Origin of the sequence: Streptomyces sp. SAI-135 (assembly GCF_029893805.1) — a bacterium.
Taxonomy (GTDB): domain Bacteria; phylum Actinomycetota; class Actinomycetes; order Streptomycetales; family Streptomycetaceae; genus Streptomyces.
The window spans coordinates 1,090,999-1,320,848 of the sequence record NZ_JARXYP010000002.1 but is presented as its reverse complement, the minus strand read 5'-3'; the positions used below and the strand labels follow the sequence as shown (position 1 = coordinate 1,320,848).

The following is a 229,850-nucleotide window of genomic DNA, read 5'->3' as shown; positions in this document are numbered from 1 at the left end:
CCAAGAACAAGGAACTCGTCCTCGTCAGGAACACCGCCTGGAAGCAGTCGACCGACCCGATCCGGCAGCAGAACGTCAACGAGATCGACGTACGGCTCGGCCAGGACCAGTCGGCCATCGACCAGCAGATCAAGTCCGATGCCGGCACCGCGCAGACCTCGATCATGCAGTGGCCGATCGCGGGTTCCGACCTGACGACGATCTCCGGTGACCCGTCGCTGAGGTCGCGCCTCTACAAGATCCCGGCTCCGGGTATCAACTACCTGGCCATCAACACCACGCGGGTCAAGGACCTGAAGGTCCGCCAGGCCATCGAGTACGCGATCGACAAGACCACCGTCCGCGGCGCGTTCGGCGGTTCGGCGTACGGCGACTACGCGAGCACCATGCTCAGCCCGGGCATCGGCGGCTACCAGAAGTTCAACCTCTACAGCAGCAACCCCGCGGGAGACGCCACCAAGGCCAAGGCGCTGATGAAGCAGGCGGGCGACCCCAAGCTCACCATGTCGCTGGCGGTGGAGAACACCACGACCGAGGAGCACTTCGCGGACGCGGTGAAGACCTCGCTCGGCGCCGTCGGCATCACCGTGAACATCACCCCGATCGACGCGGCGAACTACTTCAGCACCATCGACAACGTGAAGAACCAGTACGACCTCACCTGGGTCGACTGGATAGCGGACTGGCCCAACGCCTCCACCGTGCTGCCGGTGCTGTTCGACGGACGCCAGATCGCGCAGCTCCCGCAGTCCAACCAGGACCAGTCGTACCTGAACGACCCCGCGGTCAACGCGCAGATCGACAAGATCGCCAAGATGACCGACATCAAGCAGGCCGACGCCGCCTACGGCGCCCTGGACGAGCAGATCATGAAGGACGCCGCCGTGGTCCCGCTGATGTACATGAACTTCAGCGAACTGGCGGGCTCCAAGGTCGGCGGGATCATCCCCGACCCCATCCTCGCCGAGCCCAGCCTGGTCCACGCCTACGTCAAGAGCTGACGCACCCCTCCCAGCCCCGCCGGCGGTCCCGGTCGGCGGGGCATCCCCTCTCACGTCAGGGTCCCGCACGACATGCTTCGTTACCTCATCCGGCGCCTGCTGGCAGCGGCCGCGATCCTGCTGGTGATCACCGTGATCACCTTCGTGATCTTCTTCGCGCTGCCCTCCGACCCCGCACTCCTGGCCTGCGGCAAGACCTGCTCACCGTCCCGGCTGGCCGAGATCAAGCATGCGCTCGGGCTCGACCAGAGCTTCCTCAGGCAGTTCTGGGAGTTCTTCAAGGGACTCTTCGTCGGCCGGGACTTCGGCGACCAGAGCCTGCGCGTGCACTGCGGCGCGCCCTGCCTCGGCATCTCCTTCCAGACCGACACTCCCGTCCTGAGCACGCTGCTGGACGACTTCCCGGCCGACCTGTCGCTGGGGCTGGGCGCCGCGGTGTTCTTCCTCGTCCTGGGCGTCGGCCTCGGCACGCTCGCCGCGGTCCGCCGGGGCAGGGCGGCCGACAAGGCGGCGGTGGGCCTCGCCCTGCTCGGCGTGTCCGTGCAGATCTACTTCGTCGGACTGCTGCTGCTCTATCTGTTCGTCGACAAGTGGCAGATCCTGCCCGCCTCCGGCTACACCCCGATCACCCAGGACCCGGGTGCCTGGTTCCAGGGACTGATCCTGCCGTGGGCCACCCTGGTCATCGTCTACCTCGCCCTGTACACCCGGCTCACCCGCTCCTCCATGCTGGAGGTCTTCGCCGAGGACTACATGCGCACCGCCCGGGCCAAGGGCCTGTCCAGCGGCAGAGTCGTCCTCAAGCACGGTCTGCGGGCCGCGATCACCCCGATCATCACCATCTTCGGCATGGACGTCGGCTCACTGATCGGCGGCTCCGCGGTCATCACCGAGTCGGTGTTCGGCATCAACGGCATCGGCAAGCTCGCGGTCGACTCGGTCCAGAACTCCGACCTGCCGGTCATCCTCGGCACCACGCTCTTCGCGGCCACCTTCGTGGTGCTCGCCAACGTGGTCGTCGACGTGGTCTACGGCCTCGTCGACCCCCGTGTCCGCCTCGCCTGAGCCCCTCACCGCAGCAAGGAAACCCCCGTGTCCCTCCTGACCTCACCGCAACCGGCGGACGCCGAACCCGCGGCCGCCCCCTTCCTCGACGTACGGGACCTGCGCGTGCACTTCCCGACCGAGGACGGCATCGTCAAGTCCGTCGACGGCGTGTCCTTCACGCTGGAGAAGGGCAGCACCCTCGGCATCGTCGGCGAGTCCGGCTCGGGGAAGTCGGTCACCTCGCTGGCCCTGCTCGGGCTGCACAAGGGCACCCGGGCCGAGGTCTCGGGCGAGATCCGGCTGGGCGGACGGGAGTTGGTCTCCCTGCCCGAGCACGAGATGCGTGCCCTGCGCGGCCGTACGGTCTCCATGATCTTCCAGGACCCGCTGTCCGCCCTGCACCCCTACTTCACCGTCGGCGCCCAGATCGCCGAGGCCTACCGGGTCCATCACAAGGTCTCGAGGAAGGAGGCCCGGGACCGCGCCGTGGAGATGCTGAAACGGGTCGGCATCCCGCAGCCCGAACGCCGGGTGCGGGACTATCCGCACCAGTTCTCCGGCGGTATGCGCCAGCGCGCCATGATCGCCATGGCGCTGGTGTGCGACCCCGAACTGCTCATCGCCGACGAGCCCACCACCGCCCTGGACGTCACCGTCCAGGCCCAGATCCTCGACCTGATCCGCGATCTCCAGGAGGAGTTCGGCTCGGCGGTCGTCCTCATCACCCACGACCTCGGTGTGGTGGCCGACATCGCCGACGACATCCTGGTGATGTACGGCGGCCGACGCATCGAGTACGGCACCGCGCACGACGTGCTCAAGGAGCCCCAGCACCCCTACACCTGGGGCCTGTTGGAGTCGATGCCGCAGATCACCGGGGACGTCGAACGACGGCTGAACCCGATCGCCGGATCCCCGCCCAGCCTCATCAACCCGCCCGGCGGCTGCGCCTTCCACCCCCGCTGCACCTACAAGGGATGGGTGGCGGCGGGACGTTGTGCGGTCGACCGGCCCGAGCTGGTGGCCGTCCCGGGCACGGGCCGGCACCTCGCCGCCTGCCACCTCACCCCTGGGACCAGGACAGAGATACGCGGTCGTACGGCCGCCGGGGCCGCGCAGTGAGGGCGGCGGACGAACAGGAGCATGCCGTGAGCACCACCCAGCCCGTCGCCGGGGAACCCCTCCTCGAAGTCAGCGGCCTCACCAAGCACTTCCCGATCCGGCACGGCATCGTCTTCCAACGGCAGGTCGGGGCCGTGCACGCCGTCGACGGCATCGACTTCACGGTCGGTGCCGGGCAGTCGCTCGGTCTGGTCGGCGAGTCCGGCTGCGGCAAGTCGACCACGGGCCGGCTCGTCACCCGGCTGCTGGAACCCACGGCGGGGAAGGTGGTGTTCGACGGCGAGGACATCACCCACACCCCGGAGCACCGGATGAAGGAGGCCCGCCGGAACCTCCAGATGATCTTCCAGGACCCATACTCCTCGCTGAACCCCCGGCACACGGTCGGCACCATCGTCGAGACACCGATGCGGCTCAACGGCATCAACCCGCCGCAGGGGCACAAGAAGCGCGCCCAGGAACTCCTGGAGACGGTCGGGCTCAACCCCGAGCACTACAACCGCTACCCCAACGAGTTCTCCGGCGGTCAGCGCCAGCGCATCGGCATCGCCCGCGCGCTCGCCCTGCGTCCGAAGCTGATCGTGGCCGACGAACCGGTCTCGGCGCTGGACGTCTCGATCCAGGCGCAGATCGTCAACCTGCTCCAGGACCTCCAGCGGGAGTTCGGCATCGCGTTCGTCTTCATCGCCCACGACCTCGCCGTCGTACGGCACTTCTGCGAGCGGGTCGCGGTGATGTACCTCGGCAAGATCGTCGAGGTCGCAGACCGCCAGACGCTCTACGCCCGTCCCCGGCACCCCTACACCCACGCCCTGCTCTCCGCGGTCCCCGAGGCCGACCCGGACGGCACCCGGCGTCGCGAACGCATCCGGCTCGCCGGGGACGTCCCCTCACCGGTCGACCCACCGTCCGGCTGCCGCTTCCGCACCCGCTGCTGGAAGGCCCAGGACCGCTGCGCGACGGAGGAACCACCACTGGTGCGCCTGACCGGCAACACCTCGGGCCACCTGACGGCCTGTCACTTCCCCGAGGAACCGAACGTCGAGCCCCGCGACGAGGACATCGTGCTGGACCCGGCGCTGACGGCATCGGGGGACAGCGCGTCGACTTCGGCGTGAGGGTGGGCGGCGGTTGTGGGGTGCGCGCCTAGATTCGTGAGTCGTGTGTCGACGCCCATGGGCCCATGATCGGATCTCCATGGCCCACGCACGTCGTGTTCGGGGTGAGGGATGCCAACTGGGTGTAGGAGGACAGGGTTTGGGGGCGGTCGGTGTTGAAGACGCCGGGTATGGGGCTTCCGTCCTGGGGGGAGGCGGCCACCGTGTCGCCGGTGAACAGGACCCCGTGCCTCGGGAGGTGGAGGGCGATGCTGCCGGGGGTGTGGCCGGGGACGTGGACGACCCTCGCTCCGTCGCCGAAGTCCAGGTCGTCGCCGTCGGAGAGTTCCGTGAGCCGTGGTGGTCTCGTGAACCCGCCCTGGGGCAGGTGTCGTAGGGCTTCCGCGTGCAGCGGGAGTTCCCAGTCCTCGAACACCGGGGGCGGGCCCGGTGCTTCGCCTCGGACGAAGGGGGCGTCCAGCCGGTGGGACAGCACTTCGGCGCCCGTCATGGCGGCCAACTCGCCCGCCCCGCCCACGTGGTCCTCGTGGAAGTGGGTGAGCACGATACGGCGCAGCCGTCCTGGGAGAAGGGCGGCGATCGGTGCCGCGGAACCCGGCGGACCGGCATCGATCAGGGTCGACTCGTCGCCGTCGCGCCAGAGGTAGGCCTGGCCGACCGGGAAGCGCAGGAGGTGGAGGTGGGGGAGGAGCTCGACGACGTCCATGGGACGACCGTAGAAAGGCCCCCGCCCGGGGGCGAGGGCCTTTAGCCGACAGCAGAGCCGTCGGATCAGCCCGCCGCGTAGTTGCGCAGGAACAGGGCCTCCGCCACCGACAGGCGCTCCAGCTCCTCCGGGGAGACACTCTCGTTCACCGCGTGGATCTGGGCCTCCGGCTCGCTCAGGCCGATGAGGAGGATCTCGGCGTGCGGGTAGAGCGACGCGAGGGTGTTGCACAGGGGGATGGAGCCGCCCTGGCCCGCGTACTGCATCTCCTGGCCCGGGTAGGCCACCGCCATCGCGTCGGCCATCGCCGCGTACGCCGGGCTGGTGGTGTCCGCGCGGAACGGCTGGCCCTGGCCGATCTGCTCGGTGCGTACCCGCGCGCCCCACGGCGTGTGCGACTCCAGGTGCGCCTGGAGCAGCTTGGTCGCCTCGGCCGCGTCGATGCCCGGCGGCACCCGCAGGCTGACCAGCGCGCGGGCGCTCGCCTGCACCGACGGGGTGGCGCCGACGACCGGCGGGCAGTCGATGCCGAGGACGGTGACGGCCGGGCGGGCCCAGATGCGGTCGGCGACCGTGCCGTCGCCGATCAGCTCCACGCCGTCCAGGACCTTGGCGTCCGTCCGGAACTGCTCCTCGTCGTACTGGAGACCGTCCCAGGAGGCGTCCGGGGTGAGCCCGTCGATCTGTGTCGTGCCGTCCTTCCCGCGCAGCGAGTCCAGGACGCGGATCAGCGCGGCCAGCGCGTCGGGGGCGGCGCCGCCGAACTGGCCCGAGTGGAGGTTGCCCGCGAGGGTGTCGACCTGCACGCGCAGCATGGTCATGCCGCGCAGGGTGGTGGTGACCGTGGGCAGGCCGACGCGGAAGTTGCCCGCGTCACCGATGACGACGGTGTCCGCCTCCAGGAGCGCGGGGTTGGCCTCGGCGTACCGCTCCAGGCCGCCCGTGCCCTGTTCCTCCGAGCCCTCGGCGATGAACTTGACGTGGACCGGCACCCCGCCGTTCGCCTTCAGGGCGCGCAGCGCGAGCAGGTGCATGATCACACCGCCCTTGCAGTCGGCGGCCCCGCGCCCGTACCAGCGGCCGTCGCGCTCGGTGAGCTCGAAGGGCGGGGTCGTCCACCCGGACTCGTCCAGCGGCGGCTGCACGTCGTAGTGGGCGTACAGCAGGACGGTCTTCGCACCCTCCGGGCCGGGCAGGTAGCCGTAGACCGACTGGGTGCCGTCAGGGGTGTCGAGCAGGGCCACGTCCTGGAACCCCTCGGCGGTGAGCGCGTCCGCGACCCAGCCAGCGGCGGCCTCGCTCTCGCTCTTCGGGAACTGCTCGAAGTCCGCCACCGACTTGAACGCCACCAGTTCGGTGAGCTCCGCCCGCGCCCTCGGCATCAGCGAGGCGACGGTCTCGGCGACCGGATTCGACGACATGGGCACGCTCCTTGTGGGTGCGACGTTGTACCTGTGAGTGCCGTAGATCCTCCCACAGTGGTCTGTGGGCGGGCCCGCCGTAGGATGCGGGAGACAGGTGCGGCAACGGCTTGATCGGGAGCAGCAGACCATCGTGAGCAGCGAGAACTCTTCGGCGGACGGCACTTCGGCGGACGACTCTTCGGCGGACGGCGTGCAGGACGAGGCGCAGCGGGTGTGGGACGTCGTCGTGGTGGGCGCGGGCCCCGCGGGCGCCTCGGCCGCCTACGCGGCGGCGGTCGCGGGACGGCGCGTGCTGTTGCTGGAGAAGGCCGAGCTGCCCCGGTACAAGACCTGCGGCGGCGGCATCATCGGTCCCTCGCGGGACTCGCTGCCGCCCGGCTTCGAGCTGCCGTTCCGGGACCGGGTGCACGCCGTCACCTTCTCGAACAACGGCCGCTTCACACGGACCCGGCGTTCCAAGCAGATGCTGTTCGGGCTGATCAACCGGCCCGAGTTCGACCAGCAGCTCGTCGAGCACGCCCAGAAGGCGGGCGCCGAGCTGCGCACGGGCGTCACCGTGCAGCGCGTCGAGCAGCACGGCTCGGCGGTGCCCGACCGGCGTACGGTCGCGGTGGTCCTCCAGGGCGGTGAGACGCTGCTCGCGCGGGCGGTCGTCGGGGCCGACGGCAGCGCCAGCCGGATAGGCGCGCATGTCGGGGTCAAGCTCGACCAGGTGGACCTCGGGCTGGAGGCGGAGATCCCGGTGCCGGAGACCGTCGCCGAGGACTGGAAGGGGCGGGTGCTCATCGACTGGGGCCCCATGCCCGGCAGTTACGGCTGGGTCTTCCCCAAGGGGGACACCCTGACCGTCGGGGTGATCTCGGCGCGTGGTGAAGGAGCGGCCACCAAGCGGTACTTGGAGGACTTCATCGGGCGCCTCGGTCTCGCCGGCTTCGAACCGAGCATCTCCTCGGGACACCTGACCCGCTGCCGTGCCGACGACTCGCCGCTCTCGCGCGGACGGGTGCTGGTGTGCGGTGACGCGGCCGGGCTCCTGGAGCCGTGGACCCGCGAGGGCATCTCCTTCGCGCTGCGCTCCGGGCGGCTCGCGGGGGAGTGGGCGGTCAGGATCGCGGAGGCCCACGACGCGGTGGACACCCGGCGCCAGGCGCTGAACTACGCGTTCGCCGTCAAGGCGGGCCTCGGCGTCGAGATGAGCGTCGGTAAGCGGCTGCTGACCGCTTTCGAGCGCCGGCCCGGCCTGTTCCACGCGGCGCTGACGGGTTTCCGGCCCGCGTGGAACGCGTTCAAGGACATCACGCAGGGCGCGACCTCCCTGGGCGAGCTGGTCCGCGGCCGGCCGATGGCCCAGCGGGCGCTGGCCGCGCTGGACCCGCGTCCCGCCGGGGCCGCCGAGGGCGGGGAGGTCAGTTCTTGACCGTGATGCGGAAGACGGGGTGGTCGGGTGCGATGCGGCGCAGGTCGGCGTCGGGAGAGTCGGGGCCGACCCCGTTGAAGAAGACGCCGACCTCGGCCTTCCAGCGCTTGAGGTAGGCGCGCAGGAGCGGGACCTTGTCGTCGTCGGCCACCTCGGTCGCGGTGAAGGTCTCCACCTGTTTGCCGAGGTGCAGTTCGCCGCCGCCGGCCGCGCGCATGTTGTGCGTCCACTGGACATGGCCGCGCGGCGCCACCAGGTACTGCAGGCCGTCCACCGTCAGCAGGTTCACCGGGGTGGTCCGCCACTCGCCGCTCTTGCGGCCGCGGACCGCCAGGACACGGGAACCCCAGACGCTGAGGCCACGGCGGGTGAGCCAGGCCACCATGCGGTTGAAGACGTTGACCGTGAACCAGCCGGGCTTCTGGACGTGCGTGGACATGAGCATCCCCCTTGTTTGAGAGAGCGGTGCTCTCGCTTTCGGTGAGGCCAGTCTGCACGGTTCCGCGACCCAAAGCAAGAGCAGTGCTCTCGATTGTGTGCACTGCTCTGTTCCTGTGCGAGACTGAGCCGTATGAGCACCGCACAAGGGGCCCGGGCCCGTGCCCGGATCGAAGTCACCGCCGCCATCAAGGACGAGGCGCGCAGGCAGCTCGCGGCGGAGGGCGCGTCGAAACTCTCGCTGCGGGCGGTGGCGCGTGAGCTGGGGATGGTCTCCTCGGCCCTGTACCGCTACTTCCCGAGCCGCGACGACCTGCTCACCGCCCTGATCATCGACGCGTACGACTCGCTCGGGGAGAGCGCCGAGCGGGCGCACGGGGCGGTCGAGGCGGCGGCCCCGCTGGAGCGCTGGGTCGCGGTGTGCGAGGCGGTCCGCCGCTGGTCGCTGGACCATCCGCACGAGTACGCCCTGATCTACGGCTCTCCCGTCCCGGGATACGTCGCACCGCAGACCACCGTCCCGGCCGCCGCCCGCGTCGGCCTCCTCCTGATCGGTGTCGTCCGCGACGCCCACGACGGCCCGGGGGGACTGGCGGAGCTGCCCCCGGTGCCCGAGGACCTGCGCGCCGAGGCCGGGCGCATCGCGGCCGACCTCGCCCCGGACCTGCCGTCCCCGGTGGTCGCCGCCCTGGTGGTGGCCTGGGCCCAGCTCTTCGGCCTGGTCGGCTTCGAACTCTTCGGCCAGTTCAACCGGGTGGTGGAGGACCGGGAACCGTTCTTCCGGCACGCGGTGCGGCAGCTGGGGCGGGGCGTGGGGCTCCGGTAGGAGGCGTCCGCAGAGACCGTGGCCGCGCCGGGACCCGCGGCCGCCGTCGTACTTCGCCGGGAGTAGGCGTGATCACCACGCTCGGGGGACGTCCCGCCCGGGCCGGGCCGTCTAGCGTGGCTGTCATGGACGGTGAGCAGGGCGTGCGCGGGGGAGGCCCGTCGCGGTGGCGGCGGCTCGGTCCGCCGTGGTGGCGGAGCGGCGACGGGCACGGCGCCCGGTGGCCGTGGCCGTCCACCCTGCTGCTCACGTTCTTCGTGCTCGGCGGTTCGAACTACGCGGCCCACCAGCAGGTCGGCGAGCGGGCCGCGCTCGACCCGTTCGCGCGGGCGCTGCTGGTGGTGGGCTCCGGGGTGCTGCTGTGGCGGCATCGGCGACCCGTGCCCGTCGTCTTCGCCGCGACGGCCGCCGCGATGGTCTATCTCGGTGCCGGGTATCCCTACGGGCCCGTGTTCCTGCCCGTCGCCCTGGCCTGCTTCAGTGCCGTGGTGGCCGGACACCGCAAGGCCGCCTGGACCGCGCTGGGGATGCTGTGGGCCGGGCACGTCCTGGTCGCCCACTGGCTGTACCAGTGGCTTCCGCCGGCCGAGGACCCGGCCGCCCCCTGGGGACAGGAGGGCGTGATCGCCGCCTGGGTGGTCGCGATCGTCGCCGTGGCGGAGCTGGCCCGTACCCGGCGCGAACAGTGGGCCCGGGAACGCGCCGAGCGCGCCCGGGCCGCCCGGCGCCGCGCCGACGAGGAACGGCTGAGGATCGCCCGCGAACTGCACGACGTGCTCGCGCACAGCATCTCCGTCATCAACGTCCAGGCCGGCGTCGGCCTCGCCCTCCTCGACACCGACCCCGAACAGGCCCGCACCGCGCTCACCACCATCAAGGCCGCCAGCAAGGAGGCGCTCGGCGAGGTCCGCCAGGTCCTCGACACCCTGCGCACCCCCGGTGACGCCCCGCGCGCCCCCGCGCCGGGCCTGGACCGGCTGCCCGAGCTGGTGTCCCAGGCGGCCGGCGCGGGCCTCACCGTCGAGGTGGAGGGCGCGGCGCCGGCCCTGCCGCCCGGCGCGGACCTCGCCGCCTTCCGCATCGTCCAGGAGGCGCTCACCAATGTCGTACGGCACTCGGGATCGCGGCACGCGCGCGTGCGGCTCGATCACGACGGCGGGGCCCTACGGCTCCGTGTCGACGACGACGGACCGGCGACCGGCGCCGACGCGGGCGGCAGCGGCAACGGTCTGGCCGGAATGCGGGAGCGGGCCGCCGCGCTCGGTGGCACGATCGAGGCGGGCCCGCGTCCCGAGGGAGGGTTCCGGGTGCTCGCCGTACTGCCGCTTCAGGTGCCGGCCAAGGAGGACGAACGGTGATCCGCGTACTGCTCGCCGACGACCAGTCACTCGTGCGGGCCGGTTTCCGGGCCCTGCTCGACGCGCAGCCGGACATCGAGGTGGCGGGGGAGGCCTCCGACGGCGAGGAGGCGGTGCGCAAGGTGCGCGAACTGCGGCCGGACATCGTCCTGATGGACATCCGCATGCCGCTGCTCGACGGTCTCGCCGCGACCCGGCGCATCACCGGGGACACCGGCCTCAAGGACGTGAGGGTGGTCATGCTCACCACCTTCGAGCTCGACGAGTACGTCTTCGAGGCGATCCGCTCCGGTGCCTCCGGCTTCCTGGTCAAGGACACCGAACCGGCGGAACTCCTGCGTGCCGTGCGGGCGGTGGTCGAGGGCGACGCGCTCCTCTCGCCCGGGGTGACCCGCCGGTCTCATCGCCGAGTTCGCGGCCCGCTCCAAGGAACCCGCGGCCGAGGGCGCACTCGCGGGACTCACCGAGCGGGAGCGGGAGGTGATGGCCCTGGTCGGCATCGGCCTGTCCAACGAGGAGATCGCCCGGCGCCTGGTCGTCAGCCCGCTCACCGCCAAGACCCACGTCAGCCGCACGATGGTCAAGCTGGGCGCCCGCGACCGCGCCCAACTGGTGGTGCTCGCCTACGAGTCCGGATTGGTGCGGCCCGGCTGGCTGGGCTGAGGGCTCTGGTGCCGGAAGCGCACCAGCACGCTGATCACCCGGGCGGCGAAGACCACGGGTGCGATCGTGAGTCCGGCCCGCAGCAGCAACTTCTCGACGGTGCCGGGCAGTTCGAACAGCAGCGCAGGACCGGCCACCGCACCGAACAGCACCGCCGCCGCGAACAGCGCGCTGCACAGCGCGTATCCGATCTCGACGGTGATGGCGTCACGCTCCGCCTGGCTCCGGCGTCCCCCGTACGTCTCCATCCACCGAGTCTCACAGCCGTGTGCCCGGCGGAGCAAGAAGGCTCCGCCGGGCACACGGTGTCGGAGGCGTCCCCCTAGTCGCGTACGGTGACGCGCTCCGCCTCCCGGGTGGTGGACTTGGCGACCACGACGGACGGCAGCGGCCGACGTGCGGTACGTGCTCCCGTGAGGGTGATCAGCAGCCCGGCCGCGGCGATCGCGGTGACCACGATCAGTCCGGGGCGGTAGCTGTCGAGGACGGCCTGCGGGGTGGCGTTCTCGGGGGCGCCCGCGGTCACCACCGCGGTCACGACGGCCAGGAAGATCGCGCCGCCGACCTGCACCGAGGTGTTCAGAAGCCCGGAGACCATGCCCTGCTCGTGGTCCTCGACGCCGTTGGTGGCCTGGATGTTGAGCGAGGGGAAGACCAGCGCGCAGGCGGCGCCGATGAGCAGCATCGAGGGCAGGATCGCGGCCGCGTACACGGGGTCGAGGTCGATCCCCAGGAACAGCGCGTACCCGACGACCATCAGTGCGAAGCCCGCCGGGATCAGCCGGTGGGTCCCGAAGCGGTCCACGATCGAGCCGACCTTGGTCGAGGACACCGCCACCAGCGCGCCCGCGGGCAGGAAGGCGAGCGCGGTGTGCAGCGCCGACCAGCCGAGCAGCGACTGCATGTACAGGGTCACGAGGAACTGGAAGCCGACGTAGGAGCCGAAGAACGCCATGGCGCCCAGCTGGGCACGGATCTGGGTGCCGGAGCGCAGCACGCCGAGCCGGATCAGCGGGCCCGGCGAGCGCCGCTCGACCAGGACGAAGACGCTCAGCAGCACGGCCACGGCGAGGAAGGACAACAGCGTGCGGGCCGAGGCCCAGCCGGACTCGGGGGCCTGGACGACGGTGAAGACGAGCAGCAGCATCGAGGCGGTGCCGAGGACGGCGCCGGGGACGTCGTAGCCGTTGTGGTCCTTCTCGCGGGCGCTGCGCGGCAGCAGCTTCAGGCCGGCGATCAGGGCGGCCAGCGCGATGGGCGCGGGCAGCAGCATGGTCAGGCGCCAACTGGCCTCGGTGAGCAGGCCGGACAGCACCAGACCCATGGAGAAGCCGGTGGCGGCGCAGGTGGTGTAGATGGAGAGCGCGCGGTTGCGCAGCGGGCCCTCCGGGAACGTCGTGGTGATGATGGACAGGCCCGCGGGCGCGGTGAAGGCGGCGCTGAGGCCCTTGATGAAGCGGCTGGCGATCAGCAGCGGGCCCGAGTCGACGAGGCCGCCGAGGAGCGAGGCGACCGCGAAGACGCCGAGGGCCACCAGGAAGACCTGGCGTCGGCCCAGCAGGTCGGCGGCACGGCCGCCCAGGAGCAGGAGACCGCCGTAGCCGAGGATGTAGCCGCTGACGATCCATTGCAGCGTCGAGGTGGAAAGGCCCAGGTCGGCGCCGATGGACGGGAGCGCGACGCCGACCATCGACACGTCCAGGGCGTCCAGGAACATCGCGGCGCACAGCACCAGCAGGGTGCCCCAGAGCCTGGGTGTCCAGCGGACCGCCGAGGACGGGTCCGCGGAAGTGGTGAGCGGAGAGGTCATGGGGAAGACACTACATGCGCATGCATTGAATGCAAACGCATTTAATTCCGATGCAATAATCGGGTTTCTCTGCTACGGTGCCGCGCATGGTGGCGATGAAGCCCGAGCAAGCGCTGGCGGAGCAGTGGCGGGACATCCTGGCGCTGCACGCGCGCACACAGTGCGAACTGGACCGCGCTCTTCAGCAACACGGCCTGTGCGGCAGCGACTTCGAGGTGCTCGACGTCCTGGCCGACGGCGGCTGCGCCTACCGCGTGCAGGAGATCTCCGAGCGGGTTCATCTGAGCCAGAGCGCGCTGTCGCGGCTGATCGCCCGGCTGGAGAGGGACGGCCTCCTCGAGCGCGGGATGTGCGCGGAGGACCGGCGGGGCGTACGGGTGTCGCTCACGGCCAAGGGGCGCGCGCTGCACCGTGCCGCCCTCCCGGTGCAACGCGCGGTCCTCACACGGATGTTGGAGTCCTCCTCCTAGCCCACCGCGGACTTCTCGCGCCACAGGGCGGCGACCGAGGGGTCCCCGGTCACCCGCGGGAGCGGCAGCCGGTTCCACAGCGCCAGGTACAGCCGGGCCGCGGGCCCTGACACCTCGCAGTCGGCGTCCCCCGCCTCGCCGCGCTCGGTCGAGGGCGGCTCCTGGGACAGTCGTACGGTCCACACGGCGCCGTCCGTGTCGCTCGCCCGCACCCGCAGCACCCGGGGCTCGGCGCTGCGGACCCGGCTCTTCGCGCGGGCGTGGAAGCCGCGCAGCAACTCGTCGATGCCGTCGGCGGCGAAGTCCCGGCCGATCTCGGTGGGGGTGCCGCCGCGCGCCGACTCCGCGTCGAAGCGGTGCACGGTCGTCTCGTGCGCCTGCCGCCGGGCCCAGAAGGCGAGCGGAGTGGGGGCCGGGAGGAAGTGCCAGCACCTGACGTCGGGGGCGGCGGAGTCCAGCGTGTCGACCAGGAGGCGGTGGCCGGTGCGGAACCAGGCGAGCAACTCCTCGCCGTCCAGGGCGGGTTCGTCACCGATGGGGCGGGCGCTGGTCAGCTCTCCGGCCACGAACGCCGTCGCCCAGCGATGCACCGCGCCCGTGTGCCGCACCAGGTCCCGCACCTGCCATTGCGGACAGGTCGGTACCTTGGCGTCGGTGCCCGCCTGTTCGGCGGCCGCCGCGAGCAACTGGCCCTCGCTTTCCAGGATTCGGATGAATTCGGCTGTCTCCATGGGAGGAGTGTGCCTGACGTCGGCCGGGGAGCGAGCCTGCGGGTTTGGGGCTCCGCGTGAGTGGCTGTGCCGGGGTGCGGGCTGCGCCCGGTCTCCTGTCGGCCTCTGGCCCTGACTGGATCCCGGCCCGGCTGCTGAGCCTGCTTGCTCGGCTACCGGGTGCGTGTCGGTTGTGGGTCGGGTCCGGGGTCCGGCGGGCCGTGGGCTGTGGGTTCGGTCGGGGGTCCGGCGGGCTGTGGGCTGCGCGCTCGGATGGGGGTCGGGTCCTGGGTCCGGCTCGGGTACGGGGCTGCGTGCCCGGCTGTGGGTTTGGGCTGTGTTCTGGTTCGGTTTGCGGGGCTGTGCCTGGCTGCTGAGCCTGCTCGGGTGTCGAGTGCGTGGTGGCTGTGGGTCGGGTCCGGGGTCCGGCTGGGATATGGGGCTGCCTGCCCGGCTGCTGAGCCTGCTCGGGTGCCGGGTCCGTGTTGGCTGTCGGTTCGATGCGGAGCCCGGTTCGGGTAGGAGGCCGCGTGCCCGGCTGTCGGCTCGGTCTGGACCCACGCTCGGGTGCGGGCTGTGCGCCCGGGCCTTCGGGTCGGTCCGGGGTCCGGCTGGGCCGTGGGCTGCCTGCTCGGCTGCTGGGGCCGTGTTGGCTGTCGGTCCGATGTGGAGCCCGGTTCGGGTAGGAGGCCGCGTGCCCGGCTGTCGGCTTGGTCTGGATCCAGGCTCGGGTGCGGGCTGTGTGCCCGGCCGTCGGGTCGGTCTGGAAGTCGGCTTTGGTGTCGGGGGCGCTCGGCCGCCGGCCTCGTCGGCCTACCAGTCGCGGGCGGACTGCAGCAGGTGGTCGCGGACCAGTGCCACGTGCGGGTTGCCGGAGGTCCCGGGGCGCTGGACCAGAAAGCCGGTGTTGATGGGCGGGTCGTCGGGGTCGTGCAGCAGGACCAGGGCCCCCGACGCCAGCTCGTCGGCGCACAGGTAGCGGGGGAGCACGGTGAATCCGGCTCCCCCTGCCACCGCGGCCTTGACCCCGTTCAGGTCGGGCATGGTGAGGGCGGGCTGCCGCACCAGGCGCCGGCCGAAGACGTGCCGCCAGTAGCGGCGCACGATGGGCAGGTCCTCGGCGTAGGCGATGAGCGGGACGCCGTGCAGGGCGGCCGCGAGGTGTTCCGGCGCGCCGAGCCGCAGGGCCCAGGCGGGGGAGGCGACGAGCACGAACTCCTCGTCGTTGAGCGGCACGGCCGTCAGCGTGCGGCCGCGCGGCCGGAACGTGGCGATCACCAGGTCGTGGCGGCCGGCGCGCAGATCGTCCAGGAGCGGTTCGGTCAGACCGGGCGTGACACGCAGCCGTACACCCCGGTCCACCAGGGATGCGAGGCCGGGCAGGACGCACCGGGACAGCAACTCGGCCGGGCCCCCGAGGTGCACCGGCTCGGCCGGGCCGTCCTCTGTGCTCCCGGAAGGCCCGGCCACCGCGGCGAGCGAGTCCAGCGGCTGCACGATCCGGGCGGCGAGCTCGTCCGCGTACGGCACCGGGGTCACCCCCCGCGCCCGGCGCTCGAACAGCTCGCGGCACACCTGCCGTTCCAGGGAACGTACCTGGGTGGTGACCGTCGGCTGGGACAGGCCCAGCAGACGGGCGGCCGCGGTGAAGGAGCCGGTGCGGTACACGGTCAGGAACGTCCGCAGCAGGTTCAGGTCCAGCGGGCCGCCGACGGCGTGCCCCGGATCCTCGGAGCCATTGGTGAACCTATCCCTCATATGCGTGAGCCTATTGGATATCTATGGCAGGGCGGAGCTACGGTTTCCCCATGTCGAAGATCCTCTTTGTGATGACCGGTGCCGACCACTGGACCCTGGCCGACGGCACCCAGCACCCGACCGGCTTCTGGGCCGAGGAGGCCGTCGCCCCGTACGAGGCCTTCAAGGCCGCGGGACACGAGATCGTCGTGGCCACGCCGGGCGGTGTCGTGCCGACCGTGGACAAGGGCAGCCTCGCGGCCGAGGTCAACGGCGGCCAGGAGAACGCCGACCGCATCGCCGCGGTGCTCGCCTCGGCGCCCGAACTGCAGGCCCCGGTACGGTTGGACGAGGTCGACCTCGACGACTACGTGGCCGTCTTCTACCCCGGTGGCCACGGGCCGATGGAGGACCTCGCGGTCGACGCGGACTCGGGCCGGCTGCTCACCCGCGCCCTGGAGAGCGGAAAGCCCCTCGGCGTCGTCTGCCACGCCCCGGCCGCGCTGCTCGCCGCCACCGGGGCCGACGGCTCCAACGCGTTCGCCGGGCGCCGGGTGGCGGCTTTCACCAACGCCGAGGAGACCCAGGCGGGCCTCGCCGACAAGGCCAAGTGGCTGCTCCAGGACCGGCTCACCGAGGCCGGTGTCCAGGTCGAGCCGTCCGAGCCGTGGGCGCCGCATGTGATCGTCGACGGCAACCTGGTGACCGGGCAGAACCCGGCGTCCTCCGCGCCGCTCGCCGCCGAGCTGCTGAAGAAGCTGGGCTGAGCGAGGGCCGGCGTCGCGCGAGGCGGCGGCAGATCGGGCCGCCGCAGCGGGGGAGCCCGGCCGCCAGAGGCCGGGCCGAGTCTCTGAGACTGCTCAAGTCGCTTGGCGGACACGGCAGATGGCCGTCACGATGATCCGCATGTCGGTAATCGCGGGACTGAACAAGAAACACAACTTCGTGCTGCTCGTGCGGGACGCGGACGTCGTCGCAAGCGCCCTGCGCCAGGCGCTCGCCGAGGCCCCGCCCGAGGAACGGCCCGGGCTGGAACGGGCCGTGGCACTCGTCGAGTCCACCGGCGCCGCCACCGAGGCCGGGCTGCGCGCCCGCTGGGTCCGTTCCCGGCTGGCCGCCGTCGGCTTCACGGGTGACATCACCTCGGTCGCGGCGGTGCGGGCGCTGCGCAAGGCGGAACCGAAGCTCAGCCTGTTGGCGGCCGTGGAGTTGCAGAAGGACGCGGTGGCTCATCCGGAGTGATCCGGAATGATCCGACTGTTCCGTGGTGATCCGGATGAGCCGCGCGTGCGGGCGGGTACGGGCGCGGATGCGGATGCAGATGCGCGGACGGTGTCGGGGCGTGGGCGTGGGCGCGGATGCGCATACGCGGACGGTGTCGAGGCGTGGTCAGCCCGCCGCCGCGCGCCGGGTCAGCGCCGCGATGACCGCGGCGGTGCCGGCGAGCACCGCGACGCTGGTGAGCGCGGCGGGCAGCGAGAACCAGTCGGCCATGAAGCCGATGGCGGGCGGGCCGAGCAGCATGCCGCCGTAGCCGAGGGTGGAGGCGACGGCGACTCCGTCGGGCCCGGCCAGCCTGCCCGCGCGCTCGACGGCGACGGGGAACAGGTTGGCGAGACCGAGCCCCGTGATCATGAAGCCGAGCAGAGCCGCCCAGACGGACGGAGCGAGGGCTCCGAGCAGCATGCCGAGCGCGGCGGTGGTGCCGCCGCCCACGAGCGTGCGGGTCTGGCCGAGACGTTCGAGCAGCTTGGTGCCGCTCAGCCGGCCGATCGTCATGGCGAGCGCGAAGCACGAGTAACCGACCGCCGCGACGCCCGGTGTGGCGTCCAGGTCGTGCTCCAGATGCAGGGCGCTCCAGTCGGCCAGCGCACCCTCGCCGTAGGCCGTGCACAGGGCGATCAGGCCGAAGGTGACGACGAGGCCGCGGGTGCGGGTGGGGGTTTTCGAAGGTCGGCGTGCGGCATCGTGCGGCGGTGTGTCCCGCACGGGTGTCGGCGGCTGGATGCGCAGCAGGGTCCGGCCCGCGACGGCGGTGACGAGCAGACCGACCAGAGTGAGGCCGAACAGGTGCCGCGTGGGCGACAGACCTCCGGCCACCAGCCCGCCGATCCCGGCACCGAGCATGCCGCCCAGACTGAAAGCCGCGTGGAAACTGGGCATGATGGGCCGCCGCAGCGCGCCCACCAGATCGACCGCGGCACTGTTGAAGGCGACGTTGATGCTGCCGTACGCGGCCCCGAAGACCAGCAGCACGGCGCCGAGCGCCGGAGCGGAGTGGGTGAGCGGCGGCAGGGCGACGCTGAGGGAGAGCAGGACGGCGCAGACGACGGTGACCCGGTGGGTGCCGTAACGGCGGCACAGCCGTCCCGTGAGCATCATCGTGATCACCGCGCCGGCCGAGACACCGAGCAGGGCGAGACCGAGGGCGCTGGCGGAGGCGCCGGTCTGTTCCTTGATCGCGGGGATGCGGACGACCCACCCGGCGAAGACGAAGCCGTCGAGGGCGAAGAAGACGGTGAGGGCGATACGGAGGCGGGTGAGGGAGTTGTCCGGCAGGGCGATGCCTGTACGCAGTTTGTTTATCAGCGGCACAAAATCAGCGTAGGCGCGTGCTCGATTGTCGGCAAGAGTGTTCGGGTGAGCGAAGAAGGGGCCGGGTCCGGACCCTTGGGGTGCCGTCATCGGATCTGCACGCGTCTGCATGCCAACTTCACCTCATTACCGGTGGGTCGGGCGCGGTGGCGTTGGATGCTGGACGGCACGGCGGTGGAAGGAGCGCTCCAAGTGGTTCTCGGCGCACGCGACGGCATGGCGGGGACAGGGACGCACGTGGGGGCGAGCGGTGCCGTCGAGGTCGTGCGGCTCGGTGGAATGTGGCGGGTGACCAGACCCTGGCACCCGGGGTTGCGGCCGTACTTACGCAGCTACGTCGGCTACTGGGAGGCGGTGGCCACGCCGTACGAGGTCCGGCTGGTGCCGACCGGGCGTGCCACCCTGTTGATCAGTCTCGCGGAGCCCTTCTCGCAGGTGCGGCGGCTGGGTGTGCGGGACGGGGGAAGTGGGAGCATCGGGTCGCTGGTGGTGGGGATGGAGGACCGGCCCGCGATCTGTACGCATCCCGGTGGTCAGGAGGCGATCCGGGTGGAGTTCACACCCCTGGGCGCGTACCGGCTCTTCGGCGTGCCGATGGGTGAGCTGACGAACCTGGCCGTCGAGATACGGGACATTCTGGGTCCCGGGGCCGGGGTGCTGGTGGACCGGATGGCGGCCACGCCCGACTGGGCCGCCAGGTTCGACCTGCTGGACGCGGCGCTGCTGGCCCGGCTCGAGTACGGCCCGCAGCCCACACCCGAGGTGGAACATGCCTGGCAACTGCTCTCCGGGAGTGCGGGCGTGATCCCCATTGCCCGTATCGCCGCCGAAGTGGGCTGGAGTCAGGGGTACTTGATCCGGCGGTTCACTCAGCAGATCGGGCTCACGCCCAAGGCGTCCGCCCGGGTTCTGCGCTTCCGCCATGCCGTGGCGCTGCTCGGTCGCGGGGCGGGGACTCTGACCGAGATCTCCACGGCCTGCGGCTTCTACGACCAGGCGCACCTCAACCGCGAGTTCCGAGCCATCGCCGGAACCACGCCCGGTCAGATGGTGGCCGCGCGCCGGGTGGAGGGTGCCGTGTCCCTCTCCGTGAGTGCAAATTCTTCCAAGACCGCGACGGTTCCCGGCCGATAGCGTCTCCGCGGGTACCGCAGACGGCCGGTCGGATGGCGCGGGGGACCGTCCGACCGGCTTGCCGTGCACCGGGGCCCCTGCCTCACGCGGCCTGTTGCGGAGTCACAGGGCGTCCGGGCCGAGTCGCCCTGAAGGCAGGGCTGGTCCACGGCGGGTTCGGCCGTGTCGTCCTGGACGACGGTCGACGGCCGGGCTGGGCTCGTCTGAGCTCGGCTGTCTGCTTCGCCGTCGTAGAGGCGCCCGGCGAGCAGCTCCTGCCCCAGCCGCCCCGGCGTGCGCGGGCACCCCGCGGCCCACCAGGTGGACGACGCCCGCTGCAGAAGGTGGACGGTCTCGCCGGGCGCGTCCGCAACCCCGTCGGGCCATGACGTACCGCGCGGACGCGCAGGTCCCCGTCGCATGGCCCGTGGCGGTGAGCAGGCTGTTCGCGCAGACCCATTGACCGGCACTGATCCAGACATCTAACCTCCGTCCTCATATGTAGACGATGTTTTTGTATGAGGATCCTGTTCAGCGGAATGACTCCCCACGGGTGGCCCGGTGAACTCTCCTCATCGCCCTGCCGGTTCAAGGGAGAACTGACACATGCCGCTCGTCGTGGTCGGGATCAGCGTTCTCGTCCTGCTCTTTCTGATGACGAAGCTGAAACTGAACGGCTTCGCCGCCCTCCTGCTGGTCGCCGTGGGAGTCGCCCTCGTGAGAGGCATCGGCCTCGAGGACATCCCGGACGTCCTTTCCGAGGGGATCGGGGACCAGATCGGCGACACGATGCTCACCATCGGGCTCGGCGCCATGGTCGGCCGCGTGATGGGGGACTCCGGCGCCGCCCAGCGGATCGCCGGCCGACTCCTCGACGTGTGCGGCCCGCGCTGGGTGCAGGTCGCCATGGTGCTGTCCGCGATGCTCATCGGCGTGACGATGTTCTACGAGGTCGCCTTCGTCATCATCGTGCCGGTCGCCTTCACCCTCGTCCGCGTCACCCGGGCCAACCTGCTCTGGGTCGGGCTGCCGATGTCGATCGCGCTGTCCACCATGCACAGCTTCCTGCCGCCCCACCCGGGCCCCACGGCCGTCGCGGCCACCTTCCACGCCTCCGTCGGACTCACCCTGTTCTACGGCCTGTTCGTCGCCGTCCCGGTCGGCGCGTTCATCGCGTTGCTGTGGCCGCGCCTGCCGTTCGTCCGGCGGATGAACCCCGAGATCCCCAAGGGACTGGTCAGCGAGCGGGTCTTCGAGGAGGAGGAGATGCCCGGCATGGGCTGGTCGCTGGCGGTGGCCCTGCTGCCCGTCGTGCTGATCGCCGGTGCCGCGGTGACCGATCTGGTCACCTCGGGGGACAGCGGCGCACTGCACTTCGTCGCGTTCATCGGCTCAGCGCCCATCGCCCTGCTGCTCACCCTGCTCGTCGCCGTGTGGGTGTTCGGACCGCGGATGGGGCGCAGCCTCGCGGAGGTCAGCACCTCGTGCAGGGAGGCGGCCCAGGCGATGGCGATGATCCTGCTGGTCATCGGGGCGGGCGGCGCCTTCAAGAACGTCCTCGTCGAGGGCGGGATATCCGACTACATCAAGGACGCGACCGACGGCTGGTCCATCTCCCCGATCATCCTGGCCTGGCTGATCGCGGCCATTCTCCGGATCGCCCTCGGCTCGGCGACCGTCGCCGTCGTCACCGCCTCCGGGGTGGCGCTGCCGCTGCTTGCGGGCGGCGGGGTCCACGCCGAGGTCATGGTGCTCGCCGTCTCCTGCGGGTCGATCGCCTTCTCGCACGTCAACGACCCCGGATTCTGGATGTTCAAGGAGTACTTCAACCTGTCCGTCATCGACGCGATCAAGGCACGCACCACCTACACGACGGTCCTCGCGATCCTGGGCCTGGGCGGCGTACTGGTCCTGGAACAGGTGCTGGACGCCCTCAAGGTCTGACCTCCCCCCCGACCCATCGGAAGGACACCGCCCGCAATGAGCCAGCCCGTCGTCACGAAGTTCTCCGTCCACCCGGTGGCCGGCCGGGACTCCATGCTCCTCAACCTCTCCGGCGCCCACGCCCCTTACTTCACCCGGAACGTCGTCGTACTGGAGGACTCCGAGGGACGCACCGGCCTCGGTGAGGTGCCGGGCGGTGACCGCATCACCCAGACCCTGCGTGAGGCCGAGGCCCTCGTCGTCGGCGCCCGCGTGGGCGACTACAAGCGCGTCCTGCACACGATCCACGACACCTTCGCCGACCGCGACTCGGGTGGCCGGGGTGCTCAGACCTTCGATCTGCGGACGACCGTGCACGCGGTCACCGCCGTCGAGTCGGCGCTTCTCGACCTGCTCGGCCAGCACCTCGACGTCCCGGTCGCCGCCCTGCTCGGCGACGGCCAACAGCGCGCTGCCGTAAGGGTCCTGGGCTATCTCTTCTACGTCGGCGACCCGGACCGCACCGACCTCGACTACGTCCGCGAGCCCGACGCGGACGTCGAGTGGTACCGCCTCCGGCGCGAGGAGGCGCTGACCCCCGAGGCGATCGTCCGCCAGGCCGAGGCCACCTACGACCACTACGGCTTCCGCGACTTCAAGCTCAAGGGCGGTGTCCTGCCCGGCAGCGAGGAGGTGAAGGCCGTACGCGCGCTCAAGGAGCGGTTCCCCGAGGCGCGTATCACCCTCGATCCGAACGGCGCCTGGTCCCTGCGCGAGGCGGTCGAACTGTGCCGTCCGCTCGTCGGCACGCTCGCCTACGCCGAGGATCCCTGCGGTGCGGAGGGGGGTTACTCCGGGCGGGAGATCCTCGCCGAGTTCCGCCGGGCCACCGGGCTGCCCACCGCGACCAACATGATCGCCACGGACTGGCGGCAGTTGACCCACGCCCTCGCCCTGCAGTCGGTGTCGATCCCGCTCGCCGACCCGCACTTCTGGACCATGCAGGGCTCGGTCCGGGTCGCCCAGTTGTGCCACGCCATGGGCCTGACCTGGGGCTGCCACTCCAACAACCACTTCGACATCTCGTTGGCGATGATGACGCACTGCGGTGCCGCCGCCCCGGGCGAGTACAACGCCCTCGACACCCACTGGATCTGGCAGGAGGGAAGGGAGCGGCTCACCGTCGAACCGCCACGCATCACCGGCGGCGAGGTCGCCGTCCCGGACGCGCCCGGCCTCGGGGTCCGCCTGGACAGGGACCGGCTCCTCGCGGCACAGGAGCTGCACGAGAAGGTCGCCTCGTCGGGGCGGGACGACGCGGTCGGGATGCGGTACCTCGTCAAGGACTGGGTCTTCGACGCGAAACGCCCCTGTCTCGTGCGCTGATCCGGCGGCGCCGGAGGGCGTCAGCCGGCGCCCAGGTCGTTGACATGGGCAAGACACCTCATTAGCATCCGGGAACACTCCGGAAAGCGCTTTCCAGTTCATGCCTCGACTTTCCCCCCACGGGATCCACCCCCACCTGAGGACCCCCACATGAACCCACGAAAGGCCGCGCTCACCGCCGCGCTCGCCGCCGCCCTCCTGACGGGCCCCGGCACAGCCCAGGCCGCCCCGGCCGCCGCGCCCCCGCCCCACGGACAGGTCGCGGCGGCCACCATCACCTGGACCCTGGAGCGGGCGGGCAACCCCACCGCGGACCAGCAGTCGGCGTACACCCGGATCACCTCGGCCATGAACGCCGCGGTGGCCCGCTACAACAACCTCAGCGACCTGGGGAAGTCCATCACCGTCCGCTACGACACGAGTGTGCCCACCGCCGACGGCAACATCAACGGGACCATCCGCTTCGGCAGCGACCGCGCCTACATGACCGAGCGGACCGCTCTGCACGAGATCGCCCACACGATCGGCGTGGGCACGAGTCGGGGCTGGTCCTCGCTCGGCGGCAGCGGCACCTGGACGGGCGCTCAGGCGACCGCCCTCGTACGGCAGTACGACGGTTCCTCGGCCAAGTTGTCCACCGGCGGCGGCCACTTCTGGCCGTACGGCCTCAACTACGAGAACGAGTTCTCCAGTACGGCGGCCGACCGCCACGTGCGGATCGTCGAGGCCATGGTGCGTGACGGCCTGTGAGCTGAGGAGTTGATGTCCGGGGGCGGAAAACCGCTCCCGGACACGGCCTCCGGGCGCAGGGAGCGCCCCTGAGGGGAAGGGCCCCTGTCGTCCGGCACCTCACCCGCGCGCACTGGAGGCTCCCTTGGACGTCCACGGCACATCCGGCACTTCCCGGCCCGGTCCCCTCTCCCGCCGCAGATTCCTCCAGGCCGCCGGTGTCACCGCCACCGCCGTCGCGGCCACCGGCGCACCCGCCGCGGCCGCACCCTCGCGTACGGCCACCCTCACCCTGACCGCCGCCACCGGCGGTTCCGCGACGCTCTCCCCGGCCGGCGACCGGCTGATCGCCGAGGTGCAGAACGTCCTCTGGTCGATCCCGCGCACCGGCGGCCGGGCCGTCGCGCTCACCCCGCCCGGCCTCGAACCCGCCCGCCCGCAGTTCTCGCCCGACGGCAACCGCCTCGTCGTGTGCGCCTACCGCGGCGGCGGCTTCCACCTGTGGACACTGCGGCCCGACGGCGGTGAGGTACGGCAGCTCACCGACGGTCCCTGGGACGACCGCGGGCCCGCCTGGTCGCCGGACGGCACCCGGATCGCGTTCGCCTCCGAGCGCGGCGGCGACACCGTGACCGGCAGCCCGTACCGCGTCTGGGTCGTCGACGTGCGCTCCGGAGCGCTGACCCGGCTCACCGGACACCCCGGACAGCAGGGCCCGGCACAGGGCGGTGCCTGGGAGGACTTCGACCCCACCTGGTCGGCGGACGGTGAACGCGTCCTGTTCGTGCGCGCGGCCGTCACCGCCACGGGCACCCTGCGCGCCGACACGGTGGCCTCCGTCGCCGCCGACGGCTCGGGACCGGTCACCGTCGAGCACACCGACGACTCCGGCGCCCAGCTCATGACTCCGGCCGTCTCACCGCGCGGCCGCCTCGCGTATCTGCGCACCACGCCCGCGCCCACCGCCTCCTGCACCCTCGTCGTGGACGGCACGCCGGTCACCGTCGACGGCGACGTCCTGCCCGCCCCGCCGCGCTGGACCGCGGGCGAGCGGCTCCTGCTCGCGGTGGACGGCCACTTCCGCCTCCTGGACCCGGCAGCGCCCGCGGCGGGGGAGGAGATCCCGTTCACGGCCGCGATGCCGGTACGGCGGCCCCGCTACCCCGGCAAGGCGTACGACTTCGAGGGCACCGGAATCCGGCGGGTGCGCTCCCTGCACCTGCCCGCGCTCTCGCCCGACGGCCGCAGTGTCGCCTTCGCCGCACTCAACTCCCTGTGGACGGCCGGGACGTCGGGCGGACGCGGTCCCCGGAAGATCCTCCACGTGCCGCCGACGCGCTATGTGTCGGGGCCGGCCTGGACACCCGACGGCACCGGTCTGCTCTACGCGGACGACCGCGACGGGCTGTTCGCCGTACGGCGCCGCGACCTCCACTCCGGAGAGGAGACCGTCCTCGCTTCCGGCGGCCGGGTCTTCCCCGCTCTCTCGCCCGACGGGACCAGGCTGGCCTGCCTGGACATGTCCGGCAACCTCGTCGTGCGCGACCTGTCCGACGGCGGCGAACGCACCCTCGTCGCCCCGCTCGGCGCGGGCGGTCTGCCCGGCCGTCCCAGCTGGTCCCCCGACGGGCGCCACCTCGCCCTGTGCGATCGCAACCGGCTCAACCAGCGCTTCCGGGAGGGCTACAACCTCATCCGGGTCGTCGACACCGCCACCGGCACCGCCACCCTGCACGCCCTCGCCCCGCACACCTCGCTGTCCGACCGGTACGACTCGGGCCCCGTCTGGTCGCCGGACGGCCGCTGGATGGCCGTCATCGCCGAGTCCGCGCTGTGGCTGCTGCCGGTCCGCCCGGACGGAACCCCCGACGGGGAACCACGGCGCCTCACCACCGAGCCCGCCGACCACCCCTCCTGGTCCGCCGACGCCCGCACCCTGCTGTACCTCTCCGCGGGCACCCTGCGCCTGTTCGACGTGCGCGGCGGCAGGGCCCGTACCGTCAAGGTGCCGTTGGACTACCGGCGGCCCCGCCCCGCCGACACCCTGGTGCACGCCGGCCGGTTCTGGGACGGCACCGGACCGGACGTCCGCGAGGACGTCGACCTCCTGATCCGTGACGGACGGATCGCGGAGGTCTCCCCGCACCGCGCCGGACGGCCGTCGGTTCACCGGGTCGACGCGAGCGAGCGCACCGTCCTGCCGGGACTGTGGGACGCGCACACCCACCCCTGGCAGAGCACCTACGGCGGACGGCAGACCGCGCTGCAACTCGCCTACGGCATCACCACCGCCGTCTCCCTGGGCGGCTTCGCCTACGAGCAGGCCCGCATCCGCGAGGCGGTCGCCGCGGGGGCCCTCGCCGGACCGCGGCTGCTGGCCACCGGCGAGCTGCTCGACGGGGCCCGTGTCGCCTACAGCATGGGCCGCGCCCACCGCACCCCCGAGGGACTGCGGCGCTCGCTGGCCCGCGGGGCGGCGCTGGACTGGGACTTCGTGAAGACGTACGTCCGCGCCCCGGGCTGGGTGATGAAGGAGGCCGCCGACTTCGCGCACGAGAGGCTCGGGGTGCGCAGCGGCAGCCACCTCTGCACACCGGGCGTACAGCTCGGGCAGGACCTGACGACCCATCTGCAGGCCACCCAGCGACTGGAGTTCGGGCACGCGACCTCCGCGACGGGCCGCGCCTACCAGGACGTTCAGGAGATCTACACCGAGGCGGGCTTCCACCTGATCGCCACCCCGTTCACCGCGCTCGCCCTGCTGGGCGCCGACCCCGCGCTCGCCGAGGACCGCCGGGTGACCACACTGATGCCGCCGTGGGACACGGCCCTGGTCCGCCAGCAGGCGGGGCAGTCACCCACCGCCGCACAACTCAACACACTTGAGCGGGAGTTGAACGTCTACCGGCAGATCCTGGCAAACGGCGGTCTGGTCGCGCTCGGCACCGACCAGCCGCTCGTGCCGGTCGGACTGCATCTGCACCTCGCCCTGCGGGCACTGCACCGCGGCGGACTCCCCCCGGCCGAGACCCTGCGTACCGCCACCCTGCTGCCCGCCCGCGTGTTCGGCGCGGACACGGACCTCGGCACTTTGGAGGAGGGCAAGCTCGCCGATCTCACGGTCGTGGACGGTGATCCCTTCACCGACTTCGACACCCTGATCCGCACGGTGGCGGTGCTGCGCGGAGGTGTGCTCTTCGAGCAGGCGGACCTCGTGGCCGCCTTCGAATCCGCGCGGCCCACCGGGTCCTCCTCGGGATCGGCCTCCGACGAGCGGTGGCTCCGGGTGAGCCGGGAGCTGCGGCGTGAGGGGTGCTGCGATCCGGGCAGCGTGCAGTGAGGGATGCGCGCGGTATGCGTCGTTTCCGGAGCCACGACACCTCCCGTACGTGCCGAGCCCGCCGGTCTCCCCGCTGTGTGCGTCGGGGCGCACGTTGTGTGAGCGGCGCGTCGCACACAGCCCCGTGCTGAGCGCCGACTGTCCGGGGAGCTTCGGAGGTGGGACTCTGGGACGGGAGAGGTATCCGCCGAGGGGACTCGGGAGGGCCCGATGGGACGTGACGTGCCGGCCCTGGTGTTCACGCGGGAGGACCGCCGGCGATACCGGGACAAGATGCACACCTGCCTCGACGTCCTCGCGCAGATGCTGCGCGAGTCCGGGTTCGAGAGCGAGCGGCCGCAGGTGGGGATCGAGATCGAGCTCAACCTGGTCGGCGCGGACGGGCTCCCGGCGATGCGCAACACCGAGGTGCTCCAGGCGATCGCCGACGCCGCCTGGTCGAGCGAGCTCGGCCGTTTCAACCTGGAGATCAACATCCCGCCCCGCCGCCTGTTGTCCGGGGGGCCGGGCTCCTGGGAGCAGGAGATCCGCGACGCCCTCAACCACGCGGAGGAACGTGCCTCCGCGGTCGGCGCGCATCTGATCATGGTGGGCATCCTGCCGACGCTGCGGGAGACGGACGTCGGCGAGAGCGCCCTGTCCGGCGATCCGCGCTACCGACTCCTCAACGAACAGATCTTCGCGGCACGCGGCGAAGACCTGCGCATCAAGGTCGACGGCGTGGAACGGCTCGCGATGTACGCCGACGCCATCACTCCCGAGGCCGCCTGCACCAGCACGCAGTTCCATCTCCAGGTCGCGCCGCGGGAGTTCGCGGACTACTGGAACGCGGCACAGGCCGTCGCGGGCGTGCAGATCGCCCTCGCGGCCAACTCGCCCTTCCTCTTCGGCAAGGAGCTGTGGCGCGAGACCCGCATCCCCCTCTTCGAGCAGGCCACCGACACCCGGCCCCAGGAGATCAAGGCACAAGGGGTACGGCCCCGGGTGTGGTTCGGGGAGCGGTGGATCACCAGCGTCTTCGACCTGTTCGAGGAGAACGTGCGCTACTTCCCCGCCCTCCTGCCGATCTGCGACGACGAGGACCCGCAACAGGCCCTGGACTGCGGCGGTGTCCCGGAACTCGGCGAACTGACCCTGCACAACGGCACGATCTACCGCTGGAACCGGCCGATCTACGCCGTCACCGACAGCGGCCCGCATCTGCGCATCGAGAACCGGGTGCTGCCCGCCGGTCCCACGGTGGCCGACATCATCGCCAACGGCGCCTTCTACTACGGCCTGACCCGCGCCCTCGTCGACGAGGACCGGCCGGTGTGGACGCGGATGTCCTTCTCGGTCGCCGAGGAGAACCTGCACACCGCCGCCCGTGACGGCATCGACGCCCGCCTGTACTGGCCCGGCGTGGGCGAAGTGCCGGTCACGGAACTGGTGTTGCGGCGACTGCTGCCCCTCGCCCACCGGGGTCTTGAGCTGGCCGGCATGGACGCGGAATGGCGGGAGCCCCTGCTCGGCGTCATCGAGCAGCGGTGTGTCACCGCACGCAACGGCGCCCTGTGGCAGGCCGAGACCGTCCACCACCTGGAGAAGGCGGGTGCCGGCGACCGCCAGGAGGTGCTGCGGCGGATGACGATGACGTACATGGACTACATGCACCTCAACGCACCCGCGCACACCTGGCCCGTGGACTGATCAGCGCCACTCCTCCGCGGACGTCAACGGCACCGGAACCGGCCTCGCGACCGACGTGGACAGCTCGATCCGCCGCCCCTCGGCAGCGGAACGCAACAGGGCGGTCATCGTCTCCAGTACGTGCAGGGCGAGTTCACCGCTCGCGCGCGGTGCTCGCTCTCCGTCGGCGGCGACGAAGTCGAGCAGCCCGACGCCCCGGCCGGCGCCGACGTATCCGGCCGAGGGCGGGAGCGTGCGCCACTGGTCGCCACCGAGCTCCAGCAGCCGTACCTCGCCGTCGAAGATGTTGGGGTCCGGGACCGAGAGGGTGCCGCTCTCGCCGTGGACCTCGATCGGTGCGGCCGTGGTGGCGACACCGTCGAAGCTCGTCGTGAGCGTCGTCAGCGCCCCGCCCTCGTGTTCGAGGACCCCGGAGACATGGCTGTCCACCTCGACCGGGATCCGTTCGCCCGCGCGCGGGCCGGAACCGATGACCCGCTCGGGGCGGAGCCGGCTGGACGCCCCGATCACGGCACGCACCGGGCCCAGCAGATGCACCAGGGAGGTCAGGTAGTACGGCCCCATGTCCAGGAGGGGGCCGCCACCGGGCCGGTAGTAGAAGTCCGGCTGGGGATGCCACCGTTCGTGGCCCGGGGTGACCATGACGGCCGAGGCGAACAGCGGGCGGCCCACGGCCCCGGCGTCCACCGCCGCCCGTGCCGTCTGCACGCCGGTGCCGAGGACCGTGTCCGGCGCGCATCCCACCCCGACCCCCGCCTTCGCCGCGGCCTCCAGGACGGTGCGGGCGTCGGTGAGTTCGGCCGCCAGCGGCTTCTCGCCGTAGACGTGCTTGCCGTGGCCGATGGCACCGTGGGCGATCTCGGCGTGCGCCGCGGGAATGGTGAGATTCAGTACCGTGTCGACGTCCGGGCTGCTCAGCAGGTCCTCGACGGACAGCGCCCGGACGCCCGGCAGTTCGGCGGCGACGGCGGCCGACCGGGACGCGTCCAGGTCGGCGACGGCCGTGACGCGCACGGCGGAGCGGCCCACGAGCGTGTCCAGGTAGGCGCGGGAGATGACGCCGAGTCCTACGACACCGATGCGGTGCGCGTCGCCCACAGCATGCCCCTCTCTATGACGGTACGGACGGCGGGGTGTTCCAGGACGTCGAGGCTGTGCCCGGGGGTCGTCACCACGACTCGTCCGGCGCCCCACCGGCGGGTCCAGACCGCCGGCGAGGTGACCGGCCGGTGCCAGGGCTGCCACGGCCGGGCGGGGTGGGTGGTGGTGGCGAGGACGTCGATCAGGTCGTCGTGGAGCACCCAGTACTGCTCGGTGTGCAGTGCGAAGTCCTCGATGCCCGCGGTCACGGGGTGTTCGCGGCCGAGGTCGGTGAGGTTGACCGTGTGCGGCAGGAAGTTGTCCTCCTCGCCGCCCCGCCGCTCGCACGGCTCCTTGCCGGGATGGGTGGCGAACTGGCCGCCCACCAGGTGCAGATAGTCGGCGCAGGCACGGAACGAGTCGGCGATCCCGCCGTGCCAGCCGGTGAGGCCGGTACCGGCCACCACGGCCGCGCTCAGTCCCGCCACCTGCTCGGCGGTGATCTCGGACATCGTCACGCACTGCACGACGAGATCGGTGGCGGCCATCTCGGCGGTGTCGGCGTACACGGCGGTCGACTCCTCGACGCGGATGTCGTAGCCGTGGCTCTCCAGGAAGGGCAGGAACAACTCGGTGGCCTTGACCGGCTGGTGTCCCTCCCAGCCGCCTCGGACCACCAGTGCTCTCTTTTGTGTCATCTCGTTCCTTCATGGGACGGGACAGGGCCTCTGGGGAGTTCCCCCGGACCGGCCCGGGGAAATCCACATTCCGGTGGCCGGGATTGCGACAACCTCGTCATTGGTGTGGACCTGCCAACCAGCACTGGCTAGGCTCTGCCGAGCCACACCACTGAGAGCGCTCTCACAGAACTCTGCTGTTCCACCCCCACCTTGCTGGAACGACGAAGGGCAATCTCCATGAGACGCACCGCAATCATGCGCGCGGGCCTGGCCGTGCTGCTCCTGCTCGGGCTCGGCGCGACCGCCGGCACGGCCCCGGCCGCCGCCGACGAGAAGCAGCCCGCCTCGGCCGGACTCCTCACGGCGATGCAGCGGGACTTCCACCTCACCGAAGCCGAAGCCGTGGCCAGGCTCGCCGCCGAGCAGCGGGCCACGGCCCTGGAGCCCAAGGTGCGCAGGACCGCCGGTACTTCGTACGGCGGCTCCTGGTTCGACGCGGCCAAGGGCACGCTGACCGTCGCCGTCACCCCCGGCGCCTCCGCCACCGCCCTGCGCGAGATACGGGCGACCGGCGCCACGGTCCGCACCGTCGCCCACAGCGCCCGTGAACTCTCCGCCACCCAGGCCCGGCTCGACAAGCTCGCCGCACCGGCCGCCGTCAGCAGCTGGCACGTGGACCACAAGGCCAGTGCGGTAGTGGTGAACGTCGTCAGCGGCCGACAGCGTGACAACGATGTCCGCGCGTTCGTCGCCCGCGCCCGGCAAGCAGGGCCCGTGACCGTGCGGGAGGTGGCCGCCGCGCCGACCACCTTCGCCGCCGGAACGGTCGGCGGCGACCCGTACTACACCGGCAACGTCCGCTGTTCCATCGGCTTCTCGGTGTACGGCGGCTTCGTCACCGCCGGCCACTGCGACCAGCACACCGGCAGCGTCTACGGCTGGGACCGCAGCTACGTCGGCAACTTCCAGGGCTCCTCCTTCCCGGACAACGACTACGCCTGGGTCAACGTCGGCAGCGGCTGGTGGACCGTCCCGGTCGTGCTCGGCTGGGGCACTGTCTCCGACCAGCTCGTGCGCGGCTCGAACGTGGCGCCCGTCGGCTCCTCCATCTGCCGCTCGGGCTCGACGACCCACTGGCACTGCGGCACGGTCCTCGCCATGAACGAGACCGTCAACTACAGCCAGGGCGCGGTGCACCAGATGACCAAGACCAGCGTCTGCGCCGAACCCGGCGACTCCGGCGGCTCGTTCATCAGCGGCGACCAGGCCCAGGGCGTCACCTCGGGCGGCTGGGGCAACTGCTCCAGCGGCGGCGAGACCTGGTTCCAGCCGGTCAACGAGATCCTCAACCGGTACGGGCTGACGCTGCACACGGCCTGAGCGACAAGGGCGCGGGCCCGGCTTCGGTCGCCGGGCCCGCGCTCGGGTCCTTCAAGGGGGCAGCGCGCTCACTGCCTGACGGTGAAGTACTGCCAGGCTCCCCAGGTGCTGAGGTTGGTGTTGTCACGGCTGCTGTGGACGTACTGCGCGGCCACTCGGTACCTGTTGTTGACGGAGTTGGTCAGGGACATCTGCTGACGGCCGGTGCTGCTGGACGTCAGGGCCGAGCAGGGACTGGTGCTCTGGGTGTGCCAGGCACCGCTGTAGTACCGCTGCACCCGGTAGAGGACGCACTGTCCGGCTTTGTTGGGGGAGACGGTGACGTCGAGGCGCTCCTTCACGGTGCGGTGGTACACCCGGTAGAGCGTGCTCCCGTAGTACGTGTTCGTGTAGTAGCCGGACAGCTTCTCCGAGACCTGTGCGTAGGTGTGCACACTGCGGGCGGCCGTCTTCGGGGCGTACCGGTAGTCGCCGGCGAACACCGCGCTGAACGTGGTGTTGCGGGTGAGCTTGTAGGTGCCCGTCAGATTGCCGTGGGAATCCACCGTCCCGGACTTCACCAGGACCTTCGTGCCGCTGTACGGCTGCGCGTAGATCTTCACCGTACGGCTGTTGTAGGTCGTACCGAGGTGGGCGGTGATCTTCGCGGACTGGCCGTACTTGTACGTCGAGTGGTCGGCGGTGACGGTCAGGGATGTCGCCGTACGGGACACCTGGACGGTGGCGGAACTGCTGCCGGCCTTGTGCGAGACGTCGCCGGCGTAGGCCACCTTGTAGGTGTTGGCGCCGCCGATCTGCGGAGTGTCCTTGAACGTGAACGACCCGTTCGTGGCGACCTTCGCGTCGGCCAGTGCGACGCCGGAGGCGTGGCCGAGGTCGGTCTTCGTCACCTTCACGACCTGACCGGCGGTGAAGGGCGCGCCGGAGACCTGGCCCGTCACGGTCAGAGCGGCGGCGCGGGCGGAGGTGGCCGGCGCGGACACGGTGACCGTGGTGGGCAGTTTGGCGGCCTGGACGGAAGCGGTGGCGCTCGCCGCCTCGTGGGTCTCGTCGCCCTCGTACCGCGCCGCGTAGGTGTACGTGCCCTCCGCCGGCGGAGTGTCGCCGAACGTGAAGGAGCCGTCCGCCGCGGTCTTCACCTCGGGCAGGGCCGTGCCGTTGCGCGTGATGCGGACGACCTGCCCCGCGCCCAGTGCCTTGGTCGAGTCCAGCGTGCCGTCGACGGACAGGGCCCGGCCCGGAACAGCCGTGCCCGGGGCGGTGACCTGGAGCGAGGTCGCGGCCTTGGGGTCCGGGGCCGGCGGCGGCGCCTCGCTGACCACCAGACCGCTCACCGACTGTGCGTCCGCGGTCTCCCCGGTGGCGCCGGAGAAGGCGACCAGCGCGGTTGACGTCAGCGTCGACGTCGCGTCCACGACCTGCGTGCCGTCGATCCAGACGTACACATGACCGGCGTCGACCCGGATGTCCACCTGGTGGGTGCCCTGGCGCAGGGCGGTGCCGAGTCTGGTCACGGGCTGGTAGTCGATCGTCGACGAGTCGGCCGAACTGCGGCCGACTCCCACGAAGTTCTGTGCCTGGAGTGTGTTGTTGAAGCCGGTGCCGAGCGCGATCACCGTGCCCGGCCGCCCCGCGATGCCGAGGCCGTCATGGTTGCCGCCCAGCGCCGAGGCGGAGTTCTGGGCGGGGTCCAGAAGGGAGAACGCCATGCCGGTCCCACCGCTGCCGGGGCCGAACTTCGTGGTGAAGGTGGCCCGCAGACCGTCGGTGCGCAGCGGCTTGGTGTACACCGCCGAGCCCGCCTGGTAGCCGGTGGCCGGCGTCAGCTGCACACTGCCGTCGTCGCCCGGCGCCGCCGAGCCGTTGGCCTGCCACAGCCCGTCCTTGACCGAGGTGGTCGTGACGCTCCCGGTGCCGGTGCCCTTGATCGGCACGTACATGGCGCCCTGGCCGTTGCCGTTCTCGTCGGTGCCGGTGCCGGTGACCTCGTAGAAGGCGCTCAGGTCCGCGGCCGAACGCGGCGTGAACGTCACGCTCTGCACGGCGGTCTGCTCCGGGCCGATGATCAGGCCCTCGGACAGCTGCACCGGGCTGTTGAAGTCGCCGGTCGGCGCCTTGGCCTTGGTCACCGTGACCGGGATGTTCCCGGTGTTGGTGATGCTGAACGAGAGCGACTTCGAGCTGCCGATCGCAACCTTGCCGAAGTCGAGTGAGCTCGTCGAGAACTCCAGGTGTCCCTGTCCCGTGATGGCCGTCCCGTTGACCGGGACGCTCAGGGTGTGGGTGTCACCGCCACCACTGCTGGCGATCACGAGTGCGCCGCTGTCGGCCTGGTCGCCGGTCGGTGTGTAGGTGACCGAGACCACGAAGGAACCACCGGCCGGTACGACCGTTCCCGCGTTCGGCAGTCCCGAGGCGCTGAACGCGCCGGTGGGCGAACCCACCGAGTCGATGGTCTCCGGTTCGGTGCCGGTGTTGGTGATCTGGAGGTTCAGCGTCGAGGTGCTGCCGGTCGGCACCTCGCCGAAGTCCACGGCGGCGGGCGCCGCCCCGAGGCCGGGCCGGGTGCCGACGCCGTGGAGGGCGAAGACCAGCTTCTGGCCGTCCGAGAGGTTCGCGGTCAGGGTGCCGCTGATGCCGCCGGTGGTCGTGGGGGCGAAGGTGATCGGCACGTCCAGGGTGGCGTCCGTCGCCAGCGCCCTGGGCTGCTCGGGCGTGGGTACGGCGGACGGGTCGACGGAGAAGGCGCCGGAGGCCTTGAGGCCGGTGACGCTGACGTCCTCGGTGGCCGTCAGCTTCATGGCGGCCGAGTCGCTGCCGCCCACGGCGACCTGGCCGAAGTCGAGGGAGGCCGCGGTCAGTGCGGTCCTGGCGGGGCTGCCGAAGCCGTAGAGGACACCGTCACGGGTGCCGACGTACACCTTGCCGTGGGCGGCGGTCGGCGTGCTGAACTTGGTCGCCGTGCCGATCGGGGCCGACCAGAGCAACGGGAGATGGCCGTTGCCGTCGGGCGTGGGGCCGTAGGCGCGCAGGGCGCCGTCGGCTCCGGAGGCGTTGCTCGCGGAGGTCATCCACACCAGGGCACTGGACTCGTCCGTGCCGTCGGAGGTGACCAGCGGGGAGCCGCTGGTGTAGCCGAAGGTGTCCTGGCTCTGGCCGGTGAGGGTGAGCGCGGGCGTACCGCCGTTGCGGACGCCGTACTTGAGGGCGCGCAGCGGGCCCTGGTTGCCGACGACGTAGACGTAGCCGCCCTCGCCGCCCCAGAACGCGGGGTGTCCCCACATCCCCTGGTAGGGGCCGGACACGCTCACCGCGGCGTCACCGCCCTGGGGGCCCTGGCCCATGCCGCCGAGGTTGTCGCGGTCGAGCAGGAACACCCGGCCGTCCTTGCCCTGCTGGACCAGCAGATGGGGGTGTTCGGCGGTGCCGAAGCCGTCCGGCAGCGCCATCGGGGCGCCCGAGGAGATGTCCTGGTCGTTGAGGTCCAGGGTGGAGGCGTCGCTCGGGCTGAAGAAGTCGGCCGTGCTGAGGCTGTTGTCCGCGTTCACCTGGAGGCGTACGACGGACTCGGCGAGGGTTCCCTGCACGGTCTTGCCGGGCCCGGGGGCCGGGCTGATGCCGTTGCCGGTGCTGAAGAAGATCCGGCCGGGCCCGTCCGAGACCAGGCCGCCGCCCGACTGCCAGATGCCTGAGCCGCCCGTGCCGGTACCGGTCACCGCGGCCCACATCGAGGTGATGCTGTGCGCGGTGGTGCTCACGCCGACCACATAGCCGCGGTAGGGCCAGGCGTCGCAGTGGCCGCCGAAGCCCGCGTAGACGACACCGTCCATCAACAGCAGGCCGGGGCGCTGCTGTTCGTAGTAGGCGTCGAACTCGTTGCTCGGGTCGTTGACCGGGCTTCCGGCGATGGTGACCGGCCACCCCGGGCGCTCGGCTCCCGAGCTCGGGTCCACCGCGTGCATCAGCCACTTGGGGTGGCGGTGCGTGGAGGTGCCGTCGTCGACCTTGGTGGTGAAGTACAGGGAGTTGCTCTCGGGGTCGAACACGGGAGTCGCGGTCGCGCCCACGTTGGGCACGAGGTCACCGCAGCCGATCGCCGAAGCCGGCCATGAGGGGCCGTAGTTCTTGCTCCACTCGATGTCACCGGTGGTGCGGTCGAGACCGTACACGGTGTTGCTCTCGGTGACCGCGATCACCTGGTCGCCCAGGACCAGCGGCTGGGCGTATATCTGCCCGTCGAGCTTGGTGGCGAAGAGCCGGCCGAAGGCGGACGACTGGACGACAGCCGGGGACAGTCCCGCCTCGCTCTGGTCCCAGTTGGTGCGCAGGTTGTCGACGCCCTGGGTGGTCTGGTCGGCCTGGGCCGTGAGCAGACCGATCGTCGTGCCGATGAGTGCGGCACCGGCCACGGCCGCGACGGCGAAAAGGCGTCTGCGTCGCCGCACGCCATGGCGGCCACGGCGTGCGCGCACGGAAAACCCGGACAAACCGGGACCTCCTCCAGTATTCGCTCCTGGAGTGGTCACAGGTGCGGGGTAAACGTAAAGACTGAGCGGTTTTTCCTATCACTGCTCGGCCACGTTCTGCACGTCTCGGACACAATTCGTGCCAAGATCGTCATCTTGTGCCGCTCGGACCCCTTGGGGCGCGCTCCGGATCAGGAGACGTCGGCCACCGAGAAGACGCCCGGGCCGCTGACCCCGTACAGGACGTTTCCGACCAGCAGCGGTGGTGTCGAACTCGGGGACAGTTCCTCGAAGGAGCGGCCGGCCGTGTCGAAGGACGGGGCGGTCCGGCCGATCTCCTTGCCGGTCGCCGGGTCGAGGGCCAGGACGCTGGTGTCCGGCATGGTGACGTACAAGCGGCCCTCGTGGTAGGCCGGTTCGCTGAAGACGCGCAGGTCACGGGAGCTGGACCACAGAGGCTTGCCGCGCTTCACGTCGAGGGCGAGCAGGGTCTCGTTGCCATAGTCGAAGATGTACATGGTGTCGCCCTGCACCAGCGGCGGCGCCTCGGGCTCCACGCTCCAGGGGAAGTCGATCCGGCGGGTCCTGCCGCTGCCGAGGTCCTGGACGAAGAAGGCCGCGGAGACGCCCGAGTCGTCCTCCCAGCGCGCGTAGTACGCCGTGCCGTCATGGACCGTCGCCAGCCACAGATCGCCCTTCGGCGCGTCGACGCTGCCCAGCGTCCGGCCGGTCCGTGCGTCGAGCCGGGCGATGCCGCCCTCGCCGCCGCGCAGATCCGCGTACAGCGTGCCCTTGGGGCCCTCGTAGAAAGGGCTCGGGGAGGTCGAGGTGAGCTCGCGCCGCCACAACTCCTTGCCCGTGCGCGGCTCGTAGGCCGCGTAGCGCGCCGTCTCGGAGAGCCCGAGCTCGTCCAGGCGGACGAGGAGCACGCCGCCCAGACACTCGAACTCGCCGAGCGGCCCCTTCAGTCGCCACCGCCGCTCGCCCGTCTTCCCGTCGTAGGCGTCGATGCCCTGCGAGCGGTCCGCGCTGTACACGAACACCACACCGTCATGGACGACCGGCTCGCGCGTCGTGAAGCTGCTGACCTCCTTGCGGCTCATGGATTTCGTCCACTCGACGTTGCCGGTCGCCGGGTCCAGCCGCATCAGGGCGGTCCCTCCGGAGGCGCAGAAGACGCCCAGTGCGTCCGGCGTGCACGACGTTCCGATGCCCGTCTGCGCGTCCATGCCGTCCGACCCCAGCGCGTTGTGCCAGGGGCGCCAGCCTGCCGGTGCCGTCCCGCCGGGGGCCGTCGTCCGCGGGGCGAGGGCGTCGAACCCGTCGACCGTGCTCGCCGGTTCGCCCCCGACCACGGCGGCCGCGGCCGCCCCTGCACCGCCGAGGAGGGCCACGACGGCGACGGCGGCCCACAGTCTTCTGCCGCGGCGCCCGCGCCGGGCCGGTGCGGCGGGGTCGCCGAGCGGCGAGGTCACCACGTCCGTCACCGGCATCCGCGGTGCCGCGGACACCTCCTGGGCCGGTTCCCCCTCGGGCAGTTCCTCCGGGAGCCCCGCCAGCAGCTGGAGGACCTCGCTCGCCGTCGGCCGGTCCGCGGGCTCCTTCGCCAGGCAGCGCGCGACCAACGGGCGCAGCCGTGCGGGCAGTTCACCGAGCCGCGGCTCCCCGTGCACGGTGTTGTACGCGGCCAGATAGGCGTTCTCCGCCTCGAAGGGGCTGTGCCCCGTGGCCGCGTACACGAGCACCGCACCCAGCGAGAACACGTCCACCGCGGAGCCAACCTCGTGCGGGCGGCTGAACTGCTCCGGTGCCATGAAGGGCGGCGAGCCCATCACCATGCCGGTCTGGGTACGGACGTCGCTGTCGGCCGCGCGCGAGATGCCGAAGTCGATCACGCGTACGGCGCCGTCGTCGCCCTCGCTGTCCAGGAGCAGCACATTGCTCGGCTTGAGGTCCCGGTGCACCACCTCCGCGCGGTGGATCTCCCGCAGTGCCTCGGCGAGTTCGGTGCCCAGCCGCCGCAGCGCGGGCCAGTCCAGCGGTCCCGACTCGTCGACCAGCTCCGCGAGGGTACGTCCCGGGACGAACGCGGTGGCCATCCAGGGCCGTGCCGCCTCCGGGTCCGCGTCCACGACCGGTGCCGTGAACGCGCCGCTGACCCGGCGCGCCGCGGCGATCTCCTGCCGGAACCTGGCCCGGAACTCGGGGTTGTCGGCGTACCGGGTGTGCACGACCTTCACCGCGACGGCCCGTCCCGAGGCCGATCGGCCGAGATAGACGACCCCCATGCCGCCGGTCCCGATCCGCGATTCGATCCGGTAGCCGCCGACGGACTCCGGATCGTTCTCGCGCAGGGTCACCGTGTCTCCTTCACCGCTTCTGGCCAGGACGGCTGCGGTCCGGACGCTTCTGACAGGGACCCCTCACTCTAGAGGGGCGCCGGCCCGCGCGGGACGCCGATCCCGGCCTCGCCGGCCGGCCGGACGCTGCGGCATCACGGTTCTCCACGGGAACGCAAGGGGTCGATCCCGGCACGTGGCCCTATTCTGAGGAGGCATGAAGGGGGCTCGGGGCGGGAGTGCGTTCGGTGAAGTACCGGAATCCGAGGGGTCGTTCGGTCCGCTCGTCGTCGCCGGACAGCCGATGTACCTGAGGGCCGCGCATGTCGAGCTCCCCGCCGAGAACCCCGATCCGACCGTGCTGCCCACGATCACGCTGCTGGGGCGCGGCTGGGCCCCTGCCGCCGATCCCGGGGAACTGCCGCTGCCTCCCGGGCAGTTGCTCGCGGGCCAGTACCGGCTGATCCGGCCGCTCGGGTACGGCGGTATGGGCGAGGTGTACCTCGCGCTCGACACCAAGGTCGACAACCGCGAGGTCGCCATCAAGGTGCTGCACCCGGATCAGGCGGCGGTCGCGGCGGGCGCGCTGGCACGGGAGCGGCGGGCCCTCGTCGACCTCGGCCACGACGACATCATCCGCGTCTTCAACTACGGGCATCACCCGGAGGTGGGTGACTTTCTCGTGCTGCAGTACGTGGACGGGCTCACGCTGGAGGAGGTGCGGGCGCGGGCGAAGCTGAACCCGGGGGAGTTCGGCGACCAGCGCTTCCACGAGTTCGTGCTCGCCTACGGCGTGCGGATCCTGTCCGCCCTCGCGTATCTGCACGCCGACCGGCCGGGCAAGGTCTACGGTGACCTGAAGCCGGACAACGTCATGCACGACGGCACCACGACGAAGATCATCGACGTGGGGAGCGTGCGTCCGGCCGGGGCGCCGGGGATGACCACGACCGGTTTCAGCGCCCCCACGGTCGGCCCGCACGGTGAGTCCGGGCAACAGGACGACCTCTTCAGCCTGGGCGAGACACTGCGCCGCCTGAGCGGCCTCGGCACGTCCGCGGCGGACCTGGGGCGGTTGGGGGACCTCGGGACGCTGGGGGTGACCGAGGGGGAGGGGCCCGGGGGGCCGGCCGAGGTGGAGCCCGGAACGGCGTCGGCTGCCGGGGGCGCCCTGTCCGCCGCCGAACGGGCACGGATCGTCGAGGCGACCCAGGCCGCTGGGGAGACGCCGGCCGTCCGAGAGGTCCCGGCCGGGGAGGGGGAGCGGGGCCGGGGGACGGGCGGTGAGGAGCTGCGGAGGGTCGGTGAGACGGCGGGTGCTGCCCGAGGATCGGGTGGCGAGGAGGCGCGGGGCGTCGCTGAGAACCCGGCTGGGAGCGAGGCGCCAGGGGGGCGAGAGGGCGTCGAGTGTCTAGGTGGCACGGGCGCCGAAGGGGCCCAGGGGGGCACGCAGGGTGCGGTCGACGAGGACGCGTCGAGCCCGGTCCAGGGGGCCGGGGCCGGGGGGAGACGGGGTGTCGTTGAAAGGCTGGGCGGCATCCATGGGCCGGGTGAGGAGACGCCGGGTGCCGCCCAGGATCCGGCCTCCGGAAAGCCGTTGGACGCCGCCGGGGGAGCGGCCGCCGGAGCGACGCCGAAGGCCATGCCGGATGCCACCCCCGCTCCCGCCGCCGGCGCAGCCCGGCGCCGCGGCGAGCCGGGACGTCCGGGCCCGGGTGGCACGCCACCCCCCACACCGCCGCACTCCCGTCACGATCCGCGCCCCCGGAACCCCGGCCCCGCACCGACGGCCGACGCCGAGGACACCCGACCCCGCCGCCACGGACCGGACGTCACCTGGGAAGCGGTCACCAAGGAACCGCCCGCCAGGGAACCGGCCACGAGGCAACCAGCCGCCAGGGAACCGGCGATGAGGCAACCAGCCGACAAGGAACCGCCCGCCAAAGAACCATGGCTGCCCGGTGACGCCACCGCCCCCGTCCCCCGAGGTCTCGGCCTGCTCTCCCTCGCCCGGGTCCTGCACCGCGCCACGCTCAGCGAGCCAGAAGGGCGGTTCGCCGACGCGCGGGAGATGGACCAGCAGTTGCGGGGCGTGTTCCGGGAGTTGCGGTCACTGCGTACCGGTGCCGAGACCTTCGAGCCCTCGCCGCTCTTCCTCCAGTCGCCCTACGCCCTCGACGGCGCCCTGGGCTCCGCCCCACCCCTCACCCACTGGGCCGCCCCCGACGCGCCCTCCCCGTTCGCCCCGCCCGCGCCCGTCGAGGTCGCCCAGCGCCTGCCCGTACCGCGCCCCGACCCCCACGACGAGCACCACGCCGAGCTGAGCAGACTCGCCGACGCGGCCCCCGAGGCCCTGCTCCAGCACATCGGTGACTGGCGGGCCTCCACCGAGGTCCATCTCCTGCGCTGCCGGCTGCGGTTGCGGAACCCGGCCGACGGACCCGAGGCCGCAGCACGGGAACTGCGGGCGGCCGAGGAACGCATCGGCCCCCGACGCGCCCCGTACGACTGGCGGTTGGACTGGCACCACGGTCTCCTCGCCCTCGCCCGCGACCAAGTCGACGGGGCCTGGCGGCACTTCGACCGGGTGTACGCGGCGATCCCGGGCGAGTACGCGCCCAAGCTGGCCCTCGGACACTGCGCGGAACGCCTGGGGCGCCGGCACGAGGCGCTGACCTTCTACGAGGCGGTCCGGCTGCGCAACCCGTCCCTGGGCAGCGCGGCCTTCGGTGCCGCACGGGCCCGGCTCGCGCTGGACGGTGAGAGGGCGCGCGAGGAGGCCGTAGGCGAACTGGACGCCGTACCGCAGCACTCGCGGCACCGGACCGCCGCGCGCACCGCTGCCGTGCGGATCGGCATCGAGTACGTGCGCAGGGCCGGGCGGGACGACGAGGTACCGCAGCGGCTCCACGAGGTGCTGAGGCGCCTCGCCCTGCTCTTCCACGCACACGGCCTGACCGACGAGGAGGCCAGGGTCCGGATGACCGTCGAGGTCTGGGAGGCCGTCCAGGGCGCTCTCGCCCGTGGCGCCCTCGACGCGGACGGACTCGCGGCCCTGTCCGCCGGTGCGGACCCCCGGCTCGGCCTCCCGTCCGACGAACACGGCCTGCGGGAGGACCTGTCGCGCCGCTGTGTCACCCTCGCCCACCAGGCCGCCCGCTCGGCCGCGCCCGAGGACGCCGCCGTGGCCGAGATCCTCCTGGACCGCGCCTACGAGGTCCGCCCGCTCGCCTACCGACACCACAGGGACAGCCCATGGCTCGGCAAGAGAGTCGCCGACTGGCTCCGGACGGTCGCTCACGCGCCGTCGCACAGGACACCCTCCGGCTCACGCGGGCAGTCGCCGCCGTAACCGCCGAACTCGTCCGCCGGGTCCACCGCTACGCCTGGCCCGCCGCCGCGGGCCACCGCAACCGCGCCTACCTGCGGGACCGGCTCGTCGCCCTGCCGCTGCTCACCGTGGTGGCCTTCGGCGCGCTGGGCTGGGCCTACGCGGACGTGCGCGGCGACTCCGCGTACATCCGGGAACGCGCCGCGCCCGCGCTGGTCGACCTCGCGGACGCCCGGGCCTCGCTGCTCATCGCGCAGGGCGAGGCCGAGCGGAACCTCGCCGAGGGCCGGGCGGCCGAACTCAGCGGACTCAGCGAGCGCTACCGGACCCGGATCGCCCGCGCCACCCAGAGCCTGAACCAGGTGACCCGCAGCGGAGCCCTCTCCGTCGCCGAGGAACAGAAGCTACGGGTCGTCTCCGCGCTGGTCGTCGACTACACCGGCTGGATCGGCCGGGCCCAGGGCCATGCCACCGACCCGGTCCTGCGCGACGCCGAACTGACGTACGCGCGCAGCATGCTGTGCTCGCAGGCCGTGGCGGCGACCGGCAAGAACCCCTATCCGGCCTGTCCCGCCGCGACCGGCTCCGCCGCTACCTCGATCGTCGACCGGGTGACCGGACTGGAGGGGCGGCTGCGCGCACGCCTGGCCGAGCGGGCCGCGTGGGGCCCGGACACGATCGCCGCGGCGGTGATCGCCGCGCTCGCCTTCACCCTGCTCGCGCTCGGGCTGTGGCGGACGGGGGCCTTCCTGCGCCGCCGCTTCCGGATCCGGCTGAGCATCCCCCTCGCGGCCGCCGCGCTGCCGTTGCTCGCCGTACCGTTCCTGACGGCCGACGCCCTGCTCGCCCTGGACGCCCAGCACGAGACCCTCCCCGTCGCCGACGCGCTGGCCGAGCGGACCTCGCCCGGGACGGAGACGGCCGCCGAGGAGAAGCCCTTCGCCGGACCCGAGCCGCGGGCCATCGAGACGCTGCGGGCCCGGATCGACGAGGGCCTGGCGGACGGCCGGCTCGCCTTCCTCGACGGCATCGCCCCGTTCGTGTTTCCCACCGGCCTGCTCGGCGCGGCCGTGATCGCCGGCACGCTGCACACCTACCGCCGCGAGTACCTCGTCGTCGCCCGACCGGGAGCCGTCGCATGAGCCGAGCCCTGCGCGTCCTGCTCGTGGCGTGTCTGCTGGCCCTCGTCCCCGGCTGCGGGACGGACACCCGCGACCCGCTGGTCGTCCTCGGCCCCTGGACCGGCGAGGAGGGCAAGGCCTTCGAAGCCGCCCTCGACAAACTGGACGACGGGACCGGACGGACGTACACCTACGAGGGCACCCGTTCGCTGCGGGAGACGCTCGTCTCACAGCTGGAGGCCGACGACCCGCCGGACGTGGCGGTCCTCAACAGCATCGGCGAACTCACCGAGTACGCCCGCCGGGACCGGCTGAAACCGCTCGACACGGAGACCGCCCAGCGTGCCTACCCGCCCTGGGTGCCGGTACTGATCGTGGACAACAAGGCGCGCCCGTACTGGGTGCCGCTGAAGGCCGACCTCAAGAGCCTGGTGTGGAGCAAGCGGGGCGCGCCCGACGGCAGGCCCACCTGGTGCGTGGGGCTCGCCTCCCAGGCCACCTCCGGCTGGCCCGGCACCGACTGGATCGAGGACCTCGTGCTCCACCAGGCGGGTCCGGCCCTCTACGACGAGTGGGCCCGGGGCCTCCTCGACTGGCGCGACCCGGCCGTCGAACGCGCCTGGACCACCTGGGCGAAGCTGCTCGGCAAGCGCTCCCCGGAGTCGGTCGAACGGTCCCTGACCACGTCGTTCGAGGGCGTGCCGGGAAGCGACGGACAGCCGCGCGGCCTGCTCGGCTCACCCGGATTCGCCTGCACGCACGAACACCAGAGCGCCTTCATCCGATACGTCTACGCGGGCGACGACGTGACGGTGGAACCGTCGGCCCGCTACCTGGACGGACCGGCCGCATACCGGGACGCCTTCGAGGTCGCCGGCGACATGGCCGCCGTCTTCAGCGACGACCCGGACGCCCAGCAACTCGTGGAACGGCTGTCGAGTCCGGCCGGGCGGGAGCTGTGGTGGGCGGAGGCGGATCCCGCGGTACGGCCGCTGTTCCCGGCCACGGCCGGGCTGTCGCCGCCCGCCTCCGCGACGCCGGTCGAGAAGAAGATCGACTCCCTGCTCACCTCCGGCGCCCGCATCCTCTGCTTCGACGCCTCCGACGTGATGCCGCCCGAACTCCGGGACGCCTTCCACCGCGCGGTCCTGGAGTTCTTCCGCGATCCCACCCAGCGGCAACTGGACTCGCTGCTACAGCAGTTGGAGACCGTCCGTGTCCAGGTGAACCGGGATTCCGGCACCGACCCCACGTTCCGGCCACCGCAGGACATCTGCGAGTGAGCCTGCCGCCCCGACCTCGTCCGCGCCGTGGCGGAGTGCGTGGCCGAGGTCGGGCCTGACATGGTGGTGTCATGTGCTGGAGTGCGACAGCGGATCTCGTGGCGGGCGCGGCGATCACCTCCGTCGGGGCGGCCTGTGTGATCCGGACCCGCCGCGCCAGGGACCTGCCCCTCGCCGCGCTGCCCCTGCTGCTCGGGGTGCACCAACTGGTCGAGGCCTGGATCTGGCACACGGGGGGCGGGACCGGCCCCGCCACCGTCACCTGGGCCGTCATCGCCCTTCCGGTGCTCGCCCTGTGGGTACCGGCGGGCGTGTGGTGTGTCGCCCCGCGCCGGGCCGGACGCCGGGTGACGGCGCTCGTGGCGGTGGGCGCGCTGACCGCCGCCCTCCTCGCGCACGGTCTCGCCACCCGGCCCGTCCGGGCCGAGATCCGCGGTCACACCATGGCCTACGTCATCGGACTGCCCCGGGCGGAACTGCTCGTCGCGGGCTATCTGATCGCCACGGTCGGCGCGCTGCTGCTCTCCGGCGACCGACGGCTCATCGCACTCGGCGTCCTGACCGGCGCGGGCGCCCTGGTGTGCTGGGCGCTGTGGCGGCTGGAGTTCGTGTCGACCTGGTGCGCTCTGGCGGCGGTCTGCTCGGTGGTCCTGTACGGGTGGGTGAGCCGGCGCCCCGCCCCGAAGTTGGCCCTGCCGGCGGACATCCACCGTACGTAGGCGTGCCGTTGCCGCCCGGTCCCGGAGCGCACCTCCCGACTCCGGCCTCCTCTCAACTCCGAAGCTCCTCAGGGACGTTCGGGCGGTCGCCCCGTGCTCTCCCGGACCACCAGCTCCGGCGCGGACACCGGGTGGGGAGTGATCGGCGCGGCTCCCTCCAGCACTCCGTGCAGCAGCGCGAACGCGGCCCGGCCGAGCCCCGCGAAGTCCAGCCGCACGGTCGTCAGGGACGGTGTGAGAAACGCCGAGTGCGGGGCGTCGTCGAACCCGGCCACGCTGACCTCGCCCGGCACCGCGCGGCCCGCCTCGTGCAGGGCGCGCAGCACGCCCAGCGCGAGGTCGTCGTTGCCGCACAGGATCGCCGTCACCGACGGGTCCCCGGCGAGCTCACGGCCCACCGCATGGCCGCCGGTGGGCCTCCAACCGCCCTGCAAGGGACGCGGCTCCGGCGCACCTGCCTCCGCCAGGGCCTGCCGCCAGCCGTCGGTGCGGGCTCCGGTGCGGCGGGTGGCGGAGGGGATGGCGACGTAGTGCACGGTCTCGTGGCCCAGGGACAGCAGGTGCCGGGTCATCCGGTAGGCGGCCTCGCGGTCGTCGGTCCACACCCACGGCCGGTCACCGGAGGGCGTGCTCGCCGGGGTCTCGACCACGCCGACCACCGGCACCCCGTCCGGAACCGCCTCCAGCGCCCGGACCCCGGCCGGGTCGTAGGCGATCACGATGAGTCCACCGCTCACGTCGGCGGCCCGTCGCACCTCCGCGGCGACGGCGCCCTCGTCGGCCGATTCGAGGACGCCCACCCCCACCGAGTGCGCGGTGGCCCGGGCCGCCTCCTCGACGCCCTGGAGGATCGAGGCATATCCGTAGGGGACGGTGTGGGCGGTGAGCACGGTCACGGCTCTGTGGCGTCCGCTGGCCAGGGCGAGTGCGGTGGCGTTGCGCCGGAAGCCCAGTTCGTCGATGGCGGCGAGGACCCGCTCGCGCGTCGACTGCCGCACGCTCGGGTGCGCGTTGATCACCCGGGAGACGGTCTGGTACGAGACCCCGGCGGCCGCCGCGACATCCCGGATGCTGGCCGGACCGCGGGTGTGACCGGTCACATGCATGCGGGGATTGTGTCCGGCGCCCGAACAGGGCGTCAAGCCGCGCGGAACGGGCCCGTCGTCACCGCGCCGTGCGACGGGCCCGCGGCGGCGCGACCGGGTCAGCGGGGCCGGTACGCCTTCGGCAGCGGCATGCCGCGCTCGGCCATGATCTGCCGTACCCGGTCCGGATAGTCGGTGATGACGCCGTCGACGCCCATGTCCATGAGCGCCTCCACGGTGGCCGGGTCGTCACAGGTCCACGGGATGACCTTCAGGCTCCGGGCATGGGCCTCGGCCACCATGGTCCGGTCGGCGTAGAAGCGGAAGCCGGGGTCGCCGACCTTGCCGCTCTGCGGGAAGCCGTAGTTGGGGGAGAGGGCCTTGACGCCGGGGATCGTGGCGGCCGCCCTGACGAAGTCGCCGCCGTAGTCGTCGGCGTCGATCCCGCCGAGCCACGGCGACGCGCCGGGTTTGCCGACCTGGAGGAAGTCGTGGTTGGTGAGCGCGACGAGCGGCCACTTCGGTGCCAGCCGGTGCATCGCCCTGAGCGCGCCCCAGTCGAAGGACTGGATGGTGACCTGGTCCTCGATGCCCGAGCGGTGGATCTCCTCGTGGACGCGCCGCACGAACAGCTCACGCGGCGCGGTCTGTTCGGGCGCGCCGGCCTCGACCTTGGTCTCGATGTTGAGCTTGACCCGCTTGGCGCGGTAGCTCTTGACCAGGTTCAGCACGTCCTTCAGCTCGACCATCCGGAAGCCCTTGACCACCTCCTGCTCGGGAAACCCGGGCAGTTGCTGCCAACCGCAGTCCAGGGTCCTGAGCTGAGCCAGTGTCAGATCCTTGATGTACTTGCCGACATACGGGTACAGCGGGTCGCCGGCCGTCACCGGGCCGGTGTCCCGGCACTTGACCGCGCTGATCTGCCGGTCGTGGTTGACGACGACCTTCAGGTCCTTGGTGACATGGGTGTCCAGCTCCAGCGTGGACACCCCGAGCCGCATCGCCTTCCCGAAGCCCTCCAGGGACTCCTCGGTGGTCATGCCGATGCCGCCGCGGTGCGCCTGGAGGTCGAAGTGCGGCCCCCGCGCGATCGGTCGGTGGCCGTCGTACGCCGTCGCGGCCGGGGCGGCCGACAGGGCGAGCAGCGGCGCCAGCGCCAGGCCGGCCAGGACATGTCGTGCGGACATCGACACCTCACTCGTGTGGAGTCGGGACGCCCACAGACGCTAGTGAGGTCGCGGACCGGTTCAACCCCCCCGGACGTGATCCCGCCGTGAATGTCCGGGGAACGCCGTCCCCTTGCCGTCAGGGCGTGGGGATGCCCGCGGGACGGGCCGGGCGGCCGAGGCGGACCGGGACGCCGGGGGAGTACAGGACGCTGACCGGGGCGTCGGCGGGAGCCGGCAGGCCGGCGGCGGTGACGAGGTCCTGCTCGCAGGTGAGCAGCTCGGCGCGGTACAGGGGCCAGCGCGGATGGTCGTTGGGCAGATAGGCCAGCGGCTCGGGGCCGCCGAAGAAGGCGTTGTGCATGCCCCAGCGGGCGGTCAGGAAGTGCTCCAGGCCGGTCGGCTCCCCGATGCGTTCACCGGTCCGTACCGTGATGAGGCTGCGGGCGCCGCGCGGGCCGGGCCAGCGGCGCGAGCTGGTGTAGGTGACGGTGTCCCCGGCTCTGCGGACGCTCATCCGGGACCACAGGTACGGCAGCCGGAAGCCGACGCGTCCCATCACCACGGGGATCAGCCGGGAGGCGTCCATCGAGCGGAACACCACACCGCGCCGCCCGTGCCCGTCCACCGAGTACAGGCGCACGTTGGTCTCCGGGAAGGTCCCGAGATACGGCACTCCCGGCAGCCCCAGCCAGCCGACTCGGTGCATCCGGAACGCGACGAGTCCGACGTAGGTGAGCCCGTCGTGGGTGTCGGGGACCGTGCCGCGCGGCAACAGCCCCGCCACGACCGCCGGTTCGACGGCCCAGTGGACGAAGGTGAGGTCCAGCCACTGCTGGGTGAGGAGCGGGATCCGTATGAGGGAGGGGGCGTCCGGGGTGACGGGAGGGAGGTTCGGCACGGGGTCCAGGGTGACAGAGACCGGCCACGTCCGGCGCGGTGGTGGTGCGGGACGAAGAACGGCGTCCGCCGGGCCGTACGACCCGGCGGACGCCGTCCTCCTCATGGCGGTGTCAGTTGCGGCGACCGGCCGGATCCTGCACCGGCGTCTCGCGGCCTCCTCCGGAGACCGGCGCCTGGGCGGCGGGCGCCTGCTTCGCCCGGTCCGCGTGCCCCGGCCACCAGGCCGCGTGGCCGATCAGGGCGGTGAGGCTGGGAGTGAAGAACATCGCCATGACGAACGCGGCGACGGCGATGCCGAAGGAGACCGCGAAGCCCATCTCCGTCAGCAGGGCGTTGCCGGCCAGCATCATCGTGGCGAAGGTCGCCGCCAGGATGAAGCCCGCCGCGGCGACCGTGGGACCGGCGTGCCGCAGCGCCATCCCGGCCGCCTCCCGGGGTTCGCGGCCCTCACGGGCCTCCTCCCGCAGCCGGGCGATCATGAGGATGTTGTAGTCGGTGCCGATCGCGACCACGAACAGATACATGATCACCGGGAGCATGAACATCAGCCCCGAGTGCCCCTGCCCGTCCTGGAAGATCCAGACGGTGGCGCCGAGCGTGGCGCCGAAGCCGAGGCCCACCGACGCCATCAGGTACAGGGGGGCCACCACACTGCGCAGCAGCAGGCCCAGGATGAGCATGATCAGCGCGGCGGCGACGGGGAAGACCGTCCGGTAGTCGTGGTTGACCGCCGTGTCGATGTCCTTGTAGATCGACGACATTCCGCCGACCAGGGCCTCGGTGCCGTCCGGTGCGTCGGCGTGCGCGACCTCGCGGACCCGGCCCACCGACTCGATGGCCTTGTCCGTCGACGCCTCGTACTTGAGGGTGACCGTGAAGTCGACCGTGGTGCCGTCCTTGCTCGACTGCGACAGACGGGCGTTCGCCACGCCGTCCACGGCTCCGAGCTTCTTCGCGTACGCGTCGAGGACCGTCGTGTCGATCGGCTTGTCGTCCGTGCTGGACAGGTAGACGTCGGTCGGTGCGGCCGCGCCCGCCGAGTACGCCTTCTGCATCTCGTCCTGGACGACCATCGACTCCTTGGTCTTGGGCATGGAGCCGGCCGCCAGGTCGAAGGTCGCGTTGTAGCCGAGCGTCCCGAGCGACAGCACGACCAGGACGAGCCCGGAGAGCGCGGCGGTGAGCGCCGGACGGTTGCGCACCCCGCGGCCCAGGGCGGCGAACCGGGCGTTCTCCGGCTCGCGTTGCCAGGACTTCGACGGCCAGAAGACCTTCGGGCCGATGAGGGAGACGACGGCCGGGATCAGCGTCAGGCCCGCGATCAGGGTGACGGTGACCGCGATCGCGAGCGCCGGACCCATCTGCTTGAGGAAGCCCAGCGTCGACAGGACCAGCGCGAGGAAGGCGATGATGACCGCTCCGGCGGCGGAGGCGATGGCCTCGCCGACCCGGTCCACCGCGTTGATCATGGCCTGCTTCGGTTCGTCGCCGAGGCGCAGGCGTTCGCGGTAGCGGAACATCAGGAACAGGAAGTAGTCCGTGCCCACGCCGAAGAGCACGACGATCAGGATCGACGAGATCGAGCTGTTGGCCTGGAGGTCGAACAGCTTGGTGGCGTACGCGATCAGACCGTTGGCGATCGCCGACACCAGCCCGATCGTGATCAGGGGCAGGAAGGCGAGGATCGGCGCCCGGAAGATGATCAGCAGGGTCACCAGGATGATGACGAAGGTGCCGATGCCGATCAGTGCCTCGCCGCGCTTGGACGAGTCCTGTTGGTCGAGGGCCTGGGCGGCGGAACCACCCAGCTTGACCTCGAGGTCCGTGCCCTTGGCGAGTTGCTTGACGTCGTCGCGCAACACCTTGGCCGCATCGGCCTGTACGGGCTGGCCGGCGTTCTTGCTGTCCATCTGGACCAGGGTCAGGGCGTATCTGCCGTCCGAGGACGGCTGGCCGGGGACGACCTTCTGCACCTGGTCGATCTTCTTCTTGCCCAGCTCGGAGGTGATCCGGGCGACGTCCTTCTGGTCGGCGGCGGTCAGCTTGCCGCCGTCGGTGCGCTGGTAGAGCGCGATCGCGGACGGGGTGAAGGCGCTGGGGAACGCCTTCTCCTGGACCTCCGCCGCTTTGATGGACTCGTAACTCTTGGGGAGAAAGCTGCTCTCGTCGCTGTTCGAGGGCAGACTCGGAGCGGTGGCCACGATCGCCACAGCGGCGATCAACCACGCAACGATCGTCCAGACGGGATGTCTGACGACAGCGTTGCCAATACGTCGGAACATGCGGAAGGTCCTCCTGGGAAGGAAGATCACCGCAGCCCGGGGAGCGGTCCCTGGCATCGGCGACCCCCGGCCGGTCTTCCAGGGTCCCCCGTGAGACCGGCCGGACAGTTGTCTTGGGCTCACATCGTAGTGATCACCGGTGAAGATCGCTTGACCGGGAGTCAGTCCGTCCCGGCCCGGCCCGGAACCCGGCCGGGGTCAGGACGACGTCGCGAGGGCCTGCTCGGCGTCGTACCCGTAGATCCAGCCGTTGCCCACCAGCGGGTCGGAGCCGGCGAGGGCCGCGTCACGGGCCCGCTGCCCGGGGCCGTCGGGCAGGTGGTTGACGTCCCGGCGGGCGTGACTGAGGTGCTGGAGCCGGGCGGTGCGGGCGAGGCGCGCGGACTCGTAGCGTTCCAGGGCGGGCCGGGGGTCGTCGGGGGAGTCGGCCAGACAGCGGGCCAGTACGGCGGCGTCCTCCACGGCCTGGGCCGCGCCCTGTGCGAAGAACGGGAACATCGGATGGGCGGCGTCGCCGAGCAGGGTGATCCCGCCCCGGCTCCAGCGCCGTAGCGGCGCCCGGTCCAGCAGGGCCCAGCGGCCCGGGGTGCCCCCGGCCGCGATCAGGGCCCGTACCCGCGGGTCCCAGTCGGCGAACTCGGCCGCGAACTCCTCGGGGGCGGCCGTCGCGCTCCAGGACTCGCGGGTGCCGTCACCCGCCGGGGCGATGGCGACGACGTTGACGGCTTCGCCGGCGGCGATCGGATAGTGCACGAAGTGCCGTCCGGGCCCCAGCCAGACGGTGTGGACGGGGTGCCGGGCGAACTCCGGTGCCGCCGCGGCGGGCACCAGCGTGCGGAAGGCGCAGAGCCCGGAGTGCTCCGGCGGCGCGGGCTCGGTGACCGCGCCGCGGACGACCGAGTGCATCCCGTCGGCGCCGATCACGACATCGGCCTCCACCCGGCTGCCGTCGGCGAAGCGGAGCACCAGACCGTCCCCGGCCGTCTCGTCCACCGACGTGCACCGGGCGCCCAGGCGAATCCACGCGTCCGGCACGGCGGACCTGAGGGTGTCGTGCAGATCGGCCCGGTGCAGCACATAGGTCCGCTCACCGTAGAGCCGCTCGCAGACGCCGGTGAGCCGCTCCACCGAGAGCACCGAACCGTCCGCCCAGCGCCGGAACTCCCAGGCCCGTTCCAGTGCCACGGCCCGGCGCAGGAACGGCTCCATCACGCTCAGGCGACGCAGTAGCCGTACGAGATTGGGGGCCGCCACCAGACCGGCGCCGACCTCGGCGAGCACGGCCGCCTGCTCGTGGACCGTGGCCGTCAGTCCCGCCCGCCGCAGGAACCCGGCGACGGCCAGACCGCCGATGCCACCGCCGACGACAGCGATCCGCGGACCGTGCGGGAGGGCGGGCATCCGTCCACATTAGGCGGTGCCCGGCGCGTCCGCAGCGGGTGCCGGCGGCCCGCCGTCCGAGTGTTCTGCTGTGCTTCTCCTCACCCGACCCCATATATTTACTAGGACGTCCTACTATTTTCTCAGTTCGCGTTCTTCGACGTGCCCCGGGAAGGCTCCGCCATGAGCGATCTGCATCGCCCCGTCCACCCCGTCCGCCTGGTCACCGCCTCGGCGCTGTTCGACGGGCACGACGCCTCGATCAACATCATGCGGCGGATCTTCCAGTCGCAGGGTGCCGAGGTCATCCACCTCGGCCACAACCGATCGGTGCGCGAGGTCGTGGACGCGGCGCTCGAAGAGGACGCGCACGGGGTGGCGGTCTCGTCCTACCAGGGCGGACACGTGGAGTACTTCGAGTACCTGGTGGCCTCGCTCCGCAAGCAGGGCGCGGAGCACATCCGGGTCGTCGGCGGCGGTGGCGGGGTGATCGTGCCGGAGGAGATCGCCCGGCTCCGCGAGAGCGGGGTGACGATCTTCTCCCCGGAGGACGGCCAGCGGCTGGGCCTCGCCGGCATGGTGAACTCGGTCGTCAAGGACTGCGACTTCGACCTCTGGGACGGCAGGCCGGCCGACCTCTCCGGGGTCCTGACCGGTGACCGGTTCGCGATCGCCCGTGCCCTCACCGGTGCCGAACTCGGCAAGCTGCCCGAGGAGTTCCGGCGTGAGCTGCGGGCCACGGCGGCCGCGCGCCGGGTGCCGGTGCTCGGTATCACCGGTACCGGCGGCTCCGGGAAGTCGTCCCTGACCGACGAGCTGGTGCGCCGGTTCCGGGTCGACCAGCGGGACGCCCTGCGCATCGCCGTGATCGCGGTCGACCCGACCCGTCGGCGCGGTGGCGGAGCGCTGCTCGGCGACCGGATCCGGATGAACTCCCTCGACGGGGACCGGGTGTTCTTCCGCAGCCTCGCCACCCGCGGCAGCCGCGAGCTGCCCGAGCACCTCTCCGACGTGATCGACGTCGTGAAGGCCGCCGGGTTCGACCTGGTGGTCGTGGAGACGCCGGGCATCGGCCAGGGCGACGCGGCGATCGTGCCGTTCGTCGACACCTCGCTGTACGTGATGACACCCGAGTTCGGCGCGGCCTCGCAGCTGGAGAAGATCGACATGCTCGACTTCGCCGACGTCGTGGCGATCAACAAGTTCGAGCGGCGCGGCGCCAAGGACGCCCTGCGGGACGTGGGCCGCCAACTGGTGCGCAACCGCGAGGCGTTCGGGCAGCGGCCTGAGGACATGCCGGTCTACGGCACCTCCGCGGCCACCTTCAACGACGACGGCGTCACCGCGCTCTACCAGCACCTGAAGGGCGCTCTGGTGGAGAAGGGGCTGCCGCTGTCCGAGGGGGCGCTGGAGCAGGTGGACGTACGCCACTCCTCCGGAATCCGCCAGGTGGTCCCCGCCGACCGGGTGCGCTACCTCGCCGAGATCACCGACGCCGTCCGCGGCTACCACGCCGAGACCCGTCAACTGGCCGAGCAGGCGCGGCGAGTGCAGCGGCTGGAGCTCGTCGAGGGCGAGCTCGCGGACGCCGGCCTGGACTCCGAGGACGTGCGGTCCCTGCTGGCCGAGGCGCGCCGGCAGCTGCCGTACGAGATCACCGAACAGATCACGAACTGGCCCGCGGTGATCGCCTCGTACTCCGGCGACGAGCAGGTCGTGAAGGTCCGCGACCGCGAGATCCGCACCAAGCTGACCCGTGAGTCCCTGTCGGGCAACAAGATCCCCCGGGTCGCGCTGCCCCGCTTCACCGACCACGGCGAACTGGTGCGGTTCTGGCGCGGCGAGAACCTGCCCGGCCACTTTCCCTTCACCGCCGGGGTGTTCCCCTTCAAGCGTGACGGCGAGGACCCGGCCCGCATGTTCGCCGGCGAGGGCGACCCCTTCCGCACCAACCGCCGCTTCAAGCTCCTCTCCGAGGGCCAGCCGGCGACCCGCCTGTCCACCGCGTTCGACTCCGTCACCCTGTACGGCCGCGACCCCGACGAGCGCCCCGACATCTACGGCAAGGTCGGCACCTCGGGTGTCTCGGTGGCCACCCTGGAGGACATGAAGGCGCTCTACGACGGCTTCGACCTGGTGGCGCCCACGACCTCCGTCTCCATGACGATCAACGGCCCGGCACCTACGGTCCTGGCGTTCTTCCTGAACACCGCGATCGACCAGCAGACCGAGCGGTTCCGCGCCGAGGAGGGCCGTGACCCCTCGCCCGAGGAGGCGGCCGGGCTGCGCGCCCACGCGCTGGCGAACGTCCGCGGCACCGTGCAGGCCGACATCCTCAAGGAGGACCAGGGGCAGAACACCTGCCTGTTCTCCACCGAGTTCTCGCTGCGGATGATGGCCGACATCCAGGAGTGGTTCATCCAGCAGAAGGTCCGCAACTTCTACTCGGTGTCGATCTCCGGCTACCACATCGCCGAGGCCGGCGCGAACCCCATCAGCCAGCTCGCCTTCACCCTCGCCAACGGCTTCACCTACGTCGAGGCGTACCTCGCCCGCGGCATGCACGTCGACGACTTCGCCCCCAACCTGTCCTTCTTCTTCTCCAACGGCATGGACCCCGAGTACTCGGTGCTGGGCCGGGTCGCCCGCCGTATCTGGGCCGTGGCGATGAAGGAGAAGTACGGCGCCGGGGAGCGCAGCCAGAAGCTGAAGTACCACGTCCAGACCTCCGGACGCTCCCTGCACGCGCAGGAGATGGACTTCAACGACATCCGCACCACGCTCCAGGCGCTCATCGCCATCTACGACAACTGCAACAGCCTGCACACCAACGCCTACGACGAGGCCGTCACCACCCCCACCGAGGAGTCCGTACGCCGGGCCCTGGCCATCCAGCTGATCATCAACCGGGAGTGGGGCCTGGCGATGAACGAGAACCCGCTCCAGGGGTCGTTCGTCATCGACGAACTCACCGACCTGGTCGAGGAGGCCGTGCTCCGGGAGTTCGAGCGGATCAGCGAACGCGGCGGTGTGCTCGGGGCGATGGAGACGGGCTACCAGCGCGGTCGCATCCAGGACGAGTCGATGCTCTACGAACAGCGCAAGCACGACGGCACCCTGCCGCTGATCGGCGTCAACACCTTCCGCAACCCGCACGCAGACACGGCCGAGCCCGCCGCCGTCGAACTCGCCCGCGCCACCGAGGAGGAGAAGCAGTCCCAGCTGGAGCGTGTGCGGGACTTCCACGCCCGCCACCACGAGGAGGCGCGGGCCGCCCTGGACGCCCTCAAGGACGCGGCCGTACGCGGCGACAACGTCTTCGCCGTCCTCATGGACGCCACCCGGGTCTGCTCCCTCCAGCAGATCACCGAGGCGTTCTTCGAGGTGGGCGGCCAGTACCGCCGCAACGTCTGAGGCCGGGGCCGTACTCGGTCCTTCCCGCGGCGAGGACGACCGCTCGCAGCTGTTCCCCGGTGCGGTCGAGCGGCTCGCCCTCGCCGGCCTCGGTCCGGTGCCGAGGCCGGGGACATGCGGACTACCGCAGGCCGAGCACCTCCTGTTCGCTTCCCGGCCGTGCCCCGTGACGCCGGAGCCCGGGAACGAACAGGAGGAGGACGAGCCCCGCTACGACGGTCAGCACACCGCCGCCCGTCACGGTCCAGGACACCCCGAGGGCGGCACCCACCGTGCCGTGCAGGAGATCCCCCAGCCGTGGTCCTCCGACGGCCACCACCGTGTCGATCCCCTGGAGGCGGCCGCGCATCCCGTCGGGAACGGCCGTCTGCAGCACCGTCTTGCGGAAGACCCCCAACGCGAGCAGCGCACCCCCGGCCGGCAGCAACCACGCCACCGCGGTGAGCAGCGAGCCGGCCGAGCCGAACCCCGCCACCGTCAGCCCCCACACCACGACCGACACCGCCACCGCGACACCGTGGCGGCGAACACGCGTGAAGGTCCCGGAGAGCAACCCCGCCAGCACGCCACCGGCCGAGACGGCGGCGTACAGCACCCCGATGTCCGACGGACGGAAGGCCGCCGCCGCCAGTTGCGGGAAGAGTGCCGTGGGCAGACCCAGGGACAGGGCTGCGAAGTCGGCGAGATAGACGGTCAGCAGCACCTGAGACCGCGTCACGAACGGTACGCCCGCCGCGATCTGCCGCGGTACCGAGTCCTGTCGCCGCCCGCCGCCGTCGAGCGGGGGGAGAGCCGGTAGCCGCCACACCGCCCACACCGTCGCGCAGACGGCAACGGCGTCCGCCAGATACAGCGTTCGGCTCCCCACCACGGGCAGCAGGGCACCGGCCAGCAACGGACCGGCGATCCCGGCCGACAGGAGGACCACCGACTGCAACGCGTTGGCGGCGGGCAGCAGTTCGGGCCGCACCAGACGCGGTGTCACGGCCCGGCTCACCGTGGAGTTGGCGCCGAACAGGGCCTGCTGGAGGCCCACCAGGACGAGCAGCACCCCGACCGACCGCAGATCCGCCCACGCCTGCGCGCACAGCAGCAAGGACGTCACCCCGATCCCGACCGTGGTCGCCAGCAGCACCTGCCGCCGGTCCCGTACGTCCGCGAGGGCCCCGCCCCACAACGCCGCCGCGGCCATCGGGGCGAGGCCCACCAGAGCGGCCAGCCCCACCCAGGCCGACGAGCCGGAGACCTCGTAGATCTGCAACGGCACCGCGACCGCGGTCAGTTGAGATCCGAGAGCGGTCACGATCCCGGCCCCCCACAACCGCCGGAACCCGACCACCCGCAACGGCCCGACCTCGACCAGCACCCGCTTCCCTCGCCTCATGGAGCGATGCTGCGGGCTGCCCTTGGGGCAAGGTCAACGGACGTGAGCGAGGACCTGGTCGGTGCGGCGTCGTCGAGAACCAGCGCCTGGAGCCACGGTGGACGCGGTTCCTCGACGACATCCACGCCCGCCGGACATGTGGACCCACCTCACCCCCGCGGCGCCGCCGTGCTCCCCCTCACCACCAGCCGTGTCGGGACGAGATCCGTGCCGGGGCGTCCGGCCTCGCCCGCGCGGATCTGCTGGAGCACCTTCTGGACGCAGCGGTGACCCACCTCCGCGAAGTCCTGGTGGACGGTGGTGAGCGGCGGGACGAAGTACGCCGCGTCGGGGATGTCGTCGAAGCCGACCACGCTGACGTCGTGCGGCACGGACAGGCCCCGCTCGTGGAACGCGCGCAGCAGTCCCAGCGCCATCTGGTCGTTGGCGGCGAACACGGCCGTGCAGTCCGGTGATTCGGCGAGCTCGAGCCCGGCCGCGTAACCGGACTCGGCCGACCAGTCCCCGTGCAGCGCGGGCGGCACCGGCCGGCCGGCCTCGCCGAGCACCGCGCGCCAGGCCTGCGTCCGCCGCTGCCCCGCGAAGGACGCCTGCGGACCGGTCACGTGCCACACGGTCCGGTGGCCCAGGTCGAGCAGATGCCGTACGGCCTGCCGGGCGCCGTCGGCCTGATCGGTGTCGACCACGCTGTAGCGGTCGCCGGCGTCGGAGTCCACCACGACGACATGCACGCCGGGCGGCAGCTGCACCGTCCCGGTGTCGAGGAGATGGATCTCCATGATGACGATGACCGCGTCGACGGCCAGCTCGCCCATCCGGGTGAAGGCGCCCAGGACGTTGTCCTGCGTCGGCACGTCGATGGGGATCAGTGTGATCGCGTACCCCTCCGCCGCCGCGTGCGTGGCGATCGCCTCCACCGTCCGGCTGTTGCCCGTGGAGGACAGGCTGAACAGGATCACGCCGATGGTGTTGAACTGCCCGTACCGCAGGGCGCGCGCGGCACTGTTGGGCCGGTAGCCCAGTTCCCGCATCGCCGCCAGGACCTGTTCGCGCGTCGAACTGATCACCCCGGGGTGGCCGTTGGAGACCCGCGAGACGGTCTGCGAGGAGACGCCCGCGCGCTTGGCGACGTCGGCCATGGACACACGCTGCTTGCGTCTGCCTCCGGGGACACCGGATCCTCCCCGCTCCACCACTGCTGCCTCCTGCGTCCGCCCACGAACGTGTTGCTGTCGCACCGGATGTTACGTGTGGGAAACCTTGACGGTCGCCGAGGCGGATGCCACGATTCCGGCGCCGTCATGTTTACGTAAACATGCTGTCGTTCCGAAAGGGTTTGGTCGATGCGCAAGACCCCCGTCAGCACCCGTCGCGCCCCGAGACTGCGTGCCTCCCTCGTCGCCGTCGCGATCGCCGCGATCAGCGGCGCCACCCTCACCGGCAGCCCCGCCTCCGCCGCCGCGCCGACCACCGACACGACCCAGTTCAAGGGCGTCAACTGGGCGGACCCGCGCGACAACTTCGCCGACGACGAGCTCCAGCTGTCGGGCCTGTCGACCACCGACACCTACGCCCAGACGTACACCAAGGCGAGCCGCGTCATCTCGGCGTTCCGCGCCAACCTCGGCGCCAACACCGTCCGGCTGCCGATCAACCCGTACACCGTCAACGGCTCCTACTGGAAGTCGTACAAAGGCGTCATCGACGCCGCGACGGCCCACGGCTTCAAGGTCATCGTGTCCTACTGGGAGGGCACCGGTGACCGCAGGGACGGCTACATCGACGACGAGGCCACCTTCTGGCCGATGTGGAACACCGTCGTGAAGGCCTACAAGAACAACTCCCGGGTCTACTTCGAGCCGATGAACGAGCCGCACGGCTACACCGACACCGAGTGGGCCGACATCGCCGCGAAGTGGCTGGACACCTACAAGTCCGTGCCGCGCAACCGCGTCTTCGTCAGCGGCGCCGGCTACAACGACCACGTCACCACGGTGTGCGCCGACCCGCGCCTGAAGGGCACCTACCTGTCCCTGCACCACTACGGCTTCTGGAAGTCGTACGCCACCTACGACGAGTGGGTGGCCGACCTGAAGGTCCGCATCGGCGACTGCGCGAACCGGACCGTGGCGGACGAGTTCGGAGCGCCGATGACGACCGGTCTGAACTACAACGTGAAGACCCCGGACGACAACTACATCAACTTCATCCAGGCCGTCACCGACACCTTCCGCGAGCTGAAGATGGGCTCGGTGTACTGGCCGGGCCTGCGCACCGACGACATCTACTCGGTGCAGAAGCTCGTCGGCCCGGCGTCCCGCCCGTGGCTGGAGACCACCAACCAGACCGGCGCCGACCGCCTCGCCTGGGCCTGGGGACGCGGCAAGCCCGTCCAGGGCTGACCCCTCCCGTCCCGGCCGCGGCGCCCCACGGTGCCGCGGCCGGCCGGTGTCACCGGCCACCGTTCACCGGCCGTTCTCGGGGAGACGCAGGTCACATCCAGACCTGTCACATTCCGGCGGGCCCGACGGTCATAGGGGTGTAGCCAACGACAACGGCCGAAGGAGCACACCATGGAAGCCCGACTCAACGTCTTCACCAGCCCGCTGGCCGGCAAGCTGCTGAAGCACTTCGCCTCCGCGGGCAAGGTGGTCACGGACTCGGGACTGCCGATGACCACCCAGGAACTGGTGAAGATCCGCGCGAGCCAGATCAACGGCTGCGGCTTCTGCCTCGACATGCACACCAAGGAGGCCGCCGCCGCGGGCGAGACCGCGCAGCGCCTCCACATGGTCGCCGCCTGGCGTGAGGCCAAGGTCTTCACCGAGGCCGAGCGGGCCGCACTCGAACTGGCGGAGCAGGGCACCCGCCTCGCGGACGGGACCGGCGTCCCGGACGAGGTCTGGGAGAACGCGGCCAAGCACTACGACGAGGAGCAGCTCCTCGCCCTGGTCTCCCTGATCGCCGTCATCAACGCCTTCAACCGGCTGAACGTCATGACCCAGCAGCCGGCCGGCGACTACGTGGTCGGTCAGTTCGGCTGATCCCGGCGGACCGGCCGGCCGGACCGGGGGCTGCAGACCCCGGACCCGACCTCGGTCACACGGCCGGAGTGCGTCGGCCTCTGCCGTGCGGGCCGGTCACACCTGCCGGTGTTCGATCCCCAGCAGACTCGCCGCGGCCTGGAAGTCGGCGCCGTGGTGACCCACCGCCAGCGACCAGTGGTGCCCGACCCCCGTCGCGCTCCACGCGTCCACCCACTCGCCGGGATCCCGGCCGAAGTCGACCCTGCTGGTGGTGTTGCCGATCTCCAGCAGCGGACCCGGCACGACGGTGCCCTCCGACGTGATGAACGACAGGCTGCCGTCGGCGTCCTGGCCCAGTCCCAGCAGGGTCACCGGGCCGTGGCGCACGTCGAACTCCACGCTGACCCCCCAGCCGCGCTTGCCGTGATAGACACCGAGACCGCGCAGCAGCGGATCGCGGGCGCTGAGCGCCAGATGCGCGGGACCGTCATGGCCCATCTCCACCACGCCGTCCTCGAAGTTCAGCGCCTGGATCTCCGTGAAGGAGCCCCCAGCACCGACACTCTGCGAGGCCAACTGGGCGAGACTGGTGCGCAGTTCGAACTCACCGGCCGCGGGCACCCCCCGGGCGGTCAGCAGCGAGGCACCCAGGATCATGCCGGCGCCGAGCCGCTCGTGCTGCTCGCCGTCGAGCCCGCGGTGGTAGTAGGCGAGGGTGTCGAGGCCGAAGTCCTCCACCAGCCGGTCGAGAGCCACCGACACGGTCGCGCCCCAGGCGAAGTCCTCGTCGACCACGCTCTCGTCGACGGTGAAGATCCGCCGGGCGAGCTCCACCCGCTCCCGGGTCTCCGCCGGTGTCACCTTCTCCACCCGGTGCCGCAGATCGTCGAACTCCAGCACCTCGACGTGCGAACCGAACGTCGCCGACAGCAGCGTCGGATCGGTCTGCACGTCGAGCATCCCGGGATACACGTGCCCCATGAGCCCGTGCCGGGCGTGCCGGAGCGCGGCCCGGACGTGCGCCGCGCGCACCCACCGCTCGATGCGCCGCCACGCCGACTCCTGCCGCAGCCATCCCGACACCGACCGGAAGGGGATGCCGGCCCGGCGGAACACGTTGCCGACCTCCGGCACCGAGCACTGCGAGCAGTACGCCAGCCAGTCGCCCGTGTCGAAGGAGCCGTGGTCCATCCGCTCGGACGGCTGGAGGTCGACGACCAGCACCGGGGTGTTCGTGCGCTGTGCGATCGGCAGCACCATCGACGAGGTCAGATAGGTCGTCAGGAACAGCACGATCAGATCGCAGTCCACCCGCCGCAGCCGCTCGGCGGCCGCCGCGCCCTCCTGGGCGTCGGAGACGAACCCGGCGTCGGTCACCTCCGCGTCCAAGTGCCCCAGCCGCTCGGCGACGTACGCCGCCGACTCCTTCAACTGCGGCAGCAGACCGGGGAACTGCGGCCAGTACGTGCCGAGGCCGCCGGAGACCAGCCCGATCCGCGGCCGGCGCCGGGCCACGGGCGGGAGCAACTCGCCCAGCACGGCCTCCTGTTCACGGGCGGACGTCGTGATGGTTTCGGTCGTCGCCATGGTCGGCGCTCCTTCGGGGGTCGGATCAGGTCTGCGCGACCTTGAGGTCCGCCGGAGCGGTGGCGGCCGGGGACGCGCGGGGGACGAGGACACGCACGATGTAGACGCCCGCGAGCGCCGACAGCGCCATGCAGCCGGTGATCACCCAGAGCAACAGGCTGGGGCTCCGGTCGAGGAGAGCGGGTGTGACGAACGCGACGCCCGCGAAGACCCCGCGCGAGACGGCGTAGGTGATCCCCTGCGTGGTGCCCCGGGTGTCCGCGGGCAGCGTCAGCTGCGACCACACCTTGTAGTTGGCCTCGCCCGCGAAGGGATAGCACAGCTGGTAGAGGACGTAGAAGACGAGGAAGCCCACGATGGAGCCCACGGTGAGCGAGGCGATGGCGAAGGCCGCGATCTGCAGGACCGTGGTGAGGTAGAACATCCGGTCGCGCCGCGGGCCGTCGGCGATCCGGACGAAGGCGAAGGTCAGCAGCAGGCCGATCGGGAGACAGGCGAGGTTGATGCCGGTCGCCACGCTCTGCGAGGCACCGCTGACGGTGACCAGCAGATACGTCGTGAACTGGCCCATGGTGTTGGCGCCCAGGCCCCAGGTGACGTAGAAGGCGAAGGTCGCGAGCATGGGCACCAGGGCCGCACGGGTCCAGACGTTCCTGAGCGCGACGCCCTGTTCGGCGGCAGGCTCCTGGACCGCCACCCGGTCCTGCTCCGGGTCGGGACCGGTGGCCAGCTCCAGCCGGGAGCGCAGCTGCCAGGTGACCAGAGCGGCGACCGCCAGATGCCCGGTGATGAGCCGGGCCCCGATCATGCCCGTGTCGGACAGGGCGAAGCCGACGAAGACCACCACGATGATGCCCATCATCCACATGACCTGCGTGAACGCGATGAGCCGTCCTCGGGCACGGTCGGGTGCCGCGTCCGAGACCACGGCCAGGGACGTCGGCAGGTCGGCGCCGGCCGCGAGACCGGCGAGCAGGACACCCACCAGAAGAGTGATGTCGTCGGGGGCGAGCGTGATGATGATCGCCCCGACGGCGTAACAGAGGATGTCGAGGTTGTAGAGACGACGGCGGCCGAACACGTCGGCGAGCCGTCCGCCGACCAGGGAGCCGACGGCGATGCAGATGGTGACGATCGCGCTGATCGCACCGGCCATCCAGACGCCCATGTCGTAGGCGTCGCGGTAGATGGCCAGGTTGACGCCGATGCTGACGATGAGGGCGGCATCGAGGTAGGACGCCATGCCGGAGAGGGTCGCGACCTTCCACAGGCGCTTCTCGACGGGCGGTTCCGGCTGGTTCGGGGCAGGCGAGGTTCGGGCCATGATGCGGCTCCGTCTGGGGAGAGGGGGTCCGAGCGGAGGGGGACGTCGCTGTTCTCGGCCGATGTCCAGCGACTATAGGAGGGTAAAAACGTTCCAACAAGACGTCATGCGGCCATCCGGGGAAACGGCCTGACGGCCCCGCAGCTCTGGTGGGTGCCCCGGGAGTGTCCTACGGTGAGGCAGACGTAAAACGTTTTTGATCCGTGAGAGCGTCCGGGCCGTACTCGGAAGGACCCATCCGTGATCTCTCCAGCTCTGCGACAGCTGTTCGACAACCCGCCCCGGGACTTCGGCCCCACCCCGCTGTGGTGGTGGTCCGGCGCGAAGGTCACCCGTGACCGTCTGGCCTGGCAGCTGCGCCGGTTCGCCGACGGCGGCGTCCACAACCTCGTGGTGATCAACCTGGCCCCGGCCGGCCCGACCTTCGGTGCCCGGACCGACGACCCGGTGTGGTTCGGCGAGGAGTGGTGGGCCCGCTTCCGGGACGCCTGCGAGATCGCCGGGGACCTCGGCACGCGCCTGTGGTTCTACGACCAGATCGGCTTCTCCGGCGCCAACGTCCAGGGCGGCATCACCCGCCGGCACCCCGAGGCGGCGGGCCGCGCCCTGCGCTCGCGCCCGGCACGGGTCACGGCCGGCACGGTCACCCTGCGGGGCACGGAGACACTGCTGGGCGCGTACGACCGCACCGGCGCCCGCCTGCCGGTCACCGGCCCGGCGCACATCGAGGCCCCCGACGGCACCGAGGTGCGCCTGGTCCTCGCCGTCCCCACGGCCTTCGACTATCTGAACCCGGAGGCCGTCGGTCTCCTGTTCGACGCCATCCATCACGAGTACGACCGCCGCGTACCGGAACACCTGGGCAACGTCATCGCCGGCAGCTTCCAGGACGAACTGCCCGCCACCAACTCCTGGACCGACCGCTTCCCCGAGGAGTTCCGGACCCGGCGCGGCTACGACCTCCTCGAACACCTCCCCGCCCTCTTCACCGGCGACGACTGCGAGCGCGCCCGGAAGATCCGCGCCGACTACTACGCCGTCCGCGCCGAACTCACCGAAGAGGCCCTCTTCCGCCCCCTCGCCGCCTGGCACGAGGAGCGCGGCCTGCTCCTGGGCTGCGACCAGAGCCACCCCGCCCGCTCCGGCTTCCCGACCCAGTCGACACAGCTCTACACGGACTACTTCCGCACGCACCGCTGGTACAGCGCCGCGGGCAGCGACCACCACGGCGACGCCAAGGTGCACTCCTCGATGGCGCACCTCTACGGTCACGAACGGGTCTGGATCGAGTCGTTCCACTCCTCCGGCTGGGGCGGCACCCTGGAGGAGACCTACGACTGGCTGCTGCCGTTCCTGCGCAGCGGAGCCAACCTCTACAACCCGCACGCCAGTTACTTCGGCACCGCGGGTGGCTGGTTCGAGTGGGCGCCGCCGTCCACCGACTGGCGCCAGCCCTACTGGCGGCAGTACCCCGCCTTCTCCCGGGCCGTCGCGCGCCTGTGCTCGATCCTGTCCTGGGGCACCTACAGCGCCGACGTGGCGGTCCTGTACCCCAGCGCCACCATGCAGGCACTGCTTCCCCTGGACGCTCCCGTCCAGCACTTCGGCGACGGCCGCCTCGGCGCGGCCCACGCGGACGTCGACCAGACCCAGCGCGACTACCTGGAACTGTGCGGCAGCAACAACTGGCTCAGGCCCGCGGTCGGCGCCCTCGACCGCCGACGGGTCTCCTTCGACGTCATCGACGACGCCTCGGTCCAGGGCGCCAAGGCCGGCGACGGGGCCCTGCGTGTCAGGGACCTCGCGTACACCGCGGTCCTGCTGCCCTCGGCGAGCGTCCTGGAGCACGAGACGGCCCGCCGGCTGACCGAACTGCTCGACGCCGGAGGACGGGTGGTGGTCGTCGGGCGTCCGCCGGCCCGGGCGGCCGGGCTCGCCGGTGACGACTCCGTCGTGGCCGCGCTGCTGGACCATCCCCGCCTGGAGCGGGCCGCCGACGCCGAGGCCGGTGCGGCGGCGGTGGCCGACGCCGCCGGGTACGCGACGGGGGAGGTGCCGCTGCTCGTCAGGCGAAACGGCGACGAGGCGGTCGCGCTGGTCACCGGCGCCTTCCCCGACGCGCGGACGCATCCGCCCGAGGGCCGCCACGAGATCGACCCCGCCCGTTACGCCCGTACCTCCTCCGTCACCGTGCGGGCCGCGGTCGCCGAGGCCGAGATCTGGGACCCGGCGACCGGCGCCCGCCGCCCGGCACGCGTCAGCGTCACCGACGGCGTCTCGACCATCGAGGTGCCGTTGGAGGGCGCCCCCGCCGCCCTCGTCGTATGGCGCGAGGGCCCGGCGGCGGACGCCGTCCCCCCGGCGCCCACGCGGTCGACGGAGACGGTCGACCTGTCGGCCGGCTGGGAGGGCCGGCTCGCCCCCACCCTGGACAACACCTGGGGCGACCTGGCCCTGCCCGCCGGATCATCCCTTACCGAACCGCAGATCTGGACCATGGGCTGGACGGAGACCGAAGAGTCCTGGGAGCCGGTCCGGGCCACCTACGGCAACCGCGTCCGCGTCCTGCCGCCGGTCCCGTCCGCTCAGGCGCCGGCGCCTCTGGACCCTGCGGCCGTCGCGCAAGTCCTGGCCGGGGAACGGGATCTGGCTCCCGCGGACTGGAGCGTCTCGCTGTACTCGACGAGCCGTGGCATCCCGGACCCGGACGGTGTGCTCGGCAACAAGGGCCTGGTGCCGGAGGAGTTCGTGCGGGTCCCGGTACCCGTGAGCGGAAGTCTCGCCCGGGTCAGGGCCGTCGTGGAGACCGACCACCGCGGGCCCGCCGACCTGCACGTCGGCGCGGCGGCGGTCAAACGCGTGTGGTGGAACGGCAGTCGCCTGGACACCGGCGGCGGCTATCTGGCGTCGGCCCCGGTGGAGGTCGAACGGGCCCGCAACGTGCTGGAGTACGAGCTGTCCGACGCACGGGACCGGCCGCAGATCATCTCCGGCGCCGCCGGGACCCCGTTGGGCAGCTACTTCTGCCTGTCCCGCCCGGACGGCTTCACCCGGCGACCGCTGTTCATGCGCCTGCCCGACGGCGTACGACCGGACGGCCGCGTGACCTATCGCGGCCGGATCGGCGCCCCGGACCCGGGAGCGACGGCGGTCCTCGTCGTGGGCGCCGCGGTCGGGGTGACCGTACGGCTCGACGGAGCCGTCGTCGCACGGCAGGAGAAGGCCGAGTACTACGAGTCGGACTGGGGCGCGGTGCCGATGTTCTTCCGGCACGAACTGGCCCTGGACGGCGGCGACCACGTCCTCGACCTGGTGGCCGACAGCGTCGACGCCCGGGACGGCGTCTACGTCGACCTCGTGGCGGGCACCACCGCCCTGGTCAGCGGGGCCGGTTGGGAGGCCCGGACCGGGGACTGGCACGGGTCGACCGTCGAACACGAGGGCCGCTGGGGGGAGTTGCAGCACTGCGCCGCAGCGGTACGTCCGCACCCGCTGCCCGAGGCCGAGTGGCTGGCCGGCGTCCCGATGCTCGGTTCCCCCGTCCTGCCCCTGCGGTCCACCGACGGTCTCCGGGAGGCCGGACAGCGCTTCCGGTTCACCGTGCCGGCGGGAACCGTCTCGCTCGACCTGCCGCTGGCGCTCCCGGCGCGGGTGAGGTTCGACGGCGGTCCCGAACGCCACCTGCAAGGAGCCGAATTGCAGCTGGACGAACCACTCGGCAAGGCGACCGAGTGTGAGGTCGTCACCGCTCCCACGGCCGTTCTGCGCGGCGGTTCCGCCTGGCGGGGACCGGTGCGGGTGCGCACGGTGCCGGCGCCGCTGCCGCTGGGGGAGTGGGGGGAGCTGGGACTCGCCGGCTGGAGCGGGGGTGTGACCTACGCGCGGACACTGGAGGTGCCGGCCGGGCCGGACCCGGTGCTGGATCTCGGGCGGGTGCGCGGCAGCGTCGAGGTGTGCGTCGACGGCGAACCGGTCGGCGAGGCGTTCTGCGCGCCGTACCGCTTCGAACTGCGCGGGAGCGCCGGGCGTACCGTCCGCCTCGAAGTGACCGTCCACAACACCCTGGCCCCGTACCTCGCCGAGGCAACACCGACGGCCTGGGCCTTCCCCTCCCAGCTCCCGTCGGGGCTGCTGGGGCCGGTGCGGCTAGAACGGCGTGTCTGAGGACGTCCGGGTGGAGTCCCGCAGGACCAGCCCCGGCGCGAACACCCTTGCCTCGTGGGCGTGTTCCGCGCGGGCCTCCACCTCGTCCAGAAGCATCTCGACGGCCGCCCGGCCGAGCTCCTCGACCGGCTGGCGGACCGTCGTCAGGGTCGTGCCCACGAAGCTCGCGATGTCCAGGTCGCCGTAGCCGACCACCTGTACGTCCTCCGGGACCTTCACACCGCGCTCGCCGAGCGCCCGGCACAGGCCCGCCGCGAGGAAGTCGTTGGTGCAGAACACCCCGTCGGGCAACTCGTCGAGACCGTGGGCGATCGCGCTGCCGTACGCCACCGTCATCTCCTCGGCGACGACCTGGCCGAGGCGGGCCTCCCGCCGGGTGCGCACGGCCTGGCGGGCGCCCTGGTAGCGGTCGGCGCACTGACGGATGGCGCGCTCGCCGTTCACCACCAGGATGTCGCGCGCCCCGCGGTCGAGGAGGTGCTGCACGGCGATGCGGCCGCCGGCGATGTCGTCCACGGAGACCGAACAGCCCTCCTGGGCGGGCATCGCGCGGTCCGCCAGCACCAGCGGGATACCGCGCTCGCGCAGTCGTGACAGCCGGGTCGGGTCCGCGCCGAGCGGGACCACCACCGCGCCGACCGCGCGCTGTTCGATGAGCATGGTGAAGTAGCCCTGCTCCCGCTCCGGCGCGTCCCCGCTGTCGCACAGGACGAGGGAGTAGCCGTGCTCGTACGCCGCGTCAGCCGCACCGCGCGCGATGCGTGAGTAGAACGAGTTGGCCACGTCCGGCAGCACCAGGCCGATCGACGACGAGTGCCCGGTGCGCAGACCGGCGGCTCCCGGATGGGGGACGTAGTCGAGTGCGGCGACCGCGTCACGGACCCGCGCGGCGGTGCGCGCGTTGACCCGCTCGGGCCGGTTCAGGACGTTGGACACCGTGGAGACCGAGACCCCGGCGGCGGCCGCGACGTCCTGGATACGGGCGGGGCGAACCGGAATGATGTCCACCCCCTCGCTGTCGCAGCCGTTCGACCAGGAAGGACGCCGTCCTCGGACGCTCCTCCAGATGGGCGACGCAAGTCTACCCCGGCCACGGGTAAAACGTTTTCGGCGCCGGACATCGCGGAGTGCTGAGGGTGGTTCCTGGGCGCCGATGCGGTCTTCGGCCGGGCCGCATCGAAAAACCGGCGAACCTGCACACCGTTCACCGCTCGGCCACGCGGAAACTGAACCGTAGTCATGGTCGCGCCGACGCACGGCATTTTGGTGGCGGAGTGTCCGTCTTGGGAACCTCACGGCGATGAAGGCGCGGGAACCGCTTCAGCAAATCCTGTGAAGAAACAGGTGGATCGGGTGACCGTCCTGCGATGCCGGTGAAGCCGGGAACGGCCACCGGCCGTGGGGCACGTCCGGCTGACTGGCCGTGTCCATGCCCGGCGTGGTTCCATCCGGTGTCCCCCCTCCTTGAGGATTGCTCATGCGAAAGGAACCGCGCGCCATGAACGTCACCCCCCACATCGAGGCCGTCCAGCTCGACGACGCCGACCTGGACAACGTCTCCGGTGGCGTCGCCGCCGCGACCGCTGCCGGTCTCCACCTCCAGGTGGCGCACCTCGAGGTCTGCGCCGACGCTGGTGCCTTCGTCGCCGCCGAGGGTGTCGCGCTCGGCGTCGACGCGCACGTCGGCGTGAACTGACCGCACACCGCAACGGGCCCCGGATCACGCGATCCGGGGCCCGTCGTGCTTTTCGGGACACCCTGCGCACGGTGACGCCGACGGGGTACGCGATGCCATGCTGGCTGCCTCGGAGCGTTTCAGGAGGCCCTCATGCACGAGCAGCCGTCCCTTCTCGCCGCGCTGGTGTCCGCCCTGCGGACCGGTTCGATCGAAGTCGTCGATCTCACCTCGCCTCTGTCCTCGTCCACCCCCGTGATCCAACTGCCGCCCCAGTTCGGTCAGACGGCGGTCTTCGAGCTGGAGGAGATCAGCCGGTACGACGACCGCGGACCGGCCTGGTACTGGAACAACTTCCGCAGCGGAGAGCACACGGGCACCCACTTCGACGCCCCCAACCACTGGGTGACCGGGAAGGACCTCGCCGACGTGGCGTCCGTCCCGGCGCGGCGGCTGATCGCCCCCGCCGCCGTACTGGACTTCACCGCCGAGGCGGCCGAGGACCCCGACTTCCTCGTGGAGGTGGACCACATCAAGACCTGGGAGGAGCACAACGGACCCCTGCCGGAAGGGGGTTGGCTCTTCCTGCGCACCGGCTGGGACGCCCGCTCGCACTCCCAGGAGACCTTCCTGAACGCCGACGGGAACGGCCCCCACACGCCCGGGCTGTCCCCCGAGTGCGCGCGCTGGGTGGCCGAGGAGTCGCCCGTGACGGGCCTCGGTGTGGAGACGGTCGGCACGGACGCCGGGCGCGCGCACTCCTTCGACCCCGCCTTCCCGTGCCACTCCCATCTGATGGGCAGCGACAAGTACGGCCTGACCCAGTTGCAGAACCTCGCCGCGCTGCCCGCCACCGGCAGCGTCGTCGTCGCGGGACCGCTGCCCATCGTCGGGGGCTCCGGCTCGCCCGCGCGCGTGCTGGCCCTGGTGGAGCGGTCATGAAGGTCGCCGAGGCGGTCGGACGGGCCCTGCACACGGCCGGGATCGAGCAGGTCTTCGGGGTCGTCGGATCCGGGAACTTCCATCTGACCAACGCCCTGATCGCGGCAGGCGCCCGCTTCGTCGCGGCACGCCACGAGGGCGGTGCGGCGACGATGGCCGACGCGTACGCGCGCGTGAGCGGCACGGTGCCCGCCGTCAGCCTCCACCAGGGGCCCGGACTGACCAACGCGATGACGGGGATCGCCGAGGCGGCCAAGAGCCGCACACCACTCGTGGTGCTGGCGGCCGAGGTCACCCGGCCGACCTCGAACTTCTACGTCGACCAGGACGCACTGGCGGCGGCGGTGGGCGCGGTGCCGCTGCGGATCTCCTCGGCCGGGGGCGCCGTGGAGCAGGCGTGCGCGGCAGTGCGGCGCGCTCTGCACGAGCGGTGCACGGTGCTTCTCAACCTGCCTCTGGAAGTACAGGCGTCGGAGGTCCCCGACGGAGCCCTCGCCCAGGCGTCACCCGTGCCGCCGCGACCGGCGGTCGAACCGGCCGCATTCGAGGTGGCGGCCCTGACACGGGTGGTGGAACGGGCCCGGCGCCCGGTCTTCGTGGCCGGCCGCGGCGCGCGCTCACCCGCCGCCCGGGACGCCCTGGAAGCCCTCGCCGGGCGCTGCGGCGCACTGCTGGCGACCTCGGCCGTCGCGCGCGGCCTGTTCCACGGCAACCCCTGGTCGCTCGACGTGTCCGGAGGCTTCGCCGCCCCGCTCGCGGCCGAACTCATCGGCGGTGCCGACCTGATCGTCGGCTGGGGCTGCGCCCTGAACATGTGGACCATGCGTCACGGCGCCCTGATCGGCGCCGGCACGACCGTGGTGCAGGTCGACGACGACCCCTCGGCCCTCGGCGCGCACCGGGAGTTGCATCTGGGGGTCACCGGAGACGTCGCACTCACCGCGCGACACGTCCTGGCGGCCGTCGGCGGCGAACGGCAGGGCCTGCGGACCCCCGACATCCGCGAGGCCCTCGCCACCCGGCTGCGCTGGCGTGACCTGCCGTACGAGGACACGGGCACCCGCGACCGGATCGACCCCCGTACCCTCACCGTCGCGCTGGACGACATCCTGCCCGCGGACCGGGTCGTCGGCGTGGACTCCGGGAACTTCATGGGCCACCCGAGCGTGTTCCTGTCTGTGCCCGACCAGGACGGCTTCTGCTTCACCCAGGCCTACCAGTCGATCGGCCTCGGCCTCGCCACCGCGATCGGCGCGGCCCTGGCCCGTCCGGACCGGCTGCCGGTGGCCGCGCTCGGCGACGGGGGCGCGCTGATGGGCGCCGCCGACCTGGACACCGTACGGCGGCTCGGGCTGCCCATGGTCGTCGTGGTGTACAACGACGACGGCTACGGCGCGGAGGTGCACCACTTCGGCCCCGGCGGACACCCGCTCGACACGGTCGTGTTCCCGCCGACCGACATCGCGGCCGTGGCCCGCGGCTACGGCTTCGAGGCGGTGACCGTGCGCACGCGGGCGGATCTCAAGGCTGTCGAGGACTGGGTCGCCGGTCCGCGCTCCGCCCCGCTGCTGATCGACGCCCAGGTGGTGCGGGACCGTGGCGCGTGGTGGCTGGAGGAGGCGTTCCGGGGCCACTAGGGTCGTCACGGGAGTTACGTCGTCCGCCCGGTGGCGGGAGGAAAAGCAGAAGCGGGGCGCCCCTGGGGTGTGCCAGCCTGGCCGGCCGGACCACCCAGGGGAGCACCGATGACCGCAGGACCTCGCCTCACCCCGCTGCTCGACCAGTTCGACTGGTCCTGCGAGCGACTGGCCGGCCGGCTCGCCGGACCGGTCATGGACAGCGGCGACGGCTCACGGACCCCGGTCGGGGCGCTGACCGACGAGGAGTACCTCTGGGAGCCGGTGCCGGGCTGCTGGTCGGTCCGGCGGCGCACCGACGGACCCGGGGCGCGGGCGGCCTTCCTGAGCGGGACCGGCGACTGGGGGCGGGACGCCGCACCCCACCCGCATCCCGTTCCGCCGCCGTTCACGACCCTCGCGTGGCGCCTGAGCCATCTCAGCGAGATGCTCCTCCTGCGGGCCGACCACACGACCGGCACCCACAGCCTCACCCGCGACGACTACCGCGTCAGCGGCACCGCCGCGGACGCGATCGCCGCCTTCGACGCGGCGGCCGACGCCTGGCGCACGACGCTGCGCGCCACCGACGACAGCGATCTCGACACCGTGGGCCGCTGCACCTACCCGCACGGGAGCGACCCCGAGGAGCCCTTCCTGGACATCGTGTGGTGGGTCAACCAGGAAGTCCTGCACCACGGCGCCGAGATCGCCCTGCTGCGCGACCTGTACCGGGAACGCCGGCACTGATCTTCCGGCGGGATCAGACCGCGGGCGCAGGATAGGTCGGGTACTCCACCCCGGTCACGTGCTGCACGACCCGGACCACCTGGCAGGAGTAGCCGAACTCGTTGTCGTACCAGAGGTAGAGGATGGCGTTGTCCCCGTCGACCTTGGTGGCGCCGGCGTCGACGATCGAGGAGTGGCGCGAGCCGATGAAGTCGCTGGAGACCGCGTCGGGGGCCGTGGTGAAGTCGATCTGGCGCTTGAGCGGGGAGGTGAGCGAGACGTCCCGCAGGTGGTCGAGGACCTCCTCGCGGGTGGTCTCACGGCCGAGGCGCAGGCTGAGGATCGCGATGGAGACGTCCGGCACCGGCACCCGGATCGAGCTGCCGGTGATCGGTGCCTTGAGCTCGGGCAGCGCCTTGGCCACGGCGGAGGCGGCGCCCGTCTCCGTGATCACCATGTTCAGCGGCGCGGAGCGGCCCCGGCGGTCGGCCTTGTGGTAGTTGTCCAGCAGGTTCTGGTCGTTGGTGAACGAGTGGACCGTCTCCACGTGGCCGCGCAGCACGCCGTACTCGTCGGCCATCGCCTTCAGCGGCGGCACGATCGCGTTGGTGGTGCAGGACGCGCAGGACAGGATCTGTTCGTCCGGCTTGATCGTGTCGTGGTTGACGCCGTGCACGATGTTCGGGACGTCGCCCTTGCCCGGCGCGGTCAGCACGACCTTGTCGATGCCGGGGCGCAGGTGCTGGGAGAGGCCCTCACGGTCACGCCACTTGCCGGTGTTGTCGATGAGGATGGCGTTCTTGATGCCGTACGCCGTGTAGTCGACCTCGGAAGGGTCGTTCGCGTAGATCACCTTGACGGTGTTGCCGTTGGCGATGATCGCGCTCTCGGCCTCGTCGACGGTGATCGTGCCCTGGAACTGGCCGTGGATGGAGTCCCGGCGCAGCAGCGAGGCCCGCTTCACGAGGTCCTCGGAGGCCCGTCCGCCGCCGCCGCGGACCACGATCGCGCGCAGCCGCAGACCGTTTCCGGAACCGGCCTTCTCGATCAGCAGCCGGGCCACCAGGCGCCCGATGCGGCCGAAGCCGTAGAGGACGACGTCCCGCGGCTCACGGCGGTCGATCTTGTTGCCGCCCGTCGCTCCGGCCACGGCCTCGGCGGTGAACTCGGCCACCGACAGGCCGCGGTCGTCGGCCTGGTAGATCTCGGCCAGCCGGCCGATGTCGATCTGCGAGGGACCGAGGTCCAGCGCGGTGAGGGCCTGGACGAAGGGCAGCGTGTCGGTGACGGAGAGCTCCTCACCGGCGATCTGCCGGGCGAACCGATGGGTCTTGAGGATGCTGACCACCGACTTGTTCACCAGGGAACGGCTGTGCAGCAGAACCGTTACATCACGCTCCCGGTGCAGCCTCCCGATCATCGGGATCATCGATTCCGCGATCTCCTCGCGGTTCTTCCAGTCGGTGAACGAGTCGTCCTTGACAGTCACAGAATTCTCTTTCGAGCTAGGCAGCGCTCATATGCTAACCCCCTGATGTTTTGATCGATCGTCGGGGTGGCGGAGCTCACTGACCCAGGAGCCGGGGCGGTGTGGTGTCCGGAACCGGCCGCAGCAGCGCGGGGTGCGCGTCGGCCACCCGCTCCCTGGTGAACGCGGTCATGATCCGGCGGGCCAGCAGGGGATCGGCCGGGAGCGTGTGCGCGGCGAACCAGCGGGCGGGCGCCGGGTCGGGACAGGGCTCGACGAACTCAGCGCCCGCGTAGTCGTCCAGCGGCGGGTCGTAGATGTAGCCGCAGACCACGTCGTGCCGCACCAGCCGCTGCACGAGCGCGTCGCGGTCGTGCACCAGAAGCGGCACCCGGAACAGGGGGAGGGGGCCGTCGTGCGCCGTGCGGTCGCGCAGCGCCGGCGAGGCCCACGGCGTGCCCGCCAGCAGGGCGACCCCGGCCCTGCGCCGGGCCAGGTTCTCGTCGAGCCGGGCCATCCGCAAGCCCAACTGGCCGCGCACCAGCGTGCCGTGCCGGGAGCGGTAGCCGTGCAGGTCGACGCGGACCCACCGCTCGTAGGCGGTCAGGCTCGGGGCCTCGCGGGCGGATGCGGCGAGCCGCGGCGCGTGCAGGGCCATCCGGAACGCGTCGCGCTCCATCAGCCCGAGGCGCTCCATGGTCCGCCACACCGGGCGCACCAGATGGAGCGACCGGACGGCGGACCGGGCCAGCGGACGCAGGGTCGTGGCGAGGTCCTCGCGCAGTCGGCCGGGGATCAGGAGATCGTCCCGCAGCAGCTCCAACTCCCGGCGCGTGCGCACGTCCTCGACGGCGAGGAAGCCGCCCGCCATGCCCGCCACGTGCTTGGACAGGCTGAACGCCGCCGCCTTGCCGAAGGTGCCGACCGGCTGCCCGTCCACATGGCTGCCGATCGCGTGCGCCGCGTCCTCGAACAACGGGATCCCCAACTGCGCGCAGCGGCGCCGCAGTTCGAGGACCCGGTCGGGTACGCCGTACAGGTTGGTGGTGAGGACCGCGTCCACGTCGCGCCAGGTCGACTCCGGCACGGCGGCCGGGTCGATGTTGCCGTCCCAGACGGACACGGGCGCCAGTACGGGGCGCAGCCCGGCCGCGAGGACCACGAACAGGATCACGTCGTCGTTCACCGGCGACATCAGCACCTTCGCGCCCGGCCGGCACCAGCGTCGCAGCGCCAGGTACAGGGCCAGCCGGGCCGAGGGCGTGTAGACGCACGGGCGTCCCAGTCGCCGGGTCATCGTCGCGGCCAGCCGCGAGCCGTACGGCATCGGCACCCCTTGTGTCGACGGGCCGGGGAACGGCCGTGGAAGAGGACGTGAGCAGGCCCCCTGCGGGGCCGGGGGCGGGCGGGCGCGCGTCAGCTCGCCAGCGGTCCCGCGCCGGCGGAGTCCGAACGCTGCCCCGAGGTGCGCAAGGTGCCCACGGTCTTCAGGAGACGGTCGGCGGGCTCGCGCAGGGCGGGGTGGGCGTTGACCGTGTTGCGCAGCCCCCGCACCGGCCGGCGCCACAGACGGTGGGCGGTCGCGACCGGATGGGGACGGGTGGCGAACCCTTCCGCCACGCGCAGCTCACGGGTCTTGAGCCAGTCCTTCCACTCCTTGTCGCCGCGCCCCATGTCCATCAGCCTCGCCCCGCGCCGGCCCGCGGCCTCGGCCATCCGCAGATGCATGATCAAGCCGGGGGAGTAGTAGCGCAGTTCGGGGTCGTACGCGGTGAACCAGGGGGCGAACACCGTGCGCGAGATCGGCCCGAAGTGGGCGGCCACCGGGCGGTCACCGGCGTAGACGACCGAGAGGACCCCGGTGAAGTGCTCCTCGCGGACCTGGAAGAGGTCCGACACGAGGTTCACGATCCACGGTCGCGCGAACCGGTCCATCCGGCCGGTCCTGCGGTACTGGGCCGACTTCCACCGCATCAGCGTGCGCAGCGCCCGGGGATCGCGCTCGTCGAACACGAACCGCACCTCGCCCAGGTCACGCGTGAGCCGGCGCTCCTTCTTGAGGGTCGTCCTGGCGAGCCCCGGGTACGCTCCCCGCAGCCACTCCGGGTAACTGTCGCTGCCGACCTTCAGATCGATCACCGGGGAGGCGAACGTCCCCGTGACGTAGGGGGCGAAGGGCTTCTGTTCCTCGACGAGGTGGTCGAACTCGAACACCGAGAGCCGGCACGCCTTCAGCAGCGCCCGGGTGTCCCAGGTGACCCCGGGTCGGTGCACGAGGCCCTGGCAGTCCGACAGTCCGAGCCCGATGGCCCGGCCGACGCCGAGGGAGCCGCGTTCGTACGGGAGGAAGCCCACGGCCTCGCCGCGCTGGTGCAGGACCGCCACCCGGGCGCCGCCGCGGTGCCTGGCGACGCCGGCCGCGAACTCCGGTGCCAGGAACGGGTTGGCGTAGTCGGGCGACTCGTCCATCGCCCGGTGCCAGGCCTCGCGGAGCGAGCTGTCGAGTTCTCCGGGTCTGTGGATCGTTATGTCCGTGTCACTGCTCATGGATCGCATGGGCGATCGTTCCCCCCAATTCCCCCCACGACGCGGCGTCCGCGTCCCGCCGATCGAAATGCCGGCAAGGATCAAACGTCGCCAAACAGTACGCATGCTGTCAAGGGTGCCTGCCGTAACGGAAGAGCGCGGATCGGACGCCGCCGGTTCCCACCCTCCGCTCACGGCAGCGGCCGTCGCTTCTCGGCCGCGCCCCGGCGTCCGTCCGGGCCCTGGAGCCCGGCTTGCGGTCGATCGCCGCTGAGTCGTCGATTGCCGCCTGCGGTGTGGGCGAGGGCTGCCACTTTCGGCCGTGCCACGGCGTCCGCGCGGGTCTTGATGCCGGGCTTGCGGTCGGTCTGCCGTTGAGTCGTCGATTGCCGCCCGTGGTGTCGGAGGCGGCGGTTGCTTTTGGCCGGGCCATGCCGTCCATGCGGGTCTTCATGCGCCGGCTTGTCGTCGGTGTGCCGCGCCGTCGTCGATTCCCGGCGCCGGTCACGGCAGCAGCCGACGTTCCTTGGCCGCGGCCACCGCGCCGGCTCGGGTCTGGACGCCCAACTTGGCGTAGATGCGGCCCAGGTGGGTCTTGACCGTCGCCTCGCTGATGAACAGGGCGCGGGCGATCTCCCGGTTGCCGAGGCCGCGGGCGAGTTGCGCGAGGATGTCGTGCTCGCGGGCGGACAGGGCGGGGCGGGGGCTGCGCAGCCGGGTCAGCAGACGGTCGGCCACCGGCGCGGACAGCGTGCTGCGGCCCGAGGCCGCGTCACGGATGGCCGAGAACAGCTCCTCCGGCTGTTCCGCCTTGAGGAGGTAACCGGTGGCGCCCGCCTCGACGGCACGGGTGATGTCGGCGTCGGTGTCGAACATGGTGAGCACCAGCACCCGGGGACCCCGCTCGCCCCGGGCGGTGAGTTGCCGGGTGGCGGTCACCCCGTCCATGCCGGCGTCGAGCTGAAGATCCATCAGGACGACGTCCGGGTGCAGGTGGGCCGCCATGGCGAGGGCCTCCTCCCCGGTCGCCGCCTCCCCGACCACGTCGATGCCGTCCGCGCTGGAGAGCAGGGCGCGCAGCCCCGCGCGCACCACGGCGTGGTCGTCGCAGAGCAGCAGCCGGACGGGGGCGGCGGGGGGCGAGGTACTCACAGGGCGGGCTCCTTGACGACGAGCGGAACGGCGGCCGACACCACGGTGCCCTCTCCCGGCGTGGACTCCACGGTGAGCGTGCCGCCGGCCTGACGGGCCCGGATCCGCATGGCGGGAAGCCCGTGCCCGCGCGTCGACGAGCGGGACTCCGACAGTTCACGCTGCTCGAACCCCCGCCCGTTGTCCGCGACGTCCAGCGACACCTGGTCGTCCAGCCACGTCAGCGTGAGCGCGGCCCGGGTCGCCGCCGCGTGCTCCCGTACGTTGGCCAGCGCGCCCTGGGCGATGCGCAGCAACGCCGCCGCGACCCGCTCGGGAAGCGGGCCCTGCTCACCGTCGAGCCGGAACTCCACCGTCAGCCCCGGACCGCTCTTGCGCCGGGCGAGCTCGTCGAGGGCCTGCGTGAGGGAACGCTCCGCGAGGTCGGCCGGCGCCAGGTCGTGCACGAAGCGGCGGGCCTCGGAGAGGCTGCGCGAGGTGATCTCCGCGGCCGCCCGCACGTGCTCGAGCGCCGCGTCCCGATCGGCCCCCCACACCCGCTCGGCCGCCTGGAGCAGCATCCGCTGGCTGGACAGCTCCTGCGCCAGCGTGTCGTGGATCTCCGCGGACAGCCGCTGCCGCTCGGCCAGGACACCGGCCCGCCGCTCGGTGGCGGCGAGTTCGTGCCGGGTGCGGACCAAGTCCTCGATCAGCCCCCGCTGCCGGGTGCCCTGCCGTTGCAGATGCACCAGTACGGCGGTGGCGACCGCGGCGACGGCCGGCGGGGCCAGGACCATGTTGGGGTTGAGCGGCCCGTCGGCCACCCGTATCTCCGAGAGCACGACCAGCGCGGTGAGCACCGCCGCCGCCGGCACCGCGATCCTCGGCGGCAGCGCGTGCAGTCCGGCGAACAGCAGGGGCATCACGCACCAGGTGGCGCTCGGCGCGAGCACGAGCAGCACGCCCCAGACGGCGGTGACCGAGGCCAGCCACCCCAGATGACGCCGGGTGGGCGGCAGTCCAGGCCGGGGCGGCGGGGCGAGCAGAAGTCCGAGGACGTACAGCAGGAGGAAGAAGGCGAACAGCGTCACCACCCAGCCGGTGCGCGCCCCGCCCTGGTCGCGGCTCAGGAAGCGGGCGAACGACGAGCCCAGCAGCACGAGGAACGCGCCGTGCACGATCGCGCCCAGCCAGCGCTCGTCCGGATCGGTGTGGTTCATGCTCCGTGTCTAACGTGCCGGACACGGGACCGCATCAACCGATCGGCTGACATGGCGGTCGCCCGAGCCTCCCCGGCGGGCGAGCCGGTCGACCGAGCCGGACCCCCGGCCGCCGCACCGAGGCTTGGCGGAAGAGCGAAGACCCGCGAAAGGCTCCCGATGCCCGCCAAGAACCTCACCGCCAACCGTGCCGCCCTCGGCCACCGTGTCGGCTACGCCCTGCGCCACCCCGACCGCGTGCCCCGCCACCTGGCCCGGGCCGCCCGCGACCTGTGGCTGCGCCGCCGGTACCCGGACCACATCTCCTACTACCGTGCCGTGATGCGCTCCGACACCCGGACCAGCCCGGATCTGGCCGTCGGCAGCCGCAACCGGGAGCGCTGGCTGGCGCTCGGCGCCCTGCAGTTCGACTACCTGCTCGGCCACGGTCTGCGCCCCGAGCACCGCATGCTGGAGATCGGCTGCGGCAACCTGCGCGGGGGCTGGCGCTTCATCCGTCATCTGGAGCCGGGTCACTACCACGGCATCGACATCTCGCCCGACATCCTCCTCGCCGCCCAGGACACGATCGTCGAGATGTCCCTCCAGAAGCGGCTGCCGCACCTGACCCCGGTCCGCGACCTGACCCTGCGCTTCCTGCCGGACGCCCACTTCGACGTCGTCCACGCGCACAGCGTCTTCTCGCACTCGCCACTGCCGGTGATCGAGGAGTGCCTGGCCCACGTCGGCCGGGTCCTCGCTCCGGGCGGCTGGTTCGACTTCACCTTCGACCGCACCGAGGGCGAGGAGCACCATGTGCTCCGGGAGGACTTCTACTACCGCGTCGAGACGCTCGTGACCCTCGCCGAGCAGCACGGGCTGCGCGCCCGGTTCATGGCGGACTGGGAGGAACTCCCGCACGGCCAGTCCAAGATCCGCGTGACGCACGGGGGTGAAAGGTGAGGCCGGTGAAAATTGCCTGTCGCCGCGGCCCGTGAGGGCACAGACTCGTGGCATGGCTGACATGGGGGAGTTCCGGGACGCGGTCACGGCGTGGGCGGCCGGCGGCACCGGCGAGAGGGCACGCGAACTGGCCGCGAAGCTGTCCGTGCGGACCGTCGTCCTGCTCGAAGGGCCGAGCGACGTGGCGGCGGTCGACGCGCTGGCCGCGAGCCGGGGCCGCGACCTGGCCGCCGAGGGGCTCTGCGTCCTGGCGATGGGCGGGGCGATGAGCGTGGGCCGCTTCGCGAGCCTGCTGGGCCCCTCGGGCCTGGGCCTGCGTCTGACCGGACTGTGCGACGAGCGGGAACGGCCCTTCTACGCACGGGGCTGGGAACGGGCGGGTGCGGCGCCGGACGGGTACTTCGTCTGCGCGGCGGACCTGGAGGACGAGCTCATCCGCGCCCTGGGGGCGCCCCGGGTGCGGGAACTCGTGCGCGAGGAGGGCGAGCTGCGGCAGTTGCAGACCTTCCTGTCCCAGCCCGCCCAGCGCGACCGCACCGCTGAGCAGCAGTTGCGCCGCTTCTTCGGCACGAAGTCGGGTCGCAAGATCCACTACGGGCGCGTCCTGGTCGAGGCACTGGACCCCGACCGGGTGCCCGGCCCGCTGGAGGACTTGTTCGCAGCCCTCTGACCGGGGGCGACGCGTGGGTCGGGCAGGTGAACCGACGGTGTGCGTGCCGTGTTCACCGATATCACTGCCCGGGGTCTTGTTAGGACAATCGCGGGGGATCTAGGGTCGACCCCGGGGAGCAAGCGCTTTCCCCGCATGTCAGCGTCCCCTTGCCGGACGTCCGAGGAGGACCGTATGCCCCGTCCAGCCCGCCGCCGCGTCGCCGTGGTCGGCACCGGCGCCATCGTCAGCGGCAGCCATCTGTCCGCGCTCAGGGCCCACGCCGAGCGCACGGAACTGGTCGCCGCCGTCGACGTGGACCAGGGCAGACTCGACGCCTTCCGCGAGCTCGCGGGCGACGAGGTCGCCGGGTACACCTCGGTCGGGACGATGCTGGACGCCGCACGGCCCGATCTGGTCCTCATCGGCACCCCGCCCTCGCTGCACCGGGAGCAGACGGTGGCCGCCCTCAAGGCGGGCGCCTGGGTGCTGTGCGAGAAACCGCTGACCCTGTCGCTCGCCGAGTACGACGAGATCGCCGCGGCCGAGGAGGCGTCCGGCGCCTACGCCGCCGTGGTCTTCCAGCACCGCTACGGCTCCGGAGCCGTCCACGCGCGCCAGCTCATCACCAGCGGCGAGCTGGGCGCCCCCCGGGTCGCGCACTGCCAGACCACCTGGCACCGGGACGCCGCCTACTACGCCGTTCCGTGGCGCGGCACCTGGGCGAGCGAGGGCGGCGGCCCGACCATGGGCCACGGCATCCACCAGTACGACCTCCTGCTGCACCTGCTCGGCCCCTGGGCCGAGATCCGCGCCATGGCCGCCCGGCTGGTCCACGACACCGAGAGCGAGGACGTCTCCACGGCCCTGGTCCGGTTCGAGAACGGCGCGCTCGCGACCGTCGTCAACAGCGTGCTGTCGCCCGACGAGGTGAGCCGCATCCGCATCGACTGCGCCGACGCGACCGTCGAACTCACTCATCTGTACGGGCACCGCAACGAGGACTGGACGTACACCCCCGCCCCCCACGTGGCCGCCGACCGCGTAGACGCCTGGCGCACGCCCGCCGCCGACGTGCCCAGCTCGCACACGGCCCAGCTCGGCGCGCTCCTCGATGCGTACGACAACGGTGTCAGGCCCCCCGGCAGCGGCGCCGACGCGCGGGCCACCCTCGAGTTCGCCGCCGCGCTCTACAAGTCCGCCTTCACGGGGCAGCCCGTCACCGCGGGCGAGATCGCGCCGGGCGACCCCTTCTACCAGGCCATGCACGGCGACCACCCCCACTGGGCCCCCAAGGAGCGCGCATGAGCATCCGCGTCAGCCACGTCCACGGCGAGCACATCGCCGTCGAGGCGGCGAACGGCACGGAGATCCTCCGCTACGTCTACCGCCCCGACCCCGAGGCCTTCGAGGCCCAGAAGCCCTACGCCCACCCGGTGCGCACCCTCGGCGGCCGCACGGTGACCGGCTACCGGCCCAACGACCACCGCTGGCACAAGGGCCTGCAGATGACGGCCAGCCATCTGTCGGGGCAGAACTTCTGGGGCGGCAACTGCTATGTCCACGGCCAGGGTTACCTCCCCCTGCCGGACCGGGTCGGTTCGATGCGGCACGACGGCTTCCCCGCGTTCACGGTCTCCGAGGGCCGGCTGGACGTCACCGAGGCGCTGACCTGGGTGGAGAACGGCGGCGAGGAGTGGGCGCGCGAGGAGCGCGGCCTGGCCGTCCACTCGGTCGACGAGACGGCCGGCTCCTGGGCGCTCGACTGGTCGATCCGGCTCACCAACCTGCGTGCCGAACCGCTCGCCTTCGGTTCCCCCACCACCGCGGGCCGTGACATGGCCGGGTACACCGGACTCCAGTGGCGCGGCCCCCGCGACTTCACCGGCGGCGCGGTCTTCGCCCCGGACACCGACGGCGACGCGGACAAGCTGATGGGCAGCCAGAGCCCCTGGCTCGCCTTCACCAGCGAGCACGACGACGTGGACGCCCACTCCACGCTCGTCTTCGCGCACGCCCCCGAGAACCTCGATCCGGGGACCGCGATCCACGAGTCGCACTGGTTCGTGCGCTCCCGGCCCTTCCCGACGGTGGCGTTCTCGTGGGCGTTCTTCGAGGAGTTCGAGCTGCCGCCGGGGGAGTCCTTCGCGTACCGGTACCGGCTGCTCGTCGCCGACGGCGCCTGGGACGAGGAACGCGTCGCCGCGCGCCTGGAAGGCCTGCCCTGGTGAAGCCCGGCCTCCCCCACCCGCTGCCGGGTGCCGTGGGCCTGTCCCACCTGAGCGCCTACGACTGGGAGGCCGCCGACGGCGTCTGCGGCGGCAGCCCGCACCTGCACCTGGTGTGCACCGAGGCGTACGTCGTCACCGGCGGCCGGGGCGCCGTGCAGACGCTGAGCCCCGACGGCTACCGCGAGATCCCTCTGGAGCCCGGCGCGATCGCCTGGTTCACACCGGGAACCGTGCACCGCATGGTCCAGGGCGGCGATCTGCGCATCACCGTGCTGATGCAGAACAGCGGTCTGCCCGAGGCCGGGGACGCGGTCTTCACCTTCCCGCCCGAGGTGCTCGCCGACCCCGCACGGTACGCCGCCGCGGCCCGGCTCCCGCCGGGAACCGGGCCGGAGACGGCGGCCGCCGCCCGGCGCCGCAGGGACCTCGCCGTCGAGGGCTACCTCGTGCTGCGCGAGGCCCTGGCCGACGGCGACAACGGCCCGTACCTGGAGTTCCAGCGGGCCGCCGCCGGGCTGGTGCGGGACAAGGTGCCCCACTGGCGCGAGCTGTGGCGGGCCGGCGCCCTGGCCACCGCCGAGCGCACCGGCGCCCAGCTCGACGCGCTGGCGTCCGGAGAGCCGTCGTATCTCGGTGCCGCCACCGCCCACGAGGCCGTGCCGACACGGCTCGGCGGCTTCGGGATGTGCGGCAGACGCGACGAGTACGACCTGCCGGGCACGACACTGCCGTACGGCGGCCGGTGACACCGGTACGCACCTCGGAGATCGAGTCACGGCACGAGCGCATGACGTCCCGCGAGGCGGCCGAGACCTGTGTCACCGAGGTGGAGGCCGCCGCGTCCCTGCCCTTCGGGTCAGTGGGCCGCCTTGAACGACCGCAGCCGCAGCGAGTTGCCGACCACGAACACCGATGAGAACGCCATCGCCGCCCCGGCCAGCATCGGGTTGAGCAGTCCGGCGGCCGCGAGGGGCAGGGCGGCCACGTTGTAGGCGAAAGCCCAGAAGAGGTTGGACCGGATCGTGCCCAGGGTGCGGCGGGCGAGGCGGATGGCGTCCGCCGCGGCCCGCAGGTCGCCCCGGACGAGGGTCAGGTCGCCGGCCTCGATCGCGGCGTCCGTGCCCGTGCCCATCGCGAGTCCCAGGTCGGCCTGGGCCAGCGCGGCCGCGTCGTTGACGCCGTCACCGACCATCGCCACCGAACGGCCCTCGGCCTGAAGGCGCTTGACGACGTCGACCTTGTCCTGCGGCAGCACCTCGGCGATCACCTGCTCGGAGGCGATACCGACCTCCCGGGCGACGGACTCGGCCACGGCCCGGTTGTCGCCGGTCAGCAGGACGGGGGTGAGCCCGAGCCCCCGCAGCCGGGTGATCGCCTCGTGGCTGGTGTCCTTGACCGCGTCGGCGACCTCGAGCACGGCCCGTGCCTCGCCGTCCCAGGCGACCGTGATGACGGTACGGCCGGACGACTCGGCCGTGGCGCTTGTGAGCCGCAGTTCCTCCGGCAGCTCGATCGCCCAGTCGGCGAGCAGTCGCCCGCGTCCGACGAGGACGGCGTGTCCGTCGACGATGCCCTGGACGCCGAGCCCCGGAACGTTCGCGAAGTCCTCGGGGGCGGGCAGTGAACCCAGCTTCTCCAGCGCCGCGTCGGCGACCGCGCGGGCCACCGGGTGCTCCGAGGCGTGCTCCAGGGCGCCCGCCAGCCGCAGGACCTCGGCCTCGTCGGTGCCGGGGGCGGTGTGCACGGCGAGCAGGGTCATCCGGCCGGTGGTGACGGTGCCGGTCTTGTCCAGGACCACGGTGTCGACCTTGCGTGTGGACTCCAGGACCTCAGGGCCCTTGATCAGGATGCCGAGTTGAGCTCCGCGCCCGGTCCCGACCAGCAGCGCGGTCGGCGTGGCCAGACCCAGGGCGCACGGGCACGCGATGATCAGCACGGCGACGGCGGCGGTGAACGCGGCGGCCGTACCGGCGCCGTTGCCGAGCCAGAAGCTCAGGGTGCCGAGCGCGAGCGCGATCACCACCGGCACGAAGACCCCGGAGATCCGGTCCGCGAGCCGCTGCGCGGCCGCCTTGCCGTTCTGGGCGTCCTCGACCAGCTTGGCCATCCTGGCGAGCTGGGTGTCCGCGCCGACCCGGGTCGCCTCGACGACGAGCCGTCCGCCCGCGTTGAGGGTGGCGCCGGTGACGGAGTCGCCGGGGGTGACCTCCACCGGCACGGACTCACCGGTGAGCATGGAGGCGTCCACCGCGGAGGAGCCCTCGACGACGGTCCCGTCGGTGGCGATCTTCTCGCCGGGGCGCACGAGGAAGCGGTCGCCCACCTTCAAGTCGGCCACGGGCACGGTCTGTTCACGACCGCCCGCGTGCAGCACTGTCACGTCCTTCGCGCCCAGCTCCAGCAGCGCCTTGAGGGCCGCGCCCGCCTTGCGCTTGGAGCGGGCCTCGAAGTACCGCCCGGCCAGGATGAAGGCGGTGACCCCGGCCGCGGCCTCCAGGTACAGGTTCCCGGTGCCGTCACCGCGGGCGATCGTCAGCTCGAAGGGGTGCGTCATGCCCGGAGTGCCGGCGGTCCCGAGGAACAGGGCCCACAGCGACCAGCCGAAGGCGGCCGTCGTACCGACCGAGATCAGCGTGTCCATGGTCGCCGCGCCATGCCGGGCATTGGTGAACGCCGCCTTGTGGAAGGGCCATCCGGCATACGTCACCACGGGCGCCGCCAGCGTCAGCGACAGCCACTGCCAGTACTCGAACTGAAGCGCCGGGATCATCGCCATCGCGACGACGGGCACCGCCAGCACGACGGCGGTCACCAGGCGTTCGCGCAGGGGCCGCAGTTCGTCGGGCCCCTCGTCGTCCGGGGCGGCCGACTCCGGTGGGGCCGGCTCCTGGGCCGTGTACCCGGTCTTCTCGACGGTCGCTATCAGGTCCTGGACCGAGACGTCCGCGGTGTGGGTGACCCGGGCCTTCTCGGTGGCGTAGTTGACGGTGGCGGTGACCCCGTCCATCCGGTTGAGCTTCTTCTCGATGCGCGCCGCGCACGAGGCGCAGGTCATGCCGCCGATGGCGAGTTCGGTCTCGGCCGCCGCGGTGGTGGTCATCGCTGCTCCTCATGGATACGGGGTGGGAGTATGCTGCGTTGCGACTCATGTATACCCCGGGCGGGTATCCAGGGCAAGCGTGGAACCGGGTTGACTTCATACCCCCTGGGGGTATGGTGAGGTGCATCGGAAAGCCCGTCGACCTCCAGGAGCCGGTCATGAACGCTGGACTGAAGATCACCGCATTCGCCGCCGCGCTGGCCGCGACGTTCGGCACCGCCTGGGGCGTGGGCCAGGGCATCGGTCCCGTCGTCGACGAGGAGCCGCCCGCCCGGCACGACGCACACGCGGGCGACAGCGACTCGGCGCGGCCGGACACCTCAGAAAACCCGGCGCACGCGGAGCACTCCGGGCAACCGGGGCAGGAGTCGCCCCCGGCCGGAGGCCTGCAGATCTCCGAGAACGGCTACACGCTCGATCTGCGGACCCCTCGCCTCACGGCCGGACGCACCACCGACCTCCGCTTCGCCATACGGGGCGACGACGGTCGCGCGGTCACGGCGTTCCGCCGGGAGCACGACAAGGAACTCCACCTCATCGTCGCCTCGCGCGACCTGAACACCTACCGGCATCTGCACCCCACCCGGGCCGCCGACGGAACCTGGAGCATCCCCGTCTCCCTGCCCCGCGCGGGCGGCTACCGGGTCTTCGCCGACTTCACCCCCGAGAAGAAGGGCGCCGAGAACCTCACCCTCGGCGCGGACCTCGCCGTGTCCGGAACCTACGCGCCGCGAGACCTTCCGGCGCCGGACACCACCGCCGTCACCGACGGCTACGAGGTGAAGCTCGGCGGAGCGCTGCGCCCCGGCGCCGCCCGCGAACTGAAGCTCACGGTGTCCCGGGGCGGCAGGCCCGTCACCGACCTCCAGCCCTACCTCGGCGCCTACGGCCACCTGGTCGCCCTGCGCTCCGGCGACCTCGCCTACCTCCACGTCCACCCGAACGGCGAGCCCGGTGACGGCACCACCGCCGCCGGCCCGGACGTCTCCTTCACGGCCACGGCACCCAGCAGCGGCACCTACCGGCTGTTCCTGGACTTCAAGCACCAGGGCAAGGTGCACACCGCCGCGTTCACGGTCCGGACGGGAGGAGCGCCCACCGCACCCGTCCCCGACACCACCGACGGCCACGGCCACGGCCACTGATCGCAGCCGATGCGGATCCTCGTGACGCGCCGACGGGCACGGCCGCCGGCCTCAGCCGATGCGGGTCCCCTCGCCGGCGACCCGGATCCGGGGGTCGCCCGGCCGGAGGGTCACCGTGAGCCTGCCGGGGCGGCCCAGGTCCTCGCCCTGGTGGAGGGTGAGGACGGCGTCCTCGGGGACGAGACCGAGTTCGCGGGCGTAGGCCCCGAATGCCGCCGCGGCGGCACCGGTCGCCGGGTCCTCGACGACACCGCCCACGGGGAACGGGTCACGGACGTGGAAGACGGTGGCCGACTCCCGCCACAGCAACTGGACCGTGGTCAGGTCCAGCCGGTGCATCAGCGCTTCGAGGCGCGCGAAGTCGTACGCCAGCTCCGCGAGGCGTGTGCGGGTCGCCGCCGCCAGGACGAGGTGGCGGGCACCGGCGAACGCGATCCGGGGCGGGAACGCCGGGTCGAGATCGCCGGCCGGCCAGTCGAGCGCGGCCAGCGCCTCCGCGAGGTCGGCGCCGGAGACCTCCTCCAGGTGCGGTTCGACGCTGGTGAGCGTGGCCAGGACCGTCCCGTCCTCCTCGGCCACCGACACCGGCACGGTCCCGGCGGGTGTGGCGAACACCAGCTCGCCCGGCCCGATCCGCTCGGCCAGCGCGAGGGCGGTCGCCACGGTGGCGTGCCCGCAGAACGGCACCTCGGCCTTGGGGCTGAAGTAGCGGATGCGGAACGTCCGTCCCTTGGGTCCCTCCAGCCCCTCCGGCGGCGCGGTCAGGAACGCCGACTCCGAGTACCCCAGCTCGGCGGCGATGGCCAGCATCTCGTCGTCGGTGAGGGTGGAGGCGTCCAGTACGACACCGGCGGGGTTGCCGCCCTCGGGGCTGCTGGAGAAGGCGGTGTATCGCAGGACCTCGGGCCGCGGCGCGTTCGTCGTCATGGTGACGGCAACGTGGGACCAGGTGGCGGCTATTCCGGGACCTCAGCCGAGGGCCCGGTCCAGGTTGAACGCCGCGCTGATCAGGGCGAGATGGGTGAACGCCTGCGGGAAGTTGCCCTGCTGCTCACCGGTGTTGCTGATCTCCTCGGCGTACAGTCCCAGGTGGTTGGCGTAGGTGAGCATCTTCTCGAAGGCCAGGCGCGCCTCGTCGATCCGCCCGGCGTGCACCATGGCCTCCACGTACCAGAACGAGCAGATCGAGAAGGTGCCCTCGTCACCGCGCAGCCCGTCGGGGCTGGCCGCCGGGTCGTAGCGGTAGACGAGGGAGTCCGACACCAGCTCCTCGGTCAGCGCGTCCAGCGTGGACAGCCACTTCGGGTCGGTCGGCGCGATGAACTTGGTCAGCGGCATCATGAGCACGGCCGCGTCGAGCACATCGCCGTCCTCGTGCTGGACGAACGCCTGCCGGGTGTCGGACCAGCCGCGGTCCATGATCCGCCGGTAGATCGTGTCGCGGCTCTCCCGCCAGCGGTTCAGGTCGGCCGGCAGTCCGCGCCGGTTGGCCATGCGGATCGCCCGCTCGATCGCCACCCAGCACATCAGCCGTGAGTACAGGAAGTTCTTGCGGCCGCCGCGGGTCTCCCAGATCCCCTCGTCGGGCTGGTCCCAGTGCTCGCACACCCACTCCACCAGCGTGCACACGTCGTCCCACTGGCCGCTGGAGATCGGCTTGGCCCACTTGTCGTAGAGGTAGATCGAGTCGATCAGGGCCCCGTAGATGTCCAGTTGGAGCTGGTCGGCCGCCGCGTTGCCGACCCGCACCGGCGCGGAGCCCTGATGCCCCTCCAGATGGCCGAGTTCACGTTCCGTCAGGTCGGTGCGGCCGTCGATGCCGTACATGATCTGGAGCGGGCCCGAGGGGCCGTGGCCCTCCGGAGCGACGTGCCGGATGAGGAAGTCCATGAACTGCTCGGCCTCGCTGGTGAAGCCGAGCCGCAGCAAGGCGTACACGCAGAAGGCGGCGTCGCGCACCCACACGTACCGGTAGTCCCAGTTGCGCTCGCCGCCGAGCTGTTCGGGCAGGCTCGTGGTCGGCGCGGCCACGATGGCGCCGGTGGGCGCGTAGGTGAGCAGCTTGAGGGTGAGGGCGGAGCGGTGCACCATCTCCCGCCAGCGGCCCCGGTACTTGGAGGCGGACAGCCAGTGCCGCCAGTAGGCGACCGTGCTGTTGAACTGTTCTTCGGCCTCGGTGCGCGCGCACCGGCGCGGAGTCACCTCGCCGCCCACCTGGTCCAGCGCGAACACCGCCGACTCGCCCTCGGAGAGCTTGAAGTCGGCGCGGGCGTCCGGGCCCTGGGTCTCCAGGGGCACGGTCGCCGTCAGACCGAGCGACAGCTTCGGTGACTCGAAGACCGCCACGTCCCCGACCATGCGCACGGTGTGCGGCTGCGCGCCGTAGTCGAAGCGCGGCGCCACCCGGGTGCGGAAGGGGATCGAACCCCGGACACACACCACCCGCCGGATCAGCCGGTGCCGCTCGGTCTCGACCGTGTCGCCGTCGACCGGCATGAAGTCCTGGACCTCGCCCACCCCGTCCTCGGTGTAGAATCGGGTGATCAGGACGTTGGTGTCGGGGAAGTAGAACTGCTTGGTCCGCGCCGGCACGGCCGCCGCCAGCTCGAAGCTGCCACCGCGCTCCGCGTCGAGGATCGACGCGAAGACACTCGGCGCGTCGAAGGACGGGCAGCAGTACCAGTCGATCGTGCCGTCGGTCCCGACCAGCGCCACACTGCGCAGGTCCCCGATCAGACCGTGCTCGGCGATCGGCAGGTAGCCCGTCCGATCCGTGGGTGATCCGCTGTGGTCCCTGGCTGATCCGTTCATCGCGGCCTCCTGCGGATCAGCCTAGGCAGGTTCGGCCACGGACGTCAGGGGAACGGCCCTCACACCGTGAGGACCCGCAGCCCCGCCTCCTCGAACCTCCGGACCGTCTCCGGGGCCGCCGCCGAGTCCGTGACCAGCGTGCCGACCTTCCCGGCGGCGCAGATCCGGGCGAACGCCCGCTGCCCCAGCTTGCTGGAGTCGGCGGCCACGACGACCCGCTCGGCCCGCTCGCACAGCAGCCGGTTGATCGCCGCCTCCGCCTCGTCGTGGGCGGCGGCTCCGTGGGTGACGTCGAAGGCGACGACCCCGAGCACCGCCACATCGAGGGTGATCTGGCTCAGCACGCCGTCCGCGAGCGGCCCGACCAGCTCGTACGACTGCGGGCGCGCGACCCCGCCGGTCAGCACGATCTTGAACTGAGGGCGGACGGCCAGCTCATTGGCGATGTTGAGCGCGTTGGTGACGATCGTCAGCGCGGGGGAGCCGCTGGAGAGGTCCCCGCGCACGGCGAGGGCCCTGGCCGCCTCGGTGGTGGTCGTGCCGCCGGTCAGCCCCACGGCCTCGCCGGGCGCGATCAGCTCCGCGACCGCCTTCGCGATGCGCTGTTTCTCGGAGGCGTGGCGGGCCGTCTTGTACCGCAGCGGCAGCTCGTACGACACCCCGTGCACGACCGCCCCGCCCCGGGTGCGCACCAGCATCTGCTGCTCGGCCAGCTGGTCGAAGTCACGGCGGATCGTCGCGGCCGAGACCTCCAGATCGGCGGCCGCCTCCTCGACGTCCAGCCGGCCCCGCTCGACGAGCAGCTCCAGCAGCGCCTTCCACCGGGCGTCCCGTGACATCCGCACCCTCCGTCCCTCGCCCTCCCGGCGACCCTAGCGCACGCTCCTTGCGCACGAATGCTTGATAGTGCTCGAAAGATGGCTATATCTTGCAAGAACAAGCATGGAGAGGGAGGGGTGCGGCATGACCCATGTCGAGGACGAGCTGACCAGCCAGCCCGAGTGCTGGAGCCGGGCGGCGGCGGAGGCGGCACACCACTCCGGCGCGCTTCCCGCACCGGGGGAGCGGGTCGCGATCGTCGGGTGCGGCACCTCGTACTTCATGGCACAGGCGGTGGCCGCACTGCGGGAGGGCGCGGGCCAGGGCGAGACGGACGCCTTCGCCGCCTCGGAGTTCCCGCACGGCCGCTCCTACGACCGGATCGTCGCCCTCACCCGGTCCGGCACGACGACCGAAGTCCTCGACCTGCTCGGGCAGGTGAAGGGGCGCACGCGCACCACGGCCCTCACCGCCGACCCCGCCACCCCGGTGACGGACGCCGCCGACGAGGTCGTCGTCCTCGACTTCGCCGACGAACGCTCCGTCGTGCAGACCAGGTTCGCGACCACCGCCCTCACCCTGCTCCGCGCCCACCTGGGCCTGCACACCGAGGAAGTCGTCGAGGACGCCCGCACCGCGCTCGCGACACCCCTGCCCGAAGGGCTCGTCGGGTGCACGCAGTTCACCTTCCTCGGCCGGGGCTGGACGGTGGGCCTGGCCAACGAGGCCGGGCTGAAGATGCGCGAGGCCTCTCTCGCCTGGACCGAGGCCTACCCGGCGATGGAGTACCGGCACGGCCCCATCAGCGTCACCACCCGCGGCACCGCCACCTGGATGCTCGGCGAGGCCCCCGAGGGGCTGGCCGCACAGGTGCGGGAGACCGGCGGACAGTGGGTCCCCGGCACCCTCGACCCGCTCGCCGAACTGGTCCGCGTGCAGCGCCTCGCGGTCGCCGTCGCCGCCGCCCGGGGCCTCGACCCGGACCGGCCCCGCCACCTCACCCGCTCGGTGATCCTCGCCCGCCCCTAGGAGACGTCGTGCCCCTGGTCACCACCGGCGAACTCGTCACCCGTGCCGCCGCCGCCCGCTCCGCCGTCGCCGCCTTCAACATCATCACCCTGGAGCACGTCGAGGCCGTCATCGCCGCCGCCGAGTCCCTGGACGAGCCCGTCGTCCTCCAAGTCAGCGAGAACGCCGTCAAGTTCCGCCACGGCCGCCTCCTCCCCCTCGCCCGCGCCGCTGTCACCGCGGCCGAACGAGCCGCCGTACCGGTCGCGTTGCACCTCGACCACGTCCAGAGCGACGACCTGCTCCGCCGGGCGGCCGACGCCGGCTTCGGCTCGGTGATGTATGACGCAGCCCAGCTGCCCTACGCCGAGAACCTCGCCGCGACCCGGGCCGCGGCGGACTGGGCGCACTCCCAAGGGCTGTGGATCGAGGCGGAGTTGGGTGAGGTGGGCGGCAAGAACGGCGCACCCCCGCTGGACGCCCACGCCCCCGGCGCCCGCACCGACCCGGCCGAGGCCCGTGCCTTCGTCGCCGACTCCGGTGTGGACGCCCTCGCCGTGGCCATCGGCAGCGCCCACGCCATGACCGAGCGCACCGCGACCCTCGACCACGACCTCCTCAAGCGGCTCTCCGCCACCCTGGACGTCCCCCTCGTCCTGCACGGCTCCTCCGGAGTCCGCGACGAGGAACTCACCGCGGCCGTCGCGGGCGGTATCGCCAAGGTCAACGTCGGCACCGCACTGAACCTCGCCATGACCGGCGCGATCCGGGAGTTCCTGGCGGCCCACCCCGACGCGGTGGACTCGCGCACCTACCTGAGTGCGGGGCGGGACGCCATGACCGAGGCCGCCCGACGGATCATCCGGCTGCTCGGGCGGTGAGGACGGGCTGGTAGAACCCGACGGCCGCCGGCTCGTGCCAGCGCACGTCGGTGAAACCGGCGGCGGCCACGAACTCCGTCAGCCGCGCACGCGTCAGAGCCCACGAGGTCGTCCGGCGGACGCGGACGGCCCAGTCGTCCCCGGAGCCGGGCCGGAGCTGGAAGTACTCCTGGTCGTAGCGCTCGCCGTCCTCGTGCCAGTGCCACAGCTGGAAGGTGATCACCCGGCCGTCGGAGCCCTCCGACACCTGCGGGGGCGCGGCCCCGGGCCGGGTCCGGCGGATCTCGTCGTAGTCCCTGAGCGTGAGCAGCAGCAGGCCCCCGTCCCGCAGGACGTGCCGCATGCCCGTGAGCGCGGCCGCCACGTCCGCGGCGGTCAGCAGATGAGCCAGGGAGTTGTCGGCGCAGACGACCACGTCGAACACGGACGACACGAACGGCAGTCGCCGCATGTCCGCGGCGGCCGTCGGCAGCCGGGCACCGCGGGCCGCCGCCTCCGCCGCGGCGCGGGTGGCCGCGACGGGACTGAGATCGCTGCCGACGACCCGGTGTCCGGCCAGCGCCAGCCCGATCGCCTGGGTCCCGATCCCGCACGCACAGTCCAGCACCCGGAGGGGGCCCGGCCCCAGGAACGCACCCAGCACCGCCGCCTGACGGGCCATGCTCGCGTCCCAGTCCCCGAAGATCCGGTGGTAGTCCGGAGCCAGCGAGTCGTAGAAGTCCCGCACCGAGGAAGCAGAGGAAGCCGAGGAGGCCGAGGAATCAGTCACCCGGCCTTTTTACCGCCTTGAGCACCACGAACTTGGGGTCGCTCGCGACCAGTTGACTGTTCCCGAACAGCTTGCGCAGCTTCACGTGGTACCCGAGGTGCCGGTTCCCGATCACCCACAGCTCGCCGCCGGGCCGCAGCGTCCTGCGCGCGTCGCCGAACATCCGCCAGGCCGTCGCGTCGGTCGTGGCCTGGTGGGAGTGGAACGGCGGGTTGTTGAGGACGAGGTCGACGCTGTCGGCCGGGACCCCCGACAGACCGTCACCGACCCGGAACTCCGCGTGCCCCGGCACCCCGTTCGCCTTGAACGTCCCCTCCGCCGAGGCAACGGCCTGGAAGGACTCGTCCACGAACAGCACCTCGGCCCCGGGGTTGGCCAGAGCCACCGCGGTGCCGACGATTCCGTTGCCGCAGCCCAGGTCCACGACCCGCTGGGCGCCGCGGCTGTTCGGCAGGTGCTGGAGGAAGAACCGGGTGCCGATGTCGAGCCGGTCCGCACAGAAGACGCCCGCGTGGTTGACGACGGGCCGCCCTGAGACGGCACCGATGCCGTCCGGGAGCGTGTAGCCGTACGGCCACGGGTTCGCGGGCCGTTCGAGCGAGGGTTCCGGAGTGCAGAAGACGAGCCGGGCCTTCTTCTCGGCGAGCGAGGTACGGGTCGGCCCGAGGATCCGCTCGAACAACTGGAGCGTGGAGGTGTGGATCTCCTTCACCATGCCGGTGCCGACGACCACCGTGCCCGCGTGCACCGCGGGCGCCAGCCGCGAGAGCTGGTCCTCCAGCAGGGCCAGGCTCTTCGGCACGCGCACCAGCAGGACGTCGACCCGGCCGGGCGGCGGGTCCTGGGTGGTCAGCAGCCGCACGGCACCGGGCTCGACGCCGGCGCGTGCGAGGTTGGCGCGGGTCGCCTCCTGGCTGAGGAAGGAGTCCGTGATCTGCACCGGCCGGTGCGCCGCCAGCGCGGTGACCAGGGCGCCCCAGCGGTCCCCGACCACCACGACCGTGCCGGACAGCGCCACTGCCTCGTCCGCGAGATGCCTCAGCAGATACTCGTCGGAGGCGTCCCAGGCGCGCAGCCGGTCGCGCGGGTCCTCGGGGAAACGGGTGAGGGCGAGCTCGCCCCAGGGCGTCGTCATTCGGTCGTCCATCGTGCGTCCAGGCTAGCGGAGCCGCAGCTCAGACCCCTCGGGCAGGATGGAACCCATGGAAGCCGAGCTGTTCCCACGCGCCCGTACGGAGGTCGTACCGGGCGCGGTGCACGTGCCGGACTGGCTGGCCCCGGCACGGCAGCGCGAGCTGCTGGCGGCCTGCCGTGAGTGGGCGCGCCCGCCCGCCGGACTGCGCACGGTCCGCACCCCGGGCGGCGGCACGATGACCGCACGGCAGGTCTGCCTGGGCTGGCACTGGTACCCGTACGCCTACGCCCGCACGGTCGTCGACGGCGACGGGGCGCCCGTGAAGCCCTTCCCGCCCTGGCTCGGCGAGCTGGGCCGGGAAGCCGTGCGGGACGCCCTGGACACCGACGCCTCCGGGTACGACATCGCGCTGATCAACTTCTACGACGGCGACGCCCGCATGGGCATGCACCGCGACAGCGACGAGAAGTCGGACGCGCCCGTGGTCTCCCTGAGTCTCGGTGACACCTGTGTCTTCCGCTTCGGCAACCCCGAGACCCGGACCAGGCCGTACACGGACGTCGAGCTGCGCAGCGGCGACCTGTTCGTGTTCGGTGGCCCGTCACGGCTCGCGTACCACGGTGTGCCCCGGGTGTATCCGGGCACCGCGCCGCCCGAGTTGGGGCTGACCGGACGGCTGAACATCACGCTGCGGATCAGCGGCCTCTAGACCGGAACGGCGAACGGATCATGGGAGACTCGCCCTCATGAGCGGCAAGGCGGACCCCCGGCCGGCGGGGGAAGGGACCACCTCGAGGGCGCGGCTTGACCGGGGGCGCGGTGCGCTCGGGCCCGCGCTGGAGCTCGTGCACACCGGGCGGGCGCCCACCCGGGCCGTGCTCACCGCGGAACTCGGGGTGACGCGGGCGACGGCCGGCGCGGTCGCCGCGGAACTGGAGGCGCTCGGGCTGATCCGCGTCGACGCCCGGCCCACCGCGGCCGCCGGTTCGCAGGGCAGGCCCTCGCACCGGCTCGCGGTCGCCGAGGACGGTCCCGTCGTGCTGGCCGCGCAGGTGCACGCCGACGGCTTCCGGGCCGCCCTGGTCGGCCTGGGCGGCCGTATCGTCGCCACCGCCCCCGGCAGCGAGACCATCGACGCCGACCCGGCGAAGGTCCTCGGCTCCGTCGTGGAGGCGGGCGCCGACCTGCTGCGCACCACCGGCAGGCGCTGCGTGGGCGCCGGACTCGCCGTGCCGTCCGCGGTCGCCGAACCCGAGGGCCTCGCCCTCAACCCCCTGCACCTGGCCTGGCCGGCGGGCGCCCCCGTCCGCCGTATCTTCGACGAGTGCGTGCGCGCCGCCGGCATCACCGGACCGGCCTTCGCGGGCAACGACGTCAACCTCGCCGCGCTCGCCGAGCACCGGCACGGCGCGGGCCGCGGCGCCCGTGACCTGCTGTGCGTGGCGACCGGCCACCGGGGTGTGGGCGGGGCGCTGGTGCTCGACGGGCGTCTGCACACGGGCAGTTCGGGCCTGGCCCTGGAGGTCGGCCACCTCACCGTGAACCCCGAGGGCCGCCCCTGCCACTGCGGCAGCCGCGGCTGCCTGGACGTCGAGGCCGACCCGCTGGCCCTGCTCACGGCGGCGGGCCTCGACCCCGGTCCCGAACAGTCCCTGCTCCGGCAGGCCGACGACCTGGTCCGCGACCACTACGACGACCCCGCCGTCCGCACGGCGGCCCAGTCGCTGATCGACCGCCTGGGCCTGGGGCTCGCCGGTCTGGTCAACATCCTCAACCCGGACCGGATCATCCTCGGCGGCCTCCACCGCACCCTGCTGGACGCCGACCCCGGGCGCCTGCGGGCCGTCGTCGCCGACCGCAGTCTGTGGGGACAGAGCGGCGGGGTCCCCATCCTGGCCTGCACCCTGGACCACAACAGCCTCGTCGGAGCGGCCGAACTGGCCTGGCAGCCGGTGCTCGACGACCCCCTGGGGGCACTGACCCGCGGCTGAGCGGAGGGGCTGGGGCGGCCGCTCCTGCGAGCCGCCGAGTACGCTCGTGACATGCGGATCTCCGTCTCCTCGGACATGGACGAACCCGTCGCGCGCACCCTCCTCGACGAGTTGCGCGCGCGGGGCCACGACGTCGTCGCGTACGGCGCCCTGAGCCCCGGAGCCGACCCGCAGTGGGCCGTCTGCTCCGAGGCAGCGGCCCGTGAGGTCGCCGAGGGGAGAGCCGACCAGGCCGTCGTGTGCTGCTGGACCGGCACCGGAGCCTCCATCGCCGCGAACAAGGTGCCGGGCGTACGGGCCGCGCTGTGCACGGACGCCTGCACCGCGGACGGCGCCCGCCGCTGGAACGACGCGAACGTCCTGGCGCTCAGCCTCCGCCTCACCTCCGCGCCGCTCCTCAAGGAGATCCTCGACGCCTGGTTCGCCGCCGAGGCGAGCACGGACGCGGAGGACCGGGAGAACGTGGCCCGGGTGGACCGTCTGGACGCCGGCCGGGCCTAGCGGGACCGGCGCGCTCAGACCACGAGCGGGCCGGCCACCTTCAGTTCTCCGTGCTCGATCAGCCACCGCACCGACTCCAGTACGGCGTCCTCCGGTTCGTGGCGCGGGGCGTAGCCGAGGAGGTTCCTCGCCTTCTCGATGGACAGGTACTGGCTGCGGTGCAGGTGCTCCCAGCTCGTCCCGGCGTGCTCCGGGGACGTGGTGCCGCGGAACTCCTCCCAGGTCACCGGTTCCAGTGACGCTGTCCGGCCGAACCAGCCGGCCGCGACACGGGCGTACCCGCGCACGTTCAGCGCGGTCGGCGCCACGACGGTGAAGTCCTCTCCGGCCGCCGCGTCCCGGCGCTCCACCGCCCGCTCGAAGGCCTGCGCCACGTCGTCCGCGTGCACGTGGTGCATCAACTCGACACCGCTGCCGGGGATCTTCAGCGGCTGCCCCGCCGAGAGCGCGTACCAGACGGCGGGGTCGAAGCTGCCGAGCGGCCCGACCGGATGCCAGCCGGGGCCGACGATGTGCCCGGGGTGCAGCGACGTGGTCACCAGGCCCCCGGCGGCGGTCTCCGCCTTCAGCATCCGGGCGATCCGGTCCTTCTGGATGCCGTACTCCCCGACCGGCGGGGTGCCGGTGTCCTCGGAGACGGGCAGCCTGTCGGCGGGACCGTGGCGCCACACGCTGCCGCAGTGCAGCAGGTGCCCGGCCTCACCGCGCAGCCGCTCCACGAGCGCCGTGGCCGAGTCCAGGGTGAAGCACACCAGGTCGACGACGACGTCCGGCTCCAGCCCGGCCACACGGTCGCCGAAGGTCCCCTCGCCGTCCTCCTCCTGCCGGTCGGCGACCACCCGGCGCACCTGTCGCCATTCGGGAGCCTCGGTGTAGGGGGTGCGCGTGCCCCGGCTGATGTTGATCACTTCATGACCGGCGCGGACCAGCCGGGGGACCAGGAAGGTGCCGATGTGCCCGCTACCGCCGATGACGACGACTCGCATGTTCTCCCCATCAGTGTCAGGTCGGTCGGGCCAGTCTGGTCAGGCTCCCGGCGGCGCCGTCAAGCTCCACAGCGCCGCGACCAGCGGCCGGCGAAGGTCGGCCCGGCGTACGCACAGACCGATCGGGAACCGCTCCGGCCGCGGATCGGCGGGCACCTCCGCCAGCCGTGCGCGGACCGCGCTGTGCTCCAGTACGAGGCGGGGGACCACGCCCGTGCCGCAGCCGAGCGCGACCAGGGTCAGCAGACCCTCGTGGCCGTCGGGCTCGCAGACCACGTCGGGGACCGCGCCCCGGGCCCGGAACCAGCGGTCGGCCGCCTCACGGACGAGCCCGCGGTGGGGGAGGACGAACGGCCCGTCCAGGCCGGGGTCCGGACGGTCCCGCGCGGTGACGAGGACCAGCTCGGTCACCGCGACCGTCCGGCTCACCAGCCCCTCGGGCAGCCTGGCCGGGATCCCCGCGACGGCCACGTCCACCTCGCCCTCGTCGAGCCGGGCCGTCGCGGCCGCCGCGTCGCCGGTGCGCAGGTCGAGGCGTACCTGGGGGTGGGCCGCGCGGAAGGGCGCCAGCAGGTCGGGCAGCAGGACCTGACAGGCTGTCACCGTCGCGAACACCGCGAGGCGGCCGGTCAGTTCGGCCGGGTCGGGGTGCTCCTCACGGTAGGCCCGCCACAACTCCAGTGCCTGGACGGCGTACTCGCGGAAGCGGTGGCCCTCGGCGGTGAGCGACACCCCGCGCGGGCCGCGGTCGAAGAGCCGGTGCCCGAGGCCCGCTTCCAGCCGCTGCACGGTTCTGGTCAGCGTGGCCGGACTGACATGGCAGTCGAGGCTCGTCCGGCCGAAGTTCAGCGTCTGCGCGAGGTGCAGGAAGAGCCGCAGCTCCCGGTGATCCTCCATGTGACCTCGGCTTTTCAGTTCACGCAACAGTGCGCTGCGGAAGTTGCGCTTGTCGCAATGCCCGGCCGGAGCCTACAACTCCACCATGACCTCCACCATGTACGCCTCCGATGTCTTCGCCCTCGAGACCATGGACGTCCCGGGCGGCTCCGAGACCGTCCTGCGCGGCGGCCGGCACCTCTTCCCCCTGCTGCCCAGGGCCTTCGCCGGGGTCCGCCGCATCGGTGTGCTCGGCTGGGGCCCCCAGGGCCGCGCCCAGGCCCTCAACCTGCGCGACTCCCTCGCGGGCACGGACATCCGGGTGGCCGTGGGCCTGCGCCCCGGCTCCGGCTCGGCCGCCGACGCCCGCGCCCACGGCTTCACCGAGGAGGACGGCACACTCGGCGACTGGCTCGCGGTCGCCGCCGACAGCGACCTGGTCGTGCTGCTGATCGCGGACGCGGCCCCCTCGCCGCCCACCACCCGGAGATCTTCGCGGTGTTGAGGCCCGGCGCCGCGATCGGACTCTCGCACGGCTTCCTGCTCGGCCATCTCCGGGAGACCGGCGGCGAGTTCCCCGCCGGCCACCCCGTCGTCGCCGTGTGCCCCAAGGGCATGGGCGACTCCGTGCGCCGCCTCTACCAGCAGGGTGCCGACATCAACGGCGCCGGGATCAACAGCAGTTTCGCCGTGCACGCCGACCCCGACGGCCGCGCGGTCGACCTCGCGCTCGGCTGGTCGGTGGCGCTCGGATCGCCGTACACCTTCCGCACCACCCTGGAGAGCGAGTACCTCTCGGACATCGTCGGCGAGCGGGCCGTCCTGCTCGGGGCCGTCCACGGCATCGTGGAGACGCTGTACACGCGCTACCGGCTGGCCGGGGACGACGAGGTCACGGCGTACGAGAGGTCCTGCGAGAACGTCACCGGGCCGATCGCCCGCACCATCTCCCACTCCGGCCTGCGAGCGGTCCGCGACTCCCTCCCGCCGTCCGGTCAGGAGGTCTTCGACCGGGCGTACACGGCGACCTACGGGCCCGCGCGCGAGATCGTCGCGGAGATCTACGACGAGGTCGCCGACGGCACCGAGCTGCGCAGCGTGATCCTGGCCGAACGGCGGCTCGGGGCACGGGCGATGAGCGAGATCGGCGGCTCCCCGATGTGGGGTGCCGGTGCCGAGGTGCGGGCCAGGCGGGGTGCACGCGAACTGCCCGTCGAGCCGTTCACCGCGGGCGTCTTCGTCGCCACCATGCTCGCCCAGATCGACGAGTTCGCCGAGCGCGGCCACCCCTGGTCCGAGATCGTCAACGAGTCCGTCATCGAGGCCGTCGACTCGCTCCTGCCCTACATGCACGCGCGCGACGTCGCCCACATGGTCGACAACTGCTCCCGCACGGCCCGTCTCGGGGCCCGCCGCTGGGGTCCGCGCTTCCAGGCCGCCTACGAGCAGATCGCCTACCCGGCCGCCGAACTCCCCGCGGACGAACTCCTGGTGACCGCGTTCGTGAACCACCCCGCCCACGAGGCCCTGGCCGCGGCGGCGAAACTGCGGCCCTCGGTGGACATCTCGGTGGCGTAGGGCCGTTGTCCGTGGCGGCGACTAGCCTGTGGGCCGGCAACCACGCACTGGACGGCGACGCCCACCGGGTCCTCGGACAGGACGGCACCGGTGGCCTCGCCGCCCTGTGGTGCGTGCGGCCGGGACGGCCGCGCGCCGAACAGCCCGTGGTGTTCCTGGGCTCGGAGGGCGAGCGCGGAGTCGTCGCGGCGAACCTGTCCGACTTCCTGTGGGTCCTTGCCGACGGCCCGGGACCGATGGAGGTCGTGGAGCACGAGCGGTACGACGGCCGCCCGGACCCGGCGCTCACCGCGCTCGCCGAACGCCACGCGACCACCCCGCGCCGCGCCACCCGCGCCATCGTCACCGCCGCCCGGTCCGGGTTCCCGGCCTTCTCCGAGGACATCGACGCCCTCTGCCGCTGAGCGGCGGCGTCAGGGCCGCGTCCACTCCACGGCCAGGGCCCGGCCGGGGTTCTCGACGAAGATCTGCCGCACCAGGTCCTCACCCAGCTCGGCCGCGAGCCGCGGCCGCACCCGGCGCAGCAGATACGGCATCCCGGGGCCCCCGTCGACCGACCGGGCGGCCGCGGTCGTGGTGTCGCCGCCGAGGAGCAGACGGTCCCCGTGACCCGCCTCGGCGAGCGCCCGTACGGCGTCCGGCATGCGCCAGTCCGTGGCGTGGTTGGCGCGCGACGGCCCGTCGAAGGCGAGGTAGCAGCCCGACGCCGCGGCCTGGCGGTGCACGACCGGATCGGGGGAGCGGTTGAGGTGGCCGAGGATCACCCGCCGCGCCGGCACCCCCAACTCCCCGCACAACAGGTCCAGTACGTCCAGCGCGCCGGTCCCCAGCTCCAGGTGGACGGCGATCGGTGCCCCCGTCGCACGATGGGCCTCGGCCGCCGCGGCCATGGTCCAGCGGGCGTGCGCGTCCAGGGCGTGGAAACCGCCCGCCACCTTGATCAGCCCCGCGCGGACCCCCGACGCCCCGATGCCCTCGGTCAGTTCGGCGACGAACACGTCGGCCAGCCTGCCGCGCAGCCCGGCGAGCGTGGCGTCGTCGTAGTGGACGGCCTGGTGCAGCCCGGTCGCGGCGACGACCCGCACCCCGGTCTCCCGCGCCAGCGCGGGCAGTTCGGCGGCCCGCCGACCCAGTCCGTACGGCGTCCACTGCACCACGGTGCCGCCGCCCAGTGCGGCGAACGCCGTCAGCTCGGCGCGCGCCGCGCAGACGCTCCGCAGTTCCTGCCCGGGCAGGAGGGGACTGCCGAAGAAGAGATGGTCGTGAGCGTCGCACACACCGAGCCGCCCGGCCGGGACGTCACCGGTGACCGTACGCACGGCGGCCGCCCTCACCACTGCCGGCCCCGCGCCGGCCGCCCACGCCCCGGCGCCGACACGTGCAGCACCTCGAAGAGCTCGCCGTCCGCCTCGGGCGGCTCATGGGTCCAGAGCGAGAAGTGGACCAGTTCCCAGCGGGCGGGGTCCACGACGGCCGCCGCGCACACCGCTCCGTCCTCCCCGGCCAGCCGCTCCGCCCCACCCACGGCTTCCGCCGCCACGTCGGCCAACTCCGCGCCGTCGGCCACCGGTCGACTCCGCCGCACGGCCCACCGGGCTGGAGAACCGGCGGCGCCTCCCTCCTCGTACGCCAGTCCTGTCCACTGGCGCACCGACGGGCGCCCGAAGTCGTCGCTGAGCCCCTGGAAGGCGCCTCCCCAGAGGAAGGAGTTCATGCCCTCCACCGTGTTCCAGAGGTAGAACGGCGCGTACCGGTTCACGGGTGAACCGTTCACCCCGCGCTCGCGCATCAGGTACGTCTTGAAGCCGAGCCCCTCCCAGTCGTCCAGCAGATGCCCGATCCGGGCCACGCGCGCGCGGATGACGCGCATGTCGTAGTCGGCGGGCAGGGTGAGTTCGTACTGCATGGCGTGCATCGGGCGTCTCCTCAGGAGGGGTAGTCCTCGGGGGCGACATGCGCGTCCCAGTCGGCCGTCGTGCCGTCCTCAGCGGCCTCGACGACCGCGAGATGGGTCATGAAGGTGTGCGGCCCGGCTCCGTGCCAGTGCCACTCGCCCGGTTCGATCCACACCGTGTCGCCCGCCCGGATCGGCTCGGGGGGCGCGCCCCTGCGCTGCACCAGTCCCTCGCCCTCGGTGACGTGGAGGACCTGGCCGTGCGGGTGGCGGTGCCATGCGGTGTGCGCGCCGGGAGCGAAGTGGACGGTGAACATCCGCAGCCGGGACGGGGCTGGAGGCGCGGCCATCTCGTCCAGCCACACCGTCCCGGTGAAGTTCTCCGCCGCTCCCTGCCGGGTCCCGGGACGCTGTCGGGTGATCTGCACGTGTGTCTACTCCCTCAAGACGACAGATGTCCTACGACGACAGGGGGGTGAGCAGGGAGAGCAGGCCCCGCACGCCGGTGTCGAACGCGGCGGGCGAGCCGGAGGCGCGGGCGAGGACATAGCCGCCCTGAACCGTCGCGAGCACGGTCGCCGCGATCTCCTCGCCGTCCAGCGAGGAGGCGAACTGGCCCTGATCCTTGCCCTCTTCGACGATCCCGGCGATGCGTTCACGGATCCAGTCGATCGTCTCGTCGACCGGCGCCCGCAGTTCGTCGCTGGCGATGACGTCCGGATCCATCGTGAGCCGGCCGATCGGGCAGCCCCGCAGCACGTCACGCTCGCGCCGCAGATACGCCTCGATGCGCTCGTACGGCGTGCCGGGCCCGGTGAGCACGGCCTCCGCGCTCGCGCGCAGTTCCTCGGCGGTCCTGCGGATCGCGGCCAGGGCGAGGTCGGGCTTGCCCTTGAAGTGGTGGTACATGCTGCCCTGTCCGGCGCCCGCGCGCTCCAGGATGGCCTTGGGGCTGGTCCCCACGTAGCCGCGCTCCCACAGCAGCTCACGGGTGGACTCGATCAGTCGGTCCGAGGTGCTCATGCCCTCACTGTACATACTAGTAGTTACAGAAGTCGAGACCTCCTGGGAGCAGGCCGGACAGGCCCGCGTACTCCCCGGGAGGTACACACAGTGCCGCTGGCCGTACGACGACCCGGCCCCCTCCCCGGAGCCAGTCTCGAAGCATCACCGAAGGACAGCTTCGGCACTCCAGGGAGATGAACCGACATGCAGACTCTCGCGAACTGGGACGGCGGCCCGGGCCCGTGGATCCTCTTCTTCCCGCTGATCTGGGCCGCCGTCGTGCTCGGCGTGGTCACCGTCCTGCGCCGCACCGCGCGGCGCGGCCACCGCGGCCCCTGGCGGGCACCGGCCGGAGCCGGCCCCTCCGGAGACTCGCCGATCGCCATGCTCGGCCGCCGCTTCGCCGCCGGCGAGATCGACGAGGACGAGTACTGGCGCCGACTGTCCGTCCTGGACGAGCAGTTCGGCCGTACGGCGGACAAGGGCGGCGCGGCATGAGCGCCCCGACCGCCTCGACGAGCACTCCGCCGGCCGCCCGGGTGGTCGACGCCGTGAAGGTCTACGGCAGCGGCGACACCGGTGTGCGGGCCCTGGACGGGGTGAGCGTCGACTTCCCGGCCGGCCGCTTCACCGCGATCATGGGCCCCTCCGGCTCCGGCAAGTCCACGCTCATGCACTGCGCGGCCGGCCTCGACACGCTCACCGAGGGCACCGCGTGCATCGGCGACACCGAGCTCGGCTCCCTCGACGACCGCCGTCTGACCCTGCTGCGCCGCGACCGCGTCGGCTTCGTGTTCCAGGCGTTCAACCTGGTGCCGACCCTGACCGTCGAGGAGAACATCCGGCTGCCGCTGGACCTCGCGGGCGGCGGGGGCGACCCCGAGTGGATCGACGCGCTGATCGACGTCGTCGGCCTGCGCGACCGGCTGCACCACCGGCCGGCCGAACTCTCCGGCGGGCAGCAGCAACGCGTCGCCGTGGCCCGGGCGTTCGCCGGGCGGCCCGATGTCGTCTTCGCCGACGAGCCCACCGGGAACCTCGACTCGCGCTCCGGCGGGGAGGTGCTCGGCCTCCTCGGCAGGACCGTGCGCCGCACGGCCCGCACGGTCGTCATGGTCACCCACGACCCGGTCGCCGCCGCCCACGCGGACGAGGTCGTCTTCCTCGCCGACGGGCGCCTGGTGGACCGTATGGAGGCCCCGACCGCGGACCGGGTCCTGGACCGCATGAAGGCCTTCGAGGTGCCCTCGCGAACGGAGCCGGCCTCACCCACGAAGTCGCCTTCGCGGACCGAGGTGCCCTCATGAACGCCTCCCTGCGGCTGAGCGCGAACTCCCTGCGCGCCCACAAACGGCGCTTCGCCGGTACCTTCCTCGCCGTGTTCCTCGGGGTCGCCTTCCTCGCCGGCACCCTCGTCATGGGCGACACCCTCCGCGCCGCCTTCGACACCATGTTCGGCAACGCGACCAGCGGCACCGACGCCGTGGTCCGCAGTGCCGAGGCCATCACCACGCCGGGGGAGAGCGCGGGAGTGCGCGAGCCGGTCCCCACCGACCTGGTCAGGACCGTCGAACAGGTCCCCGGCGTCGCGGCCGCCGCCCCCGACATCCAGGGCGCCGGCCAGCTCGTCGGCGCGAACGGCGAGCCCATCGGCGGCCAGGGGCCGCCCACCCTCGCGGGCAACTGGATCGAGGACACGAAGCTCAACCCGTACCGACTCGCCGAGGGCCGCGCGCCGGAGAGGTCCGGCGAGGTCGTGGTCAACCGCGGCACCGCCGAGAAGGGCGGCCTGAGGATCGGCGACAGGACGATCCTGCGGACGCCGGACCCCGTCGAGGTGACCATCGTCGGGCTCGCGACCTTCGGCGGCGAGGACGGCATGGCCCAGGTGACCTTCACCGGCATGACCCGGGCCGACGCCGAGAAGTACCTCACGGCACGGCCGGGCGAGGCGTCGGGCATCCAGGTGCGCGCGGGCCCCGGTGTCAGCCAGCGGGAACTCGTCGACCGGCTGACTCACGTACTGCCCAGGGGCGTTGAGGCGATCACCGGTCAGGAGTCGGCCGAGGAGAACACCGACATGATCTCCAGCCGGTTCCTGACCGTCTTCACGGCCTTCCTGCTGGTGTTCTCGGGCGTGGCCCTTCTGGTCGCCACCTTCTCCATCCACAACACCTTCGCGATCGTCGTCGCCCAACGCACCCGTGAGAACGCCCTGTTGCGGGCCCTCGGTGCCTCCCGACGCCAGATCACCGCGTCGACCCTGGCGGAGGCGGTCGTCGTGGCGGTCACCGCGTCCGCCGCGGGTCTCGCCGGCGGCATCGGGATCGCCGCCGGTCTGCAGACTCTGTTCCCGGCGATCGGATTCCCCTTCCCCGAGGGCGACTTGGTGGTCAGCGCGCTGTCGATGCTGCTGCCGCTCGCGGTCGGCGTCGTGGTCTGCCTGGGCTCCGCCCTGCTGCCCGCCGTACGCGCCGGACGCACCGCTCCGCTGGCCGCGCTGCGCGAGACGGCCGTCGACCAGTCCGGCGCCTCCCGCTTCCGTGCGGTCACCGGGGCCGGACTGGCCGCGCTCGCCGTGGCCGTCACCCTCACCGGCGTCCTGGTGTCACCGTCCCTCTGGCTCGCCGGAACCGGCGCGGTCCTGGCCCTTGTCGCCTTCGTGGTCCTCGGCCCGGTCGCCTCCACGACAGCCGTACGCGCACTCGGCAGCCCCCTCGACCGGCTCCGCGGTGTCACCGGCGCCCTGGCCCGGCGCAACGCCCTGCGCAGCCCGAGGCGGACGGCCGCCACCGCGAGCGCGCTCATGATCGGCGTGGCCGTGGTCTCGCTGTTCACGGTGTTCGGGGCGTCCTTGAAGGCCACCATGGACCAGACCGTGTCCCGGTCCTTCGCGGGCGACGTCGCCGTCAGCACCCCGTCGTTCGGCGCGGGCGGCAGCGGACTGAGCCCCCGGCTCGCCGGAGCGCTCGGATCGCTTCCCGAGGTGGACACCGCCGTTGGCCTCGGCCGCGGTGTCGCCGAAGTCGACGGCCGGGGGAGGGCGTTGACCGTCACGGACCCGCTCGCCCTGGAGCGCACCTTCGACCTCGGGACCGTGCGCGGCTCCCTGCGCGACCTCGGCACCGACGGCATCGCCCTCACCCGGACGGAGGCGGAGAAGCAGGGCCTCACGACCGGGGACAGGACCCGGCTCACCTTCACCGACGGCGAGCAGGACACCTTCACCGTCCGCGCGGTCTACGGCCGGTCCGAGCTGGCGGGAGACTACGTCATCACCCGCGCGGCCTGGGCCCCGCACCGCACGCAGGACTCCGACACGCTCGTCGCGGTCTCCTTCAAGGACGGTGTCGGCAGCGACACGGGCAAGGCGGCGGTGGAGAAGGTGGCGGCCCGGTACGGCCACCCCGAGGTGCAGACCCGCGACGAGTACGCGCAGTCCTCGGCCGGCGGGATCGACATGATGCTGACGCTGGTCTACGCGCTGCTCGCCCTCGCGGTCCTCATCGCACTGCTGGGCATCGCCAACACCCTGACCCTGGCGATCCACGAGCGCACCCGTGAACTGGGCCTGCTGAGGGCCGTGGGCCAGACCCGGTCCCAGCTGCGCGCCATGGTCCGCTGGGAGTCGGTCCTGGTCGCCGCCTTCGGCACGGTCGGCGGGCTCGCCCTGGGCGCCTTCCTCGGCTGGGTCCTGGTCAGGGCCTCGGACGGCACGAGCGACAGCACCTTCGCCTTCGCGGTACCGCCGCTGCACCTCGCGGTGGTCGCCCTGGTGGGCCTCGGTGCGGGGGCCCTCGCGGGCCTGCGCCCGGCCCGACGCGCAGCACGTCTCGACGTGCTGCGGGCGATCGCGACGGAGTAGCGGGCCGGTCGCCGGGCCGGCGCGTCCGCGGGGACGGAGGGCCGCGCCGGTGCCGGGACGACGTGCCGGTGCGGGTACGGGGACCCGGGCACCGTCGTCGTCCCGGCACCGGCTGGAGGCGCCTAGCGGACCGACGGGCGAACAGGGAGGCCGTCACCGCCCGGTCAGCCGGGAACGGCGGACCGGGCGGGAGCGTGTTCGGACCTGCGGCCCTCGACCCGCACCTCGGCGAACCGGAGCGCGGTCTTGTCGAGGACGGTGCGCCGCTGGGGCCGCGCGGCGGAGGGCGTCGGCAGGGTGAACCACACGCTCTTGCCCGACTCGCCGTCCGGCCGCACGCCCCAGCTCTCGCTGACCGCGGCGACCATCGCGAGCCCGCGCCCGCACGTGGCGAGCGGCTCGGTGTCCTTGATGTCGGCCACGACCGGCAGACGCGGGTCGTGGTCGTGCACCGAGACCATGAGCCGGTCGAGCAGCAGCTCGATCTTCACGGTGCACGTCTTGTCGGGCTGGGCATGGCGGTGGACGTTCGTCAGCAACTCCGTCACACCGAGCACGGCCCGGTCTATGAGGGGGTCCATATGCCAGTAGCGCAACTGCGCAGAAAGGATTCTGCGGACCTGGCCGATCCGCGACGGCAGAGCCTGAAGCTCCACCGTGCAATGCCTGCTTGGGTGACTGATCACGGCTGCGACTCCCCGACGTGAGGTCCGGAAGAACACGGAGTTCGGATCGATCCAGCAGGTGCCCGTGTGAGGTGGCCGCCTGCTGTCGTGCCCGGCGGGCTGGTGTGCAGCGTGATCGCCGGTAAACCCAGAGTGATGTGAGACCAGCGTGGCGCAGGAGGTGCGTTGCCGCAACTCGCGGTGACCTAGTCGCTACGTCCCGCAGCCCTGCGCACGGCCTCGATGAACCGCCGTGCCGGGGGCGGCCCCGGCTCGCCCGGAGCGGGGTCGCGCTCGCCCAGCGTCAGCAGATACCGGTTGCCGTTGAGGTCGGCGAGAGCCCGGTCGTCCGCGGCGAACCAGGGCTTGGAGGCGCGCACCGCCTGCACCGGTGCGCTGTCGATCTCACTGCCGTAACTGGTGAGCAGTTCCAGTCTGCCGTCGTTGATGCGGACCTGACCGGCCCGGGTGAGCGATCGCAGCCTCTTCCCGATTCGCACGCCCGTAGCCGTGAACTCCGGCTCCGCCATGCCGTCCCGCCCCCTTGTGCGCGTCGGTGTGCCGGCCCGTGCTCCCGCGTGGGTCCAGGCCCGGCGTCTTTCGTGATCCAGTGTGCGCGCCCCCGTCCGGGACATCCGTCCCGTCCGGTGCAGTCTGCCCGCCACGAGCGTCGAGCACCAGTACGCATGACATCTCGCCGGGAGCGCCCGAAGCACTCGTTCGAATGCGCCCCCGCCGCCGCGCCCCGGTGCGACCCCAGGGTGCCTTTGAGGCTCTCAAAGGTGTGTTTATGCAGGTGAGAAGGGTGCGGAAGGTGTCTATGATCGAGACATCGGCCGCGCGACGCGCCGTCGGCGCGCAGTGTTAGGAGCCCCGCCGTGAGCACCCCTCAGCAGACCCGACCCGGCGACACCCTCGACATCGACCACAGCGACACCGCCTACCGCGGCTGGCTGAAAGAAGCCGTCCGCAAGGTCCAGGCGGATGCCAACCGCTCGGCCGACACGCACCTCCTGCGCTTCCCGCTCCCGGAGCAGTGGGGCATCGACCTGTACCTCAAGGACGAGTCGACCCACCCCACCGGCAGCCTCAAGCACCGCCTCGCCCGCTCCCTGTTCCTCTACGGCCTGTGCAATGGCTGGATCCGGCCGGGCCGCCCGGTGATCGAGGCGTCCAGCGGCTCCACCGCCGTGTCCGAGGCGTACTTCGCGAAGCTGATCGGCGTGCCCTTCATCGCGGTCATGCCCCGCACGACGAGTGCGGAGAAGATCCGCCTCATCGAGTTCCACGGCGGCCGGTGCCACTTCGTGGACGACCCGCGCACCATGTACGAGGAGTCCGCCCGCCTCGCGGTGGAGACGGGCGGCCACTACATGGACCAGTTCACCTACGCGGAACGGGCCACGGACTGGCGCGGCAACAACAACATCGCCGAATCCATCTTCCGGCAACTGGAGTTGGAGCGTTTCCCGGAGCCCGCGTGGATCGTCGCCACGGCCGGCACCGGCGGCACCTCGGCGACCATTGCCCGGTACGTCCACTACATGCAGCACGACACCCGCATCTGTGTGGCCGATCCGGAGAATTCCTGTTTCTTCGAGGGCTGGAGCACCGGCGATCCGGACGTCACGTGCGACTGCGGCTCGCGGATCGAGGGCATCGGCCGGCCGCGCATGGAGCCGAGCTTCGTGCCCGGGGCGATCGACCGCATGATGAAGGTCCCGGACGCGGCCAGCGTCGCCGCCGTGCGCGCGCTGGAGCGGGCCATCGGGCGACGTGCGGGCGGCTCGACCGGCACCGGGCTGTGGAGCGCGCTGAAGATCATCGCCGAGATGGTGGCCGAGGGGCGGCGCGGGAGTGTCGTCACCCTCCTCTGCGATCCCGGCGACCGGTACCTGGACAAGTACTACTCGGACGCGTGGCTGGCCGAGCAGGGCCTGGACATCGAGCCGTACACGGCGGCGATCGCCGCCCTGCTGGAGACGGGTGTCTGGCCCGGCCGGATCGGCACCGGCACCCCTTAGGCGAGGTGCACAGCGCTCTCGACGGCCTCACGGCCCGTCACGGGGATGCGGAACGCCGTCCCAGCGCCCTCCTCCGGGCCGATCACGCCCCCTGCGCCCGCGAGTCCGCGCCGGAACGCCCGGGGCCCCCGGGGCAGGGACGGGCAACTTGCAGGCGTCGCTCCAGCGCTGACGTGGGATGCCCGGGAGGCAGGGCGAGCGTCCCGCGGGCGTGGCTTCGGCGCCGACGTGGGACAGCCGGGAGGCAGGGCGAGCGTCCCGCTGGCGTTGCTTCGGCTCCGACGTGGGATAGCCGGGGGCAGGGGCGCGCCTCGTGCTGGCGTTGCTTCGGCTCCGACGTGGGATAGCCGGGGGCAGGGGCGCGCGTCCCGCAGGCGTTGCTCCGGCGTCAACGCATGATGGCCGGAAGGCAGAAGCGGGCAGCCCGCAAGCGTCGCTCCGGCGTCGGCGCAGGACGACCGGCCTGCCGACCAGACGGCCGGACGGGCCGCACGATTTCGACGGGGACCTTTCACGGGCCCGCCCGTCAGCAGCCGAGGACCCCGGCTACACCCTCCGCGTCGCCAGCCGTCGGTCCAGGGTGCGGACCGCGTCCCGGAAGGCCCGCCCCAGTCCGGCCCGCCCGACCTTCGCGACCAGTCGGAACGCGGCCGTGCCGTCCACCGCGAACGTCCAGCGCACCTGGGTGCCCGCCCCGGCGGGGGTGAGCCGCCACTCCTCGGCGATGGCGCGGGCACCGGGCGCGTTGGCCACGTCGACCCGGTAGGCGTACACCTCCGGCTCCTCGGCCGCGATGATCGTCTCCTGGAAACGGCCGCCGCCCTTGAGGTGGATCTCCCGGGTCGAGCCGTCCCCGGTCGAGCGGGCCAGCGTCACCGCGGCGAACCATTCCTCCCAGCCCGGCACGTCCTCCGCGAGCGCCCGGTAGACCGCCTCGGGCGGAGCCGACATCTCCTGCACGAACACCATCCGTACGGGCGCGGTCTCGATGAAGTCGAGCCCCACCTCGCGCAGTTGGTGAGCCATGGACAACCCCCAAGTGTGAACGGGAGGGTCACCCTAGCTGGCGCTCCGTCAGATGTCTGTACCGTCAACGGACTCGCCCGCCACGACCAGCCGCCGCAGATGCTCGGAGACCTCCGCGCGCGCCGACGCCGGCAGCCCCGCGTCGGTCACCAGCGTGTCGACCTGATCCAGCGAGGCGAACGAACTCAGGCCCACGGTGCCCCACTTGGTGTGGTCGGCGACCACCACGACCCGCCGCGCCGACTGCACGAGCCGCCGGTTGGTCTCGGCCTCCGCGAGGTTCGGCGTCGACAGGCCGGCCTCGACCGATATCCCGTGCACACCGAGGAAGAGGACGTCGAAGTGCAGCGCCCCGATCGCCTGGTCGGCCACCGGCCCCACCAGCGAGTCGGAAGGCGTACGCACACCACCGGTCAGCACGACCGTCGCCGCGCCCTGACGGGGACCCGTGGTGCGCTGGGCCGCGTGGAAGACGTCGGCCACCCGCACCGAGTTGGTCACGACGGTCAGGTCCGGCACGTCGAGCAGGTGGTGGGCCAGTGCGTACGTCGTCGTACCGCCCGACAGGGCGATCGCGGTGCCCGGGGCGACCAGCTCGGCCGCGGACCGCGCGATGTCCTCCTTGGCGGTCAGCTCCAGACCCGACTTCGCCTCGAAGCCAGGCTCGTGGGTGCTCGCCTCCACCACCGGGACGGCGCCGCCGTGCACCTTCTCCAGCACGCCCTGGCGGGCCAGCGCGTCGAGATCACGCCGTACCGTCATGTCCGACACGCCGAGCTTGCGGGTCAGCTCGTTGACGCGCACCCCGCCTCGGCGCCGGACCTCGTCCAGGATCAGGGCGCGCCGCTGCTCCGCGAGGAGGTTCTGATTCTCACTCACGTACGCTCCGGTCCTTTCGCCTGGGGCTGTCCGACACGCCCTGCGCACCCACTCCCACAAGCACATTTTGCCCGTCCCTGGTGCGAGGGACGTCCCATACTCGCACGCGCCCCCACCGGGAGCGCCACTGACCGCCCCGTCGCGCTCGTGCCACCGGGGCGACAGCCGGGCCCGCGCCCACGACCGGATCGGGGAGATTCCGTGACGAGTGGTGTGCGCGACGCGCCGAGAGGAGATCCTGGTGCCCGCACGGACAGATGCCGACGGCGCGTCACGGGGGAAGTGCGAGAACAGTGGAACGAGTCACGACCACGGGAGCGGACGGCTCGACCGCCCGGCCCGACGAATCCGGAACCGCCCTGGAACTCCTGGTCCACGGAGTGGGCGGCACCACGCCGGAGAAGATGCTCGACGATCCGCGCACGGTGCGGATCACCGGCGACGACATCGCGGCCGTCTTCCGGCGCGCCGACGACGTCGACGCCGAGAAGAGACCACGCGACGCCCGCACCGGACCGGTGCCCGAGGCGTACGTCTGGTGCAACCTCACTTCAGGCAACGGCACCCGCGCCCTGTGGCTGCTGTTGCTGCCGTTCATGGTGGTCAACCTCGCCCACTGGATGCGTCCCACGGCACGCGGCCGCAAACGGACCGTGCGTCTCTACGGCCTGCTGGTACGGCTCGCCGGCCTGACCCTGACCGTCCTGCTGGTCGCCGCCGCCTGCGAGGTCGCCCTGGACCTCGCGGCCTGGCAGTGCGCGGGCACGCGCGCGTGCGCCGAGTCGCACACCTGGCTCGGCTTCCTGTCGCCCGACGTGTCGGACGGCGGCTGGTGGAGCAGGCCGGGCCGCCGCCTCGCCCTCGCCGCCCTGGTCCCGGCCGCGCTGACCGGCCTGCTCTGGTACCTGTCCCACCGCACCTGGAGCGCCTACGAGTCCCAGCAGCCCATGTCCCGCCCCGGCGAGCCCGAGGAGGACCCCGGCCGCACCGCGCTCGGCCGGCCCGGCTTCTGGTACGGCCGCCGACTGGTCGCCCGCCTTCGGGCCGCGCACACCGCCGCGGGCCTGCTGACGATCGCCGCCGCGGTCAGCTCCATGGCGGCCCGCCACGACCGCGCCCCGGGCGGCCCCGCCCTCCTCGACACGCTCGGCCGGCTCCTGCAGGCCGGTCTCGTCGCCTCCGCGGTCGCCGTCGTCTGGGTGGTGTGCCGCCGCGGCCGCAGCGAGAGGTACCTCGACCGGCAGCTCGACGAGCATCTGGTACGGCGCCTCCCGCTCGCCGCGCTGCTCCTGCTCGCCCTCGCCGCGGTGTACGCCGGGTGGGAGCGGCCGGGGTGGCAGTCGCACGGCCGGCTGTCCGGGGACGCCACCTTCGGCGGCATCGCCTTCGTGCAGGGCCTCCTGGTCGTCGCCCTGGCCCTGGTCGCCCACCTGCTGTACCGCACGCATCCCGACCCGCGCGCCGCGATGCGCGGCCTGGCCGGACCCGCCGTCGCGACGCTGGCCTGCGCCCTGGGCGGCGTGATGTCCGGCGGCGTCTCGCAGCGCGTGGCGGACTGGCTGGACGGCACCGGTGCCACCATCCCCGGCCCGCCGGTCCTGCTGACCTGGCAGGCATCCGTGATCCCGCTGGTCCTCCTCGTGGTGCTGGGCCACTGCGCCTGGCTCGGCCGCCGCACCTGGCGCTCCGGCCGGGCCCAACTGGGCACCGTCGAGAGCGAGTACCCCGGGGAGCCCAAGGACGCGGCACGCACCCGCCGCATCGCCCGCACCCGCGCGATGGCGGCGCTCACGGACCGGGGACCCCGCCTGCTCGGCGTGACGTCGGCCAGCACCCTGCTCCTCGGCGCCGGCGCCCTCGTCGGCGCCCTCACCTCCCACAAGACCCCGGCCAGGGCCGCCGAGGGGGCGTACGCCTTCGTGCAGAGCGCCGCCGACACCGCGCAGGCCCTCGGCTCCTGGCTGATCGGCCTCGGCTTCCTGCTGTTCGTCACCTGGGGCCGCCGCGCCTACAAGGACCCCTCGGCACGCCGGACCATCGGCATCCTCTGGGACGTGGGCACCTTCTGGCCGCGCGCCGCCCACCCCTTCGCCCCGCCCTGCTACGCCGAGCGCGCGGTACCGGACCTGACCTGGCGGATCGCGACCTGGGTCCGCGCCACGCGCGGACGCCTGGTCATCTCCGGACACTCCCAGGGCAGCGTGCTGGCGGCCGCCGCGGCCTGGCAGCTGGAGCCCTCGGTCCGCGGGAGGGTCGCCCTGCTCACCTACGGCTCCCCGCTGGAGCGCCTGTACGGCCGCTGGTTCCCGGCCCACTTCGGCCCGGCCGCGCTCACCGCCCTGCACCACGACGTGGACTGCTGGCGCAACCTCCACCGGCTCACCGACCCGATCGGCGGCCCGGTCCGGCTGCCCGGCGACTGCGGACCGGAGGTGGACCGGGAGCCCCTCAAGGATCCGCTCGCCTACGGCCGCACCGAGCAGCACCCGCTGCCCGCGCCGATCCTCGGCCACTCCGACTACCAGGCCGACCCGGTCTTCGCCGAGGAGCGGGCGAGACTGCTGGGCCGGCTCCAGCCGGACGTCCCCGGGCCGCGCTCTCAGGACGACCCGGGCAGATCCTCGGCGTAGAGCAGGGTCAGATCGTCCGTGGTCGGGTCGTCCACCTGGGCGACCCGGCTCGCGTGCCGCTCCACCATCGCCTCGAAGGTCTGGCGTGCGGTACGGCCGTTGCCGAAGGCGGGGCCCTTGGGCAGCGCGGTGAAATACCTCAGCAGGGCCTCCGCGGCGCCCGGCGCCAGCCTGTACTCGTGCTCCTCGGCCTGCTGCTCCACGATGCTGAGCAGTTCCTCGGGGTTGTAGTCGCTGAAGGTGATGGTCCGTGAGAAACGGGACGCCACACCCGGGTTGACCGACAGGAACCGCTCCATCTCGGCGGTGTAGCCCGCGACGATCACCACGACCGCGTCCCGGTGGTCCTCCATCAGCTTCACCAGCGTGTCGATGGCCTCCTTGCCGAAGTCCCGGCCCGAGTCCTCCGGCGACAGCGCGTACGCCTCGTCGATGAACAGCACTCCGCCGCGCGCCCTGTCGAAGGCCTCCTGGGTGCGGATCGCCGTGGAACCGATGTGCTCACCGACCAGGTCGACACGGGACACCTCGACCAGATGCCCCTTCTCCAGGACACCGAGGGAGGCGAGGATCTCGCCGTAGAGCCGGGCGACCGTGGTCTTGCCGGTGCCCGGGGAGCCGGTGAAGACCAGGTGGCGCTTGACGGACGCGGCCTTCAGACCCGCCTGCTGGCGGCGCCGGCCCACCTCGATCATGTCGGTGAGCGCCCGCACCTCCCGCTTGACGCTGTCCAGACCCACCAGGGCGTCGAGTTCGCCCAGGACGTCCTTGGACGTGCGCGCGGGCTGCTCCGGCACGACGTGGGCGGCCGGCGGTTCCTGCTCGGCGGCACGCTGCCCGGGGATCGAACCCAGCAGACCGGGGGAGCGGACCTCGGTCTGAACGGCCGTCTCCCGCGCCGCGGGCGGGGTGACGCCGCCGCTCTCGTCGCTCGTGCAGTCCTCGACGACGGGACCGGCTCCGGCGGCCGCGTCCGGGGCGTCCGCGAACTCGTAGCCCCCACGCGCGCAACGCTCCGTGCGGCACTTCCTGAGGGTCGTACGGCAGCCGTCTATCACATGGAAGCCGTACCCGCCGCTGCCCGTCACCCGGCAGTTCAGGAAGCTGCCGCGGCCGCCCGCCGACACGTAGAAGCCCGCTTCCGCGGGGGAGTCGACCGTGCAGCGCTCGATCGTGGGGTCGGCGCCCTTGGTGACGATCACACCGGTCTGGGTGCCGTCCACCGTGCAGCTGTTGAGGGTGCCGCCGCTGCCGTGGTCGCGGAACCAGGCGCCGGTCGCCGCGTCCCGGATCCGGCAGTCGTCGAGCTGCGCGGTGGCCCCGTCGCTCACCGAGACGGCGGTGTTGCGCACCTGCGAGATGTCGCTGTCGACGACGTCCGCGCGCGAGCCCCGGTCCAGGACGAACAGGGCGTCCGGCACGTCGTGCACCCGGCAGGAGTCCAGTACGGCGGTGGCGCCGTCACTGACCCACACGGCCGGGTAGTCGCCCGTGCTGTCGAAGATCTCGCACTGGTTGGCGTCCACGCGGGTGCCCGGATCCCACACCGACAGGCCGTTGCGCCCGAACTGACGGACCGTCGTGCGGGTCAGGGTGAGCACGGACCGGGAGCGCAGGTCGACCGCGTTCTCCGGGATGTCGTGGATCCGGCAGTCGGCCAGGGTCAGCACCGCGTCGGTGTCGAGCGTGACGCCGTCGGCGGTGGTGCGGTGCACATCGCAGTCGGTGAGGTGCGCGGTGGCCCGGCCGGTGATCTGGACGCCGCTGCCGCGGACCTCGTAGACCTCGCAACCCACGGCCTCCAGCGCGGAGTTCTCGCCGGTGGCCGCCAGTCCCGCGCCCGCGGTGTGGTGGATGCGGCAGCGCTCCAGGCGAGGGTGGGCGCCGCCGCGCACCGCGACGCCGGACTGGCCGGCCGCCACGATCTCGCACTCCTCGAACACCCCGCCCGCACCGTCCAGTACGGCGATGCCGATGCCGGCCGGGTTGTCGACGGTGCAGCGCCGCACGGTCGGGCGGGCGCCGCCGCGGACCTCTATGCCGGCCGCGGAACGGGTGACGACCCGGATGTCGGCGAGCTCGGGCGTGCCCTCCTCGACGAGCAGGGCGGGTGCCGCCGCGTCCTGGCCCTCCACATGGAGGTCCTGCACCACGGCGGAGGCACGCACGGTCAGCGGCACGCCGTCCACGGGCGCGATCCGCACGGAGCCGGGCGAACCCTCGGGCCCGCGCAGGGTCACCGACCGCTGCACGACGAGGTTCTCCCGGTAGGTGCCGGGCGCGATGGTGAGGACGTCCCCGTCCGCCGCGGCCTCCAGGGCTGCGGCGAGCGACGCGTACTCACCCGTGCGGCGCCGCCACCGCGATGTGCCGGTGTGCGTCACCTGGACCGTGCCCTGTGCCATGGCGTTGCCGTGCCCCCACCTCGTAGTACGCGGGTTTGTGCTGCCGAGGAACCTCGGCCGGTCCACCGTAGCGTGCGCGCGGGTGGTGGGTTGACCAGAGCCGTGAGGCCGTCAGCTGCCGGTGCCGGTCCGGCCCCAGTCCGGGCCCGCGCGGTCCCAGGCCTGGTCCCAACGGGTGTACCGGCCACGGACCATGCGCCAGACGGCGAGCCGCCTGCCGCCCTCGATGAGACCCCCGGTCAGCAGGGCCGCCCCGATGCCCGCGAGAACGGCATGGGTGGTGGCGGTCGCGGAGTCCAGCGGCCGGGCCGCCGTGCGGCCGTGCAGGTCCGTCCAGAGCGTGAACCGGTCGCCGCGGTGCGGGGTTTCGAGAGCGGCCATGACCGTGCCGTGACGTGAAGTGCCGTCCGGTGCGGTCCAGTCGGCCACCACCCGGGTGCGCAGATCCCGCCCGGAGGCGGCCTCGGGGTCGGCGTCCAGCGGCGAACGGTCCAGCGGGCGGATCACGGTCGCCGTCACCAGCCGGCGGGTCTCGTGCTGCTCACGGACCGACTGCTGCAACGCGCCCTGGGCCGCGTGCCCGGTGGCCGCGCCGACGACCGGTCCGACGACCAGGATCAGCAGCAGGGCCACAAGGCCGAGCCAGGCCTCGGCCAGGTCGGTCGCGCGGCGCAGCGGGTTGCGCCGCCAACGCCACAGTCCACTGATCGCTCGCACCGTCCGCACCCCCTTCCCGCTCCGTGATAACCCCCGACGGAGTCGTTCACGTGCGGGACCGGCCGAAGAGAGAGCGAAATCACCTGCGGCCGGGTCCTCTCATGAACTCCTCATGAAAGCCCCAACGTGCGTGCCCCCGCGTGGTGTTCCCGCGGCCCTGGACGGGACGGATCTTTGGCGGAGCTCTGTCCGTCGGCCGCCGTGCCGGTCTCCGGCCCTGCGTCCACGGCCTATTCGAGGACCGTCACCGGGTCGCCGACCCGGATCGTGCCGGGGGAGCGGGGCACCAGGTTCTGTCCGAAGACGAGCTTGCTGCCGAAGCGGCGGTGCCGGCCCAGGCTGTGCAGGGGCTCCTTGCCGCGCACGGCCCGGTCCTGGTCGGTGGTGGTCACCACGCACCGCCCGCACATCTTGGCGACCCGGAAGGTGACGTCCCCGATGGCGATGAGCGACCAGTCGTCCTCGGCCCAGGCCTCCGCGCCGCCCACGACGACGTTGGGCCGGAAGCGGTTCATGGGCAGAGGGCCCTCGGAGGCGTGATCGCCCTCGGCGATCAGGGAGTTGAGGGCGTCGAGGGAGGCCGCTGAGGTGAGCAGCAGCGGGTATCCGTCGGCGAAGGTGACGGTCTCGCCCGGCAGCGCGTACTCGGGTTCGACCGGGCGGCGGGTGGCGGGGTCGTCCATGTGGACCAGGCGGGTCGGAGCGCCGAGGTACTCGCTGCACCACGCGTGCGCGGCCGCGTCGGCGGGCACCCCCTCCACCTTGTCCCCGAAGAGGTCCAGCGTGACGGTCTCGCCCGGCTCGGGGACCGCCACGGTCAGCGGGTCCGTGCCGGGCGCGGACAGCACGACGCCGCCGGGCATGAGCTCGGCGGCGGCGAGCGCGAGGCGTGGCTGCTGTCGCTGGGTGACGACCTTTCCCCCGTCGTCGACCAGCGCCCAGCGCCGGTCACCGGTCAGCCCCCAGGGCTCCACATCGGCCTCCCGGAGCGGCACAGCCCGGAACGCCTTGACCGGATGGACATGGATCGACAGCAGTTGCGTATTCCCCATGGGGCCATCGTGCCAGGTGGCACCGACAGCCCGGGAGGAATCAGTACCCGCGGTACTGCTGGTTGTTGTACGGGTCCTGGTAGGGGGCCGCCGGAGCGGGCCGGGGAGCCGCGGGGCGCATCGCCTCGTAGCCCGTGCCCATGCCCATGCCGGGGCCGACCGGTCGCTGCTGCTGCGGACCTGGGTACCCGCGGGGCGCGGCGGCCTGCTGCGGGATGTAGGCGCCGGGGGCCTGCTGCAGCGGGGAGGGCTGCTGCGCCTGCGGGTAGCCGTAGGAGGAGTGGGAGGGGCCCGCGGGGAGAGCGGGCAGTGCGGACGGGAGCGCCGGCAGATGGCTGGCCGGGACGTCGTACGCGGCCGGGACCCGGATCGGGGCGATCTGCGGGGTGCCCCGCTCGGCCACGAGTGAGTCGTAGATCGGAGTGTCCGGGAAGGAGGCGGAGTAGTAGCCGCCGCCATAAGTGGAGCGGGGGGAGGTCATGGCACATAAGTTAAGCCCACGATGTGCTGGTTGGGGAGACCGATAAGAGGGTTGTTTTCCGTGTCGGCAGTGGTGTGGGATCCCCAATGCGAGCGAACTCGGCAAAAAAGGACGCCAATCCAGGTCCCATCCTTGTAAAGGCCGAGTTCCAAGGGGGTTACCGGGGGTTGGCCGGCGATCTTCCTGTACGCGGGATGGGAGTTCGCTGTCCCGGAGGAATAGGTTGAGCGGGTAGAACTCGAAGGGCCGCCGGGGCGCGTCCTGGCCTGCCGACACCCGATGGGGGCGGACATGTCAATGTCGAAAGGTGCGAACGCTCCGGTGCCCACGACGGCACTGCGCGTCGAATTGGGCTGGCGCACCGGCCCCGGAGTCCCCGACGCGGACGCGTCGGCCCTGCTCCTCGTCGGCGGAAAGGTCCGTTCGGACGCCGACTTCGTCTTCTACAACCAGCCGCAGCATGCCTCCGGGGCCGTCCGCCACGAGGGCAAACGCACCGACGCGGGCCGGGTGACCGACACCCTGCTCGTCGATCTCGCACGCGTGGAGCCGTCCGTGGAGACCGTCGTCCTCGCCGCTTCCGCGGACGGCGGGACCTTCGCGCGTATCCCGGATCTTTACATCGAGGTGCGGGATGCGGCGCGGGGAACGGTGGCAGCGCGGTTCGACAGTGCGGGAGCGACCGTAGAAACCGCTTTCGTACTCGGGGAGTTCTATCGGCGTCAGGGCGCGTGGAAATTCCGTGCCGTCGGTCAGGGCTACGACAGCGGACTGGAAGGGCTGGCAACGGACTTCGGTATCACCGTCGACGAACCCCAGCCGGCGGCACCTGTCGCGCCCCCGCCCACCCCCGCTGCGCAACCGGTCCGTCTTTCCAAGGTCACGTTGACCAAGTCGGCTCCGTCCGTCTCCCTCGCCAAACAGGGCGGCACCTCGGGCGCGATGCGCGTGAACCTCAACTGGCAGGTGCGCAAACAGTTCTCGGGCTGGGGCAGCAAACGCGGCCGCGCGGTGGCCATGCACGCCGACCTCGACCTCGACCTGTGCGCCCTGTACGAACTCACCGACGGCCGCAAGGGAGTCGTCCAGGCGCTGGGCAACGCCTATGGAGCCCTGCACCAGCCGCCGTACATCCACCTCGACGGCGACGACCGCACCGGTGCCGTCGCGAACGGCGAGAACCTCACCGTCAACCTCGACCACAAGCGGGACTTCCGGCGCATCCTCGTCTTCGTCACCATCTACGAGGGCGCGCGCTCCTTCGCCGACCTGCACGCCACGGTCACCCTCCAGCCGCAGCACGGCGCCCCGATCGACTTCTCCCTCGACGAGTGCACGGTGCCCTCCACGGTGTGCGCGCTGGCCCTGATCACCAGTACCGGCGACGACCTGGTCGTCCAGCGCGAGGCCCGCTACCTGGTGCCCGAGCGCGGGGTGAGTCCGCAGCGGACGGTGGACCAGGTCTACGGCTGGGGCATGAACTGGACACCGGGGCGCAAGTGAGACCTCAGTGCTCCTCGCCGACGACGGCGTCCGGGCGCGTGTAGGTGCGGCCCTTCCAGGCCGCGCCGCGCCCTCGGTAGTGCTGCACCGCCGAGTCGACCGTCATGAGGAGGTAGAGGAACGCGGTGAACGGCAGCAGGGGAGCGAGCCACAGCGGCTGCCGGTAGTAGCGGAGCATCGGGACGTACGTGCCCGTCATGACCAGCCACGCGAGAGCACCGGGCACCACGGTCGCCGCACTCCCCGCCGCCGCTCCCGTGACGACGGCGACCGGTGGCACCAGGTAGACCAGCGCGAGTCCGAGGACGGTTCCGAACAGCACCAGGGGGTTGTGGCGGAGCTGGGCGTAGGCGCTGCGCGACACCATGCGCCACAGGTCGTGCAGCCGGGGGTAGGGGCGCACACTGTCCACCCGTTCCGCCAGGCCCAGCCAGATGTGGCCGCCGCCGCCCTTGACGGCCCGCGCGAGGGCCACGTCGTCGATGACGGCGTGCCGGATGGCGTCCGGGATCCGCGCCCGCTCGGCGGTCTCGGCGCGCAGCAGCACACAGCCGCCCGCCGCGGCCGCCGTGCGCGCACCCCTGCTGCCGATCCGGCGGAACGGATAGAGCTGCGCGAAGAAGTAGACGAACGCCGGCACCACGAGCCGCTCCCACAGGCTCTCCACGCGCAGCCGCGCCATCTGCGAGACGAGGTCGAAGCCCCCGGCGTGCGCGGCGGCCACCAGCCGCCGCAGGCTGTCCGGCTCGTGGGCGATGTCGGCGTCCGTCAGCAGCAGGTACTCGGGCCCACGCGCGCGTGCCAGGCCGACGCCATGGCGTACGGCCCACAGCTTGCCCGTCCAGCCCGCGGGCGGTTCCCCCGGTGAGGACACGGTCAGGGGCAGTCCGCCGTACCGGCCCGCCAGGTCGCGTGCGAGGGCTCCGGTGCCGTCCGTGCTGCCGTCGTCGACGAGGAAGACCTCCGCCCGCCCCGGATACTCCTGGGCCAGCAGGGAGGGAAGGCTCGCGGGCAGCACCCCGGCCTCGTCGCGGGCCGGCACCACCACGGCCACGAAGGGCCAGGTCGCCGGATCCCGCTGCGGCGGGAGTCTCACGTCCGTGCGCCAGAAGAAGCCCTGGCAGAGCAGCAGCCACAGCCAGGCGGCGAGGGATACGGCGGCAGTCCACGCGATGGCGCTCACGCGCGCAGTCTGCCCCACGGAACCGGCCCCCAGGGGCTCATCGTCTATCGTGGCCGGGTGAAGATCGCGCTCTTGGACTCCGGAATCGGTCTGCTGGCGGCCACCGCCGCGGTACGGCGACTGCGCCCCGACGCCGATCTCGTGCTCTCCCTCGACCCCGACGGCATGCCGTGGGGTCCCCGGACCCCGGACGACATCGTCGGGCGCGCCCTCACCCTCGCCGAGGCCGCCGCCGCGCACGGCCCCGAGGCCCTGATCATCGGCTGCAACACCGCCACCGTGCACGCCCTGACCGCCCTGCGCGCCCGTCTCGAACCCGAGCTGCCGGTCATCGGCACGGTGCCCGCGATCAAGCCCGCCGCGGCGGCCGGCGGCCCCTTCGCCATCTGGGCGACCCCCGCCACCACCGGCAGCCCGTACCAGCGCGGTCTCCTCGCGGAGTTCGCCGACGGGGTGCCGGCCACCGAGGTGCCGTGCCACGGCCTGGCCGAGGCGGTGGAGCATGCCGACGAGGCGGCCATCGACGCCGCTGTCGCCGCGGCCGCCGCCCTGACCCCCGCGGACGTGACGACCGTCGTGCTGGGCTGCACCCACTACGAACTCGTCGCCGAGCGCATCCGCGCCGCCGTGCAGCGCCCCGGTCGTGCCCCGCTCGTCCTGCACGGCTCCGCCGGTGCGGTCGCGGCTCAGGCGTTGCGCCGGATCGGTGAGCGGCCCGCGCCGGACGCCGCGGCCACCGGCACGCTGACGGTGCTGCTGAGCGGGCGTGAGGGTGCGGGGCTGCCCGTGCCGGCCATGTCCTACGCGGAGGGCAGGCTCCTCAGGGCGGCCACGCCGGCCCGCTGACCCGCGCGGGCGGCCGAAAGTCACGCGCGGAGCAGTCACTCTGCGCGACGAGGTACCCGCACGGCGAAACCTGAGTAACCTCGTAGGCATGAGGGACCACCCCCACGAGCAGACCCTGCACCACACCGATGTCTGGACCGGCCGCGCCTCCAACCGGATCCAGTGGCTGCTGGCGCTCGCGGGCGCCGCGATCGTGGCACTCGGCATCGAGCTCGCCGTCGACTCGGCGTGGACCTCCGGCGTCGCCCCGCTGGTCATGGCCGTGGTCGGCTGCATCGCGGCCGGGCTGCTGGTCCTCTTCCTCACGCTCGCCTTCGTGCATGTCGCCCTCAAGGTCGACATGGACTCCCTGGAGGTGCGCTGCGGCCACATCGGTGTGCCGCGCCGCCGGATCCCGCTGGCCCATGTCGCAGGAGCGGAGTTCGTCCCGCACGTCACCCCCCGGCAGTGGGGCGGCTGGGGCTACCGCTGGCGGCCCGAGAAGGGCACCGCCGTCGTCGTACGCCGTGGTGAGGGCGTGGTCCTGCAGCTGTGGGACGGCCACACGTTCACGGTCACCGTGGACGACGCGGAGGCCGCCGTACGCATCATCCGCGACCGGCTGCGGCCCGGGGCATCGGGCCCGCGACGCTGAGACCGGGGCGGTCGCTCACCTGTGGAGCGCCTCGTCGGCCAGGGGGTGGGCCGTCGTCAGGCCCGCCAGGAACCCGACGCCCACCGACACCATCGTGAAGCTCAGCGCGTTGCCGACCGCGGCGATCGCCGCCAGCGCCGTCAGGGCCGCGCCCGCGGTGAGGACGACCGGCGTGGGGCGGGGGGAGCGCCACAGCGCGTACAGCAGCCAGCAGAAGGCCGCCGCCAGCAGCAGCACCCCGGTCACGCCCTGCTCGGCGGCCATCTGAAGCGGTGCCGAGTGCGGTTTGCCGTCGGGCGGCAGGGACTGGGCCGCCGTCGTGCTGAGCTCCCCGAAGCGGCCCGGACCCACGCCGAGGGCGGTGTCCTGGCGGGCCAGGTGGAGGGCGTCGTGCCACAGACCGATCCGGTGCGGGGTGAGCCGGCCGCGCAGCGACTCGGCGAGCCCGTCCGGTACCGCGTCCCCGGCCACCGCCCAGGTCAGGCCGGTCACCGTGGTCGCGGCGAGGGCGAGACCGGCGATGCCGGGACCGCGGTGGCGCATCCGGCCCGCGGCGAGCGAGCACAACAGCACCGCGGTACAGGTGACCAGACCGGACACCGAGCCCAGTGCGGCCGATGCCACCGCGATGCCGACGGCCAGCAGCCGCAGCAGGACGCGCGCGACAGGAGAGCCGGTGGTCCAGGCGGCGCAGCACGCGGCACCCGTGGCGAGCGTCAGCAGAGCGGCGGTGGCGCCCGCGTGCCCGAGCGGACCGACGATCTCCGGTCCGGGCGCGAGACGGGGGAGCCCCATCGTCAGGCCCAGTCCGGCCAGTGCGGCGGCGCACGGGGCGGCGACCGGCACCAGCGCCCCCGAGATGCGGCCGGCGGCGTACCCCGCGGCGACGGCCAGCAGGGCGAGCAGCACGCCCTCCGGGCGTCCGCCGTGTGCGGCCGCGGTGATCAGCGACCAGGCGGCACAGGCGCCGAGCACCAGGACGCCCACCACGTCGGAAACGTTTCGTCTGTCGCCGTCCGCGTCGGCACCGGCCACAGATGTCACTCCCGTGGAACCCACCCCGCCCCCCGCAACCCCGGTCCCCCGACCTGTGGCCCCTGCCGCCCGGACGCTGTCGGCCCGTACGACGAGGACTCCGGCACACCGTAACCGCTGATGGGCGATTTGTGGACGAGTTGCGCGGGATCCACGCGGCGGGGAGGCGTGAGCGGCGCCCGGGTCACCTGGCGGACCGCGCTGTGGACGCCGAGGTCAACCGCCGTACACTCCCGGAGTGACCGTCACCGCAACTTCCGTGGACGAGTCGGACCGGCTGGAACCGCAGTCCGCGCCCGCCTCCCGCTGGGCCCTCCGGCTCCGCCGACTCGTCCCGGCCGCCGCAGCGGCGCTCTCCGGAGTGCTGCTCTACGTCAGTTTCCCGCCCCGCACCCTGTGGTGGCTGGCCCTGCCCGCCTTCGCCGTCCTCGGCTGGGTGCTGCGCGGCCGTGGCTGGAAGGCGGCGCTCGGTCTCGGCTATCTCTTCGGCCTCGGCTTCCTGCTGCCGCTGCTGGTGTGGACCGGCGTCGAGGTCGGTCCCGGGCCCTGGCTCGCCCTGGTGGCGATCGAGGCGATCTTCGTCGCGCTGGTCGGCGTGGGCATCGCCGCCGTCTCGAAGCTGCCCGGCTCGCCGGTGTGGGCGGCCGCCGTGTGGATCGCGGGAGAAGCGGCACGCGCGCGTGCGCCGTTCAACGGCTTCCCCTGGGGCAAGATCGCGTTCGGTCAGGCCGACGGGGTCTTCCTGCCGCTCGCCGCGGTGGGCGGGACGCCCGTGCTGGGCTTCGCCGTCGTCCTGTGCGGCTTCGGCCTGTACGAGACCGTGCGGCTGCTCGTGGAGCGGCGCGGGACCGGGGCCGTACGGCGTCCGGCCGCGGCCGTGGCCCTCTTGAGCGTGGCCGTGCCCGTGGTCGGGGCGCTCGCCGCCCGGACGCTGGTGAGCGACAGGGCCGAGGACGGCACCGTGACCGTCGCCGCCATCCAGGGCAACGTGCCGCGCGCGGGGCTGGACTTCAACGCCCAGCGGCGGGCGGTGCTCGAGTACCACGCGCGCGAGACCGAGCGGCTGGCCGCCGAGGTGAAGGCCGGCACGATCGCCAAGCCCGACATCGTGCTGTGGCCGGAGAACTCCTCCGACGTCGACCCCTTCACGGACGCGGAGGCGGCCGTGGCCATCGAGCGGGCGGCCAAGGCCATCGACGCCCCGATCTCCGTCGGCGGCGTCGTCGAGCGGGACGGCAAGCTCTACAACGAGCAGATCCTGTGGGACCCGGTCAAGGGCCCCACCGACACCTACGACAAGCGGCAGATCCAGCCGTTCGGTGAGTACCTCCCGCTGCGGGGGCTCGTCGGCGCGATCAACAAGAACTGGACCTCCATGGTCCGCCAGGACTTCAGCCGGGGCACCGAGCCGGGAGTCTTCCGGATGGCCAATGCCGAGGTCGGCCTGGTCACCTGCTACGAGGCCGCGTTCGACTGGGCCGTGCGCTCCGAGGTCACCGACGGCGCGCAGCTCATCTCGGTGCCGAGCAACAACGCGACCTTCGACCGCAGCGAGATGACCTACCAGCAGCTCGCCATGTCCCGGGTGCGTGCCGTGGAGCACAGCCGGACCGTGACCGTGCCGGTGACCAGCGGCGTCAGCGCGATCATCATGCCGGACGGCAGGATCACCCAGAGGACGGGCATGTTCGTGGCCGACTCGCTGGTGCAGAAGGTGCCGCTGAGGTCGACGCAGACCCCGGCGACCCGCCTCGGCACCCTGCCCGAGACGGCCCTGGTGCTGGTCGCGGCGGGCGGGCTCGGCTGGGCGATCGGTGCGGGCGTACGCAGGCGTCGCGCCGACCGGGAAGATCGCTTGAGCCGTGAAGGCGGCCGTTAGGGTCGGTGCATGGCTACTCCTGACTTCATCCGCACCCTGCGGCGTTCCATCGGCCACGACCTCCTCTGGCTGCCCGGCGTCAGCGCCGTCGTCCTGGACGACGAGGGCAGGGTGCTGCTCAACCGCCGCTCGGACAACGGCAAGTGGTCGCTGCTCGGCGGCATCCCGGAACCGGGGGAGCAGCCCGCGGCCTGCGCCGTGCGCGAGGTCGAGGAGGAGACGGGCGTGCGCTGCGTCGTCGAGCGGGTCGTCGTGGTCCAGGCGCTGCGCCCCGTGACGTACGAGAACGGCGACACCTGCCAGTACATGGACATCTCGTTCCGCTGCCGGGCCGTCGGCGGCGAGGCCCGGGTGAACGACGACGAGTCCCTCGAGGTGGGATGGTTCGCGGTGGACGCGCTGCCGGAGCTGAACGAGTTCGGGATGCAGCGGATCAAGCAGGCGCTGATGGACGCACCCACATGGTTTGACCCTACGACTTCCGAATGAAGTATGGGGTGTGACCATATGGGGCTGGGGTCGGGCGCTGCCTAGGGTCGGAGCATGACCGGCAGCAGCGCCCTCCCGGGCCCCCACGCCCCCACACTCGACCTCGGCGGTCGCACCGCCCTCGTCACCGGCGCCGCCGGCGGCATCGGCCGCGCCTGCGCGCTGCGGCTGGCTGCCGCCGGGGCCAAGGTGAGAGCGGTCGACCGGGACGCCGCCGGTCTGGAGGCGCTCACCGAGCGCGCCGCGGGACTGGCGGGCACCGTCGAGCCGCGCGTCCTCGACCTCACCGACCTGGACGCCGCGGAGCACGCCGCCGCGGGCACCGACGTCCTCGTCAACAACGCCGGCATCCAACTGGTGCGCCCCATCGAGGAGTTCCCGCCCGAGGTGTTCCACACGGTGCTCACCGTGATGCTGGAGGCACCGTTCCGCCTGATCCGCGGAGCCCTGCCGCACATGTACGGCCAGGGGTGGGGGCGGATCGTCAACGTGTCCTCGGTGCACGGGCTGCGCGCCTCGCCCTACAAGGCCGCCTATGTGGCCGCCAAACACGGTCTGGAGGGCTTGTCCAAGACGGCCGCCCTCGAAGGCGCCCCCCACGGCGTGACCTCGAACTGTGTGAACCCCGCCTATGTGCGCACCCCACTGGTCGAGCGGCAGATCACCGACCAGTCCCGGGCGCACGGCATCCCCGAGGAGCGGGTGGTGTCCGAGGTGCTGCTCCAGGACAGCGCGCTCAAGCGGCTCATCGAGCCGGAGGAGGTCGCCGAGGCCGTGGCCTATCTGTGCGGCCCGCACACCGCCTTCGTCACCGGCACGTCACTCGTCCTCGACGGCGGCTGGACCGCGCACTGACCGGCACCGGACCGGAGTTTTCCACAGGCCTGACGGGGTGAGCGTGCGATGAGCAATCCTGTGGGCATGTCCAGCGATCACACGCAGTCCGTCGAGCGCCCCACCGGCAGTGCCGAGGCCCCCTTCCTCGAACTGCTGGCCAGGGGCGCTTCCGCCGACGCCTACGAGCAGCCGGTGCTGATCGCCCGCGCCGAGGGAAGGCCCGCCGAGCGGATTGCCGCGCTGGAGGCGGCCAAGGCGGTCGCCCTGCGCGTGCGCTCCGAGCTGGAAGGCCGGCGCAGGCGGGAGGCCGAGCTGTCCGCCCTCTTCGAGACCGCCCACGACCTGGCCGGGCTCCGGGACCTGGACGCGGTGCTGCGGGCCATCGTGCAGCGCGCCCGCTCCCTGCTCGGCACGGACGTGGCCTACCTCAGCCTGAACGACCCGGTGCGCGGCGACACCTACATGCGGGTCACCGAGGGCTCGGTCGCCGCCCGCTTCCAGCAGCTGAGGCTCGGGATGGGCGAGGGGCTCGGCGGACTCGTCGCCCAGACCGCCCGCCCCTACGTCACCGACGACTACTTCAAGGACGACCGCTTCCAGCACACCCTCACCATCGACTCCGGCGTACGGGACGAGGGCCTGGTCGCCATCCTCGGCGTGCCGCTGACCCTGGGCGACCACGTCATCGGCGTGCTGTTCGCGGCGGACCGGCGGGCCCGGGTCTTCGAGCGGGAGCAGATCGCGCTGCTCGGATCCTTCGCCGCACTGGCCGCGGCCGCCATCGACACCGCGAACCTCCTCACCGAGACCCGCTCGGCCCTGACCGAGCTGGAGCGGGCCAACGAGATCATCCGGGACCGCAGCGGTGTCATCGAGCGCGCCTCCGACGTCCATGACCGGCTGGCCGAACTCGTGCTGCGCGGCGGTGGGGTGCACGACGTGGCGGCCGCGGTCTCCGAGGTCCTCGACGGCACGGTCGAGTTCGCCGAGAGGGCGCCCACCGAGGCCCTGGAGGCATCCCGGGCCGAAGGCCACGCCGTGCGGCACGGCGACGACTGGATCGCCGCCGTCGCCGCCGGTGGCGAGCTCCTGGGAGCGCTCGTCCTGCGCGGCCACCCGGGGCTCGACCCCGTCGACCAGCGCACCCTGGAGCGCGCCGCGATGGTCACCTCACTGCTCCTGCTGGCCAGACGGTCGGCCTCCGAGGCGGAGCAGCGGGTGCGCGGCGAACTCCTGGACGACCTGCTCGACGCCCGTGACCGCGACCCCCGGCTGCTGCGCGAGCGGGCCGCCCGGCTGGACGCCGACCTCGACGCCACCCACGTCGTGCTGGCCGCCCGTCTCGACGGACCCGCGGCCGACGCCGACCAGGAGGCGGCCGCCCGCAGACGGCTGTGGTCCGCGGCCTCCCACCTCGCCGCCACGCGGCACGGCCTGGCCGCCGCCCGCGACGGCGGTACGGTCCTGCTGCTGCCCCTGGCGGCCGGGGACACGGCCACCGACCTGGCCCGCCGCACCGCGGGGCACCTCGGCACGGCCGTCCACGAGGCGGTGACCGTCGGTGCCTCGGCCCCGGTCCGCGACCTCGCCGTGCACCTGGACGCCGTGGCCGCCGCCTACCGGGAGAGCCGCCGGTGCCTCGACGCGCTGCGCCTCCTGGGCCGCTCGGGGGACGGAGCCGCGGCCGAGGACTTCGGGTTCCTGGGACTGCTCCTGGCCGGGGACCGGGACATCGCGGGCTTCGTGGAGCGCACCATCGGCCAGGTGGTCGCCTACGACGACCGCCGGGGCACCGATCTGCTGCACACCCTCGACGCCTACTTCGCCTGCGGGATGAGCCCGGCCCGCACCAAGGACGAACTGCACGTCCATGTGAACACCGTGGCCCAGCGCCTGGAGCGGGTGGGCCGCCTGCTGGGCGAGGACTGGCAGAGCCCGGCCCGCGCCTTGGAGATCCAACTCGCGCTGCGGCTGCACCGGTTGTCCGCGCAGACACGCCCCTGACACGCCCCCGTCCCCCGTACGCAGGGGCGTACGGGGGACGGGCGGGCGCGCGGCGACCCTTAGACGGTCCGGGCGTCCGCCGCGGGGGACGCGGCAGCCGGCGCCGGCTCGGCATCCGGTTCGATGTCGGCGAGGTCCCGGTGCCGGGTCTCCTTGGCGACCCCGACGGCGATCACCGTCAGCACCGCGGCGGCGATGACGTAGAGGGCGATCGGCGTGGAGCTGCCGTAGTCGGAGAGCAGTGCGGTGGCGATGAGCGGGGCCGGGGCGCCGGCCGCGACGGAGGCGAACTGGGCGCCGATGGAGGCACCGGAGTACCGCATCCGGGTCGCGAACATCTCGGAGAAGAAGGCCGCCTGGGGCGCGTACATGGCGCCGTGCATGACGAGGCCGACGGTCACCGCGAGGATCAGGTTGCCGAAGCCGCCGGTGTCGACGAGCCGGAAGAACGGGAACATCCACAGTCCGACGCCGACCGCGCCGAGCAGGTACACCGGGCGCCGGCCGACGCGGTCCGACAGGGCGCCCCAGGCGGGGATCACCGCGAAGTGCACGGCGGATGCGATCAGCACCGAGTTGAGGGCGGTCTGCTTGGAGACCCCGGCCGACGTGGTGGCGTAGACGAGGATGAACGCGGTGATGACGTAGTAGCTGATGTTCTCCGCCATGCGTGCGCCCATCGCGACCAGTACGTCGCGCCAGTGGTGGCGCAGCACGGAGACCAGCGGCAGCTTCTCGGCCGCGCCGTCCCGTGCCGCCTTGCGGGCCTCCGCCTGCGCCAACGCCTGCTGGAACACGGGGGATTCGTCGACGGACAGCCGGATCCACAGCCCGACGACCACCAGGACGCCGGAGAGCAGGAAGGGGATCCGCCAGCCCCAGCTGCCGAAGGCGGCGTCCGACAGCACGGCGGTCAGCAGGGACAGCACACCGGTGGCGAGGAGCTGCCCGGCCGGTGCGCCGGTCTGCGGCCACGAGGCCCAGAAGCCGCGCCGCCGCGCGTCCCCGTGCTCGGACACGAGCAGTACGGCTCCGCCCCACTCCCCGCCGAGCGCGAAGCCCTGGACCAGGCGCAGCACCGTCAGCAGCACGGGAGCGGCCGTGCCGACGGTCGCGTGCGTCGGCAGCAGACCGATCGCGAACGTCGCCCCGCCCATCAGCAGCAGGCTCAGGACCAGCAGCTTCTTACGCCCGAGCCGGTCACCGTAGTGCCCGAACACCAGGGCGCCGAGCGGACGGGCGGCGAATCCGACGGCGTACGTCAGGAAGGACAGCAGCGTGCCGACGAGCGGGTCGGAGTCGGGGAAGAACAGCTTGTTGAAGACCAGGGCGGCCGCGGAGCCGTAGAGGAAGAAGTCGTACCACTCGATGGTGGTGCCGATGAGCGAGGCGGCGACGATGCGCTTGAGGTTGTTCGGGGCCGGCGGAGCGGGGGCGGGCGACGACATCGGCACCACTTCCTGGGGTGTGACGGGGACGTTCGGGTATCGCCACACCGTAGGAATCCGCACGTCAGGCGCACATGTGTCGGGCCAACATAGTTAGAGGGTTGGCTATGCGTGCGGGCACCATGACGGCTCGTGCATCGGCGCTGGCCGGGCTTCGTCGCCGCACTCAGTGCACCGGGCTGATGTCGGGGGCGCCGAGCCGTACCGCGTCGGCGGTCCGGTCGTCCGGCTGCTGCTGGGCCTCGCGTTCGGCGGCCACCCGCTTCAGGTAGTGGTCGACCTCACGGTCCCGGTGCGCCCGGTCCCATCCCAGGTGCGGCGCCATCAGGTCCACGACGGTCCGCGCCGCGTCCACACCGCGGTCCCAGGACTCGATGGAGATCCGCGTACGTCGGGCGAGCACGTCCTCCAGGTGGCGGGCACCCTCATGGGTCACCGCGTACACGGCCTCGACGCGCAGGTAGTCGTCGGAGCTCGGCAACGGCTCGCCGAGCGAGGGGTCGGCTGCGACCATGGCGAGCAGTTCGTGCACCAGGGAGCCGTAGCGGTTCAACAGGTGCTCGATGCGGGCGACATGGAGCCCGGAGCTCTCGGCGAGGTTGTGACGGGAGTTCCAGAGGGCCGGGTAGCCGTCGGCGCCGAGCAGGGGAACGCGTTGCGTGACGCAGTCGGGCACCTTCTCGTCCAGGCCGCGGACCGCCTCGTCGACCGCGTCCTTGGCCATCACCCGATAGGTCGTGTACTTGCCGCCGGCCACCACGACGAGACCGGGCACCGGGTGTGCGACCAGGTGCTCCCGTGACAGCTTGCTGGTTTCCGCGGCCTCGCCCGACAGGAGGGGACGCAGACCGGCGTAGACGCCTTCGACGTCCTCCGGGACCAGAGGCGTGGCCAGGACGCTGTTGACGTGCTCCAGCAGGTAGGTGACGTCCTTGGAGCTGAGGGCGGGATGGGCCTTGTCGAGTGTCCAGTCGGTGTCGGTGGTCCCGATGATCCAGTGCCGCCCCCAGGGGATCACGAACAGCACGCTCTTCTCGGTGCGGAGGATGAGCCCGGTGCGGGAGTTGATACGGTCACGGGGGACCAGCAGGTGTACGCCCTTGGAGGCGCGGACGTGGAACTGGCCGCGCGTACCGGCGAGGGCCTGGGTGTCGTCGGTCCACACGCCGGTCGCGTTGATGACCTGCTTGGCCCGCACCTCTGTCTCGTCGCCGGTCTCCAGGTCCGTGACGGCGGCTCCCACCACCCGCTCGCCCTGCCGCAGGAAGCGGCTCACCCGGGTGCGGTTCGCGGCCAGCGCTCCGTAGGCGACGGCCGTGCGGGCGAGGAACAGAGTGTGCCGGGCGTCGTCGACCTGGGCGTCCCAGTACTGGATCGCGCCGACCAGGGAGTCGGAGCGCAGCGCGGGCGCCTCACGCAGGGCCCGGCGTTTGAGCAGGTGGCGGTGGTGGGGCAGACCGCTGGAGGTACCGGAGGCCGCGGCCATGGTGTCGTACAGCAGCACGCCGGCGCCGACGTAAGGACGCTCCCGGATCCGGTGTTGCAGCGGGTAGAGGAACGGGACCGGACGCACCAGATGAGGGGCCAGGACCCGAAGCAGGAGTCCGCGCTCCTTCAGGGCCTCGGCGACGAGACGGAAGTCCAGCATCTCCAGGTAGCGCAGGCCGCCGTGGATGAGCTTGCTGGAGCGGCTGGACGTGCCCGACGCCCAGTCCCGGGCTTCGACGAGGCCGACTCGCAGGCCACGGGTGGCCGCGTCGAGAGCCGCGCCGGCACCGACCACCCCGCCCCCGACGACGAGGACGTCGAGCTCGCCCTCCCCCAGCCGGACGAGGGCCTCCCTGCGTGCGCCGGGCGAGAGAGCCACCGGGTTCGCCATGGTCTCCTCCTCGTGCAGCGGGTGCGGCCGCGCACACGGCTCGGGCGGGACCGCTCGGTCGCCCCCGGCCGGAACCGGGGGCTGCGGCTCCTATTCGACCTTGGCCCAGTCGAGCGTGCGCTCCACCGCCTTCTTCCAGCCCGCGTATCCTTCCGCGCGCTGTTCCTCGGACCACTGGGGCTCCCAGCGCTTGGACTCCTGCCAGTGGGTGCGCAGTTCGTCCGTGTCCTGCCAGAAACCGGTGGCCAGACCGGCGGCGTAGGCGGCGCCGAGCGCGGTGGTCTCGGCGACGACGGGGCGGCTGACCGGGACGCCGAGGACGTCGGCCTGGATCTGCATGCACAGGTCGTTGGCCGTCACGCCGCCGTCGACCTTGAGCACGTCGAGGTGGACGCCGGAGTCCTGCTCCATGGCTTCCACCACGTCGCGGCTCTGGTAGCAGATGGCCTCCAGGGCGGCCCGCGCCAGGTGGCCGTTGTCGTTGTACCGGGCGAGGCCGACGATCGCGCCGCGGGCGTCGGAACGCCAGTACGGGGCGAACAGGCCGGAGAAGGCGGGGACGAAGTAGATCCCGCCATTGTCCTCGACGGTGAGCGCCAGGCGTTCGCTCTCCGCGGCATCGTTGATGATCTTCAGCTGGTCGCGCAGCCATTGCACCGCGGACCCCGTGACGGCGATGGAACCTTCGAGTGCGTAGATCGCCGGGCTGTCGCCGAACTGGTACGCCACGGTGGTCAGCAGGCCGTGCTGGGACCGCACCAGTTCCGTGCCGGTGTTGAGCACCAGGAAGTTGCCGGTGCCGTAGGTGTTCTTGGCTTCGCCGGGCGCGTAGCAGACCTGCCCGACGGTGGCCGCCTGCTGGTCGCCGAGCACACCGGTGACGGGGATGGCCGCCCGCAGCGGCCGGGACGTACGCGTCTGTCCGAACGCCTCCCGGTGGGAGGACGGGTTGATGGTCGGCAGCATCGCCCGGGGCACGCCGAAGAAGCCCAGCAACTCGTCGTCCCAGTCGAGGGTCTCCAGGTCCATCAGCATGGTGCGGCTGGCGTTGGTCACGTCAGTGGCGTGGACGCCGCCGTCGGGGCCGCCGGTGAGGTTCCACAGCACCCAGGCGTCGGTGTTGCCGAAGAGGGCATGGCCCTGCTCGGCCGCCTCGCGGACTCCGTCGACGTTCTCCAGGATCCACTGGATCTTGCCACCGGAGAAGTACGTGGCCGGCGGCAGCCCTGCCTTGCGGCGGATGACGTCACCCTGGCCGGAGCGGTCCAGCGCCGCCGCGATGGAATCGGTACGGGTGTCCTGCCAGACGATGGCGTTGTAGTAGGGGCGGCCGTTGCGCGGGTCCCAGACGACGGTCGTCTCCCGTTGGTTGGTGATGCCGATGGCCGCCAGGTCCTCCGGGGAGAGGTTTCCGTGCCGCAGCGCGTTCTGGATCACCGAGTTGGTGCGCTCCCAGATCTCCACCGGGTCGTGTTCGACCCATCCCGAGCGCGGAAGGATCTGTGAGTGCTCCAGCTGGTGCCTCGCCACCTCGTTGCCGGAATGGTCGAAGATCATGAAACGGGTGCTGGTGGTTCCTTGGTCCACCGCGCCGACGAAGTCCGCCATGGGGTGCCGCCTCTCCTTGGGCTCTCCCGGGGCGGCCGGAACACGGCAGCCCCGGGAGCCGGTCAGTTCTCGTCCGGGGCCGGGACCCGGCCGGGGGGCTCCGGCTCGGCGGTCGGCAGGAACCGGCCGATGAAGACCTTGTACAGGCCCGCTCCCAGCAGACCTCCGATCACCGGACCGACGATCGGCACCCAGAAGTAGAGGTGCCCGTACTGATCTCGCCACGCTCCGCCGTACCCGGTGAAGAAGCTGGCCAGCCGGGGACCGAAGTCGCGTGCCGGGTTGATCGCGTAACCGGCGTTGGTGCCCCAGGCCATACCGATGGCCACGACGATCAGACCGACGATGAACGGCGCCAGGTTGGCTCCGGGGGGCGTGTTGAGCAGGTCCGTGACCGCCAGGATCAGCAGCAGCAGGATCGCGGTGCCGATGATCTGGTCGCGGAATGCGCCCCAGTCGCTGACCGGCAGGTTCGGGTTGCCGTTGGCGGGCAGCGTGGAGAAGACGCCCTGCGTCTTGATCGTGTGGGTGGGATCCGCCTTCGCCAGCGCCTCGGTGTAGTTCCACCGGACGATCAGGGCTGCCACGAAGGCGCCGGCTGTCTGGGCCAGCGCGTAGGGAGCCACTTTGCTCCACGGGAAGCCCTTGAACGCCGCCAGCGCGAGGGTCACCGCGGGATTGAGGTGCGCACCGCTCAGCCTCGCCGCGACGTACACACCGAGGGTGACGCCGAGGCCCCAGGCCCAGGCGATGCTGTCGTGGTTTCCCAGGCCGCCCGGCGGTGTCGTGAGGGCCCCGCCGGCGACCACCTGAGCCACCACGCCACAACCGAAGAGGATGAGGATCATCGTGCCGGCGAACTCCGCAGAAAGCTCGCCGAGCAGTCCTGATCTCTTGAGTCGCTCAGCCATGGGTGCCCGCTTCCCGCCGACCCCAGGGTCGGCCGTCGACTGCCCCGAGTCATCCAGAAACGATTGTAGGACCGGCCGGAGTCATGCGCGTGCGGGGCGATATCGCCCGCTGCCAGGACGGGGACGCACCCGTGCGGACGGACGGCCGCGCTCCGCCGGGAGCTGTCCTTGATCGTCACAGCCGGCCGGCGCGTGGGCGGTAGGTACCCGGTGCAATCCGGTCGGGTCCACCATGGCTGCCGGTGGTCGGCCGCCCCGGACACGTGGCGTCTCCTGTCCGTCGGCACCACCGCTCTGCTGTGGGCCAAGAAGCTCGCCGGTCCTGCGGCGGGGGCGACAGGATCCTCCCATGCAGCCGGTCTTCGTTCTCGTGCACAGTCCGTCCGTGGGCCCTTCGACCTGGTACCCCGCCGCCGAGCGCCTGGAGGCGGCGGGGCATCGGGTGCGGGTGCCGTCCCTCCTGCACATCGGCGCCGGCGCGCCGCCCTTCTGGCCTCGCGTCGTGGACGCCGTGCGCGACGACCTGCGCCGGGTCCCGGCCGGCAGTCCTCTCGTACTGGTCGCCCATAGCAACGCGGGCCTGTTCGTCCCGGTGATCCGCTCGGGTCTCGACCGCCCGGTGACCGCCTCGGTCTTCGTCGATGCCGCACTGCCGGCCCGGTCGGGACCGACCCCGGTCGCCCCGCCCGAGTTGCTGGACTTCCTGCGCCCGATGGCCGTGGACGGCAGACTGCCGCGCTGGACCGACTGGTGGGACGAGGCGGACGTCGCCCCCATGTTCACCGATCCGCGGACGCGGCGGACGGTGGTGGAGGAGCAGCCCACCCTGCCCCTGTCCTACTACGAGCAGCACATCCCGGTGCCCGACGGCTGGGACGACCACCCCTGCGGCTACCTGCTGTTCGGCCCTCCGTACGACGACCTCGCCGACGAGGCCCGCCGACGCGGCTGGCGCGTGGCCCACTTGCCCGGTGCGCATCTCCACCAGACCGTCGATCCCGCCGGGACGGTCCGGCACCTTGTCGAACTCGCCGCCCTCTGAACGCGAAGTCGGCGCTGTGCACCAGCAGTTGGAAGAAGGCTAAGGTCACCACGACCGCCCCTTCGGTGCCCTGCCGTCCAGGGCCGCGGCGGTCCCGTACGTCAGGTCGGAGATGAAGGGGCGTTACCTCGTGTCGAGTTGGGATCGCAGACTGACGGTCGCCGGGGTGCAGGACCGTGGTCTGCGCGCGGACTACACGACCGCCGCCCGGGTCTTCGCCCGGAGAATCCTGGCCCACTACGCCGCCGTACGCCTGCTGGTGGCCCCGGAACTGCACCCGCACGTGGTGGCCGCCTACGCCTTCCTCGCCCGTACCGACGACCTCGCCGACCAGGGGCCGCTGCACGAGCGCCTGCCCCGCTGGGCGGCCTGGGCCGAACAGGTCGGCGCCGGGCTGGAGTCGGGGCATGCCGCCGATCCGGTCCTGCGGGCCTTCCTCCACACCGTGGCCGCACGTCGGTTGCCCCACCACTGGGTGCACACCTACCTCAAGGCCACCACCGAGGAACTGCACTTCACCGGCCACGCCACCGAAGCCGACTTCCAGCGCTACGTCGACGGCCTCGCGCTGCCGGCCCTGATGCTGATCGAGGACCTGCAGTACGAGGGAGGCGGTGACGCGGTCTTCCGGTCCCGTTGCCGGTCGTTCGCCGAAGGGCTGCAACGTCTGGACTTCCTGACCGACCTCACCGACGACCTGGCCGAAGGACGCCTGTATCTGCCGCAGGAGGACCTGGACCGCTTCGGCGTCAGCCGCGCCGACCTCGAACAGGGCCAGGACACGGCAGGAGTCGCGGAGTTGGTCGCCCTGACCTGCCGCAGGACGAGAAAGTCGCTCACCGACTCGCGAGCTCTCGTGGACTGCACCGCTCCCGGCTTCCGGCCCTTGCAGCGTGCCCTGCTGGACCTGGCGGAGCATCAGTTGTCCCGCGTCGAGAGGTCCGGTACCTCCGTCACGCGGCGGGCGGTGGGGTACGGCGTCCGCGTACCGCTCGCCGTTCTGTTGCGCGAGAGGCGTCGGCTCGGTGGCGCACCTTCGCCTTGCTGAGCGCGGCCGTCCCGAGGGCGGCCACGGATCAGTTCCGCGAGTTGCCGAACAGCAGGCGGTAGCCGATGAGCAGGACCAGGGAACCGCCGATCGCCGCACCCCAGGTGTAGAGGTCGAAGAAGTGGTTCTCCACCGGGCGGTCGAGGAAGCGCGCGGAGAGCCAGCCGCCGACGAACGCTCCCGCGACCCCGATGAGGGTGGTGCCGACCAGGCCGCCCGGATCGCGGCCGGGCAGCAGGATCTTGGCGATGGCTCCGGCGAGCAGACCCAGGATGATCCAGCCGATGACGCCCACGTGACAGTCCTCCAGCACTTCGGTTGCCTGATTGCGCAATCCTAGGGACTGGCGCCAGTGCGGAACGGCGTCCACCAGGCAATGGTGACAAGTCGTCGACGTTCTTCCACATGCTTATTACATTGCGCAATCAATGAAGTGGAGGCATGCTCATCGGCCCTGTTCCGCACCCTTACACTGAGACAGCACATGTGCGTCGACAGTGACCGGGGTGGGAGGGGAGGGGATCGTGGCGACACTCGCCGGTGGCTCCGGGGACCCCTCCGTCGAGGTGCTGACCGAGGCGGCCGCCGTGTTCGGACTCCTCGCCTCCTCCGCCCGGCTGCACATCATGTGGGCGCTGTCCCAGGGGGAAAGCGACGTCACCCACCTCGCGGACCGGGTCGGCGGTGCGCTGCCCGCGGTCAGCCAGCATCTCGCGAAGCTGAAGCTGGCGGGACTCGTGCGCTCGCGCCGCGAGGGCCGTCGGCAGGTCTACTACGTCGACGACCCCGACATCGTGACCGTGGTCCGCGTGATGGTCGGCCAACTGACCGCCCGTGGCGTCCCAGCGGCCGCACACAGGACCGCCTCACGGGGCTCTTAGTCCTCCTCCTGTACGGGCTCCTCCACTCAGCCCCCCGGCGGTCACGGCCGAGCCCAGCAGTCCGGTGCCGCGTCACGTTCGACGAGGTCAGGAAGGGTCGGGGCTTCGCCGACCCCAGCCGGCAGGAACGGCCCGACGACGGCCGCTCCGCACACCGAGGACGAGCTGCCGGCCCTCGGCTACTGGGCGAAGGCGGTAAGGGCCGTGGGGGAGAACGGAGACCTCCATGAGGTTGCCGCATTCCTCCATGAGATCTCTCACCCGTGAATTGCGCCGGGATCCGTACTGGTCGGGGCCAGGGCTTTGTTAGATTGCGCAACTACGCAACCTAGGCGAAGTTCCCGCTTGGCCTGCCTGTACACCGCCGCGCACGCCCGGCCGCCCCCTCCATGGCCCGGCCTGAGGGGCCCGACCGTTTCGTGGGAGTGGGAGATGAGCGACCGGTGGGACGGCCCGGGCGGTCAGGCCACACGCAGCCGCACCGGCCGTGTGCCGGGACCGCGGGAGAGCGGGGCCGGCGCAGAACCCCGGCCCGGCGGCCGGGCCGCGGCCCGGGCGGCGGCCCGCTCGCACGGCGGCAGGCGACCGCGTCGCCGGGCCCGCCCGGTGCGGCGCGGCAGGCGGGTGCTGAAGATCGCCGGGATATGCCTGGCGCTTCTCGTCCTGGGCACGGCCGGGGCCGGCTGGTGGTTCTACCAGCACCTCAACGGCAACATCAACAGCGTCGCGCTCGACGGCAAGGGCGGTACGGAGAAGGCCGACGCCTTCGGCCGGACCCCGATCAACATCCTGGTCATGGGCTCGGACGGCCGCACCAGCAAGGCGGACTGCAAACTGGGCGGCGGCTGCTCCCAGACCGGAGTGCAGAGCGGGAACGGCAACGCGGACGTGCAGATGGTGGTGCACATCTCCGCGGACCGCTCCAACGCCACCGTCATGAGCATTCCCCGCGACACCATGGTCGACGTCCCGGCCTGCAAGGACAGCGAGAGCGGCGAGTCCACGCCCGGCTACTACGGCCAGATCAACAGCGCGCTGCGGTACGGCCCCGCCTGCCAGGTCGCCACCATCCACCAGCTCACCGGCATCCCCATCGACCACTTCGTCAAGCTCGACTTCTCCGGTGTGGTGAAGATGTCCGACGCGGTCGGCGGTGTCTCCGTGTGCGTCGACAACAACGTGTACGACACCTACTCGCACCTGAAACTGTCCAGGGGCGACCACACCCTCAAGGGTGAGGCGGCCCTGGAGTTCGTCCGCTCCCGGCACGGCTTCGGGGACGGCAGCGACCTCGGCCGTACGGTCTCCCAGCACATTTTCCTCAGCGCGATGATCCGCAAGTTCAAGAGCGCCGGCACGCTCACCGACCCCACCGCGGTCTACGCCCTCGCGAACGCCGCCACCAAGGCGCTCACCGTGGACGACGGCCTGGGTACCGTGAAGAAGCTGATCGGTCTCGCGGCCGACGTGAACAAGGTCCCCACCAAGCGGATGACGTTCACCACGATGCAGACCGCCGCCGATCCGGACGACGCCAACCGGGTGGTGGTGGGTCCGGGTGCCAAGGCCCTGTTCTCCAGCATCGCCGACGACCAGGCGCTGAGCACCGGCTCCGGCAAGAAGTCCGCGGCGGCCTCGGCGACGGCCTCGGCCAAGGCGGTGCCCGCGTCCGAGATCGCGGTCACCGTCGAGAACGGCACCCGGATCACCGGCCGTGCCTCCGACGTCGCGAACGCGCTCACCGGCCAGGGCTTCAGCTCCGACACGACCACCGCCAACGCACCGAGCCCGGCGTCGACCACCACCCTCACCTACGGGACGGGCCAGAAGGCCGAGGCCCAGACGGCCGCCAAGGCGCTCGGACTGCCCGCCTCGCACCTGGAGGCGGGTACCGGCACCGGTCTGACCCTGGTGATCGGCGGCGACTGGACGAGCGGCACCACGTTCCCCGGCGGCACGTCCTCGCCCGCGCCCGCCGACACCAAGGCCGCGGTCTCCAACGCCCACGCCCAGACCGCCGACGAGGCCAAGAAGTGCGCCCAGGTCAGCCCCTACAAGACGGTCGCGCTCAACGGGGTTCCGATGACACCGGCACAGGCGTACGCGGCGGCGGGCAGCAAGAAGGACTCCGACGAGTGAGGCGGGAACCGGGCCGATAGTTGTACAGTTGCGCAAGCTGGCAATAATGAGCACGGAGAAGGGACCTGCGGCATGCTGCGCAACGGACTGGAGCCCTGGCACCTGCTGATCGTGGCGATCATGATCATTCTCTTGTTCGGCTCCAAGAAGCTGCCCGAGGCGGCCCGCGGGCTCGGCAAGTCGATGCGCATCCTCAAGAGCGAGGCCAAGGCCATGAAGGAGGACGGCACCGGGCAGGGCACCGCCGTCCCGGCCGCGCAACGCACGACCGAGGGCGACCCGGTCGGCTGAACTCCGTACCCGGACCGGTTCGGTGGGCGGGCCGCGACCGCGTGGACCGGTGCCGGACTCCGCTGGGAGACTCGGACGTCCTCGCCGTAAGCTCCCGCCCATGAGTGAGGCAGACGAGGGCCCCGGCAGACGAGTCGTCGACGGGCGCTTCGAGTTGGAGGCCCGCCTCGGCGGGGGCGGCATGGGCACGGTCTGGCGGGCCAGGGACCTGGCGCTGCACAGGATGGTCGCGGTCAAGGAGGTCCGCCCGCCCGACCGGGACCTCGCCGAGTACGACCCGGACGGCGCGCGGGCGCTGCGCGAGCGGGTGCTGCGCGAGGCACGGGCCCTGGCCCGGATCGACCATCCGAACGTCGTCACCATCCACCACATCGTCGACGGCGGCGAGGGCACCTACCCCTGGATCGTCATGGAGCTGGTCAGCGGTGGCTCGCTCGCCGACCGGCTCGCCCAGGGCCCCATGCCACCCGCCGAGGCGGCACGGATCGGCCGGGGCGTCCTCGCCGCACTGGCCGCCGCACACGACGCCGGCATCCAGCACCGGGACGTCAAGCCCGCCAACGTGCTGCTGAGGCCCGACGGCCGCCCGGTCCTCACCGACTTCGGCATCGCCGCGATCCGCGAGACCACCAGCCTCACCGCCACCGGCTCCATCATCGGCACACCCGACTTCATGGCACCGGAACGGATCGCGGGCCACGAGGGCGGATCCGCCTCGGACCTGTGGTCGCTCGCGATGATGCTGTACGCCGCGGTGGAGGGCCACCACCCGCTGCGCCGCGGCAGCACCCTCGCCACCCTCGCCGCCGTCCTCAACGAGGAGGTACCGCCGCCGATGCGGGCCGGCGCCATCGGCGACGTACTGATGAGCGTGCTCGTACGGGATCCGGCGGCGCGGCCCTCGTCCGCCGTGCTGGACCGACGGCTGGCGGAGATCGAGGCCGGGCAGAGCGGGCCGGTGACCGCCTGGCACCAGCCCCCCTCCTACCCGCTGAACCAGCCGCCCGCCGTGACGGCTCCCTCCTACCCGGGGCAGTACGCCCCGCCCGCCGCTCCCGTCGGCGGTGCCGCCGGGTTCGGGCCGCCGCCCGTGCTCGCCGGAAACGGTCAGCCGGTGACCTCGCCCGTCCGGGCGGGCGGCGGGAATCGGTCCGGACCTGCCGCCGTGCTCGCCGTGTCGGGGGCCTCGCTCGCGGGTGCCCTGGCCCTGCTGTGGTGGCTGGTGCCCTTCGGCGGGGACTCGGGTGACAAGGGCGCCACCCCGGACCCCGGCGTCTCGTCCTCCGCCGGCTCGGTGCCGGGCCCGACCGGTTCCTCGACCGCAGCCCCGGCAGGCCGACAGTCGCAGGGGACGACCACGTCCCTGCTCACCCCCGACGGCATCCGCACCGCCATCAAGGCCCTTGAGCAGGAGACCGGCCGGGACCGGTTCGGTGACTTCAGCGTCTACGACGACTTCGTCTCGGCCGAGGTGATGGTCGACGGCAGCGACAGCAAGTACGACACCTACACGTACCGCCTGGGGCGGGGCGTGGAGAAGGGCATCATCAAGGGCACCCTGTCCGGCGGCGACCGGCCCTTCCGCCTCGACGGCTTCGCCTGGGACAAGGTGCCCGCACTCCTCGACGAGGCCCGCAAGAAGCTCAACGTCGACGACCCGGAAACCCGCTACATCCTGGTCAGGCAGCCCAACGACACCTTTGACACCCCTCTCGGCATGGCCGTGTACCTGAGCAACGAGTACAGCCAGTCCGGCTATCTGGAGGCGACCACCAAGGGCAAGGTGACCCGCGTCATGCCCGCGGAGGACTGAGGGCTGTCAGGACTCAGAGGCGGATGACGACGAGAGCGGTGTCGTCGGCATTGCCGGTGGGTGGGAGCAGCTCCGTCAGCAGGGCGTCGGCCAGCTCGTCGGGGCCGGCGTGGCGGTGACGGGTGAGCGCGTCGGTGAGACGGGCCAGACCGGTGTCGATGTCCTCGGTGCGGCGTTCGATCAGACCGTCCGTGTAGAGGACCAGCGTGGCGCCCTCCTCGAAGGGCGAGATGGCCTCCGGACGGCTGGCGTGTTCGGGGCTGGCGCCGAGCGGCGGGTCGGTGGCCCGGTCCAGGAAGGACACCGTGCCGTCGGGGTGCAGCAGGGCGGGCGGGAGATGGCCCGCGCTGCTGTAGGTGAGCGTGCGGTCGTCCCAGTCGATGAAGGCCGTCGCGGCCGTGGTCGACTCGGCGCCGTCGACGGAGCGGGCGTACAGCCCGAGGGCCTCCAGAGCCCGGGCCGGACCGTCGGCGACGCGGGCGGCCGCGCTCAGGGCGCTGCGCAGCTGGCCCATGACACAGGCCGCGGGCAGACCGTGGCCCACCACGTCACCGACCGCGACGGCGAGACGGTCGTTCGGCAGGTCGACCAGGTCGTACCAGTCACCGCACACGTTCAGGGCGCCGACGGCGGGCCGGTAGCGGACCGCCGCCTGATGGTGGCCCAGCGGCCGGGGGGCGGGCAGCAGGGCCTCCTGGAGGGCCAGGGCGACCTCACGCTCGCGGGCGTGTGCCTTGCGCAGGCGTTCGTTGACCTCCTGGAGTTCCCGGGCCCGGGTGTACAGCTCGGCCTCCAGCACGCGGGCCCGGCTGTCGCCGCCCGGTCCGCCGCGGGCCCGGATGAGCTCGGTGACCTCCTCCACCCGGTGCACTATCAGGGTCACCTTCCCGTCGGTGCCGAGGACCGGGGCGTTGACCGGGCTCCAGAAGTGCTCCTGCCAGTGGCCGGGCCGCTGGGGGTCCTCGATGTCGTAGCGGAGCACCGCCATGGTGTCGCGCTCGCCGGTGGCCACCGCGCGCAGCATCGACTCACGCGTCTCCCGCATCCCGGCCGCGGCCGAGTCATGGGGGTTCTCGGGGAAGACGTCGAAGATGTAGCGGCCCAGCAGCTGCTCGCGGGCGCGACCGGTCAGGCGTACGAAGTCGTCGTTGACGTCGACGTACACCAGCTCGGGCGTCAGCAACGCCACCATGCCGGGCAGGGCCCGGAAGACCGCCGCGTAGTCGATCTGCGGTTCCCTCATGTGCAGCCTGCCTCGACACGAGCCATCATGATGTGATTTTCCACGATAGAGGGGAACAGGCCGCCGCCTCGACAGATACCGTCATCAGGCGGTACGAACGACCTGGTTCGACCTGGTACGGATCCGTCGCGGGCCGGGTCCCGCGGCCGGTCGCCGGACTCCCGGAAGGTCCACTCGTACGCGTTACGCAGTCCTCGGTACCGGCATCGCCGGCCGGACCATCGCCGGCAAGCTCCCCTCCCTCGGCCACGACGTCGTCATCGGCACGCGCGATCCGCAGGCCAGTCTCTCGCGCGGCGAACCCGACGGCATGGGCAATCCGCCGTTCGAGCGGTGGCACGCCGACCACGACCAGGTGCGGCTGGACACCTTCGAGGCGGCCGCGGCCTTCGGCGAGACGGTCGTCAACACCACCGACGGCGAGCAGAGCCTCACCGCCCTGCACGCGGGGGGCGCGGCCAACCTGAACGGGAAGGTCTGACCCGGCCCGGGTGGCGGGGGAGCACACCGTGTTCGTCAGCGGCGACGACACCGGCGCCAAGAAGGCCGTCACCGCGCTGCTGGTCTCCTTCGGCTGGCCCGAGGCGAGCGTCCTCGACCTGGGCGACATCACCTCCGCCCGCGGCGCGGAGATGCTCCTGCCGATATGGCTGCGCCTGTACGGCGCGCTCGGCCGCGGCGACTTCAACTTCCATGTCCAGGGCGCCCGGAGCGGCGGCCAGGCCCGAGGCCGTCCGACCGTCCACCGGCACCTGCCGCGGACGCGGCCGGCCTGGAGATGATCGGCGGCACCTGCGCCGTCTTCCCCGACCACCGCTCCCCGGCCGACCTCGGCGCGGCTCTCGCCTCGATTCGATACCGGAACAGCTGGAGCAGGGCTCACCATGTTCTGCGTCAGACGGCCGTCCCGGCACGCCGCCGGTCGCGTCAGGCGGGCACGACGGGGGAGGGCAGAGGGTCGCGGTCCCCGGCGAGCCGCAGGGCCGCGAGGGCCGTGAGCCCCGACGTGACGCCGAAGGTGAGGGCGGCGGGGACGCCCGTGCCGAGCGGGGACAGCACGTGCACGGGGCCCCACACGGACGCGGTGTCGTCGATCGCCATGTGCAGGATCTGGCTCGCGAACAGTCCCAGCACGGTCGCGCAGACCGTGCCCACCGCCATCGCCGGCGCGGTGGCCCGGGTGAGCAGGCCGGGCAGCAGGCGCAGCGACCACCACACCACGGCCAGCACGAGCAGGTCGGCAACCCGGTACAGCAGCCACTGGCCGACCGAGGTGCCCGCCGGGCCGCTCCAGGCGCCCAGCAGGAGCCACAGGCGCAGCAGATCCCCCGGCTCGGACAGCAGGCCCGACCCGGTGAACGACGTCTGGATCCACGCTGCCGTCGACTGGTACGACAGGACCACCAGGGACAGCGCGACCACCGCCGTCCCGACGCTCGCGGCCAGGCGGGCGGCACGCGGCGGCACATCGCGCCGGGGCAGCGGCTCCGCGCCCTTCGCGGTGACCCGCGCCACCGCCACCGTGACCAGGGCGGTCACCAGCCCCGCCAGCACCGCTACCGGGCCGCTCGAAGCGATCACGCCCGCGAGCTGGGGCAGGATCCGGTAGCTGCCGCGCCCCCGGGACGCGATCAGCCAGGGCGCGGAGACCGTCACGGCCAGGGTCGCGGCCACCGGGGTCCAGGCCCACAGCGCGAGCAGCGTGGCCGGCGTGCGCCCCTGGGTCGGCGGGAGTCTGCGGAGCAGGAGCAGCGCGCCGGCCAGGAAGAACGCGAAGAGGGCGACGAACCTGATCTGCATCGCGGTGCCGTACAGACCGGCGTAGCGGGCGTCCGCGCCCGGGCCCGCGTCCCCGGACCCGTCGGACGACAGCACGGTCGAGTCGTACGACCAGGGCGCGAGCCACCGCCGGAGTTCGTTGACGGAGTCCACGTCGAACAGGCTTGTGCTGCCGCGCAGTTGCAGTGCCTGTGCGCTCGCCCCCGCCCACCACAGCAACAGCGTGATCAGCAGGCCGCCGACCAGGGCCGGTATCACCGCGCGCCGGTATGCCATGTGTGTCTTCCCCCGTCTCGACCCATGACCCGAGTGTTCGAACAGAGGAAGAGTAGGGCGTGATGATCGCGTGCGGCACGCGCGGGTGGGGTCAGTCCCGGGGCTCTCCGGCGCGGACGAGTCCGGTCTCGTAGGCGATGACGACGAGTTGGGCCCCGTCGCGGGCGCCGAGCTTGGCCATGGCGCGGTTGGCGTGGGTCTTGACGGTGACGGGAGTGACGAAGAGGCGTTCGGTGATCTCGTCGTTGGACAGGCCCGTGGCCACCAGGGACATCACCTCGCGTTCCCTGGGGGTGAGCGCGGACAGGCGGGCGGGGTCGGCGAGGCCGCCCGCCCCGTAGTGGGGGTGGAAGAAGGGGTAGTTGTCGCCCAGCCGGTCCGTGAACTCGTGGAAGGCGGCGGCGAAGCGGTCGTCGTCGACATGGAGTGAGGCGTGCGGCTGGTAGGGACCGAAGCCGTCGGCCCACTCCTGTATCGCCTCGGTGGCTCGGCCCAGCCAGTGCTGCAGGTCCATGGGACTTCCCTTCTACGACTCGTCGCGCCGAGGAAGCTCTCCGCGCCGGGGAGGCCGAGCATAGGACTTTGTTGACTACTCAGCAATTGACCCCTCAGAGATTGACTGATCAGTAATTGAGAGGTTGGTAGGTGAGCCCGCAGTAAACTGCTCGGGCAGGTGTGGACCGAGCCACAGGCAGGAGAGGGTGCGGACAGTGGAAGCCACCACCCGTCGGGGAGCCGAGGCAGCCCGCGCGGCGAACAGCCCCCGTGTTCACGACTTCGGTCTGCTGATCAAGGCCGCGACCCGGCTGGAGCAGCGGATCGACACCGCCCTGCGGCGGGAGTGCGGCATCGGGCACACGATGTTCGAGGTCCTCATCCGGCTCTGCCGGCAACCGGACGAGGAGGTCTCGCAGCGCGAGCTCGCCGACGACCTCACGCTGACCAGCAGCGGCATCACCCGGCTGATCGACCGCATGGAAGAGGCCGGTCTCGTGGGCCGCGTGCCCTCGCCGGAGGACCGCAGGAGCGTCCTGGTGGAGCCCACCGAGCACGGACACACCGTGTTCCTCCGAGCCGTGGCCGTCCACTCGCAGGTCGTGGAGCGCTACTTCGTCGCACCGCTGGCCCGCGACGACTACGCACGGCTCACCAGCGCCCTGGGCGAGATCCACCAGGCCCTGCGCGAGGGGTGAGGCCTCCGCGCCCCCGCGACCGACGCGCGCGACGACGAAGAGCAGAGGAAGAGAAGTTGACCACGCGGAACCACCCCGTCGACCACGAACTCGTCCAGGCCGCGGCGGACGTCGCCCGTACCCGCTGCCGAGGCGACAACCACACCATGGCAGCCGCGGCCCGGGCCCGGGACGGCCGGATCATCACCGCCGTGAACGCCTACCACTTCACCGGAGGGCCCTGCGCCGAACTGGTCGTCATCGGCACGGCGGCCGCCCAGGGCGCCTACGAGCTGGACACGATCGTCGCCGTGGGAGACCGCGACCGGGGGGTCGTCCCGCCGTGCGGTCGCTGCCGGCAGGTTCTGCTCGACTACTTCCCCGACATCGGGGTCGTCGTCGGCACGGCCACCGGCGTGCGGACCGTGCGCATCACCGACCTGCTGCCCGAGAGTTACGTCTGGGCCGATCACCAGCTCGACACCGAGTGAGGCGAGACGGCCGACGGGTTCCTCCTGACCGCGTCGGAGGCCGCCGGAGGTGACTGCCCCACGGCGCGATTGACGCCGCCGCGCCGCCCTGCCTACCGTCGGCCCCCCACACGTCCGAACAGGCAGGTCGACGATGACGGACTCCTCGGGACTCCCCGACGACAGACCCACCGACGACAGATCGACCGACGACAGATCGACCGACGACCGATCCACTGACGACCGATCCACCGGCAGCAGAGCCACCGGCAGGCAGCTCCAGGTGGAGACCCACGGCCTGGACGTCATCGGCGACGCCGAACGCAAGGGCACCCCGCGAACCCTGTTCTGGCCGTGGTTCGGCGCCAACGTGTCCGTCCTCGGCCTGAGTTACGGCTCCTTCGCGCTCGGCTTCGGGATCTCCTTCTGGCAGGCCCTGGTCGCCGGAGTGATCGGAATCGTCTTCTCGTTCCTGCTGTGCGGCTTCGTCGCGGTCGCCGGAAAGCGGGGCTCCGCGCCGACGATGGTGCTCAGCCGCGCTGCCTACGGGGTGCGCGGCAACCGCCTCCCGTCGGTCGTCTCCTGGGCGCTGACCGTCGGCTGGGAGACCGTGCTGTGCGCCCTCGCCACCCTGGCCACGGCGACCGTCTTCGGCCGGCTCGGCTGGGGCGGCGGGACGCAGACCCAGGTCGTCGCGCTGGTGGTGGTCGCGGCACTCACCGTGGTCGGCGGAGTGATGGGCTTCGACCTGATCATGCGGCTCCAGACCGTCATCACCGTGGTGACGGGCGTACTGACGGTGGTCTACGTCGCCCTGGTCGCCGACCACATCCACTGGAGCACCGTCAGCGCCCTGCCGGCGGGCTCCGCCCAGGAGTTCATCGGAGCGCTCGTCTTCATGATGACCGGCTTCGGCCTCGGCTGGGTCAACGCCGCCGCCGACTACTCCCGCTATCTGCCCCGGACCTCGTCGAGCCGCGGCGTGGTCGGCTGGACCACCTTCGGCGCCTCCGTGGCCCCGCTGCTCCTGCTGGTCTTCGGGCTGCTGCTGGCGGGATCGTCCACCACGCTCGACGAGGCCGTCGCCGCCGACCCGATCGGCGCGCTCACCACCCTCCTGCCCACGTGGTTCCTGGTGCCCTTCGCCGTCGTGGCGGTCCTCGGCCTGGTCGGCGGCGCGGTCCTCGACATCTACTCCTCGGGCCTCGCCCTGCTCTCGGCGGGTCTCAGGATCCCCCGCCCGCTGGCGGCACTCGTCGACGGCGTCCTGATGATCGCGGGCTCGGTCTACATCGTCTTCTTCGCCGACGACTTCCTCGGCCAGTTCATGGGCTTCCTCACCACGCTCGGCGTGCCCATCGCCGCCTGGTGCGGCATCATGCTGGCCGACCTGCTCCTGCGCCGCCGTGACTACGACGAGGCCGACCTGTACCGCCCGCGCGGCCGCTACGGCGACGTACCGCCCACCCCGCTCATCCTCACGGTCCTCGCCACCGCGCTGGGCTGGGGCCTGGTCACCAACTCGGCCGCGAGCTGGCTGGACTGGCAGGGCTACCTCCTCGACCCGTTCGGCCTCGGCGGCACGTCCGGCGCCTGGGCGTACGCCAACCTCGGTGTGCTGGCCGCGCTCGCGGCCGGCTTCCTCGGCACCCTGGTCCTGGGCCGCGGACGGGTCCGCGCGCAGGAGGACGCCGTATGACGACAGGACTCCTCGCCGTCATCGACATGCAGCGCGTCTTCGCCGAGCCCGACAGTCCCTGGGCCGCCCCCCGTTACACCGAGGCGGCGGCAGGCGTACGGCGACTGCTGCCGGCCTTCGCCGAACGGGTCGCCTTCACCCGCTTCGTCGCCCCCGAGGAGCCCACCGGTGCCTGGCGGGCCTACTACGCGCAGTGGCCCTTCGCACTCCAGCCGCCGGCCGCCCCGCTGTGGCGCCTCACCGACGACTTCGCCGACCGGGCACCGCACACCCTGGACACGACCACTTTCGGCAAGTGGACCCCCGAACTCGCCACCCGTGTCGGCCCCGAGGACCGCCTGGTCCTGGCCGGGGTCAGTACCGACTGCTGCGTCCTGTCCACGGCCCTGGCCGCCGCCGACGCGGGCGTCGAGACCCTGGTGGTGTCCGACGCCTGCGCCGGGGCCGACGACGACTCGCACGCCAGGGCACTGGAGGTGATGGCGCTGTACGGGCCCCTGATCCGCGTCGTCACCGTGGAGCAACTGCTCGACACCTGAAGGGACTTGGCGGTATCCGGTCGGTGACGGGCGGGGACCGGCCATGTCGCCTCGCCGGGCACGCAGCGTGGAAGGACGCCCCAGTACTCCACCCGACCGCAGGCGGGCTCCCGGAGCCCGATCGCACGCCTGCCGACGTGCACGTGCACAGGCGCCACCCGGTCGCTCATGGGCCGGGTCGGACGCCACGCCCTCGGTCTGCCCGCGGAGCACATCGGGCTGCTGCCCGCGGAGCACATCGGGCTGATTCCCTGCCGTCCCGAACGCATGCTCTCGGCACGCTCGGGTACGCGAGCAGGACCGCGCTCCGGGCGATCATGCCCGCGGGCGGGCCGCACGACCGCCGCTACCAGGGGATCTGCCATGGAGACACCCGCAAACGACCACAACGCCACACCGGCTCAGCGGGCGCTGGACGCGCTGACGCAGAACACCGAGGACGCGACGGCGCTGGACACGCTCGCGACCAGTGACGTGCTCATTCCGGTGCCCGACGACGCCGCGGACGAGGACACGACCGTGGCGCTGCCGGTGCTGGAGCAGCAGGACGGCGCTCCCGTGGTGCCCGTGTTCACCTCCGAGACGGAGATGGCCGAACTGCTTCCGTTCGTCTCCCGCTACCGTCTGGTGCCGCTGGGCGCGCTCGCCGCACAGTGGCCGGACGGCGACCTCTCGCTGTCGATCGACGCCAGCTCCACGCACCCGCTGACGCTCACCTCCGAGGGTGTGCGCACGCTGCTGGCGCGGCCGCAGGGCTGAGCCCGGGCCGGCCTCACACGGTGGGGCCCGGCCACCACGTGCGACGGAGGGGGAGCAGCCGGGCCCGCGAAGGGGCACGACCTGCTCCCGCTGTCGCACCCGGGGTCCTGCACGCGAGACCAGGGATGAGCGGCGCCGACCCTGCTCATCCCCGGCGTACCGTGCGATCGCCGTGCCCCGACCATAGGTCCGATCCGGCAGACCGTCGCTCCGGAATGCGTGGCGCATGTCCGCAAAACGCGGCGGATCGGCGGGCGCGACGGCTCACACGGCGCGCAGGGTCTGCGAGGGCGACTCCCCGTAGCGCTCCCGGTACCGCCGTGCGAACCGGCCCAGATGAACGAACCCCCACGCGTGCGCCACGTCCGTCACGGTCGTCGATCCCGGCGCCGCCGCCCGCAACTGCCGGTGGACACGCTGGAGGCGGACCTCCTGGACGTACGCCATGGGGGACATGCCGACATGCCTGCGGAAGGCCTCCTGGAGGGTGCGCAGGCTGACCTGGGCGATGGCGGCGAGCCGGTTCGCGTCGTAGGGCTCGGCGGGGAGTTCCTGCACGGCGTCCATGACCCGCTTCACCGACGCCGGGCGCATGGGCGGGGGAGGGGCGTCCAGCGCGGTGCGGAAGGTGTGGTCGGTGGCCAGCAGCATCCCCTCCAGGAGCGTCTGTTCGAGACGTCCCCGGATCATCGGATGGCCCAGCAGTCCGAGCGGGACGTCCCGCTCCAGCAGGTTCCACATCGCGAGACGCATCCAGCTCAGGCCCGGCCCCCGCGAGACGTCCATGTACGGCTCGAAGCGCGGCGGGCGCCGCACGGACCGGCCCAGCAGCACCTCCAACTGCCGGAGCAGGGCCGCCTTGTCGACCTTCACGGTGAGTGCCTGGCAGTCGGCGGACCAGGTGTCGATGTGGATGCCCCGTGCCGGATCGAAGACCACCGCCCGCCGTTCGGTCGCGAACTCCACGTCCCCGCGCCCCTGCTGGACACTGAAGCAGCCGCCGAAGGGCACCGCGACGTGGTACACGCCCGGTTCGCCGAAGCTCATCCGCATCTCGGTGCCGAAGCGGATGTCGCCCACGACGAGCGCGCCGAGGTCGACCACGCTGAGCCTGGTCGCGAAGTCCGTTGCCGGGCCCGTGACGTCGAGACGCAGGTCGTAGTAGTGGGCCGCGATCGCGTCGTGCGCCTCCTCCAGCGAGCCGGTCGTGTAGCTGTGGAACTCGGCGGCCCGCTCCTCCTCCACGGCCAACGCGTGTCAGCCCCTTCCCCGTTCGGCGTCTGCTGTCCAGCATGACCCGCGGACGGCCGGAGGACGTTGCGAACAGGGTCCCGCCGTGGCGAAAGGTGTGCGAGGGCCCTGAATCGAGACCCCGGTGGAGCAAGCCCGCCTAGCCGTCGAGCATCTTGGCCAGCACCTCGCGCTGGAGCGGCAGTACTTCGGAGTGCAGGTCACGGCCCTTGCGGGTGAGGGAGACCCACACGCCCCGCCGGTCCTCCACGCACACGGACCGCTCCACCAGACCGTCCTTCTCCAGACGGCCGATCAGGCGGGACAGCGCGCTCTGACTGAGATGCACCCGGCCGACGAGGTTCTGCACCCGGCACTGGTCGCCCTCCCGGGGCGACTCGGTGGCGAGGATGTCGAGCACCTCGAAATCGCTCGCGCCCAGCCCGTGCGGGTGCAGCACGCGGTCGATCTCGCACATCGTGCGCGCGTGCACCGACAGGATGTCCCGCCACCGCTCCTCGAGGCCGGTTCCGACCGTGTTCACCGCCATACATGCACGGTAACACCGTTCCGACCAGTTGTTGCCTGCGCAACTAGTGCGCGTGCAAGGACATGGTTCAGGCCTGCGGGTCCTGGGTGATCCCCACCAGGTTGCCGTCCGCGTCCTTGACGAAGGCGATCAGCTTGCCGCCGCCGACGTCCTGGACGTCCTGGAGCGTCTCCGCGCCGGCCGCCACCAGAGCGGCGAGCGTGGCGCGGATGTCCTCGACGTGCCAGTAGGGCACCGGGCCGGTCATGCCCCTGGCGTGTCCGTTCGGGTCGAGGCCGACGTCCTGCCCCGCGTCCTTGAAACCGACGTAATACGGTTCGTCCGCATACGGCTCCACCCCCAGCAGCGCGCCGAACAGGGCCTTCGCGGCGGCCAGGTCCTTGACGGGGTAGATGATCGTCTTGAGTCCGGCAGTCATGGTTGCTCCTCCGTGTGGCGTCCCCGACGGTCCGTGTCGGTGGTTTCACGCTAGGCCGGGGGAGGGGAGGGACGCTTCTCCGATCCTGACCGGTCGCTCGGTCGCCCCAACGGCAGCGGGGTGCGGGGAGGTCATACTGTCCGGGGTGCCGAGCGGCGTGTTCCGGGCCTGACGGGCGGGTCGGCGCGGTGCCCTCGCCCGCTGCGCCCCGCCGCCTGTCGACACACTGATCAGCGCCTACGAACCGCCTTCCGGCGAGGCGGTGGTGCCTGCGACCGGCCCGGCCTGGACCCCGGCTCGGGCCGACTCGCGCCGCAGAGCGGTGTCGGCGGGGTCGCCGCCGACAGCGGCTTCGCGTGCCACCGCCTGTGGCGGAACCGTCCGCGTTCTGCTGCGGAACAAGGCGCCGGTCGGCGCGGGCGCACCGACGGTGAGCCGGGTCCGCCTGGTGCGGGCCGTCGGCCTGGCCTGCACATCCGGCCCAGCACCGCCCCCGCTGCACCAGCTCCCTCGGCGAGAACACCGCCTCGGAACCGCGCACCCTTCGCCGTCAACCGGATCACCGGGCACCGTGCCTCAGGTCGATTCCCGGCGCACCAGTTCCGTCGGCAGGATCACCGCCGCCGGGTCCTCGCCGCCCAGCTGGGCCAGCAGCAGGCGCACCATCTCGGCGCTGATGCGGTCGTAGGGCTGGCGGATCGTGGTGAGGGGCGGGGTGGCCTCCGTCGCCGCGATGGAGTCGTCGAAGCCGCCCACGGCCACGTCCTCGGGGACCCGGCGGCCTGCCCGGCGCAGCGCGGTCAGGGCGCCGAGGGCCATGAGGTCGGAGGCGACGAACACGGCGTCCAGGTCCGGGGCCTGGGCCAGCAGCCGGTCGGTGCCCGCCTCCCCGGCGGCCCGGCTGTAGTCGCCGGAGACGACGAGCCGCTCGTCGATCTCGACACCGGCCTCCGTCAGGACCTCCTTGTAGCCGGCGAGCCGGTCGACACCGCCGGGCGAGTCCAGCGGGCCGGTCACGATGCCGATCCGGCGCCGCCCCAGCGACAGCAGATGGCGCACCATGTCACGGGCGCCGTCGCGGTCGTCCGCGGCCACGTAGCTCACCTTCGAGCCGGACCTCATGGGCTTGCCGCACTGGACGACGGGCACACCCGCCTTGTGCAGTTCCTCGGCCACCGGGTCGGCGGAGTGGCTGGTCACGAGCAGGACGCCGTCGAGGTGGCCCGCGGTGATGAACCGCTTGATGCGGCGCCGCTCGTCCTCGGTCCCCGCCAGCATCAGCAGCAGCGGGATGTCGTGCGCGGCCAGTGCCTGGGTGCAGCCGCGCAGCAGCACGTTGAAGTTGGGGTCCTCGAAGAACCGCTCCTGGGGCTCCGTGAGCAGGAAGCCGACCGAGTCGGAGCGACCGGTGATCAGTGAGCGGGCGTGCCGGTTGACGACGTACCCCGTCTTGCGGATGGCGGCGTTGACCGCCTCCAGGGCGGGCGGGCTGACGTAGTGTCCGCCGTTGAGCACGCGCGAGACGGTGCCCCGCGAGACCCCGGCCTCGCGGGCCACGTCGTGGATCGTCGGCGGTTTGCGCCTGCCCCCCGCATTGTTCATGGTCAAGACTCTAAGGCCCTGGGGGGCGGGAGAGGGTGCCCGTACGGCGGGACGGCACCCCAGGGGTGCCGATGGGCTGGGATCGTGCACAGGAAAGTGTCATGTCAGACACTTGGCAACGCTCCCTGGTGTGCGGTTATCTTGGGCCGCGTACTTCTGGAACTGTGTGTGCACGTTCCCAACCTTTCGAAACGGGAGAGACCCATGCCGGAGACCACCCCCAGGGGCCTCACCAGGCTCGCCTTCGGCGGGGACTACAACCCGGAGCAGTGGCCCGAGAGCGTCTGGGACGAGGACGTCCGGCTGATGCGCGAGGCCGGGGTCACCATGGTCAGCGTCGGGATCTTCTCCTGGGCGCTCCTGGAGCCGGAACCAGGTGTGCACGACTTCGGCTGGCTGGACCGGATCCTGGCCCTGCTGCACGAGAACGGCATCCGCGTCGACCTCGGCACGCCCACGGTGGTCCCGCCCGCCTGGTTCTACCGCGCCCACCCCGACGCACTGCCGCTGACGGCCGACGGCACCCGGCTCGCGTTCGGCTCCCGCGGCGCCATCTGCCACAGCAACAGCGCCTACCGCGCGGCCGCCGCGAACATCACCACCCGGCTCGCCGAGCGCTACGCCGACCACCCGGCCCTCGCGATGTGGCACGTGCACAACGAGTACGGCGTCCCCGTCTCCGCCTGCTACTGCGACTCCTGCGCCGCCCACTTCCGCCGCTGGCTCCAGACGACGTACGGCGGGGTCGACGGCGTCAACCAGGCCTGGGGGACCGCCTTCTGGGGCCAGCACTACACGAGCCTCGCGCAGATCGACCCGCCGCGCACCGCGGCCACCGTCGGCAACCCCGGCCAGGCGCTGGACTACAAGCGGTTCGCCGACGCCACCATGCGCGAGAACTTCGTGGCCGAACGGGACATCCTGCACCGGCTCTCCCCGGGCGTCCCGGTCACCACCAACTTCATGACCGCGCTCAGCCAGTGCGATTCGGTCGACTACTGGGCCTGGGGCCGCGAGGTCGACATCGTGACCAACGACCACTACCTCATCACCGACGGCCGCCGCACCCACGTCAACCTCGCGATGGCCGCCGACCTCACCCGCTCGGTCGCGGGCGGCGCCCCCTGGATCCTGCTGGAGCACTCCACCTCCGGCGTCAACTGGCAGCCCCGCAACCCCGCCAAGGCCCCCGGCCAGATGGCCCGCAACTCCCTCGCGCACGTGGCCCGCGGCTCCGAGGGCGCCATGTTCTTCCAGTGGCGCCAGTCCCGGCGCGGCGCCGAGAAGTTCCACTCGGCGATGGTCCCGCACGCCGGCACCGACACGCGCGTGTGGCGGGAGGTCGTCGAACTGGGCGCCTGCCTCGACTCGTTGCGCACGATCCGCGGCACCCGCACCCAGGCGGACGTGGCGCTCCTGTGGGACTGGCACTCCTGGTGGGCGCAGAACCTCGACTGGCGCCCCAGTGCGGACCACGACGCGCGCGAGCGTGCCGACGCCTTCTACGAGGCCCTCTACGACCGCCACCTCACGGTCGACTTCGCGCACCCGGAAGCCGACTTGTCGGCTTATCCCCTTGTCGTCGTCCCCGCCCTGTACCTGATGACGGAGGCCGCCGGGACCAACCTCAGGGAGTACGTCGAGAACGGCGGCACCCTCGTGGTCTCGTACTTCTCCGGCATCGTCGACGAGCACGACGCCGTCCACCCGGGCCCGTACCCGGGCGCGCTCAGGGACGTCCTGGGCCTGACCGTCGAGGAGTTCTCGCCCCTGCTGGCCGAGCAGTCGGTCCGTGTCACCGGCCCTGACGGCTCCGAGCTCACCGGTGACGTGTGGACCGAGTTCGTGGTGCCGCGCGGTGCCGAGACCGTGTGGACGTACGCCGACGGACTGACCGCCGGTCACCCGGCCGTCACCCGGCACCGGCACGGCGCGGGCACCGCCTGGTACGTCTCCACACGCCTGGCCGCCCAGGGCCTCGACGCGCTGCTCGGCCGGGCCGCCGAGGACGCACGGCTCCCCGCGCGCGCCGACCTGCCCCACGATGTCGAGGTGGTCCGGCGCAACGGAGAGACCGGTTCCTACGTCTTCGTGGTCAACCACAGCGCGTCGGAGGCCAAGGTGCCCCTGGACGCGGCGGGAACCGAACTGCTGACCGGCGAACGGGCCTCCGGTCGCCTCGCCGTCCCGGCGGGTGCCGTCCGGGTCGTACGCCTCGACGGCTGAACCGACTCCCCTCCGCCCGCGAGACCACGAGCCGCGGGCGGAGGGGCCCCAACTCCTCCTGGGCTGCGCACGTTTGCCCTGCCGCCCGCCGTGTCGCCGAACAGCGCGCCGCCACCGAGGAGCACGATCTCGGACAAGCTCGGCGACTCGGGGACAGGGCGTCGTCGGCTGCGGGACAGTGGACAGACGCAGAAGGAGGGGCGGAGGGACGACATGCTGAGGACTCCGGCCAACCAGAGGCGCCTGGACATCCTGGAGTGGCTGAAGGACCCGGCCGCGCACTTCCCGCCCCAACGCCACGGCGATCCGGCCGAGGACGGAGTCACCGCCCGCGCGGTCGCGAGCAAGCTCGGTGTGTCCCGCTCGGTCGCGCAGACCCACCTCGGCCTGCTCGTGGACACCGGCCTGGTGCGCACCAGGAGGATCCGGTGGCGCACGTACTACCGTCGCGACGAGATGCGCATCGCCGAGGTGGCGCGCATGTTCGAGAAGGGCTGGTAGCGATCCGCACCGGAAGGGCAGGCACCCGATGGACCGTCCCACCGCACTCACACCCCGCCACTACGTCGCGATCGGCGGTCACGGCCCCGAGGACGTCGTCGCCGACTCCCGCGGCCGTGTTCTCACCGGCGTGGCGGACGGCCGCATCCTGCGCATCGACGGGCTGACCGAACCCCTCGCCGCCCGGGTCGAGGTGCTCGCCGACACCGGCGGCAGGCCACTCGGTCTGGAACTCCTCCCCGACGGAGCCCTGTTGGTGTGCGACGCGGAGCGCGGGCTGCTGGGCGTCGACCTCGCCGACGGCACCGTGCGGGTCATCGCCGACGAAGTGGCGGGGGAGCGGCTGCGGTTCGCCAGCAACGTGGTCGCCCTGTCCGACGGCAGCGTCTACTTCACCGTCTCCAGCCGCCGTTACCCCCTCGACCACTGGATCGGCGACATCGTCGAACACTCCGGCACCGGCCGCCTGCTGCGCCTGGCGCCCGGCGACGACACCCCCGAAGTCCTCCTGGAGGGACTCCGGTTCGCCAACGGACTGGCCGCGAGCGCCGACGAATCCTTCCTGGTCGTCGCCGAGACCGGGGCCCGCCGGCTCACCCGCTACTGGCTGGACGGACCGCGGGCCGGACGCGCCGAGCCCCACGCCGAGAACCTCCCCGGCATGCCCGACAACATCTGGCGCGGCGGACCCGACGGCCCGATCTGGATCTCCCTGGCCGGCCCCCGCATCCCCCCGCTCGACCTCCTGCACCGCGCCGCCCCGCCCGTCCGCCGAGCGGCCGCCCGTGTCGCCGTGCACGCCCCCTACCGCCCCACGGGCGGCATCGGTGTCCTCGCCGTCGACGACACCGGCGAGGTCGTCCACCACCTCGCCCGTCGCGGGTCCCGCTTCCGCATGGTCACCAGCGTCTGCGAGGCCTCCGGTCACCTGGTCCTCGGCAGTCTCTGGGAGCGCGGCATCGCGCTGTGCGAGCCGCCCGCCGCGAAGTGACCCCGGCCGCGCCCCGGCGTTACGCTGGTCCCGGTCGCGATCACCCTCGCGGCACGGCGGTGGGGCCCGCCGTACCCGAACCGCGGCGAAGGCGCCGCCAACGGTCCCTACTTGCGATGGAGCGCGCCCGTGCACCGGGCCCCGGCGAGTAGGAGAGACAGGACCATGACAGCCCCCCAGAGCGTGCGTGCCCCCGCCGGATCCGCACGTCCGTCCCCGTGGCGCGGCCAGGCACCCGTGGTCGCGGTGGTCGCGCTCGGCGGCGCCGTGGGCGCCACGGCCCGGTACGCGCTCTCCCTCCACTGGCCCACCCCGCCCGGCGGATTCCCCTGGGCGACCTTCTGGACCAACGTCGTCGGCTGCGCGGTCATCGGGGTGTTCATGGTCGTCATCACCGACGTGTGGGCCGCCCACCGCCTGGTCCGCCCCTTCTTCGGCACCGGTGTCCTGGGCGGCTTCACCACCTTCTCGACCTACGCCGTCGACATCCAGAAGCTCGTGGACCACGGACGGGCCGGCACGGGCCTGGCCTATCTCGCCGCGACCCTGCTCGCGGCCCTCACCGCGGTGTGGCTGGCGTCCACGGCGGCCCGCCGCGTCCTGAAGCGGAGACAGCCATGACGAGGCTGACCGGGAGCGCCCTGCGCCTGACCGTCTACATCGGCGAGAACGACACCTGGCACCACAAGCCCCTCTACGCCGAGATCGTGCACCGCGCCCACGCCGCGGGGCTCGCCGGGGCGAGTGTCTTCCGCGGCGTCGAGGGCTTCGGCGCCTCCTCCCTGATCCACACCTCCCGGCTGCTGTCCCTCAGCGAGGACCTGCCGGTGGCCGTCGTCATCGTCGACACGGAGTCACGCGTACGGGAGTTCCTGCCGCAGCTCGACGAGCTCGTCACCGAGGGCCTGGTGACCCTCGAGGACTGCGAGGTCATCCGGTACGTCGGCCGTGACGGGAACCAGGACATAGCGGACCCGAAGGGTAAGAAGTCGTTGTGAACTGGCTGCTGGTCGTCGCGGGTGCCGTGGTCGGCGCCCCGCTGCGCTACCTCACCGACCGCGCGGTGCAGTCCCGGCACGACTCGGTCTTCCCCTGGGGCACCTTCGCCGTCAATGTCACGGGCTGTCTGATCCTCGGCCTGCTCACCGGCGCCGCGGCCGCAGGGGCTGCCGGATCCCACCTCCAGCTCCTCCTGGGCACCGGCCTGTGCGGGGCCCTGACGACGTACTCGACCTTCTCCTACGAGACCCTCCGGCTGGCCGAGACCGGAGCACGCCTCTACGCCCTGGCCAACGTGGCCGCCAGTGTGGTCGCCGGTCTCGGGGCGGCCTTCGCGGGAGTGGCGCTGGCGCAGGCCGTGTGGACGTGAGCCTCGACGCTTGTCCAGGTGTAGTAAGACTGTGCCCTCCGCACCTGCCTTCCCCTGAGAAGAACTGGATCCCATGAGCGTCATCAGCGTCGGTCAGGCCGTCGTCCTCGGAGCCGTCGAGGGAGTGACCGAGTTCCTGCCCGTCTCCTCCACCGGCCACCTGAAGATCGTCGAGGGGCTGATGAACATCCCGGTCGACGACGACGCCGTCGTCGGGTTCTCGGCCGTCATCCAGGTGGGCGCGATCGCCGCCGTGCTCGTGTACTTCTTCAAGGACATCGTGCGGATCGTCTCCGCGTGGGGGAGGGGGCTGGTCAACAAGGAGGAGCGCTACCACCACGACTACAAGTTCGCCTGGTGGGTGATCGCCGCGACCGTCCCGATCGTCGTGGTGGGCCTCGCCGCCAAGCCGCTCATCGAGGGGCCGCTCGCCTCCCTGTGGGTGGTCGCGGGCTCCCTCATCGCGGGCAGCGGTGTGATGTGGGCGGCGGACCAGATGGGACGGCACAAGCGCGGGGAGGACGACACCTCGTTCAAGGACGCGATGCTGGTCGGCAGCTCGCAGATCCTCGCCCTGCTCTTCCCCGGCTTCTCCCGCTCCGGCGCCACCATGTCGACGGCCCTCATGCTCGACCTGGACCGCGTCGCCGCCACCCGCCTCTCCTTCTTCCTCGGCATCCCGGCCCTCACCGGTGCCGGCATCTACGAGCTCAAGGACGCCCTGGGCGCGGGCGTCGGCGCGGCCCCGCTGGCCGTCGGCACGGCCGTCTCCTTCGTCGTCGCCTACGCCTCCATCGCCTGGCTGCTGAAGTTCGTCGCCAAGCACTCCTTCAACGCCTTCGTCCTCTACCGGATCGTCGTGGGCCTGCTGCTCTTCGGCCTGCTGGCGACGGGGACGATCTCGAGCTGAACCCGTACCGCCCGGCCGCCACGGGAGTGCGAGGCGGCTCCCGCACCTCGCACTCCGTACCCCCGCCCCCTTGACAGCACCCTCCCGGCGACCGGAGTATCACTCCCGTGAACCTGTCAGACAGCCGGACAGCCAGTCAGCCGCCGAGGCGAGTCAGTGCCATGGAGGCGGTGCTGGCGCATCTGCGCGGCGCCATCGAGCGGGGGGAGTACGCCATCGGCGACAAGCTCCCCTCCGAGGCAGAGCTCTGCCGCACCCTGGAGATCAGCCGGCCCGTGCTGCGCGAGGCCCTCAGGGCCCTGCAGACCATGGGTCTGACCGTCTCCAAGACCGGCAAGGGCACCTTCGTCGTGGCCAACGCGGTGGAGGACCCCACCTTCGGCGACTACGCGGCCAGTGACCTCCTGGAGGTGCGCCGCCACGTCGAGATCCCGGTCGCCGGGTACGCGGCCCGGCGCCGCACCCCGGAGAACCTCGACCACCTGGCCCATCTCCTGGACCGGATGGAGCGCGAGACCGACACCACGGCGTGGGTCGCGATGGACACCCTCTTCCACCTCGCGGTGGCCGAGGCCGCCCAGAACCCGGTCTTCCGCCGGGTCATCGAGGAGATCCGTGACGCACTGGCGCGTCAGTCGGCCTTCCTCAACGAGCTGGGCGGCCGCAGGGAGCAGTCCAACCGCGAGCACCGCGCGATCGTCGAGGCGCTGATCGACGGTTCCGAGCACGACGCGGTGGAGGCGATGTCCCATCACCTCGACCGCGTCGAGACCACCCTCACCGACATCGTGCGTTCCCCGCGCACGGACAGTTCCACGGAAGGCGGATCAGAGGCGTGAGCGAGCAGTCCCTGCACGATGGGGTGCAGAAACGTTCCGGCCATGTCGACGCCGGAGACGAGGGCTACAGCAAGTCCCTCAAGTCCCGGCACGTCAACATGATCGCCATCGGCGGCGCGATCGGCACCGGCCTCTTCCTCGGCGCCGGCGGCCGCCTCGCCGACGCCGGCCCCTCCCTGTTCATCGCCTACGCGGTCTGCGGCGTCTTCGCCTTCCTCGTCGTGCGCGCCCTCGGCGAACTCGTCCTGTACCGCCCGTCCTCCGGGGCCTTCGTGTCGTACGCCCGCGAGTTCCTCGGCGAGAAGGGCGCCTACGTCGCCGGGTGGATGTACTTCCTGAACTGGGCCACCACCGGAATCGCCGACATCACCGCCGTCGCCCTCTACACCCACTACTGGGGCATGTTCTCCGACATCCCGCAGTGGGTGATCGCCCTGGTCGCGCTCGCCGTCGTCCTCACCGTCAACCTCATCTCGGTGAAGATGTTCGGCGAGCTGGAGTTCTGGTTCGCCATCATCAAGGTGGGCGCGCTCGTGGCGTTCATGCTGATCGGCATCTTCCTGCTGGCCACCCAGCACCCGATCGACGGCCACCACCCCGGCCCGGCCCTGATCACCGACAACGGCGGCGTCTTCCCCAACGGCCTGCTCCCGATGCTGCTGATCATCCAGGGCGTCGTCTTCGCCTACGCCTCCGTCGAACTGGTCGGCGTCGCCGCGGGCGAGACCGAGAACCCCGAGAAGATCATGCCCAGGGCGATCAACTCGATCATGTGGCGCGTCGGCCTCTTCTACGTCGGCTCGGTCCTCCTGCTGTCGATGCTGCTGCCCTGGAACAAGTACACCGGCGGCGAGAGCCCCTTCGTGACCGTCCTCTCCAACATCGGCATCCCGGCGGCCGGCGGCGTGATGAACCTCGTCGTCCTCACCGCGGCCATGTCCTCGCTCAACTCCGGCCTGTACTCCACCGGCCGCATCCTGCGCTCCATGGCCAAGTCCGGCTCGGCCCCCCGGTTCACGGGCGTGATGAGCCGCAGCCAGGTCCCCTACGGCGGCATCCTGCTCACCAGCGGCGTCTGCGTCCTCGGCGTCGGCCTCAACTACGTCGTCCCCGCCGACGCGTTCGAGATCGTGCTGAACTTCGCCGCCATCGGCATCCTCGCCACCTGGGGCATGATCATGGTCTGTCACCTGCTCTTCTGGCAGAAGACCGAGAAGGGCGACCTGACCCGCCCCGGCTACCGCCTGCCGGGATCCCCCTGGACCGAACTCGTGACGCTGGCCTTCCTCGCCTCCGTCCTGGTCCTCATGTACGCCGACGGCGGCGCGGGGCGCACCACCGTGCTGTGCCTCCCGCTGATCGTCGCGGCCCTGGTCGCCGGATGGTTCGCCGTCCGCGGCAGGGTCTCCCGTACCTCCACCGAGAACGAACCGACCGGCGCGTGAGAGCTCACGCGCACCACCAGCCCGAACCGACCGGCACGCACGCGTGACCCGCGTGGCGTTCCCGGAGAAGCAGGAAGTGATGTACAGCAGTTCCGTCGCGGCCGCACCCCTGGTCCGTGAGCCCCTCCACGCCCCCGTCGCCCACCTCATCCGCGGCGGGCTGGTCGAGGGCACCCACTACGGTTCCGTCGTCGTCCTGGACGGCGATGGGAACGTCCGCTTCCAACTCGGCGACATCGAGGCCGCGTTCTATCCGCGGTCCGCGCTCAAGCCGGTCCAGGCGGTCGCCATGGTCCGGGCCGGGCTGCCCCTCGACGGAGAGCTCCTCTCGCTCGCCGCGGCCAGCCACTCCGGCGAGGAACGCCACCTCGCCGGGGCCCGGCGGATCCTGGAGCTCGCGGGCGTGTCCGAGGACGCCCTGCGCAACGTCCCGGACCTGCCGTACGGCCCGGAGACGCGGGACGAGTGGATCCGGGACGGGCGCGGGCCGTCCCGGCTCGCGCAGAACTGCTCCGGCAAGCACGCGGCGATGCTGTACACGTGCGTGCTCAACGACTGGCCCCTGGAGGGCTATCTCGACCCCGCGCATCCGCTCCAGCAGGCGATCGCCGAGATCGTCGAGGACCTGACCGGGCAGCGGATCGCCCGGGTGACCGTCGACGGCTGCGGTGCGCCCCTGTTCTCCGTCTCGCTGCACGGCCTGGCCCGCGCCGCCGCTCGGATCACCTCGGCGGCCCCCGGGACGCCGGAGGCCCGGGTCGCCGACGCGATGCGTTCGCACCCGGAGATGGCGTCCGGGGCGGGGCGGGACGTGGCCGCGCTGATGAAGGCGGTGCCGGGACTGCTGGCCAAGGACGGTTTCGAGGGTGTCGAGGTCGCGGCCCTCCCTGACGGGCGGGCCGTCGCCGTGAAGATCTCCGACGGGGCGAACCGGGCGCGGGTGCCGGTTGCCGCGGCGGCGCTCGCGTGGGCCGGGGTCTCGCCGGATCTGCTGACCGAGTTCCAGGGCGAGGTGCTTCTGGGCGGCGGCCGTGAGGTCGGGCATGTGCGGCCGGTTCGTTCGCTGGAGCCCGCCGCCGAGGCGGCTTGCGCCTAAGAGGCTGCCCCTGCCTCTCGTCCGGCGGCCGCGGTCCGCACGTGGCTGGTCGCGCAGTTCCCCGCGCCCCCAAAAAATCTCACCCGACCCCTCTTCGGAAGAAGGACCCATGACCCCCGCCGTCAGCCGCCGCGAGCACGATCTGCTGGGTGACCGGGATGTTCCCGTCGACGCCTACTGGGGTGTGCACACCCTGCGGGCCACCGAGAACTTCCCCATCACCGGGACCCGGATCTCCGCCTACCCCCACCTGATCGACGCCCTCGCCGCCGTCAAGGAGGCCGCCGCGCTCGCCAACGAGGAGCTCGGGCTGCTGGAGTCCCGGAAGGCCGCCGCGATCGTCGAGGCCTGCCGTGAGATACGGGACGGGAAGCTGCACGACCAGTTCGTGGTCGACGTGATCCAGGGCGGGGCCGGCACCTCCACCAACATGAACGCCAACGAGGTGATCGCCAACCGGGCGCTGGAGCTGCTGGGCCACGAGAAGGGGCAGTACTCCTTCCTGCACCCCAACGAGGACGTCAACCTGGGGCAGTCGACCAATGACGTCTACCCGACCGCCGTCAAGATTGCGACGGTCTTCGCGGTGCGTGGACTGCTCAAGGCGATGGCTGTACTCCAGGACTCCTTCGCCCGCAAGGCCGTCGAGTTCCGTGATGTGCTCAAGATGGGCCGTACACAGTTGCAGGACGCGGTGCCCATGACGCTCGGGCAGGAGTTCTCGGCCTATGCCGTCATGTTGGACGAGGACCGGTCCCGTCTTGACGAGGCCGTCGAGTTGATCCATGAGATCAACCTGGGGGCCACGGCCATCGGGACAGGGCTCAACGCCCCCGCCGGCTACGCCGAGTCGGCCCGCCGCCACCTCGCCGAGATCACCGGGCTGCCGCTGGTCACCGCGGCCAACCTGGTCGAGGCCACCCAGGACTGCGGCGCGTTCGTCCAGATGTCCGGCGTACTGAAGCGGATCGCGGTCAAGCTGAGCAAGAGCTGCAACGACCTGCGGCTGCTGTCGTCCGGGCCGCGGGCCGGTCTCGGGGAGATCAACCTGCCGCCCGTCCAGGCCGGTTCGTCGATCATGCCCGGCAAGGTCAACCCCGTGATCCCCGAGGTCGTCAACCAGGTCGCCTTCGAGGTGATCGGCAACGACGTCACCATCACGATGGCCGCCGAGGCCGGGCAGCTCCAGCTCAACGCCTTCGAGCCGATCATCCTGCACTCCCTGTCGGAGTCCGTCACCCACCTGCGTGCCGCCTGCCTCACCCTCGCCGAGCGCTGCGTGGACGGCATCACCGCCAACACCGAGGCACTGCGCCGGACCGTGGAGAACTCCATCGGCCTGGTCACCGCCCTCAACCCGCACATCGGCTACACGGCCGCCACCGACATCGCCAAGGAGGCCCTCGTCACCGGCCGGGGAGTGGCCGAACTCGTCCTGGAGAAGGGTCTGTTGCCCGCCGAGAAGCTCGCCGAACTGCTGCGCCCGGAGGTCCTGGCGGGCAGCGGCTCCCCCTTGGCCTGACGCCCCACCCGTGCGGACACGCGCCAGGACCGGCCCGGAGGCACAATGGTGATCATGGCAACGACGTCGTCGCTCACCTTCCAACCGGTCCTGGAGCGCATCGCCGAGGAGATCGGGCGCACTCCGGGCCGCGGCCGCGCCGCCGACTACATCCCGGCGCTCGCCGCCTGCGACCCGCGCAGCTTCGGCATGGCCGTCGCGGAGCTGGACGGCACGGTGTACGGCGTCGGGGACTGGCGCGAGCCCTTCTCCACCCAGTCCATCACCAAGGTCTTCACCCTCGCCCTCGACCTGGCCCGCGAGGGCGACGAACTCTGGGAGCACGTGGGCCGCGAACCCTCCGGCAACCCCTTCAACTCCCTGGTCCAGCTGGAGTACGAGAACGGCATCCCGCGCAACCCGTTCATCAACGCGGGCGCCCTCGTCGTCACCGACCGCCTCCAGACCCGTTCCGGGGACGCGGCCGGTGAGCTGCTGTCGTTCCTGCGCGAGGAGAGCGGCAACCCGGCCCTGGACTTCGACGAGGAGGTGGCCGCCTCCGAGTCCGCCCACGGCGACCGCAACGCCGCCCTGGCCCACTTCATGGCTGCCTACGACAACATCGACAACGACATCCCGGTCCTGCTCGACCAGTACTTCCGCCAGTGTTCGATCAGGGCGTCCTGCGCCGACCTGGCCCTCGCCACCACCTTCCTGGCCCGCCACGGCATCCGCGCCGACGGCACCCGGCTGCTCACCCTCAGCCAGGCCAAGCAGATCAACGCGATCATGCTGACCTGCGGCACGTACGACGCGGCGGGCGACTTCGCCTACCGGGTGGGGCTGCCCGGCAAGAGCGGAGTGGGCGGCGGGATCATCGCGGTCGTGCCCGGCCGTTGCACGCTGTGCGTGTGGAGTCCCGGCCTGGACGAACGCGGCAACTCGGTGGCGGGGGTGGCGGCCCTGGACCGGTTCACGACGCTCACGGGTCTCTCCGTGTTCTGAGAGGGGCGGGCGCGTCCCGTGCCCGACCACGCACCGGTCACACCCCGGTCGCCACCGCGTCGCCTTCCAGCCATCCATGACTGACACGCTGCCGATGTGTTGGCCAACGTTCCCGTCGATCTTCGCCGCTGCCAGATCCTCGGTCTGGTCGGCACCGCCTTTCTCGCCGCCGGTGGCGAGACCGCGGGAGCCCTCCCCGTCCGCGAACTCCTCACCCCCGCCTCGCCCCAGGCGGCCCTCGGCCTGGTCGGCGCCTACTTCGGCGTCGTCCTGCTGATCGCGGCCTGGCTCCTCCTCGGCCGCCTGGTGCGCGGCCCGGGCCGGCGCCCCGGCCCGCGCGAGCTCATGGCCGTCCTCGTCGTCTGGTCGCTCCCGCTGCTCCTCGCCCCGCCCCTGTTCAGCCGGGACGTCTACAGCTACCTCGCCCAAGGCGCCATGGCGGACGCCCACATGGACGTCTACGCCCACGGCCCCGCCCTGCTCGGCGGCCCCCTCGCGGACGAGGTCGCCCCCATGTGGCGCGACACGGGAGCCCCGTACGGCCCCGTGTTCCTCGGCGTGGCCTCCGCGCTGGCCAAGGCGTCCCGCGGGGAACTCCCCGCCGGGCTGCTGGGGATGCGGCTCGTCGCCCTGCTCGGCGTGGCCCTGATGGCGGCCGTCCTGCCCCGGCTGGCCCGCCACAGCGGAGCCGACCCGGCCGCGGCCCTGTGGCTCGGCGCCCTCAACCCGCTCGTGCTGCTGCACCTGGTCGCGGGCGCCCACAACGACGCCGTCATGCTCGGTCTGCTCGGCCTCGGCCTGGTCGCCGCCCTCGGCCGGTGGCCGGTCCTGGGTGCCGTTCTGGTGACGCTCGCCGCCCTGGTGAAGGCGCCGGCCGCCCTGGGGCTCGCCGCGATCGTCGTGCTCCGCGTCCGGGCCGGCGACCGTCCGGCGAGAGCCGTCCTGACGGCCGCCGTCACGGCCACCGCCACCACGGTCGCCGCGACAGCCGTGACCGGCACCGGCTACGGCTGGATCGGCGCGCTCAACACGCCGGTGTCGTCAGGGAACTGGGCCCTCACCAGCCTCCTGGGCCGCGCCACCGGAGCCCTGCTGGAACGTCTCGGCAGCGACTTGGCCCCGCTGGCCGTCCCGGTCTGGCACGCGCTCGGCGCCGTGACCGCGCTCGCCGTCATCGGCCACATATGGCTGCGCCTGCGCCCGCGCCCCGTCTACGCCCTCGGCCTGAGCCTGGCCGCCGTCGCCGCCCTCGGCCCGGCCGTCCGCCCCTGGTACGCCCTGTGGGGACTGTTCCTCATAGCGGCCGCCGCGCCCAGCGCCTCGGTGCGGCACCGGGTGGCCGCCGTGACGGGTGTGCTCGCGCTCGCCACCCTCCCGAGCGGCGGCCCGGCCGACGCCGGGCAGGCCGTCCTCGCCCTGTCCGGAGGCGTGCTGGCCCTGGTCGTGCTGGTCCAGGCCCACCAGACGGCCCAGGCCCCGGCAGCGGGACGTACGGCATGAGGGCGCCGGTCACGGACCGCGGGCGGCTGGTGCTGGTCCTCGCCGCCGTCACCGCCGTCACCGTGTTCACGGCGACCGTGCCGCTCCTGCGCGACTGGTTCGACCTGCGCGTCTACCACGGAGCCGTGGACAACTGGATCCACCACGGCGGACGGCTCTACGACTACCGGGTGCCGGGGACGGCGTACGGCTTCACCTACCCGCCGTTCGCGGCCGTCGCCATGCTCCCGATGGCCCTGCTCGGTCTGCGCGCCGCGATCGCGGTGGGCCTGCTGCTCAACCTGGCGGCGCTGGCCGCGGTGGTGCGCCTGCTCACCGGCCGGGCCTGGCGGCGCCACGGCTGGTACGGCTGCGCCCTGGGCGCCTGCGCGCTCGCGCTGTTCGAACCGCTGCGCGACACCTTCAGCTTCGGGCAGGTCAACCTCCTGCTCCTGGCGCTCGTTCTCGCCGACGCGTGGCTGCTCACCACGGGCCGGGAGCGGTGGGCCGGTGCCGGGATCGGGCTGGCCGCCGCGGTGAAGCTCACCCCGGCCCTCTTCATCGGTCTGCTCCTGGTCGCCCGGCGATGGCGGGCGGCGGCGGTCGCCACGGTCGTGGCCCTGACGGCGACGGGGTTCGCGGCCCTCGTGGCGCCGGACGCCTCGCGTTTCTACTGGACCGACGCGATGTGGGACACGACCAGGGTGGGCCGCCTGGACTACGTCTCGAACCAGTCCCTGGAGGGCGTCCTGGCCCGGCTCGGGGAGACGGACCGCGCCCTGTGGGCGGTGGCCGTGCTGCTGACCTCGGGCGTGTGGGCCGTACGGGCCCGGCGGGCCGCGGCGGCGGGCAACTGGGCGGCCGCGTTCGCGCTGACCGGGCTGACCGCCTGCCTGGTCAGCCCGATCACCTGGGTGCACCACCTGGTGTGGCTGCTGCCGTCCTTCGCCGTGCTCCTGCGCGCGGGGCACCAGCGGATCGCGGGCGCCCTGTACGCGGTGCTGTGCACCAGCGTGGTGTGGCTGTGGTTCGACGACGCCTCGGGCATCGACGGCTTCCTCGGCGGCAACACGTACACGTGGATCACGCTCGGCCTGCTGCTGTGGCTGCCGGTGGCTCAGCCGCGCCCCGCCCGCCCGAACCGGGCCCGCAGCGCCAGCGCCATCGAGCCCGCACCGAGTCCGGCGGCGCCCAGGACGGCCCAGGTCTCCAGCCAGCCGGGTCCCGCGGGCCTTGCGGGATCCGTGGACACCGCCGCCGCGACCGGCGCGGCCTCGGGCCCGGGCTGCGGTTTCGCCCGGAGCGCGTCCAGCGAGCCCACCGGCTCCACCCGCCCAGCCGCGCCGAACCCCCAGTCGAGCAGCGCCCGCGCCTCCTCGTAGACCGCGAAGCCGCCGCCCGACTGCGGGTTCATCACGGTCACGACGAGCGTCCGGCCGCCCCGGCGGGCGGCGGCGACGAGTGTGTTGCCGGCGTGGCTCGTGTAGCCGTTCTTGATCCCGATCAGCCCGTCGTACGGCCGCACCCCGTCGGCGCCGGTCAGCAGCCGGTTGGTGTTGCGGATCCCGTACCGCCATCCGCCCCGGCCGGGGAACGTCGCCTCGGCCGTGCCGCAGTACCGCGCGAAGTCCGCGTTGCGCAGCCCCGCCCGGCCGAAGACTGCGAGGTCGTACGCCGAGGAGACCTGGCCCGGGGTGTCGTAGCCGTCGGGGGAGCGGACATGGGTGTCCCGGGCGCCCAGGGCGCGCGCCTTGGCCTGCATCCTGGCGGCCGTGGTGGTCCAGCCGCCGTTGAGCCCGGCCAGGACGTGCACGGCGTCGTTGCCGGAGTTGAGGAAGACCCCGCGCCACAGGTCGGCCACCTGGTAGGTCCGTCCCTCGGCGACCCCGACGAGGCTGCTGCCGGGGCCGATGTCCGCGAGTTCGTTCTCGCCGACCGTGTGTCTGAGGCCACCGGGCAGTACCGGCAGGACGGTCAGGGCGAACAGGGTCTTGAGCGTGCTGGCCGGCGGCAGCCGCCGGTGGGCGTCGCGCGCCGCGAGGATCTCCCCGCTGTGGGCGTCGGCCACCACCCACGACAGCGCGGACACGTCCGGGACCCGGGGTACGCCCCGGTGCGGCCTGACCTGGACACCGGGGCGGTACAGCAGGGCCGGCGACGCGGCCGCGGGCGGTGGTGCGCCGGGCGCTCCGGGGTCGGAGCCCGTCTGCGCGGCCGCTGTCGCCGGGGTGAGGACCAGCAGTCCCGTCATGCACAGTGCGCAGGTCGAGACGGCCACCCGGGAGGGAAATCCGATAGTCATACCGCAAAGTTAGGAACGGACCGGTCGCGGACCGCGCTGCCCTGGCCGTGCGGGGCGCGTGAGCACCCAGATGGGGGATGGTCCGTCAGCCGGCGGGCAGGGTCGGCTGGATACGGCGCAGGAAGGCCGCGTTGTCCGGCGTCTCCCGCATCCGCTGAAGGAGCGTCTCCAGGCTGCCCTGGCCGTCGCCGTTCTGCAGGGCCCGGCGCAGTCCTCGTACGGCGGTCAACTCCGCCGGAGTCAGCAGGAGTTCCTCGCGACGGGTGCCCGAGGGGTTGACCGCGACGGCGGGGAAGACGCGGCGGGAGGCGAGTTCGCGGTCCAGGCGCAGCTCCATGTTGCCGGTGCTCTTGAGCTCCTCGAAGAAGAAGTCGTCGGCGCGCGAGCCGGTCTCCACCAGGGCGGTGGCGAGGATGGTGAGCGAGCCGCCCTCCTCGGCGCGCCGGGCGGCGCCGAAGAACTTCTTCGGACCGATCAGCGCGGTCGCGTCGACACCGCCGCTGAGGGTGCGGCCGTTGCCGGGAGCCGCGTTGTTGTGGGCCCGGCACAGCCGGGTCAGGGAGTCGAGCAGGATCACGACGTCCTCGCCGGCCTCGACGAGCCGCTTGGCCCGCTCGATCACCAGCTCGGCGAGCGCGATGTGCTGCTTGGGCGTGCGGTCGAACGTCGAGGCGTACACGTCACCGCGCACGGAGCGCCGCATGTCGGTGACCTCCTCGGGGCGTTCGTCGAGCAGCACCACCATCAGCCGGCACTCGGGGTGGTTGCCGGCGACGGCGGCCGCGATCTGCTGGAGCAGGACCGTCTTGCCGGTCTTGGGCGGGGCCACGATCAGCCCGCGCTGCCCCTTGCCGACGGGCGCGATCAGATCGGCCACCCGGCCGGTCAGGCCGGACGCCGGGTGTTCGAGCCGGATCCGCTCACCGGGGTGCAGGGGAGTGAGGTCGTGGAAGGCGCGGCGGTTGCGGTCGGGAGCCCGGCCGTTGACGCGGGCGACCTCGGTGAGGGCGCGCTGGGTACCGCGCACCCCGTCGACGACGTCCCCCTTGCGCAGGCCGAACCTGCGGATCAGGGCGGGGGAGACCTGAAGGTCGGAGGGCGAGGGCAGCAGGCTCGCGGCGCGCAGATGCCCCTTCCCGCCCGCGTCGATGTCGAGGACGCCGGTGACGGCGCGGACCGGGGGCTGCTCCTGAACCGGAGGGGTTTCGAGAGTGATCGTCATGGTGGTCTGTCCTTTCGAGGACGGAAGGCATGGGACATGCGCAAGGAGGGGGAAGCCGCGAGAGGGAAGGCGGACAACGCCTTCGGGCGGCGGAAGACAGCACCCGCAGGACCTGCGAGGTACTGAGGAGAAGCCGGTACGACGACCGGCGGAAGGAGAGAGAACTGGCACCGGCGCCCCGAAACGGGCGTACACAAGTGCTAGCCGGACGGTACCACGGCGGCTCAGCGCGTGGCGAGGAATCCGCACAGCAACGGGATCCGCGGCTCGGGAAGCCGCCATCAGCCGGATGCCGTACGGGTCAACCGCGACCAATCCCGCTCCCCTCAACGCGGTGACGACCTCGTCTATTCCGTGCGTCCACTCGACGCTCTCCGGCCCAGCGAGCCGAGCAGCGGATGGAACTTTCTGCGTCCCGGTGTCGATTCGGCCCGGTGCCGTTCGTCGGCCCGGTGTAGGAAGCTCATGAGCACCGGGAGGAACCATGAAGTACATGCTGCTCGTCTGCGGCGACGACACCGCCGACGCCTCGGGCATGGCCCCCGTCGAACCCTGGGTCGAGGAACTGGGCGACCGTGGCGCACGGCTGCACGGGCACCGGCTCGCCCGGCCCGCCGACGCGGTCACCGTGCGGGTGCGCGGCGGCGAGGTGCTGCGTACGGACGGGCCGTTCGCGGAGACCAAGGAGTACGTCGCCGGCTTCGACATCCTGGAGTGCGGCAGCCTGGAGGAGGCGGTCGAGGCGGCCGCGAAGCACCCCGTGGCGACCATCGGCGCCATGGAGGTGCGCCCGTTCTGGGAGGACGAGGACGCCGAAGGACAGATCCGCCGCCTCGACGCGGAACTCACCGCGGCCGCGCGCACCGGGGACGTCGAGCGGGCGGTCGCCTGTTACGCCCGGGACGCGGAGGTGGTGGAGAACGGCCGGCCGCACCAGGGCGTCGAGGAGCTCCGCAAGCTCTTCGCCGAGACCGGGCCGGCCGCCCGCGAGGTCGTCAAGTTCCGTGTCCACGTCGACGAGAGCATCGCCTTCGGGCACGCCCTGGTCCGCACCGGCGGCAGGCTGCTGCGCGTCACCACCGGATACCGCAACACCGGCCCCCGCTGGCTCATCGTCCACCAGCACGGCACGCAGGCCACGTCATGAAGTACGCCCTGCTGATCTGCGCACCCGTGGACGGTGAGGAATTCAGCCCCGCCGAGATCTCCGACGACCCCCGCTTCACCTCCCGCATCGAGGAGGTCCGCAGCAGGGACCTCGTCAAGGGCGGCGCCCGGCTGCGCCCGGCCTCGGACGCCACCACCGTCCGGGTCCAGGGCGACGAGGTCCTGCTCACCGACGGCCCGTTCGTCGAGTCCAAGGAGTACATCGCCGGCGTCGACATCGTCGAGGTCGCCGACCTGGACGAGGCGATCTCGCTGGCGTCCCGGCACCCGGCGGCGCTCGGCGGCGGGTCGGTGGAGGTGAGGCCGGTGTGGGAGTGACCCCGCAGGAGGCCGTCGCCGCCGCGTTCCGCGAGGAGTGGGGCCAGGTCGTCGCCACCCTGATCCGGGTGACCGGCGACTGGGACCTCGCCGAGGAGTGCGCGCAGGACGCGTTCGCCCAGGCCCTCGACCGGTGGCGGCGCGACGGCGTCCCGCGCCGCCCCGGCGCCTGGCTCACCACGACCGCCCGCCACCGCGCCATGGACGTCCTGCGCCGGCAGGCGGTCGGCGAGCGCAAACTACGGGAGGCGGCCATGCTCACGGCACCCGGGGAGCCGTACGACGACAGCGGTGTCCAGGACGACCGGCTGCGCCTGATCTTCACCTGCTGCCATCCCGCGCTGCACATCGAGGCCCGCGTCGCGCTGACCCTGCGCACCCTCGCCGGACTGAGCACGCCTGAGATCGCCCGCGCCTTCCTCGTCCCGGAGGCGACCATGGCGCAGCGTCTGGTGCGCGCCAAGAAGAAGATCCGCAACGCCGGCATCCCCTACCGGGTACCGCCCGCCCACCTGCTGCCCGAGCGCATCACGGGCGTGCTCGGCGTGATCTACCTGCTGTTCAACGAGGGCTACGCGGCCGGCTCGGGCGCCGATCTCGTACGACGGAACCTGTGCGCGGAGGCGATCCGGCTGGCCCGGGTCCTGGCCCGGCTGATGCCCGACGAGCCCGAGGTGCTCGGCCTGCTGGCGTTGCTGCTCCTGCACGACGCCCGCCGCGAGACCCGGGTGGACGCGCACGGGGAACTGGTGACGCTGGAGGACCAGGACCGCTCGGCATGGGACCGCGCCGAGGCCGACCAGGGCGCCGCCCTGCTGGAGACCGCGCTGCGCCGGGGCCGGCCCGGGCCGTACCAGATCCAGGCCGCCATCGCCGCCTGCCACACCACCGCGCCTACCGTCGAGGACACCGACTGGGCCGACATCGCCGCTCTCTACGGCGAGTTGGCGCGGTGGGTGCCCTCCGCCGTGGTGCGCCTCAACCGCGCCGTGGCCGTCGGCATGGCCCAGGGCCCCGAGGCGGGTCTCGCTCTGGTCGCGGAACTGGAGCGGGAGGGCGAGCTGGACGGCTACCACCTGCTCCCGGCCACACGCGCCGACCTGCTGCGCCGCGGCGGCCGTGCACGGGAGGCGGCGCGGGCGTACGAGCGGGCGCTGGAGCTGGTGGAGAACGACGCGGAGCGCAGGTTCCTGCACAAGCGGCTCGCGGAGTGTCGATCCGCCCGGTAGCCGTTCGTCGGTGGGGTGAAAGCGACCCCACGACACCGGAGGTTCCGATGACCGCCCCTGTGCACACCCGCCCCGCCGGCCGGCTCCGCCGCGCCCTCGCCGCCCTGCTGGGCGAGTCCGGCACGACCACGATCCCGGACGTGTGGCTGGCCGTCCTCCGCCTCGGCGGCTGACGGGCCGCCACCTATACCCCCGGCGGCACGTGACGTCAGGAGGCGGCGGCGGTCCTCCCCTCCGCCTCCTTCGCGATCTCCTCGAACCGCGCCCCCATGGCCGCCGCGAGGGCCTGCGCGCCCGACAGCGGACGGACCATCACCATGAACCGGTCGATCAGGCCGTCGTCGTCGAGATGGATGAAGTCGCAGCCGTCCAGAGCCCGTTCACCGACCCGGGTCGAGAACACCAGGGCGTGGTCGCGGCCGTCCTCGCTGCTCATCTCGCTCACATAGCGGAAGTCCTCGAAGACCTTGACGACCGCGCCCAGGATCGCCGCCGTGATGGCCTTGCCCGCGTACGGCTTGAACACCACCGGACTGGTGAAGACCACGTCCTCCGCCAGCAACGCCTCCACGGCGCCGAGGTCACCGGCCTCGACCGCTTCTCGGAACGCTCGCATCGAGCCTCCATAGTCAATTTGTTGAGTAGGTGCGGAGTAGATTAATCACCTGCTGCTAGCGTGTCCACATGTCGCTCAAGTACGCCGTTCTGGCCGCCCTGCTGGAGGGCGAGGCCTCGGGCTACGAACTCTCCAAGGCCTTCGACGTCTCGCTGGCGAACTTCTGGCCCGCGACCCCGCAGCAGCTCTACCGCGAGCTGGAGCGGCTCGCGCAGGACGGGCTGATCGAGGCGCGCGTGGTGCGGCAGGAACGCAGGCCGAACAAGCGGCTGTTCACCCTCACCGAGACCGGGCGGCGCGAGCTGAGCGCCTTCGCCGGCGAACCGCCCCGCAGACCGGCCGCCCTCCGCGACGAGTTCCTGATCAAGATCCAGGCCATGGACGGCGTCGATCCCGGGGTCACCCGGTCGCTGGTCGAGGAGCGCCTGTCCTGGGCGCGCGGCAAACTCGCCCGCTACGAGCGCGTCCGCGAGCGCCTCCTCGACGGCCGCACCGAGGAGCGGTACCTCGCCGAGGCGGAGCGGATCGGCCCGTACCTCACGCTCCTGGGCGGAATCGCCCTGGAGGCGGAGACCGTCCGCTGGTGCGAGCGCGTGCTTGTCCTCCTGAAGCGCCGCGCTCCCCTAAGCTGACGCGGATGTTCAGCCCAGAAGGCCCCAGCCTCCGTGAACTCGCCGTCCAGGCGCTGTCGTCCGTCGAGCGCGGCTACGACCTGCTCGCCCCCAAGTTCGACCACACCCCCTTCCGTACGCCCGACTCCGTGCTGGACTCCGTCGTGTCCGCGCTGCGCCGGACGGGCCCCTTCGAGGCGGGTCTCGACCTGTGCTGCGGAACCGGCGCCGGAGCCGGGGTGCTGACCCGGGTCTGCCGGGAGAGCGTGACCGGGGTCGACTTCAGCGCCGGAATGCTCGACGTGGCCCGTGCGCGGACCCGGTCCGCGGGGCCGCGCCTCGCCTGGGTGCGGGGGGACGCGCGCGCCCTGCCGTTCGCCCCCGCCTCCTTCGACCTCGTCGTGAGCTTCGGGGCCTTCGGCCACTTCCTGCCCCGCGAGCTGCCCGGTCTGTTCGCGCAGGTCCACGAGGTGCTGCGGCCGGGCGGCTGCTTCGCCTTCCCGATCGTGGCCCCACCCCGTCCGTCGTCCCCCGCCTACTGGATGCTCCACGCTTTCGACGCCGTGATGCGGGTGCGCAACGCCCTGTGGCGCCCGCCGTTCGTCATGTACTACCGGGCCTTCGGGCTCGGAGACGTGCGACGGGAACTGGAACGGGCCGGTCTGTGCGTGGAGCTGTACGCGCTGCCCGAGTTCGGTGTGCGCCGGGACGGCAGTCCGCGGGTCCGGATGGTCGTGGCGAGACGCCCGCTCCAGCCGGCCCTCTAGTCGGTCCGGAATTCCAACTTATCCGTTTGATTTTCCAACTCTCCAGGTTATGGTGTGGCGCGTGACCACATCCACCGAGAACGAGACACGGATCGACCCCTTGTGGCGGTCCTGGGAGGGGGCGCACGGCGGCCATGTCGCCGCCGTCGCCCTGGCGGCCGTACGCTCCCGGTTCGCCGGGGGAGCCCATCCGGTCCGCACCCTGACCACCCACTTCCTGGCCCCAGCCGCCGCCGGTCCGCTGCACGTCTCGGGCACCGCGCCCGCCTCCGGGCGCCGCACCGCCGCCTGCGTCTTCTCCGGCCACCAGGACGGCGTGCCGGTCGTCGTCGGATCGGCCCTGTTCGGCTCCGGTCGCCCGGGGACGCCGTACGACGGACAGCCGGCCCCGGACGTGCCGGGCCCGGAGGACTGCGACGCCGTCCGGCTGCCCGGCCATCTGGCGCCCTTCGCCCGGCAGTTGGAGATCCGGCCCGCCTCCGCCGACCTCCCGCTGGCCGGCGGCGACCGGGCGGAGCTCCTGGCCTGGGTGCGGTTCACGGACGGACGGGCGCTCGACGCGGGGGCGGTCGTCACCCTCACCGACGTGCTCCCGCCCGCGCTCTACGCCGTCTGGCGCAGTCCGCGCCCCGTGCCCAGCGCGGAACTCACCGTCCACTTCACCGACGCCCTCGACGAGGGCACCGGTGACGGCTGGAGCCTCGTACGGATCCGGACCGATCACGCGGGCGCCGGCTGGGCCGTCGACGACAGTGCCGTCTGGGCGGCGGACGGCACTCTGCTCGCCCTGGGACGCCAGTCCCGTGTGGTGCGCGGCGAGCGTCCGTGAGGTCGCGGGCGTTGGCGGGCCGCCGCCTTTACAGGGCGCTGTACAACGCCTCGATCAGCGCCATCTTGCGCGGATCGTCGGCGATGCGCGGACCCATCCGGTTCATCACGTAGCCCAGCGCGATCCCCGCCTCCGGATCGGCCAGACCGCACGAGCCGCCGAAACCGTCGTGCCCGAAGGCCCGCGGATTGGGGCCGTACGATCCGTTCGGCCCGCTGAGCCACAGGCCGAGCCCGAGCTCCGTGTCGCTGCCGAGCCCCGCGCCCAGCACCAGGTCGCGGCACCTGCCCTGGCTCTCCCGGACCCGCTCGGCGGCCTCGGGGGACAGGACCTGGTGGCCGTCGAGGGAACCACGCCCGGCGAAGATCCCGTAGAGCGCGGCGACGGCCCGGGCGGTGCCGTGGCCGTTCGCGGCGGGGATCTCGGCGGCCCGCCACTCGGGCGTGTTCGCCTCCGCGGCGCCCGCCGCCGGGTTGGTCAGGGCGGCTATGGCCGCCGGCGTCATCTGCGCGAAGACCGCCGCCTGTTCGCTCGCCGACGGGGCGGGCGGATGCACCAGTTCGGCGGCCCGGCCGGACTCCTTCTCCGGCAGGCCGATGGTGAAGTCGATGCCGAGCGGCCCCGTCACCTCCCGCTCCAGGAAGGCGCCCGGCAGCAGCCCCGAGACCCGCCGGACGACCTCGCAGACCAGGAAGCCGTACGTGAACGCGTGGTACCCGGACACCGTGCCCGGCTCCCACCAGGGCTCCGTCGCCGCGAGCCGCCGGGTCGTCAGCTCCCAGTCGAAGAGCTCGGCGAGGGAGTGGGGTGCGCGCAGCCCGGACAGCCCGGCCCGGTGCGAGAGCAGGTGCCGTACGAGAACCCGCTCCTTGCCCGCCGCGGCGAACTCCGGCCAGTAGGCGGCCACCGGGGCGTCGAGGTCGAGCAGACCGCGGTCGGCGAGGATGTGGGCGCACAGGGCCGTCGGGCCCTTCGTCGTCGACCACACGTTGACGAGCGTGTCGCGCTCCCAGGGGCGGGTGCGGGCCGCGTCGGCCCAGCCGCCCCACAGATCCACGACCGTCTCGCCACCGACCGTGACGCTCACCGCGGCGCCCAGCTCGGCCCGGTCCCGGAAGTTCTCCTCGAACGCCGTCCGCACGGCCGCGAAGCGTGCGTCGCAGTGGCCGTGGACAGCCGGGCGGTACTCGGACATGGGCCCTCCGTCGTCGCCGGAAACCCGGACCGCGGCACCGCGACCCGGGTTCCCGTGAACATACCGACTGGTCGGGCTGGAGGGAAGATCCCCGGCGGGACTCAGGCGTACGAGCGCAGCCAGCGCAGCTTCGCGGCCTCCTGGTAGGGGCCGCCGCCCTCGTGGTCGTTGAAGTCGTAGACCTCGATCGCCTTGTCGGCGTGGCCCCAGGCGTTGAAGGCCGCGAACACCGTGGAGGGCGGGCAGGTCTGGTCCTCCAGCGCCGCAGAGAAGAGCGCCGGGGTGCGGGCCCGGCTCGCGAAGTGCACACCGTCGAAGTAGGCGAGGGTGCCGAGGACGTCCTCGAAGCGGCCGCGGTGCGTCTTGAGGTAGAGGCCGATCTCCCGGTACGGGTGACGGTCCGTCAGCGTCGCCGCGCGCGGGAAGTCGCACAGGAACGGCACGTCCGGGGCGACCGCGGCCAGATCCGGCACCAGACCGCCGACCGCGATCGAGATGCCGCCGCCCTGGCTGCCGCCGAGGACGACCGTGCGCGCCGGGTCGGTCAGCGGGTGCGAACGGGCCGCCTCCACCGCCCGCACACCGTCGGTGAACACCCGGCGGTAGTAGTAGTTCTCGGGGGCGTCGATGCCACGGGTCATGAAGCCGGGGTACGCGGGCGCGCCGGCCACCGGGTCCGCGGTGCCACCGCCGCCGCCCCAGGCGCTGCCCTGACCGCGGGTGTCCATCACGAAGTGGGCCCGGCCCGTCGACGCCCACAGCAGATGCTCGTGCGGCAGGCCGCGTCCGCCGCCGTACCCGATGAACTCCACGACCACCGGTATCGGGGCGGAGACCTCGGCGGGAATGGTGAACCAGCCCTTGACCGGGTGGCCGCCGAACCCGGCGAACGTCACGTCGTACACCTTCACCGTGGACAGGCCCGTGTCGACGAGCTCGAAGCGGGCGTCCAGGTCGTGCTCGCGGGCCTCCTGAAGGGTCTTGGACCAGAACGCGTCGAAGCCCTCGGGCTCGGTGGACTCGCTGCGGTACTCGCGCAACTCGTCGAGGGGGAGGTCGAACAGGGCCATGCAGGACCGCCTTCACGAAGGGACAGAGCCGGATGATCACACCGTACGTGCGCGGTCGGGCCAATCGCCAGGCCCAGGTGCACCACCCGGCCGGATACCGTCCCTGGTCAGGCCCGGCGGCGGCGGGTCCACTGCGGCTCGGTGAGCGCCCAGTCCCGTTCCCACTCGTCGAGCCGGTGCCGGGCAGCCACCCGGCGGACCAGGCAATGGCCGAAGAGGATCACGGCGATCGTGGCCCCGGCGCCGCAGGCGCCCATCACCAGGGTGTGCTGCCAGATCGCGGTCCCGTCCGGGGGTGCGGCCACGCTCCGGCCCCGGGAGTCGAACCACACGTAGGCCTTCTCGCCCTCGTCGGTCCCGGCCGGGACCCTGGCCGTGGCGGTCCTGGTGGCGCCCTCGGCATCGGTCCAGCGCACGGTCGCCCGGTAGGAGCGCTCCCGGCCGCCCTGAACCGTGGGCGACGAGTCCGCAACCCTGCCGACGACCTCCGCGCGGACCCGGTGGCGTTCGGCGCGCTGCTCCGCCGCCACCGCGCGGGCGTCGTCATGCGCCCATCCGCCCACCACCGCCCCGATCAGCGGGGCGCCGAGCAGCATCAGCACAGCGACGGCCAGCACCGTCCACGCCTCGACGACGTCGGACCGGCGCCTGAGCGGATTGCGCCGCCAGCGCCAGCCGCGCACCCGGGTTCCCATGTCGACCTCCGCACCACGCACCCCTGCGAGGGATCACACAGATGTAGTACCCCTCCATCCGCGTCGTTCACTTGCGGGGAGCGGGGAAGGGCACATCCGCACGGGGTGCGTGGACGCGGACCGTCAGCCGAAGCGCTCGATCCGGATGCGGTCCACCGGCTGACCGGCCGCCACCAGCAGCCGCGAGGCGTGCTCGGCGAACGCGTTGGAACCGCACACATAGGCCTCCCACCCACCCTCGGGCTGCTCGGCCAGGAGCGGCGCCACATGTGCGGCCGACAGACGTCCCACCGGCTCCCCGGCCGGGGCGCTCCGCGTGAACACGGGGGTCGTCTCGGCACCGAGCTCCCGCGCGTAGATGAGCTCCTCCGGACTGCGCACCGACACCAGCAGCCGCAGCGGCACGGACAGCCCGCGCGCCCGGTGGTGGCGCACCATCGACATCAGCGGTACGACCCCGGAACCGGCTCCGACCAGCAGCGCGGGCCGGTCGCCCGGCCAGGCGAAGAAACCGCTCAGCGGCCCGCGCACCTCGATCCGGTCACCGGGTTCGGCCACCGTGTGGAACCAGCCCGAGACCTCTCCGCCCTCGACGTGATCCAGGGTCAGCTCGATGTGCCCGGAGTCCTCCGGAGGCGACGCGATCGAGTAGTGGCGCTGGGCCGTGTAGCCGTCCTCGGCGGTCAGCCGCACCATCAGGTGCTGGCCGGGCAGATGCCCCTGCCAGCCGGGCACCGCGAAGCGGAACGTGGACGCGTGCGGGGTCTCGCGGCGGACCTCGGTGAGCGTGGCGGTCTGCCACACGGACGCGACACCGCTGCCGACGGCGACCCGTCCCGGCACCGCGAAGCGCGTGGCGACGACGGGGGAGGAGAGTGCCTCAGTCACCGGAGTACCTCTGCTCCTCCCACGGGTTGCCGCGCGCGTGGTAGCCGTTCCGCTCCCAGAAGCCCGGCTCGTCGTGGTCGAGCAGGGTCAGCCCCGCGATCCACTTGGCGCTCTTCCAGAAGTACAGGTGCGGCACCAGCAGGCGTGCCGGACCGCCGTGCTCCGCGGGCAGCGGCTTCCCGTCGTACTCCCAGGCGATCCAGGCCCGGCCGCCGGTCAGGTCCGCGAGGGGCAGGTTGGTGGTGTACCCGGTGTGGGAGCGGGCGACGGCATGGGTGGCGGAGGCTCGGGGCCGCGCCACGGCCAGGAAGGCGTCCAGCGACACACCCGAGAACCGCACCCCGAACTTCGACCAGCTCGTCACGCAGTGGATGTCGCCCTCGTAGGACGAGACGGGCAGCGCGTGCGCCTCGTCCCAGTCCCAGGTGCGCGGTTGTTCGACCAGCCCGTCCACCCGGAACGACCAGTCGTCCGGCGACAGCTCCGGTGTGACCTCGGCGGAGAGGACGGGCCAGTCGTCGCCCGCGTCGTACTGGCCCGGGGGCAGCCCGGCGTTGTGGACGCGGGGGCGTCCGGTGAAGCCTCGGGTGACGTTCATGCCTAAACCGTACGCTGTCGTCGCACGTGCTCCGCCCCAGGTCAGTGCCCCGATCGTTGCGGCCGTATGAACACCGCGCGGGTCCGGGAATAGCCGTCGCGCGCCGCTCCTTGGCGCTGGAGTGCCGGGCCGGTGTCCCGGTGACAGTGCGAGAGAGTGAGGAAGCAGATGCCCAAGGCGTACGTCTTCACGCGGTACGGCGGACCGGAGACCGAGGCGTTCGTGGACGTGGACCGGCCCAGTCCCGGACCCGGCCGGCTTCTCGTGGCCGTCCGCGCGGCGGGTGTGAACCCCGTGGACTGGAAGCAGCGCAACGGCTTCCGGCGCCCCGGTGAGCACGGGGAGCGGGTCTTCCCCGTCGTGTTCGGCAACGAGGTCTCCGGTGTCGTCGAGGAGACCGGGGACGGCGTCGAGGGGTTCGCGGTGGGGGACGAGGTCTTCGGCACCGCTCTCGAGGGCGGCTACGCCGAGTACGCCCTGGTGCCGGCCGCGATCGCCGCCCACAAGCCCGCCGAGCTGCCCCACACGGTGGCGGCCACCCTGCCCGTCGCCGCCGCGACCGCGTACGACGGTGTCCGCCAGCTCGATCTGCCCCCGGGCGCCACCCTGCTGGTCACCGGCGCGGGCGGGGGAGTGGGCGCGGCGGCCGTGCAGATCGCCCGCGTCCTGGGCCTGGAGGTCGTCGGTGTCGCGAGCGAGGCAAAGAAGGACTTCGTCGAGTCGCTCGGCGCCGTCCACGTCTCCTCCGGTCCCGGCTGGGCGGAGCGGGCCCGGGCGACGGCACCGGACGGCGTCTACGACCTCGTGGGCGGTCAGGTGCTCGCCGAGGCCGCCGGGCTGCTCACCGACCGGTCGAAGCTGATCACCGCGGGCGCCCCGGAGGAGGAGGTGCGGCAGTTGGGCGGCGCACGCGTGGCGCGGGCCCGCAACGCGGCCGTACTGGAGGCGGTCGCGCGGCTCGTGGTCGGCGGAGAACTGGACCCGCACATCACCGGGACCTTTCCCCTCGACAGGGCGGGCGACGCGCTGCGCACCGTCGAGGAGGGCCACGCCCGCGGCAAGACGGTCATCGAGGTCGCCCGATGACCGCCGCCGTGCCGCACGTCCTCGACAACCCGGCCCTCGCCTCCCTGACCGGCCCGCACGCGCACCTCGCCGAGAAGCGCGGCCGGGTCCTGCGCTACCCCGTCGACGTCTCCCCGTGGCTCGCCCTGCCCGACGAGCCCGACGCGGGCGACTGGGCCGACCTCGCCGCGCTCGCGGGTGCCGGCACGGAGGTCCCGCTGACGGCCTACGCCGGCCAGGTGCCCGAGGGCTGGGAGATCACCTTCCACATCGAGGGCGTGCAGCTCGTGGACGACGGTCTCGCCGCCGCGCCCGACCCCGAGGCGGTCCGCCTCGGCCCCGCCGACGTGCCCGAGATCCTCGACCTGATCGCCCGCACCCGTCCGGGCCCCTTCCTGCCCCGCACCATCGAGATGGGCACCTACCTGGGCATCCGCCGGGACGGCGCCCTCGTCGCGATGGCCGGGGAGCGGCTGCACCCGCCGGGCTGGACCGAGATCAGCGCGGTCTGCACCGACCCCGCCGTCCGCGGCCAGGGCCTCGCGACCCGGCTGATCCGCGCCGTCGCCCACGGCATCCGGCAGCGCGGTGAGACGCCGTTCCTGCACACCGGCGCCGGCAACACCCAGGCCATCCGGCTCTACGAGTCCCTCGGCTTCCGGCTCCGGCGCAGCACCGCCTTCCTCGCCGCACGGGTTCCCGGGCGAGGGCCGGAGGAGGTCCTTCAGGCCCCGTCGGCCGGAGCGGGCCAGGCGTTGTAGCGCACGAGGTACCCGGCGAACCGCTCCAGGTCCTCCTGCGACCACTGCGCGAGCCGCTCCGCGACGGCCGCGCGGCGGCTCACGGTGACCTGGCCCAGGATGCGCCGCCCGGCCCCGGTCAGATGCAGCACCTGGACCCGGTGGTCCTCCGGGTCCTGGCGCCGCTCGATGAGACCGGCCCGCTCCAGGGCGGCGACCTGGCGGCTCACCGTGGACTTGTCCAGGGCGTAGTGGGCGGCCAGGTCGGTGGCGCGGCAGCCGTCGCGCTCCTCCAGATGCCCGAGGAGCGTGTACGACACCAGCGAGAGCTCGGGGTGCAGGCGGCCCGCCGAGGCGCGGGCCCGTCGCGCGAAGACCGTCATCTCGCGCTGGATCGTCTCCACGGCCGCTGCCGCTTCCATCGGACCTCCCTCACCGTACTGGTTGCAGAGTACAACTCGGGGCGCGCTGGGGTAGGGTGGCCGTCCGGCCGGGGATGGTCCCGGCCGTGAGGCACCGAGGAGGTGAGACCCATCAACGCTGTGTCAGCTCGGGTGCTCTCCCCTCGAAGCGCGGATCACCGCCTGTAGCCCAGGTGACCGCGGGAGCGCCCTTCGGCTCTCGAAAGGCTCTCGGCTTCCATGCCCTCACTCTCCTCCCGCTTCACCTCTCCCGACGCCGTCGTCGCCGCCCTGCGCGCCGCGGGCTGTGTCTTCGCCGAGGACGAGGCCCGGCTGATCCTCGCCGCCGCCCGTACCCCGGAGGAGCTGGCCGGCATGGTCGACCGCCGGGTCACCGGCCACCCCCTCGAACTGGTCGTCGGCTGGGCCGAGTTCCGTGGTCTGCGCATCACCGTGACCCCCGGTGTCTTCGTGCCGCGCCGCCGCACCGAGTTCCTCGTCGACCGGGCCCTCGCCCTGGCGCCGGGCGCCGGTGTCGTGGTGGACCTGTGCTGCGGCTCGGGTGCGGTCGGCGCCGCGCTCGCCGCCGCGCTGGGCCCGGTCGAGTTGCACGCCGCCGACATCGACCCGGCCGCGGTGGACTGCGCCCGCCGCAACACCGCCGACGCGGGCGGCCGGGTCCACACCGGTGACCTCTTCGAGGCCCTCCCCGCCGATCTGCGCGGCCGTGTCGACATCCTCGCGGCCAACGTCCCCTACGTCCCCACCGAAGAGGTCGCTCTCCTGCCCACCGAGGCCCGCGACCACGAGCCCCTGGTCGCCCTCGACGGCGGCACGGACGGCCTGGACGTCCTGCGCCGGGTCGCGGCCGGGGCCCCCGACTGGCTCGCCCCCGGCGGCTGCCTCCTCGTGGAGACCAGCGAACGCCAGGCGGCCGCCGCCGTCGACGCCTTCACCCGCAGCGGTCTGACGCCCCGCCTGGCGGTCTCGGAGGAGCTGTACGCGCACGTCGTGGCCGGCATCCGGGTCTAGGCCCAGCTAGGGGCCCACGTCCCGGCGCCGGGCGGTTCGGGCCGGGTGGTGTGCAGGTGGGCCCGGAGGGCGGCGAGCGCCGGGTGCGGGTTGTCGGCGCGCCAGAGCAGGGAGTGGGGATAGACCGGTGCCGGCCCGTGCACCGGGATGCGGCGCAGGTCCTGGTCGGACGGCCAGACCAGCCGGGTGAGCTCGCCGACCAGGGTCGCCAGGGCCGGTGAGCCGGCGATGGTGTCGAGCAGCGGGTCGGTGCCGAAGTCGGGGCCGGTGACCTCGATGGTGAGGCCGAAGGCGGCGGCGAGGTCGTCGTAGTAGGTGCCCCACTCGGTACCGGAGACCAGGCCGGGCATCCAGATGCGGTGCCCGGCCAGCCGGGACGGGGTCACCGAGCGGGCTCCGGCGAGCGCGTGGCCGGGGCCGGTGAGCAGCTGGACCGGTTCGTCGTAGACCCGCAGGGACTCGATGCCGTCGGCCGGCTGTCCCGCGGGGTGCGGGACGGCACGGAAGGTGGCGTCGATCGAGCCGGAGCGGACGGCGTCCAGGGCGGTGTCCGCGTCGAAGAGGGTGACGACGTCGAGCTCGATGCCCGGGTGGGTGCGGTGGAAGGCGCGCAGCAGCTCCGCGGGGGCGAGGCGACGGCCGATCACGTCGACGCGCAGGGCCCGGCGTCCCGGCCGTACCGAGGCGGCCGCCCGTTCCGCGGCCCGGAGCAGTTCGCGGGCGTGCGGCAGGAAGGCCTGGCCGTCGATGGTCAGCCGGGCGCCGCGCGGGGTGCGGGTGAACAGTCGCGCCCCGAGGTCCTTCTCCAGGGCGGCCACCCGCTTCGACGCGGCCTGCTGGGTGACCGCCAGCCGGTCGGCGGCCTCCTGGAACAGCCCCGTGTCCGCCACGGCGACGAAGGTGCGTACGGCGTCGAGATCCATACGGGGAGCCTAGGAGGTTCCCGCACAACCCCGGGTTGTGACCGAGCGGGCCCGTGGTTGTTTGATCGGCGGTCCCGGCAGCCGGTTGGATGGCGTCGGTCGACGTGAGGTCGGCGGCGAGGGGGTTTCGGGCGTGGACGGGAGACGGTCGCTGGGGCGGCGGTTCGGGTGGCTGTGGGCGGCCTATGCCGTCAGCGCCTTCGGCACCTCGCTGTCGTTCGGCGCTTTTCCCCTGATCGCCGTCCTGGCACTGCACGCCGGCCCCGCCGCCGTGTCCGCGCTGGCGGCCGCGGGGCTCGCGGTCGGGGCGGCGGTCGCGGTTCCGCTCGGGCCGTGGGTGGAGTTCCGTCGCAAGAGGCCGGTGATGGTCGCGATGGACCTCGTCCGGTTCACCGCCCTGCTGAGCGTCCCCGCCGCCTACGCGCTCGGCGCGCTCACCTTCGCCCAGCTCCTGCTCGTGTCGGTGGTCGTCGCGGCGGCCGACATCACCTTCTCCGCCGCCTCCGGGGCCTTCCTGAAAGGTCTCCTCGACCGGGACGACCTGCTGATCGCCAACGGGCGGTTCGAGGCCACCAACTGGACCACCATCGTGATCGGACCTCCGCTCGGCGGCGCAGCCATCGGCGTCTTCGGGCCCGTGACGACCCTGCTGGCCGACGCCGTCAGCTATCTGCTGTCGGCGCTGGGAATCCGCGCGATCGGCGGCGGCGAGCCGGCGCCCGTGCCCGCCGGGGCGGCGAAGGGGTCCCTCCTGGAGGGCTGGCGGTGCATCCTGGCCAGTCCCGTCCTGCGCCCGCTGTTCTTCAACACGGTCCTCGTCAACGCCCTGATCATGGTGCCGGTCCCGCTGCTGACGGTCCTGATGCTCGGCCCGCTGGGCTTCGCCCCCTGGCAGTACGCCCTCGCCTTCTCGGTGCCCTGCCTCGGCGGCCTGCTCGGCTCCCGGATCGCGCGTCCCCTGGTCGCCCGGTTCGGGCAGCACCGCGTCCTGATCACCTCGGGCGTCCTGCGCGCCTGCTGGCCGATCGGCCTGGCGTTCGTCGGCCCCGGCACGACCGGGCTCCTGCTCGTGATGGCCGTCGAACTCGGGGTCATCACCTCCTGCGCCGTCTTCAACCCGGTGTTCGCCACCCACCGGCTGGAGACGACGCCGGCGGACCGGGTGGTCCGCACCCTCTCCGCCTGGTCGGTGACCGGCAAGCTGACCACCGCGGCCCTGACCGCCCTGTGGGGCGTCCTGGCGACCTTCACCGGCACCCGGGAGGCGATCGCGCTCGCCGGGCTCCTGCTGCTGGCCACCCCGCTCCTGCTGCCCCGGCGGCCGGCCGACGCGGCCGCCGTCGGCCAGGACGCCCTGCCCTCCTCCGCCCGATCCGCGTGACACCGACCGCACGGGCCGGGGGGCTCCTAGGGGTGCGGCTGGGGACGGGGGTGGTGGTCGAGGTGCCGCGGTCGTGAGTGGCGGGCCGGGGACGGGGAGCCCTTTCTGAGCCCGTCGGCCGCCGTCGCGAGGCCCCCCGCCTACTTGGCCGCGGGCGAGGTGCAGGAGGAGGCCGGTGCGCGCAGTCGTACCGGCGCAGCCGCCCGAGGCCCGACGGGCGGAACCCGACCGCGGCCGCCGCGATCACCGTGGGCACCTGTGACGGTGTGCCGTGCGTCCCTCAGGGCGTCGGCGTCTGCACCCGTGCGATCAGCAGTGCCACGTCGTCGGTGTTGTCCGGCTGGTGCAGGGTGCGCAGCAGCAGGTCGCAGACCTCCTCCAGCGGCCCGTCGGGGGTGTCGAGCAGGTCGAGGAGCGCGTCCAGACGCTCGTCGAGCGGATGCTGGCGGGTCTCGACGAGACCGTCCGTGTACAGCACGAGCCGGTCACCGGGTGCGAGGTCGACGGTGGTCGTGGAGAAGGCGACACCGCCCACGCCCAGCGGCGCCCCCGTGGGGAGTTCGAGCAGTTCGGGCGGGCGGCCGGGGCGCACCCGCACCGGGGGCAGATGCCCGGCGTTGGCGATCCGGCACTGCCCGAGCCGCGGGTCGTGCACGGCGTACACGCAGGTGGCGATGGAGTGGTCCAGGTCCTCGGTGATCCGGTCGAGGTGTTCGAGGAGCCGGGCCGGGTCGAGGTCGAGGGAGGCAAGCGTGTTCGTCGCGGTACGCAGCCGGCCCATCGTCGCGGCGGCGTTGATGCCGCTGCCCATCACATCGCCCACGACCAGTGCGGTCTTGCCCTCGCCCAGCGGGATCACGTCGAACCAGTCGCCGCCGACCTCGGCGGTGGCGCCCGCCGGCTGGTAGCGGGAGGCGACCTCCAGGCCGCCGGTCACGGAGGGGTGGCTGGGCAGCAGACTGCGCTGGAGGGTGAGAGCGGTGTTGCGGGCGTCCTGGTACCAGCGGGCGTTGTCGATCTGCACCGCCGCGCGCGCCGCGAGCTCCCGTGCCAGCAGCAGGTCGTCCTCGCCGAAGGGCTCCGGGTTGTGGACGCGCTTGAGGTCCAGGGCGCCGAGCACCTCGCCGCGCGCGATCAGCGGAACCGCCAGGTAGGAGTGCATCCCGGCCCTGGCCAGCAGCGCGGCCGCCTCCGGTGAGCGGGCGATGCGGACCAGGTCGTCGGGCCCGACCTGGGCCACCAGGACCGGACTCCCGGTGCGCACGCACTCGGTGACCAGGCGTTCGGGGGCGTACCGGGCGACCCGTCCGGGCGGATCGGCGGCGCCCAGGGCGTCGGGAGCCCCGGACGCCTCGACGGCCAGGGGGCGCATCACGGCGGGTTCGGTGGGCCGAAGGGTGCTCGGTCTGCCCTGGACCACCGCCTCCAGCAGGTCCACGGCCGCCACGTCGGCGAGCTCCGGCACGGCCACGTCGGCCAGCTCGCGGGCGGTGCGGTCCAGGTCGAGGGTGGTGCCGATGCGGGCGGAGGCGTCGGCGACGAGTGCGAGGCGGCGCCGGGCGGTCTCGGCCTCCACGGTCGCCAGATGCTGCTCGGTGACGTCCAGGACCGAGCCCGCCACCCCGAGGACGGTCCCCAGCGCGTCCTCCAGGCGGTACAGCGAGACCGACCAGGCGTGGTCGGAGTCGGGATCCGCGGGCGTACGGCCGACCGTGTGCTGGTCGACCAGCGGCCTGCCGGTCCGCAGCACCTCGCCCGCGGCGGCCTCGAAGGCAGCCACGTCGAGACGGGGCAGCACCTCCCCGATCTTCCGCCCGACGTGATCCGCGGCCGGTACGCCGTTCATCTGCTCCAGGGCCGGGTTCACCGAGACATAGCGCAGCTCGGTGTCCAGCACGGCCAGTCCGATCGGGGACTGGGAGACCATCCGGGTCGACAGGGCCACGTCCCGCTCCAGGCGGCGCACGGTCGACTGGTCGGCGCACAGCCCGAGCGCGTAGACGTCGCCGCGGTCGTCCAGCAGCCGCATGTTGCGGAACTCCACCAGCCTGGTGCCGCCGTCCTTGCGCCGGACGGGAAACGCGCCGGCCCAGCTCTGGCCGGTCTCCATGACGTCCGCGAAGAGCTTGACGACCAGGTCGGCGTGCTGCTCGTGGATCATCAGGTGGGCCGCGTACCGTCCCAGCGCCTCCTGGGCGCTGTAGCCGAACAGCTCCTCGGCCTGCGGGCTCCACAGCACGATGCGTCCCTCGGCGTCCAGGACCACCGAGGCCATGCCCAACTCGTCGAGCAGCCCGCTCGGCCGTACCGCCCCGCGCGGGGGCTCTGCGCCCTCGGCCGCGGGTATTCCGGCTGCACCCATTGCACGAACCGCCTTAGACCGTCCTCGCGGCACGCCGTACCCCCGTGCCGACTCCCCTTGTTCTACCGCGTTCAACCGTCTCCGTGACCACGCGGTCGTGTTCTTCCACCATCCCTCAACACGCGGGCGCGCGTCCGGTGAAGCGCGCCGGGGTGACGAAGACCGCTTGTTCATTCGATTGGCCTGTACATGGCCGGCAACAGGGCGCCAGACTGTGCGCCGACCCAGCTCACCGCCCGCACCAGGAGCCTCAGGAGTCCTCCATGCCCCTGCGCGCCAGACAGCGTTGTCACGCCGTTCTCGCCGCCCTCGTCACCCTCACCGCGACGGCCCTCCTGGCCGCCGCACCGCCGGCCTCCGCCGCGGACACCTGGACCGAGGCCGGTTCCGACCGCGCCAACCCGCTCACCGAGAGCCAGGGCCTCACCTCGGTCGAGGTCCCCGCCGGTTCCGCCAACCGGTACACCGGCATCGGCACCATCCCGATCGGCGTCTCCACCCGCGGCTGGAACCACGTGGGCGACCCCGACGCCTCCTACGACGGCCACTACATCGAGCCCTACCAGGCCGACTCCGGCACCGCGAAGATGTACCGCGTCCAGGCGCCGAACGGGGCCTGGTCCGAGTACGTCCACACCCTCGGCCCGGGCGAGGCGCTCAACAACTCCTGGGTCGCCGTCTCGCCGGACGGACAGTGGATGCTCTCCGGCGAGTGGGGCACCATGACCCGCTTCCTGGTCTTCCCGACGCCCGGCGTCAACGCGAGCACCTCGCCCTCGGCCAACCTCCCGCAGGCGGCGACCGTCACCCTCGACCACGCCGTCCGGGACGTACAGGGCTGCGACTTCCTGAGCGCCACCCGGCTGCTGTGCTCCTCCGACGACCCGGCGGGCACGCTCTTCGGCTACACCAAGCCGCTCCTCCAGATCGACCTGAGCGCCGCCCCCACCGGCTCGGCGAACGTCTCCGGGCATGTCACGGCACTGCGCCAACTGCCCCTCAGGAGCTCCTGCTCGGGCGAGTTCGAGGCGGAGGGCATCGACTACGACCGCCGTACCGGGACCCTGCGGGTGATCGTCGTCTCGCCCGGCTTCTGTGTCCTGACGGACAGCAAGACCTACCGCCTCACCAGGAGTTGAGCCCCTGACGGGCGGGTGCCGGCCCTCGCGGAAATGGGGGTCGGCACCGATGGCGGGCCCCGGGGGCCGGATGCGACGGTGGCACGAACACCCCACCGGAGAAAGGGAGATCGCGCATCCATCCCCGTGAAACACAGCACGCCCGTCCCTCCGCGCCCCCGGGCGAGGTGACCCGTGGGACACGCTGACACCCTCCTCGCGATGGGCGGCGCGTTCCTGGCCGCCGCCTTCCTCGCCCGCCTCGGCGGCCGGATCGGACTGCCGACCATTCCGCTGTTCATGCTCGCCGGCATCCTGCTCGGCCCGCACACCCCCGGCCCGGTCCTGGTCGAGGACGCGCACGACTTCGAGATGCTCTCGGCGCTCGGCCTGGTGCTGCTGCTCTTCTACCTGGGCCTGGAGTTCCACGTCGACGACCTGCGCACCGGCGGCCGGCGCCTGCTCGCGGCGGGCGGGATCTACCTCGTGGCGAACGTCGGCGCCGGTCTCGGCTTCGGGTTCGCGCTGGGCTGGGGCGGCCGTGAGGCGCTGGTGCTCGCCGGGGTCCTCGGCATCTCCTCGTCCGCGATCGTCACGAAGGTCCTCATCGACCTGGGACGGATCGGCCGTCCCGAGACCCGGCTGATCCTCGGCGTGATCGTGGTGGAGGACATCTTCCTCGCGCTCTACCTCGCCGCGCTCCAGCCGGTCGTCAGCGGCGCGCGCGGCCCGGTGGAGGTGCTCCTCCAGGCGGGCAGGGCCTTCGGTTTCCTGCTGGTGCTGGCCGCCGCCGCCCGGTACGGGACGCGCTGGATCGGCCGGCTGGTGCAGGTCCGGGACGACGAACTCCTGGTCATCAGCTTCCTCGGCGCCGCGGTGTTCGTCGCCGGGGTGTCCGAGGTGCTCGGCGTCGCCGACGCCATCGGCGCCTTCATGGTGGGGCTGATCCTGGCCGGCACACCCTCCGGCCCCCGCATCCGCCGACTGGTGCATCCACTGCGTGACGCCTTCGCCGCCATCTTCTTCTTCGCCTTCGGACTGTCCGTCGACCCGGGCGTCCTGACGTCGGTCGCCGGGCCCGTCGCCGCGGCGGTCGTCGTGACGGTGGTCATGAACGTCGTCGCCGGCGTGCTCGTCGCCCGCCTGCACGGCTACGGCACCCAGGCCGCCGCCGACATTGCCGCGACCCTCCTGGCCCGTGGTGAATTCGCCCTGGTTCTCGGGGCGATGGCGGCCGGCGCGGGCCTCGACGCACGTCTGGCGCCGTTCATCGCCGGGTATGTCCTCATCCTGGCCGTTCTCGGCCCCGTGGCCGCGGGGCGGGCCCGACTGCCGGCCCTGGCGCCGGGTGCACGTCGTGCCCGGAAGCAGGAGGACGACCCCGCACCCGCGCCCGTCTCCGCCGCGCTGGGGGCGGACGCCGAACGCTAGGGGCCGTATGAAGGAGGAGTCATGCGCCCGCCCGACGACGAACACCTGATCGATCTCGCGGCACGGCTGGAGCGTGACGACCCGCGGTTCGCCCGCGCGCTGGGCGCGGGCCGTCCCGCCCGGCCCCGCGAGTACCGGCGCGCGGGCGCCTGGGGGACCCTGGCCGTCGCCCTGACCCTCCTGGCCTCGGGCATGGCCCTGCCCGAGGGCATCCTCGTGGCCACGGGGCTGGTGCTTGCCGGAATCGCCGTCCCGCTGTTCGACCCGCACCGGGACCGGCCTCCGCGCTGACACCGTCGCCGGTAGTGCTCCGGGAAAGGTGGTGCTTTTCTGGGGGTGTGGCGCGGCTCGCGGGGAACCCGGCGGTCCGGTCATCGCCACGAGAGGAGCGACCACGATGGATCGTGAGCGAGCGCACGACGAGTCCGTCTCGCTGGAGATCAGCGGATGCAGCGCGGAGGACGCCCGGATCGTCTTCGACACGCTGAACACGTGCTTCGAGTCGGACCGGGGCGCCGACGAGGTGCCACAGCAGTTGCACGAGACCCGGCCGATGGTGTGGCTGGGGACCTTCGAAGTGACCGAGGCGCGGTCGTGCCCCCCGCCCGCGCGGTTGTCGGCCTCCGTGGAGGCCGACGCGCAGGGCGGGTACTGGGCCATCGAGAGGCTTCGCGAGACGCTGGACTCGATGTTCACGGTGCGGGACCTCGCTTCGGCGTCCGGCGACCAGGAACGGGAACTGCATGTGCGGCTGGAGAGCCGCTGACCGTCCGCACCGCAGCCGTGGCCGGGCGCGCCCTCGTCTTTTCCGGGGGCGCGCCCGGCCGACCGGTGTCCCCCGCACTTCCGCGGGCGCGCCGGGCCGACCGGTGCTCAGCCCTGCCGCACCGGCACCACCACCATCTCGGCGACGTTGACGTTCGGCGGGGCCGCCGCCGCGAAGGCGATGGCTTCCGCGATGTCCGTCGCGGTCAGGGGCGTCAGGCCGGCACGCATACGGGACAGGGACTCCCGGGTCCCGGCGTCCCGCATGTCCGCGCCCAGCTCGGTGGCCGTGACCCCGGGCTCGATGTTCTTCACCCGGACCCCGCGCGGGCCGAGCTCGGCCCGCAGATTGCGCGTGAGGTGGGCGACGGCCGCCTTGGTGGCGCAGTAGACGGACCAGTCGGGGAAGAGGAGATGGCCGCCCACCGAGCCGACGTGGACGAGGTCCGCACGGCCGCCGCCGGAGGCCGTGGCGAGCAGGCCGTCGGTGAAGGCGCGGGCGGTGTGCAGCAGAGCCCGCAGGTTGACGTCGATCATGCGGTCCCACTCGTCGGTCCCGGCCCGTTCGAAGGGGGCGCCGAGCATGACGCCGGCGTTGGCCACGACCAGGTCGACGGTGCCGAGCGTCCCGGTGACGGTGGCGGCCGCCCCCGCTACCGCCTCGGCGTCGGTCAGGTCCACGGCGACCGGCAGGATCCGTCCGTCGGCGGTACGGGCCAGCTCGTCGGCCAGGTCCTTGAGCCGGTCCTCGCGGCGGCCCAGCAGGGCGACGCTCGCTCCGCCGGCGACTAGGCGGCGTGCCGTGGCCGCGCCGATCCCGCTGGACGCGCCGGTGACGACCGCGATGCGGTGGGTGAGGTTCCAGGTGTCTGTCATGCCGTCCACGGTGGGGCCGGTGCAGGGCCCTGACCAGGCCGTACCGCCCCGAGGAGAGCGGATCGTAGGAGTACCGCGGCCACCTTGCGGACTCCCGCGGGACGGCGGCCGGACCTAGGGTCGACGGTATGGACACCGACAACCGGCTCGGCCTCTTCCTGCGTGCCCGCCGCGCCCTGGTACGGCCCGAGGACGCGGGGCTGCCGGCCGGGAGCCGGCGCCGGGTGGCGGGCCTGCGCCGCGAGGAGGTCGCGGTGCTGGCTGGGGTCAGCACCGACTACTACGTCCGCCTGGAACAGGGCCGCGAGCGCAACCCCTCGGCGCAGGTCGTCGACGCCCTGGCCCGGGTCCTCGGCCTGGAGGAGGACGCGGCCGACCATCTGCACCGCCTGGCCCGCCCCGCCGCGAGCAGGCCACGTCCGCGGCCGGAAGCGGTCGGCCCCGCCCTGCTGCGGATGATGGCGGGCTGGCACCGCACCCCGGCCGTGGTGCTCGGCCGCTGTCTGACCGTCCTCGCCCACAACGTCCTGGGCGGCGCCCTGTTCGCGGGCCACGCCCACAGCGGCGATCTGCCGCGACTGGTCTTCCTCGACCCCGACGCCCGGGACTTCTACCCGGACTGGGAGTCCGTGGCCATGAACACCGTGGCCGCGCTGCGGGCCGGTGCCGAAGCCGCCCGCGACGACCCGCGGATGATCACCACGGTCGGTGAACTCTCCCTGCGCAGCGAGGAGTTCCGCGAGCTCTGGGCCCGCCACGACATCCGCCGCAAGACCCGCGAGAGCAAACGTTTCCGGCATCCGCTGGTCGGTGAGCTGACCCTCGACTACGAGGCGCTGACCGTCAACAGTGCCCCCGGCCAGCAGCTGGTCGTCTACCAGGCCGAGCCGGGCAGCCCGTCGGAACAGGCGCTCGCCCTGCTGGGCAGCCTCGCCGCGGCCGAGGCCCCCACGGACCGGACGGCCGACACCTGAGGGCGCCACGTGGCCCGGATCACCCGGGCTCCTTTGTGCAACTAGTTGCATAAGAGTGTCGCGGTCCTCTACAACAGAGGGGCACGAGACCGCCATGGAGGGGCCCGATGAGCCGTTACCCGCATCTGCTGAACCCGCTCGACCTGGGCTTCACCACGCTGCCCAACCGCGTCCTCATGGGCTCCATGCACATCGGTCTGGAGGAGGCCGAGCGCGGCTTCGAGCGCATGGCCGCCTTCTACGCGGAGCGGGCGCGCGGGGGAGTGGGCCTGATCGTCACCGGCGGTATCGCGCCCAACGACGAGGGTCGGCCCGCCGAGGGCGGCGCCAAGCTCACCACGGAGGCGGAGGCCGAGCAGCACCGGACCGTCACCGGGGCCGTGCACCGCGAGGGCGGCCGGATCGCCCTGCAGATCCTGCACTTCGGCCGGTACGCCTACCACCGCGACCTCGTCGCCCCGAGCCCCCTCCAGGCGCCGATCAGCCCCTTCGTACCCCGCGAACTCACCGACGCCGAGGTCGAGCGGACCGTCGACGACTACGCCCGCACCGCCCGCCTCGCCCGGCAGGCCGGCTACGACGGCGTGGAGATCATGGGCTCCGAGGGCTACCTCATCAACGAGTTCATCGCCGCCCGGACCAACCACCGCACCGACCGCTGGGGCGGCTCGTACGAGAACCGCATGCGCTTCCCGGTGGAGATCGTGCGCCGGGTGCGCGAGGCCGTCGGCGAGGACTTCATCATCGTCTACCGGCTGTCCATGCTGGACCTCGTCCCGGGCGGCTCCACGCTCGACGAGGTGATCACCCTCGCCAAGGCCGTCGAGGCCGCCGGGGCCACGATCATCAACACCGGCATCGGCTGGCACGAGGCCCGCATCCCCACCATCGCGACCTCGGTGCCGCGCGGCGCCTACACCTGGGTGACGAAGCGGCTCATGGGCGAGGTGTCGGTCCCGCTCGTGACCACCAACCGCATCAACACCCCCGAACTGGCCGAGGAGTTGCTCGCCGACGGGTACGCGGACATGGTGTCGATGGCCCGCCCGATGCTCGCCGACCCGGAGTTCGTGAACAAGGCCGCCGCCGGGACACCCGAGGCGATCAACACCTGCATCGGCTGCAACCAGGCCTGCCTCGACCACACCTTCAGCGGGAAGATCACCTCCTGCCTGGTCAACCCGCGCGCCTGCCACGAGACCGAGCTGGTGCTGGCCCCGACCCGGCTGAAGAAGCGCGTCGCGGTCGTCGGAGCCGGCCCGGCCGGTCTCGCCTGCGCGGTCTCCGCCGCCGAACGCGGCCACCAGGTCACCCTCTTCGACGCCGCGAGCGAGATCGGCGGCCAGCTGAACGTCGCCCGCAAGGTCCCCGGCAAGCAGGAGTTCGACGAGACGCTCCGCTACTTCCGCAACCGGCTCGACGCCCACGGCGTCGACGTACGGCTCAACACCCCGGTGTCCGCGGGCGACTTGACGGACTACGACGAGGTCGTCGTGGCCACCGGCGTCACCCCGCGCACCCCCGACGTCCCCGGCGTCGACCACCCGAGCGTGGTCGGCTACCTCGACGTCCTGCGCGACAACGCGCCCGTCGGCGACCGGGTCGCGATCCTCGGCGCCGGCGGCATCGGCTTCGACGTCGCCGAGTTCCTCACCGACAGCGGCGACAAGGCGCACGAGAACCCCGAGACGTACTTCCGCCAGTGGGGCGTCGACATGGACTACACGGCACCCGGCGGACTCGCGGCCCCCGAACGCCCCGCCCCGCCGCGCACCGTCCACCTCCTCCAGCGCAAGACCAGCAAGGTCGGCGCCGGGCTCGGCAAGACCACCGGCTGGATCCACCGCGCCGAGCTCAAGCACCGGGGCGTCACCATGGTCCCGGGAGTGCGCTACGACCGCATCGACGACGCCGGACTGCATGTCACCGTCGGCGAGGAGAGCACGGTCCTGGAGGTCGACACCATCGTGCTGTGCACCGGGCAGGAACCGCGCCGGGACCTGTACGAGGAGCTCGTCGCCGCGGGCCGCAGCGCGCACCTGATCGGCGGTGCCGACGTGGCCGCCGAGCTGGACGCCAAGCGGGCGATCAAGCAGGGCACCGAGGTCGCGGCCGCCCTCTGAGGGCCGTCCCTAGGATGAGTCCATGTCACTCCCGCACGCGATCCTCACCGCACTGCTCGAAAGGCCGTCGGCGGGGCTGGACCTGACCCGACGGTTCGACAGGTCGATCGGCTACTTCTGGTCGGCCTCGCACCAGCAGATCTATCGCGAGCTGGGAAAACTGGAGGCCGAGGGACACATCCGGGCCATCGCGGAGGACCGGCCGACCCGCGGGCAGAAGAAGAGGTACGAGGTCCTGCCCGCGGGCCGCGCCGAACTCGAACGCTGGACGGCCGCGGCGCAGGACCCCAAGCCGCACCGGGACGCCCTGCTGCTGCGGCTGCGGGCGGCGGCCGTCGTCGGCACCGAGGGCCTCGAAGCCGACCTGCGCCGCCATCTCGACCTCCATCGGCGGCAGTTGGCCGAGTACGAGGAGATCGAGCAGCGCGACTTCCCGCCCGGCAGTGACAGCGCGCAGGCCAGGCTTCAGCACCTGGTCCTGCGCGCGGGCATCGAGCTGGAGACCTTCTGGACGCAGTGGCTCACCGAGGCGCTGGACGCCTTCGCCGAACTGCCCGGTGAACAGGCGCCGTAGCGTCAGAGGCGGTACGGGCGCGAGCGGCGGCGCAGGAACCACCCGGCGGCCACCGCGCCGACCGCCACCAGGCCGCCGCCGGCCACCAGCGTCAGGGTGCCGTAGTCCTCGGTGCCGCCGCCCAGGCCGCCCATCACACCGCGGGACGGGGAAGCCGTGGCCGTCGCCGAGATCGTGGGCGTGGCCGACCCCGAGACGATGATCGACTGGGTGCCCGCCGTGCTGTTGTTGTAGGCGCACATCACGATGACGGTGTACGTCCCGGGGCTCACGCTCGACCAGGCCGCGGACTGCAACGAGGTGGTCCCCGACAGGGCCACCTGGCGGCCCTGGCTGAAGTTCGCCTGGCTGCTGGTGAGGAGCGAGGCGGTGCCCCAGCCGCCGGTGGCGGCGGTGCGGGAGCAGGCCGTGGTGGTGACGGAGACCGTCGATCCGGAGGTGCTCACGGAGATGCCCGATGCCGCGGCGGCCGGCCCGGCGGTCAGGGCGAGCGGCAGCGCGGCGACGGCCGCGACGGTCAGGCCGGAGCGGAGAAGTAGCTGTTCAGTGCGCATGGACTGCCCTCCGGCGGCACGGTTGGCGGTACATCCGTGGCGCCGCCGAGGTGGGGGAAGTCCGTGCTGCCTCAGGGACAGCCAATGTGCCCCGGGCCCGGCCCGCACGCGGAGCTGCGCCGGACAGGTGACGGACCGCTCCGTCCGACCGCGCGGCCGTGACCGGCCGTCAGGGGTGGGCCGTGGCGCCCGTCGTCACCGACCGCTCCGCCGACAGGCCGCCCCAGGTGCCGTCGGGCAGCCGCGCCCGGATCCGCACCCGGTGCCTCTCCCCGGCCGCACGCCCCAGGTAGAAGCCGTACGTCGCCCTCCCGCTCGGCGGCGTCCCGCCGAACACGAGCGAGGTGGCCGGCCTGCCGTCGAGACGGACCTGGTACTCCGTGACGACCCCGTCCGTCCGGGGCGGTGTCCAGGACAGGTCGAGGTAGTACGCGCCGTCGGCGTCCCGCCGGGTGCTCGCGCGGAAGTCGGTCGGTGCCGTGTCCCGCCCGTCGTCGGTGCCCGCGGTGGTCAGACGGACGGTGTCCCCGGCCGGTGACAGGTTGTCCGCCGCGTCCCGGGCCCGGACGGTGAAGGAGTAGCGGGTGCCCGGCCGCAGCCCGGTGACCACGGCCGCCGTCTGCTCGCCGCCCACACTGTGGATCTTCGTGCTGCCCTGATAGATGTCGTACGACACCACGTCCCGGTCGTCCGCCGAGGCGGCCCAGCTCAGCTGGACGGCCCGGCTGCCCGCCGTCCGGCCCCGCAGCCCGCCGGGGCGGGTCGGGGCCGAGCGGTCCGCCGCCGTGGCCGCCGGAGTCGTGGCCCGCACCTCCTGGCTGGGCGGGCCGAGACGCCCCTCGGTGTCGCGGGCCCGCACGGTGAAGACGTACGAGGTGGCGGGCTTGAGCCTGACGACATCCACCATGTGCCGCGCACCCGGCACATCCTCGACCTTGGTGGTGCCGCGATATACCTCGTAGCGCTCGACTCCCGCGCCGGCGGCGTTCCACATCACATGCACGCTGGTCGCGCTGCCCGCGGCGGCGGTGACGCCCAACGGGGCGGTGGGCAGCCGCCCGCTCTCGCCGTCGTCAGGTCCGGCCCATCCGCAGGAGACGACGAGGACGAGAGCGGCACACAGGAACAGCGGTACCGGAACGCCTCGCACGTCTCTGCCCTCCCGGAACGACCCCACCGCAATGGTCCGGACCAATATGCCGCCGGGTGCCTGCGCGCGGCAAGAGGGCCGACCGTGGGCGGCGGCCCCGGAAGCGTTACGTATGCTGAGGACCTTCACGGCCGAACTCGCCACGAAAAACCCGGAGTTCGTGCCGCCGGCGCGGACCGCTGTCGTCGCTGTCCCCGCGCCGCACGGGTGGCCGGGAGGCCGGGGTTCGTCGAGGGCCCGGGCCCCCGGCCCCTGCCCCGTCCGGCCCCTCTGCGGTGGCCTCCCGGCTGAAGCGGCATCAGATTGGGCTGAGTGCCCGTCAATGCCCCCCGAGGAGAGGGTCCCTCATCGTGCGTGTCCAGTCGCTGACGCTGGCCGCGGCAAGTGCCGCTCTGCTCGCCCCGACGACATCCCCCGCCGTGGAGCCCGTCGCCGGCCTGCCGGGGCCGGTGGTGCGGCGCGAGGGGCAGGTCGCCGCCGCCGACCTGCTGGCCAGGACGCGCACGTGCGAACCCGTCTCACGCGGCCGCTACCGCAGTGACGACGGCACGGCCGCGACCATCCCGGTCTGCGGCACCAAGGAGGCCGTCTTCTGGAAGGCCGACATGGACATCGACTGCGACGGCCGGCCCGGCAGCCGCTGCAACCGGCGCACCGACCCGCTGTTCTCCGACACCACCGCCTTCCAGCAGTCCGACGGCCGTTACCTGAGTGCCGAGCGGCTGCCCTACATCGTGGTGCCGGCCCCGAGCCGGATCTGGGACTACCGAGCGCACGGGGTGCGCGGCGGCGCGGTCGCGGCCGTCGTGTTCGGGGACCGGGTGCAGTACGCCGTGGTCGGTGACGTGGGGCCCGGCAACATCATCGGCGAGGCGTCCTACGCCACCGCCAAGGCCCTCGGCATCCGGCCCGACCCGCGCGGCGGCGGCACGCCCTCCGGCGTCACCTACGTCGTCTTCAGGAACACGCAGGTGAAGCCGATCGAGGACCATGCCGCCGCCGTCGCCACGGGGGAACGTCTCGCGAGACTGTTCGTGCAGGAGAAATGATCCCGCCGTGAGCCGCCGTGAGCCGCCGTGAGCCGCCGTGAGCCGCCGTGAGCCGCCGTGAGCCGCCGGAGCGCCGACTCCGGCCGGCCGTCGTGGGCAGGGGCGGCGGTCACACCTTGCGGTAGCCGTACGCCTCCGCGGCCGCCGCCTCCACCGCCGCGAGGTCCGCCCCGGTGGCCGCCGTGACGACCGCGGCCACCGCGCCCTCGACGAAGGGGGCGTCCACCAGCCGTGTGCCCGCCGGGAGTTCGTCCCCCTCCGCCAGCAGCGCCTTGACGGTGAGCACCGCACTGCCGAGGTCCGTCAGGACGGCGACCCCGGCGCCCCGGTCCACGGCGGCGGCCGCACCGGCGATCAGCTCCGCACTCGTGCCGAGCCCGCCGCCCTCGGTGCCCCCGGCCGCGGCGACGGGCACCTCCGTGCCGCCGCCCGCGAGTCCCTTCGCCAGCTCCGCCACGGACGCGGCCACCTCCGCGCTGTGCGACACCAGCACGATCCCGACCAGCTTCCCGTCACTCACCAGCGGCCTCCGCGAGTGCGGCGATCAGCAGGGCGGCCGAGGTCGCGCCCGGGTCCTGGTGCCCGATGCTGCGCTCGCCGAGATAACTCGCCCGGCCCTTGCGGGCCTGCAACGGCGTGGTGGCCAGGGCACCTTCCTCGGCGGCCGTCCGTGCCGCGGCGAAGCCGGAGCCGAGCGCCTCGACGGCCGGCACCAGGGCGTCGACCATGGTCTTGTCGCCCGGGGCGGCCCCGCCCAGCGTCATGACCGCCTCCACCCCCGCCCGCAGCGCGTCGGTGAGCTGCTCGGCACTGACCTCGGCGGCGTCCCCGAGCGCCTTGCCGGTCCGCCGCAGCAGGGTTCCGTACAGGGGCCCCGAAGCACCGCCCACCGTCGAGATGAGCGTGCGGCCGGCCAGGACGGCGACCGCGCCGGGCGTGTCCGGGGCCTCCTTCTCCAGGGCCGTGCCGACAGCGGTGAAACCGCGCTGGAGGTTGCTGCCGTGGTCGGCGTCCCCGATGGGGGAGTCGAGGGCGGTGAGCCGTTCCGCCTCACGGTCGACAGAGGCGGCGGTCGCCGTCATCCAACGGCGGAAGAAGTCGGCGTCGAGCACTGGATCTCCTTGCATGGTCGGTACGTTGATCGCTTGCTCACACTCCCCAGCGCAGCCCCGGCGTCCGCACCGGCGCGTCCCACAGGCGCAGCAGCTCCTCGTCCACCTGGCACAGGGTGACCGAGGCACCGGCCATGTCGAGCGAGGTGACGTAGTTGCCGACCAGGGTGCGGGCCACGGCGACCCCGCGGTCGGCGAGCACCCGCTGCACCTCGGCGTTGAATCCGTACAGCTCCAGGAGCGGGGTGGCTCCCATGCCGTTGACCAGGACGAGCACGGGGTTGCGCGGGCTCATGTCGTCCAGGATCGCGTGCACCGAGAAGTCGGCGATCTCGCGCGAGGTCATCATCGCCCGGCGTTCCCGGCCGGGCTCGCCGTGGATGCCGACGCCGAGCTCCAGCTCACCGGCCGGGAGGTCGAAGGTGGGACTGCCCTTGGCGGGCGTGGTGCACGCGCTCAGCGCGACACCGAAGCTGCGGGAGCTCTCGTTGATCTGCCGGGCGACCGCCTCGACCCGCTCCAGCGGCTGCCCCTCCTCCGCCGCGGCCCCCGCGATCTTCTCCACGAACAGCGTGGCGCCGGTGCCCCGCCGGCCGGCCGTGTAGAGGCTGTCGGTCACCGCCACGTCGTCGTTGACCAGCACCTTGGCGACCTGGATGCCCTCGTCCTCGGCGAGTTCGGCCGCCATGTCGAAGTTGAGCACGTCACCCGTGTAGTTCTTCACGATGAACAGCACCCCCGCCCCGCTGTCCACGGCGGCCGCCGCCCGCACCATCTGGTCCGGCACCGGAGAGGTGAACACCTCGCCGGGACAGGCCGCGGAGAGCATGCCGGGTCCGACGAAACCGCCGTGCAGCGGCTCGTGCCCGGAGCCGCCGCCGGAGATCAGGGCGACCTTCCCCGCCACGGGGGCGTCCCGCCGTACGATCACCCGGTTCTCGACGTCCACGGTCAACTCCGGATGGGCGGCCGCCATCCCGCGCAGGGCGTCCGCGACCACGGTTTCCGGGACGTTGATCAGCATCTTCATGGCTACCTCCGGGTGGAGCGAGGGATGGGCTCGTGGTCTGCGTTCTAACAGTTTGGGACCGGTGTGGCCAGTAGGCGATCTTGGCGGTTTGCGGCGGCCGGAAGCAGGAGTGCCCCTATGGGCAGTATCGGCCTTGTGGCAGTGCAGGTCACGGGGGCGGAGGAACCCGGGCGTGCCCGGTGCCCATCGAAACGGAGCCGGCCGCAACTGCGTCGCCGTCTCCCGGCGTCCACGGCCGTGAACCCCTTGTCGTGCGCGGCTTCGCGCTCTCTTCCGCATCTCGCCCGGGTCATGGACCTCGCCCGGCACGCCGGAGCCATCGGCGGATCGACATCCAGATGCGGGTGATCCGGTTCCTGCCCGACTGCCCGACTGCCCGACTGCCCGACTGCCCGACTGCCCGTCGATCCTGCTGGTCGACGACGAGGAGCGTGAGGGAGGACCGTGCCTCCGGGACCCAGCTGTGCGGCCACTTCAGCAGCCTGTTCGGCCGGCTGAAGACCAAGTCGCTCCCCGTCGTCAAGGTCAGGGTGTGAGCACCGCGCCCGGCGTGCCGGCCGCCGCCGGATAGCCGACCGTCTGCGCCGGCGCCACCTGGCCACGGCGTCCTCGGGGGGAAGGAAGAAAGCCCTCCAGGGTTACGGGAGTTCGGCGGACCCGTCGGGTGGAGAGGGCGTCAGCCCCGCAGCGGATTGGCGCGGGCCGCGGCCAGGAGGTACCAGGCGGTGGCGCCGGTGTGCCGGTAGGGGTAGTAGCCGAACCCGAAACCGGTGTCGAGCGGGCTGCTCGCCGAGACGACCCCGGAGCGGGTCGGCAGGGCCGCGCCGCCGACGGCCTGGGCGCCGCCGAGGAGGTCCTGGGCGCGCTCGACCGAGGCGAGCAGGCGGCGGGCGCGCTTCTCGTCACCGGCGTGTCCCCGGTGGCGCAGCGCGAGTGCGAGGTGGGCGGTGCCCTCGAACCACACGCCGTTGCGGTCCGGTCTGGGCTGGCCGTCGGCGATGGGGGCGCCCTCGTTCGCCAGCAGGCTCGCGGAGCTGAAGGTGACACCCGCGTACGACTGACCGGAGGGAACCGTGCTGTTGGGGCGGTCGGCCGTGTCCAGCACGGCCAGCTCGCTCGCGGCCCAGTCGAGGGAGCGGGAGTGGGCCGGGGAGGCGAGGGCGAGATGGGTCCAGGTCTGGGTGTCCTCCGGGACCGGCGACCTGTTGATCGTCACGCCGTCGTTGGTGCCGGTGTAGAAGAAGCCCCCCGAGGGCTCCCACATCTTCTCGACGAAGGCCCTGGCACGCGCCCGACGCTCCCGCCAGACCGGGTCCCCGGTCAGCCGGGCGAGCCGCCCGAACAGGCCGACCAGGTCGGTGTTGTGCTCGGTCGAGGTGAAGGGCAGTTTCCGGTCGGCCCCGTCGACCCCGAACTTGTAACCGCCCAGCGGTTCGTCGGTCCGCGCCACCCGCTCGATCCACTCACCGACGCGCACCGCGCCGGTCAGGAACCGCCGCTCCCCGGTCCGCCCGGCGAGCGCGGCGAGCGCGATGCCGGCCCACGCCATGTCGCCCACGGCGGTGCCGGTGAAGCCGAACTGCGAGCCGACGTTGGCCGTGCCGTCCGCCCGGACGAACCCGTCCGGCTGCGGGGAGCCGTCGTAGAAGGTGTACGGCCCCACGTTGTAGGCCTGTCGCAGCCGGTCGTCGTCGTACACCGGGTCGTGCGCCTGGGCGTACAGCAGCGCGTCACCGAGGGCCACGGCCCGCGACTCGCCCGCGGGGGAGGTGAGATGGGCCAGGACCGCGAGGGCGTTGTCGTACGTGAACGCCGTGCTGAACAGTCCCGCCTGGTCCGTGTAGCTCTGGGTCAGCCGGATCGTTCCGTGGTCAGGGTAGGCGTCCATGGCGGCGGCCAGGAACGCCCGCGCGCGGCGGGGTGCGGAGGCCGCGGACGTGCCCTGGGCCGCCTGCGCGGTACCGGCGCCGGCCGCGGCGAGCACCGCGACTCCGAGGCCGGCCCCGACGAGCGTACGACGGCTGAAGGGTGGGCGGGGGCTGCCGTTCATGGGTCTCCTCGGGGTTACGGGCCGCGGGTTTGAGAGCGCTCTCAAAGGGCGGGGTCATTCTGCTGTGGTGCCGGGGGCGGGTCAACGTCTGGGAGGGGAGAAGCAGTTGGCGGCGGCTGCCGATCCGGGGGTTCGCGGACGGCGCGGGTGGTCGTCGGTCCCCGGACGCCCTCACGCCGGGCCCGGAGGGATCAGCCGGCCGTGGGCGATGAGGGACGCGGCCTGTTTGAGGCGGCGGACGCGGATGCTGACGCTGTAGGCGTCGATGCCGGGGACGGCCGCGACGCGTGTGGTGAGGTAGCGGTAGAGGTCCTCCAGATCGGCTTCTTCGTCCTGCTCAGCCTCTACTTCGGGACACCTCCTTCGCCGGTTCCGGCGTGCGGCGAGCCTGCGGGTGTGGGACGGGCCAGAGCCGTGGGTGCAGGGAGGGCGGTCGAGCACGGCGGTGGAGCCGGGCGCCCACGGTCGATCGGGTCGTCCGGTGCTTCTGGTCGGGCCGGGCTTGGTTGCCTGTCAGGAGTGCGGGCTCAGGAACTCTCCGGAGCCGGGTGGACAGACAAGGGGGAAGCCCGGCCTCGCGCAGGGCCGACGCCCGCCACACCGGCGCCCGGTGCTTCCGCAAGGGGCGCGGGCCGGTGCTTCAGCGGGGCAGGGCGACGCGCGACCGGTCGTTGGCCATGTCACCCCCTGGGTACCCGCAGGGCATGAGCACCCCCTTCCCGCCCCACGCACTGCACGACTACGCGCTGCTGGCCGACGGTGAGCGCGGGGCGCTCATCGGGCCCGACGGCGCCATCGCGTGGCTGTGTGCGCCCACCTGGCACGACGAGGCGGTCTTCGCCGGTCTGGTCGGTGGGCGGGGCGTGTACGCCGTCACTCCCGCCGGGCGGTACGTCTTCGGCGGCTACTACGAAGAGGGCACGCTCATCTGGCGCAGCCGCTGGGTCACCGACGGCGGGATCGTCGAGTGCCGTGAGGCGCTGGCCTTCCCCGGCGACCCGGACCGGCTCGTCCTGCTGCGGCAGCTGCGCGCGGTGGACGGCCCCGCCCGGGTCTCCGTCGTCCTGGACCCGCGCAGCGGCTACGGCGCGACACCGGTCGACCCGGGCTCGGTGCGCCGTGGCGACGACGGGGTGTGGGAGCTGCGCACCGGCCGGCACCGGCTGCGCTGGCAGGGAGCACCACGGGCCGTCGCGGGGGAGCGGGGTCTGACCGGGGAGATCGAGCTGGAGCCCGGCGAGCGGCACGACCTGGTCCTGGAGTGCGCCGTCTCCCCCCTCCCGGCGGAGGCACCGAAGCCCGAGCAGGCCTGGGCCGCCACCGAAGCCGCCTGGCACGAGACGGTCCCCGCGCTCGGCAATACCGTCGCCCCCCGCGACGCACGCCGGGCCTACGCCGTCCTGCGCGGCCTCACCACCCGGGGCGGCGGCATGGTCGCGGCGGCCACCACCAGCCTCCCCGAGCGCGCCGAGGAGGGCCGCAACTACGACTACCGGTACGTGTGGATCCGCGACCAGAGCTACGCCGGCCAGGCCGCCGCCGCCGTCGGCGCCCACGACCTCCTCGACAACGCCGTCGGCTTCGTCACCGCGCGCCTGCACGCGGACGGGTCCCGCCTGGCCCCGGCCTACACCGTGCACGGCGATCCCGTGCCCGCGCAGCGCGCACTCGACCTGCCCGGCTACCCGGGCGGCTTCGACCGCGTCGGCAACCAGGTCCGCGAGCAGTTCCAGCTCGACTGCTTCGGCGAGGCGCTGCTCCTGCTCGCGGCCGCCGAACGCCACGGGCGGCTGGACGAGGGCCACTGGAAGGCCGTGGAGATCGCCGTGCGGGCGGTCGCCGAGCGGTGGCGTCGACCCGACGCGGGGATCTGGGAGCTGAGCGACCGGATGTGGACCCACAGCCGGCTGATCTGCGTCGCGGGTCTGCGGGCCGTGGCCGCGGCGGCGCCCCGCCATCCGCTCGCCGAGACCTGCACCTCCCTGGCCGACACGCTCCTCGACGCCACCGAGCGGACCTGCCTCCACCCCGACGGCCACTGGCAGCGCACCCCCGACGACCCGTCCGTGGACGCCGCCCTGCTGCTGCCCGGCGTACGCGGTGCCCTGCCCGCCGCCGATCCGCGCACCCGGGCCACCCTCGCCGCGTGTCGCAGGGAACTGGCCGACGACCACTTCCTGTACCGCTTCCGCCACGACGAGCGCCCGCTGGAAGAGGCGGAGGGCGCGTTCCTGCTGTGCGGGTTCGTCATGGCGCTCGCCGAGCACCAGCAGGGCCGGACCGCCGAGGCGTACCGCTGGTTCGAACGCAACCGGGGCGGCTGCGGGGCCTCGGGGCTGTACGCCGAGGAGTTCGACATCGCCCAGCGTCAGCTGCGCGGCAACCTCCCGCAGGCCTTCGTCCACGCACTGCTGCTGGAGGCGGCCGCCCGGCTCGGTGAATGAGCGGGCGCCCGCCTCCAGCGGTTTCGCAGCTGTGTTCGAGGATTACCGGAAGGCCTGCGCGACACGGTCCGCGACACGGCCGTGGACCTCAGCCGCCTCCCGGCCCGCCGCTGCCGAACGAGCCGCTGCTGCCCTCGTTCCAACGCGGCCGTTCCTGTCCCGACCCGGTCCGGGTCGGGCTGTTGCCGTGGTTGGGCATTTCGTGCGGGGTCAGCCGGGTGTCGCCCCTGGGCACCTCGTCGGGCTCCCGGTGCTCCCTGACCTCACGGACCGGCCCGCTGTCGGGAAGCCTCGGCTGTTCCTCGGGCGTGGGCGGGCGCGACTCGCGGCGCCTGACACGGGAGCCCAGGAAGAAGGCGCCGATCAGCACCGCCACGACCACCACACCCGCGGCGATCACTCCGGCCGCGAGGCCGCCCCGGCCCGCGGCCAGGTCCATCCATTCGCTGTTCAGGGCTTGGTTCATGTCACGCGAGTACCCCCGGACCCCCGAGCGAACCGACCTGCCCCGCAGTCCCGGAAACCCCCGGGAACTCCGGGTTTGGCGGCCCCGGCCCCGGCTACCCGCCCGGTGTGACGACTTCGACTTCTCAGCAGGAGCTCTTCCGATTCCTGGAGGACCGCTTCGCGTGCGCCCAGGCGTGCACCGAGTGCGCACGGGCCTGTGCGCTGCGCGCGAGCCTGGTCGATCCGGACGGGACCGAGGAGCAGGAACTACTGCGCCGCAAGGGCATCATGTGCGCCGAGGTGTGCGACGCCACCTGCCGGGTGCTCTCCGAGGAGAACCACCTCGACGAGGCCGGTATCCGCGTGCAGCTGGAATGGTGCCGCTCGGTCTGCCTGGAGTGCGCGCAGGTCCTCGACCGGCACCCCGGCGCGGAGGCCGCGGCCAAGGCGTGCCGCGAGTGCGCCCAGGCGTGCTCGGACTTCATGGCGACCCTGGTCTGAAACACGCCCCTCAGGCGCCGGAGAGACCCCTCCTGACCGTTCCCAATTTCTGGAACACGTTCTACGGTGTGCGCCGTCAGGACCGGTCCCGGGGAGCCTGGAGGCGCCGTGCATCTCGACCACACGCCCGAGCAGCAGCGGCTGCGCACCGAACTGCGCGCCTACTTCGCCGATCTGGTCCCGGACAACGCGCACGCCCGCTTCACCGACCGGGACGCCCAGAAGCGCTTCTACCGCGACACCATCCGCCGTCTCGGCGCCGACGGCTGGCTCGGGGTGGGCTGGCCGAAGGAGTACGGCGGCCGCGGCCTGACCGCGATGGAACAGTTCATCTTCTTCGACGAGGCCGCCCAGGCCGGCGTGCCGCTGCCGCTGATGGCCCTCAACACCGTCGGGCCGACGATCATGCAGTACGGCACCGAGGAGCAGAAGTCCTGGTTCCTGCCGCGGATCCTCTCCGGTGAGATCGACTTCGCGATCGGCTACAGCGAGCCCGGCGCGGGCACCGACCTGGCCTCCCTGAAGACCCGCGCGGTACGGGACGGCGACGAGTACGTCGTCAACGGACACAAGATCTGGACCACCAACGGCGACACCGCCGACTGGGTCTGGCTCGCCGTGCGCACCGACCCCGGCGCCCCGCCGCACAAGGGCATCACCATGCTCCTGATGCCGACGACCGACCCCGGCTACTCCTGCACCGTCATCAACACCCTCGCCTCGCACGACACCACGGCCAGCTACTACGAGAACGTCCGTGTCCCCGTCTCCCACCGGGTCGGCGAGGAGAACCAGGGCTGGCGGCTGATCACCAACCAGCTCAACCACGAGCGCGTCACCCTGGCCGCCCACGGCACCATGGCGATCCGCGCCCTGCACAACGTCCAGCGCTGGGCCATGGAGACCAAGCTCGCCGACGGCCGCCGGGTGATCGACCTGCCGTGGGTGCGCCGCCGCCTCGCCCAGACCCACACCAGGCTCGACGCCCTCAAACTCCTCAACTGGCGCATGGTCAACGCCGTTCAGGACGGCACCCTGACCCCACAGGACGCCTCCGCGGTCAAGGTCTACGGCTCCGAGGCACGCCGGGACGCCTACGCGTGGCTCATGGAGATCGTCGCGGCGGCCGGCGCCCTGAAGGAGGGCTCGGCGGGTGACGTCCTGCACGGCGAACTGGAACGCGGCTACCGCTCGGCGGTGATCTTCACCTTCGGCGGCGGCAACAACGAGATCCAGCGGGAGATCATCTCGTGGATCGGTCTGGGTATGCCGCGGGTCCGGCGTTAGCCTGCGGGCATGGGTGATCCCGGACTGTTCACACCGAACTCGGTGACCTGGCAGATGCACGGCGACCCGATGATGTGGGTCGCCGGGATCCGCGCGCTCTACCTCCAGGCACTGCACCCGCGCGCGGTGCGCGGAGTCATACAGAACTCCGACTTCCGGCGCGACGCCTGGGGCCGGCTGATGCGTACCGCGAACTTCGTCGGCACCACGACCTACGGCACCACCGAGGCCGCCGAGAAGGCCGGCGCCCGGGTCCGGAAGATCCACCGCATGCTCGGCGCGACCGACCCCGACACCGGCGAACGCTACGGCGTCGACGAACCCGGACTCCTGCTGTGGGTGCACTGCGCCGAGATCGACTCCTACCTCCAGGTCGCCCGCCGCTCCGGCTTCCGCCTCACCGACGAGCAGGCCGACCGGTACATCGCCGAACACCGGGTCAGCGCCCGGCTGGTGGGCCTCGACCCCGAGGCCGTACCCGCGAACCAGGCGGAGATGAGCGCCTACTTCGAGAAGGTGCTCCCCGAACTCGCCGCCACGCCCGAGGCCCGCGAGGTGGACGACTTCCTGCTCCGCCCGCCGACGCACCCCCTGCTCGTTCCGGCGCGCGAGGTGCTGTGGAGGCGCGTGGCGCACCTGGCGTACGCCGCCCTGCCGCCGTACGCCCACGAGCTGTACGGCAGGAAGGCCCCCGAACCCGCGACCGTGACCCGTCAGTTGCGCGCCACCGGCACCCTGCTGCGCTGCGTTCCCGCACGTGTGCGCTGGCAACTCCCGCCCAAACACATCCTCCGTGCCATGGCTCGGCTCGGCCCGGGCAGCCGTCCCGCCCCGTACAAACTCGGACGATAGGTCGCCATACTGGACAGGCCAGGGGAGGCGGGGCGAGTTCGACGGGGGCGGTCGCGGACGATGGGGGACAGCAGGCTCATCCAGGGGCGGTACCGACTGCTCGATCTGATCGGGCGCGGGGGCATGGGCGAGGTGTGGCGGGCCCGCGACGAGTCGCTGGGCCGCCAGGTCGCCGTGAAGTGCCTCAAGCCGCTGGGCGGGCAGCACGACCAGACCTTCACCCGGGTCCTGCGGGAGCGGTTCCGGCGCGAGGCCCGGGTGGCCGCCGCGCTCAGCCACCGCGGGGTGACCGTCGTCCATGACTTCGGCGAGTCCGACGGCGTCCTCTACCTGGTGATGGAACTCCTGGAGGGGCGCAACCTCAGCCAGCTCCTGGACGACAACGAACAGCACCCCCTGCCCGTGTCCGACGTCGTCGACATCGCCGACCAGGTCGCCGCCGCCCTCGCCTACACCCATCAGCAGGGCATCGTGCACCGCGACCTGAAGCCGGCCAACATCGTCCGCCTCACCGACGGCACCGTGAAGATCTGCGACTTCGGCATCGCCCGGCTCGGCCACGACGTCGACTTCACCTCCCGGCTGACCGGCACCGGCATCGCGATGGGCACCCCGCACTACATGTCGCCGGAGCAGATAGGGGGTGCGGAGGTCGACCAGCGCAGCGACCTGTACTCCCTGGGGTGCGTGCTGTACGAGATCGCCACCGGGGCACCGCCGTTCGACCTGGAGGACGCGTGGGCGATCCTCGTCGGCCACCGCGACACCCCGCCCCGGCCGCCGCGCAGCCACCGCGCCGAACTCCCCGAGTACCTCGACAGGGTCATCCTCGACCTGCTGGCCAAACAGCCCGGACAACGCCCGCACGACGCACGCGAGCTGGGCCGCCGGATCACCCTGGGCCGCACCACACCGGCGTACGTGCCCACCGTGGTGACCCCGCGGCCCGACCTCCGGCCGCCGCAGCCTGACCGTCCCCGCGAGACCCGGCTGCCGTCCTGGACCCGGGGCATGACCACCGGCCACAAGGCCACCGGCGCCGGCCTGGTCACCACACCCCCGGACGCCGGGGCCGCCCTCACCGGCGAGTGGATCGCCCGCCCCGCCACCGGCCGCACGGAGGAGCCGGTGCCTGCCGGGCCGCCCGCACCCTCCGCGCAGGCCCTGACGGCCCTCGCCGGCCGGCACAACGCGGGGCTCAGCCTCGGGCGCCTGGGCCGCTGGGCCGAGGCGGGCGAGGTGCACCGCGCGGTCGCCGCCGAACGTGAGCACCTCCTCGGCCCCGACCATCCCGACACCCTCGCCAGCCACTACGAGGTCGCCTTCACGCTCAGCCGCACCGGCCGCGCCGCCGACGCCCTGCGCGAGTACAAGCACGTGGCCGCCGCCAGGACCCGCATCCTGGGTGCCGACCACCCCGACACCCTGGCCGCCCGTCAGGAGATGGCGTACGTCCTCGGTCAGCTGGGCCGCCACTTCGACGCCCACCAGGTCTACAACTCGGTGCTCGCCGCCCGCGAGCGCGAGATGGGCCCGGACCACCCGGACACCCTGCGCTGCCGCCACAACCTCGCCTTCAACCTCTCCCGGCTCGGCCGTCTGGAGGACTCCTACCGCATGGCCTGCGAGGTGGCGGCCGCGCGCGCCCGGGTGCTGGGCCCCCACCACCCCGACACCCTCGTCACCCGCTACGAGGTCGCCTACGCGCTCGGCCAGTTGGGCCGCTGGGCGGAAGCCCTGGGGACCTACCACGAGGTCGCCGAGGCCCGCGCCCAGGCCCTCGGCCCCGACCACCCCGACACCCTCGCCGCCCGCTACGAGGTCGGCATCAGCCTCGGCCGCCTGGGCCGCAGCGCGGAAGCGCTCCGGCTCTACCGCGACCTGATCGAGGACCGCACCCGCGTCCACGGCCCCGCCCACCCCGAGACCCTGCGCGCCCGCCACGGCCTCGGCGTCAACCTCGGCCGCCTCGGACGCTGGGAGGAGGCCCTCGCCGAGTCCCGGGACGTGTGCGCGATCCGAGCCCGGGTCCTGGGCCACGACCACCCCGACACCCTGGTCAGCCGCCGCGAGGTGGCCGTGGGTCTCGGCTGGCTGGGCCGCTGGACGGACGCCCTCACCGAGTACCGCACCGTGGCCGGCGCCCGCGAACGCGTCCTCGGCGCCGACCACCCCGACACCCTCGCCAGCCGCAACGACGAGGCCCACTGCCTGGAACAGCTCGGCCGGGCCGCCGAGGCGGTCGAGCTCTACCGTCAGGTCGCCGTGCTGAGGCAGCAGCGGGCCGGCGGAGCGCGGTGACCGGCGAGCGGGGCTGTGGGTCGACTGCCACCCACCTCTGGCCGACCTAGATCATCACGTGTTACGAAGAACCATGCCTGCACACGAGGGACACCACCGCCGCTACGACGCCGTCATCGTCGGCGGGGGCCACAACGGACTGGTCGCCGCCGCCTATCTGGCCCGGGCCGGGCGATCCGTGCTCGTCCTGGAGCGGCTCGGCAACACCGGGGGAGCCGCCGTGTCCACGCGGCCCTTCGCGGGGGTGGACGCCCGGCTGTCGCGCTACTCGTACCTGGTCAGCCTGCTGCCCAGGAAGATCGTCCGCGATCTCGGCCTGGACTTCCGCGTCCGGACCCGCAACGTCTCCTCGTACACCCCCGTCGAACGCGACGGCAGGCCGACCGGGCTGCTCGTCGGCGGCGGCGAGCGCCGCACCCGGGAGGCCTTCGCCCGGCTCACCGGAGGCGAACGCGAGTACCAGGCGTGGCAGCGGTTCTACGCCATGACGGGCCGCGTCGCGCAGCGGATCTTCCCCACCCTGACCGAGCCCCTGCCCACCCGGGACGAGCTGAGGCTGCGGGTGGACGACGAGGAGGCCTGGCGGGTCCTGTTCGAGGAGCCGATCGGGGTCGCCGTGGAGGACCGCTTCGCCGACGACCTGGTCCGGGGCGTGGTCCTGACCGACGCGCTCATCGGCACCTTCGCCGACGCCCACGACCCCTCCCTCAAGCAGAACCGCTGCTTCCTCTACCACGTGATCGGCGGCGGCACCGGCGCCTGGGACGTGCCCGTCGGCGGCATGGGCGCCCTCACCGACGCGCTGGCCGGCGCGGCACGGCAGGCCGGCGCGGTCCTCGCCACCGGACACGAGGTCGTCGGGATCTCCTCGGACGGCAGCTCGGCCGAGATCACGTACCGCACCGCCGAGGGCGAGGGCACCGTGGAGGCCCGGCACGTCCTGGTCAACGCCTCCCCGCAGGCCCTCGCCGAGCTCACCGGCGACCGGCCGCCCGCCCCCGCCGAGGGCGCCCAGCTCAAGGTCAACATGCTGCTCAAGCGCCTCCCGCGGCTGCGGGACGGCGAGGTCGACCCGCGCGAGGCGTTCTCCGGCACCTTCCACATCGCCGAGGGCTACCAGGAGCTGGCCACCGCCCACGCCCAGGCCGCGGCGGGCCGGCTCCCCGCGGCACCGCCCTCGGAGATCTACTGCCACTCCCTCACCGATCCGACGATCCTCGGGCCGGACCTCGTCGAGCAGGGCTACCAGACCCTCACCCTGTTCGGACTGCACACCCCGGCCCGGCTCTTCGACCGGGACAACGACACCGTGCGCGAGGAACTCCTGAAGTCGACCCTGGCCCAGCTCGACGCCCACCTCGCCGAGCCGCTGGCCGACTGCCTGGCCACCGACGCGGACGGCCGGCCGTGCATCGAGGCGAAGACCCCGCTCGACCTGGAGCGGGACCTGCGGCTGCCCGGCGGCAACATCTTCCACCGCGAACTGTCCTGGCCGTACGCCGAGGAGGGCACCGGCCGCTGGGGCGTGGAGACCCGGCACGCCAACGTGCTGCTGTGCGGGGCGGGCGCGGTGCGCGGGGGCGGGGTGAGCGGGGTGCCGGGGCACAACGCGGCGATGGCCGTCCTGGAGGACCTCGGCGGCTGACGGCCCCGCCCGCGCGCCGGGCCTCTCAGGCGCGGCTGCCGCCGTCGACCCGGAGCACCACACCGGTGACGTACGAGGCCCGGTCGCTCAGCAGCCAGGCCGCGGCCTCGGCGATCTCGGCCGGGTCGGCACCCCGGCCCAGCGGGGTCTGCGCGACGAGCTGCTCGACGATGCCCGGGGAGTTCGCCTCCCACGCGTCGATCATCTCCGTCAGCGTGGTGCCGGGGGCGACGGCGTTGACCCGGATGCCCTCCGGGCCGTATGTGGCGGCGGCCGACGCGGTCAGGCTGTTGACCGCCCGCTTGGCGGCGCCGTACACGGGCAGCCACGGGTTGGCCATCAGGCTGCCGACACTGGAGTTGTTGACGATCGCGCCGGTGCCGGAGGTGGCCCGGATCGCGGCGACCTCCGCCTTCATGGCCAGCCAGGGGCCCTTGAGGTTGACGGAGACGACATGGTCGAACTCGTCCTCGGACAGCTGGTCCACGGGACCGGGCTGCTGGATGGTCGCCCCGTTGTTGAAGGCCACGTCGAGCCTGCCGTACAGCTCGACGGCCCGGTCCACGGCGGCGCGGACGCTCGCCGGGTCGGACAGGTCGCAGTGCACGTGGTGCGCGGTGCCGCCCGCGGCGCGGATCTCCTCGGTGACCGCCTTGAGTTCGGACTCGGTGCGGGCCGCGAGCAGGACACGGGCGCCCTCGCGGGCGAACAGTCGTGCGGCCGCGGCGCCGATGCCGCGCCCGGCACCGGTGACGAAGGCGACCTTGTCGGCGAGCAGGGGTGTGATCGTGGTGTTGTCCATGCCGACGAGCCTGCGTCCGGCCGGACCCCGCATCCAGGCACCAGCGGTACCTGGCTGGGCCGTTCCGGTCCGCGCACACTGGGACCGTGGACCGACGAGAACTGGCCGACTTCCTGCGCAGCCGGCGCGCCCGCATCACCCCCTCCGACGTGGGGCTGCCCGCCGGAGCGCGCCGCCGCACCCCCGGCCTGCGCCGCGAGGAGGTGGCGCAGCTGGCGTACATCTCCACCGAGTACTACACCCGCCTCGAGCAGGCCCGCGCGCCCCGCCCCTCCCTGGAGGTCCTGGCGCAGGTGGCCCGCGCCCTGCGGTTGTCGGACGCCGAACGCGATCACCTCCACCATCTCGCCGGCACCCCGCAGGGCCCGCCGTCCGGTCCCTCGCGCGAGGTGCGCCAGAGCATCGTGGACCTGCTCCACCGGCTGCCGCGGGCCGCCGCGATCGTCATCTCGGCGACCCACGAGGTCATCGCCTGGAACGACCTGGCGGCCGCCCTCATGGAGGACTTCTCCGCCCTTCCCCGCCGCGACCGCAACCTCGTCCGGCGGGCCTTTCTGGGACCGCACCCGGAGGGCCGCCGCCTGTACGGCGTGTCGGACGTGGAGGAGTTCGCCGTCTCGGCGGTGCAGCAGCTGCGTGCCGCCTCCGCCCGCTATCCCGACGACGCCGAGCTGACCGGCCTGGTGGCCGAACTGCTCGACGGGAGCGAGGAGTTCGCGCGGCTGTGGGCCGCCCATGACGTCACGGCGGCCCCCACGCTCTGCAAGACCTTCGACCACTCCGTGGTCGGCCGGATCGTCGTCAACTGCGACGTCCTGGACATCGCGGACCGCGACCAGCGGGTCGTGATCTACACGGCCGCCCCCGGCTCCCCGTCCGAGGAGGCGCTCCGGCTGCTGTCGGTCGTCGGCACCCAGCGGCTGGACGTCCCCGGCTGAGCCGCCGAACGGGCCGGGTGCGTACCGTGTCGGCCACACCCGAATCTGACGGAGCATCAGAAAACCTCTTCCGTCGTCCGGAGGTCTGCGGCATCCTGCGGCCATGCAGACGGAGCTGAGCAAGAAACTGGGAGTCGAGCACGCCGTCTTCGGCTTCACGCCGTTCCCCGCCGTCGCCGCGGCCATCAGCCGGGCCGGCGGCTTCGGGGTGCTCGGCGCGGTCCGCTACACGGCGCCCGACGAACTCAAACGCGACCTCGACTGGATCGAGGCCCACGTCGACGGCAAGCCGTACGGCCTGGACGTCGTCATGCCCGCCAAGAAGGTCGAAGGCGTGACCGAGGCGGACGTCGAGGCGATGATCCCCGAGGGGCACCGGCAGTTCGTCAAGGACACCCTCGCCAAGTACGGGGTGCCCGAACTCGCCGAGGGCGAGGCGTCCGGGTGGCGCATCACGGGCTGGATGGAGCAGGTCGCCCGCAACCAGCTGGACGTCGCCTTCGACTACCCGATCCGGCTGCTCGCCAACGCCCTCGGTTCCCCGCCCGCCGACGTGGTGACCCGCGCGCACGAACAGAACGTCCTGGTCGCCGCCCTCGCGGGCAGCGCCCGGCACGCGGTCAAGCACCAGGAGGCCGGCATCGACATCGTGGTCGCGCAGGGCTACGAGGCCGGCGGCCACACCGGGGACATCGCCTCCATGGTCCTCACCCCGGACGTCGTCGACGCCGTGGACCCGCTGCCCGTGCTGGCCGCGGGCGGCATAGGCAGCGGACAGCAGGTGGCGGCCGCGCTCGCACTCGGCGCCCAGGGTGTGTGGCTGGGCTCCCTATGGCTGACCACCACAGAGGCGGAACTGCCCTCGCCCAGGCTGATCGAGAAGCTGCTCGCGGCCGGGTCCGGCGACACCGTCCGCTCCCGCGCGCTGACCGGCAAGCCCGCACGCCAGCTCCGTACCGAATGGACCGACGCCTGGGACTCCGCCGACGGGCCCGGCGCCCTGCCCATGCCCCTCCAGGGCCTGCTGGTCGCCGACGCGGTCTCGCGCATCCAGAAGTACGAGGTGGAACCCCTCCTCGGCACGCCCGTCGGCCAGATCGTCGGCCGGATGACCAGCGAACGCAGCGTCCAGGCCGTCTTCGACGACCTCACCCGCGGCTTCGAGGAGGCCGTCGACCGCATCAACCGCATCGCCGGAAGGAGCGGCCAGTGACGAGCACACCTCCCGCGGGCTTCTGGGCCCAGGCGGCGCAGGACCCCGCGCGCACGGTCCTGGTCGCCCCCGACGGCTCGCCCTGGACCGCGGGCCGCCTGCACGCCGACGCCAACCGGCTCGTGCACGGCCTGCGGGCGGCCGGCCTGCGACGCGGGGACGCCTTCGCCGTCGTCCTGCCCAACAGCGCGGAGTTCTTCGCCGTGCACCTCGCCGCGAGCCAGGCCGGGTTCTACCTGGTCCCGGTCAACCACCACTTCGTCGCCCCCGAGATCGCGTGGATCGTCGCCGACTCCGGCGCGAAGGTCCTCGTGGCCCACGAGAGGTTCGGGGAGACCGCGCGCCGGGCCGCCGACGAGGCCGGCCTCCCGGCGACCCGCCGGTACGCCGTCGGCGAGGTCGAGGGCTTCCGGCCCTATGCCGAACTCCTCGAAGGACAACCGGACTCGCCGCCGGCCGACCGCGAGCTCGGCTGGGTCATGAACTACACCTCGGGCACGACGGGCCGCCCGCGCGGTATCCGCCGTCCGCTGCCCGGCAAGCTGCCGGAGGAGGCGTACCTCGGCGGCTTCCTCGGGATCTTCGGCATCCGGCCCTTCGACGACAACGTCCACCTCGTCTGTTCACCGCTGTACCACACGGCCGTCCTCCAGTTCGCCGCCGCGTCCCTGCACATCGGGCACCCGCTGGTCCTGATGGACAAGTGGACGCCGGAGGAGATGCTGCGGCTCATCGACGAGCACCGGTGCACCCACACCCACATGGTCCCGACCCAGTTCCACCGTCTGCTGGCCCTGCCCGAGGAGGTCAGGGCGCGCTACGACGTCTCGTCCATGCGGCACGCCATCCACGGAGCCGCGCCCTGCCCCGAGCATGTGAAGCGGGCGATGCTCGACTGGTGGGGACCCTGTGTGGAGGAGTACTACGCGGCCAGCGAGGGCGGCGGAGCCTTCGCCACCGCCGAGGACTGGCTGAAGAAACCCGGCACGGTCGGCAAGGCCTGGCCCATCAGCGAGCTCGCGATCTTCGACGACGACGGCAACCGGCTGCCGCCCGGTGAACTCGGCACGGTCTACCTGAAGATGAACACCGGCGGCTTCGCCTACCACAAGGACGAGGCCAAGACGAGGAAGAACCGCATCGGAGACTTCTTCACCGTCGGCGACCTCGGCCTCCTCGACGAGGACGGCTACCTCTTCCTCCGCGACCGCAAGATCGACATGATCATCTCCGGCGGGGTGAACATCTACCCCGCCGAGATCGAGTCGGTGCTGCTCCAGCACCCCGCCGTCGCCGACGCCGCCGCCTTCGGCATCCCGCACGACGACTGGGGCGAGGAGGTCAAGGCCGTGGTGGAACCCGCCCCGGGCCACACACCCGGGCCGGACCTGGCCTCCGACATCCTCGCCCACTGCGCCGAACGGCTCGCGGGCTACAAGCGCCCGAAGAGCGTCGACTTCATCAGCGAGATGCCCCGCGATCCCAACGGCAAGCTGTACAAGCGACGCCTGCGGGACCCGTACTGGCAGGGCCGCTCGCGACCGGTGTGAGTCCCCCCGGCTTCAGGAGCGCACCCGCACGATCCGCAGCGCGGGGGAGGTCAGGATGTCCTTCTCGCAGAACCGGGAGGACACCCACCTCTCCGCCGAGAACAGCCGGGTCTGGTCGCTGAAGTGCGGCGAGTCCGGGTTCGAGGACTGGGAGTACGTCAGCAGGGTCCGGGCCACCGGACAGCGGCCGCCGTCCCAGCCCACCGCCTGGATGTAGCTGGACCCGGTCGTCACCTCCGTGTATCCGCCGCCCGCCGGGTCCCACACCGGCTCGACCTTGTTCCACACCCCCAGCGACTCGGTGCCGCCCGGAACGGCGATCCGCTTGCCGTTGCGCACGACGAACTGGTGCCCGCCGAGCCGGGAGTCCAGTGCGATGCCCGCCGCCCCGAGTTCGGTGACCGTGTCGGCGAGGGCCTTCGTGAAGGCGGGTGAGCCGGTGTCGAGGGTGTTCGGCGTGTTCACGGGGTCGGCCGCCGAGAACGGCACCTTCCACAGCTGGGCCACGGGCAGCTTCCGCCACAGCCGGTCGAAGAGCAGGGCGCCCCGGCTGCCGGTGTCCGCGGTGCGGTCCCAGGCCGCGAGCACCCCGCAGGCCGCACGGACGTCGACGGCCTTGCCGTCACTGCCCGTCGCCGTGCCGCCGGGCAGGGCCGCGCACGCCTTCGCCGCGTCGGCCGCCACCAGGTCGCCGGCGGGCACCCGGTTCGCGAACTGCTGCTCCTGAAGATCCCGTACGGTCAGCCTCCCTCGCGCGGCCATCGCGGACACGTCCTGGACGGCACCGCGCGTCCGCATCGAGCGCTGGGTGCCCACGGTGCCGAAGACCCGCTCGTAACCCGTCAGCGGGCGTTCGGCGTTGGCGAGCCAGGCGCTGTCGTTGGAGTTCTCCGCGTACGGGGCGTCCTTCAGAACGGGCATCCTCGCCGGACCGAAGATGCCCGGCTGGACGGCGTCCGGATCACTGCCGAGGGCGCAGTCGCCGCGCGAGCCGTCGAGGACGGCCACTCCCGAGGCGGGGTAGGTGACCTTGCCCAGGGGGGTGGAACAGCGCTGGGCAAGCTCGTCGGTGATCCGGGGGAGCACCTGGGACTGCGTGAACAGCGTGTGCCCGCGCGCGTCGGCGGCGATCGTGTTGACCCACGGCAGACCCTGCGTGCGGTTCAGGGCGCCGAGCACGTCGTCGGTGCTGCGGGCCCTGCTGAAGCCGAGAGCCGTGTCGGAGGCGCGCAGGTTGGCGGCGTTGGGGTCGCCCAGGGCGTACGCCGTCGTGGTCGTCCAGGGCAGCGGCAGCGCGGCCCCGAGGGAGGTGACGACCGGACCGTAGCGCGTCCACCACTGGGACCGCGTCACCGGTGCGCCGCCCTGGACGGCGACGGTCACCCGGCGTTCGGTCATCCGCTCCGGCCTGCCGTCCACCAGATAGACGGTCGGGTCGGCCGGGTCCAGGGTCAGCTGGTGCAGGTTGAGGGTGACGCCGGTGGCCACCGTGTGGCTCCAGGCCACCTGTGCGTTGTGGCCTATGGAGATCGTCGCCGAACCCAGCAGCGAGCCGCCCGCGATGTTCAGTTTCCCGGGGATGGTCTGCTGCGACTGCCAGAAGCGGCGGCCGCCCTGCCAGGGGTAGTGGGGGTTGCCGAGGAGGAGCCCGCGGCCGTTCGCGGTCGTGGCCCCGCTGAAGGCGACGGCGTTGGAGCCCATGTCGGCGGAGTCGGCGGCGAACAGGTCCCGGGCCGCGCGAGCGGCGTCCCGGGCGTCCGGTGCGCCGGCCGTCGGGGCGGTGGACGCGGGCGGCCGCGCGGCGGTGATGCCGTCCACGGCCCGGCCCTGGCCGCCCAGGACGGCGAGCGCGTAGTTGCGCGCGGCCACGTCCCGGACCGACACGGGACGGACCCAGTCGGCACCCCGGCACGCCGGGTCGGTGATCCGGTTCCTCGCCAGCCAGGCGTTGTAGCCCGCCGTGAAGCCCCGCATCAGCTCCTTCACGTCCTGGCTCGGGCCCCGTGGTGCGGGCGTGGCCATCAGCTTCTCCACCGTCCCGGCCTCCCGCACCCCGCGGAAGTACAGGTCGCTGGAGACGTTCTTCGTGGCCGAGGAGAGTGCCGGGTCCGAGGCCGCGTCGGCCCCGAAGTAGCGGGAACGCTCGCCGCGCACGGTCACGAACCCGTCGGCGAGGGTGCACACCTGGTCGGCGGCCTGCGCCCACCCGGTGCCGAAGCCGAGGTCAGCGTAGTTCCCCGCGAGGATGTGCGGGATGCCGTACTCGGTGTAGCGGATGGTGGCGGACAGGCCGCCGTGCGAGGGATGCTGCTGTCTGTGCTGGTCCTGCGCGGCTGCGGCCGGCAGGGCGCCGACGGCCGCGGACAGGGCGACGGCCGCGACGACGGCGCGTCTGGGGCGGGTGCGCATCGTGCCTCCCAACGACATTGAGGGAAGGAGCGGTTGAGCGTACCAACCGGTAGGTTGTCCCGTATGACGCCTGGACACGGCAGTACGGTTGACGGAGTGCTGCGGCGCAGCGCGCGACGCACCCCGGCGCGCGTCGCGGTGGAGTACGGCGAGCGCTCATGGACGTACGAGGAACTGGACGACGCCGTCTCCCGCGCGGCGCGCCTGCTCCTCGACCAGGGCCTCGACCGCGGGGACCGGGTCGGCGCCTACGGCCACAACTCGGACGCGTATCTGATCGCCTTCCTCGCCTGCGCCCGCGCGGGACTGGTGCACGTGCCGGTCAACCAGAACCTCAGCGGCGACGATCTGGCGTACGTCGTCGGCCAGTCGGGCAGCACGCTCGTCCTCGCCGACCCCGGCCTCGCGGGCCGGCTCCCGGACGGAGTGCGTACGCTGCCGCTGCGGGACTCCGACGACTCCCTGCTGGCGCGCCTGACCGCGACCGACCCGTACGACGGGCCCGAACCGCGCAGCGAGGACCTCGTCCAGCTGCTGTACACCTCGGGGACGACGGCCCTGCCGAAGGGCGCGATGATGACCCACCGCGCCCTGGTGCACGAGTACCTGAGCGCGATCACCGCCTGCGACCTGAGCGCCGGTGACCGCCCGGTGCACTCGCTGCCGCTGTACCACTCCGCGCAGATGCACGTCTTCCTGCTGCCGTACCTCGCGGTCGGCGCGACGAACGTCATCCTCGACGCCCCCGACGGCGACCGGCTCTTCGACCTGATCGAACAGGGCCGCGCGGACAGTCTGTTCGCGCCGCCCACGGTGTGGATCGGCCTGGCCGGCCGACCCGACTTCGCCACCCGCGATCTCAGCGGTCTGCGCAAGGCGTACTACGGCGCCTCGATCATGCCGGTGCCCGTCCTGGAACGGCTGCGCGAGCGGCTGCCGAAGCTGGCCTTCTACAACTGCTTCGGCCAGAGCGAGATCGGCCCGCTGGCCACCGTCCTCGCGCCCGACGAGCACAAGGGGCGGATGGACTCCTGCGGCCGGACCGTCCTGTTCGTCGACGCGCGGGTCGTGGACGAGGACGGCAAGGACGTGCCCGACGGCACGCCCGGCGAGATCGTCTACCGGTCGCCGCAGTTGTGCGAGGGCTACTGGGACAAGCCCGAGGAGACCGAGGCAGCCTTCCGGGACGGCTGGTTCCGTTCCGGTGACCTCGCGGTGCGGGACGCGCACGGCTACTTCACGATCGTCGACCGGGTGAAGGACGTCATCAACTCCGGTGGGGTGCTGGTCGCTTCACGCCAGGTCGAGGACGCCCTCTACACCCACGAGGGCGTCGCCGAGGTCGCCGTGGTCGGCCTGCCCGACGAGCGCTGGATCGAGGCGGTCACCGCGGTCGTCGTCCCGCGCGGCGAGGTCACCGAGGCCGAACTCCTGGACCACGCGCGGGAGAAGCTCGCCCACTTCAAGGCACCCAAGCGGGTGCTGTTCGTGGACGAGCTGCCGCGCAACGCCAGCGGGAAGATCCTCAAGCGGGAGCTGCGGGACCGGTTCTCGTGATCCGGCAGGGACGACCTGCGCAGGAGTCCGGCCCGAACGGTGTCCCTCGCGTCACTTCGCGAACGCCTTCATGAAGCGGTCGCGGAACTTGTCCATGCCCCACTCGGGCGCGTCGTCGGCGGGCTTGAGTCCGTCGGTCCAGTTCCAGTCGTCGACCCGGTCGAGGATCCTCGGGTCCTTGGCGACGATCGTGACCGGCACGTCCCTGCTGGTGGAGCCCTTGGTGACGGTCGGGACGGGCTGGTGGTCGCCGAGGAAGACCAGGACCGTGTTCTCGTCTCCGTAGCGCTGCATCCACTGGGTCAGGCTGTCCACGGAGTACTGGATGGCCTTGCGGTACTCGGTGCGCACCCGCTCCTGGCTCTTCCAGACCTCCGTCGGGTTCGTGCCCTCCTTCTTGATCTGCTCGAAGACCGAACCGTCACCGAGGTCGTCCCAGTCGATCGTGTGGGCGATCGGCGACCAGGGGTTGTGACTGGACGCCAGGATGATCTCCGCCATGATCGGGTCGCGGTCCTTCTTGCCGTGCTCCAGCTTCTGGAAGGCCTCCAGGCTGAACTGGTCCGGCACGGGCGTCCAGCTGAAGTAGGGGCCGTTGTAGCCGAGGTGCTTGGAGTCGTAGATGTGGTCGAGCCCGAAGTACTTGCCCTCGGGCCAGGACTTCCGCACGCCCGGCACGATCCCGACCGTGCGCCAGGCGCCGGTCTTCTGGAAGTAGCTGGTGAGGGTGGCGCGGTCGCTGGAGGTGAGGTTGAGGTACCGCTGCTGGTTCTTGACCCACAGTCCCGACAGGAACGTCGAGTGGGCCATCCAGCTGCCGGCGCCCGTCACCGGGGAGCTCAGCCAGCCGCTGCGCGACGCGAACCCGGCCGCCTTGAGCGTCGCGTCGCCCTTCTTCAGGGTCGCGTCCATCTCCGGGGCCATCGCCGGATCGTCGATCGCCACCCGGCCGTAGCTCTCGATGAAGGTGAACAGGACGTCCTTGCCGCGCAGTCCGGTCAGGAGCTGATCGGGCGGCGTGGCGGCGAAGGCGTCGACCGCGGACTGCTTCTCGAAGACCTCGGCGTCCCCCAGTCCGTTGCGGACGTTCTGGATCCGGTTGGCGAGGAACCCGGTGTAGCCCTTGGTGGCGAAGGCGGCCCCGCCGAACTGCACGCCCAGGTTGAAGCAGGTGACCCACACGGTTCCGAGGACGAGTGTGGTGACAACGGCCCGCGGACGGTGCCGGGACATGACGTTCGTCAACCGCACCACCGCGAGCGTGCACAGCACGAGGACCGCGAGGAACAGGACGATCACCCCGGCGATCGCGAGCACCTCGCCCGTGCGCCCGAACGACTCCCGGAGCCAGTCCGTCGCGTTGCCCAGCATGACCCAGTCGAAGACCAGGTCGAACGGCCGGGCCATGGTCTGGCGGAAGCCCATGTCCATCAGCTTCACGAGGGTGAGCACCCCGATGAAGACCCCGAAGAACACCGCCGCGATCCGGCGGACCTTCGGAGGCAGCACCAGCAGGACGGCCGCGAGGACGATCGCCTCGACGGGGAGCCGCAGGAACGCCTGGAACTCCATGCGGTCGAGCCGGGCGGGGGAGAGCATCACGACCAGCAGCAGGACTCCGGCCAGCACGCTCGCCCCCACGGAAACCCCGCGGGCCGTACGAGGGTATCGGCGCCGCCAGCCGAACCAGCCGAACCAGCCGGGCCGCGCCGGGTCCTGATGTGCCCCGGCCGCCTCGACGGCCTCCTGTGTCACCTCGGCACCCGTCGCACCCCCACCCTCCGCGTCCTTCTCGCCCTCAGTGGTGTCCTGCGGTGGGCTTGAGCGAGTGAAGAGCGACACCCGGTGGTCCTTCCGTGCGGTCTTGCTGTGGCGTGCGGTCCTGCCGCGACGGCACGACGAACAGGGCCCGGTGACCGAGCCTGCCACCACCAGTACGGTCGCACGGCACGTTCGGTTCAACGGCACCGGGCCGGGTTCGGACCGTCACCCGTCGGCCGCCACCGCCGCCACCTTCTGCGCCCACCGGTAGTCCGCCTTGCCGCTCGGCGACCGGCGGATGGACTCCGCGATCACCAGCTGGCGCGGCACCTTGTACCCCGCGAGCCGCGACCGGCAGTGCGACTGGAGCTCGTCCAGGGACATCCGCCCGGCCCCCTCGCGCAACTGCACGACGGCCGCCACATGGTGCCCCCACTTCACGTCCGGCACCCCGGCCACGAGTACGTCGTACACGTCCGGATGGGCCTTGAGCGCCTGCTCGACCTCCTCCGGGTACACCTTCTCGCCGCCCGTGTTGATGCACTGCGAGCCCCGCCCGAGGACGGTGACGACCCCTTCCTCGTCGACGGTGGCCATGTCACCGAGCAGCACCCACCTTTCCCCGTCCTTCTCGAAGAAGGTCTCGGCGGTTTTCCGCGGGTCGTTGTAGTAGCCGAGCGGCACATGGCCGCACTGCGCGACCCGCCCGACCTCGCCCACGGCCACCGGCTCGTGCGTGGCCGGGTCGACCACCTGGGTACGGGAGTTGACCCGGACCCGGAAGCCCCGCTCGGGGCCGGAGTCCTCCGTCGCGGTCCCGTTGAAGCCGGACTCGGAGGAGCCGAAGTTGTTGAGCAGCATGGCGTTGGGGACGAGCGCCCGGAACTGCCGGCTCACCGTGTCCGACATGATCGCGCCCGACGAGGACACGCTGAACACCGACGACATGTCGGTGCCCTTCATCGGGCCCTCCAGCGCGTCGATCAGCGGCCGCAGCATCGCGTCGCCCACCAGCGACATGGCGCTGACCTTCTCCCGCTCGACGGTCCGCAGCACCTCCTCGGGCACGAACTTGCGGTGCAGCACGACCCGTTGGCCGAAGTTGAAGCCGATGAGGGCGGTCAGGGTGGACGTGCCGTGCATCAGCGGGGGCGTGGGGAAGAAGGTGATGCCCGCCCCGCCCGCCGCGACCCGTTCGGCGAGCTCCTCGGGCCGCCGCACCGGCTCCCCGGTCGGAGCGCCTCCGCCCAACCCGGAGAAGAACAGGTCCTCCTGACGCCACATCACCCCCTTGGGCATCCCGGTGGTCCCGCCGGTGTAGATGATGAACTGGTCGTCTCCCGAACGCGCCGGGAACTCGCGCTCGGGCGACCCGGACGCCTCGGCGTCCGCGAAGTCCACCGCCGGCAGCCCGCCCGGCCCGGCCGCCCCGACCCGTATCAGGTGCCGCAGCCGCTCCGTGTGCGGAAGCGCTGCCGCCACCCGGTCCGTGAACTCGGCGTCGAAGACCAGCCCCACCAGATCCGCGTCCCGGTAGAGATAGACCAACTCCTCTTCCACATACCGGTAGTTGACGTTGACCGGGACGATCCGCGCCTTCATGCACCCCAGCAGCGTCTGCACGTACTCCACCCCGTTGTACAGGTGCAGTCCGACGTGCTCACCCGCCCGTACTCCGCTGTCGAGCAGATGGTGGCCGATCCGGTCGGCGGCGGCGTCCAGTTCCGCGTACGTCAGCCGGCGCTCCGCGCCCGTGCCGGGAATGTCGATGTACGCGAGCGCCTCACGGTCCGGCACCACGTCGACGACCGACTCGAACAGGTCGGCAAGGTTGTACTCCACCGCTCCTCCTGAACTGGTCCGGCCTGGCTCTGCGAGGGTTCGCCGGTCATCAGAGCAAAGGGCGGCGTGACTGGGAAGGGCTCGCGTCAATAAATCTGACTGTCTGTCAGAAAACTCTTGAAGTGCATCGGCGCCTCCTGCAACCTGTTCTCGTTCCGGCAGAGGGGAGACGCTCGATGAGTGGGACGGAACACCTCGGCATCCGGCGCGAGGGCGCCACACTGGTGCTCACGCTCAACAGGCCCGAGGCGAAGAACGCGCTCTCGTTGCCGATGCTGGTCGGCCTGTACGACGGCTGGGTGGAGGCGGACGCGGACGACTCGGTCCGCTCGGTCGTCCTGACCGGCGCGGGCGACTCGTTCTGCGCCGGGATGGACCTGAAGGCCCTCGCGGGCAGGGCCACCGGCGGCGAGCAGTACCGGGACCGGCTGACCGCCGACCCGGACCTGCACTGGAAGGCGATGCTGCGCCACCACCGCCCCCGCAAACCGGTCGTCGCGGCCGTCGAGGGCTACTGCGTCGCGGGCGGCACCGAGATGCTCCAGGGCACCGACATCCGGGTCGCCGGCGAGTCCGCGACCTTCGGCCTCTTCGAGGTGAAGCGCGGCCTGTTCCCGATCGGCGGCTCGACGGTCCGGCTGCAACGCCAGATCCCGCGCACCCATGCACTGGAGATGCTGCTCACGGGCCGCCCGTACACCGCGCGCGAGGCCGCCGGCATCGGTCTCGTCGGGCACGTCGTCCCGGACGGCACCGCACTCGCCAAGGCCCTGGAGATCGCCGAACTGATCAACAGCTGCGGACCGTTGGCCGTCGAGGCGGTGAAGGCCTCGGTGTACGAGACGGCCGAGATGACGGAGAGCGAGGGGCTGGCCGCCGAGTTGAAGCGGGGGTGGCCGATCTTCGACACCGCCGATGCGAAGGAGGGAACGCGTGCTTTCGCGGAGAAACGGCCGCCCCTTTACAAGCGAGCGTAGTGCTGCGCGGCTCGGGCCGGTCCATGGCCGCGGGTTCGTCGTGGCCGGTCGCGCCCACGCGGCGGAGCCGCACATCCGGCACAGCCCCGCGCCCCTGAAGGGGCGCCCCCGCACCAACCTCTGAAGGAGGCACGCGCTCATGGTTGACGTACTCAAGGCGCCCCTCGTCGTCGAGTTCCCCTTCACCCGCTCCCTCGGCCCCGTCCAGAGCGCCTTCCTCACCGGCCTGCGCGAACGCGTGGTCCTCGGCGTGCGGACCCGCGACGGCCGCACCCTGGTCCCACCGGTCGAGTACGACCCCGTCACCGCCGAGGAGATCCGCGACCTCGTCCACGTCGGCGTCACCGGCACGGTGACCACCTGGGCCTGGAACCCCGCCCCGCGCCGCGGCCAGCCCCTCGGCACACCCTTCGCCTGGGTCCTGGTCAAGCTCGACAACGCCGACACCGCCCTCCTGCACGCCCTGGACGCCCCCGGCCCCGACGCCGTGCACACCGGCATGCGGGTCCGTATCCGCTGGGCCGAGGACCGCGTCGGGGCCATCACCGACATCGCCTGCTTCGAGCCGCACGACGGGGACGAGTCGCACGTGCGCGTGCACACGGGTGAGTTCGACGACCCCGTCGGCGGCATCGTGGCCGAGGCCCGCCTCGACTACACCTACTCACCGGGCCGCGCCCAGACCGCCTACATCAAGGCCCTGGAGACCGAACGGCGGGCCGTCGGCGAGCGCTGCCCCTCCTGTCGCAAGGTCTACGTGCCACCGAGGGGCGCGTGCCCGACCTGCGGAGTCGCCACGGCGGAACAGGTGGAGGTGGGTCCCCGCGGCACCGTCACCACCTTCTGCATCGTCAACATCAAGGCGAAGAACCTCGACATCGAAGTGCCGTACGTCTACGCCCACATCGCCCTCGACGGCGCCGACCTCGCGCTGCACGGCCGGATCGGCGGCATCCCGTACGACCAGGTGCGCATGGGCCTCAGGGTCGAACCGGTCTGGACCGAGGGCGGCCGGTACCCCGACCACTACCGGCCGACCGGCGAACCCGACGCGGAGTACGACACCTACAAGGAGCTGCTGTGACCCGTGACATCGCGGTCGTCGCCTTCGCCCAGTCCGACACCCTGCGCTCCACCGAGGAACTGTCCGAGGTGGAGATGCTCATGCCGGTCCTGCACGGCGTCCTCGCGCAGACCGGCCTGAAGACCGCCGACATCGGCTTCACCTGCTCCGGGTCCTGCGACTACCTCGCCGGGCGGGCCTTCTCCTTCACCCTCGCCCTCGACGGCGTGGGCGCCTGGCCGCCCATCTCCGAGTCGCACGTCGAGACGGACGGGGCGTGGGCGCTGTACGAGGCGTGGACCAAGCTGCTGTCCGGGGACGCCGACACCGCGCTGGTGTACTCCTACGGCAAGTCCTCGCCCGGCTCCCTGCGCGACGTGCTCACCCGGCAGCTCGACCCGTACTACCTCGCCCCCCTGTGGCCCGACTCCGTCGCCCTCGCCGCCCTCCAGGCGCAGGCCCTCATCGACGCGGGCGACACCGACGAGCGCGAGCTGGCGCAGATCGGCGCCCGCAGTCGCAGCACCGACAACCCGCGGGCGCAGCTCAAGGGGCCTGTGCCGCACGGGGACTACCTCGTACGGCCGCTGCGCACCGGGGACTGCCCGCCCATCGGGGACGGGGCCGCCGCCGTGGTCCTCGCGGCGGGGGAGCGGGCCCGGGACCTGTGCGAGCGCCCCGCCTGGATCCGGGGCATCGACCACCGTATCGAGGCCCACTCCCTCGGCGTCCGCGACCTCACCGACTCGCCCTCCGCCCGGCTGGCCGCCGAGAAGGCCGGCGCCTTCGAACGGCCCGTCGACACCGCGGAGTTGCACGCGCCGTTCACCTCGCAGGAGGTCGTCCTGCGCAAGGCGCTGCGGCTCGACGACTCCACGACCGTCAACCCGTCCGGCGGTGCCCTCGCCGCCAACCCGATGATGGCCGCCGGACTCGCCCGCATCGGCGAGGCCGCCGCCCGCATCCACCGGGGCGAGTCCGACCGCGCCCTCGCCCACGCCACCTCCGGGCCCTGTCTCCAGCAGAACCTGGTCGCCGTACTCGAAGGGGATCCCCGATGAGCAAGGAGCCCGTGGCCGTCGTAGGCATCGGCCAGACCAAGCACGTCGCGGCCCGCCGGGACGTGTCGATCGCCGGGCTCGTCCGGGAGGCCGCGCAAAGGGCCCTGGAGGACGCCGAGCTGACCTGGGCCGACGTCGACGCCGTGGTGATCGGCAAGGCGCCCGACTTCTTCGAGGGCGTCATGATGCCGGAGCTGTACCTGGCCGACGCGCTCGGCGCGGTGGGCAAGCCGATGCTGCGGGTGCACACCGCGGGCAGCGTCGGCGGCTCCACCGCCCTGGTCGCCGCGAACCTGGTGGCCGCCCGGGTGCACGCCACCGTCCTGACCCTCGCCTTCGAGAAGCAGTCCGAGTCCAACGCCATGTGGGGCCTGTCCCTGCCGATCCCCTTCCAGCAGCCCCTGCTGGCCGGGGCCGGCGGCTTCTTCGCGCCGCACGTGCGCGCCTACATGCGGCGCACGGGCGCGCCCGACACGGTCGGCTCGCTCGTCGCGTACAAGGACCGCCGCAACGCGCTCAAGAACCCGTACGCGCATCTGCACGAGCACGACATCACCCTGGAGAAGGTCCAGGCCTCACCCATGCTCTGGGACCCGATCCGCTACTCCGAGACCTGCCCCTCCTCCGACGGCGCCTGCGCCATGGTGCTCACCGACCGGGCCGGAGCCGCCCGCGCACCCCGGCCCCCGGCCTGGATGCTGGGCGGAGCCATGCGCAGCGAGCCCACGCTGTTCGCCGGCAAGGACGCCGTCTCGCCGCAGGCCGGCAAGGACTGCGCGGCCGACGTGTACCGGCAGGCCGGGATCGCCGACCCGCGCCGGGACATCGACGCCGTCGAGATGTACGTGCCGTTCTCCTGGTACGAACCCATGTGGCTGGAGAACCTGGGCTTCGCCGAGGAGGGCGAGGGCTGGAAGCTCACCGAGGCCGGGGTCACCGAGCTGGACGGGGATCTGCCCGTCAACATGTCGGGCGGGGTGCTGTCCACCAATCCGATCGGCGCCTCCGGCATGATCCGGTTCGCCGAGGCCGCCCTCCAGGCACGCGGTCAGGCCGGCGAACACCAGGTGGAGGGCGCCCGCAAGGTGCTCGGACACGCCTACGGCGGCGGATCGCAGTTCTTCTCCATGTGGCTCGTGGGGTCCGAACCCCCGGACGCCTGAACCGACTCCTGAAAGGTCCCCCTCACGTGGCCTGTCGGCAGTCGGAGTCGATCGCTAGGCTGGCCGCGGACGAAGCGATCGGGAGGAGCACGGACGTGGCCGAGACCACCATCCAGCAGCAGCCGCTCATGGGCTGGGACAAGCCCGAGCTGGACCTGAGCAACGCCGACTGGCACTCGAGCAGCCGTGGTCTGGGGGATGTCCAGATCGCCTTCGTCGAGGGGTTCATCGCGATGCGCAACAGCGGCCGCCCGGAGAGCCCCTCCCTGATCTTCACCCCGGCCGAGTGGGGCGCGTTCGTGTCAGGAGCGCGGGAAGGCGAGTTCGACCTCACCTGAGCCCGGTCCGCAGGGCGCCAGTGGACCCGGCGTCCGTGGATCGTGCAGCGCTAATGGATGCAGCGGAACCTATCATTAGCCGCATGCAGGACCCGATCAGCAAGGACACCCGGCTCGCCCTGGACCTCGCGCTCACCATCCGGCACGACGGACACGGCGGGGTCGCCGACGACCTGGCCGACTCCGCCGGACTCACCGGCTGGGTCCGCGAGCACACCGACGACCTGCCGGTCACGGACGGGTTCGACGCCGACGAGGCGAGCCTCGCCGCGGTCCGTGACCTCAGGGCGGCCGTCCGGGCCCTCTTCGCGTACGCCGTGCGCCCCGGCGCGCCCAGCCCCGCCGACGCGGCACGCCTCCTGCCGGTGCCCGAGGCGGTCGAGCGCCTCAACACCGCCGCCGCGCGGATGCCGACCGTCCCCGTCCTGCACTGGGCCGACACCGCCGAACCCGCCGTACACCTGCGGCCCTCACCCGAGGGGACCGACCTCACGGCCGTACTCGCGCAGGCGGCGATCGCCTTTCTCACCGGAGCCGACCGGCAGCGGCTGCGGGCCTGCCATGCCCCGCGCTGTGTGCGCTACTTCCTGAAGGAGCATCCGCGGCAGGAGTGGTGCAAGCCGTCCTGCGGCAACCGGGCCCGGGTGGCACGGCATCACGAACGGCACAAGGCGTAAGGGGAGGTACCGCGGCGAACTGCTGCCGGGGCCGCTTCACCGGCTCACCGTCCTGTACGAACACCTCTTCAAGCGCCGAACCGGGTGCGCCGACTCGGGCTCGCACGGCACCCCGCAGGCGTACGCTG

Annotated in this window: 194 protein-coding genes and 8 pseudogenes (1 of these 202 running past the window's edge); 116 read left to right on the top strand and 86 right to left on the bottom strand. The window is 72.3% G+C overall.

All coding sequences use genetic code 11. From position 1 onward, the window contains the following. The 4 genes from M2163_RS10330 to M2163_RS10315 all read left to right on the top strand — a co-directional run. Positions 1-1,001, top strand: partial view of an ABC transporter substrate-binding protein gene (locus tag M2163_RS10330; protein ID WP_280893816.1) — the 3' portion only. Its footprint begins 667 nt before the window's first position; only the last 1,001 of its 1,668 coding nucleotides appear in the window; its start codon lies beyond the left edge, outside the window; it ends in the stop codon at positions 999-1,001. Between the two features lie 72 nt (positions 1,002-1,073). After that, the gene (locus M2163_RS10325) at positions 1,074-2,066 is read left to right on the top strand and encodes an ABC transporter permease (RefSeq protein WP_280893815.1); all 993 of its coding nucleotides are present in this window, start codon (positions 1,074-1,076) and stop codon (positions 2,064-2,066) included. A 27-nt stretch (positions 2,067-2,093) separates the two neighbouring features. Then, positions 2,094-3,170: an ABC transporter ATP-binding protein gene (locus M2163_RS10320; protein WP_280893814.1), complete on the top strand. Its 1,077-nt coding sequence runs from the start codon at positions 2,094-2,096 to the stop codon at positions 3,168-3,170. Then, entirely contained in the window at positions 3,167-4,288 is a 1,122-nt protein-coding gene (locus M2163_RS10315; RefSeq protein ID WP_280853087.1) for a dipeptide ABC transporter ATP-binding protein, read from the top strand. Before M2163_RS10320 ends, M2163_RS10315 begins: the two co-directional genes overlap by 4 nt. Positions 4,289-4,316: 28 nt before the next feature. On the opposite strand, the gene M2163_RS10310 is transcribed toward M2163_RS10315, so the two are convergent. Then, positions 4,317-4,994, bottom strand: coding sequence for an MBL fold metallo-hydrolase (locus M2163_RS10310; protein WP_280893813.1), 678 nt, complete (start codon positions 4,992-4,994; stop codon positions 4,317-4,319). Positions 4,995-5,059: 65 nt separating this feature from the next. Continuing rightward, positions 5,060-6,415, bottom strand: coding sequence for a dipeptidase (locus M2163_RS10305; RefSeq protein ID WP_280853089.1), 1,356 nt, complete (start codon positions 6,413-6,415; stop codon positions 5,060-5,062). 193 nt (positions 6,416-6,608) lie between these two features. Between M2163_RS10305 and M2163_RS10300 the strand changes: the two genes are divergently transcribed. Beyond that, on the top strand, positions 6,609-7,835 hold the full coding sequence (locus M2163_RS10300; protein WP_348540984.1) for a geranylgeranyl reductase family protein: 1,227 nt from the start codon (positions 6,609-6,611) through the stop codon (positions 7,833-7,835). Here M2163_RS10300 and M2163_RS10295 read toward each other — a convergent pair. Continuing rightward, complete coding sequence (locus M2163_RS10295) at positions 7,825-8,274, bottom strand: nitroreductase family deazaflavin-dependent oxidoreductase (protein WP_280853091.1); 450 nt, start codon at positions 8,272-8,274, stop codon at positions 7,825-7,827. The genes M2163_RS10300 and M2163_RS10295 overlap by 11 nt on opposite strands. 132 nt (positions 8,275-8,406) lie before the next feature. Here M2163_RS10295 and M2163_RS10290 point away from each other — a divergent pair, with 132 nt between their 5' ends. The 3 genes and pseudogenes from M2163_RS10290 to M2163_RS10280 all read left to right on the top strand — a co-directional run bounded on the left by M2163_RS10290 (position 8,407) and on the right by M2163_RS10280 (position 11,120). Then, positions 8,407-9,099 carry a TetR/AcrR family transcriptional regulator gene (locus tag M2163_RS10290; RefSeq protein ID WP_280853092.1) on the top strand — a complete coding sequence of 231 codons (693 nt, stop codon included), beginning with the start codon at positions 8,407-8,409 and terminating at the stop codon, positions 9,097-9,099. Between the two features lie 125 nt (positions 9,100-9,224). Continuing rightward, positions 9,225-10,457, top strand: a complete 1,233-nt coding sequence (locus tag M2163_RS10285; RefSeq protein ID WP_280893812.1) for a sensor histidine kinase — start codon at positions 9,225-9,227, stop codon at positions 10,455-10,457. Next, positions 10,454-11,120 (top strand): annotated as a pseudogene (locus M2163_RS10280) (response regulator transcription factor). Before M2163_RS10285 ends, M2163_RS10280 begins: the two are co-directional and overlap by 4 nt. Here M2163_RS10280 and M2163_RS10275 read toward each other — a convergent pair. Beyond that, positions 11,081-11,368, bottom strand: coding sequence for a DUF6332 family protein (locus tag M2163_RS10275; RefSeq protein WP_280853095.1), 288 nt, complete (start codon positions 11,366-11,368; stop codon positions 11,081-11,083). The pseudogene M2163_RS10280 and the gene M2163_RS10275 overlap by 40 nt on opposite strands. Before the next feature lie 74 nt (positions 11,369-11,442). Next, entirely contained in the window at positions 11,443-12,930 is a 1,488-nt protein-coding gene (locus M2163_RS10270) for an MFS transporter (protein ID WP_280853096.1), read from the bottom strand. An 86-nt stretch (positions 12,931-13,016) separates the two neighbouring features. Here M2163_RS10270 and M2163_RS10265 point away from each other — a divergent pair, with 86 nt between their 5' ends. Then, positions 13,017-13,400: a MarR family transcriptional regulator gene (locus tag M2163_RS10265; RefSeq protein WP_280893811.1), complete on the top strand. Its 384-nt coding sequence runs from the start codon at positions 13,017-13,019 to the stop codon at positions 13,398-13,400. Here the strand turns inward: M2163_RS10265 and M2163_RS10260 are convergent. Together M2163_RS10260 and M2163_RS10255 are read right to left on the bottom strand one after the other, a co-directional pair. Further along, positions 13,397-14,131 (bottom strand): maleylpyruvate isomerase family mycothiol-dependent enzyme, encoded by a 735-nt coding sequence (locus tag M2163_RS10260; protein ID WP_280893810.1) that lies wholly within the window; start codon positions 14,129-14,131, stop codon positions 13,397-13,399. The two genes, M2163_RS10265 and M2163_RS10260, sit on opposite strands and share 4 nt — an antisense overlap. Positions 14,132-14,923: 792 nt before the next feature. Then, positions 14,924-15,868, bottom strand: a complete 945-nt coding sequence (locus M2163_RS10255; RefSeq protein WP_280853099.1) for a LysR family transcriptional regulator — start codon at positions 15,866-15,868, stop codon at positions 14,924-14,926. Between the two features lie 50 nt (positions 15,869-15,918). Between M2163_RS10255 and M2163_RS10250 the strand changes: the two genes are divergently transcribed. Both M2163_RS10250 and M2163_RS10245 read left to right on the top strand, forming a co-directional pair. Next, the gene (locus tag M2163_RS10250) at positions 15,919-16,614 is read left to right on the top strand and encodes a type 1 glutamine amidotransferase domain-containing protein (protein ID WP_280853100.1); all 696 of its coding nucleotides are present in this window, start codon (positions 15,919-15,921) and stop codon (positions 16,612-16,614) included. A gap of 139 nt (positions 16,615-16,753) precedes the next feature. Then, entirely contained in the window at positions 16,754-17,089 is a 336-nt protein-coding gene (locus M2163_RS10245) for a hypothetical protein (protein ID WP_280853101.1), read from the top strand. A 147-nt stretch (positions 17,090-17,236) separates the two neighbouring features. Here M2163_RS10245 and M2163_RS10240 read toward each other — a convergent pair whose 3' ends face one another. Beyond that, positions 17,237-18,406 (bottom strand): MFS transporter, encoded by a 1,170-nt coding sequence (locus tag M2163_RS10240; RefSeq protein ID WP_280854271.1) that lies wholly within the window; start codon positions 18,404-18,406, stop codon positions 17,237-17,239. Positions 18,407-18,658: 252 nt separating this feature from the next. Here M2163_RS10240 and M2163_RS10235 point away from each other — a divergent pair, with 252 nt between their 5' ends. From M2163_RS10235 to M2163_RS10210, 6 genes are all read left to right on the top strand, one after another. Next, positions 18,659-19,576, top strand: a complete 918-nt coding sequence (locus M2163_RS10235; protein ID WP_348541397.1) for an AraC family transcriptional regulator — start codon at positions 18,659-18,661, stop codon at positions 19,574-19,576. Positions 19,577-20,161: 585 nt separating this feature from the next. Continuing rightward, positions 20,162-21,499 (top strand): gluconate:H+ symporter, encoded by a 1,338-nt coding sequence (locus M2163_RS10230; RefSeq protein ID WP_280853103.1) that lies wholly within the window; start codon positions 20,162-20,164, stop codon positions 21,497-21,499. A 36-nt stretch (positions 21,500-21,535) separates the two neighbouring features. Next, positions 21,536-22,864, top strand: coding sequence for an enolase C-terminal domain-like protein (locus tag M2163_RS10225; RefSeq protein ID WP_280893808.1), 1,329 nt, complete (start codon positions 21,536-21,538; stop codon positions 22,862-22,864). 150 nt (positions 22,865-23,014) lie between these two features. Then, entirely contained in the window at positions 23,015-23,614 is a 600-nt protein-coding gene (locus M2163_RS10220) for a hypothetical protein (protein ID WP_280853105.1), read from the top strand. A gap of 124 nt (positions 23,615-23,738) precedes the next feature. Next, positions 23,739-26,933, top strand: coding sequence for an amidohydrolase family protein (locus M2163_RS10215; protein WP_280893807.1), 3,195 nt, complete (start codon positions 23,739-23,741; stop codon positions 26,931-26,933). 210 nt (positions 26,934-27,143) lie between these two features. Beyond that, positions 27,144-28,622: a glutamate--cysteine ligase gene (locus M2163_RS10210; protein ID WP_280893806.1), complete on the top strand. Its 1,479-nt coding sequence runs from the start codon at positions 27,144-27,146 to the stop codon at positions 28,620-28,622. On the opposite strand, the gene M2163_RS10205 is transcribed toward M2163_RS10210, so the two are convergent. Then, positions 28,623-29,720, bottom strand: a complete 1,098-nt coding sequence (locus tag M2163_RS10205; RefSeq protein WP_280893805.1) for a Gfo/Idh/MocA family oxidoreductase — start codon at positions 29,718-29,720, stop codon at positions 28,623-28,625. Then, positions 29,690-30,400 (bottom strand): ThuA domain-containing protein, encoded by a 711-nt coding sequence (locus tag M2163_RS10200; protein WP_280853109.1) that lies wholly within the window; start codon positions 30,398-30,400, stop codon positions 29,690-29,692. Before M2163_RS10200 ends, M2163_RS10205 begins: the two co-directional genes overlap by 31 nt. A 219-nt stretch (positions 30,401-30,619) precedes the next feature. Between M2163_RS10200 and M2163_RS10195 the strand changes: the two genes are divergently transcribed. Then, positions 30,620-31,762: a S1 family peptidase gene (locus tag M2163_RS10195; RefSeq protein WP_280893804.1), complete on the top strand. Its 1,143-nt coding sequence runs from the start codon at positions 30,620-30,622 to the stop codon at positions 31,760-31,762. 68 nt (positions 31,763-31,830) lie between these two features. Here M2163_RS10195 and M2163_RS10190 read toward each other — a convergent pair whose 3' ends face one another. Together M2163_RS10190 and M2163_RS10185 are read right to left on the bottom strand one after the other, a co-directional pair. Next, complete coding sequence (locus M2163_RS10190; RefSeq protein ID WP_280893803.1) at positions 31,831-36,171, bottom strand: choice-of-anchor D domain-containing protein; 4,341 nt, start codon at positions 36,169-36,171, stop codon at positions 31,831-31,833. 248 nt (positions 36,172-36,419) lie between these two features. Beyond that, entirely contained in the window at positions 36,420-38,588 is a 2,169-nt protein-coding gene (locus tag M2163_RS10185; protein ID WP_280893802.1) for a PQQ-binding-like beta-propeller repeat protein, read from the bottom strand. A 196-nt stretch (positions 38,589-38,784) separates the two neighbouring features. On the opposite strand from M2163_RS10185, the gene M2163_RS10180 reads away from it, so the two are divergent. The 4 genes from M2163_RS10180 (at position 38,785) to M2163_RS10165 (ending at position 45,021) form a co-directional block, all read left to right on the top strand. Then, positions 38,785-41,919 (top strand): tetratricopeptide repeat protein, encoded by a 3,135-nt coding sequence (locus tag M2163_RS10180; RefSeq protein ID WP_280893801.1) that lies wholly within the window; start codon positions 38,785-38,787, stop codon positions 41,917-41,919. Next, positions 41,823-43,040, top strand: coding sequence for a hypothetical protein (locus M2163_RS10175; RefSeq protein WP_280853114.1), 1,218 nt, complete (start codon positions 41,823-41,825; stop codon positions 43,038-43,040). The genes M2163_RS10180 and M2163_RS10175 overlap by 97 nt, the downstream gene beginning before the upstream one ends. Further along, positions 43,037-44,302 (top strand): extracellular solute-binding protein, encoded by a 1,266-nt coding sequence (locus M2163_RS10170; RefSeq protein ID WP_280893800.1) that lies wholly within the window; start codon positions 43,037-43,039, stop codon positions 44,300-44,302. The genes M2163_RS10175 and M2163_RS10170 overlap by 4 nt, the downstream gene beginning before the upstream one ends. A gap of 71 nt (positions 44,303-44,373) precedes the next feature. After that, a complete protein-coding gene (locus M2163_RS10165; protein ID WP_280893799.1) occupies positions 44,374-45,021 on the top strand; it encodes a DUF6629 family protein in 648 nt (215 codons plus the stop codon). Between the two features lie 68 nt (positions 45,022-45,089). Here M2163_RS10165 and M2163_RS10160 read toward each other — a convergent pair whose 3' ends face one another. The 5 genes from M2163_RS10160 to M2163_RS10140 all read right to left on the bottom strand — a co-directional run bounded on the left by M2163_RS10160 (position 45,090) and on the right by M2163_RS10140 (position 51,858). Next, a complete protein-coding gene (locus M2163_RS10160) occupies positions 45,090-46,127 on the bottom strand; it encodes a LacI family DNA-binding transcriptional regulator (RefSeq protein WP_280893798.1) in 1,038 nt (345 codons plus the stop codon). A 98-nt stretch (positions 46,128-46,225) separates the two neighbouring features. Next, positions 46,226-47,293, bottom strand: a complete 1,068-nt coding sequence (locus tag M2163_RS10155; RefSeq protein WP_280893797.1) for a glycerophosphodiester phosphodiesterase family protein — start codon at positions 47,291-47,293, stop codon at positions 46,226-46,228. A 118-nt stretch (positions 47,294-47,411) separates the two neighbouring features. After that, positions 47,412-48,173 carry a DUF2071 domain-containing protein gene (locus M2163_RS10150; protein ID WP_280853119.1) on the bottom strand — a complete coding sequence of 254 codons (762 nt, stop codon included), beginning with the start codon at positions 48,171-48,173 and terminating at the stop codon, positions 47,412-47,414. A gap of 112 nt (positions 48,174-48,285) precedes the next feature. After that, positions 48,286-50,457 (bottom strand): MMPL family transporter, encoded by a 2,172-nt coding sequence (locus tag M2163_RS10145; protein WP_280893796.1) that lies wholly within the window; start codon positions 50,455-50,457, stop codon positions 48,286-48,288. 198 nt (positions 50,458-50,655) lie between these two features. Next, positions 50,656-51,858 (bottom strand): FAD-dependent monooxygenase, encoded by a 1,203-nt coding sequence (locus M2163_RS10140; RefSeq protein ID WP_280893795.1) that lies wholly within the window; start codon positions 51,856-51,858, stop codon positions 50,656-50,658. A 162-nt stretch (positions 51,859-52,020) separates the two neighbouring features. Between M2163_RS10140 and icmF the strand changes: the two genes are divergently transcribed. Beyond that, a complete protein-coding gene (gene icmF, locus M2163_RS10135; RefSeq protein ID WP_280893794.1) occupies positions 52,021-55,251 on the top strand; it encodes a fused isobutyryl-CoA mutase/GTPase IcmF in 3,231 nt (1,076 codons plus the stop codon). A gap of 121 nt (positions 55,252-55,372) precedes the next feature. On the opposite strand, the gene M2163_RS10130 is transcribed toward icmF, so the two are convergent. Next, on the bottom strand, positions 55,373-56,635 hold the full coding sequence (locus tag M2163_RS10130) for an MFS transporter (protein WP_280893793.1): 1,263 nt from the start codon (positions 56,633-56,635) through the stop codon (positions 55,373-55,375). Positions 56,636-56,784: 149 nt separating this feature from the next. Then, the gene (locus tag M2163_RS10125) at positions 56,785-57,831 is read right to left on the bottom strand and encodes a LacI family DNA-binding transcriptional regulator (RefSeq protein WP_280853124.1); all 1,047 of its coding nucleotides are present in this window, start codon (positions 57,829-57,831) and stop codon (positions 56,785-56,787) included. A 147-nt stretch (positions 57,832-57,978) separates the two neighbouring features. Here M2163_RS10125 and M2163_RS10120 point away from each other — a divergent pair, with 147 nt between their 5' ends. Together M2163_RS10120 and M2163_RS10115 are read left to right on the top strand one after the other, a co-directional pair. Beyond that, entirely contained in the window at positions 57,979-59,037 is a 1,059-nt protein-coding gene (locus tag M2163_RS10120; RefSeq protein WP_280893792.1) for a cellulase family glycosylhydrolase, read from the top strand. A gap of 171 nt (positions 59,038-59,208) precedes the next feature. Next, positions 59,209-59,679, top strand: coding sequence for a carboxymuconolactone decarboxylase family protein (locus tag M2163_RS10115; RefSeq protein WP_266376728.1), 471 nt, complete (start codon positions 59,209-59,211; stop codon positions 59,677-59,679). A gap of 96 nt (positions 59,680-59,775) precedes the next feature. Here the strand turns inward: M2163_RS10115 and M2163_RS10110 are convergent, their stop codons facing one another. Next, a complete protein-coding gene (locus tag M2163_RS10110) occupies positions 59,776-61,248 on the bottom strand; it encodes an L-fucose/L-arabinose isomerase family protein (protein ID WP_280893791.1) in 1,473 nt (490 codons plus the stop codon). Between the two features lie 25 nt (positions 61,249-61,273). Continuing rightward, positions 61,274-62,572 carry an MFS transporter gene (locus M2163_RS10105; protein WP_280893790.1) on the bottom strand — a complete coding sequence of 433 codons (1,299 nt, stop codon included), beginning with the start codon at positions 62,570-62,572 and terminating at the stop codon, positions 61,274-61,276. Positions 62,573-62,812: 240 nt separating this feature from the next. Here M2163_RS10105 and M2163_RS10100 point away from each other — a divergent pair, with 240 nt between their 5' ends. Continuing rightward, positions 62,813-66,736, top strand: coding sequence for a glycosyl hydrolase (locus M2163_RS10100; RefSeq protein WP_280893789.1), 3,924 nt, complete (start codon positions 62,813-62,815; stop codon positions 66,734-66,736). Here the strand turns inward: M2163_RS10100 and M2163_RS10095 are convergent. Beyond that, complete coding sequence (locus tag M2163_RS10095) at positions 66,719-67,744, bottom strand: LacI family DNA-binding transcriptional regulator (protein ID WP_280893788.1); 1,026 nt, start codon at positions 67,742-67,744, stop codon at positions 66,719-66,721. The genes M2163_RS10100 and M2163_RS10095 overlap by 18 nt on opposite strands. A 469-nt stretch (positions 67,745-68,213) precedes the next feature. Here M2163_RS10095 and M2163_RS10090 point away from each other — a divergent pair, with 469 nt between their 5' ends. The 4 genes from M2163_RS10090 (at position 68,214) to M2163_RS10075 (ending at position 71,719) form a co-directional block, all read left to right on the top strand. Then, positions 68,214-68,432 carry a hypothetical protein gene (locus M2163_RS10090; RefSeq protein ID WP_280893787.1) on the top strand — a complete coding sequence of 73 codons (219 nt, stop codon included), beginning with the start codon at positions 68,214-68,216 and terminating at the stop codon, positions 68,430-68,432. Positions 68,433-68,564: 132 nt separating this feature from the next. Continuing rightward, positions 68,565-69,353: a cyclase family protein gene (locus M2163_RS10085; RefSeq protein ID WP_280893786.1), complete on the top strand. Its 789-nt coding sequence runs from the start codon at positions 68,565-68,567 to the stop codon at positions 69,351-69,353. After that, positions 69,350-70,990: a thiamine pyrophosphate-binding protein gene (locus M2163_RS10080; RefSeq protein ID WP_280893785.1), complete on the top strand. Its 1,641-nt coding sequence runs from the start codon at positions 69,350-69,352 to the stop codon at positions 70,988-70,990. Before M2163_RS10085 ends, M2163_RS10080 begins: the two co-directional genes overlap by 4 nt. Before the next feature lie 108 nt (positions 70,991-71,098). Next, positions 71,099-71,719 (top strand): DinB family protein, encoded by a 621-nt coding sequence (locus M2163_RS10075; RefSeq protein WP_280893784.1) that lies wholly within the window; start codon positions 71,099-71,101, stop codon positions 71,717-71,719. Positions 71,720-71,732: 13 nt separating this feature from the next. On the opposite strand, the gene M2163_RS10070 is transcribed toward M2163_RS10075, so the two are convergent. The 5 genes from M2163_RS10070 to M2163_RS10050 all read right to left on the bottom strand — a co-directional run bounded on the left by M2163_RS10070 (position 71,733) and on the right by M2163_RS10050 (position 78,043). Continuing rightward, positions 71,733-73,187, bottom strand: coding sequence for a glyceraldehyde-3-phosphate dehydrogenase (locus M2163_RS10070; RefSeq protein WP_280853134.1), 1,455 nt, complete (start codon positions 73,185-73,187; stop codon positions 71,733-71,735). 76 nt (positions 73,188-73,263) lie between these two features. Continuing rightward, positions 73,264-74,493 (bottom strand): DegT/DnrJ/EryC1/StrS family aminotransferase, encoded by a 1,230-nt coding sequence (locus M2163_RS10065; RefSeq protein ID WP_280853135.1) that lies wholly within the window; start codon positions 74,491-74,493, stop codon positions 73,264-73,266. 89 nt (positions 74,494-74,582) lie between these two features. Continuing rightward, complete coding sequence (locus M2163_RS10060) at positions 74,583-75,722, bottom strand: GNAT family N-acetyltransferase (RefSeq protein ID WP_280893783.1); 1,140 nt, start codon at positions 75,720-75,722, stop codon at positions 74,583-74,585. Between the two features lie 474 nt (positions 75,723-76,196). After that, a complete protein-coding gene (locus M2163_RS10055) occupies positions 76,197-76,844 on the bottom strand; it encodes a response regulator transcription factor (protein ID WP_280853137.1) in 648 nt (215 codons plus the stop codon). Then, positions 76,841-78,043: a sensor histidine kinase gene (locus M2163_RS10050; protein ID WP_280893782.1), complete on the bottom strand. Its 1,203-nt coding sequence runs from the start codon at positions 78,041-78,043 to the stop codon at positions 76,841-76,843. Before M2163_RS10050 ends, M2163_RS10055 begins: the two co-directional genes overlap by 4 nt. Before the next feature lie 159 nt (positions 78,044-78,202). Between M2163_RS10050 and M2163_RS10045 the strand changes: the two genes are divergently transcribed. From M2163_RS10045 to M2163_RS10025, 5 genes are all read left to right on the top strand, one after another. Next, positions 78,203-78,985 carry a class I SAM-dependent methyltransferase gene (locus M2163_RS10045; RefSeq protein ID WP_280853139.1) on the top strand — a complete coding sequence of 261 codons (783 nt, stop codon included), beginning with the start codon at positions 78,203-78,205 and terminating at the stop codon, positions 78,983-78,985. A gap of 52 nt (positions 78,986-79,037) precedes the next feature. Next, positions 79,038-79,655, top strand: coding sequence for a TOPRIM nucleotidyl transferase/hydrolase domain-containing protein (locus M2163_RS10040; protein ID WP_280853140.1), 618 nt, complete (start codon positions 79,038-79,040; stop codon positions 79,653-79,655). Between the two features lie 174 nt (positions 79,656-79,829). Continuing rightward, a complete protein-coding gene (locus M2163_RS10035) occupies positions 79,830-80,942 on the top strand; it encodes a Gfo/Idh/MocA family oxidoreductase (protein WP_280893781.1) in 1,113 nt (370 codons plus the stop codon). Beyond that, the gene (locus M2163_RS10030) at positions 80,939-81,865 is read left to right on the top strand and encodes a PmoA family protein (RefSeq protein WP_280853142.1); all 927 of its coding nucleotides are present in this window, start codon (positions 80,939-80,941) and stop codon (positions 81,863-81,865) included. Before M2163_RS10035 ends, M2163_RS10030 begins: the two co-directional genes overlap by 4 nt. Then, on the top strand, positions 81,862-82,611 hold the full coding sequence (locus M2163_RS10025) for a cupin (protein WP_280853143.1): 750 nt from the start codon (positions 81,862-81,864) through the stop codon (positions 82,609-82,611). The genes M2163_RS10030 and M2163_RS10025 overlap by 4 nt, the downstream gene beginning before the upstream one ends. Before the next feature lie 110 nt (positions 82,612-82,721). Here the strand turns inward: M2163_RS10025 and M2163_RS10020 are convergent, their stop codons facing one another. Beyond that, complete coding sequence (locus tag M2163_RS10020) at positions 82,722-84,965, bottom strand: heavy metal translocating P-type ATPase (RefSeq protein ID WP_280893780.1); 2,244 nt, start codon at positions 84,963-84,965, stop codon at positions 82,722-82,724. A 158-nt stretch (positions 84,966-85,123) separates the two neighbouring features. Here M2163_RS10020 and M2163_RS10015 point away from each other — a divergent pair, with 158 nt between their 5' ends. After that, positions 85,124-86,110, top strand: a complete 987-nt coding sequence (locus tag M2163_RS10015) for a hypothetical protein (protein ID WP_280893779.1) — start codon at positions 85,124-85,126, stop codon at positions 86,108-86,110. A 51-nt stretch (positions 86,111-86,161) separates the two neighbouring features. Here M2163_RS10015 and M2163_RS10010 read toward each other — a convergent pair whose 3' ends face one another. From M2163_RS10010 to M2163_RS10000, 3 genes are read right to left on the bottom strand one after another with little or no spacing between them, the layout of a single operon-like run. Continuing rightward, on the bottom strand, positions 86,162-87,037 hold the full coding sequence (locus M2163_RS10010; RefSeq protein WP_280893778.1) for a PhzF family phenazine biosynthesis isomerase: 876 nt from the start codon (positions 87,035-87,037) through the stop codon (positions 86,162-86,164). Positions 87,038-87,079: 42 nt separating this feature from the next. Continuing rightward, the gene (locus M2163_RS10005; protein WP_280893777.1) at positions 87,080-88,921 is read right to left on the bottom strand and encodes a glycoside hydrolase family 15 protein; all 1,842 of its coding nucleotides are present in this window, start codon (positions 88,919-88,921) and stop codon (positions 87,080-87,082) included. 59 nt (positions 88,922-88,980) lie between these two features. Continuing rightward, complete coding sequence (locus tag M2163_RS10000) at positions 88,981-89,760, bottom strand: DeoR/GlpR family DNA-binding transcription regulator (protein ID WP_280893776.1); 780 nt, start codon at positions 89,758-89,760, stop codon at positions 88,981-88,983. Between the two features lie 124 nt (positions 89,761-89,884). On the opposite strand from M2163_RS10000, the gene M2163_RS09995 reads away from it, so the two are divergent. Then, on the top strand, positions 89,885-90,769 hold the full coding sequence (locus M2163_RS09995) for an SIS domain-containing protein (RefSeq protein ID WP_280893775.1): 885 nt from the start codon (positions 89,885-89,887) through the stop codon (positions 90,767-90,769). 8 nt (positions 90,770-90,777) lie between these two features. After that, positions 90,778-91,629, top strand: coding sequence for a class II fructose-bisphosphate aldolase (locus tag M2163_RS09990; RefSeq protein ID WP_280893774.1), 852 nt, complete (start codon positions 90,778-90,780; stop codon positions 91,627-91,629). Here M2163_RS09990 and M2163_RS09985 read toward each other — a convergent pair. Both M2163_RS09985 and M2163_RS09980 read right to left on the bottom strand, forming a co-directional pair. Beyond that, positions 91,607-92,398: a class I SAM-dependent methyltransferase gene (locus M2163_RS09985; RefSeq protein WP_280893773.1), complete on the bottom strand. Its 792-nt coding sequence runs from the start codon at positions 92,396-92,398 to the stop codon at positions 91,607-91,609. The genes M2163_RS09990 and M2163_RS09985 overlap by 23 nt on opposite strands. Beyond that, positions 92,391-93,533, bottom strand: a complete 1,143-nt coding sequence (locus tag M2163_RS09980) for a methyltransferase (RefSeq protein ID WP_280853152.1) — start codon at positions 93,531-93,533, stop codon at positions 92,391-92,393. Before M2163_RS09980 ends, M2163_RS09985 begins: the two co-directional genes overlap by 8 nt. A 67-nt stretch (positions 93,534-93,600) precedes the next feature. Between M2163_RS09980 and M2163_RS09975 the strand changes: the two genes are divergently transcribed. The 3 genes from M2163_RS09975 to M2163_RS09965 are packed head-to-tail and all read left to right on the top strand — an operon-like array spanning position 93,601 to position 96,025. After that, on the top strand, positions 93,601-94,242 hold the full coding sequence (locus tag M2163_RS09975) for an alpha-ketoglutarate-dependent dioxygenase AlkB (protein ID WP_280893772.1): 642 nt from the start codon (positions 93,601-93,603) through the stop codon (positions 94,240-94,242). Positions 94,243-94,279: 37 nt separating this feature from the next. Then, positions 94,280-95,524, top strand: coding sequence for an ROK family protein (locus tag M2163_RS09970; protein WP_280853154.1), 1,245 nt, complete (start codon positions 94,280-94,282; stop codon positions 95,522-95,524). A gap of 51 nt (positions 95,525-95,575) precedes the next feature. Beyond that, positions 95,576-96,025, top strand: coding sequence for an RpiB/LacA/LacB family sugar-phosphate isomerase (locus M2163_RS09965; protein WP_280893771.1), 450 nt, complete (start codon positions 95,576-95,578; stop codon positions 96,023-96,025). Between the two features lie 14 nt (positions 96,026-96,039). On the opposite strand, the gene M2163_RS09960 is transcribed toward M2163_RS09965, so the two are convergent. Next, positions 96,040-97,011 carry an NAD(P)-dependent oxidoreductase gene (locus M2163_RS09960; protein WP_280893770.1) on the bottom strand — a complete coding sequence of 324 codons (972 nt, stop codon included), beginning with the start codon at positions 97,009-97,011 and terminating at the stop codon, positions 96,040-96,042. 39 nt (positions 97,012-97,050) lie between these two features. Further along, on the bottom strand, positions 97,051-97,908 hold the full coding sequence (ilvY, locus tag M2163_RS09955) for an HTH-type transcriptional activator IlvY (protein ID WP_280853157.1): 858 nt from the start codon (positions 97,906-97,908) through the stop codon (positions 97,051-97,053). An 85-nt stretch (positions 97,909-97,993) separates the two neighbouring features. Between ilvY and M2163_RS09945 the strand changes: the two are divergent. Next, a pseudogene (locus tag M2163_RS09945) lies at positions 97,994-99,465 on the top strand (ketol-acid reductoisomerase). A 35-nt stretch (positions 99,466-99,500) separates the two neighbouring features. Beyond that, positions 99,501-99,869: pseudogene (locus M2163_RS09940) on the top strand (SMI1/KNR4 family protein); the annotation flags it as partial. Between the two features lie 9 nt (positions 99,870-99,878). On the opposite strand, the gene M2163_RS09935 reads toward M2163_RS09940, so the two are convergent. From M2163_RS09935 to M2163_RS09920, 4 genes are read right to left on the bottom strand one after another with little or no spacing between them, the layout of a single operon-like run. After that, positions 99,879-100,802 (bottom strand): phosphotriesterase, encoded by a 924-nt coding sequence (locus M2163_RS09935; protein WP_280853159.1) that lies wholly within the window; start codon positions 100,800-100,802, stop codon positions 99,879-99,881. Further along, complete coding sequence (locus M2163_RS09930; protein WP_280893767.1) at positions 100,796-101,380, bottom strand: DUF4865 family protein; 585 nt, start codon at positions 101,378-101,380, stop codon at positions 100,796-100,798. The genes M2163_RS09935 and M2163_RS09930 overlap by 7 nt, the downstream gene beginning before the upstream one ends. 11 nt (positions 101,381-101,391) lie before the next feature. Beyond that, on the bottom strand, positions 101,392-101,787 hold the full coding sequence (locus M2163_RS09925) for a cupin domain-containing protein (protein ID WP_280853161.1): 396 nt from the start codon (positions 101,785-101,787) through the stop codon (positions 101,392-101,394). A gap of 31 nt (positions 101,788-101,818) precedes the next feature. Next, positions 101,819-102,397 carry a TetR/AcrR family transcriptional regulator gene (locus M2163_RS09920; RefSeq protein WP_280893766.1) on the bottom strand — a complete coding sequence of 193 codons (579 nt, stop codon included), beginning with the start codon at positions 102,395-102,397 and terminating at the stop codon, positions 101,819-101,821. Positions 102,398-102,568: 171 nt separating this feature from the next. On the opposite strand from M2163_RS09920, the gene M2163_RS09915 reads away from it, so the two are divergent. The 3 genes from M2163_RS09915 to M2163_RS09905 are packed head-to-tail and all read left to right on the top strand — an operon-like array spanning position 102,569 to position 106,229. Further along, positions 102,569-102,862 carry an SHOCT domain-containing protein gene (locus tag M2163_RS09915; protein WP_280853163.1) on the top strand — a complete coding sequence of 98 codons (294 nt, stop codon included), beginning with the start codon at positions 102,569-102,571 and terminating at the stop codon, positions 102,860-102,862. Then, positions 102,859-103,671: an ABC transporter ATP-binding protein gene (locus M2163_RS09910; RefSeq protein WP_280893765.1), complete on the top strand. Its 813-nt coding sequence runs from the start codon at positions 102,859-102,861 to the stop codon at positions 103,669-103,671. The genes M2163_RS09915 and M2163_RS09910 overlap by 4 nt, the downstream gene beginning before the upstream one ends. After that, positions 103,668-106,229, top strand: coding sequence for an FtsX-like permease family protein (locus M2163_RS09905; protein WP_280893764.1), 2,562 nt, complete (start codon positions 103,668-103,670; stop codon positions 106,227-106,229). The genes M2163_RS09910 and M2163_RS09905 overlap by 4 nt, the downstream gene beginning before the upstream one ends. A gap of 164 nt (positions 106,230-106,393) precedes the next feature. Here M2163_RS09905 and M2163_RS09900 read toward each other — a convergent pair whose 3' ends face one another. Together M2163_RS09900 and M2163_RS09895 are read right to left on the bottom strand one after the other, a co-directional pair. After that, positions 106,394-106,915, bottom strand: coding sequence for an ATP-binding protein (locus tag M2163_RS09900; protein WP_280853166.1), 522 nt, complete (start codon positions 106,913-106,915; stop codon positions 106,394-106,396). Between the two features lie 185 nt (positions 106,916-107,100). Next, entirely contained in the window at positions 107,101-107,424 is a 324-nt protein-coding gene (locus M2163_RS09895) for a hypothetical protein (protein ID WP_280853167.1), read from the bottom strand. A gap of 348 nt (positions 107,425-107,772) precedes the next feature. On the opposite strand from M2163_RS09895, the gene M2163_RS09890 reads away from it, so the two are divergent. Beyond that, complete coding sequence (locus M2163_RS09890) at positions 107,773-108,918, top strand: PLP-dependent cysteine synthase family protein (protein WP_280853168.1); 1,146 nt, start codon at positions 107,773-107,775, stop codon at positions 108,916-108,918. 546 nt (positions 108,919-109,464) lie between these two features. On the opposite strand, the gene M2163_RS09885 is transcribed toward M2163_RS09890, so the two are convergent. Further along, positions 109,465-109,944, bottom strand: a complete 480-nt coding sequence (locus M2163_RS09885) for an SRPBCC family protein (protein ID WP_280854272.1) — start codon at positions 109,942-109,944, stop codon at positions 109,465-109,467. A gap of 48 nt (positions 109,945-109,992) precedes the next feature. Next, entirely contained in the window at positions 109,993-110,823 is an 831-nt protein-coding gene (locus tag M2163_RS09880) for a DeoR/GlpR family DNA-binding transcription regulator (protein WP_020118192.1), read from the bottom strand. Positions 110,824-111,116: 293 nt separating this feature from the next. Between M2163_RS09880 and M2163_RS09875 the strand changes: the two genes are divergently transcribed. Continuing rightward, positions 111,117-113,453 carry a hypothetical protein gene (locus tag M2163_RS09875; RefSeq protein ID WP_280853169.1) on the top strand — a complete coding sequence of 779 codons (2,337 nt, stop codon included), beginning with the start codon at positions 111,117-111,119 and terminating at the stop codon, positions 113,451-113,453. Here M2163_RS09875 and M2163_RS09870 read toward each other — a convergent pair. The 4 genes from M2163_RS09870 to M2163_RS09855 all read right to left on the bottom strand — a co-directional run bounded on the left by M2163_RS09870 (position 113,423) and on the right by M2163_RS09855 (position 118,108). Then, positions 113,423-115,858, bottom strand: a complete 2,436-nt coding sequence (locus M2163_RS09870) for a right-handed parallel beta-helix repeat-containing protein (protein WP_280893763.1) — start codon at positions 115,856-115,858, stop codon at positions 113,423-113,425. The genes M2163_RS09875 and M2163_RS09870 overlap by 31 nt on opposite strands. 111 nt (positions 115,859-115,969) lie before the next feature. Beyond that, positions 115,970-116,575, bottom strand: coding sequence for a hypothetical protein (locus M2163_RS09865; RefSeq protein ID WP_280853171.1), 606 nt, complete (start codon positions 116,573-116,575; stop codon positions 115,970-115,972). A 230-nt stretch (positions 116,576-116,805) separates the two neighbouring features. Further along, entirely contained in the window at positions 116,806-117,627 is an 822-nt protein-coding gene (locus tag M2163_RS09860) for an MOSC N-terminal beta barrel domain-containing protein (protein WP_280893762.1), read from the bottom strand. Positions 117,628-117,667: 40 nt separating this feature from the next. After that, positions 117,668-118,108, bottom strand: a complete 441-nt coding sequence (locus M2163_RS09855; protein WP_280893761.1) for a DUF6643 family protein — start codon at positions 118,106-118,108, stop codon at positions 117,668-117,670. A 297-nt stretch (positions 118,109-118,405) separates the two neighbouring features. Between M2163_RS09855 and M2163_RS09850 the strand changes: the two genes are divergently transcribed. Next, entirely contained in the window at positions 118,406-119,611 is a 1,206-nt protein-coding gene (locus M2163_RS09850) for a TerD family protein (protein ID WP_280897242.1), read from the top strand. Positions 119,612-119,615: 4 nt separating this feature from the next. On the opposite strand, the gene M2163_RS09845 is transcribed toward M2163_RS09850, so the two are convergent. Further along, positions 119,616-120,812: a glycosyltransferase gene (locus tag M2163_RS09845; protein WP_280893760.1), complete on the bottom strand. Its 1,197-nt coding sequence runs from the start codon at positions 120,810-120,812 to the stop codon at positions 119,616-119,618. A 39-nt stretch (positions 120,813-120,851) separates the two neighbouring features. On the opposite strand from M2163_RS09845, the gene M2163_RS09840 reads away from it, so the two are divergent. Both M2163_RS09840 and M2163_RS09835 read left to right on the top strand, forming a co-directional pair. After that, positions 120,852-121,640 (top strand): aspartate/glutamate racemase family protein, encoded by a 789-nt coding sequence (locus tag M2163_RS09840; protein ID WP_280853175.1) that lies wholly within the window; start codon positions 120,852-120,854, stop codon positions 121,638-121,640. Between the two features lie 88 nt (positions 121,641-121,728). Continuing rightward, positions 121,729-122,274, top strand: coding sequence for a hypothetical protein (locus tag M2163_RS09835; protein WP_280893759.1), 546 nt, complete (start codon positions 121,729-121,731; stop codon positions 122,272-122,274). A gap of 15 nt (positions 122,275-122,289) precedes the next feature. Here the strand turns inward: M2163_RS09835 and M2163_RS09830 are convergent, their stop codons facing one another. Beyond that, positions 122,290-123,309, bottom strand: a complete 1,020-nt coding sequence (locus M2163_RS09830) for an O-antigen ligase family protein (RefSeq protein WP_280893758.1) — start codon at positions 123,307-123,309, stop codon at positions 122,290-122,292. A gap of 238 nt (positions 123,310-123,547) precedes the next feature. Here M2163_RS09830 and lnt point away from each other — a divergent pair, with 238 nt between their 5' ends. The 4 genes from lnt (at position 123,548) to M2163_RS09810 (ending at position 128,518) form a co-directional block, all read left to right on the top strand. Beyond that, entirely contained in the window at positions 123,548-125,188 is a 1,641-nt protein-coding gene (lnt, locus tag M2163_RS09825) for an apolipoprotein N-acyltransferase (protein WP_280893757.1), read from the top strand. Between the two features lie 9 nt (positions 125,189-125,197). After that, entirely contained in the window at positions 125,198-125,677 is a 480-nt protein-coding gene (locus tag M2163_RS09820) for an NUDIX domain-containing protein (protein ID WP_280853179.1), read from the top strand. A gap of 54 nt (positions 125,678-125,731) precedes the next feature. After that, positions 125,732-126,532 (top strand): 3-hydroxybutyrate dehydrogenase, encoded by an 801-nt coding sequence (locus M2163_RS09815; protein WP_280853180.1) that lies wholly within the window; start codon positions 125,732-125,734, stop codon positions 126,530-126,532. 66 nt (positions 126,533-126,598) lie between these two features. Next, positions 126,599-128,518, top strand: a complete 1,920-nt coding sequence (locus M2163_RS09810; protein WP_280893756.1) for a GAF domain-containing protein — start codon at positions 126,599-126,601, stop codon at positions 128,516-128,518. A 59-nt stretch (positions 128,519-128,577) separates the two neighbouring features. Here the strand turns inward: M2163_RS09810 and M2163_RS09805 are convergent, their stop codons facing one another. From M2163_RS09805 to M2163_RS09790, 4 genes are all read right to left on the bottom strand, one after another. Beyond that, on the bottom strand, positions 128,578-129,966 hold the full coding sequence (locus M2163_RS09805) for an MFS transporter (RefSeq protein WP_280893755.1): 1,389 nt from the start codon (positions 129,964-129,966) through the stop codon (positions 128,578-128,580). A 166-nt stretch (positions 129,967-130,132) separates the two neighbouring features. Next, entirely contained in the window at positions 130,133-131,845 is a 1,713-nt protein-coding gene (locus M2163_RS09800) for a glycerol-3-phosphate dehydrogenase/oxidase (RefSeq protein WP_280893754.1), read from the bottom strand. A 90-nt stretch (positions 131,846-131,935) separates the two neighbouring features. Next, entirely contained in the window at positions 131,936-133,453 is a 1,518-nt protein-coding gene (glpK, locus tag M2163_RS09795; RefSeq protein WP_280853184.1) for a glycerol kinase GlpK, read from the bottom strand. 62 nt (positions 133,454-133,515) lie between these two features. Further along, positions 133,516-134,364, bottom strand: a complete 849-nt coding sequence (locus M2163_RS09790; protein ID WP_280893753.1) for an MIP/aquaporin family protein — start codon at positions 134,362-134,364, stop codon at positions 133,516-133,518. A gap of 385 nt (positions 134,365-134,749) precedes the next feature. Here M2163_RS09790 and M2163_RS09785 point away from each other — a divergent pair, with 385 nt between their 5' ends. Beyond that, on the top strand, positions 134,750-135,406 hold the full coding sequence (locus M2163_RS09785; RefSeq protein WP_280893752.1) for an alpha/beta hydrolase: 657 nt from the start codon (positions 134,750-134,752) through the stop codon (positions 135,404-135,406). Between the two features lie 130 nt (positions 135,407-135,536). Beyond that, positions 135,537-136,454, top strand: coding sequence for a squalene/phytoene synthase family protein (locus M2163_RS09780; RefSeq protein WP_280893751.1), 918 nt, complete (start codon positions 135,537-135,539; stop codon positions 136,452-136,454). A gap of 28 nt (positions 136,455-136,482) precedes the next feature. Here the strand turns inward: M2163_RS09780 and M2163_RS09775 are convergent, their stop codons facing one another. Beyond that, positions 136,483-136,749, bottom strand: a complete 267-nt coding sequence (locus M2163_RS09775; protein WP_280893750.1) for a GlsB/YeaQ/YmgE family stress response membrane protein — start codon at positions 136,747-136,749, stop codon at positions 136,483-136,485. A gap of 229 nt (positions 136,750-136,978) precedes the next feature. Between M2163_RS09775 and M2163_RS09770 the strand changes: the two genes are divergently transcribed. The 4 genes from M2163_RS09770 to M2163_RS09755 all read left to right on the top strand — a co-directional run bounded on the left by M2163_RS09770 (position 136,979) and on the right by M2163_RS09755 (position 141,578). Continuing rightward, positions 136,979-137,335: a metalloregulator ArsR/SmtB family transcription factor gene (locus tag M2163_RS09770; RefSeq protein ID WP_280853190.1), complete on the top strand. Its 357-nt coding sequence runs from the start codon at positions 136,979-136,981 to the stop codon at positions 137,333-137,335. Between the two features lie 432 nt (positions 137,336-137,767). Next, positions 137,768-139,474, top strand: coding sequence for an LCP family protein (locus tag M2163_RS09765; RefSeq protein WP_280853191.1), 1,707 nt, complete (start codon positions 137,768-137,770; stop codon positions 139,472-139,474). Between the two features lie 72 nt (positions 139,475-139,546). Then, positions 139,547-139,765 carry a Sec-independent protein translocase subunit TatA gene (gene tatA / locus M2163_RS09760; protein ID WP_280853192.1) on the top strand — a complete coding sequence of 73 codons (219 nt, stop codon included), beginning with the start codon at positions 139,547-139,549 and terminating at the stop codon, positions 139,763-139,765. 100 nt (positions 139,766-139,865) lie between these two features. Continuing rightward, entirely contained in the window at positions 139,866-141,578 is a 1,713-nt protein-coding gene (locus M2163_RS09755) for a serine/threonine-protein kinase (RefSeq protein WP_280893749.1), read from the top strand. A gap of 13 nt (positions 141,579-141,591) precedes the next feature. Here M2163_RS09755 and M2163_RS09750 read toward each other — a convergent pair whose 3' ends face one another. Further along, positions 141,592-142,821 (bottom strand): SpoIIE family protein phosphatase, encoded by a 1,230-nt coding sequence (locus M2163_RS09750; protein ID WP_280853194.1) that lies wholly within the window; start codon positions 142,819-142,821, stop codon positions 141,592-141,594. A gap of 205 nt (positions 142,822-143,026) precedes the next feature. Here M2163_RS09750 and M2163_RS09745 point away from each other — a divergent pair. After that, positions 143,027-143,603 (top strand): annotated as a pseudogene (locus tag M2163_RS09745) (NADP oxidoreductase). Between the two features lie 145 nt (positions 143,604-143,748). Here the strand turns inward: M2163_RS09745 and M2163_RS09740 are convergent. Further along, entirely contained in the window at positions 143,749-144,876 is a 1,128-nt protein-coding gene (locus M2163_RS09740; protein WP_280853195.1) for a hypothetical protein, read from the bottom strand. A gap of 91 nt (positions 144,877-144,967) precedes the next feature. Continuing rightward, a pseudogene (locus tag M2163_RS09735) lies at positions 144,968-145,192 on the bottom strand (helix-turn-helix transcriptional regulator); the annotation flags it as partial. 394 nt (positions 145,193-145,586) lie between these two features. On the opposite strand from M2163_RS09735, the gene M2163_RS09730 reads away from it, so the two are divergent. The 5 genes from M2163_RS09730 (at position 145,587) to M2163_RS09710 (ending at position 149,515) form a co-directional block, all read left to right on the top strand. After that, positions 145,587-146,069: a MarR family winged helix-turn-helix transcriptional regulator gene (locus M2163_RS09730; RefSeq protein ID WP_280893748.1), complete on the top strand. Its 483-nt coding sequence runs from the start codon at positions 145,587-145,589 to the stop codon at positions 146,067-146,069. Positions 146,070-146,125: 56 nt separating this feature from the next. Further along, positions 146,126-146,539 carry a cytidine deaminase gene (locus M2163_RS09725; protein ID WP_280893747.1) on the top strand — a complete coding sequence of 138 codons (414 nt, stop codon included), beginning with the start codon at positions 146,126-146,128 and terminating at the stop codon, positions 146,537-146,539. 133 nt (positions 146,540-146,672) lie between these two features. Further along, entirely contained in the window at positions 146,673-148,217 is a 1,545-nt protein-coding gene (locus M2163_RS09720) for a cytosine permease (protein ID WP_280893746.1), read from the top strand. Continuing rightward, positions 148,214-148,756, top strand: coding sequence for a cysteine hydrolase (locus M2163_RS09715; RefSeq protein ID WP_280853199.1), 543 nt, complete (start codon positions 148,214-148,216; stop codon positions 148,754-148,756). The genes M2163_RS09720 and M2163_RS09715 overlap by 4 nt, the downstream gene beginning before the upstream one ends. A gap of 363 nt (positions 148,757-149,119) precedes the next feature. Continuing rightward, positions 149,120-149,515: an SseB family protein gene (locus M2163_RS09710; protein ID WP_280853200.1), complete on the top strand. Its 396-nt coding sequence runs from the start codon at positions 149,120-149,122 to the stop codon at positions 149,513-149,515. 264 nt (positions 149,516-149,779) lie between these two features. Here M2163_RS09710 and M2163_RS09705 read toward each other — a convergent pair whose 3' ends face one another. The 4 genes from M2163_RS09705 to M2163_RS09690 all read right to left on the bottom strand — a co-directional run bounded on the left by M2163_RS09705 (position 149,780) and on the right by M2163_RS09690 (position 153,321). After that, positions 149,780-150,760 (bottom strand): AraC family transcriptional regulator, encoded by a 981-nt coding sequence (locus M2163_RS09705; RefSeq protein WP_280854274.1) that lies wholly within the window; start codon positions 150,758-150,760, stop codon positions 149,780-149,782. Positions 150,761-150,905: 145 nt separating this feature from the next. Further along, positions 150,906-151,295: a MarR family transcriptional regulator gene (locus M2163_RS09700; protein WP_280853201.1), complete on the bottom strand. Its 390-nt coding sequence runs from the start codon at positions 151,293-151,295 to the stop codon at positions 150,906-150,908. 67 nt (positions 151,296-151,362) lie between these two features. After that, complete coding sequence (locus M2163_RS09695) at positions 151,363-151,713, bottom strand: VOC family protein (RefSeq protein WP_280853202.1); 351 nt, start codon at positions 151,711-151,713, stop codon at positions 151,363-151,365. Positions 151,714-152,289: 576 nt separating this feature from the next. Further along, complete coding sequence (locus M2163_RS09690) at positions 152,290-153,321, bottom strand: LacI family DNA-binding transcriptional regulator (RefSeq protein WP_280853204.1); 1,032 nt, start codon at positions 153,319-153,321, stop codon at positions 152,290-152,292. A 198-nt stretch (positions 153,322-153,519) separates the two neighbouring features. Here M2163_RS09690 and M2163_RS09685 point away from each other — a divergent pair, with 198 nt between their 5' ends. The 14 genes from M2163_RS09685 to M2163_RS09620 all read left to right on the top strand — a co-directional run bounded on the left by M2163_RS09685 (position 153,520) and on the right by M2163_RS09620 (position 168,059). Next, on the top strand, positions 153,520-155,541 hold the full coding sequence (locus tag M2163_RS09685; protein WP_280893745.1) for a beta-galactosidase: 2,022 nt from the start codon (positions 153,520-153,522) through the stop codon (positions 155,539-155,541). A gap of 213 nt (positions 155,542-155,754) precedes the next feature. Further along, positions 155,755-156,042 carry a helix-turn-helix domain-containing protein gene (locus M2163_RS09680; protein ID WP_280853206.1) on the top strand — a complete coding sequence of 96 codons (288 nt, stop codon included), beginning with the start codon at positions 155,755-155,757 and terminating at the stop codon, positions 156,040-156,042. 28 nt (positions 156,043-156,070) lie between these two features. Further along, complete coding sequence (locus tag M2163_RS09675; RefSeq protein WP_280893744.1) at positions 156,071-157,033, top strand: SMP-30/gluconolactonase/LRE family protein; 963 nt, start codon at positions 156,071-156,073, stop codon at positions 157,031-157,033. A 165-nt stretch (positions 157,034-157,198) separates the two neighbouring features. Beyond that, positions 157,199-157,654, top strand: coding sequence for a fluoride efflux transporter CrcB (crcB, locus tag M2163_RS09670; RefSeq protein ID WP_280893743.1), 456 nt, complete (start codon positions 157,199-157,201; stop codon positions 157,652-157,654). Beyond that, positions 157,651-158,031, top strand: coding sequence for a DUF190 domain-containing protein (locus M2163_RS09665; protein WP_280853209.1), 381 nt, complete (start codon positions 157,651-157,653; stop codon positions 158,029-158,031). Before crcB (M2163_RS09670) ends, M2163_RS09665 begins: the two co-directional genes overlap by 4 nt. Next, on the top strand, positions 158,028-158,402 hold the full coding sequence (crcB, locus tag M2163_RS09660; RefSeq protein ID WP_280853210.1) for a fluoride efflux transporter CrcB: 375 nt from the start codon (positions 158,028-158,030) through the stop codon (positions 158,400-158,402). Before M2163_RS09665 ends, crcB (M2163_RS09660) begins: the two co-directional genes overlap by 4 nt. Positions 158,403-158,475: 73 nt before the next feature. Then, the gene (locus M2163_RS09655) at positions 158,476-159,312 is read left to right on the top strand and encodes an undecaprenyl-diphosphate phosphatase (RefSeq protein WP_280853211.1); all 837 of its coding nucleotides are present in this window, start codon (positions 158,476-158,478) and stop codon (positions 159,310-159,312) included. Between the two features lie 161 nt (positions 159,313-159,473). Then, on the top strand, positions 159,474-160,151 hold the full coding sequence (locus M2163_RS09650) for a FadR/GntR family transcriptional regulator (protein ID WP_053846680.1): 678 nt from the start codon (positions 159,474-159,476) through the stop codon (positions 160,149-160,151). Next, positions 160,148-161,596: an amino acid permease gene (locus tag M2163_RS09645; RefSeq protein ID WP_280893742.1), complete on the top strand. Its 1,449-nt coding sequence runs from the start codon at positions 160,148-160,150 to the stop codon at positions 161,594-161,596. The genes M2163_RS09650 and M2163_RS09645 overlap by 4 nt, the downstream gene beginning before the upstream one ends. A gap of 79 nt (positions 161,597-161,675) precedes the next feature. After that, positions 161,676-162,692: an asparaginase gene (locus M2163_RS09640; RefSeq protein WP_280853213.1), complete on the top strand. Its 1,017-nt coding sequence runs from the start codon at positions 161,676-161,678 to the stop codon at positions 162,690-162,692. 109 nt (positions 162,693-162,801) lie between these two features. Next, entirely contained in the window at positions 162,802-164,214 is a 1,413-nt protein-coding gene (gene aspA, locus M2163_RS09635; RefSeq protein WP_280893741.1) for an aspartate ammonia-lyase, read from the top strand. Between the two features lie 45 nt (positions 164,215-164,259). Next, positions 164,260-165,198 (top strand): glutaminase, encoded by a 939-nt coding sequence (locus M2163_RS09630; protein WP_280893740.1) that lies wholly within the window; start codon positions 164,260-164,262, stop codon positions 165,196-165,198. A gap of 96 nt (positions 165,199-165,294) precedes the next feature. Further along, positions 165,295-166,698, top strand: a complete 1,404-nt coding sequence (gene mptB, locus M2163_RS09625; protein ID WP_280893739.1) for a polyprenol phosphomannose-dependent alpha 1,6 mannosyltransferase MptB — start codon at positions 165,295-165,297, stop codon at positions 166,696-166,698. Continuing rightward, the gene (locus tag M2163_RS09620) at positions 166,695-168,059 is read left to right on the top strand and encodes a glycosyltransferase 87 family protein (RefSeq protein ID WP_280893738.1); all 1,365 of its coding nucleotides are present in this window, start codon (positions 166,695-166,697) and stop codon (positions 168,057-168,059) included. The genes mptB and M2163_RS09620 overlap by 4 nt, the downstream gene beginning before the upstream one ends. A gap of 35 nt (positions 168,060-168,094) precedes the next feature. Here M2163_RS09620 and M2163_RS09615 read toward each other — a convergent pair. The 3 genes and pseudogenes from M2163_RS09615 to M2163_RS46600 all read right to left on the bottom strand — a co-directional run. Beyond that, a pseudogene (locus M2163_RS09615) lies at positions 168,095-168,928 on the bottom strand (D-alanyl-D-alanine carboxypeptidase); the annotation flags it as partial. A 136-nt stretch (positions 168,929-169,064) separates the two neighbouring features. Continuing rightward, the gene (gene rho, locus M2163_RS09610; RefSeq protein WP_280853218.1) at positions 169,065-170,201 is read right to left on the bottom strand and encodes a transcription termination factor Rho; all 1,137 of its coding nucleotides are present in this window, start codon (positions 170,199-170,201) and stop codon (positions 169,065-169,067) included. Between the two features lie 281 nt (positions 170,202-170,482). Further along, positions 170,483-170,573: pseudogene (locus M2163_RS46600) on the bottom strand (SAM-dependent methyltransferase); the annotation flags it as partial. A gap of 112 nt (positions 170,574-170,685) precedes the next feature. Here M2163_RS46600 and M2163_RS09605 point away from each other — a divergent pair. From M2163_RS09605 to M2163_RS09590, 4 genes are read left to right on the top strand one after another with little or no spacing between them, the layout of a single operon-like run. Then, positions 170,686-171,348 carry a YciI family protein gene (locus M2163_RS09605; protein ID WP_280893737.1) on the top strand — a complete coding sequence of 221 codons (663 nt, stop codon included), beginning with the start codon at positions 170,686-170,688 and terminating at the stop codon, positions 171,346-171,348. After that, the gene (locus tag M2163_RS09600; RefSeq protein WP_280893736.1) at positions 171,345-171,686 is read left to right on the top strand and encodes a YciI family protein; all 342 of its coding nucleotides are present in this window, start codon (positions 171,345-171,347) and stop codon (positions 171,684-171,686) included. Before M2163_RS09605 ends, M2163_RS09600 begins: the two co-directional genes overlap by 4 nt. Beyond that, positions 171,683-172,915 (top strand): RNA polymerase sigma factor, encoded by a 1,233-nt coding sequence (locus M2163_RS09595; protein ID WP_280897241.1) that lies wholly within the window; start codon positions 171,683-171,685, stop codon positions 172,913-172,915. The genes M2163_RS09600 and M2163_RS09595 overlap by 4 nt, the downstream gene beginning before the upstream one ends. Before the next feature lie 47 nt (positions 172,916-172,962). Then, on the top strand, positions 172,963-173,088 hold the full coding sequence (locus tag M2163_RS09590; protein WP_280853221.1) for a hypothetical protein: 126 nt from the start codon (positions 172,963-172,965) through the stop codon (positions 173,086-173,088). Positions 173,089-173,123: 35 nt separating this feature from the next. Here the strand turns inward: M2163_RS09590 and M2163_RS09585 are convergent, their stop codons facing one another. Beyond that, positions 173,124-173,531, bottom strand: coding sequence for a nuclear transport factor 2 family protein (locus M2163_RS09585; RefSeq protein ID WP_280893735.1), 408 nt, complete (start codon positions 173,529-173,531; stop codon positions 173,124-173,126). 68 nt (positions 173,532-173,599) lie between these two features. On the opposite strand from M2163_RS09585, the gene M2163_RS09580 reads away from it, so the two are divergent. From M2163_RS09580 to M2163_RS09570, 3 genes are all read left to right on the top strand, one after another. Continuing rightward, positions 173,600-174,163, top strand: a complete 564-nt coding sequence (locus tag M2163_RS09580; RefSeq protein WP_280893734.1) for a PadR family transcriptional regulator — start codon at positions 173,600-173,602, stop codon at positions 174,161-174,163. A 5-nt stretch (positions 174,164-174,168) separates the two neighbouring features. Then, complete coding sequence (locus M2163_RS09575) at positions 174,169-174,909, top strand: class I SAM-dependent methyltransferase (protein ID WP_280893733.1); 741 nt, start codon at positions 174,169-174,171, stop codon at positions 174,907-174,909. A gap of 61 nt (positions 174,910-174,970) precedes the next feature. Then, a complete protein-coding gene (locus M2163_RS09570; protein WP_280853225.1) occupies positions 174,971-175,738 on the top strand; it encodes a thioesterase family protein in 768 nt (255 codons plus the stop codon). Between the two features lie 28 nt (positions 175,739-175,766). Here the strand turns inward: M2163_RS09570 and M2163_RS09565 are convergent, their stop codons facing one another. From M2163_RS09565 to M2163_RS09545, 5 genes are all read right to left on the bottom strand, one after another. Then, on the bottom strand, positions 175,767-176,933 hold the full coding sequence (locus M2163_RS09565; protein ID WP_280893732.1) for a serine hydrolase domain-containing protein: 1,167 nt from the start codon (positions 176,931-176,933) through the stop codon (positions 175,767-175,769). A gap of 101 nt (positions 176,934-177,034) precedes the next feature. Continuing rightward, positions 177,035-178,003: an acetylxylan esterase gene (locus tag M2163_RS09560; protein WP_280893731.1), complete on the bottom strand. Its 969-nt coding sequence runs from the start codon at positions 178,001-178,003 to the stop codon at positions 177,035-177,037. Positions 178,004-178,110: 107 nt separating this feature from the next. Continuing rightward, entirely contained in the window at positions 178,111-178,698 is a 588-nt protein-coding gene (locus M2163_RS09555; RefSeq protein WP_280893730.1) for a DUF3592 domain-containing protein, read from the bottom strand. Positions 178,699-178,821: 123 nt separating this feature from the next. After that, positions 178,822-179,586 carry a ferredoxin reductase gene (locus M2163_RS09550; protein WP_280893729.1) on the bottom strand — a complete coding sequence of 255 codons (765 nt, stop codon included), beginning with the start codon at positions 179,584-179,586 and terminating at the stop codon, positions 178,822-178,824. Further along, positions 179,579-180,184 carry a sulfite oxidase-like oxidoreductase gene (locus tag M2163_RS09545; RefSeq protein ID WP_280853230.1) on the bottom strand — a complete coding sequence of 202 codons (606 nt, stop codon included), beginning with the start codon at positions 180,182-180,184 and terminating at the stop codon, positions 179,579-179,581. Before M2163_RS09545 ends, M2163_RS09550 begins: the two co-directional genes overlap by 8 nt. A 168-nt stretch (positions 180,185-180,352) precedes the next feature. On the opposite strand from M2163_RS09545, the gene M2163_RS09540 reads away from it, so the two are divergent. Both M2163_RS09540 and M2163_RS09535 read left to right on the top strand, forming a co-directional pair. Continuing rightward, complete coding sequence (locus M2163_RS09540; RefSeq protein WP_280897240.1) at positions 180,353-181,270, top strand: NADP-dependent oxidoreductase; 918 nt, start codon at positions 180,353-180,355, stop codon at positions 181,268-181,270. Beyond that, complete coding sequence (locus tag M2163_RS09535; protein WP_280853231.1) at positions 181,267-182,010, top strand: GNAT family N-acetyltransferase; 744 nt, start codon at positions 181,267-181,269, stop codon at positions 182,008-182,010. Before M2163_RS09540 ends, M2163_RS09535 begins: the two co-directional genes overlap by 4 nt. Here the strand turns inward: M2163_RS09535 and M2163_RS09530 are convergent. After that, positions 181,974-182,411: a MarR family winged helix-turn-helix transcriptional regulator gene (locus tag M2163_RS09530; protein ID WP_280853232.1), complete on the bottom strand. Its 438-nt coding sequence runs from the start codon at positions 182,409-182,411 to the stop codon at positions 181,974-181,976. The genes M2163_RS09535 and M2163_RS09530 overlap by 37 nt on opposite strands. A gap of 219 nt (positions 182,412-182,630) precedes the next feature. Between M2163_RS09530 and M2163_RS09525 the strand changes: the two genes are divergently transcribed. Then, a complete protein-coding gene (locus tag M2163_RS09525; RefSeq protein ID WP_280893728.1) occupies positions 182,631-183,422 on the top strand; it encodes a putative protein N(5)-glutamine methyltransferase in 792 nt (263 codons plus the stop codon). On the opposite strand, the gene M2163_RS09520 is transcribed toward M2163_RS09525, so the two are convergent. Beyond that, on the bottom strand, positions 183,419-184,345 hold the full coding sequence (locus M2163_RS09520) for a LysR family transcriptional regulator (protein ID WP_280893727.1): 927 nt from the start codon (positions 184,343-184,345) through the stop codon (positions 183,419-183,421). The genes M2163_RS09525 and M2163_RS09520 overlap by 4 nt on opposite strands. A gap of 133 nt (positions 184,346-184,478) precedes the next feature. Here M2163_RS09520 and M2163_RS09515 point away from each other — a divergent pair, with 133 nt between their 5' ends. Then, a complete protein-coding gene (locus M2163_RS09515) occupies positions 184,479-185,726 on the top strand; it encodes an MFS transporter (protein WP_280893726.1) in 1,248 nt (415 codons plus the stop codon). Between the two features lie 280 nt (positions 185,727-186,006). On the opposite strand, the gene M2163_RS09510 is transcribed toward M2163_RS09515, so the two are convergent. Continuing rightward, complete coding sequence (locus tag M2163_RS09510) at positions 186,007-188,088, bottom strand: SpoIIE family protein phosphatase (RefSeq protein ID WP_280893725.1); 2,082 nt, start codon at positions 188,086-188,088, stop codon at positions 186,007-186,009. A gap of 263 nt (positions 188,089-188,351) precedes the next feature. On the opposite strand from M2163_RS09510, the gene M2163_RS09505 reads away from it, so the two are divergent. The 4 genes from M2163_RS09505 (at position 188,352) to M2163_RS09490 (ending at position 191,403) form a co-directional block, all read left to right on the top strand. Continuing rightward, positions 188,352-189,227, top strand: coding sequence for a hypothetical protein (locus tag M2163_RS09505; protein ID WP_280893724.1), 876 nt, complete (start codon positions 188,352-188,354; stop codon positions 189,225-189,227). A 174-nt stretch (positions 189,228-189,401) separates the two neighbouring features. Further along, positions 189,402-190,637: a cation:proton antiporter gene (locus M2163_RS09500; RefSeq protein ID WP_280853238.1), complete on the top strand. Its 1,236-nt coding sequence runs from the start codon at positions 189,402-189,404 to the stop codon at positions 190,635-190,637. 21 nt (positions 190,638-190,658) lie between these two features. Beyond that, a complete protein-coding gene (locus M2163_RS09495; protein WP_280853239.1) occupies positions 190,659-190,928 on the top strand; it encodes a DUF3040 domain-containing protein in 270 nt (89 codons plus the stop codon). Between the two features lie 106 nt (positions 190,929-191,034). Next, positions 191,035-191,403, top strand: coding sequence for a hypothetical protein (locus tag M2163_RS09490; RefSeq protein ID WP_037718458.1), 369 nt, complete (start codon positions 191,035-191,037; stop codon positions 191,401-191,403). 107 nt (positions 191,404-191,510) lie between these two features. On the opposite strand, the gene M2163_RS09485 is transcribed toward M2163_RS09490, so the two are convergent. Then, positions 191,511-192,278 (bottom strand): SDR family oxidoreductase, encoded by a 768-nt coding sequence (locus M2163_RS09485; protein ID WP_280853240.1) that lies wholly within the window; start codon positions 192,276-192,278, stop codon positions 191,511-191,513. A gap of 128 nt (positions 192,279-192,406) precedes the next feature. Here M2163_RS09485 and M2163_RS09480 point away from each other — a divergent pair, with 128 nt between their 5' ends. The 3 genes from M2163_RS09480 (at position 192,407) to M2163_RS09470 (ending at position 195,949) form a co-directional block, all read left to right on the top strand. Next, the gene (locus M2163_RS09480) at positions 192,407-193,252 is read left to right on the top strand and encodes a helix-turn-helix transcriptional regulator (RefSeq protein ID WP_280853241.1); all 846 of its coding nucleotides are present in this window, start codon (positions 192,407-192,409) and stop codon (positions 193,250-193,252) included. Between the two features lie 107 nt (positions 193,253-193,359). After that, positions 193,360-195,375 carry an NADPH-dependent 2,4-dienoyl-CoA reductase gene (locus M2163_RS09475; protein ID WP_280893723.1) on the top strand — a complete coding sequence of 672 codons (2,016 nt, stop codon included), beginning with the start codon at positions 193,360-193,362 and terminating at the stop codon, positions 195,373-195,375. A 22-nt stretch (positions 195,376-195,397) separates the two neighbouring features. Further along, positions 195,398-195,949 carry a PadR family transcriptional regulator gene (locus M2163_RS09470; protein ID WP_280893722.1) on the top strand — a complete coding sequence of 184 codons (552 nt, stop codon included), beginning with the start codon at positions 195,398-195,400 and terminating at the stop codon, positions 195,947-195,949. Positions 195,950-195,951: 2 nt separating this feature from the next. Here M2163_RS09470 and M2163_RS09465 read toward each other — a convergent pair whose 3' ends face one another. Next, complete coding sequence (locus M2163_RS09465) at positions 195,952-196,503, bottom strand: hypothetical protein (RefSeq protein WP_280853244.1); 552 nt, start codon at positions 196,501-196,503, stop codon at positions 195,952-195,954. Between the two features lie 169 nt (positions 196,504-196,672). Further along, a complete protein-coding gene (locus M2163_RS09460) occupies positions 196,673-197,653 on the bottom strand; it encodes a fibronectin type III domain-containing protein (RefSeq protein ID WP_280893721.1) in 981 nt (326 codons plus the stop codon). 350 nt (positions 197,654-198,003) lie between these two features. On the opposite strand from M2163_RS09460, the gene M2163_RS09455 reads away from it, so the two are divergent. Then, the gene (locus tag M2163_RS09455; protein ID WP_280853246.1) at positions 198,004-198,702 is read left to right on the top strand and encodes a glycoside hydrolase family 75 protein; all 699 of its coding nucleotides are present in this window, start codon (positions 198,004-198,006) and stop codon (positions 198,700-198,702) included. A 109-nt stretch (positions 198,703-198,811) separates the two neighbouring features. Here the strand turns inward: M2163_RS09455 and M2163_RS09450 are convergent, their stop codons facing one another. The 5 genes and pseudogenes from M2163_RS09450 to M2163_RS09430 all read right to left on the bottom strand — a co-directional run. Next, entirely contained in the window at positions 198,812-199,222 is a 411-nt protein-coding gene (locus M2163_RS09450; RefSeq protein ID WP_280853247.1) for a PTS fructose transporter subunit IIA, read from the bottom strand. Further along, the gene (dhaL, locus tag M2163_RS09445; RefSeq protein ID WP_280897239.1) at positions 199,215-199,814 is read right to left on the bottom strand and encodes a dihydroxyacetone kinase subunit DhaL; all 600 of its coding nucleotides are present in this window, start codon (positions 199,812-199,814) and stop codon (positions 199,215-199,217) included. Before dhaL ends, M2163_RS09450 begins: the two co-directional genes overlap by 8 nt. A gap of 37 nt (positions 199,815-199,851) precedes the next feature. Then, positions 199,852-200,844, bottom strand: coding sequence for a dihydroxyacetone kinase subunit DhaK (dhaK, locus tag M2163_RS09440; protein ID WP_280853248.1), 993 nt, complete (start codon positions 200,842-200,844; stop codon positions 199,852-199,854). Positions 200,845-201,520: 676 nt separating this feature from the next. Then, positions 201,521-202,894: a Tat pathway signal sequence domain protein gene (locus M2163_RS09435; protein ID WP_280893720.1), complete on the bottom strand. Its 1,374-nt coding sequence runs from the start codon at positions 202,892-202,894 to the stop codon at positions 201,521-201,523. Between the two features lie 171 nt (positions 202,895-203,065). Then, positions 203,066-203,215: pseudogene (locus M2163_RS09430) on the bottom strand (Lrp/AsnC family transcriptional regulator); the annotation flags it as partial. Positions 203,216-203,598: 383 nt separating this feature from the next. On the opposite strand from M2163_RS09430, the gene M2163_RS09425 reads away from it, so the two are divergent. After that, positions 203,599-205,338, top strand: coding sequence for a glycoside hydrolase family 15 protein (locus M2163_RS09425; protein WP_280893719.1), 1,740 nt, complete (start codon positions 203,599-203,601; stop codon positions 205,336-205,338). Positions 205,339-205,426: 88 nt separating this feature from the next. On the opposite strand, the gene M2163_RS09420 is transcribed toward M2163_RS09425, so the two are convergent. Beyond that, positions 205,427-205,804 carry a DUF6479 family protein gene (locus tag M2163_RS09420; RefSeq protein ID WP_280853251.1) on the bottom strand — a complete coding sequence of 126 codons (378 nt, stop codon included), beginning with the start codon at positions 205,802-205,804 and terminating at the stop codon, positions 205,427-205,429. Between the two features lie 107 nt (positions 205,805-205,911). Here M2163_RS09420 and M2163_RS09415 point away from each other — a divergent pair, with 107 nt between their 5' ends. The 5 genes from M2163_RS09415 to M2163_RS09395 all read left to right on the top strand — a co-directional run bounded on the left by M2163_RS09415 (position 205,912) and on the right by M2163_RS09395 (position 212,371). Continuing rightward, positions 205,912-206,286, top strand: coding sequence for a ferredoxin (locus tag M2163_RS09415; RefSeq protein WP_280853252.1), 375 nt, complete (start codon positions 205,912-205,914; stop codon positions 206,284-206,286). Positions 206,287-206,394: 108 nt separating this feature from the next. After that, a complete protein-coding gene (locus tag M2163_RS09410; RefSeq protein ID WP_280893718.1) occupies positions 206,395-207,573 on the top strand; it encodes an acyl-CoA dehydrogenase family protein in 1,179 nt (392 codons plus the stop codon). Between the two features lie 9 nt (positions 207,574-207,582). Then, positions 207,583-208,425, top strand: a complete 843-nt coding sequence (locus tag M2163_RS09405; protein ID WP_280853254.1) for an oxygenase MpaB family protein — start codon at positions 207,583-207,585, stop codon at positions 208,423-208,425. A gap of 60 nt (positions 208,426-208,485) precedes the next feature. Then, on the top strand, positions 208,486-210,726 hold the full coding sequence (locus M2163_RS09400; RefSeq protein ID WP_280853255.1) for a serine/threonine-protein kinase: 2,241 nt from the start codon (positions 208,486-208,488) through the stop codon (positions 210,724-210,726). 73 nt (positions 210,727-210,799) lie between these two features. Next, positions 210,800-212,371, top strand: coding sequence for an NAD(P)/FAD-dependent oxidoreductase (locus tag M2163_RS09395; RefSeq protein ID WP_280893717.1), 1,572 nt, complete (start codon positions 210,800-210,802; stop codon positions 212,369-212,371). Between the two features lie 25 nt (positions 212,372-212,396). Here M2163_RS09395 and M2163_RS09390 read toward each other — a convergent pair whose 3' ends face one another. Further along, positions 212,397-213,173, bottom strand: coding sequence for a glucose 1-dehydrogenase (locus tag M2163_RS09390; protein WP_280853257.1), 777 nt, complete (start codon positions 213,171-213,173; stop codon positions 212,397-212,399). A gap of 86 nt (positions 213,174-213,259) precedes the next feature. On the opposite strand from M2163_RS09390, the gene M2163_RS09385 reads away from it, so the two are divergent. From M2163_RS09385 to M2163_RS09375, 3 genes are all read left to right on the top strand, one after another. Further along, complete coding sequence (locus M2163_RS09385) at positions 213,260-214,111, top strand: helix-turn-helix transcriptional regulator (RefSeq protein ID WP_280893716.1); 852 nt, start codon at positions 213,260-213,262, stop codon at positions 214,109-214,111. Between the two features lie 103 nt (positions 214,112-214,214). After that, positions 214,215-215,324, top strand: coding sequence for a nitronate monooxygenase (locus tag M2163_RS09380; RefSeq protein ID WP_280853259.1), 1,110 nt, complete (start codon positions 214,215-214,217; stop codon positions 215,322-215,324). Next, positions 215,321-216,874, top strand: a complete 1,554-nt coding sequence (locus M2163_RS09375; protein ID WP_280893715.1) for an acyl-CoA synthetase — start codon at positions 215,321-215,323, stop codon at positions 216,872-216,874. Before M2163_RS09380 ends, M2163_RS09375 begins: the two co-directional genes overlap by 4 nt. A gap of 12 nt (positions 216,875-216,886) precedes the next feature. Here the strand turns inward: M2163_RS09375 and M2163_RS09370 are convergent, their stop codons facing one another. Continuing rightward, positions 216,887-219,283, bottom strand: coding sequence for a penicillin acylase family protein (locus M2163_RS09370; RefSeq protein WP_280893714.1), 2,397 nt, complete (start codon positions 219,281-219,283; stop codon positions 216,887-216,889). Positions 219,284-219,346: 63 nt separating this feature from the next. Between M2163_RS09370 and M2163_RS09365 the strand changes: the two genes are divergently transcribed. Then, positions 219,347-220,840, top strand: a complete 1,494-nt coding sequence (locus tag M2163_RS09365; protein WP_280893713.1) for an acyl-CoA synthetase — start codon at positions 219,347-219,349, stop codon at positions 220,838-220,840. Between the two features lie 51 nt (positions 220,841-220,891). On the opposite strand, the gene M2163_RS09360 is transcribed toward M2163_RS09365, so the two are convergent. After that, positions 220,892-222,682: a sulfatase gene (locus tag M2163_RS09360; RefSeq protein ID WP_280893712.1), complete on the bottom strand. Its 1,791-nt coding sequence runs from the start codon at positions 222,680-222,682 to the stop codon at positions 220,892-220,894. Between the two features lie 144 nt (positions 222,683-222,826). Continuing rightward, on the bottom strand, positions 222,827-224,443 hold the full coding sequence (locus M2163_RS09355) for an acyl-CoA synthetase (protein WP_280893711.1): 1,617 nt from the start codon (positions 224,441-224,443) through the stop codon (positions 222,827-222,829). Between the two features lie 176 nt (positions 224,444-224,619). Here M2163_RS09355 and M2163_RS09350 point away from each other — a divergent pair, with 176 nt between their 5' ends. From M2163_RS09350 to M2163_RS09325, 6 genes are all read left to right on the top strand, one after another. Continuing rightward, complete coding sequence (locus M2163_RS09350; protein WP_280893710.1) at positions 224,620-225,420, top strand: crotonase/enoyl-CoA hydratase family protein; 801 nt, start codon at positions 224,620-224,622, stop codon at positions 225,418-225,420. A 139-nt stretch (positions 225,421-225,559) separates the two neighbouring features. After that, entirely contained in the window at positions 225,560-226,504 is a 945-nt protein-coding gene (locus M2163_RS09345) for an OB-fold nucleic acid binding domain-containing protein (RefSeq protein ID WP_280853266.1), read from the top strand. After that, a complete protein-coding gene (locus tag M2163_RS09340; protein ID WP_280893709.1) occupies positions 226,501-227,544 on the top strand; it encodes a thiolase domain-containing protein in 1,044 nt (347 codons plus the stop codon). Before M2163_RS09345 ends, M2163_RS09340 begins: the two co-directional genes overlap by 4 nt. After that, entirely contained in the window at positions 227,541-228,707 is a 1,167-nt protein-coding gene (locus M2163_RS09335) for a thiolase domain-containing protein (protein ID WP_280893708.1), read from the top strand. Before M2163_RS09340 ends, M2163_RS09335 begins: the two co-directional genes overlap by 4 nt. 95 nt (positions 228,708-228,802) lie before the next feature. Beyond that, positions 228,803-229,045, top strand: coding sequence for a DUF397 domain-containing protein (locus M2163_RS09330; protein ID WP_053749912.1), 243 nt, complete (start codon positions 228,803-228,805; stop codon positions 229,043-229,045). 83 nt (positions 229,046-229,128) lie between these two features. Beyond that, on the top strand, positions 229,129-229,722 hold the full coding sequence (locus tag M2163_RS09325; RefSeq protein WP_280893707.1) for an ABATE domain-containing protein: 594 nt from the start codon (positions 229,129-229,131) through the stop codon (positions 229,720-229,722). Positions 229,723-229,850: the final 128 nt, after the last annotated feature.

Coding starts and splice junctions, on each gene's coding strand:
- M2163_RS10325 (WP_280893815.1), top strand. CDS start 1,074: ATGCTTCGTTACCTCATCCGGCGCCTGCTGGCAGCGGCCGCGATCCTG.
- M2163_RS10310 (WP_280893813.1), bottom strand. CDS start 4,994: ATGGACGTCGTCGAGCTCCTCCCCCACCTCCACCTCCTGCGCTTCCCG.
- M2163_RS10305 (WP_280853089.1), bottom strand. CDS start 6,415: ATGTCGTCGAATCCGGTCGCCGAGACCGTCGCCTCGCTGATGCCGAGG.
- M2163_RS10295 (WP_280853091.1), bottom strand. CDS start 8,274: ATGTCCACGCACGTCCAGAAGCCCGGCTGGTTCACGGTCAACGTCTTC.
- M2163_RS10290 (WP_280853092.1), top strand. CDS start 8,407: ATGAGCACCGCACAAGGGGCCCGGGCCCGTGCCCGGATCGAAGTCACC.
- M2163_RS10285 (WP_280893812.1), top strand. CDS start 9,225: ATGGACGGTGAGCAGGGCGTGCGCGGGGGAGGCCCGTCGCGGTGGCGG.
- M2163_RS10275 (WP_280853095.1), bottom strand. CDS start 11,368: ATGGAGACGTACGGGGGACGCCGGAGCCAGGCGGAGCGTGACGCCATC.
- M2163_RS10270 (WP_280853096.1), bottom strand. CDS start 12,930: ATGACCTCTCCGCTCACCACTTCCGCGGACCCGTCCTCGGCGGTCCGC.
- M2163_RS10265 (WP_280893811.1), top strand. CDS start 13,017: ATGGTGGCGATGAAGCCCGAGCAAGCGCTGGCGGAGCAGTGGCGGGAC.
- M2163_RS10260 (WP_280893810.1), bottom strand. CDS start 14,131: ATGGAGACAGCCGAATTCATCCGAATCCTGGAAAGCGAGGGCCAGTTG.
- M2163_RS10255 (WP_280853099.1), bottom strand. CDS start 15,868: ATGAGGGATAGGTTCACCAATGGCTCCGAGGATCCGGGGCACGCCGTC.
- M2163_RS10250 (WP_280853100.1), top strand. CDS start 15,919: ATGTCGAAGATCCTCTTTGTGATGACCGGTGCCGACCACTGGACCCTG.
- M2163_RS10245 (WP_280853101.1), top strand. CDS start 16,754: ATGTCGGTAATCGCGGGACTGAACAAGAAACACAACTTCGTGCTGCTC.
- M2163_RS10235 (WP_348541397.1), top strand. CDS start 18,659: ATGGCGGGGACAGGGACGCACGTGGGGGCGAGCGGTGCCGTCGAGGTC.
- M2163_RS10230 (WP_280853103.1), top strand. CDS start 20,162: ATGCCGCTCGTCGTGGTCGGGATCAGCGTTCTCGTCCTGCTCTTTCTG.
- M2163_RS10225 (WP_280893808.1), top strand. CDS start 21,536: ATGAGCCAGCCCGTCGTCACGAAGTTCTCCGTCCACCCGGTGGCCGGC.
- M2163_RS10220 (WP_280853105.1), top strand. CDS start 23,015: ATGAACCCACGAAAGGCCGCGCTCACCGCCGCGCTCGCCGCCGCCCTC.
- M2163_RS10210 (WP_280893806.1), top strand. CDS start 27,144: ATGGGACGTGACGTGCCGGCCCTGGTGTTCACGCGGGAGGACCGCCGG.
- M2163_RS10200 (WP_280853109.1), bottom strand. CDS start 30,400: ATGACACAAAAGAGAGCACTGGTGGTCCGAGGCGGCTGGGAGGGACAC.
- M2163_RS10195 (WP_280893804.1), top strand. CDS start 30,620: ATGAGACGCACCGCAATCATGCGCGCGGGCCTGGCCGTGCTGCTCCTG.
- M2163_RS10180 (WP_280893801.1), top strand. CDS start 38,785: ATGAAGGGGGCTCGGGGCGGGAGTGCGTTCGGTGAAGTACCGGAATCC.
- M2163_RS10175 (WP_280853114.1), top strand. CDS start 41,823: ATGGCTCGGCAAGAGAGTCGCCGACTGGCTCCGGACGGTCGCTCACGC.
- M2163_RS10170 (WP_280893800.1), top strand. CDS start 43,037: ATGAGCCGAGCCCTGCGCGTCCTGCTCGTGGCGTGTCTGCTGGCCCTC.
- M2163_RS10165 (WP_280893799.1), top strand. CDS start 44,374: ATGTGCTGGAGTGCGACAGCGGATCTCGTGGCGGGCGCGGCGATCACC.
- M2163_RS10160 (WP_280893798.1), bottom strand. CDS start 46,127: ATGCATGTGACCGGTCACACCCGCGGTCCGGCCAGCATCCGGGATGTC.
- M2163_RS10155 (WP_280893797.1), bottom strand. CDS start 47,293: ATGTCCGCACGACATGTCCTGGCCGGCCTGGCGCTGGCGCCGCTGCTC.
- M2163_RS10145 (WP_280893796.1), bottom strand. CDS start 50,457: ATGTTCCGACGTATTGGCAACGCTGTCGTCAGACATCCCGTCTGGACG.
- M2163_RS10140 (WP_280893795.1), bottom strand. CDS start 51,858: ATGCCCGCCCTCCCGCACGGTCCGCGGATCGCTGTCGTCGGCGGTGGC.
- icmF (WP_280893794.1), top strand. CDS start 52,021: ATGAGCGATCTGCATCGCCCCGTCCACCCCGTCCGCCTGGTCACCGCC.
- M2163_RS10130 (WP_280893793.1), bottom strand. CDS start 56,635: ATGAGGCGAGGGAAGCGGGTGCTGGTCGAGGTCGGGCCGTTGCGGGTG.
- M2163_RS10120 (WP_280893792.1), top strand. CDS start 57,979: ATGCGCAAGACCCCCGTCAGCACCCGTCGCGCCCCGAGACTGCGTGCC.
- M2163_RS10115 (WP_266376728.1), top strand. CDS start 59,209: ATGGAAGCCCGACTCAACGTCTTCACCAGCCCGCTGGCCGGCAAGCTG.
- M2163_RS10110 (WP_280893791.1), bottom strand. CDS start 61,248: ATGGCGACGACCGAAACCATCACGACGTCCGCCCGTGAACAGGAGGCC.
- M2163_RS10105 (WP_280893790.1), bottom strand. CDS start 62,572: ATGGCCCGAACCTCGCCTGCCCCGAACCAGCCGGAACCGCCCGTCGAG.
- M2163_RS10090 (WP_280893787.1), top strand. CDS start 68,214: ATGCGAAAGGAACCGCGCGCCATGAACGTCACCCCCCACATCGAGGCC.
- M2163_RS10085 (WP_280893786.1), top strand. CDS start 68,565: ATGCACGAGCAGCCGTCCCTTCTCGCCGCGCTGGTGTCCGCCCTGCGG.
- M2163_RS10080 (WP_280893785.1), top strand. CDS start 69,350: ATGAAGGTCGCCGAGGCGGTCGGACGGGCCCTGCACACGGCCGGGATC.
- M2163_RS10075 (WP_280893784.1), top strand. CDS start 71,099: ATGACCGCAGGACCTCGCCTCACCCCGCTGCTCGACCAGTTCGACTGG.
- M2163_RS10065 (WP_280853135.1), bottom strand. CDS start 74,493: ATGCCGTACGGCTCGCGGCTGGCCGCGACGATGACCCGGCGACTGGGA.
- M2163_RS10060 (WP_280893783.1), bottom strand. CDS start 75,722: ATGCGATCCATGAGCAGTGACACGGACATAACGATCCACAGACCCGGA.
- M2163_RS10050 (WP_280893782.1), bottom strand. CDS start 78,043: ATGAACCACACCGATCCGGACGAGCGCTGGCTGGGCGCGATCGTGCAC.
- M2163_RS10045 (WP_280853139.1), top strand. CDS start 78,203: ATGCCCGCCAAGAACCTCACCGCCAACCGTGCCGCCCTCGGCCACCGT.
- M2163_RS10040 (WP_280853140.1), top strand. CDS start 79,038: ATGGCTGACATGGGGGAGTTCCGGGACGCGGTCACGGCGTGGGCGGCC.
- M2163_RS10035 (WP_280893781.1), top strand. CDS start 79,830: ATGCCCCGTCCAGCCCGCCGCCGCGTCGCCGTGGTCGGCACCGGCGCC.
- M2163_RS10030 (WP_280853142.1), top strand. CDS start 80,939: ATGAGCATCCGCGTCAGCCACGTCCACGGCGAGCACATCGCCGTCGAG.
- M2163_RS10020 (WP_280893780.1), bottom strand. CDS start 84,965: ATGACCACCACCGCGGCGGCCGAGACCGAACTCGCCATCGGCGGCATG.
- M2163_RS10015 (WP_280893779.1), top strand. CDS start 85,124: ATGAACGCTGGACTGAAGATCACCGCATTCGCCGCCGCGCTGGCCGCG.
- M2163_RS10010 (WP_280893778.1), bottom strand. CDS start 87,037: ATGACGACGAACGCGCCGCGGCCCGAGGTCCTGCGATACACCGCCTTC.
- M2163_RS10005 (WP_280893777.1), bottom strand. CDS start 88,921: ATGAACGGATCAGCCAGGGACCACAGCGGATCACCCACGGATCGGACG.
- M2163_RS10000 (WP_280893776.1), bottom strand. CDS start 89,760: ATGTCACGGGACGCCCGGTGGAAGGCGCTGCTGGAGCTGCTCGTCGAG.
- M2163_RS09995 (WP_280893775.1), top strand. CDS start 89,885: ATGACCCATGTCGAGGACGAGCTGACCAGCCAGCCCGAGTGCTGGAGC.
- M2163_RS09980 (WP_280853152.1), bottom strand. CDS start 93,533: ATGACGACGCCCTGGGGCGAGCTCGCCCTCACCCGTTTCCCCGAGGAC.
- M2163_RS09975 (WP_280893772.1), top strand. CDS start 93,601: ATGGAAGCCGAGCTGTTCCCACGCGCCCGTACGGAGGTCGTACCGGGC.
- M2163_RS09970 (WP_280853154.1), top strand. CDS start 94,280: ATGAGCGGCAAGGCGGACCCCCGGCCGGCGGGGGAAGGGACCACCTCG.
- M2163_RS09965 (WP_280893771.1), top strand. CDS start 95,576: ATGCGGATCTCCGTCTCCTCGGACATGGACGAACCCGTCGCGCGCACC.
- M2163_RS09960 (WP_280893770.1), bottom strand. CDS start 97,011: ATGCGAGTCGTCGTCATCGGCGGTAGCGGGCACATCGGCACCTTCCTG.
- ilvY (WP_280853157.1), bottom strand. CDS start 97,908: ATGGAGGATCACCGGGAGCTGCGGCTCTTCCTGCACCTCGCGCAGACG.
- M2163_RS09930 (WP_280893767.1), bottom strand. CDS start 101,380: ATGCACGCCATGCAGTACGAACTCACCCTGCCCGCCGACTACGACATG.
- M2163_RS09920 (WP_280893766.1), bottom strand. CDS start 102,397: ATGTACAGTGAGGGCATGAGCACCTCGGACCGACTGATCGAGTCCACC.
- M2163_RS09915 (WP_280853163.1), top strand. CDS start 102,569: ATGCAGACTCTCGCGAACTGGGACGGCGGCCCGGGCCCGTGGATCCTC.
- M2163_RS09910 (WP_280893765.1), top strand. CDS start 102,859: ATGAGCGCCCCGACCGCCTCGACGAGCACTCCGCCGGCCGCCCGGGTG.
- M2163_RS09905 (WP_280893764.1), top strand. CDS start 103,668: ATGAACGCCTCCCTGCGGCTGAGCGCGAACTCCCTGCGCGCCCACAAA.
- M2163_RS09895 (WP_280853167.1), bottom strand. CDS start 107,424: ATGGCGGAGCCGGAGTTCACGGCTACGGGCGTGCGAATCGGGAAGAGG.
- M2163_RS09885 (WP_280854272.1), bottom strand. CDS start 109,944: ATGGCTCACCAACTGCGCGAGGTGGGGCTCGACTTCATCGAGACCGCG.
- M2163_RS09870 (WP_280893763.1), bottom strand. CDS start 115,858: ATGGCACAGGGCACGGTCCAGGTGACGCACACCGGCACATCGCGGTGG.
- M2163_RS09860 (WP_280893762.1), bottom strand. CDS start 117,627: ATGGGGAATACGCAACTGCTGTCGATCCATGTCCATCCGGTCAAGGCG.
- M2163_RS09855 (WP_280893761.1), bottom strand. CDS start 118,108: ATGACCTCCCCCCGCTCCACTTATGGCGGCGGCTACTACTCCGCCTCC.
- M2163_RS09850 (WP_280897242.1), top strand. CDS start 118,406: ATGTCGAAAGGTGCGAACGCTCCGGTGCCCACGACGGCACTGCGCGTC.
- M2163_RS09835 (WP_280893759.1), top strand. CDS start 121,729: ATGAGGGACCACCCCCACGAGCAGACCCTGCACCACACCGATGTCTGG.
- M2163_RS09820 (WP_280853179.1), top strand. CDS start 125,198: ATGGCTACTCCTGACTTCATCCGCACCCTGCGGCGTTCCATCGGCCAC.
- M2163_RS09815 (WP_280853180.1), top strand. CDS start 125,732: ATGACCGGCAGCAGCGCCCTCCCGGGCCCCCACGCCCCCACACTCGAC.
- M2163_RS09810 (WP_280893756.1), top strand. CDS start 126,599: ATGTCCAGCGATCACACGCAGTCCGTCGAGCGCCCCACCGGCAGTGCC.
- M2163_RS09805 (WP_280893755.1), bottom strand. CDS start 129,966: ATGTCGTCGCCCGCCCCCGCTCCGCCGGCCCCGAACAACCTCAAGCGC.
- M2163_RS09800 (WP_280893754.1), bottom strand. CDS start 131,845: ATGGCGAACCCGGTGGCTCTCTCGCCCGGCGCACGCAGGGAGGCCCTC.
- glpK (WP_280853184.1), bottom strand. CDS start 133,453: ATGGCGGACTTCGTCGGCGCGGTGGACCAAGGAACCACCAGCACCCGT.
- M2163_RS09790 (WP_280893753.1), bottom strand. CDS start 134,364: ATGGCTGAGCGACTCAAGAGATCAGGACTGCTCGGCGAGCTTTCTGCG.
- M2163_RS09765 (WP_280853191.1), top strand. CDS start 137,768: ATGAGCGACCGGTGGGACGGCCCGGGCGGTCAGGCCACACGCAGCCGC.
- tatA (WP_280853192.1), top strand. CDS start 139,547: ATGCTGCGCAACGGACTGGAGCCCTGGCACCTGCTGATCGTGGCGATC.
- M2163_RS09755 (WP_280893749.1), top strand. CDS start 139,866: ATGAGTGAGGCAGACGAGGGCCCCGGCAGACGAGTCGTCGACGGGCGC.
- M2163_RS09750 (WP_280853194.1), bottom strand. CDS start 142,821: ATGAGGGAACCGCAGATCGACTACGCGGCGGTCTTCCGGGCCCTGCCC.
- M2163_RS09740 (WP_280853195.1), bottom strand. CDS start 144,876: ATGGCATACCGGCGCGCGGTGATACCGGCCCTGGTCGGCGGCCTGCTG.
- M2163_RS09720 (WP_280893746.1), top strand. CDS start 146,673: ATGACGGACTCCTCGGGACTCCCCGACGACAGACCCACCGACGACAGA.
- M2163_RS09715 (WP_280853199.1), top strand. CDS start 148,214: ATGACGACAGGACTCCTCGCCGTCATCGACATGCAGCGCGTCTTCGCC.
- M2163_RS09710 (WP_280853200.1), top strand. CDS start 149,120: ATGGAGACACCCGCAAACGACCACAACGCCACACCGGCTCAGCGGGCG.
- M2163_RS09700 (WP_280853201.1), bottom strand. CDS start 151,295: ATGGCGGTGAACACGGTCGGAACCGGCCTCGAGGAGCGGTGGCGGGAC.
- M2163_RS09695 (WP_280853202.1), bottom strand. CDS start 151,713: ATGACTGCCGGACTCAAGACGATCATCTACCCCGTCAAGGACCTGGCC.
- M2163_RS09685 (WP_280893745.1), top strand. CDS start 153,520: ATGCCGGAGACCACCCCCAGGGGCCTCACCAGGCTCGCCTTCGGCGGG.
- M2163_RS09680 (WP_280853206.1), top strand. CDS start 155,755: ATGCTGAGGACTCCGGCCAACCAGAGGCGCCTGGACATCCTGGAGTGG.
- M2163_RS09675 (WP_280893744.1), top strand. CDS start 156,071: ATGGACCGTCCCACCGCACTCACACCCCGCCACTACGTCGCGATCGGC.
- crcB (WP_280893743.1), top strand. CDS start 157,199: ATGACAGCCCCCCAGAGCGTGCGTGCCCCCGCCGGATCCGCACGTCCG.
- M2163_RS09665 (WP_280853209.1), top strand. CDS start 157,651: ATGACGAGGCTGACCGGGAGCGCCCTGCGCCTGACCGTCTACATCGGC.
- M2163_RS09655 (WP_280853211.1), top strand. CDS start 158,476: ATGAGCGTCATCAGCGTCGGTCAGGCCGTCGTCCTCGGAGCCGTCGAG.
- M2163_RS09650 (WP_053846680.1), top strand. CDS start 159,474: ATGGAGGCGGTGCTGGCGCATCTGCGCGGCGCCATCGAGCGGGGGGAG.
- M2163_RS09640 (WP_280853213.1), top strand. CDS start 161,676: ATGTACAGCAGTTCCGTCGCGGCCGCACCCCTGGTCCGTGAGCCCCTC.
- aspA (WP_280893741.1), top strand. CDS start 162,802: ATGACCCCCGCCGTCAGCCGCCGCGAGCACGATCTGCTGGGTGACCGG.
- M2163_RS09630 (WP_280893740.1), top strand. CDS start 164,260: ATGGTGATCATGGCAACGACGTCGTCGCTCACCTTCCAACCGGTCCTG.
- M2163_RS09620 (WP_280893738.1), top strand. CDS start 166,695: ATGAGGGCGCCGGTCACGGACCGCGGGCGGCTGGTGCTGGTCCTCGCC.
- rho (WP_280853218.1), bottom strand. CDS start 170,201: ATGACGATCACTCTCGAAACCCCTCCGGTTCAGGAGCAGCCCCCGGTC.
- M2163_RS09605 (WP_280893737.1), top strand. CDS start 170,686: ATGAAGTACATGCTGCTCGTCTGCGGCGACGACACCGCCGACGCCTCG.
- M2163_RS09600 (WP_280893736.1), top strand. CDS start 171,345: ATGAAGTACGCCCTGCTGATCTGCGCACCCGTGGACGGTGAGGAATTC.
- M2163_RS09590 (WP_280853221.1), top strand. CDS start 172,963: ATGACCGCCCCTGTGCACACCCGCCCCGCCGGCCGGCTCCGCCGCGCC.
- M2163_RS09585 (WP_280893735.1), bottom strand. CDS start 173,531: ATGCGAGCGTTCCGAGAAGCGGTCGAGGCCGGTGACCTCGGCGCCGTG.
- M2163_RS09580 (WP_280893734.1), top strand. CDS start 173,600: ATGTCGCTCAAGTACGCCGTTCTGGCCGCCCTGCTGGAGGGCGAGGCC.
- M2163_RS09575 (WP_280893733.1), top strand. CDS start 174,169: ATGTTCAGCCCAGAAGGCCCCAGCCTCCGTGAACTCGCCGTCCAGGCG.
- M2163_RS09565 (WP_280893732.1), bottom strand. CDS start 176,933: ATGTCCGAGTACCGCCCGGCTGTCCACGGCCACTGCGACGCACGCTTC.
- M2163_RS09560 (WP_280893731.1), bottom strand. CDS start 178,003: ATGGCCCTGTTCGACCTCCCCCTCGACGAGTTGCGCGAGTACCGCAGC.
- M2163_RS09555 (WP_280893730.1), bottom strand. CDS start 178,698: ATGGGAACCCGGGTGCGCGGCTGGCGCTGGCGGCGCAATCCGCTCAGG.
- M2163_RS09545 (WP_280853230.1), bottom strand. CDS start 180,184: ATGAACGTCACCCGAGGCTTCACCGGACGCCCCCGCGTCCACAACGCC.
- M2163_RS09540 (WP_280897240.1), top strand. CDS start 180,353: ATGCCCAAGGCGTACGTCTTCACGCGGTACGGCGGACCGGAGACCGAG.
- M2163_RS09535 (WP_280853231.1), top strand. CDS start 181,267: ATGACCGCCGCCGTGCCGCACGTCCTCGACAACCCGGCCCTCGCCTCC.
- M2163_RS09530 (WP_280853232.1), bottom strand. CDS start 182,411: ATGGAAGCGGCAGCGGCCGTGGAGACGATCCAGCGCGAGATGACGGTC.
- M2163_RS09525 (WP_280893728.1), top strand. CDS start 182,631: ATGCCCTCACTCTCCTCCCGCTTCACCTCTCCCGACGCCGTCGTCGCC.
- M2163_RS09520 (WP_280893727.1), bottom strand. CDS start 184,345: ATGGATCTCGACGCCGTACGCACCTTCGTCGCCGTGGCGGACACGGGG.
- M2163_RS09510 (WP_280893725.1), bottom strand. CDS start 188,088: ATGGGTGCAGCCGGAATACCCGCGGCCGAGGGCGCAGAGCCCCCGCGC.
- M2163_RS09505 (WP_280893724.1), top strand. CDS start 188,352: ATGCCCCTGCGCGCCAGACAGCGTTGTCACGCCGTTCTCGCCGCCCTC.
- M2163_RS09495 (WP_280853239.1), top strand. CDS start 190,659: ATGCGCCCGCCCGACGACGAACACCTGATCGATCTCGCGGCACGGCTG.
- M2163_RS09490 (WP_037718458.1), top strand. CDS start 191,035: ATGGATCGTGAGCGAGCGCACGACGAGTCCGTCTCGCTGGAGATCAGC.
- M2163_RS09485 (WP_280853240.1), bottom strand. CDS start 192,278: ATGACAGACACCTGGAACCTCACCCACCGCATCGCGGTCGTCACCGGC.
- M2163_RS09480 (WP_280853241.1), top strand. CDS start 192,407: ATGGACACCGACAACCGGCTCGGCCTCTTCCTGCGTGCCCGCCGCGCC.
- M2163_RS09475 (WP_280893723.1), top strand. CDS start 193,360: ATGAGCCGTTACCCGCATCTGCTGAACCCGCTCGACCTGGGCTTCACC.
- M2163_RS09470 (WP_280893722.1), top strand. CDS start 195,398: ATGTCACTCCCGCACGCGATCCTCACCGCACTGCTCGAAAGGCCGTCG.
- M2163_RS09465 (WP_280853244.1), bottom strand. CDS start 196,503: ATGCGCACTGAACAGCTACTTCTCCGCTCCGGCCTGACCGTCGCGGCC.
- dhaK (WP_280853248.1), bottom strand. CDS start 200,844: ATGAAGATGCTGATCAACGTCCCGGAAACCGTGGTCGCGGACGCCCTG.
- M2163_RS09435 (WP_280893720.1), bottom strand. CDS start 202,894: ATGAACGGCAGCCCCCGCCCACCCTTCAGCCGTCGTACGCTCGTCGGG.
- M2163_RS09425 (WP_280893719.1), top strand. CDS start 203,599: ATGAGCACCCCCTTCCCGCCCCACGCACTGCACGACTACGCGCTGCTG.
- M2163_RS09420 (WP_280853251.1), bottom strand. CDS start 205,804: ATGAACCAAGCCCTGAACAGCGAATGGATGGACCTGGCCGCGGGCCGG.
- M2163_RS09405 (WP_280853254.1), top strand. CDS start 207,583: ATGGGTGATCCCGGACTGTTCACACCGAACTCGGTGACCTGGCAGATG.
- M2163_RS09400 (WP_280853255.1), top strand. CDS start 208,486: ATGGGGGACAGCAGGCTCATCCAGGGGCGGTACCGACTGCTCGATCTG.
- M2163_RS09395 (WP_280893717.1), top strand. CDS start 210,800: ATGCCTGCACACGAGGGACACCACCGCCGCTACGACGCCGTCATCGTC.
- M2163_RS09390 (WP_280853257.1), bottom strand. CDS start 213,173: ATGGACAACACCACGATCACACCCCTGCTCGCCGACAAGGTCGCCTTC.
- M2163_RS09380 (WP_280853259.1), top strand. CDS start 214,215: ATGCAGACGGAGCTGAGCAAGAAACTGGGAGTCGAGCACGCCGTCTTC.
- M2163_RS09370 (WP_280893714.1), bottom strand. CDS start 219,283: ATGCGCACCCGCCCCAGACGCGCCGTCGTCGCGGCCGTCGCCCTGTCC.
- M2163_RS09365 (WP_280893713.1), top strand. CDS start 219,347: ATGACGCCTGGACACGGCAGTACGGTTGACGGAGTGCTGCGGCGCAGC.
- M2163_RS09350 (WP_280893710.1), top strand. CDS start 224,620: ATGAGTGGGACGGAACACCTCGGCATCCGGCGCGAGGGCGCCACACTG.
- M2163_RS09345 (WP_280853266.1), top strand. CDS start 225,560: ATGGTTGACGTACTCAAGGCGCCCCTCGTCGTCGAGTTCCCCTTCACC.
- M2163_RS09335 (WP_280893708.1), top strand. CDS start 227,541: ATGAGCAAGGAGCCCGTGGCCGTCGTAGGCATCGGCCAGACCAAGCAC.
- M2163_RS09325 (WP_280893707.1), top strand. CDS start 229,129: ATGCAGGACCCGATCAGCAAGGACACCCGGCTCGCCCTGGACCTCGCG.